This window comes from Synechococcus sp. W4D4 (assembly GCF_047716805.1).
Lineage (GTDB): Bacteria > Cyanobacteriota > Cyanobacteriia > PCC-6307 > Cyanobiaceae > Vulcanococcus.
Window position 1 is genome coordinate 1,522,073 of record NZ_CP180404.1, and the last position, 218,609, is coordinate 1,740,681.

Genomic DNA, 218,609 nt, shown 5'->3' on the forward strand with positions numbered 1-218,609 from the left:
ATCAGGTCATGCAGAGCAGCGGCGCCCTGCTGGATGCAACTGCCCTGGCCATGCCTGGGGCCCATAACCGCCAGAACATGCTGATGGCTGTGGCCGTGGGCCTGGAGCTGGGCCTGAGCGGCCCATCGATGGAAGCGGCCCTCCGGGCGTTCCCCGGTGTCCCCCACCGCCTGGAGCTGATCCGCCGCCTGAATGGGGTCCAGTGGATCAACGACAGCAAAGCGACCAATTACGACGCCGCCGAAGTCGCCCTGCGGGCGGTCGAGGGTCCCCTGGTCGCTCTGGCCGGCGGGGAGGCCAAACAAGGGGATGCGAGCGCCTGGATTGCTGCACTCCAACGCAAGGCCACAGCCGTGGTGCTCTTTGGCGCCGCCCAGTCCCACTTCCAAGACCTCCTGCTCTCCGGCGAATACACAGGAGTTGTCCAATGCTGCGACGATCTAGCAGCAGCGGTCGCAGCCGCCCAGCAGCTCAGCCAAGGGGAAGACTGCCGCGCCGTGCTGCTCTCACCGGCCTGCGCCAGCTTTGATCAGTACCGCGACTTTGAAGCGCGCGGCGAGCATTTCCGCTCCCTGACCAACAGCCTCTAGGGGCCTGAACAACAGCCCTACACTCGCGGCCAACGGGACGAGCAGCCTTGGCCTACTGGCTGATGAAGAGCGAACCGGATGTCTACGGCATCCAGCATCTCCAGGCAGAGGGCACAACGCTCTGGGATGGCATTCGCAACTATCAAGCGCGCAATTTCATGCGCTCGATGTCCATCGGTGATCGTGCTTTCTTCTATCACTCCAATGCCAAACCGCCGGGCATTGTCGGAATGATGGAAGTGATTGAGACCGGGATCACTGACCCCTCTCAATTCGATCCAGAGAACAAATACTTCGACCCCAAATCCAAACCGGAAGCACCCCGCTGGGACTGTGTTCGCCTGAAGTACGTCGGCACATTTGGCTCCCTGTTGAGCCTGGATGACCTGCGGGAGCAGTTCAGTGTTGAGGAGCTGCCGGTGGTGCGGCAAGGCAATCGCCTCTCGATCCTGCCGGTTCCCGAGCCCAGCGCAGAGCGACTCTTGGCCCTCCTCGGTCCCCTTTGAAGCAACCCCAGATCCAACCGGGGCGAGCCTTGCTCGACAGCCTCAGCCAGCTGAGGGCTCACCCGCGGGTTGTTCTGGGATTTACGGCCAGCCTGTTTGGCCTGCACCTGCTCGGCTGGACCGTGTTTGGTCTGGGGGATGGCGTCGGCAACGCCGTCTTCGCGGTGTTGCTGTACTTGATCGGGATCGTCCTCTATGCCATCAGCCTGATCTGGCTGATCGATGGCCTCACCAGAGCGGGGCTGGACCTCAGTCGCGGCCTGGCACCCCAGGCCAGCTCCCTCTTCCGCTGGCACGGAGCCTGCAGCTGGCACATCACCCGAGGGGTCCTGCGCCTCACCGCAGCCCTCAGCCTGATCGTGCTGATCAGCTTTTTGGGTTGGTCCTTCCTGCTGCTGGTGGCGCAGCCCCTGGCTCCGCTCCCCCTCGTGATTGGTGTTGTCCTGGGGGGTGGACTGGCCCTCAGCCAACTGTTCAATGCCTGTCTGGTGGTGGCTGAAGGGCTTGGGGCCACCAAGGCCTTTCGAGCCGGCTTCGTGCTGCTCGAGCACCAAGGGCCTGGATTGATCGCCCTAGCGGGGGTTCTACTCGCCATCACCGGGCTTCCCTTCGCCTTGGGCCTCTTGAGCGAACTGATCTGGGATGGCTCAGGCCTGCTGATCACCTGCGTGGTGGTCGTGCCCTCCCTCTGTCTGATGGCCACGACCGTGACCAACAGCTACGTCCAGTGGCGCCGGATCAGGCGAGGGGCTCGCTGAAGCGCGATTGCTGCGGGAAGAGGTTGGCCAGATAGCAACGGGTGATCTCGCGGGTCTGCACCCCGTTCTGCACCAGGAAACCCGCCAGAGCGGCCTGGAAGAGGCGGTACTGGTCCCAATTGGGGTGGGCCTCAATGAAGCCCTGCATGGACTGAAGCAGGGGCTCGGGAACCTCAGCGCACATGCTCACCGTGCCAGTTGCTTCCATGCCGTTCCTGCGGTCGATGAGCACTAGTTCCCCACAACACGAGGGAACGGTCAACAGCGCCCTGACGGGGGTATTCCCAGGCGTTCTCAGGCCTAGATCCCTGCCGCCAGAGGGGGTTCAGCCCCGTCCATGGATGCCTGGGGGACGTCGCTGCGGGGCCCCCAGGGCTTGTCAACAGGCCTTGCCGATTCCACTCCCGTTCTCCCCAGGCCACCGCGGTCACTGCCCGCTCTCGGGCTTGGGCTGTGGAAAAACCGTGCAAAACCCTGGGGAAGACGCGCGCGCGCCTGGGAGAAAAACGCTGATCAGCAGTCCTGATCAGAGCGATGATCTCATTGGCAATCTCACCCCAAAAGCCATGGCCATCGCCCTGTTTGGAACCGGCCTCCTGGGGGGAGCCATCGCCAGTCGCCTGCTGGAGGGTGATCAGGAGCTCTGGGTCTGGAACCGCACACCAGAGCGCTGCCAACCCTTGATTCAGGCCGGGGCCCGGAGTGCCTCCACACCCCAGGAGGTCGCCGGGCAGGCGGACTGGTTGATCACAGTGCTCAGCGATGGACCCAGCACCAAGGCACTGCTCCTGGAAGAGCTGGATCAGCAGCTGGCCGGGCGTTGCGTGATTCAGATGGCCACGATCGCTCCCGAACAGAGCCAGGCCTTGGCCGCCGAAGTGGAAGCACGGGGCGGTCGCTACCTGGAAGCCCCAGTCCTGGGGAGCAAACCGGAGGCCCTTGTCGGTCGCCTGCAGCTGATGGCGGGTGGCCAGCCAGAGGTCTTTGCCGCGGCCGCACCGATCCTGAACCAGCTCAGCGAAGCCCCTCGGCGACTCGGGGCGGTCGGCAGTGCCATGGCCTGCAAGTTGGCTCTCAACCAGCTGATCGCCAGCCTCACCCATGCGTTCAGCCTCTCGCTGCATCTGGTGCAGAACAGCGGAGTTGAGGTGGAGAGCTTCATGGAGATCCTCAGGGGGAGCGCCCTCTATGCCCCGACCTTCGACAAGAAATTGGAGCGGGAACTCCAGGGCGACTACGGCAACCCCAATTTCCCCACGGCCCACCTGCGTAAGGATCTGGCGCTTTTCCGGGAGGCCTCCCAAGCCACGGGGCTCAATAGCGAAGGGCTTGAGGGACTACTGCGCCTGCTGCAACGGGCCACTGGAGCCGGACTGGATGGACTGGATTACTGCGCCCTGCACGCCCTCACGGCTGGCCATGGAGCTGCGCCAGAGCCGCAGTAAAGCCGGCGGCGGCCTCACGGCTCCAGCTGCCCTCGATCGCCCGCTGCCCGGACTCCGGGCTGAGCATCACCCGCAGGGTCCAGCCCTGGCGATCGCCATCGAGGCAGATCCACCAGCCCTCCCGCTCGAGTTCCAGTTCGATCGCCTCTTCGGCCATCAACTGATCGATCAACTGACGGTGCTGGGCGATCAGATCGCTGAGGCCATCCCGGAGGCTGAAGGCTTCAGCTTCATTGAGCTCGGCCGCCCAGCCTTCACCACCAATCAGCACTGAAAAAGGGTGACGGCCGGCATCCCAAGCCAACCGCCACCCTTCTCCTTCACGCTGAATCAAGGTCACCCTCCAACAGGGGTGGGAACCAAGGCTGGGGCCTAGCCGGGCAGCAGGTCAGGCTGATCCTGCTCGTCGCTCAGCTCGATGATGGCCCGCTGCACGGGCTTGACCATCGAATCCTCCAGCAGTCCGTCGAAATCATCGAATCGGCGCTGCTTGGCGCGGAAAGCGATGCGAACGGTGGTCAGGTAGCGGTTGCTGGAATGCCGGACGAGATTCTCAGCGCGCTGCGCGAGCTCTTTGGGGCTGACGTTGACGCCGAGATACATGCACTATTCGCCGATGTACTCATCGTAGGTCAGCAGACTGCTGGACAAGGGAACGCTGACGGGAAAGACCATTGGCTCCTCACCTGCTACCACCAAACGAATCTCCCGAGCCAACTGCAGCGCCTCAAGCGGCGGCCTGAGCAGATCGATGACACCGCACACCATGGCGCGGTGGGCAAGATCCCTGCACTCGATCCGCAAGGAACCCCAACCACGGGACAGCCGCGCGGCCAGCAGGGGATCCAAGCGACGCGCCTGCTCGGGGTCCTCCCGATAGAACGACCACAGGGCAACAGCAACCCGCTCCATGATCCAAGACAAGTCCCGCTTGTCTCACCATGAAGTCTGGTTTTGCGTCACCCTCATAGACGGCAGTTTCCCTTCAGCTTTGGCCAATGGCCGGCACCCTTGCCATTGACCTCGGCAGCACCACCACGGTGGTGGCCCATCAAGGCGCCAGCGATCAGGCCGCCCGCCTTCTGCCCCTGCCGCCCTTCAGCAGCGCGGATCCCGTGGCCATCCCCAGCCTGATCTGGCTGACCGAGCGGGACGCCAGTCAGCCCCTGATTGGTCGGCAAGTCGTTGAAGGGGGCTTCCTGGAACGCGAAGGGCCCCAACTGCAGCGGGATTTCAAACGCCTCATTGCCCAACCCAGCAGCGAGGCCAATCACAGCTGGCTCACGCCGGAACAAAGCGGACGCTTGCTGCTCGAGCAGATCTGGTCCCATCTGCCGGAGGATCTAGCACCGGATCGCCTGGTGCTGACCGCCCCGATTGATGGCTATCGGGGCTACCGCCAATGGCTGCTGGAGGCCGTCGAGGCCATGGACGTCCCGGATGTGGCCTTGGTCGATGAACCCACCGCTGCGGCCATCGGCGCGGGCCTTGCCCCAGGGAGCCGCGTCCTGGTGGTCGATGTCGGAGGGGGGACCACCGATCTATCGCTGGTGGCGCTTCCCGGGGGCGAAGGCCGGGCCGCCCCCATCGCCCAATTGCTGCGCTTTGGCGGGCGCAACCTCAACAGCAGCCAGCAAACGCTGCGGTGCGCAGAGGTCCTGGGAAAAGCCGGGCTGGCGATCGGTGGACGCGATCTGGACCGCTGGATCGCCGCTCACCTCTGCCCTGACCTGCCCCATCCGCCACGGGGACTGCTGCAGGTCTGCGAACGGCTCAAATGCGAGCTCAGCGCTCAGGAGGAAGCCCTCGCCCTTTGGACCCCCGTGGGAGCGTCCAACGCGATCCCCCTGCGCCTGCAGCGAGCGGACCTCGAACAACTGCTGGAGGACCAAGGGCTCTTGAGCCTGCTGGATGAACTGCTGGAGACCGTCCTGGCCGCCGCCCGGGCCTCGGGCGTCCAAAGCGAGGACATCGACGCGATCCTGCCGGTTGGTGGCAGTGCCCAGATCCCTCTGATTCGCCAGTGGCTCCAGCAGCGACTCCCGGGCACGCCCCTTCGGGGGAGTCGTCCCGTTGAAGCCGTCGCCCTGGGGGCCTTGAGCCTGACCCCCGGAGTTCGCATCAAAGACGTCCTCAGCCAAGGGGTCTCCCTGCGCTGCTGGGATCAGCGCAGCGCTGAACACCGCTGGCACCCCCTCTTTATGGCTGGTCAGAGCTGGCCGATCGAGCAACCTCTCGTGATACGCCTCTCCTGCAGCGAAGCGGAACAGAACGCCTTGGAGCTGGTGCTCGGAGAGCCCCAGGCGGAAGAGCGCAGCGAGGTGGTCTTTGTCGATGGCCTCCCGGTTCTGCGCCGCAAAAGCGCAGGAGCCGCCAGGGTCAAAGCCTGGGCGCAAACACCGATCCAGATCCCCCTGACCCCCTGCGGCACCCCGGGGGAGGACCGAATAGAGCTGCGGTTCTGGATTGATTCGGCCTGTCACTTGCAGGTCGAAAGCCTGGATCTGCAAACCCAGACCCGCCAGAGCGCCATGGATTTGGGGGCCATCCGCTAGGCCGGCTCGAGCTCTGCCCCTGGCCGCGTGATCACTGGGAGGCAGCTCCATAGAACGGAGTTGGATTCCTGACGCGCCTCTTGGCCATCCGCCGACACCGGCTTCCGCGTTTTTGGCTGGTGCTCACCTTGGGCTTGGTGGCATCGGGGGTCGGCGCGGCCTACTGGTGGGAGAAACAACTCCCAGCCCGCCTCGAGCAAGCCTCCAAGGCGGGGCGTTTGGATGACTGCCTGCTCTATGGCGAGCAGCTCTTGGCCCTGCGCTGGCTCGGAGGCCAGGCACCGTTGGAACTCAGCCACTGCCGGCGGCTCAAAGCCGAGCAGCTCTGGCAATCACAACGCCAAGCCCAGGCGCTTCAACTGCAGCGCCTACTGGTCAATTCCGGCAACAGCACCCCAGAGGACCAACAGCGCCTACTGGCTTGGCAGAAGCAACTCGAAAACGAAGCCCTTGGCCTCTATCGCCGCGGTCAACTGGATCAGGCCTTAGAGGTCCTCAAGAGCCTGAATGCCGACCAGAACCCCCAAGGCACAGCAGTTGGCGATCAACTGCGGGAGGACTGGAGCCGCAACCGTTTCCAAAAGGACCGAGCCGCCCGGCTCATCCCTCAAGAGCGCTGGTGGGAAGCGCTTGACGCCCTCAATCGCATCGAGCACCCCTGGTGGCGCGAACGCACCCAAGGGCTGCGGAAACAGGTCGAAGCAGGGATCGAGGGGCTCCGCAAGCGTGACCATGGTGACCACGACTCCCATCGCGGCCTGGGCTCCAACGTTCCCGAGGCGCAGCTCAACCGCCTGGTGAGTCAAAAGCTGAAGCAGGGACTGGATGACTGGCAAGCCTTCAGCCAGGCCTGCTCGGAATTAGGGGGAGAGGTCGTTGAAGACGGTCCCGAAACGGCCTGCAGGCGTTAATCACGCGTGACAGGATGGCCCAACTTCAGCGGCCCTCTTCATGCAGGCAGGAGATCAAGTCACGGTCAGCCAGAGCGTTGTGGTCTTCCACCACCCTCAGCACCGCGGCCAGGCCTTCGATCTCAAGGGCCAGCAGGGCGAAGTCTTCCAGGTGCTGAACGACTACAAGGGCCGCACCATCAGCCCGACCATGCCCGTGATCGTGGCCTTCGGGAAGTTCCGCGCCCACTTCCGCGCCGACGAACTCGAGGCGGTGGCCTGAGGGTCAGTCCTCGGGCTCCCCTTTCAACAGGAACACCCCTTCTTCCCCATCGATGCCCTTGAGGCAAAGGGCAATGAGCTCCTGCCGATTCGTGGGAACCACCCGACCGCAGAAATCGGGCTGAATCGGTAACTCCCTGTGACCGCGATCCACCATCGCCAGCAGTGAGACGCGGCGGGGACGCCCCCAGGCCTGCAGCGCCTCCAGGGCAGCCCGCACGGTGCGCCCCGTGAAGACCACGTCGTCGACCAGCAGCACCTCTTTGCCATCGAGGCTGGAGGGCAAAGAGGTGGGCGCCACCAGACGGGTGCCCACCCGATCCAGGTCATCCCGGTGAAAGGTGGGATCGACACTGCCGCAGTCCACGGGATGGCCCGAGAGCTGCTCGAGCAATTGGGCCAGGACCTCAGCCAAGGCCACCCCCCGGGTGGGAATCCCCAACAGCACCAGATCGCGGCTGTCATCGACGCTCTCCAATACCTGGGAGGCCAGACGATTCAGGGTCCTTCCCAACTCAACCGCGGACAAGATTTCAACGCGATCGACTGCCATGGGATTGAGAGGGGCGAGCGACGGTATGGACAACCCCTGGTGTAGCCAAAAGCTGACGCAACCATGCTGGGGACTGGCTCAGCGCAAGGCAAGAGGTAGGTTGGATCTATCTGGTCGTGCAGGGAAAGGCGGGGTTTTATCGGGTGACAGTCATACCGTCCACCGAATCGGGCTCGCACAAAGCGGCGTCACCAGGCGCCGGTCCTTCAGGTTCCTCCCAGAAGGGTGCGATTGCCCCGGTTGTGCTGTGCATCCTGGACGGATGGGGCTACCGCCACGACGACATCCATAACGCTATCCGGGCTGCGCAAACGCCGGTCATGGATGCCCTCTGGCATGCCTATCCCCACACCCTGATCGAAGCCAGCGGCTCCGAAGTCGGCCTGCCGGACGAGCAGATGGGGAATTCGGAAGTCGGACACCTGACCATTGGGGCCGGACGGATTATTCGCCAGGAGCTCGTCCGCATTAGCCAGGCCGTTCGCGACGGCAGCATTGCTGAGAATGCTGAACTCAATGCCCTGGCCGATCAGCTACGCAGCAGCGGCAAGACCCTGCACCTGATCGGACTGTGTTCCGACGGCGGGGTCCACAGCCACATCGATCACCTGGGCGGCCTGTTGCAATGGGCCAAAGCCCGCGGCCTCAAGGAGGTCTGCATTCACGCCATCACCGATGGCCGCGACACGCCTCCCCAGAGCGCTGAGCAGTTCCTCAATACGATCGAAGCCCAGATCGAAAAAGCGGGTATTGGCCGGATCAGCACCCTCTGCGGGCGTTATTGGGCTATGGACCGTGACAGCCGTTGGGAGCGAACTGAAAAGGCCTACCGCCTGCTCACCGAAGACACTGAGATCACCGAGCAATCGCCCCAGGAGGTGCTCCGCGCGTCCTACGGCGATGAGATCTACGACGAATTCCTCGAACCCACCCGCCTAGCGCCGGGAGCGATCCAATCCGGGGACGGCCTGGTGGTGTTCAATTTCCGCCCCGACCGGGTCCGCCAGTTGGTCAAAGCCCTGGTGCTCGATGACTTCGATGGGTTTGAGCGGACCTTCATTCCCGACCTCAACGTCGTCACCTTCACCCAATACGAAGCGGGACTACCGGTGAGCGTGGCCTTCCCACCAGAGTCCCTTGATGGACTGCTGGGTCAGGTGGTCTCGGAGGCCGGCCTGCGTCAGTTCCGGACCGCCGAAACCGAGAAATATCCCCACGTCACCTATTTCATGAACGGTGGCATCGAGCAGCCCTACCCCGGAGAAGACCGCCACCTGGTCCCCTCGCCGCGGGTCGCCACCTACGACCAGGCCCCGGCGATGTCAGCGGAACAGCTGACCGACAACTGCATCTCCGCCATCAACAAGGGGATCTATTCCCTGGTGGTGATCAACTATGCCAACCCCGACATGGTCGGCCACACCGGCGCGATGGAGGCCACCGTGGAAGCCATCGGTGCCGTCGACCAGAGCGTCGGCCGCCTGCTGGAGGCCACCAACCGCATGGGCGGCACCCTGATCGTCACCGCGGACCACGGCAATGCCGAGCTGATGGAAGGCCCCGATGGCCTGCCCTGGACCGCCCACACCACCAACCCCGTGCCGGTGATCTTGGTGGAGGGTGAAAAGCGCAAGATCCCTGGCCATGGCACCGCCGTGGAACTGCGCAGTGGCGGTGGACTGGCCGATGTGGCCCCGACCCTCTTGGAGATCCTGGGGTTGGAGCAGCCAAGCCGGATGACTGGCACCTCCTTGATCACACCCCTGGGTAGCCCATCTCAGCCCAGCCGCATCCCTCAGACCCTCGGCATCTAGTCACTGCCTAGGCTGCATCGATGATTCAAACCTCCCTCACCTGGATCTGGCTTAGCAGTGGTGCACTGCTGGTCATCACCGTGCTCCTTCACAGCCCCAAGGGTGATGGCATGGGGGGACTGGCCTCGAGCGGCAGTTCCATGTTCAGCAGCGCGCGCAGCGCTGAGGCAACCCTGAATCGCATCACCTGGACCCTGCTGGCGATCTTCATGGGACTGGCCACGGCCCTCAGTGCCGGCTGGTTCAAAGGCCTCTAAATCCATGACACGACGGGGACTGCTCGCCTCCTTGGCCCTTCTGGTGGGCGGCAAACCAGCGGAAGCGGCCGCCAAAGCCGGTGATCCGCAGTGGCAACTCAGCGACGCCCAGTGGAAACAACGCCTGTCTCCAGCGGCCTATCAGGTCTTGCGACAAGAGGGCACCGAGCGCCCCTTCTCCAGCCCCCTGAACGACGAAAAACGCGCCGGCGTGTTCCACTGCGCCGGCTGCGATCTTCCGCTGTTCAGCTCCAAGGCGAAATACGACAGCGGCACCGGCTGGCCCAGCTTCTGGGAGCCGCTGGCCAATGCCATCGGCACCAGCGTCGATTTCAAGTTGATCGTGCCCCGCACGGAATACCACTGCCAGCGCTGCGGCGGCCATCAAGGCCACGTCTTCAATGACGGCCCTCGCCCCACCGGCAAGCGCTACTGCAACAACGGCGTGGCACTGAGCTTTAAGGCCAACGCCTAAACCCAGACAGCAAGAAGCCCGGGCTGCACTGCACCCCGGGCTTGCTTGTTGGTTCTTCGTTCAGAACAGCTGAGGGGAACCAACCCGCTCGGCGTAGGCCTCTTCGCCGTGTTCAGCGACGTCAACGCCGAGGTTCTCGGCGGTTTCGCTCACCCGGAATTGAACACCGAGGCCACGCAGAACTCCAGCAATGAGCAGGGTGCCGATGGCCGCCAGGCCATAGGCCACCAGCACCGCCTGGAGCTGGCCAAGCACCAGGGCTCCACGGCCCTGTTCGGCCAAGACCTGCCCGGCAGGATGGGAAGAGATCAGCTCCGCGTTGGCGAAGACACCCGTGAGCAGAGCACCGGCGGTGCCGCCCACGCCGTGGACCGCGTAGGTGTCGAGAGAATCGTCAAAGCGCAGCTTCACCTTGAGCTGCACCGAGGCCGCGCAGAGGACCGCGGTGATCGCACCGATCGCCATGGCCGAGCCAATGGTCACAAAACCAGCGGCGGGGGTCACACCCACCAGACCAGCCACAGCACCGGTGGCCAGTCCCACGGCGGTGGGCTTGCCATCGCGCCAGGTTTCCACCAGGGACCAGGCCACCAAACCAGCAGCGGCGGCCACATGGGTCGTGGTGAATGGAATCTCCGCACCGCCGACAGCCAACTGGCTGCCGCCGTTGAAGCCGAACCAACCAAACCAGAGAAGTCCGGTGCCCAGCAGGATCTGGGTCACGTCATGGGGAGGGCGAATCGCTTTGGGCCACTGACGGCGAGCACCGATCAACCCCGCCAGCACCAAAGCCGAGACACCGGAGCTGATGTGCACGACTGTGCCACCCGCGAAGTCCAGGTCTTTGCCCAGGAAGCCGCCGCCCCAGACCATGTGGGCCAGAGGGGAATACACCAACAGCAGCCAGATCGGCGTGAAGAGACACCAGAAGCGGAAGCTGATGCGCTCCACCAAGGCGCCGGAGATCAGGGCCGGCGTGATGATCGCGAACATCCCCTAGAACAGGGCAAAGGTCAGACCGGGAACAGCCAAACCGTCCCAGACCTCAGGAAGACGCTCCAGAAGAGCAAAGGTGAAGGGGTTACCCACCACTGCCTGGGCCGCCCCACCATCGGCGAAAGCCAGGCTGAAGCCAAAGCTGGCCCAGACCAAGGTGGCGATGCCCATCATCACGAAGCTCATCGCCATCGTGTTGAGGACATTGCGCCCCTTGACAAAGCCGCCATAAAAGAAAGCCAGGCCAGGGGTCATCAACAGGACCATCGCCGCTGAGATCAGCAGTAGGGTGTTGTCGGAACTAGAGAGAGCCGCCTCCGCAGCCTGAGCCGGAAGAAAGGCACCCGCCAGCAACTGAAGCGCAGGGACAGTGAGGGCAGCGATCAGCAATCTGCGCTGTCGCGAAAGAAACGGCACGCGAACTCATTCGGTGATGACCGATACCGTTTTAGACAGGCCGGGACACAAACTGTTCACGATGAACATTGTCAGAGGATCCCAAAGCGGCCGCCGCCGCCCTCTGCTCAGACCTCCTTCCCATCGCCTTGCTGAGCGCGCAGGCGATCCACTCCTGCCGTAGCGACGCGCTGGGAGCGGTTGATCGCTTTGACAATCAAGAACAGGACCCATCCCACAATCAGGGAATTGAGCAGAACATTCAGCGCCTGACCAATCAGGAGCTGTCCCCCCGCATAGGGGATGACCCATTTCTCCCAGCCGCCATTGCGAATCAATGGATTCACCAAGGGCATCAAGAGATCTTTCGTGAGCGCATCGACGATCTGCTGAAACTGCGTGCCCACAACCACCGCGATGGCCAGATTCAGGGCATTGCCCTTCTGAAAGAAGAACTCCGTGAATTCACGCAACCAGCGACGAAAAGCGAGCATGAAGGACCAGAGAACTCAGACTTTCATTCGAACACGAGGCACAACGAGTCCTTAACCGTTCAGCCCTTGGAACCAGGTTCTTGAAGACCGGAGCGCAGAAACGCAACGCTCTTTTGAACACGCTCAATCTCATAGTCGGTTTTCACCTTCTGCTTCTCCAGGACCTCCACACGCTTCAAGAGATCTTCCAGAAGCTTGTTCTGGAGTGATTCCACTTGGACCAGCCGCTTCTTCTTGTCGGGATCCGCCAGCCCAGCAGAGGCCGCTCCATCCAGCACGGCACCTTCGGTCTCCAGATACACCTGAGCAAGACGCTCGAGAACCTTCGTGTACTGCTTGCCCTGACGCCGGCAGAGATCCCTAAAGCGATCCAAGACGTCAGGCCTGAAGTTCGCAGCGAAGGCACCAGGACGCGACACAACCAAGATTCATATAGCAAGAACAATACGCCTCTCCTCTTGGATCTATTTCCCGGTTCAGCGGCGGAGTTGTTCCACCTTCGACGCGTCGCCCTCCCGCAAACAGAAAACAGCCCTCCTGCATAGATCTGCATTGCAGTATCTATACAGAAGAGCTGGGTTGCCTCGGATCAGCACCGCTCGACAGGCACAAAAAAGGGGCACGGATGTGCCCCACATGCGTTGCGATAACTGAAGAGTTGGAGGGGAGAAGGTCAGTCTCTCCCCGACAGGCGATCAGTAGTCGAAGTCGCCGCCGCCCATGCCGCCGCCGGCAGGAGCTGCTTCCTTCTTCTCGGGCATGTCAGCCACGATGCACTCGGTGGTCAGAACCATGCCTGCGATCGAGGCAGCGTTCTGAAGACCGGAGCGGGTCACCTTGGCGGGATCGACAATGCCGGCAGCCAGCATGTCCACGTACTCGCCGGTGGCGGCGTTGTAGCCCTCATTGAAGGGCTTGTTCTTGACGTGCTCGGCCACCACGGAGCCGTTCACACCAGCGTTCTCAGCGATGCGCTTGAGGGGAGCCGTGAGAGCGGAAGCCACGATGGTGGCGCCGATCAGCTCTTCGCCGGAGAGGTTGGAGGCAGCCCACTGATCCAGGGCAGGAGCCAGGTGGGCCAGGGTGGTGCCACCGCCAGGAACGATGCCCTCTTCAACGGCCGCCTTGGTGGCGTTGATGGCGTCTTCCAGGCGCAGCTTCTTGTCCTTCATCTCGGTCTCGGTGGCGGCACCCACCTTGACCACGGCCACACCGCCGCTGAGCTTGGCCAGACGCTCCTGCAGCTTCTCCTTGTCGTAGGTGGAGTCCGTTTCGTCCATCTGCTTGCGGATCTGCTCGCAGCGGGCCTTCACGGCCACCTCGTTGCCTTCGGCGACGATGGTGGTGGTGTCCTTGTTGATGGTGATGCGGCGGGCGGTGCCCAGCATCTCCAGCTTGGTGTTCTCCAGCTTGAGGCCGGCGTCCTCGGTGATCAGCTGACCGTTGGTCAGGACAGCGATGTCCTCGAGCATGGCCTTACGGCGATCGCCGAAGCCAGGGGCCTTCACAGCGGCCACGTTCAGGACGCCACGCAGACGGTTCACCACGAGGGTGGCCAGGGCTTCCTTCTCGATGTCCTCAGCAATGATCAGCAGAGGCTTGCCGGTGCGGGCGATCTGCTCGAGCACGGGCACCAGATCCTGGACCAGACCGATCTTCTTGTCGGTCAGCAGGATGTAGGGCTCTTCCAGAACCGCTTCCATCCGCTCGGTGTCGGTGGCGAAGTAAGGGGAGATGTAGCCCTTGTCAAAGCGCATGCCCTCGGTGACCTCCAGCTCGGTGGTCATCGACTTGCCTTCCTCGAGGGAGATCACACCCTCTTTGCCAACCTTGTCCATGGCATCGGCGATCATCCGGCCGACTTCCTCGTCGTTGCCAGCGGAGATGGTGCCGACCTGGGCGATGGCGTTGGAGTCGCTGATGGGCTTGGCGTTCTCCTTGATCTTCTCGACCAGGAATTCAGCGGCCTTGTCGATGCCCTTCTTCAGGGTGATGGCGTTGGCGCCAGCAGCGACGTTGCGCAGACCGGACTTGACCATGGCGTGGGCCAGGACGGTCGCGGTGGTGGTGCCGTCACCGGCGGCATCGTTGGTCTTGGAGGCGGCCTGACGAATCAGGGCAACACCGGTGTTCTCGATGTGGTCCTCGAGCTCGATCTCTTTGGCGATGGTGACACCGTCATTGATGATCTGAGGAGCGCCGAACTTCTTCTCGAGGACGACGTTGCGGCCCTTGGGGCCCAGGGTCACGGCAACGGACTCAGCCAGGATGTCGATGCCTTTTTCCAGAGCGCGGCGAGCCTGCTCGTTGTAAATAATGCGCTTAGCCATGGGAGGCGGTTCTCGCGGAAAGTGGGGTTAGGGAAAAGTGTTCGGACTCAGCTGACGACAGCCAGGATGTCCTTCTCAGACAGGAGCACGTACTCGTCGCTGCCGAGCTTGATGTCGGTGCCGGCGTACTTGCTGTAGAGGACCTTGTCGCCAATGCTCACTTCAGGAGCCTGACGGGAACCATCGTCGTTGCGCTTGCCGGGGCCCACCTGCACCACTTCGCCCACCTGGGGCTTTTCTTTGGCGGAGTCAGGCAGAAGGATGCCGCCGGCGGTCTTCTCTTCGGACTCGGAGACCTTGATAAAGATGCGGTCGCCGAGGGGCTTGACGGTGGAAACGCTGAGGGAAACAGCAGCCATGGATGGAATTCGAGTTGGGTGGCGAAACCATTGGCATGGCGCCAGAGACGCTGCCAGGGTCGCGGCGTGTTCACGCCTGGGAACGCGAGTTAGCACTCACATCCCTTGAGTGCCAAGTTATGGGCTCGCTTCACGAGTTCACAACCATCTCGTGGGGCGGGTGACCGAACAGCGCGACGGGGGGGTGACGGGGCCCGGGGTCGCGGTGGTATGTTTGCGCCGCTTCAAGCGGGAATGATCCCGCTGCGCGTCCTGCGACTTCTCCTTTAAATGGCTGCTGCTACTGCCACCGGCACCAAAGGCATCGTCCGGCAGGTGATCGGACCGGTGATCGACGTTGAATTTCCGGCCGGCAAGCTGCCAAAGATCTACAACGCTCTCCGCATTGAGGGCAAAAACTCTGCTGGTCAAGACGTTGCTCTGACCGCAGAGGTTCAACAGCTGCTCGGCGACCACCGCGTGCGTGCCGTGGCCATGAGCGGCACCGACGGTCTGGTGCGTGGCATGGACGCCATCGACACCGGCGCCTCCATCTCCGTGCCTGTGGGTGAAGCCACCCTGGGCCGCATCTTCAACGTGCTCGGCGAGCCCGTTGACGAACAGGGTCCGGTGAACACCACCGCCACCGCCCCCATCCACCGCGAAGCTCCCAAGCTGACCGACCTCGAAACCAAGCCCCAGGTGTTCGAGACCGGCATCAAGGTGATCGACCTGCTGGCTCCCTATCGCCAGGGCGGCAAGATCGGCCTGTTCGGTGGTGCCGGCGTGGGCAAAACCGTGCTGATCCAGGAGCTGATCAACAACATCGCCAAAGAGCACGGCGGTGTCTCGGTGTTCGCTGGCGTGGGCGAGCGCACCCGTGAAGGCAACGACCTCTACGAGGAATTCAAGGAATCGGGCGTGATCAACCCCGATGACCTGTCCAAGTCGAAGGTGGCCCTTTGCTACGGCCAGATGAACGAGCCCCCCGGCGCCCGCATGCGCGTGGGTCTCTCGGCTCTGACCATGGCTGAGCACTTCCGCGATGTGAACAAGCAGGACGTGCTGCTGTTCGTCGACAACATTTTCCGCTTCGTGCAGGCCGGTTCTGAGGTCTCAGCTCTGCTGGGCCGCATGCCTTCGGCTGTGGGCTACCAGCCCACCCTCGGTACCGACGTGGGTGCTCTCCAGGAGCGCATCACCTCGACCCTGGAAGGCTCGATCACCTCGATTCAGGCTGTGTACGTCCCTGCGGACGACCTGACCGACCCCGCACCGGCAACCACCTTCGCCCACCTGGACGCCACCACCGTGCTCAGCCGCGGTCTGGCCTCCAAGGGCATTTACCCCGCTGTGGATCCCCTTGATTCCACCAGCACCATGCTCCAGCCCGCCGTTGTGGGCGATGAGCACTACCGCACCGCCCGCGCTGTGCAGTCCACCCTGCAGCGCTACAAGGAGCTCCAGGACATCATCGCGATTCTCGGTCTGGACGAACTGTCCGAAGACGACCGTCGCACCGTGGACCGCGCCCGCAAGATCGAGAAGTTCCTCTCCCAGCCCTTCTTCGTGGCTGAGATCTTCACCGGCATGCCCGGCAAGTACGTGAAGCTTGAGGACACCATCAAGGGCTTCAACATGGTGCTCTCTGGTGAACTGGACCACCTCCCCGAGGCTGCCTTCTATCTGGTGGGCAACATCGACGAAGTGAAGGCCAAGGCTGCCAAGATCCAAGCCGACGCCAAAGGTTGATCCGGAGCGTTAGCTGATGTCTCTCACCCTCCGCGTTCTGGCCCCAGACCAGAGCGTCTTCGACGGCCCCGCCGACGAAGTCATCCTTCCTTCCACCACAGGCCAACTGGGCATTCTTCCCGGTCACGTCTCCCTGCTCACCGCCCTCGACTACGGGGTGCTTCGGGTTCGCGAGAACAACGACTGGAAAGCCATTGCTCTCCAAGGTGGTTTTGCTGAGATCGAAGCGGATGAAGTCACCGTTCTGGTGAACACCGCTGAACTCGGCAGCTCCATCAATGCTGATGAAGCCAACAAAGAACTGGAAGCGGCCACCGCCGCCGCGACCAAGTTCGAAGGTCAAGCCGCCAGCACTGAAAAGCTGAAGGCCCAACAGGCCCTCTCCCGCGCCCGCGCTCGGGTTCAAGCTGCAACGATCAACAACTGAGCTCAGACGCGTGTTCAGTGCTTAAGCGCCCCCTCGGGGGCGCTTTTTTATGCTCAGCCCACAGATCCCAAGCCATGGGCCTCGGCACAACTCTCGGCAGGCAGCTGCGCCAATGGCTGATCCAGAACCCTGAGGCGTTGAAGAGCGGGCGGGCAATCGCCAACCGCCTCATCGATGCCCTGGGTGCTGAGGACGGCCTCAAGGGGCCGATCCGGGACCTCGCCAACCAACCCCTGCTGCTGCACCTGCTCCATGGGGAAGGCGCCAGCCAAGCCAGTGCCCGAGCAAGCTTGGTGGCACACATTCGGCAGACCTACTCACCGGAAGTCCAGGCCGAGCTGGAGGATCTGCTCAACGCGGCCTGTGGCCAAGCTCCGCCGCCAAGCGCACCCTCCTCACCACCGTCAGCGCCGAAACCTCAAGCGGTTGAGGGCCAGCTCAGGCCCACCCTGCGCCGGCTCGAACCCCTCGCTCCAGGGCTGGTCCTCTCAGCCTGCGGCGCGCTGGTGCTGAGCTGGTTTGGGCAAGAACTGGACCGGCTGATCTTCGATGGCTGGGGCTGGAGCGGTGGCATGGTCCTGGTACTCGGCCTTGCCAGCCTGAGCATCGGGCCCTGGCGCCAACCCTTGAGACATCGCTGGAGTCTCAGCAGCGAGCAAGCCACGAGGCCAAGGGAGGTCTGGCGCTGGATCAGTGCTCCTTGGGTGCATGGCAACGGCGTGGAGGCCGCGGTGAATCTGACCGTGCTGCTGATCGTTCTGGGGAACTCGCCCCTGCCCTTAGGTCAGGTGATCCTGCGCTACAGCCTCACGGCCCTGGCCTGCCTGACCCTGGCCGCGATCTGCGCCGAACGCTGGACCATCCAACGCACCTGGAGCGGATCTTCAGGTGCGGTCTGTGCCCTGATTGGTCTGGCGGCCGGCTCCAGCCTGCTGCACTGGAAGCTGTTGGTCTTTCGCCCCCTGGGCTTGAGTATTCCGGCCTGGGTGCTGCTGCTGCTCGTGGGTGCCCTGCAACTGGGATGGCAACTGCCCCGCCAACAATCCGGTGAAGACAGCACGGCCCTTCAACGGTTATTGGCCTCCAGCTGCAGCTGGGGACTGATCCTGGGCCTGCTCTGGGCCCTGATCAGCCGGCTGCAGGAATGGCTCTAGCGGCACCTTGCATGTAGCGACCCCAGAGGTCCGCCACCAAACCACCGCTCGCTCCGGAGGCGGGACGGTTGTCGTCGTTCCCCATCCAGATCGCCGTCAGCAACTTCAGCGAGGGGGAGTAGCCAATGAACAGGGCATCCACGCCGTTGTTGGTGGTGCCGGTCTTGCCACGGGCGTCCGGGATCACAGCGGCCGCACGGCCGGTGCCCCCCTGGACGACCCCAGCCAGCAGTTGGTCCATCGCCGCGGCCACCTCCGGCCGGAGCAGCTGGCGGGATCGCTCCCCAATCGGGGTCGTCACACCCCGGGCCGGGCAACGATCCAGGCTCTTGATCGAACGGCAAATCCCGAGGTCGTAGATGCGGCTGACCCCGTGCACCGGCACCGAGCGGCCGCCGTTGGCCACCACGGCGTAGGCCCGGGCCATCTCATAGAGGTAGGTCTCGCGGCCGCCCAGCATGGTGTTGTAGTCGGCGTCCAGCGGCGTCGTAATACCGAGCCGGCGCGCAAGTTTGAGCACCTGGGAGAACCCTGCCCGCTCCGCCAGGCGCAAGGCCACCACGTTCTCCGAGCCGGCCAGCCCCGCCGCCACGCTCATGGCCCCCGTCCGTTGGCGGCAGCCCCCGACATAGTCCAGGGGGGCACAGGAGATGGACGCCGAGGGGGAGACGCCCGCCGCGAGGGCGGCCAGGAAGGGAAAGAGCTTGAAGGTCGAACCGGGCTGGCGCAGGGCCTGCACCCGATCAAAACTCGAGCGGCTGTAGTCCCCGCCGCCGACGTAGGCCAGGATGTCCCCCGTCTCGGTGTTCAGGCTGATCAGGGCACCCTGGGTCAAGCCCGCCGAAGCTGCCGGTCCTTCCAGGAAACGCCTGAGCTGCTCCTGCCCCAACTGCTGCAGTTTGGGGTTGATCGTGCTCTCCACGGCGTAATTCCCTGCCGCATCGGAACCCCTGAGATTCAGCCCGAAGCGGGTGCCCTCGAGCTCCCCGATCACGTAGTCACTGAAGAAGGGATAGCTGCTAAAGCTCGACTCCCGGCAAGCCGAAGGGTCGATGTTCAGGGGCCGCCGCTGGGCATCGACCAGGCCCTGATCGCTCAGCCACCCCTGCTCATGCATCAGCTTCAGCACCAGGTTGCGGCGCTCGAGGCCCGCCCCGGGATCCTTGAGATTGCAGGGGCTGTAGCCGTTGGGGCTGGGGAGCAGTCCGACCAAAAAGGCCGACTGTCCGACGTCCAGATCGCTGGCGGACTTGCGGAAATAGAGCTGAGCGGCCTGCTCAAACCCCTCGGTCCCCAGGCCCAGATAGGCGCGATCGAGATAGAGCTTGAGGATCTGGTTTTTGCTGAAGCCCACCTCCAGCTGCAAGGCCACCGACAACTCCCGAAGCTTGCGGGTGAGGCTCAGATCCCGCCCCACCTCTGGGTAGACCATGCGGGCCACCTGTTGGGTCAGGCCGCTTCCGCCTCCGCTCCCCAGGACCGCCGAGCGCAGGGTGCCGAACAAATCAATGCCGCTGTTCCAGCCAAACCGCGCCTCCTCTGAAGCCAGCAGGGCCTGGCGCAGATGCAAGGGGTAGGACTGCAAGGACGGCAGCGCCGTGGAGGAGCCTTCCTTCGCGTCCACCTGCTGGCCATTGGCCGCAAAGATCTTGACCGGGCCTTCAATGCTCCGGATCCTCGAGCCACCGCCGATGCTGGCCGCCAGGAGCATGCCGCTCACCAAGAGGGCAGAACCCGCCAGGGCACTGATGCCCAGCAGGCGAACCGCCTGCTCCAGAGGGCTGCGGGGGTGGACGTAGCGCAGCTCAGGCGCCTGGCCCTTCAGCGGTGAGCCCAGTTGCACCACATCCCCGTCGCGCAGCTGAATCCAGCGGATGCGCCGGTCCCGGTGGAAGAGCCCATTCGAGGAACCAAAGTCCTCCAAGGCAAAGTCCCGATCGCTGGGACGCTCCCGCTCGAGGATCGCGTGAACCCGGCTCAGGGCCGGGTCGGACAGGGGCAGCTCGCAGGAGGGGTCACGGCCGAGGCGATAGCGCTGAGTCTCGAGGTCGAGCTCCTGGAGCTTCTGCTCCTTCACCCAGAGCTCAAGACGGGCCTGGTGCTGCAGAAGCGCCGGCAGGGTGCGGCGCACCGCATCGGGACGCTCGCGCCAGGGTCCGCGGAAGGCTGCCCGGGCGAATGCTGCCCACGCCTCACGAACGGCCGGCGAGGCAAGGCGATCCAAGCGAGGGGAGGTGCTCAGGCGGGTGATGCAGTCCGGCCATAGGCTAAGACCAGCCAACGTCAGCCCCCTTCGGTGCAGCGTCAACGGGACCCCTGGGAGCCCTTTCGCCTCTGGTTGGCGATCACGATCGGCCTCTATGCGCTGCGGGCCTTCTTTGCCTTCACCTGGGTTGGCGCGATCCCCGGCTGGATCCTGCTGTTGATGGTGCTCGTGGCCCTGGCCCTGGCCAGCAAAGCGGTCCTCTTCCCCGGGCGCGTCCTTCCCTATCGCGAGGGGGATGGCGGCCTCTGGAACGACCTCCGCGATGACTGGAGAATCTGGTGGGCCCGCCGGCGAGGGGAGCGATGAGCGCCCCCAAAGCCCGGCTGGTGCTCGCGAGCGATCCCAGCAAAGCGGCGCCCCTCGATCCCAAACAACCCCTGACCATCGGCAAGGCCGCAAGCAACCGGCTCTGCCTCACCAGCCAGAGCGGGGTCTCCGATCACCACGCCGTGGTCCGGTTCTCGCAAACCCAGGGCTGGTTGGTCTGCGAGTGGCAGAGCAACGACGGGACCTTCCACGAAGGGCAACGGATTCAACAGTGCCGCCAGCTCGAGGACGGTGATGAGATCCGGCTCGGACTCCAGGGCCCCGTGCTGCAGTTCGAGCTGATCGCGGCCACTCCGACCAAGCCAGCGGCCGCCCCAGCCCAACCCAAACCTGCAGCGCCCCGCCGGATCGATGTGGATGGGGAGCCGGTAGAGCTTGCCGAGATCCTCTCAGCGGGGGTGCAGAGCCTGCCCCGCCATCCCCACGTCTTCAGCTGGTGGCTGCTGCTCTGCCTTGGGGGCCTGTTGCTTCTGCCCTTCCCGCTGGTCTTCTGGCCCCTGGAGATCGGTGCCCTGGCCGGCTGGATCCTGCTGGGGTCCCGCAAGGACCACAGCCTGGTGGTGGTGCTCCGCGATGGACGCGCCCTGCGCCATGGCTTTGCCAACCGCCGCACCGCCTTGGCCCACCGCAACGGCATCCGCAAGGCCCTCGGAGCCCAGGCCCGATGAACACCCTGCTGCCGCTGGGGACCCACCTGACCTTCGATGGCCTGGAGCAGCCCCTGGAGATCGAGCGCTGCCTGGGGGGCGGCACCCAAGGGCAGGTCTACGCCGTGCGCTGCGGCGCTGAGGCGCTCGCCCTGAAGTGGTATTTCCCCAGTTGCATCGCACGCGACCCGCTGTTGCGGCAGCGGCTGCAGCAAAGCATTCGCCTGGGGGCCCCCAACGGGGACTTCCTCTGGCCCATGGCCCTGCTGGAGCCCACTACCGAGAGCCTCCCCCTGATCCGGAGCCAAGAGCCCGGCTTCGGCTACTTGATGCCCCTACGGCCCAGCGGCTTTCAAGGGGCCCATCTGCATGCCGGCGGGCGAATGGAGATCAGCCTGCAGAACATCCTGCGGGCCTGCTTCTTCCTGGCCACGGCCTTCCACGAACTCCACCTCAAGGGGCTCTGTTACAAGGACATCTCCCTGGGGAACCTCTTCCTCAGGCCCAGTGATGGGGCGATCTTGATCTGCGACAACGACAACGTCGCGGTCGACTGCCAGGGCACCGGCAGCGTGCTCGGGACCCCGGGCTTCATGGCCCCAGAGGTGCTGCTGGGTGCCGCCAAGCCGAGTGCCAGCACCGATCAATTCAGCCTGGCCGTGCTGCTCTTTCGGCTGCTCACCCGCCACGACCCCTTCCGCGGTCAACAGGAACTGGCGATCCGCTGCCTCGATGAACCCGCCCGGCGCCGGCTCTACGGCGAGGAGGCCCTGTTCATCTTTGATCCAGAGAATCCCGCGAACCGCCCGGACCCTGAGGAACACGCCGCGGCCCTGATCACCTGGCCGATTTATCCGCGAAGCCTCCAGCAACTCTTCGAGACGAGCTTCGGTGCGGGGCTACGGCAACCCAGCCAACGCCCGCTGACGGGGCAGTGGAAACAGCAGCTCGCGCGCTGCCTGGATCAACGGCAGCTCTGCCACCACTGCGGCGAAGAACGCTTCCAAGACGGCCCCTGCTGGAGCTGCGGTCAGAGCAACCCAGGGGGCTTGCAGCTGCAACTGCCCCAGGGGCGGGTGGCAGCCTGCCCGGGCAATGCCCTGCATCCCCATCACTTCGATGGACGCCGCGGCGAACGCCTCGATCAGCCCCTGGCCCTGCTTGTCGCCCACCCCACGGACGCTGCCGTGGTGGGCCTACGCAACCTCAGCGAAGCCCCCTGGCAGGGCCAGTTGCCCAATGGCCAACGGCTCGAAGTGGAGCCGGGCAAAACCTGTAATGTCGCGGCCCTGCAGCAGCTCAGCACCCCGGCCGGGCCGATCACCCCGATCCGCAGATAAGCCATGCCCTTCCCCAACGTTCGCCTCAGCAACCGCCCGCTGCACTTCATCTACCTCTGCGACTGCTCTGGCTCCATGGCCGCCCAGGGCAAGATGCAGGCCCTGAACCAGGCGATCCGCCAGTCCCTCCCTGGCATGGCGGAGGTGGCCGAGCAAAACCCGGAGGCGCGGGTGCTGGTGCGGGCCCTGCGCTTTGCCGACGGCGCCGCCTGGCACTTAGCCGAACCCACCCCGGTGCAGGAGCTGCAGTGGCGTGACCTGGAGGCCGGGGGCATCACGGCCATGGGGGAAGCCCTGGAGTTGGTGGCCAGCGTCCTGCAGTCCCCGCCCATGGAGGAGCGGGCCCTGCCGCCGGTCCTGGTTCTGATCTCCGATGGCCAACCCACGGACGACTTCGATGCAGGCCTGGCCAGGCTGATGCGCGAACCCTGGGCGCAGAAGGCCGTGCGCCTGGCGATCGCCATGGGCCATGACGCCGACCTGGAGGTGCTCCAGCACTTCATCGGGCCAGAGCCCAGCGGTGGCGGGAAATCCCCGCGGCGCCCGCTGCAGGCCAGCAATGCCACCACCCTGGCGCAGTACATCCAGTGGGCCTCCACCGCTGTTGTCGGAGCCGCCTCCATGCCCGCCAGCCGGCTGGATGACGCGCCGAACGCGGGAGGCAACATCCCCCTGCCGGACCTGCCCCCGACCTTGCTGGATCCCCTCGATGATGTCGGGCCCCTGGTGTGGTGATGCGCGCCTGGTCTGCCGCCCGCCATTGCAGCGTCATCGGCGCCGCCCACCGGCGTCAGAGCAAGCCCTGCCAAGACGCCTCCCAGGTCTGCCAAATCAGCCCTGACCTCCAACTGCTGCTGGTCTCCGATGGCCATGGCGGCAGCCGCTATCGCCTCAGTGACGTGGGCAGCCGACTGGCCTGTCTGGCAGCAGAGCAGGCAGTGGTGGCGGTCGCCTCAGCACTCTCTCTCAAGGACGAGCAGGGTTGGCGCCAGCAGTTGGAGCGGGAGCTGCCGGCCGCCATCGAGCAGCGCTGGCTCCGCGCGATCGAGGAGCACTGGAGTAGTCAGGCCGAGGCAGCGGAGGCGTCGTTCTCCAGCTCCCTCTACGGCTGCACCTTGGGGATGGTCCTGCTGACGCCCCAGTGGTGGGGCTGCACCGGCATCGGCGACTGGGATCTGGTGGCCATCCAAGCCGGTGGGGAGGCCAGCCTGGTGAACCAAGAGCAGCTGGCCCAAGCCTCCGGCGAAGCCACCCTCAGCCTCTGCCAGAGCCACGCCCTCAGCGCCTGGACTGCGCGGGCTCAACTCCACCCCCACCCCAGCGAAACGGCTCTGGTGCTCTGCACCGATGGGATCCGCAAGTCCTGCGCCACCGATGCGGACTTCCTGCAGCTCTGCCTCCAGATGCTGGAGATCGAAGGGGAGGCCCTGGCCCAGGGACTGAAGGAGATCACGGCCCAAGGCAGCGGGGATGACGTCTCGGTCGCCATCGCCCAGCGGAGCGTCCCAGCCAACATCCAGCGGAGCGCATCCCTGGCCAGCCTGGGCGTTGCCGCGGCCGTGCTGGGCGCCGGCCTCTGGTGGTGGTGGCTGAAGCCCAGTGATCCCCTAACCCTCGAGATCCAGCAGCTCTGCGGGCATCCCGAGCGCATTGAGGCCAGCCTCAAGCAACGGCGCCAGCAATTCCAGGCGCTGCTGAGCTCACCGGCCAAGGCACGGGAGCTGTTGGATCATCCCCAGCGGGATCCCCTGGGCGCACTCATTGCCCGTAGTGCCCCAGCGACCCAATCCGCCCTGGAGGTCTGCCCAGCCCTGGAGCAAGCCCTGCGGGCGCAATGGAAGGCGGCAGGCGAGACTCAAGAGCCATCCCGCGCCCCGGCGCGACCATGAACGACTACCAGCTCGGCGTGAAGCTGCGGCGCCAAATCCTGGCGGACTTTGAGCGGGGGATCAGCAGTGATGCGCGCCGCTACCAGGCCCTGCTCAGCGACTTTTGCGGGGACAGCGAACTCCTGCTGCTGCCGGCCCTGAAGCACCTGGTGCAAACCGCCGCCTTCCAGGAGGCCGCGGCCGAGCGGCCGCCCCTTCCCGGGGAAACCCAGCTCAACCTGCGGCTGCAGCAGGAACTCGACGCCCTCTTCGCCCCGGCCCTCTGCCTGCGGATGGCCGAGGTCCTGCGGGGCCTGCTGGGCCTGGCCCCCGATGGACAGGCGATCCCCAGCATTGAGGTCCAAGACGACGTCATTGATCAGCCCATCACGGCCGTTCCGCGCTCCAACAGCGGTCTGGTGGCGGTGCTGAGCTTCATCGCTGGGGTGCTGGTGGTGGGCGTCGTCGGCGCCCTGACTTGGCTGGTACTGCTCAACCGATCCCTGACGCCATCCACCGCAACGGCGCCGGCGCTGGTGAGCGCGCCCGAGCCCACCACAACGGAACCGGAGCCGGCCACCACTGAACCCAAGCCGGATCCGGCCCAACTCCAGCTGAACCAGGCCATCGAGACCGTGCGTCAGCTCTATGACGACATCTCCCTGGGAAACAGCGCTGCGGCCAAGCAACTGTTCAGCCCCCAGGCCGCCGATCAGTTCGACCCCGCCTTCTTCAGCCAATTCCAACGGGTGGCCGTGGACAGCCTCCAAGAAGTGAGCCGCGATGGATCCAAGATCACCCTCCAGGGTGTCGTGACCTTCGTCTATCCCGATGGCACCAGCCAGGCGGAATCACGATCCTTCACCGTGGACACCGCCACCCAACCGGGGCTCATCACGGCCAGCAGCTTTGATCAGGTGGTCAGTCCGCGCCGTTGAAGGCACAAAAAAACCCCCGCAGTGCGGGGGCTGAAACGAAAGGGGTAGCCGCGAATCAGGCGGTACCGCAGAAGGTGACGTCGGGGAACTTGAGCTTGGCCTCTTCGAGGCTCTTGCCCTTGCCTTCCTCTTGCCAGTAGTTGATCACTTCGGTGGCCTTGTTCAGGACCTCGACGCGCTCATTATCGGTAATCCAGCTCTTGCCTTCCAGTTCGGACTTCAGGGTTTCCCACGCATCCTCACGGGGCCAGAAGAAGTAGGAGGTCAGGGGGCTGGGACCGCCACCGACAATCTGGTCAACGGCCAGGGCCACGTTGTCCGGCAACCAGAGGATCTTCAGAAGGAAGCGGCCCTCATCGGCCTTCGGGGTACGGCCGGAGGGAACGCCGTTCTCGTCGATGGTGGCGGAAGCCAGGGCAGCGCTGGCACCGCTCAGCACCGGACGGCCCTCGGTGGTCTCCGTCGAGGAACCCTCCGTCGCGGCAGTCGCCACGGCGCTTTCAGCGCTCTCGGTGCTCATGGTGTCCGCGCTCAAGGCTTAATGACAAACAACTAACCTACCAGCCGCTGTTCTCTAGACCCCTGAGTCCGCGCGCTGTTCTCCTGTTCGACATCGATGGTGTGATCCGCGATGTGGGGGGCAGTTACCGCAAGGCCATCGTGGAGACGGTGCACCACTACAGCGGCACACGCCCCCACGCCGAGAGCATCGATGCCCTCAAGGCCGAAGGCTGCTGGAACAACGACTGGGAGGCATCCCTGGAGTTGCTGCGCCGCCAAGGCGAACAGGAGCTCCCAGCGTTTGAAGCGCTGGTGGAGGTGTTCAACGACTTCTATTTCGGCGGGGATCCAGGCGGCGACCCTGCGGCCTGGACAGGTTTCATCCGCAACGAACCCCTGCTGGTGGAGTCCGCGTTTTTTGCCGAGCTCTCGGCGGCGAATGTGCGCTGGGGTTTTGTCAGTGGGGCCGAGCCGCCCTCGGCCCGCTTCGTACTAGAGACCCGCCTGGGCCTACAGCAGCCGCCCCTGATCGCCATGGGGGATGCCCCTGACAAACCCGATCCCAGCGGCTTCCTGCGACTCGCCAGCGCACTGGCGCCGGCATCGGTACCCGTGGCCTACCTGGGGGACACCGTGGCCGACGTCACCACCGTGGTGCGGGCTCGCCAAGCAAGGTCGGGGCAGCACTTCATCAGCCTGGGAGTAGCCCCGCCGCACCTACAGGACAGCCACCGCCGTGGTGCCTATGAGGAGCAGCTGCGCGCGGCTGGCGCTGATGCGGTCATCGCCAGAACCTCTGATGTACTGGCGGCCTTAGAGCAGGCGATCGCCTAGCGCTCCAGGGCGGCCGGAGCTTTGAGGGCTGCGGCCGTCAGGTTCTCGTGACCGTGCTCGGTCACCGCCACATCGTCTTCAATCCGGATGCCGATTCCCTTCCAGCGGGCCTCGATCTCCGGCTGCCCCTCGGGGACAGGCAGGCGGTCGCTGACGTAGAGACCGGGCTCCACGGTCAGGACCATGCCGGGCTCCAGGGCCACATGGTGCTCACCCAAGCGATAGGCACCGACGTCATGGACATCGAGGCCCAGCCAATGGCCGGTGCGATGCATGTAGAGGTGGCGGTAGGCCCCCTGCTCGATGATCCCGTCCACCTCACCGCGGAGCAGGCCCAGGTCAACCAACCCCTCAACCAGGACGCGAACGGCGGTGTCGTGGACCGCTTCAGCGGTCTGCCCCGGAGCCACGGCGGCCACGGCGGACTCTTGGGCGGCCAACACCAGTTCGTAGAGGGCGCGCTGCTCAGGGCTGAAGCGACCGTTGATCGGGAAGGTGCGAGTGATGTCTCCGTTGTAGTAGTCGTTCAAGGAGCAACCGGCGTCGATCAAGAGCAGATCGCCATCACGCAGAACGGCGTTGTTCGCCGTGTAGTGCAGAACGCAGGCGTTATCCCCGCCCGCGACGATCGAGCCATAGGCCGGGCCCCGGGCACCTTGCTCGAAGAAGTGCTGCTCGATCACCCCCTGCACCTGCCGCTCGTTGAGCCCCGGGCGAGCCACCTGGCGAGCCAGTTCATGGGCCTCGGCGGAAATACGGGCCGCTTCGCGCATGCGCGCGATCTCCTCGGGGCTCTTGCGCAGCCGAAGGGCATGTAGGAGCGGGCAAGGAGCGACCAAACCCAGGGCCGCAGCTCCGCTGCGAGGTGCCCGGTCCAGCTGGCCAGCCCAGGCCTGAAGAACGTGGGGCTCCACCTCGGGGTGTTTGCCGACCCGGAAGGCAATGCCTTCTGCGCCGCGCAGGTAATCCGCGAGCCGTTCAGCCAGCTCCTCGCGGGGGTGGGCCAGGTCGGCACCGAAGCGATCCACGGCCCCTTCGCAGCCCCAACGGAACCCCATCCAGACCTCAGCGCTGGGTTCCTTGGGCTGCACGAACAGGACGAACCGTTCCCCCTCGGGCCGATGGGGCAAAAACAGCGCGACCGCATCGGGCTCATCGAAGCCCGTCAGGTACCAGAAGTCACTGTTCTGGCGAAAGGGCCATTCACAGTCGGCGTGGTGGGTCACCAGCGGAGCAGCGGGAATCACCGCGGCGGCGCCACCAAGGGCCTCAAAGAAACGAGCACGGCGCTGGGCAAAGACGTCCGGAGCGAGCGACATGGAAGCGAGCGGTGCTGAGCGCGACGATGGCATAACCGCTTCAATGCATGGCGACCAGGCCCCTGCCCTTGCCTCAGCCCTCCACCGCTGAACGCTGCGCCCTCTTGCTCTCGCAGTGGCGGGGAGACCTGCGCCTGAGCGACCGAGAGCGCTCGCTCCTGGGGCCGGAACTGCGGACCCTGGATCAACAGTTGTTGGCCCTGAAGGAGCGCCGGCTGCGGGTAGCGGTCTTCGGCCGGGTGGGCGTTGGCAAGTCCAGCCTGCTCAACGCCCTGCTGGAGAAAAGCGTTTTTGCAACGGATGTGGCCCATGGCTGCACGCGCCGCCAACAGCGAGAAGCCTGGGGGATCAAGGTTCCCGATCTGAGCCAGGTCGAGCTGGTGGACACCCCAGGCATAGATGAGATTGCCGCCCGGGCCCGGCACCGCCTGGCGGCCCGGGTCGCCCTTGGGGCCGATCTGGTGCTGCTGGTGCTCGACAGCGATCTGACGACGCCGGAGTCCGAAGCGATCGAGCAGCTGCTCAGCGCCGGTAAACCGCTGCTGCTGGTGCTGAATCGAATCGACAATTGGCCCAGCGGCGAGCGGGCGGCACTGATCGAGAGCATCCGCTCCCGCCTCCCCCGCCAGGCGCAGCACCTCGAGATCCTGCCGGTGGCCGCCGCCCCGCGGCGGGCGGTCCTGCTGGAGGGGGGCCGGGTGCGCAGCGAACCAGAACCGGCTCGGATCGGCCCCTTGCGCACGGCCCTGCTGGAGCTCCTCCAGGACCAGGGCTCGCTGCTGCTGGGCCTCAATGGGCTCAGGGCAGCGGACCGCTTTAGCCAGAGCCTGCACGCCTGGCGCCTGAAGCGCGGCAAGGCCGCAGCCCAGGGACTGATTGGTCGCTATGCGGCGATGAAAGCCACGGGAGTGGCCGCCAACCCCCTGCTACTGCTGGATCTCGCCGGCGGCTTTGCCATCGACACTGCCCTGGTGCTGCAGCTCTGCAAGCTCTATGACCTGGAGATGAGCAGCAGCGGGGCCCGGGCCCTGTTGACGCGGCTCTCCGCCCAGAACGCCCTGCTAGGGGGGACGCAATTGGGCATCCAACTGCTACTGGGGGGACTGCGGCAGGTGCTACTCCTGGCGGCCCCCCTGAGCGGTGGACTGAGCCTGGCCCCTGCCGCGCCGGTGGCCATGGCCCAAGCCGCCCTGGCCGTCTACAGCACCCGCCTCACCGGACGCTTGGCGGCCGCTGAGCTGTTGCGCAGCGCCCAACGGGGCCGCTTCCGGCCCGCTTCGCTGTTGCGGCGCCTGGCCGGTCAGGACCCCCAGGTGCGCGACTGGCTGCAGCAGTGGCAGCGCCTGGGTGGGGGCGCGATCACCTCCGGCAACCTGCTGCCGTGAGCAGGCGCGAACTGGCCCTCTTTGGCACCAGTGCCGACCCACCGACCGAGGGGCATCGGGCGCTGCTGCTCGGCCTCGCCCAGCGCTACGGCCAAGTGGCGGCCTGGGCCAGCGACAACCCCTTCAAGCAGCACGGGGCCCCCCTGGAGCTCCGGGCCCAGTTGCTGGGCACCCTGATCGACAGCCTGGGCACCCCCCAGATCGAACTAGCCCAAGAGCTGAGCAGCCCCAAGGCGATTGAAACCCTGGAGCGAGCAACCAAGCGCTGGCCGGATCTGGAGCCCGTGTTTGTCGTGGGCGGGGATCTGGCCGGACAAATCCCCAGCTGGTATCGGGCCAAGGACCTGCTGCAGCGCTGCCGCCTGACGGTGGTACCGCGGCAGGGGCAGCCCATGGCGGCCAACGCCCTCGAGCGGCTAGGGGAGCTGGGGGCCCAGGTCGAGCTGCTCGAGCTGCCTGTGCCGGCCACGGCCAGCTCCGCCATTCGAGACGGCCAGGAGAGCAGCTCGATCCCCGAGGCGCTCTGGCCCGTCCTGCTCAAGCACAATCTCTATGGCCTGACCTCAAAGATCGCTCCCTAATGCGCATCGCCCTGGCCCAGATCAATCCCTTGGTGGGGGACCTGAGCGGCAATGGCGCCCAACTGCTGGCGGCCTGCCACCGCGCCGCCGCAGACGGAGCCGATCTGGTGGTCGCGCCGGAGCTGGCGCTTTGGGGCTATCCCCCGCGGGACCTGCTGCTGCGGCCATCCCTGCGGCAACGGCAGGACGACGTGCTCGATGACCTCGCCCGCGATCTCCCGGCTAAGCAGGCACTGCTGCTGGGGGTCAGTGAAACGGTCCGCGATGGCCAGCAGCCCGATCTGTTCAACAGCGTGGCCCTGGTGGAAGGGGGCTCCTGGCGGATCGTGGCCCGCAAACGGCTGCTGCCCAGCTACGACGTCTTCGATGAACGGCGCTACTTCCGCCCTGCCGAGGAAGCCTGCCTACTGGAGCTGGAACGGGGCGACCGCCGCTGGCGCCTGGGCCTGACCATCTGCGAGGACCTCTGGGTCGAAGAACAGCTGCACAACCAACGGCTCCTGGGGGGTGATCCCGTCGGCGACTTGGCGGCACTGCGCCCGGACCTGCTGATCAACCTCTCGGCCTCCCCCTTCGGCCAAGGCAAACCCCAACTGCGCCGGGCGCTGGCCAAGAGCGCCGCCCAGCGCTTGAGCGCTCCGGTGATCTACGTCAACCAGGTGGGAGGCAATGACGAGCTGATCTTCGATGGCGGAAGCTTCGTCACCACCACAAACGGAGTGGTGGGCTGCCAGCTGGCCTTCGGCGCAGCGGATCTGGCCTGCTGGACAGTCGGCGCCGCCGCTGGCGAGACGGCGATCCCCCCTAACGAAGAACTGCTGCTGCGGGTCCTGGTGCTGGGGGTGCGGGATTACGCGCGCAAATGCGGCTTTGGCAAAGCCCTCTTGGGCCTGAGCGGCGGCATCGATTCCGCCCTGGTGGCTGTGCTGGCGGCGGCGGCCCTCGGCGGAGAACAAGTGCAGGCGCTACTGATGCCCTCCCCCTGGAGTTCCGAGGGATCGATCAACGACTCCCTGGACCTCGCCAAGCGGCTGGGCATCAACACCCAAACCGTGCCAATCGAGGGATTGATGGGGGGGTTTGATGCTGCCTTGAGCGATCCCTTGGGGGGAACGCCGGCGGGCGTGACAGCGGAAAACCTGCAATCGCGCATCCGGGGCACGCTGCTGATGGCGGTAGCGAATCAACAGGGGCAACTGCTGCTGACCACGGGCAACAAGAGCGAGCTGGCCGTGGGCTACTGCACCCTCTACGGCGACATGAATGGGGGGCTCGCCGTGATCGGCGACCTCTACAAATCAACCGTGTTTCATCTCTGCAACTGGATCGATTCCGAGGCCGCCCAGGCGGTGCGCCAGGAGCTGGGACTGCCGGCACAAGGGGAACTGATTGGAGCGGCGATTCGCGAGAAACCGCCCAGCGCCGAGTTGCGCCCCGATCAAAAGGACAGCGATTCGCTACCGGATTACGCCGTGCTCGACCCGCTACTCAAGGCTCTGCTGGAGGAGCATCAAAGCCCCGAAGAATTGAGCCAACAGGGCACGGATCCTGCTCTCGCCGAGCGGGTGATGGGTCTGCTGCGCCGAGCCGAGTTCAAGCGACGCCAAGCACCACCGGTGATCAAGCTCAGTCAGCGGGCCTTCGGCAGCGGTTGGAGAATGCCGATAGCAGCGAAGAGCTGAATCGTGAGCCTGGGCGCATTTACGTCTATGTGAGCTATGGCATTCACCACTGTGTGAAAAGGGTGGACGCTGAGAGGCATGGCCAAGTGCTGCGCTTCTCGCCAAGCTGAGGTCACCGCAAGCCTGCGACCGCTCCATGGCCTGCTCCATCGCACCCATCTCCAGCATCGGGGTGCCACGGGAAGTCAAACCCGATGAGCAGCGGGTTGCCCTCACCCCCGATGCCGTTCGCGAGCTGGTGAGCCATGGCCTCTCGGTCCGGGTCGAGCACGACGCCGGAGCTGGGGCCGGCATTGAGGACGCGGCCTATATCGCCGCCGGTGCGGAACTGGTCAGCCGCGAGGACGCCTGGGGCGCCCACCTCGTGGTCAAGGTCAAGGAACCCCAGGAAGAGGAATTTCCCTTCCTCCGCGCCGATCAGGTGCTCCTCACCTACCTGCACCTCGCCGCCTACCCCGCTGTCGGGCAAGCCCTGATCGAGGCCGGCACCACGGCCATCGCCTACGAGACCGTTCAGCTCTCCGACGGCAGCCTGCCCCTGCTGGCGCCGATGAGTGAAATCGCCGGTCGGCTCGCGGCCCAGGTCGGCGCCCACCTGCTGGAGAAACCCCATGGCGGCCGTGGGGTCTTAATGGGCGGCTGCACCGGTGTTCGTCCAGCCCGAGTAGTGGTCCTTGGCGCAGGAAGTGTCGGCTGGAATGCGGCCCGAGTCGCAGCAGCCATGGATGCGGAGGTCCTGCTGCTGGATCTCTCCCCCGAGCGGCTACGGCAACTGGAGCCGGCGCGCCAAGGGCGGATGGTGAGCCTGGTCAGCAGCGTCGGTCGCCTGGAGCGTCTCATCCCCAGCGCCGACCTGGTGATCGGTGCGGTGCTGCGACCAGGTGATCGTGCACCCACCTTGGTGAGCGAAGAGCTCGTCCAGCGCATGCAGCCTGGTTCCGTCATCGTTGATGTCGCCATCGACCAGGGGGGCTGCATCGCCACCAGCCGGGAGACGACCCACACCGATCCGGTGGTCACCATCCATGGCGTACAGCACTACGCCGTCGGCAACATGCCCGGCGCCGTGCCCTACACCTCCACCGAAGCCCTGGTCAGCGTCACCCTGCCCTACATCCTGGCCATCGCTGGGCGGGGCCTGATCGAAGCCGTCACCGACCGGCCCGAGCTGGTCTCAGGCCTGAACACCGTCGGCGGCTCCGTCTGCCATCCCGGTGTGGCCAAAGCTCTGGGGGTGGGCAATCGTCATCCGATGGCCTGCCTGAACTAAGACCCAGCATCCCTCCCTTTCCCGAAGAGGAGAGTTGTCCCTATTTGGGGCTATCTGGATGGCCTTGAGCAAGGCGAAAGTGACACCAACCCCGAAAGGGGGGTGCCTGAAAGACGACCCCCCGCACTTCTTTTGGATCGGGGGGTTTTTCGTATGACAGCACCAGAGAGAGAGACGCGGTTCAACGGTGGCTGGCACCTTGTTCCCTTGGACCAAAGTCCTGAGGACAGCGCCCAGCGGAAGCGCTTTATTCGTCAGTCTCATCAAAGCGAGAAGGCTCAGCCTGAAACCCAGGAGCAGGCCTGACCTCAGTTGCCCCCGCTCAGATGGCGCTGGTCAAATGCGCCTCTCTTTCAGTGATGGCGGACGGCTTCCACTGAAATCCAACGATTACCCCCATATGGGGGTTCTGAGCTGAACGGAATCGGACGACGATGACTGCGAAACGTCAGTCCACCCCCCCGGATACCTGCCCGGGGGGATTTTTTATGGGCTGCAGCAACGGCTCGGCGACCCACTGCTCGGTGGCGAGGAGATTGGGTCGGGGGCATCCCGACTCACCAAGCCAACAAAAAGCCCCCACCTTGCGGTGGGGGCTTCTGATTCAACCGTCCTCGAGGTTCGAGTAGAAGCTGAATCGTTGGTGGGGTTCAGCCTCAGCCGATGGCGGGAGCTTGCAGAGCCACAGGAGTGGACTCAGCAGCAGCCAGGTCGAGGGGGAAGTTGTGAGCGTTGCGCTCGTGCATCACTTCCATACCGAGGTTGGCGCGGTTCAGCACGTCAGCCCAGGTGTTCAGCACACGACCCTGGGAATCCAGGATCGACTGGTTGAAGTTGAAGCCGTTCAGGTTGAACGCCATGGTGCTCACGCCCAGGGCGGTGAACCAGATGCCAACCACAGGCCAGGCAGCCAGGAAGAAGTGCAGGCTGCGGCTGTTGTTGAAGGAGGCGTATTGGAAGATCAGGCGACCGAAGTAACCGTGGGCAGCCACGATGTTGTAGGTCTCTTCCTCTTGGCCGAACTTGTAGCCGTAGTTCTGGGACTCGCTCTCGGTGGTTTCACGCACCAGGGAGGAGGTCACCAGGGAGCCGTGCATGGCGGAGAACAGGGAACCACCGAAGACACCAGCCACACCAAGCATGTGGAAGGGGTGCATCAGGATGTTGTGCTCAGCCTGGAACACCAGCATGTAGTTGAAGGTGCCGGAGATGCCGAGGGGCATGGCGTCCGAGAAGGAGCCCTGACCGAAGGGATACACCAGGAACACAGCGGAAGCAGCAGCCACGGGTGCGCTGTAAGCAACGCAGATCCAGGGGCGCATGCCGAGGCGGTAGGAGAGTTCCCACTCACGACCCATGTAGGCGTAGATGCCGATGAGGAAGTGGAAAACAACCAGCTGGAAAGGACCGCCGTTGTACAGCCACTCGTCGAGGCTGGCAGCTTCCCAGATGGGATAGAAGTGCAGACCAATGGCGTTGCTGCTGGGGATAACAGCGCCAGAGATGATGTTGTTGCCGTAGATCAGGGAGCCGGCAACAGGCTCACGGATGCCGTCGATGTCGACGGGGGGTGCTGCCACGAAGGCAACGATGAAGCAGATGGTGGCGGCCAGCAGGCAGGGAATCATCAGAACGCCGAACCAACCCACATAGAGGCGGTTGTCGGTGCTGGTGACCCACTCGCAGAACTGGTTCCACGCAGAAGCGCCTTGGCGCTGCTGGATGGTGGTCGTCATGAGTACGGGAAAGAAAGGCCTCAACGGACTAGCCGTTGGAGCGGGGATGCAGAACGGCCCATGCGGGCTGTTGCACCTGAAGTTATGAGTGGTGCCCATCAGAAGGGAACCCTTTTGGTGATCGCCTCTAGCGATCACATCAATAACCAGAGCTGATCAGCCTCAGTGCCACTGGAGTCTTGAGGTTGCCTGGGACTGAATTGCCCCCAAATGGGGCTATGGCGATCGTCAAGTAGGGCCGGAGAGTATCTGCAGCCCCCGGGAGGGGCACCGAAGAGCAGACGGCCCCCGTTCAACGACGGGGGCTTTTCTTTTGCTTCTGCCGATCAAGGCCTGCGATACAGAGTGTTTTGACCGTTGCGTCAATCAAGCCTCAGCGTCCAGGTAGAGCCAACGGCCCTCGAGCACCTCGCCCTGGCGGCCAAAACGGGAGCACTCCCTCAGCACATTGGTGTGCCCAGCCTGGCGGTAGTGGGCCTCAAAGGTCACCGTGCCAGTGAGGTCGCCCGCCTCTCCAGCCTCGGTGGCCGTGATGCGGAGCCGAGTCCAACGCACCCCGCGGTTGCTTGCCTTCAGCGCCTGACGCCGCTGGGCCTGGGGCAGCTCCGAGGGATGGGTCTCAATCAGGTAGTCGATCAGGTCCCGGCTATAGGCGCTGTAGCGCGAACGCATCAACTGTTCCGCGCTCACCGGACGTACCTTGCCCAGGTGGAACGGCTCACAACAGTTGGCGTAGCGCTCCCCGCCGCAGGGACAGGGCTCAGCCGGCTGGCCAAAGCCGGCCATCAGCCCAGCCGCCCCAGCGGACGCTGCAGGGCCTGGGGGTTGATCCCCTCCCGCAGGGCCAGCAGCAAACCAGCCGCCTCGCCATAGCTGGAGGCCCGGAGCACCTCGATCCCCAGGGCCTCGGCTGTCACCGAGAGGACACAAGGGTTCTCCACCGCGATCACCGGAACACCCTGCTCGGCGCAGGCCAAGACCGCCGCACCCCCCAGGGCACCGGCCGGGGCCACCACGGCGCCAATCTGATCGGGGCGAATCGATCCCGCGGGGGCCTGGGCCGCAGGCCAGAGCGCCGGGGCCCGACTCAGGCCCACCAGGACGCAGGGCAGGAAGGTGTAGCCGAGCTCTTCTCCCGCTGCCCGAGGGTCCAACTGGGGGTCAATCTCCAGGGGGCTCAGGGCTGGGGCATGGGCGCAGGGCAGGTTCAGTTGACGGCTGAGCCAGTGGCTGATCACCGCCTCCGCGCCAGCCAAGGCATCCACCCCGCCCCCCTGGCGGTAGGCCGTCAGGGCGTCGCTATCAGGGTCATCGGGGAAGCGAGCAATCACGGCGATGGCCGTGGCGCCAGCATCCCGCAGGCGTTCCCCGGCCTCCAGCAAGACATCGGGGCGCTCCAGTTGTCCCCAGCTCGCCCCGCTCTCCCCTTGGCTCAGGCTCACCCCGATCGAGGCGGAGGTGGTTTCGACAGGTCCGACGCTCAGCCCCAGACTGGCGCGGCAACCGTCGGCGACCTGCAGGTGGCGGAGGCGCAGCTCCTCCTCAATCCCGGCATCCAGCAGCAGGCCGATGCGCTGGCTGCGAACCGGTTCAAGCGCCAGCTCACCCGAGGCAAAGCGATCCAGGCTGGATCCCTCGACGTAGTGAATACGCGGGTCGCTCCAATAGAGCGAGGCCCCATTCATCACGTTGGGGTGGGTGATCAGACAGCCACTGGCGGCCGCCAACAGCCGGGCCGCGGGCACCGCATCACCGGCGTAGCCACCCACCTCACAGCCAATGCCCGTGGGCACCACCATCAAGGTGGGCAAGGGCTCCCCAGGACGGGTCATACGAGAAGGGCCGGCTGGTAAACCATCGCTTCGAGGGTCAGCTGGCGCCCGCCATCGGGCCGGCAGGCCGCCTCGGTAATCGCCCAGCGCAGAGGCACGCCGTGGGTCCGCAACGCAGCCTCGATCTGCGGCAACAGCGGACCAGGTTCACAGACGAGCGTGAGCGCCAGGGAGCGAAAACCAGAGAGCCCTGGACTCACTTTTGGTACTGACCGAACTGCGCTTCGTAGAGGGCATCTTCCTGGCCGGCGACCACCTTGAGGTCGCTGCGGGGGAAGGCCACACAGAGCAGCGCGAAGCCCTGTTCCTGCAGATCTGCCTTGACGCCCATGGCGTCGGGCTGATGCACAGAACCCTCTTTCACAACGGCCGCACAGGTCGTGCAGACACCGGAGCAGCAGGAGCTGGGGACAGGCACGCCGGCAGCTTCAGCAGCAGCGAGAACGGTCTGATCGGCGGCGCAGCTGAAGCTATGGCTAGCGCCGTTGAGTTCACAGACAACGGTGTAGGTCTCGCCCATGGATGGAGCTGCTCAGTCCAGAAGGTCCCCATTGTCCAGGATCACGGCTCGCTCAGCGGACTCCACTGCTGCGGATGGGGGGCCAGGTATTCAGGGGGGGCCGCCCCTGGCTGATCGCAGAGGGGAGCGCTGAGGGCCAGATCAAAGGCCAAGGACACCCTGAAGTCATCGTCGTCCTCATTGGCCGTCACGGCGTGGTCGACCTGGGCAGGGAAGAGCACCAGCAATCCAGCCCTGGGTGCCAAATCGAAATGGGGTGCGTTCCAGGTGATCGCACCGTCGAGGGGGCCGCCATGGCCCACCGCCAAGCCCGGCACCAGCTCATTGCACTGACCGGCGGGGTAAAGACGCAAGCAACCGCTCCGTCCCGATCCATCACCGTTGAGATAGACGATGGCGCTCAGGTGGGCATTGGGGTGGTGGTGCCGGCCAACCACCTGCCCGGGTTCACTGACCACCGGCCAGGCCCGCTGAATATGCAGGGCCACCTGGTCGCACTGAAAACCAAGCTGCGCCAGGTACTCCCAGGCATGCCGCCGCACCAGCTCAGTGATGGCCGCAAAGGCCGGGAGCTGGTGCACCTGCCAGACACCGTTGATGTCACCGGTCCAGGCACAGCCTGGATTGGGGTTACCGCTCTCCTCCCCGCGCAAGGCCAAGGCGTCCTGCAACAACAGGACGGAATCCATGGGATCCAAGGGCAGCTGCGCTGTGGCTAGGGCCAACGGGAACAGCGGTTGCAAGGAAAGCGTCATGACAGGCAGGCGCTGTAGTCATCCTGCGATGCCGCACTCCAGCCACAAAAAAAGCCCTCCCCGAAGGGAGGGCTTGGGAGACAACAGAGCAAAAAAGCTCAGGACATGGCTGCGGCGCCACCAACCACTTCCAGGATCTCCTGGGTAATGGCGGCCTGACGCGCCTTGTTGTAGTCCAGGGTCAGGGACTTCGCGAGGGCCTTGGCGTTGTCGCTGGCGTTGTTCATGGCGGTCATCCGGCTGGCGAGCTCGGAGGCGGCCGCTTCCTGCAGGGAACGCAGCAGCTGGTTCTGCAGATACAGAGGCAGCAGGGCGTTCAGCAGCTGATCGGGGCTCTGTTCGAACACCAGATCAGAGGGGAGCGAGGGCTGGTCATTGTTGACCTTGCCGGTTTCAACACCCAGCTGACCATCACGGGTGGTGAGACGGAAGATCTCGTCATCCGCGCTGGCGATGCCCTGGGGGTCCAGGGGCAACAACGTCTGGGAAACAGGCTTGGAGCTCACCAAGTTGATGAACTTGGTGAAGATGATCTCGACGCGATCGGTGGTGCCAGAGAGGAACTCAGCGAGCACCTCGTCGGCGATCTTGCCGGCTTCAGACGCGTTGGGCACCTGTTCGAGCCCCATGAAGGTGGCGCGAATGGTGTACTGGCTGGCGCGGTTCTGGAAGTAGGTGGCGACCTTACGGCCGATCAACACCAGATCCACGTCATAGCCCTGAGACTTCAGCTCAGCGTGACGCTGTTCCGTGCGCTTGATGATGTTGGCGTTGTAGCCACCGCACAGGCCCCGGTCGCCGGTGACGGCGAGCAGGGTGATGGTGCGGACGTCACGGTTCTCGAGCAGCGGCGCATCGGCAGTCTCGAACTGCATACGGGTCTGGAGGTTCTCCAGAACGCGTGCAAGTCGGTCAGCGAACGGACGGCTGCGCAGAACCTGTTCCTGGGCCCGGCGGACCTTGGCAGCTGCCACGAGACGCATGGCCTCGGTGATCTTCCGGGTGTTTTTAACGGAACTGATCCTGTCGCGGATCTCCTTCAGGTTGGCCATGGATTTGGACTCTCCGGATTAACCGTCAGGGATCAGGCCGCAGCCAGCATCGAAGACTTCACTTCGTTGATGGCGTCCTTGAGCATGGCCTCGGCGTCTTCGCTGAGCTGCTTCTCGGTCTGGATCTTGGTGATGAACTCGGGCTTGTTGCTCTTCAGGTACTCGCGGAGTTCGCGGCAGAACTGAACAACGGACTCGACGGGAACTTCGTCGATCAGACCCTTAACGCCGGCGTAAACGACAGCGACCTGCTCGGCCAGGATCAGGGGGCTGAACTGGGGCTGCTTCAGGATCTCGCGGAGACGCTTACCACGGGCCAGCTGCTGCTGGGTAGCGGCGTCCAGGTCAGAAGCGAACTGGGAGAAGGCCGCCAGTTCGTCGAACTGAGCCAGCTCGAGCTTGAGGGTACCGGCGATCTTCTTGATGGCCTTGGTCTGGGCAGCACCTCCCACCCGGCTCACGGAGATACCCACGTTGATGGCGGGGCGGAGACCGGAGTTGAACAGGTCGGAGCTCAGGAACACCTGACCGTCCGTGATCGAGATCACGTTGGTCGGGATGTAGGCCGAGACGTCACCGGCCTGGGTTTCGATGATCGGCAGGGCGGTCATGGAGCCCTTGCCCATGGCATCGCTCAGCTTGGCGGCGCGCTCAAGCAGACGGCTGTGGCAGTAGAAGACGTCGCCGGGGTAGGCCTCACGACCGGGGGGACGACGGAGCAGCAGGGACATCTGGCGGTAAGCCTGGGCCTGCTTGGTCAGGTCGTCATAGATGACCAGGGTGGCCTTGCCCTTGTACATAAAGGACTCGGCAATGGCAGCGCCGGTGTAGGGAGCCAGGTACTGCAGAGCGGCGGACTCGGAGGCGTTCGCAGCCACGATCACGGTGTAGTCCAGGGCGCCCTTCTCACGGAGCACTTCCACGACGTTGGCCACAGAAGCAGCCTTCTGACCCACAGCGACGTAGACGCAAACAACGTCTTCGCCCTTCTGGTTGATGATCGTGTCGATCGCGATGGCGGTCTTGCCGGTCTGGCGGTCACCAATGATCAGCTCGCGCTGGCCACGACCGATGGGGATCATCGCGTCGATGGCGGTGATGCCGGTCTGCATGGGCTCATGCACCGACTTGCGCTGAATGATGCCAGGCGCCATCGATTCGATCAGGCGCGTCTCGCTGGTGGGGATGTCACCCTTGCCATCGATGGCCTGGCCCAGGGGGTTCACCACACGGCCGAGCAGGGCGTCGCCAACGGGCACCGAGGCGATCTTGCCGGTGGCCTTGACGGTGCTGCCCTCTTGAATGCCGCGACCCTCACCCATCAACACCGCGCCGACGTTGTCGTCTTCGAGGTTGAGAGCGATGCCTTCGGTGCCGTCTTCGAACTGGATCAGCTCACCGGCCATGACCTGCTCAAGGCCATAGACGCGGGCGATGCCGTCGCCGACCTGCAGCACGGTGCCGACGTTGCTGACGGAAACCGACTTGTCGTAATCAGCGATCTGTTGCTTGAGGATCGCGCTGATCTCGTCGGGGCGGATGGAAACCATGGGAGGCGTTGGGGTTGAGGACGAGGGGTGAGAAAGGGGTTCGGGTGCGGAGCTAGCTCACCTTGGCCAGCGCCAGTCCGAGGCGACGCACCTGACCCGCGAGGCTGGCGTCGATCACCTTGGAGCCGACTTTGACGACGAAACCGCCGATCAAATTGGGGTCGACACTCAGATTGATCTCCAGCTTGTCGGTACCGGCCACGGCCTGAACCTTCTTGCTGAGCTCAGCCTGTTGCTCCTCGTTGAGAGCAGAGGCAGAGGTGACAGAAGCGAGAGCGATGTTGCGCTGCTCGCGGTAGAGCTCGAGCGTGCGATCCAGCACAGCGTCGAGCATGCCGATGCGCTGGCGGTCGGCCAGCAGCTTCAGCAGATTGAGGAAAGAGGGCTTGAGTTGATCAGCAAAGAGCTTCTCAATGGCTGCCTTCTTGGCGGCCACCTCCAGAACAGGAGAACCCATGGCTTCCCGGAGGTCAGGCGAGTCGTTCCAAAGGGCAAGAACAGCCTTGGCTTGTTCGATGACCTCGTCGGCTTCATTCCGACTTTCGACCACCTGAAGGAAAGCCTCGGCGTAGGGGGTCGTGACGGTGTTGAGCAGCGGCATCAGGCGTTCCCCAACGTTTTGATGGACTGATTCACCAGCTTTGCCTGACCATCAGCGTTGAGCTTGCCCGGCAGGGTGGCGAGAGCCTTCTCGATGGCCAGTCGGGCTGCCTCACGGCGGAGCTGATTGCTGACACGGGAAGCCTCAGCATCGAGATCCGCAGCAGCGCCCTGCTTAAGACGCGCCATCTCATCGATGGTGCGCTTTTCAGAGTCAAGGCGGATGGCTTCGGCGCGAGCCTTGCCGTCAACACGAATCTGATCGGCCTTCTGCTGGGCAGCGGCCAGATCCTGTTGGGCTTGGGACAAAGCTGCAGTCGCAGAGCTGAGGCGCTCTTCAGCGTCCTTCAGATCAGCAAGGATGATCGCGCGACGGCGCTCAAGAATGCCGCCAAGGAAATTAGGCAGAAACTTGTAGAGCGCGAAAATGACAATCGCGAGGTTGATGATGTTGGTCTCGAACAGGTCGAAGTTGAGACCAAAGCTGCCGTGGGAGGCGAAAAGGCTTGGAAGAGTCATTTTGCAGCCAGCAGACGATCGACGATCAGATCGCCGAGCTTGTCGGCGTCAGACTTGAGCTGACTCAGAGCTGACTCGCGTTGAGCATCAATCTCACGGCGAGCCTGCTCACGGGAAGCATTCGCATCAGCAGTCGCAGCAGCGAGTGCATCCCGGTAGAGCTTGTCGGAATCTTGCTCCGCTTCTTGAATCAGCTTCTGGCTGGCCACTCGGGCCTCCTTCAGCTGATCACGAAGATCTGCTTCCAGTCGCTCGACCTGGGCAAGCTTCTGCTTGGCCTCGGCCCGGCTGGTGATGACGTAACCCTCGCGTTCTTCGACGACCCGACCGACGGGACGGAAGAACAGGGAGTTGAGGATGAAGGTGAGGAGAACCACCTGTACTGCCATCAAGGGCAGGGTGGCATCGAGGTCAAAGAGACCTCCCTCCGTTGCACCTAGCAAAAGCCAGCTGGTCATGAGGCGATGGCGCGGGCGGAAGAGAGCGGACGCAAGACAGGGGTCTGAGGCGAAGGTTGGATGGACCGGACGGCTGTCCGGTCCAATTCACCTCAGACGCGATCAGCCAGCGAAGGGGTTGGCGAACAGCAGCACCAGAGCGACCACAAGGCCGTAGATGGTGAGAGCTTCCATGAAGGCCAGGGACAGCAGCAGGGTGCCGCGGATCTTGCCGTCAGCCTCGGGCTGGCGAGCGATGCCTTCAACAGCGGAGCCGGCAGCGGTGCCCTGACCGATACCAGGGCCAATGGCGCCGAGGCCGACAGCCAGACCAGCGGCGATCACGGACGCTGCAGAGGTGATGGAATCCATGGTGGAACTAAGGATGTAGGGCGCTGGGAGAGCGCGGATTGGGACCGGGACGTTATCCCTGCGCCTGGGACATCTGGTGAGACCGAAGATGGGCCCGGATCGAGCCGGACCTGCGCGCAGAGAGTTTGGCAGATCGGGTGACCCCGAACTGACCTGAAGACTGATCAGAGATCAGTGATGTTCTTCGTGGACAGCCTCGCCGATGTAGTTGCCGGCGAGGGTCGCGAAGATCAAAGCCTGGATTGCACTGGTGAAAAGGCCAAGGAACATGGCCGGCAGGGGCACCAGGATGGGGACCAAGAACGCAAGAACTGCGACAACCAACTCGTCCGCAAGGATGTTTCCGAACAAACGGAAGGACAGGGACAGAGGTTTGGTGAAGTCCTCGATGATCTTGAAAGGAAGCATGATCGGAGTGGGCTCCACGTAGTACTCGAAGTACCGGAAACCCTTCCGACTCAGGCCTGCATAGAAGTAGGCCAGTGACACCAACAGAGCCAGAGCAACAGTGGTGTTGATGTCAGCGGTCGGAGCACCAAGCTCACCGTTCGGGAGGTGGACCAACTTCCAAGGGACCAGGGCTCCACCCCAGTTGCTCACGAAGATGAACAAAAAGAGGGTGCCAACGAAGGGCAACCAATCCCGATAAGCCTTTTCACCGATCTGCTCTCTGGCGAGGTTACGGATGTAATCCCAGAGGAATTCGATGAGGTTTTGGACACCGCGTGGATCGCGCTCCATCTTGCGGGTGCCCACAAAGATGAAGGCCAGCAGGGCTCCGATCACAACCCAGGAGCTCAGGAACACCTGTCCGTGAATCTTGAGATTCCCAAGCTGCCAGTAGAGGTGTTGGCCCACCTCCAATTCGGCTAAAGGAAGAACGAGTGGCAAGGAACCCATTGGGTCAGCGTTCGGTGTCGCTTTGGCGACGTTGAAAAAGGTAGGCGCTCAAAGATCTGAGAGAGCCTGAAAAATCACGACGGGCTTGTAGAGGAGAAAGCCAAGAAAAATTGGCAGGATCTCGAGCTCAGGCAGACGAATCGCTGCCATCACAAGCACCACGGGGACAAGCAGCTGAAGCTTTCCAACCTTCTTTGAACCTTGAGCAAGCTTTCCGACGCTGCGGGCAAGAAGCCGCATGTAGAGAGCTCCACCGAGGCCGCCAATCAGCACGCTGATGGCAGTGTGAAGGTCGAAGATCAGAGCCGTGATGGGCACTGCAGAAGCAGCAACCAAAACTGTGGCCAGGATCAAGCGACGCTGAAGTCGGTCGAAGTCGTCCAGGGAAGAATCCGCTCCGACGACCATTGGGTCATCAAGAGCGCCATCAGCCTGGTTCAACTCCGTTTCCAGAGAGGTGACCTCCATCGACTGGTCCACCGTGTGCCCCAGGTTCATCGAAACCTCTCGAGGAGAGTCCGAATCGGGTTGAGGCGGTGAAAGAGCCAACAAAGGCGCCTTTGCTCTGAAAAGGCGCGCGGAATCTATCACGCTGCTCCGCCCTGGACTGGACGAAGCAGCAGAACCCGTTGCCTCTGCAGTTCCCTTGCCACAGAAGCGATCTGAGCAGTCGACCAGTCCAATGGGAGCTGACCGATGGCTGTGTCCGGAGGGGACTGCTCGAGCACTTGTAACAGGGTGAACCCCTCGGCACTCACGTCCAGGGGTGCCATGTCGGAATCCAGTAGGGCGCGGCCAGGCCACCCCCAGAGGCAGCGATTCCGGCAGCCAATGGCGGAGAGAAGGCTGCTGTCCTCGTCCCAGCGCTGTTCCCGTACTGGCCCCTTGCTGAGAAAGAACTCAAAGTGACTGATGTCGGGATCCAGATCTTCAACCAAGCGCCATTGCGCCTCCGGGGGAAGGCTCTGAGCCCTCTCCAACAACTCTCCTTGCAGGAGGCGAGCGGGGTTCCAGACCCCTGGATTGGAGAAACCAGCAAATTGCAGATCAGCTGAGGCCACAAAGGCCATCAAGCGCTCCAGGTTGTAGCTGGTCTCCTGTGGGTGGAGATACATGTCCGCGAAGTTCGCGTCGGCAGCGCAGTCGATGGCCCAGCGCTGCTCATGATTGCGACGAAGCCTGTTGTGCTCAGGAAGCTCGCTGAACAACTGACGACCAAGACGCAACCCTTCTTCACCCGTCCCCACACCCATTGCGCTCAAGGCCCGCTGGGTGCGATGGATTTCCCAACGACCGCCATCTGCATAGAGGAACAGGTGCAGCAAAGCGCCGGGTTTGAGCAGCTGGGACAGGGCCCGTAAGCCCGCCTCCGGTTGCCGCAGGTGGTGCAACACCCCAACGGAGTTGATGTAGTCGAACGGACCCTCTCCAGCCAGGTCCAGCAAGCTCCGGTTTTCAATGCGGACCTGGGCTTGCTCAAAAGCCCCCGAGCGCCGGCAGCGCTCCCGGGCCACCTCCAAGGTGCCCGGCGAGATGTCAACGGCCAGGATCTGAGCCCCTGGATTGAGGTGGGCGAGGTAATCGGTGCTGACCCCCGTCCCACAACCGGCATCGAGGATCCGCAGAGGCTCGCCCTCAGGGCGCAGCGGCGGCAGGGCACCGGTACTTGCGGAGTAAGCAGCGTCCACACACCAGCGCCAGTTGTATCCAGGCGGTGGGCCGTCTTGCAGCGGATCGCCTGGATAGGGGAAACGGTCGTAAAAGTCACTCACCACCGGGGTGGCGGCATCGGCAGGGGCCTGGGTCATGGGCTGGCAGCGGGTCTGAAGGGGGGATCCGCAGAGGCCGAGCATTTCATGTCCTGCCGTCCCAGCCGGAGGAAACCCACAACGGGCTGCAAACATTTGTTCATGGCCTGCCAGGACGCCAGAGGGGCAGCCGTAACGTGCCCAGGCCAGGTTCGCTTTCGTCCATGACTGTGACCGCCAGCAGCGGCAGCAGCAGGGTTGCTCCTCAGCGCTACGACACCCTGCCGCTTTCCAGCGTCCGTCAGGCGGAGCAGCAGGACCGCTTCCCCGATGGAGGCGAGCTCAGCAACCTGACGAACTTTTTCCAGAGCGGTCAACTCCGCGTTGAGGCAGCCCGTCGGGTTTCGGCCAACGCCGAAGCGATCGTGGCCCGAGCCGCCAACCGGATCTTTGCCGGTGGCACCCCGCTCTCCTATCTCGATGCACCACTGACCCCCGTCGCAGCGGGTTCGGAAACTCCCCTGGCAGCCGACCAAGCGGCCTTCCAGCGCTCGGTTCAGACCTTCACGGGCACCAGCGATACCTCCAAGCGCGGCAATTTCCTCACTCGACTGCTGGACGGTGGCGGGAGTGATGCCGACGTTCGGGTGATCCTGCCGACCGGCTTCAATCCAATCTCGGTGGCCATCTACGGCACCGAGCGGATGCGGAAATCCATCCGCGACATGGCCTGGTTCCTCCGCTACGTGGGCTATGCCGTCGTCGCTGGCGACCCCAGCATCCTGAGGGTCAACACGCGTGGGCTTAGGGATGTCCTTGAAAAGGGCTGCTCCCTAGCGGCCACCAACGTCGCTCTTCAAGAGATGCGCGCCGGTGCAGCAGATCTGCTCAAGGATCTGCCGGAAGCCCGCCAGCTCCTGATCGGCTGCTTCAACGTGCTGCTCGAGGAGCTGGCCGTCCCAACTCCCTCGGCCCGCCAGCGCCTGGGCAGCCCCGAAAGTCAGGGCCTCCAGCTACCAGCCATCTACGCGCTGGCGGCTCAGGGCAATGTTCAGCGCTTCAACATGAAGCCGGCCATGAGTGGCGCTCAAAAAGCCGAGGTCATCCGGGCCGCCTACCGGCAAGTCTTCGAGCGCGACATCGCGAAGGCCTACAGCCAAGATCCCTGCTCCGTCGAAACCTCCCAGGTCGCCAAGGGCGACATCAGCATGCGCGAGTACATCCGCGCGCTTGGCAAAAGCAAGGAGTACCGCACCCAGTTCTTTGGCCCCTTCTCCAACAGCCGTGCTGTTGAGCTGGCCTTCCGTCATTTCCTCGGCCGAGGCCTTAGCTCACGCGAAGAGTTCAACCGCTACTTCAGCATCGTCAGCGAGCAAGGTCTCCATGGCCTCGTGGACTCCCTGGTCAACTCGATGGAGTACGCCCAGGTCTTTGGTGAAGAGACCGTTCCCTATCTGCGTGACCTCGGCGAAGAAGCCCAAGAGAGCGCTGGCTGGGGATCCAACAGAAAGCTCTTCCGCTTCAGTGCACCGTTTGAGGGTGCACCGCAATACATCACCCTCTACGCCAGCTACCGGCAGCCCTTCGCCGACCAGCATCCCTACGGCGGTGGAAACGATCCGTTGGGCCTCAGCTATGGGGCGATCTTCCCCTCAGGTACGGCCAAGGTTGCGACGCGTCCTGCTCCGCTGAGCTACGACACCCGTCGCCTTCTTGTCGGCAACGGCATGAAGCAACCAGGGCAGATGAATAGCCCGCAATTCAGAAGCGCCACTCCAAGGCGGGTGGGCCCGAAGACCCGTCGCCTGACTCAGATCGCAACGGGTGGAAATTCCACTCCGCGCCGTGGCATCCAAGGGCGTCCCAGCGTGAGGTTCACCGAATCCAGCACCCAGTCCGTCATCAAGGCTGTCTACGTCCAGATCCTGGGCAACGCCGGTTACGCCGGTGAACGGGTGGAGACAGCCGAAAACCGGCTTGAGAACGGTGATATCGGCCTCAAAGATTTTGTGCGGGAGGTCGCACGCAGCGATGCATTCCGCCGCCGCTATTGGAGTGGTCTTTACATCTGTAAGGCCGTCGAAGTGATGCACCGCCGAATCCTCGGCCGGCCAACCTTCGGACGCTGGGAAATCGACAGCTACTTCGACGTGGCAGCACGCCAGGGCTTCTATGGCGTAGTCGATGCCATGGTCAACAGCCCGGAGTATCAAGAAGCCTTCGGTCTGGACACTGTTCCCTATGAGCGCTTCATCACCCCTGGCGATCTGAACCAACGCCGCGTCCCGACCTTTAATACGGACTTCGATGCCATTGCTCAACCGGATCTGAGCCTTGGACAGCGACCCAATGCTCGGGTCAAGGACAGCTTGAGAACCACAGCGGACATCACCGCTCGCAATCTGGTTAACCGCCAGCAGACCGTGCGCGGCAGCTGGAGCGCCGAGGTCAGCACCAACGCCCCCGACACCCGTTGGGCGGGGCTGATGCGCACGCAAGGGACACGCACACCCTTCTCTGTTTCAACGCCTACGGGCGCGGGCACTCCCGGACAGGTCACCTGGAAGCCGCCGGCCTCGACTGGTAGCGAAGCTCCCATCTCAAGGATGGCCAACGCGCTTCGCACAAGTGATGCCAGCGGCTATCTCAAGCGCGGCGGTATCGCTGCCGCCACCAAACTCAGCAAAAACAGCACTGAGTCAGAGCTGACAGCAGCCATCAACGCCACCTACAAGCAGCTACTGAACAGGATCCCCCTGGAGTCTGAGCGGCTTGTCACCGCCGAGTCCCAACTGCGCAACCGGGACATCGACCTGAATGGATTCATCGAATCCGTGGCCATGGCCGAGGCGTTCCAAAACCGCCTGTCTCGAATGGCCCCTCTGCGGGCTGCATCCGCAGCGGGTCTCGCCCTTTTGGGCCGAGCAACAACTCCCGAGGAGACCACCGCTTTCCTTGAGACCCGGGCCACGTCCGGACAACCGGCGGCGATCAAGGCACTTCTTGCCGGTCGCGACTCCTCAATCCCAAGGGTCAGCGGATTGGAAACGGCGAATGGGACCACCCAGGCCACAATCCAACGGACAGCAGCTCTCTATCGAGGAAATGCTGGAATGAACCCACCCACGAGCGACAAGATTTAAAGCGATTGAAGAACTAATCCAGCCATATAAAATCCTTAAGCATCACTAAACCAGTGCCGCTCTCACAACAAATGAGGGCGGTTTTTTATGGAAATTCAATAGTCATAAAACAAGCAAGAACCGCTCTCTTGCAGGGGATCTCAGGAATACCCAGGCGGCGTGAAGAACTGTTACCCGCTGCCGGCCTCGGGTCGCTTTGCGGCTGAGAATCTTTGGCGTCTCCAGAGCGGGCGCGCCACTTACAACTGTCAGTGTTGACCGTTGTAAACCTGGACGCCCAACTGACTCCGAGAGTCACCCTCAGCTCCTACCCTGAGGCACGATCCAACTTGGATCACCCCCTTCACCCACCCACCGGATACCGGTCTCCGCAAGGCGGCCGCTTGTTTCGAGGCAGAACTGCATGAGCATCGTCTCCAACTCGATCATCAACGCGGACGCCGAAGCCCGCTATCTCAGCCCTGGCGAACTTGACCAGATCAAATCGTTCGTCAGCGGTGGCCAGCGTCGTCTTCGGGTCGCTCAGGTTCTGAGCGAGAGCCGCGAGCGCATCGTCAAGACCGCCGGTAGCGCTCTGTTCCAGAAGCGCCCCGACGTCATCTCCCCCGGCGGCAATGCCTACGGCGAAGACATGACCGCAACCTGCCTGCGGGACATGGATTACTACCTCCGCCTGGTGACCTACGGCTTGATCGCAGGTGACGTGACCCCGATCGAGGAGATCGGCATCATCGGCGCCAAAGAGATGTATCGCTCCCTCGGCACCCCCCTCGAGGCTCTTGCGGAGTCCGTTCGGGAAATGAAGATTGCCGCCATGGGTCTTCTGACTGGCGAAGACGCCGAAGAAGCCGGCTTCTACTTCGACTACGTCGTTGGCGCCCTCTCCTGAGGCTGCTCACTCCCTGACATAACCGCCCCTCAGCCAAGAACCCATGCAAGACGCAATCACCAACGTCATCAACCAAGCTGACGTTCAGGGCATGTACCTCGACAGCGCCTCCATGGGGCGCCTGGAGCAGTACTTCGCCAGCGGTGAGCTCCGTGTTCGCGCTGCTGCCACCATCAGCGCCAACGCCTCCGCCATCATCAAGGACGCTGTCGCCAAGGCGCTGCTCTATTCGGACATCACCCGTCCGGGCGGCAACATGTACACCACCCGTCGCTATGCAGCGTGCATCCGCGACCTGGACTACTACCTGCGCTACGCCACCTACGCCATGCTGGCCGGTGATACGTCGATCCTCGACGAGCGCGTTCTGAACGGCCTTAAGGAGACCTACAACTCCCTGGGCGTGCCCATCGGCGCAACCGTTCAGTCCATCCAAGCCATGAAGGAAGTCACCGCTTCCCTGGTGGGTCCTGACGCCGGCCGTGAGATGGGCGTCTACTTCGACTACATCAGCTCCGGCCTGGGTAACTGATCCCCGCCTCTGGCACACCTGAGGATCAAGCCATGCGCCTCTTCAAAATCACCGCCTGCATCCCTTCTCCCGAGAAGACCCGTACTCAGCGTGAGCTGCAGAACACCTTCTTCACCAAGTGGGTGCCCTATGAAAGCTGGTTCGCTGAACAGCAGCGGATCATGAAGCAAGGAGGCAAAATCCTGAAAGTCGAACTCGTTGCTGGTCGCCGTCAGGTGAATCTGGGCAACTGAGCTCTTCAGGTCCAAACCTTCTCCAAAAGCCCGGCTCCGCCGGGCTTTTTTGTTGGCAAGCGCACAAGAAATACGGGATAGTCAGTGTCTGATTTCCGCACCTCCTTGGCCGCAAAGCGACCGTTGCTCCCCGTGCCGTTTGAGCACTGGCCGGCAGAAGCGCGGTTGTTGCTGGGGATGATCGCGATCTGGTGCCTCCTCGGCCTGGCCGTTCTGGGATCCGCCAGTTGGTGGGTGGCCGCCCGGGAGATGGGTGATGCCAGCTACTACCTCAAGCGTCAGGCGCTGTGGATGCTGGTGAGTTGGGGCCTGCTCTATGCCGGCATCAGCATCAACCTCAGGCGCTGGCTACGCATGGCCGGTCCGGTCCTGCTGATCGGGACCGTTCTGGTGGCCCTCACCCTGGTCATCGGCAGCACGGTGAACGGTGCCAGCCGTTGGTTGGTCATCGGTCCGATTCAGATCCAGCCGACTGAACTGATCAAACCCTTTCTGGTCCTCCAAGGGGCCTCCCTTTTCTCCCACTGGAGGCGCATCTCCAGCGATCAAAAGCTGATCTGGCTGGGGGTCTTTGCGGTAACCCTGGGGCTGATCCTTAAGCAGCCAAACCTGAGTACCGCCTCCCTCTGCGGGATTTTGCTCTGGTTAATGGCCCTGGGATCGGGCCTTCCGCTCTGGGCCATGTTCAGCACCGCTGGCGCTGGTCTGGCGGTGGCGGTCGGAAGCATCTCCATCAACGAATACCAGCGCATTCGCGTCACCTCCTTCCTCAACCCCTGGAGCGATGCACAAGGGGATGGCTATCAGCTGGTTCAAAGCCTCCTGGCGATCGGATCCGGTGGTCTCTGGGGAGAGGGCTATGGCCTCTCCACTCAAAAGCTGCAGTACCTACCAATCCAAACGACGGACTTCATCTTTGCGGTCTTTGCCGAGGAGTTCGGCTACGTCGGCTCCCTCTTGCTCCTGGTCTTCCTATTGCTCTTTGGCTTCGTCGGTTTGCGAATCGCGCTGAGCTGCAGAAGCAACCAGCAGCGACTTGTCGCCATCGGTTGCACCACCTTGCTGGTGGGCCAATCGATCCTGAACATCGCCGTGGCCAGTGGGGCCATGCCCACCACCGGCCTGCCGCTGCCCATGATCAGCTACGGCGGCAACTCCCTGCTGTCCAGCTTGCTCACCGCTGGACTCTTGCTGCGCTGCTCCCTTGAGGGGGCAGGCCTGGAGCCCAGCAAGCCCCATCGCAAGCGCCGACTTCAAGCCAAGCGGCAGAGCGTGCCGATAGGCTGACCCCCCGCGCTGCGTACCCATTGATGCTGGCTCAGGCCCTAGCGGATTGGGCCCGCAGTGGTGAGCAGCTGCTGAGCAGTTCCCTGGCCCACCCAGGACCTCTCACCGTGGGGTTGGTCTTTGCCGGCGGCTTGATCACCAGCTTGGGGCCCTGCTCGCTCTCTCTGCTACCCGTCACGCTGGCCTACCTGGCTGGGTTTGATGGCGGTGCGCAGCGTCCCTGGGCCCGCAGCCTGAGTTTCTGCAGTGGCATTGTCGGCTCCCTGGTCCTGCTGGGGCTGGGCAGCGGTGCCCTGGGCCGCATCTATGGCCAGGTGCCGGGCTTTGTGCCAACCCTCGTGGCCCTACTGGCGGTTCTGATGGGGCTGAATCTGTTGGGTCTGGTGCCCCTGCAGCTCCCAACGGGACCGGATCCAGAGCAGTGGCGGCAACGGGTCCCACCGGCCCTGGCGCCGATCGCCGCGGGCCTGGCCTTCGGGTTCGCCGCCTCCCCCTGCACCACACCCGTCCTGGCTGTCCTGCTGGCCTGGATCGCGCAATCGGCGACCCCGCTGACCGGCGCACTCCTACTGACGGCTTTTGCCGCTGGACAGGTCATGCCTCTCCTCGTGGCGGGCACCGCGGCGGCCTGGGCACCACGCCTGCTGTCCCTGCGGTCCATCGGCCAGTGGGTGCCGCCCATCAGCGGGGTGGTTTTGCTGCTCAGCGGCTGCTTGACCCTCCTGGCCCGCTGGACCTAACGCCACCTCTCCATCCGACCGGCCCTCCTGACCCCACTGATGAAGCGACTGATCGCCTGGATCTCAGACCTGCGGGTGGCCATTGGCCTCTTGATCCTGATCGCTGCGGCCAGCGGACTGGGAACCTTTGTGCCCCAGAAGGAAGCCGCTGAGCTGTACCACCGGGTCTACGACCCTGAGCCCTGGCTGGGCCTGCTGAACGGCGACGCGATCCTCTCGCTCCAGCTCGATCACGTCTACTCGAGCAGCTGGTTCCTGGCCCTGCTGGCCTGGCTCGGACTCGCCCTGATCCTCTGCAGCTGGCGGCGCCAGTGGCCGGCACTGCAGGCCGCCCTGCGTTGGATCGATTACCAGACCCCAAGGCAGCTGAGCAAACTCACCCTGGCAGAGACCATTGCCGTCAGCGACCCCAAGGCCAGCCTGGCGCGGCTCGAGGTCCTGCTCCAGGACCGTGGCTGGGAACTGCAACCCCATGGCGACCGTCTGGCCGCCCGCAAAGGGGTCCTGGGTCGGGTCGGCCCACTGCTGGTCCATGCCGGTCTGGTCGTCCTCATGGTTGGGGCCGCCTGGGGCTCCCTTGGTGGCCAGCGCCTTGAACGGTTTCTCGCCCCGGGCAACGAACTGGAGTTGCTGAACAGCCGCGGTGAGACCCAGGTCAGCGTCAGCCTGGAGCGCTTTGGCGTGGAGCGGGACCCGGCTGGACGGCCGGAGCAGTTCCGCTCCCAGCTCAAGTTGACCCCGGGCCAAGGACAGGCCGAGGCCCCCTCCAACGAGGAAATCAGCGTCAACCATCCGCTGCGTTACCGGGGCATGACCCTGTATCAGGCGGACTGGGCGCTCTCCGCACTGCAGGTACAACTCGGTCGAAGTCCGATCCTGGAGCTGCCGCTCCAGAGCTTTCCCCAACTGGGGGAGCAGGTCTGGGGGATCGTGCTGCCCACGCGGCCCGATGGCAGCAACCCGGTGCTGCTGGCCCTCTCCAGTGAGCTGGGCCCAGTGACGGCCTACTCCGCCGACGCTGACGTCCTGGCCACCTTGATCCCCGGTGGGGAGGCCGTTGAGGTGGAAGGGATCCCACTGCGGGTGGCTGGAGTGATCCCGGCCAGCGGAATCCTGCTCAAGCGGGACCCCGGCGTACCCCTGGTCTACGGCGGATTTGCCATCGCCCTGGCCGGTGGCGCCCTGAGCCTGATCGCGACGCGTCAGATCTGGGCCATCGCCGAGGCCGGCAACCAGAAGCTGCATGTCGCCGGTCTTTGCAACCGGAACCTGACAGCCCTGGCCAATGAGTTACCGGTACTGATCGCGGAGGTTCAGCAGGGCTGACGGGTCCCGTGGCAGGCCCGGATCACCGTATGGACATTCCCACGGGGATTGAAATCCGCCTCCAGCTGCATCCAGACCGGAGCGCAGGCGGCAACGAAGTCATCCAGGATGCGATTGGTCACCTCCTCATGGGAGATCGACTGGTCGCGGTAGCTGTTGACATAGAGCTTGATCGCCTTGAGCTCCATCACCCGCGGACCGGGTTGATAGGTCAGACGCAGTGTTGCGAAATCGGGATACCCCGAGAACGGGCACTTGCAGGTGAATTCCGGCAGGGTGATCGAGACCTCGTAGGGACGCGCAGGCCTGGGGTTGTCGAAACAGATCAGCTCCGCCTCAGCAATGGCACGTTCTCCGTAGAGAGGGGTACGGGTTGTTGCGGTCGCAGTCATCCAAGCGCTCATCCTGGCTTTGGATGCTACGCATCGCAGCCCTTCGGCCACGGCGGTATCAACGGTCACATCGTCGACGCCAGGACTGGGCCGTAATGCCTTCAGAAGGTCCTCAAAAACCTTCCCTCGTCAGATTTTCCTGAGAGAATTCCCTTACTCCAGCCCTGAGCCATGAAAAAAATCGAGGCCATCATTCGCCCCTTCAAGCTCGAAGACGTGAAGCTGGCCCTGGTGAATGCCGGCATCGTCGGTATGACCGTGAGCGAAGTGCGCGGCTTTGGTCGCCAGAAGGGCCAAGTCGAGCGCTACCGCGGTTCTGAATTCACCGTTGAGTTTTTGCAGAAGCTCAAGCTGGAGATCGTGGTGGATGACGCCCGCGTCGACACCGTTGTCAGCGCCGTCCAAGAGGCCGCCCGCACCGGCGAGATCGGCGACGGCAAGATCTTCATCAGTTCCGTGGAGTCCGTCGTCCGAATCCGCACCGGCGACAAGGACAACAGCGCCATCTGAGTTAGCTGGCCAAGGTCTGCTCCACCAACCTCCGAATGCACACCCCATCGGGAGGTGCTTCGGAGGTTTTCTCTTGGTCACTCCATTCACCGGAACGCAGCCAGAGCAGATATTCGTGGTTGCCCGCAGGCCCGGTGATCGGTGAAGCCACCACACCGCAGCCGCGCCACCCCTCGGCTGCCGCCGCTGCGATCACCCCAGCAATGGCATCGGCATGGGCCAGGGGGTCACGGACCACACCGCCTTTGCCAACACGCTCCTTCCCCACCTCGAACTGGGGCTTGACCAACAGCACCGCCTCGCGCCTCGCGCTCTGCAACAAACGACCCAGGGCCGGAAGCACCAGGGCCAGGCGGATGAAGGAGACGTCCGCCACCGCCAAATCAGGCCAAAGATCACCCTCCCCATAGAGATCTTCAGGTTGGAGGTGGCGCAGATTGGTGCGCTCCTTCAGCACCAAGCGCTCATCGGTGCGCAGGCTCCAGGCCGTTTGGCCGTAGCCCACATCCACCCCATAGACCCGGGATGCACCGTGCTGCAGCAAACAATCGGTGAACCCGCCGGTGGAGATGCCCCCATCCAGACAAATCCTCTGTTCAAGGTGCAAGGGGAAGGCTTCAACCGCCGCCAAAAGCTTTTCGCCACCCCGGGAGACAAAGCGCTGGGGCTGCTCGACCTGGAGCTCCAGTTCCGGCACAACCTCCAGACCGGGCTTGTCGAGGATCCGATCACCACTGCGGACCTTGCCGGCACGAATCAGCTGCTGCGCCTGCTGACGTGAGGCCGCCAACCCCAGCTCCACCAGCTGCAAATCCAAGCGTCGCTTTCGACCCATCGGGCAGCGGCCCAGCACCTCTGCATCGTGCCGCACGCCCGTTTGATCACAAAGCTCAAAGCGAAACGGAATAAAAACCGGTAGTGAAAGGGTTTCCCCGGGAACACTCCTGAGGATGTCTCAAACGAGGTGGACCACCTTGGCCCGTACTCCGAACAACGTGGTCGAACTGCTGCAACCCGGCAGCTTCGTGAAACTGCGCAATCAACCCAGAGACCTACCTCCGTTCCAAGTGCTGCGCTGCCGTGGCGGCCGCTGCTGGGTCCAACAACAAGCTTGGGGCCCCCTGGTGCAGTGGGAGGTGGAGCACCACAAGCTCACCAGCGTCGCCTGAGGCCCCGAAAGGCCATTCCATACATTGGTCTTGATGTGAGCCAGGCGCGGCCTTGATCGAGCGTTACACCCTGCCCGAGATGGGCGCCATCTGGAGCGAGCAGGCGAAGTTCCAAAGCTGGCTCGATGTGGAGATCGCCGCCACCGAAGCCAACTGCGAACTGGGCCGCGTCCCGGCTGAAGCCGTCGCCACGATCAAAGAGAAAGCCAGCTTCAGCGTCGAGCGGATCCTCGAGATCGAAGCCGAGGTCCGCCATGACGTGATCGCGTTCCTCACCAACGTCAACGAGCATGTGGGTGACGCCGGGCGCCACATCCACGTGGGCATGACCAGCTCCGATGTCCTCGACACCGGGGTCGCCCTGCAGATGAAGGCGTCCGTGAAGCTGCTGCGCCAGGAACTCGACCTACTGGCTGAGGCCCTGCGGGTGCTGGCTCGGGAGCACAAGACCACGGTGATGATCGGCCGCTCCCACGCCATCCACGGTGAGCCAATCACCTTTGGATTCAAGGTGGCTGGCTGGTTGGCTGAGGTGGTCCGCAACCAGGAGCGTCTGGAGCACCTGGAGGCCGCCGTCAGCGTGGGCCAGATCTCCGGCGCCATGGGCACCTACGCCAACACCGACCCCCGGGTGGAGGAAATCGCCTGCGCCAAGCTCGGCCTGGTGCCCGACACCGCCAGCACCCAGGTGATCTCCCGCGATCGCCACGCGGAATACATCCAGACCCTGGCCCTTGTGGGTGCCGCTCTGGAGCGCTTCTCGACCGAGATCCGCAACCTGCAGCGCACCGACGTGCTCGAGGTCGAAGAGAACTTCGCCAAGGGGCAGAAGGGCAGCTCCGCCATGCCCCACAAGCGCAACCCGATTCGCAGCGAACGGATCAGCGGCCTGGCACGGGTGCTGCGCAGCTATGTCGTAGCAGCACTAGAGAACTGCGCCCTCTGGCACGAGCGGGACATCAGCCACAGCTCCGTGGAGCGAATGATGCTGCCCGACTGCTCAGTCACCCTGCACTTCATGCTCCGGGAGATGACCTCAGTCGTGAAAGGTCTCGGGGTCTACCCCGGCAACATGGCCCGCAACATGAACGTCTACGGCGGTGTGGTCTTCAGCCAGCGGGTGCTGCTGGCCCTGGTGGAAGCCGGCATCAGCCGCGAAGACGCTTACCGGATCGTGCAGCGCAACGCCCATACCGCTTGGAACACCGACGGCGGCAACTTCCGGGCCAATCTGGAGGCCGACGCCGATGTGACCTCGCGTCTCAATGCCGAGCAACTGGCGGAGTGCTTCTCCACTGATCTGCACCAGGCCAACCTGGATGTGATCTGGAAGCGCCTGGGGATCTAGTCCATCCCCCTAGGCCTTGTGATACGGCCCGCCCTGCTGAATCGTCATGGCCCGGTAGAGCTGCTCTAGCAGCAATAACCGGGCCAGCTCGTGGGGAAAGGTCAACGGGGAGAGGCTCAGGCGCCAACTGGCGCGGGCCTTCAACGCCGGGTCAAGGCCTTCGGCACCCCCGATGACAAACGCCAGGCGCTCCGAACCGGAGCCCTCCAGCCGCCTGGCCAGGGCCACCGAATCCAGGGTTTGACCCTCCTCCGTGAGGATCACCAAGCGCTCGTCCGGCTTCAGGGCCGCCAGGATGGCCTCTGCTTCCTTGGCCATCCCGGCATCCCGGAGCTCCAGGACCTGCAGCCCCGGTAGGCGTTTGAGGAAGGTGGAGGCCCCCTCCAGCACCCAGCTCTTGCGCAACTTGCCCACCGCCAGGATGCGGATGCGGGACGGATTCATCACGCGGCCACGCTACCGATGCCCATGACTGCAGCCTTCGCCCTGTTCTGGACCCCCTACGCCGATTGGCTCTACACGGTGGGCAGCACGGCCGGGCTCTTACTCATCGTCTGGCTGGTGCTCAGGCCACGGAATTGAGCACCGAGGGATCATCCTTGGGGTCGTTCTGGCGAGCGGTGGCGGGATTGGATCCCCCACCCTTCGCATGGCCCCCATCAATCGGTTCCTGCACTGGGAAACGGTTGATCGCCTTCAGGGCAGCGCGGGCATTGCTGCGCAGCTGCTCGCTGATGGCTTCGCAGTAGGGGATCTGGGCGAGCAGATCCACGGTGCGGCGCATGATCCGCACCACATCACCCTCATCGAGGGAGGTGTTGGCAATCAGGTCGCTCCAGCTGACGCCCTTGGCCCAGGCATGGACCAGGCCCATCAACTCGCCTTCAAACCAGACCGGCATCACCACCTTGGCTGCTTCCTGTTGCCGCTGCAGTTCGCGGCGAATCCCGCGCAGGTCGTGCATCGCCTCATCGGCAGCCGGCGGGGGTGGATAGCCGCTCCAGAGGTCCGGGCGGTTCACCTCCGTGGAGATGGCTTCAAGCACAGCCGCGAGGTCGGAGGGCTCCAGCTCATCGAGGTGGCCGCTCATCAGCGCCAGCCCCAGCCAGAGCTCGTTATCCCCCCGCAGGGCCGCCACGGTCCGGCCCACCTCGCTCGGATCCAAGCCCTCATCACCATCAAGGCAACCGAAGAAGCGCAGGATCTCGATCAGCGCCAAGAACGTTTCCCAATGGCGATTGGCGCGGAAATGCAGGATGCGCTGCCGCTCAGCGATCTCCCCCTCCAACTCCTCCATGCGGAAGCGCTGCTTGCGCAGCTTCTTGCGATCGCCAGCGCCATGGGCCGGATGCAGTTCCAGCGCCAGCTCCAGCTCGCGCACCAGATGGGCCTGGGCTTGGACTTCACCAGCCAGGTCGTACTGGGGAGTGACCATGTCGTGGCGACCGGCCATGTGTCCGACGGCCAAGGCCAAGCCGCCACTGGCCTGATCGCCATGGCGTAGCTCCCCAGGCCGATGCAGCTCAGGTATGGCCACATCCTTGACCTGCAGGCAGGTGAGCTCGGCGTGCAGGCTGACCACCGCACTGCAGGGCACCAGCACCCAGACGTTCTCATCGGTGAGGCAGCAGAGGAGCGGGAACTGGCCTGAGCCCTGCTGCTTCTCAACGATCACAGCGGGCGTGACACGGCCGCGTAGGACGGGGGCCTTCAGGCTGACCAGGGTTCCCTCACTGGCAAAGCGGAGGGCCAAGGTGAGTTCGTGGGCCAAGGTTTCCTCGGCCTGCTGCTGCAGGATTCGCAGCAAACGGCGCTCCTCCCGCAGGCGGCCACGCTGCTTCTCGTAGTCCTCGAAATCCTCCCAATCGACGTTCTCGACGGTCCCGCTTAAGTCACCCAGCTGCTCGCGCAGCTCAGTGATCCGGGCCTCGTCCTCGCTGAGATCCAAGGTCGCTAGATAGCGACCAAAGCTGCGCTCCACCAGCTCCTTGGCCTTGGAGAGCTCATAGCGCTGCAGCAGGTTGAGAACCATGCCGTAGCTGGGGGTGAACTGACTCACCAGCGGGTCCGCGGGACTGGTCGCGAGCTGCCCCGCCTCCCGGACGCCCTCAAAGCGGCTCTGCACGGTGACGACATAGCCCTGGGAGTCGAGACCGCGGCGGCCGGCCCGGCCCGCCATTTGGAGGAACTCGCTGCCCATCAACGCGCGGTGGCCCCGCTCCGTTCGCTTGGACAGCGCGGAAATCACGGTGCTGCGGGCGGGCATGTTGATGCCGGCCGCCAGGGTCTCGGTGGCGAAGACCACCTTCACCAGTCCCTGCTGGAAGAGCTCCTCGATTAATTCCTTCCACGCCGGAAGGACCCCGGCATGGTGCGCCGCAATCCCGCGCAGCAGGGCATCGTCATGGCCCCCATCGCGCACCGCTTCCGGGGTGGCCGCCATGAAGGCATCGAGGCGCTCCTGAATACGGGCCTGCTCGTCAGGACTCACCAGACAGATCTTGCCCAGGTCGCGAACAGCCTTATCGCAGCCGCGCCTGCTGAAGATGAAATAGATGGCCGGGAGCATGTCCCGATCGGCCATCTGAGCCACGACGAAGCCCAGGGGTGGAGCCTCAGGTTGCGGAGGCCTGGGGGTTTTGGGTCCACGGCGGTTGCGGCCTTTGGGGGCACGCCAGACCTTGCAATTGGGGTGAAGGCCGGTGCCCTCGTCGTTGAGCAGGGGATGAAGGCCCTTGGCGCTGCAGAAGCTGAACTGCAGCGGCACCGGCCGGAAGTCGCTCAGGACCAAGCGTGTCGGCCCATGGACCGCCTCGATCCAGTCAGTCAGCTGCCCGGCGTTCGCCACCGTCGCCGAGAGGGCCACCAGCTGCACCACCGGAGGGCAGTGAATGATCGACTCCTCCCAGACCGTGCCGCGCTGGGAGTCGTTCATGTAGTGGCACTCATCGAGCACCACGGCTTCCACGTCGGCCAAGGGGTCATCACCCGCCTCGGCCTCGGCGTAGAGCATGTTCCGGAAGATCTCCGTGGTCATCACCACGATTGAGGCCTCCCGATTCACGGTGAGGTCGCCGGTCATCAGGCCGACGCGTTCAGCCCCGAACTGCTCGCGGAAGTCCCGCAGTTTCTGGTTTGAAAGGGCCTTGAGCGGCGTTGTGTAGAAGACCTTCTGGCCGTGGGCCAAGGCGCGATGAATCGCGTACTCACCAATCAAGGTCTTGCCCGAGCCGGTGGGAGCACTCACCACCACGGAATGGCCCTGGTTCAGGGCTTCAATCGCCTCCAGCTGAAAGTCATCGAGGCTGAAGGGAAACAGCTGCTCGAGCGGCGGCACGTCCGTGGACTGGGCCGGGGTGCCGGGGGCCGATGCGCTGCTGCTGGGCATTAGCAGATCCTATGGGCTCCGGCCAAACCGGCAAACTGAGGACATTCACCCGAGGGCAGAGCTGGGGCGATGGACGCAGCCGATCCATTGGCACCCCTGGCCGCTGATCTGGAGGCCCTCCCCCCGGCGCGCCGCCGCAGTCTCCGCAGCCTGGAGCCGGCGGGCCAGGCCACCTTTGCCGGTGAGGCCCTGCCCCTACTGGATCTAGCCAGCAACGACTACCTCGGTCTCAGCCGCGATCCAGCCCTGCAGCAGGCCGCCACCGCGGCCATCGAGGCCGTGGGAGTTGGAGCCGGGGCCTCCCGCTTAATCAGCGGCACACGCCCAGTCCACGCCGAGCTCGAGCAAGCCCTAGGCCATTGGCTGGGACGCGAGCGAGTCCTGCTCTATCCCAGCGGGTTCCAAGCCAATATCGCCGCGGTTCAGGCCCTGGCGGACCGACACACCTGGGTGATCGCGGATCGCCTGATTCACCACTCCCTGCTGGTGGGGATCCAAGCCACGGGCGCCAAATTGCGGCGCTTCCAGCACAACAACCTCGCCGACCTGAAAGACCAGTTGGATCGGGCCAGGCGTGATGCCCCCCAGCGCCGGCTGCTGGTGCTCAGCGAGAGCCTGTTTTCGATGGAGGGCAGCTCGCCCGATGTCACCGCCTTGGCGCAGCTCTGCCGAACCCATGGGGCCGCCCTGCTGTTGGATGAAGCCCACAGCCTTGGGATACTCGGCCAAGGGGGCCGCGGCCTGGGCTACGGGATCCCGGAAATCAGCCTGATCAGCGGCACCTTCGGCAAAGCCTTCGGCTCTGGTGGAGCCTTCCTGGCGGGGAACGCCACGGTGGGGGACTGGCTGCTGCAGCATTCCGGGCCATTTCGCTACAGCACAGCCCTGGCACCGCCGCTGGTGGCGGCGGCAGCCGCAGGATTACGGGCCATCCAGGAGCGAGAGCCTGAACGCCTGGCGCTGCTGGCGCGGGCTGAGCGCTGGCGTGATGCCCTCGAGGCGGCCGGCTGGCCAAGGCCCTTGGGGAGCGGCCCCATCCTGCCTCTGGTGGTAGGGGAGGACCGCCGCGCCCTAGCGCTGCAAGAGCAGCTCGAGCAGGCAGGCCTCCTGAGCGTGGCCATCCGCCCCCCCACCGTCCCCGCTGGGACGGCGCGATTACGACTGGTGCTTCGCCACGATTGCCCCCCCGGCACCTTGTCTCGGCTGATCAAGGCCCTCGGGAGACCATGAGCGGCATCCAACTCATCGGCATGCACGGCTGGGCTGGGGATCACCGCAGCTGGGCCCCCTGGGCGGCAGGCGCTGCTGCGCGGGGCTGGTCCTTCTGCTGCGGGGAACGGGGCTACGGCAGGGAATCCCCCCTGCAGCCCAACTGGAGCTCTGGAACCCAGCAGCGGGTGGTGATTGCCCACTCCTTCGGTCCCCATCTGCTGAGCGAGGCCCTCTGGCGTGAGGCCACAGCGGCCGTCCTGCTGGCGAGCTTCACACGCTTTGTCCCCGAAGGCCGAGAGGGGCGAGCGATCAGCGCGGCCCTGCGGGCCATGGCGCGCCGCATCCAGGCCGGGGAGGAGCAGGAGCAACTGCGGGATTTCCTGCAACAGGCTGCGGCGCCGCAGTCCAGATCACTGCTGCCAGAGGGGCCCCTCGAGCAGGGCATCAGCAGCGAAGGGCGGGCCCGGCTGCTTGAGGATCTCGCTCGTCTGGGCTCCACCGGCGGCCTTCCGGCCGGGTTCCCCAGCGGCATCCCCGTGCTGATTGTGGAGGCCGCCCAGGACCAGATCGTGACCGCCGCCAGCCGACAAGAACTCAAGCAAGGACTGCCCCATGCCACGGTGTGGACACGCAGCGACCTGGGGCACTCCCTGATCGATCCCGCCTTGCCGGACGCCGTGCTGGATTGGATTGCCGATGTCCAGGCCTGACTCGCCGGAACCGTGCTTTAGCGAGGCGGTCCGCGGCTGCTTCAGCGAAGGAGCCAGCCGCTACCCGAATCGCGCGCGCCTCCAGGCGGCTGTCGCCCAACGCCTGGCGGGCCTGAGCGCCCGCCATGGGGTGAGCTTTCCCCCCGGTCCCCTGGCTGATCTGGGGGCAGGCAGTGGGCTTCTGAGCCGGGCCCTCGCCACCACCCTGGGGCAAGGTCCTTGGCTTCGTATCGATGCCTGCTCCGCCCTACTCGAGCAGGGCGCCAGCGACAACGCCCCGCAGGTCCAATGGGACCTCAACCAAGGTCTCCCGCCGATCCTGGAGCAGCCCGCGGGCTTGGTCTCGAGTTTTGCCCTGCAATGGCTCGAGCAACCTGAGGAGCAGCTGGAGCACTGGTGCGACCAACTCCAAACCGGGGGCTGGCTGATCCTGGGGCTTCCCACCTCCGGAAGCTTTTCCCTCTGGCACCAGGCCGCTGAGCGTGCCGGGGTCCCCTGCACCGCCCTAGAGCTGCCCAGCGCGCAAGGCTTAATCGCCTGCGCCCAACAACGGTTGGAGCTGAAGGAAGCCCAGGTGCTCCGCTTTAGCCGTCCCAACCGGGGCGGACTCTGGTTCCTGCAGCAGATCAAAGCAATCGGCGCCCAGGCCAGCCGCAGTCCCCAGCTGAATCCAGGACAACTCCGCCGCCTACTGCGGGCCTGGCCCGGCCCGGAGGAGGCCATTGTTTGGGAGGTGCTGCTGCTCCTGGGACAAAAGCCATGACGCATACCCCTCTCGGCGCGGACCAGCGGTTGGTGATCTGCGGCACAGACACCGATGTCGGCAAGACCGTGGTCAGCGCCCTCGTCGTGCAGGGCCTGAAGGCGACCTACTGGAAGCCGGTCCAGTGCGGTCTGGAGAACGGTGAAGGGGACCGCGAACGGGTTCAGCGCTGGCTAGGCCTTCCAGACGCACGGGTCCTGCCTGAGGCCTATCGCTTCCAGGCCCCGGTCTCCCCCCATTGGGCGGCCGAGCTGGAACCCGGGGACAATCCACCCATTCAGTGCGAGCGGCTGGCCCTACCCGCCGTGGAAGGCCCTTTGGTGGTGGAGACCGCCGGCGGCCTGCTCGTGCCGCTGCGGCTGGATTGGCTGCAGATCGAGCAGCTGCAACGCTGGACCTTGCCGGTGCTGTTGGTGGCGCGCTCGGGCCTGGGCACCTTGAACCACACCCTGCTCTCGATCGAAGCCCTACGCAGCAGGGATCTCTCGATCCTCGGGATCCTGCTCAATGGGGAGCCCCATCCCAACAATGCGGCCACCCTCGAGGCCATCTCGGGGATTCCGGTCCTGGGCTGCCTACCACCGCTACCAAGCCTCGATGCCGTGGCGCTGCAACAGCAGTGGCAGGACCTGGAGCTCGTTCATAAGCTCATGGGGGTCACGAGCCGCCCATGAAACCCTCCTCTGTCGCGGTCATCGCTGCGGTCACGGCCCTCTGCGCAGGGATCCTGGTGCTCTTCACCGACATCGAACTGTCCTTCGTGCGTTGGGTGAACTGCGGACCGTTCTCCACCCTCAGCGAGAAGGAAAGCGAGGTCTGCAAGCGCCGGCTCTAAGGGCCCGCGAAAATCGCAGCCTGCACGTCAGCTCGGGTTAAGCCATAGGGAAAGTGGCGCTCCACAGCCGCAGCACCCTCTCCCCAGCGCACCGTGAGTTCCTCTGCACCCAAAACCAACTCAGCGCGCCAGTCGAGGGTGGTCAGGTCCCATTCACAGGAGTGGTGACCGCGCTGAATCCCTCCGAGCTCAGCCAGCCAACGCTCCAGAACCGGCAGAGGGTGGTTGTACAGCGGGGTCTGAGGTGGCGGCAGATCCGACATCCACAAGCAGCGGACTTGATGCCTCAGTTTGCCCACCATCCGCAACCCAGCTGGGGGGCTTGAGGAATTCAACCCCGCGGGACCAGGCCAGGCCGACGCCCAGGACCAGGCTGAAGGCCACCGCCAAGACCAGCAGCAGCAGGGCGAACCACTCGCCCCCAGAGAGGGGGCGGCGGACCGGAACCGGCTTCGGCGCCGTCCGAACCGAGGGCTGGGGGAGGACCACCCGAAGTGTTCCCCGCAGGGTGGCGTCGTAACTGCGCCTGCGCTCGGGATCACTGAGGGTGAGATAGGCCTGCTGGAGGCGCCGAAAGGCCTCCCTGGCCTCGTCCTCGGGCAGTTCAGTGGTGTCAGGGTGGTAGCGCTTGCTCAGGCTGCGAAAGGCCCGCCGCAACTCCTGGGTGGACGCCTCGCTGGGCACCTCCAGCAGCTCGTAATGATTGGCAGCCGCCAACGCAGGACACCGGTTGGGGAGGATCCTAGAGAGTGTGACGAGATCAGCCCAGGGGATGCCAGCTCCAGCAGACGCACTATGGGAGGCCTTGCACTGGAGACCCAGCGACGAGCAGCTGCAGCGGTTTGTCCAACTCCAGGACGTCCTGCGCGACTGGAATAGCCGGGTCAACCTGACGCGGCTGGTGGAGGGGGACGACTTCTGGATCGCCCAGATCTTCGACAGCCTCTGGCCGCTGGTGCCGCAGTTGCGGCAGAACCCCGATGCCCCGCTGCGCTGCATCGATGTGGGTACGGGCGGGGGCTTTCCGGGCCTCGTTGTAGCGATTGCCTTCCCCCAGGCGCAACTGACCCTGGTGGATTCGGTGGGGCGCAAAACCCAGGCCGTCGAAGCGATGGCCCAGAGCCTCGGTCTGGGGGATCGCGTGGACCTGCGCTGCGAGCGCATCGAGCTCACGGGGCGGCAAAAACGCTGCCGCGGCCAATTCGATCTAGCCATGGCCCGCGCGGTCGCCGCCGCCCCGGTGGTGGCGGAATATCTCGTTCCCCTACTGGCCCCTGGGGGGCAGGCCCTGCTCTATCGCGGACAGTGGGGGCCTGAGGATCAGACCCAACTCGAGAAGGCCGCCAGGCAGCTCAAGGCCCAAATCCAGTCCTGCCGCCAAGAAGAACTGCCGGCAGAGCGCGGACAGCGGACGGCGATCCTGCTGAGCCCAACCGAAACCTGCCCGAAGACCTACCCCCGGGCGGTGGGGATCCCGAGCAAGTTCCCGCTGGGCGATTAGTCGTCCTGCATCAAGCGCTTGACAGGGGTTCCCCCCACCCTCTCCCGCAGACGACGCAGGATCCCTGGAATCTGCTCAACCCAAGGACTGGCCTGAAGCACCGCCTTGAGCTGTGCCTCAGAGACGCTTTGGTCGAGGGCATCCGCATTGGCACCTGGGAACCAGTGACTGGCCGCACCAAGCAAGCCATAACGGGCCTTGGCGTAGCTCTGCAGATCCCAGGCCTCGAGAAGGTTGTGCAGCCAGAGCAGGGTTGGGAGATTGATCTGACCGGGCGTGTCCTGCCAGCTCGGTAATCCCTGCTGCCAACTGCTCATCCAGGACTGGCCGAGGGCCGCAAGACGTGCCTCCTGCAGACGACTCACAATCGGAGGCAACAGCTCAGCGGCCTGGGGCAGCAACGCCACCGCCTCGAGATGCAAGGCCAGATCCTCCGGCCGCGCCGCACCAACACTGATGGTGTGAACCCCGGGATGGGTCAGGCAAAACAGGTCGTTAAAGACGATCGGGTGCAGCGGTGCACACAGCTCCAGCAGTCGCGCTGAGGGGCTGTGAAGATGCCCCCCCTTATCGGTGGGACTGATCACAAAGACCCCCATGTCATGGGAGCGGGCCGCCTGAATCGCGGGGCCGTTCTCTTGGCGAATGAAATACCAATGGAGATTGACGTAGTCGAAGGCATCGCTGTCAATCGCCGCCTCAATCAGCTCGAGGGGGCCATGGGTGGAGAAGCCCACGGAACCGACCCGGCCGTCCTGCTGCCAACGCCGGGCCACCTCCATGCAGCCACCCGGCCTGAGGGTGGCCTGCAGATGCTCAGGGAGATTGATGCCATGGATGGCCAGGCAATCCACCCGATCAACAGCCAAGCGCTCGAAGCTCAGCTGGAGCTCGGCTTCGAAGGCCTCAGGATCGTCCTGGGGTGGGACCTTGGTTTGCAGAATCCGCTCTGGATCGGGGACCTGGGGTAACAACCAACCCAGCTGGCGTTCCGAGCTGCCGTAATGCCGCGCCGTCTCGACATGGTGGAACCCATGGTCCACGGCCGCTGAGAGGGTGGCCCGCAGATTCTCCTGACTCTTGGCGGTGATTTGATCCGGCGGCAGATCAGACCAGCTCTGCTGGAAGCGCATCCCACCGAGGGACAACACCGGCATGGCCAGTTCGGTGCGGCCAAACCGCCGTGTCGGAAGCATCAATGGGGCTCCCGCCTCGGAAAGGTACGCCGGGAACGGACCGGCGTTGGTAAACCCAGGGGTTGGAGTTCTTGATGACGGGTTTGTTCCTGAAGCTCCGGCAGCTCCTCGTAACTCACCCAATGAATGCAATCGACAGGACAGGTATCGATGGCCTCTTGAATCGTCTCGGTGCTGTCGCCGTCCTGACGGATGGCACGGGAGCGGCCCCAATCGGCTTCCACCACAAAGGTGTTACCCGCCACATGGGCGCAGTAGCGGCAACCAATGCACACCGCCTCATCAACCCAGACCGCTTTCTGGCGAAGGGCTCCACCGAGGACAGGTTCCACGCCACTGCGCTCAATGGCCGGGGCCGCTGCAGCGGAAAACGCAATGGAGGGATCGATCCCCACGGCCGAGTCCTACCGAGGCGTCAGCCGTCCCAGCGGGTGACGACGAGCTCAATCGTGCCGTCCTGCTCTTGGCGCTCCTCGGCCACTTGGAATCCTTCTTGCGCCGAGGCGGCCAGGATGCTGCGCAGGGCGTAGCGCTGGGTGAGCTTGGAGAGGAAGCGCTCGACGGGAACCGGCTGACTCCAGAGGTCGAGATCAGTCACGAGCTCGTAGCTGCCCGTGGCGGCATTCCAACGAAAACCCAGGTCGCCGGCACCCTCAGTCGGGATCGAGAGATCGGCAGTCACGGTTTGACCGCGGTAGCCACGAACTTGGCACTCCCCCTCCATGGGGGTATGGCCCAGATCTTTCAGGGCATCAATCAGAGCGGAGCGATCGCGCAGTTCTGTTTTGACGGTGCTGAAATGCGACATCAGGAGACCTGGGACGAAAGAGTCTGCTCGGGCCGGACTGTTGTGGCTTGGCCCTGGAAGGCTTCGGAGGTGGGCTGGCGTTGTTGAACAACACCCAACTTGTCCTCAATCCGCTCGGTGAGCTGCTCGCAGCCGTGGCCGGCGATGCCCTCCACGACCTCTTCCACGCGGCCATCGGGCCGAATGCGAAAGCGGATCGTCTGCTGGGCCATCCCGAGACACGGGCGGTGCTTGGTGATGCTAGCCGCGAGAGCCGGTTGCTGAGTGGAACAAGGCGCTATGCCAGCAGTCCCTCATCCACCAGGGTCTGCAGACGCTCCAGAACCAGGGGGTTCTCCAGCTGCTCCAGGGCCATCCGGGCCTCATCGCGAACGGCCAAGTCAGCGTCATGGAGCATGGCGTTCAGCAGGGACTCCACCACCTCTTTTTGGCGGGGTTCCACCAGATCGGCATAGAGGCGACCCAGGGACCAGGCGCTGTTGCTGCGCACCACCGGCTCGCTATCAATTTTGAGAGCCAAGAGCAGCTGCCCCGCGGCCTGATCCGCTTTGGCCAGGCCTGTGGAGCCAGCATCGGCCAAGGAACTGGCGGCCCAGAGGCGAACCGCAGAAATATCTGTCTCCAGTGCCCTGATCAACGGGTTCATGATCGGAGCGTCTGGGTAGCTGCTCAGACTCCAGGCCACTGCTTTACGCACATATCCGTTGCTGTCGTTCTGAAGCAACTGGAGAAGGGGCGTCAGCGCTTGCACCGAAGGATTTCGTCCGAGTGCGTAAACAACACTCATCCGAAGAATCGGACAGCTGGCGTCAAGAAGCGGCAGAAGCTTGGCCGGCGCCCGTGGATCGCGGTGCTCACAAAAAATGCGCAACCCCTGCATCTGCTCATCGTGACCACCCTCGAGCAGGCGTAGTCCAAGGTCGCATTCCGCAGCTGCATCAGCGGGGGAGGCCTCTCCTGAATCCAGCTCGTCGAGAGGATCGCCAAGATCCTCTTCTGCGAGCTCTCGCTCTAGTAATTCAGAGTCGAAATCCAGGTCTGACGAGCCCTTCGAAGACTCGAGCGGAGAGGCTGCCATAGGCCAATCGTAGTGGCCCTGGTTCCCCGCTCAGCAGCTCAGCCAACCGGCGCGGGGGCTGCCATATCGCCGGGTAGCCAGATGCGGGCACTGACTGCAAACAGGGCCAGGCCAAACAACAAAACGATGGCGGCTGGAAGCAGGGTGGAGCGAAGAAACTGCACGGATCAGGCTGAGCGGTAGGGCCATCATCCCTCCGCCGGCACACGACCGCTGCCGCGGCGCAGCAACAACGCACCGACCACCGCCAGAACCAAACCACCCCAACCCCAGAACTGCAGCTTCAACAGGAAGCCACCGATTCCAAGCAGGGCACCAAAGAGCAAGGCACAACCGGCGATCAACAACAGCAGCAGGCCTGACAGGGTTTCATCGGCAGTGACTCCCGTGCGGCGGCGCCACTGGGTCCAACCAGGCCCCGGAGGACGGACCAGCCGAACGAAGCTCTCCAGAACCTCCGGTGATTCCGGCGGGGTCGCCAACATTGCCAGCAGCCACAGCACCGCCGTCAGCAGCGTGGTGACCAGGAGACGAATCCCGTAATCGTCAATGCGCAGAACGGGCACGACGGAGGTGGAGAAGCCAATCAAGAAACCCCCGAGCAACGCCGCCAGTTCAGCCGCAGCATTCACCCTCCACCAGAACCAGCGCAGGACAAGGACCACTCCCGGTCCGGTTCCCATGGCAATCACCAAACGGAAGACCGTGCCAATGCTGTTGCTCATCAGGGCGGTCAGCACACCGCAGACCACCAGCAACACCGAAGCCAGCTGACCAACCAGGAGCAGTTCCTTCTCGCTGGCCTGAGGCCGAACAAAGCGCTGATAGAGGTCATGGGTGAGGTAGCTCGCCCCCCAATTCACCGAGGTGCTGACGGTGCTCATGAAGGCAGCCACCAGCGAGACCACAACCAACCCCAGGGCCACGGGGGGCAGCAGCTGCACCGCCAGCAGGGGATAGCTCTGCTCCCAGTCGGTCTGGTTGGGCAGCAAGACCACGGCGGCCAACGCCACCACAATCCAGGGCCAGCTACGCAGGACGTAGTTCACCGCGAGGAAGACCCAACCGGCGGTGCGGGCCTCATGCTCATCGCGGGTCGCGAGCAGCCGCTGAATGAATTCGCCACCGCCATCGCTGCGGCGAAAGCTCCACCACTGCAGAGCCAAATAAGAGCTGAAGGTGGCGATCGAAATCCCAGCGCCATCGAGCCACTGCAGTCGTCCCCCCTCGACCTGCCAGGGCACCAGAGAAAGCAACTCCGGCCGAGCCAAACCGCGAATGCTCTCCAGCAGGGCATCCATGCCACCGGCCGCATGGACCGCCGCCACCGACACCGCGATGGCCCCCATCAAGGCCAGGACGAGCTGGAGCAGGTCCGTGACCACGACCGCCCAGAGTCCCCCCGCAGCGGTGTAGATCAAGACCAGTAGAGCCACGATGGCCAGCAGGGTGACCTTGGCCTGAGGAGTGGGCGCCAAGCCCAGGGCCTCGCTGACCTTGGCCATGGCCAAAAAGGCATAGCCCAGGCCGATGCAGTTAATCGGCAGGGCAAACAAAAACGCCTTGATGCCGCGTAACCAGGCGGCCGTTGCCCCGCCGTAACGCAGTTCCGTTAGGGCCGCGTCCGTCAGGACGCCGCTACGTCTCCACAGCGGAGCGAACACCACAGCCATGGCGACATGGGCCACGCCGAAGCTCCACCACTCCCAGTTACCGGCGAGACCGCGCACCCCCACCAGACCGGCCACATAGAGGGGCGTATCGATCGAGAAGGTCGTGGCCGCCATCGAGGCACCAGCCAACCAACCCTTGAGCTGACGACCCGCGACGAAGTAATCGGCCTCACTCCGATTCCGGCGGGCCAGCCAGAGGCCAACGAAGAGGCTCGCCACCAGGTAGCCGATGACGATGGCCCAGTCGATGCGGGTCATGGACGCCCTTCACTGCGGGCAGTCTCCCTCAGTTGACCGGGTACGGCTACGCGGGCTCGAGGCTTCCTTCGAGGCGGCGCCGCAGCTGACCACAGGCGGCATCGGCATCCAATCCGCGGCTAGCACGAACGCTGACGGCCACATGTCGATCCATCAAGGAGCGACGGAAGGCCTCCACGGCCTGGGGGGTGGGGCGCTGGAACTCTTCTTCCTGAATCGGGTTGTATGGGATCAAGTTGACATGGCTTTGGAAGCCGCGCAGCAGCTGGGCCAGGGCCGCCGCGTGGCGGGGTTGATCGTTCAAGCCCCCCAAGAGGATGTACTCAAAACTGACCCGGCGGCCGGTGATCTCCACGTAGCGGCGGCAGTCCTCCAGCAATGCCTCGATCGGGTAGGCATGGGCGGTGGGAATCAGCTCTTCTCGCAGCCGCTGATCCGGTGCGTGCAAGCTCACCGCCAGGGTGAACTGAGCGCGCCCCAGGCGCTCGAGGGCCAACTCAGCCAAGCGGGGCAGGGTGCGCGGAACGCCAACGGTGCTGACGGTGATCTGACGCTGGGCCATGCCCAGGTCAGTGCAGAGACAATCAATGGCAGCGAGGACCGACTCCACATTGAGAAGGGGTTCACCCATGCCCATGAACACCACATGGCTTGGACGCTGGTCCATCACCTCACGGACGCTCAGGACCTGATCCACGATTTCGTGGACCGCCAAGGAGCGCTGCAGGCCTCCTTTACCGGTGGCGCAAAAGCGGCAGGCCATGGGGCATCCCACCTGGCTGCTGACGCAAACGGTGAGGCGCCCCTCAGCGGGGATGCCGACGGTCTCAATGCTCAGGTGATCGTGGGTGCCCAGCAACAACTTGGTCGTGCCATCGCTGGCGACACTGCGATGGAGCTCCCGCGAACGGCCCATCCAATCGAAGGCACCAGAAGGGGGTTGCGCGGTTAGCTCCTCGCGAAACGCCTTAGGCAACACCGAGACCTGCTCAACGGAACGGGCTCCTTTGGCATAGAGCCAGTCGTGGAGTTGCCGGCCGCGAAAGGCCGCCTGGCCGTGCTGCTTGGCCCAGTGCTCCAAAGCAGAGAGGCCCATCCCCAGCAGGGGACGGGCCTCCTCAGGTGGCGTTCCTGACTGGGGCATCAACCCCAAATCAGGAGAGCGTGCCCAAGCTTGTACTCCACGACGAGCAGGGCAATAAAGCCGAGCATCGCGACACGACCGTTGAGTCGTTCGGTGTGGGTGTGGAAGCCGTAGCGCGGTAGACGGCGCTGGGGAACGAGCTTGGGTTGGATCATGACTCGTCGGCGAGCAGGCCCTCATTTTGGAGGCCTTGAACGGCCTCAGGGTCAGCGATCAGCTCCTCCTCAAGGCCCTCCTCTACCGTGGGGCGGGTGAAGGCTGCGGTGGTGCTAGCACTGGCCTCGATGCCATGGCGGCTGCGGGTGGCCTCGAGGTCCGCATCGGAGGGATCATCGAGCAGAGCACCGGCGTTAGCAGCAGAGGGAGCTGCCGGCATGTCAACGGTGTAATCGGGGCGCAGATTCTGCAGACGGCGGTAGTTCATCGCGTCCTCGTCGAGGATGTCCGGATGGGGACCGGCCTCGGCGCGCAGCTCCTCTTCGAAGCCGCTGAAACCGGTACCTGCAGGAATCAGGCGACCGATGATCACGTTCTCCTTGAGGCCGCGGAGCCAATCGCTCTTGCCCTCGATGGCAGCTTCAGTCAGCACGCGGGTGGTCTCCTGGAAGGAGGCCGCGGAGATGAAGCTGTCGGTGTTCAGGGAGGCCTTGGTGATACCCAGCAGCACCGGAGTGAACTCCGAAGGCGCACCACCGGTGATCGCCATGGCGCTGTTCACCTGCTCCACCTGACGGAGCTCGATCAACTCACCAGGTAGCAGGGTCGTGTCTCCAGCATCCTCAATGCGGACCTTGCTGGTCATCTGACGAACAATCACCTCGATGTGTTTGTCGTCAATGGTCACGCCCTGGGACTTGTAGACGTTCTGGACTTCCTGCACCAGGCGGAACTGCAGCTTGGAGATCGCCTCCATCGCCGCTTCCAAGGTTGGCTTGCGGCTGCGCAGGTCTTCGAAGAAGCACTCCAGCAGCTCGTGGGGGTTGATCGGACCGTCGGTCAGGAGCTCACCAGCGGTGACTTGCTGGCTGTCGCTGACCATCACATTCCTGCCGAGAAGGATGGGGTACTCGCTGATGGAGTCGTCGCCTTCGATCACCGTGACGGTGACAGAGTCGTCGTCGTCGCCCTGCTTGATCTCGACGGTGCCGGCCTTGCGGCAGAGCACAGCCGATTCACGGGGACGGCGGGCTTCCAGCAGCTCCTCAATACGAGGCAGACCCTGGACGATGTCACCGGTCTTCTGGCGCTCAAACACCAGCAGAGCCAAGGAGTCACCGCGCTGAACCAGTTCTCCATCGCGAACGTGCAGAACGGAATCGGGCGAGACCATGTAGGGGCGGCCCAGGCGGATGGTGACCTGGCTGCCGTCCACGCTCTCCACCTGACCGCAGCAGGGAGCAGGAACACCCTTAGCCAGTTGGTCGCCATCGACGAAGCGCTGACCCGGCTTGACCTCGGCCTTGGCAGAACCCAGGTCGATGATGCGGGTGTCGCTCGAGCGCTCGACAATCAAACGACGGACCGGCTCGCCTTCGATCACGGCGGGGACCTGAACCACACCGTCTTCCTTGCAGAGGATTTGGGTGGTGGCAACCACCTCACCAGCCTTCACGCTGTCGCCGTCATTGACGGAGAGCTCGGTGTGGGTGGAACCGTGGCTGGCATCAGAGAGGGTGTCGCGACGGACCAGCAGGCTCTCGAGAATGACCAGCTGGAGGCGCTCGATGGTCTTGGCGCGCTTATCCGGGACGGCCTCAACATCCACCGTCATTTGAGGGGTGGTGTCAAAGGTTTCGAGGATCAGCTGCGTGCGCAGCAGTTCAACGCCCTCGACGCTCTTGATGAGCTCGCCGTCCTTGAAGGCCAGACGCTGGGTGGCCTTGAGGCCCAGGCTGGGACCATTCTTCTGGGTGACGCTACCGAGATCGGGCAGGTGTGCTGCATCGGGAATGCGGTATTCCTCGACCGGACGCAGCAACAGGGCTCCACCCTCGGGGGTATCCACAGCCTCCACAAAGACCATGGCCTCGGCCTTCAGACCCTTGGCGATCTCCTCACCAGGGTTCACCATCTTGCCGTCGCTGTAGCGCGCAACGACCTTGGCGTCGGAGACGTTGTGCAGCTGACCCGAGCGAACGATGATCTCGCGAAGAATGTCGTTCTTCTGGGTGACGGAGACGATGCCCGCGGTCTGGCTGAAGATGTCCTTCACCACCTCGGTGCCGGCTTCAATCCACTGACCGTCTTCGATCATCAACAGGGAGATGTCCTTGTTGATTTCATGGGTCTCCTGCGGGATCCAGAGCAAGGTGCCGCCCTTGTTGACCTCGTAGCCGTTCTTGGCACTACGCGCCTTCTTGATGGCCAGGCCAGGGGCGAACTTCACGATGCCGCCGGTCTGGGTACGGAAGCGATCGTCCGCGAGTTCAGCGATCACCTCACCGTTGCCAATCTTGGTGCCGGGGTGGGTGTTCAGGCGATAGCGAATGTTGTCCTTGCCCTCGAGGTGCCAGAGCTCACCGGCGTGGGTGGATTCACCCAGCAGCTTGCAGTCCTTCAGGGTGAGGCTGGCGGTGACGATCTGAACCTCACGGGAGTCGCCAGCGCTCTCGCGCAGACGAACCGCACCGCCGTACTCACTGACCAGACGGCTTTCTGCCAGCACTTCGCCAGTGGTGACATTGGTGTTGCCCTCGATCACCGGCTGAGCATTGGGCGGCAGGTTGTAAACGTCGCCGCTGTACACCCACATCCGGCCGAGACGCTGAGCCTTGAAGGTGCTGTTGCCCTGGCGGTCGGTGACCTCCCTCGGCTGGATGGCGTCCTCGTAGCGAACCTGGCCAGCCAGGTCGCAGATCACGTCCTTGGTGGCCTTCTCCACGCTCTTCTTCACGGCAGCGCCGGAAGAGATCTGAGCCAGCATCGTGTCAGCAGCCACCTCGGCTGCATCGGCGACGAAGAGCAGGGAACCCGCGGTGATGGAGAGCTTCTGGGTCTTGCCGCTGCCGCTGGGCTTCAGGGTCAAGGTGAAGTCGGTCTCAGCGATCTGAGCCTCCACGCCGTGCGGGGTCCGGAACGGACGCACGCGGGCCTTGGCACCGAACTCAATGGTGCCGGCGATTTGAGAGCGGACCACACCCGTCTCAGCGGTGGACACACCACCGGTGTGGAAGGTCCGCATGGTGAGCTGGGTTCCAGGCTCACCGATGGACTGGGCAGCGACGATGCCAACAGCTTCACCGAGGTCCACCAGCTGGTTGTGGGCCAGGGCCCAGCCGTAGCACTTGCGGCAAACCGAACGGGCGGCTTCGCAGGTCAGCGGTGAACGAACCACCACGGTCTGCACAGCGGCTGCTTCGATCTGGGCGGTGATCACGGCGTCGATCTCGCCGTCGCGATCGACGATCACATTGCCTTCGCCATCGAGAACGGGCTCAGCGGCCAGGCGACCAACAAGCTTGGCGGCGTAACGGCCCTTTTCGTCAGCGTTAATGGGGATGCCACGGGTGGTACCGCAGTCGTCTTCGCGGACGATCACGTCCTGGGCAACGTCCACCAGGCGGCGGGTGAGGTAGCCGGAGTCAGCGGTCCGCAGTGCCGTATCCACCAGACCCTTACGGGCGCCATAGGAGGAGATGACGTACTCGGTAACCGTCAGGCCTTCGCGGAAGTTGGTTCGAATCGGAAGGTCGATGATTTCCCCTTGCGGGTTCGCCATCAGACCGCGCATGCCCACCAGCTGACGGACCTGGGACATGTTTCCCCGGGCCCCAGAGTTGGCCATCATCCAGACCGAATTCAGCGGGTCGTTCTCGTTGAAGTTCTTCTTGACTTCTTCAACCAGACGCTCGTTGGTTTCCGTCCAGGTATCGATCACCTTGGTGTGACGTTCCACCTCGGTGATCTCACCCAAGCGGTAGCGCTCTTCGGTGTCGGTGATCTGCTGTTCAGCTTCTTCCAGCAGACGGGCCTTTTCGCCTGGAATACGCAGGTCGTCCACGGAGATGGAGACGGCGGCCTGGGTCGCGTAGTGGAAACCGAGATCCTTGAGTTCGTCAGCCAAGGAGGCGGTGGCCGCGGTGCCGTGGTTCTTGTAGGCCCACGCCATCAAGTTCCGCAGTTGCTTCTTGTCGATCGTGCGGTTACGGAAGACCGGAGCCGCCTTGCTCAACGGAGCGTTTGCGGGAGCCGGAGCCGCGGCTTTTAACGACTTCTTGCTGGACTTCTTGCTGGTTTTTTTGGAGGGGGTGGCGGTCATGGCTGCGCGCGATGAAGGGGAGTTAGGGGTTGAAAACGTCCGGGATCTCAGGCGGCTGCCACCGCATCGATGATCGTGCTGTTCATCACCACACGTCCGACGGTGGTCAACAGATAACGGCTGATCACAGCACCGTCCTCGTCGAGACGATCACGACGGAAGCTCCACTGCTCAATCCGAGTCCCATCGCTAAGGGTCTCCTGCTGGAGGGGCTCCTTGGCTTCTCCTTCGGTATCGACTTCACCGTTGAAGCGGACCCAGACCCAGTCATGCATGGTCAGGTGCTTGTCTTCAAAAGCATTCAGCACATCACGCAGGCCAGCGAAGGTGCGGCTGCGGTCACCGAATTCAGGCTTGGTGAGCGAAGGCTGTTCAGCGGTGAGGTAATAAGAACCCAACACCATGTCCTGGGACGGCGTGATGATCGGGTCACCCGTTGCAGGGGAAAGAATGTTGTTGCTGGCCAGCATCAACATGCGGGCCTCGGTCTGCGCCTCGATCGCCAGGGGCACGTGAACGGCCATCTGGTCCCCGTCAAAGTCAGCGTTGAAGGCGGGACAGACCAGAGGGTGCAACTGGATGGCACGGCCATCCACCAGCTTCGGCTCGAAGGCCTGAATACCGAGACGGTGCAGGGTTGGTGCACGGTTCAGCATGATCGGGTGACCATCGATCACCTCCTGGAGCACCTGCATCACCTCATCGTCGGCACGCTGAATCAGCTTCTTCGCGGCCTTGATGTTGTTGACGATGTTCTGACGGATCAGACGGTGGATCACGAAGGGCTGGAACAGCTCGATCGCCATCTCTTTGGGCAGACCGCACTGATGCATCTTCAGCTTCGGACCCACCACGATCACGGAACGACCGGAGTAGTCAACGCGCTTACCCAGGAGGTTCTGACGGAAGCGGCCCTGCTTGCCCTCAATGATGTCGCTCAGTGATTTGAGCGGACGGTTGTTCGCACCCACCACGGTGCGTCCGCGGCGACCGTTATCGATCAGGGCATCCACAGCCTCCTGCAGCATCCGCTTCTCATTGCGGACGATGATTTCAGGGGCGAGGATCTCCTGCAGGCGAGCCAACCGGTTGTTCCGGTTGATCACACGGCGATAGAGGTCGTTGAGGTCGGATGTCGCAAAACGACCGCCATCGAGCTGCACCATTGGGCGCAGGTCCGGGGGGATAACCGGGATCACGTCCAGGACCATCCACTCAGGACGGGCACCGGTGGCGATGAAGTTGTCGATCACGCGCAGGCGCTTGATCAACTTGGCCCGCTTCTGGCCCTTGGAACCAGCGATCTCCTCGCGGAGCTGTTCGGCAACAACAGGGAGATCGAGATCCTCCAGGAGTTGCTTGAGCGCCTCAGCACCGATGCCAACGGTGGGCTCGTTCTCAATCTCCGAGTCTTCGGCGTAGATCTCGTCTTCAATCTCCAGCCACTCGTCTTCGGTGAGCAGCTGCTTGTAGGTCAGGTCCTTGTGGTCGCCCTGATCGAGCACCACGTAGCAGTTGAAATAAACAATCTGCTCAACATCCCGCAGGGGCATGTCCAGCAGGATGGCCACATAGCTGGGGATGCCCTTCAGGTACCAAACGTGTGAGACCGGAGCCGCGAGCTTGATGAAGCCCATCCGGTGACGACGCACCCGGCTTTCCGTGACCTCCACACCGCAGCGCTCGCAGACGATGCCGCGGTGGCGCACCCGCTTGTACTTACCGCAATGGCACTCCCAGTCTTTGGAGGGGCCAAAGATCTTCTCGCAAAAGAGCCCGTCCATTTCGGGCTTCAGGGTGCGGTAGTTGATGGTTTCGGGCTTGGTGACCTCGCCCACCACCTGACCGTTAGGCAGCGTGCGCTGCCCCCACTGCATGACCCGCTCGGGTGAGGCGAGCGTGATCTTGACGTAGTCGAAGTGGTTTTCGGTGCGGAGATTGCTGTTGGTCATGACCTAAGAGCGCGCGGAGATCTGAAGAAACGAAGGGATCTGACGGTCACCCAAACGGGTGGGCCGGATTGATCAGCAATCAGTCGTCGTCGTAATCCGCGACGCCGAGGGATTCGTAGGTGGGTCGGTTGGGGGTGCTGCGGCGAGGGTTCACGTCCTGCATCAGGTCGACTTCCTCGCCCGCATCGGTGTACACCGCGATGTCGAGACCCAGGGACTGGAGCTCGCGCATGAGCACCTTGAACGACTCCGGGGTGCCAGGACGGGGGATGGGCTTGCCCTTGACGATGGCATTGAGCGCCTCGTTACGGCCCTGCATGTCGTCGGACTTGACGGTGAGCAGTTCCTGCAGCGTGTAGGCGGCGCCATAGGCCTCGAGGGCCCAGACCTCCATCTCACCAAGACGCTGACCGCCCTGTTGAGCCTTACCGCCCAGGGGCTGCTGGGTGACCAGGGAGTAGGGACCGGTGGAGCGGGCGTGGATCTTGTCGTCCACCAGGTGAACCAGCTTGAGGATGTGGGCATAACCCACGGTCACGGGCTGGTCGAAGGCCTCGCCGGTCCGCCCGTCGATCAACTGGATCTTGCCGGGGTTGTCGGGGTTATAGACCCAGTCCTTTCCGGGCTGTGACTTGGCCGCCTCGAGATAAGCCTGGACGGTGTTCTTGGAGGTCTCAGGGCCATGCATTTCGTCGAAGGGCACCACCTTGACGCGGCAATCCAGGTGGGACGCAGCCCAACCCATCAAGCACTCGAACACCTGTCCAACGTTCATCCGGCTCGGCACACCCAGGGGGTTGAGCACGATGTCAATGGGGGTGCCATCGGGCAGGTAGGGCATGTCCTCCAGGGGAAGGATTCGGCTGATGATGCCCTTGTTGCCATGGCGGCCGGCCATCTTGTCGCCGACCTGGATCTTGCGGCGCTGGGCCACATAGACCCGGACCACCATGTTCGCGCCGGGCGGTAGCTCGTCGCCCTGCTCACGGGTATAGATCCGGACATCGACCACACGGCCCCGCTCAGTGCTGGGAACGCGGAGTGAGTTGTCGCGGACATCGCGGGCCTTCTCACCGAAGATCGCGCGCAGCAGCTTCTCTTCAGGGGGCTGATCGGACTCACCCTTGGGGGTCACCTTGCCCACCAGGATGTCGCCGCTTTCGACGTAGGCACCGATGCGGATGATGCCCATCTCGTCGAGGTTGCCCAGGCTCTCCTCGGCGACGTTGGGGATCTCACGGGTGATCTCCTCAGGTCCAAGCTTGGTCTGACGGGCTTCGATCTCGTACTTCTCGATGTGAACCGAGGTGTAGAGGTCGTCGCGCACCAGGCGCTCGGAGACGAGGATCGCGTCCTCGTAGTTGTAGCCCTCCCAGGGCATGTAAGCGATCAGAACGTTCTGACCCAGGGCGATTTCGCCACCCTCACAGGCAGAACCATTGGCCAGGACCTGACCAGCGATGACCTGATCGCCGAGCTTGACGATCGGGCGGTGGTTCAGGCAGGTGTCCTGGTTGGAGCGCTGGTACTTCTGCAGGTAGTGGGTGTGGTCGTTCCCCTCTTCGTCACGGATGACGATCGCGGTGGCATCCACAAAGGTCACCGTGCCATTGACGGTGGTGATGGGCACCATCCCCGAGTCGCGGGCGACCTGGGTCTCCAAACCGGTACCGACCAGAGGACGCTCAGGGCGCAGCAGAGGCACGGCCTGGCGCTGCATGTTCGAGCCCATCAGGGCCCGGTTGGCGTCGTCGTGCTCGAGGAAGGGGATCAGCGAGGTTGCAACGGAGATCACCTGAACCGGTGAGAGCTGCACGTAGTCGACCTGCTCGGGGGGCACGGTCTCGAAATCCTGGCGATAGCGCACGGGAACCAGATCGGCCTTGATCCGGCCGTCCGCATCGGTGGCGACGTCGCCAGGGGCAACGCGGCACTCGTCTTCGAGGTCAGCCGAGAGGTAGAGGGGGTCGCCCTGCTTCAGAACGATCCCGTCTTCGACCTTCCAGAAGGGGGTCTCGATGAAGCCGTACTCATTCACCCGGGCGTGGGTGGCCAGGGAGCCGATCAGACCTGCATTCGGACCTTCAGGGGTCTCAATCGGGCAGATCCGGCCGTAGTGGGAAGGGTGGATGTCACGCACAGCAAAGCCGGCGCGCTCACGGGTCAGACCGCCTGGGCCGAGGGCGCTGATGCGGCGCTTGTGGGTCAGCTCAGCAAGAGGGTTCGTCTGGTCCATGAACTGGCTCAGCTGGCTGGAGCCAAAGAACTCCTTGATCGCCGCCACCAGGGGCTTGGGGTTCACCAGTTGCGCAGGGGTCAGACTCTCGGTCTCACCAACGGTCATGCGCTCTTTGATGATCCGCTCGAGGCGGTTCAGACCGACGCGAACCTGGTTCTGCAGCAATTCGCCCACGGAGCGAACGCGGCGATTACCGAGGTGGTCAATGTCATCAAGGGTGGCGCCACCCACATCGAGCTCAAGGTTGATCAGATAGTCGATCGTGCTGAGCACGTCCTCAGGGGTGAGGGTGCGCGTCGCATCAGGGATGGTCAGGCGCAGCTTCTTATTGATCTTGTAGCGACCAACCCGGCCCAGGTCGTAGCGCTTGGGATCGAAGAAACGGCTGTGCAGCAGGGTTTGACCACCGCTCACCGAGGGGGGTTCACCCGGACGCAGCTTCTTGTAGAGCTCCAGCAGGGCCTGGTCTTCCGAGGCAATGCCTTCGTCGTTCGCCGCCTCGATGGACTTTTGGTAGTACTCGGGGTGCCGCAGCTTGTCGAGAACGTCGTTGTCGGACAGGCCGATGGCCCGCATCAACACGTGGGCGTTGATCTTGCGGGTTTTGTCGACACGAACGTGCAGCAGGTCGTTCTTGTCGGTTTCAAACTTCAGCCAGGCACCACGGTTGGGGATCAGGCTGGCGTTAAAGGTCTTGCGGCCGTTCTTGTCCTGCTCGTCCTTGAAATAGACGCCGGGGGAACGCACGATCTGGTTCACGATCACGCGCTCTGCACCGTTGATGATGAAGGTGCCGCGCTCGGTCATCAGGGGCAGTTCCCCGATGAAGACTTCCTGCTCCTTGATCTCGCCGGTCTCCTTGTTGACCAGGCGGCAGGTCACATACATCTGGGACGCGAAGGTCGCGTCACGGCGCTTGGCCTCTTCAACGTCGTGACGAGGGCGCTTCAGGCGGTACTCGCTACCGATGAAGTGCAGCTCAAGCTTGCCGGTGTAGTCGGTGATCGGGGAGAAGCTCTCCAGCTCCTCGATCAGGCCCTTCTCCAGAAACCATTTGAAGCTCGCGCGCTGCACCTCCACCAGATCGGGGAGGTAAGTGGCGGTCTTGGCGACCTGAATCGCGCTGCTCATGCGGTGAACCTGCAGGAACGGGTGAAACGGAACGGAGGGCCTGGACAGAAGTTTCAGAACCAGGCGGTGATCAAGACAGATCAGGGGATGTCAGCGCGACACCACCACACAGACGACAGAGCCAGCCGCTCCCGAAGGGGACGGCTGGCCAGCTGAGGCGCCTATTCAGATCGCTTGAACACCGCAGGAAACGACAACTCGCACCGGAAAGACAACGCACCACTGGTCATGGGCTAACTCACCAGATCCCTGGTAAGCGCTCTCGGGCTGCAACGAGCACGGATAAATCACGACTCGCTGCCAGGCCAATGAAACATCATACATTGTGAAGAGCAGGGCCAAACAGCGCACATGCGTTGGAGGTGCTCTGTAAGGCGACGGCCTGCAGAGAGTCCTGGCGCAGCTCTGCAACCCGCTGAGCCACGGCCATGACATAGGACGGTTCGTTGCGCTTTCCACGTCGCGGCACCGGGGCCAAGAACGGGCAGTCGGTCTCCACCAGGAAGCGCTCAGCCGGAACCGCCTGGGCACAAGCGTGGGTGTCGGTGGCCTTCGGGAAGGTCACGTTTCCGCTGAAGCTGATGTAGAGGCCAAGCTCAAGAAAGCCCTGCATCTCCTCAGGGGTCCCGCTCCAGCAGTGCATCACGCCTTTGGGACAGGCGCCTCGATCCGCACGATCGCGCAACTCGCGCAGCATCGGCTCGGCGGCATCACGGCAGTGAATGATCACCGGAAGATCCAGCTCCACGGCAAGATCGAGCTGGGGCCGCAGCATCGCCAGCTGCTGCTCGAGATTTTTGTCGCGGAAGAGATCCAGGCCGAGCTCTCCGATCGCCACAACCCTGGGGTCGGCCTGCGCCGCCTCGCGCAGCACCTGTTGCGTATCCGGGGCCCAATGTTCCGGGTCCAGGGGATGGACCCCGACGGAGTAGCGGAGCTCAGGGAATCGATCCGCTAGCGCTCGAATCGCCGGAATTTCAGAGGGCTCCACACACGCGTGAAGGAGGCGACCCACACCGGCATCCCGCCAGCGTTGGGCAACCTCCTCCAAGTCCTCGTCAAAATTTCGAAAGACGATGTGGCAGTGGCTATCAATCAAAGGAGCCGAAAGGCTCTCGAGAGCAACGGCAGCTGCCATGGATCCAAGGGTCACCTTGGATCCAACCTAAAAAATCAGGCCTTCGCTGCGGGCTCGATCGCGCTCTTGACAGCAGCGCTCAAACGAGATTTCTGATGGGCACCGTTATTGCGGTGCAGCACGCCGACCTTGACGGCCTTATCAATTTTGCTGAAAGCAGCGCTGAGGCTCGACTGGACGGCCTGCTTGGCGGCGTCGCCAGGCTCCTGGGTGTAAGCCGTGCAAGCAGTGAAGCAACGCTTCATCAGGGTGCGGACCGCAGACTTGTAGGTGCGGTTGTGCAGACGATTGCGCTCAGCAATCTCAATGCGTTTCTTCGACGACTTGTTATTGGCCACAGACGGTAAGGCGCTGATTCGGCAGTAGGCAAGCTTACCCCCTGGCTGGCAACCACTCTCCAGGAGCTGAGCAACTAGCTTGAAGAGTCACCGCAGCACAACGGTTTCGTGACCGCCAGCTCCCCTCCAAGCCGTGCCGAGTCCATCGCGCAGCTGCAGATTGAGCTGCTCCGGGATGCCGAGCAAGCCGGTCAACGGCTTGAGGCCATTGCCGAGCGCACCGGAAGTGGTCAAAGCCGCGACGTTGCTCAACGGGTCGAGTCGATCCTCGAGCAGGTCCAGCACCAGGGCGATGCCGCCCTCTTTGAGCTGACGGAGCGATTCGACGGGGTGCGCCCTGACCCCCTGCGCGTGCCCCAAGAGGAGATCAAGGCGGCATGGGCCGCCACACCCTCGGAGTTGCAGGAGGCCCTGGGCCTGGCCCACCGCCGGATCCTGGATTTTCACCAACGCCAACTCCCCAACGATCTGGCCATCACCGGTCAGCACGGTGAACGCCTGGGCCGCCGCTGGCGGCCGGTGGAGCGGGCCGGTCTGTATGTCCCCGGTGGCCGCGCCAGCTACCCGAGCACTGTTCTGATGAACGCCGTGCCCGCCAAGGTCGCTGGGGTCCAGCGGGTGGTCATGGTCACCCCTCCCGGTCCAGACGGCCGGATCAACACCACCGTCTTGGCCGCAGCCCATCTGGCTGGCATCGATGAGATCTACCGGGTCGGAGGTGCCCAAGCCGTCGGAGCCCTGGCCTATGGCACCGAATCCATCCCCAGGGTCGACGTCATCAGCGGTCCGGGCAATCTCTACGTGACCTTGGCCAAGAAAGCGGTCTATGGCCGGGTGGCCATCGATTCACTCGCCGGCCCCAGCGAAGTGCTGGTCATTGCTGACGGGAGCGCCAACCCCGACCATGTCGCGGCCGATCTGCTGGCCCAGGCGGAGCATGACCCCCTGGCGGCAGCCATCTTGCTGACCACCAGCGAGGACCTGGCGCAAGCCATCCCCGGAGCCATCGAGAAGCAACTAGAGGGGCACCCCCGCGCCACCATCACCCGCCAGGCCCTGAACGACTGGGGCTTGATCGTGGTCTGCTCGAACCTGGACGAGGCAGCCCAACTCAGCGATCGCTTCGCTCCAGAACACCTGGAACTGCAGGTGGAGCACCCTGAGCCCCTGGCCGACCAAATCCAACAGGCCGGGGCCATCTTCATGGGGGCCTGGACTCCGGAAGCCGTTGGCGATTACCTGGCCGGCCCAAACCACACCCTGCCCACCGCGGGGACGGCCCGGTTTGCTGGAGCCCTGTGTGTGGAGACCTTCATGCGCCACACCAGCTTGATTCAGTTCAACCGGCAAGCCTTGGAAGCCACTGGCACTGCCGTTGGCATCCTGGCCGACAGTGAAGGACTCCACAGCCACGCGGAGTCCGTCCGCCGCCGGCTGACCTAACGCCTAAACCAGCGAGCGCGTGTCAGCGCTTGACCAGGTCCCGAACGCCAGCGACGCCATCGGTGATTTCACCGACCAGCACCTGGTCAGTGATGTTCACGAACAGGCCGTTCTCCAGGACACCGGGGAGGTTGTTGATCTCCTTCTCCAAGCTGACGGGATCGCCGATGCCGCCGCTGAACTTGACATCCAGCACCAGGTTGCCCTGATCGGTCACCACCGGGCCGGCCTTCTTGAGCGCCATGCGGAGCTGGGCATCACCACCCATCTCTTTAAGTTGCCCCTGAACCTGACGCCAGGCACCGGGCATCACTTCGACAGGAAGCAGGAAGCCCAGGTTGAGCGTGTCCACGAGCTTTGTGGAATCCACCACCACCACGAAGCGCTTGGCGCGGACCGCCACCAGCTTTTCCTGAACATGGCAGGCGCCACCGCCCTTGATCAGCTGGAAGGAGGGATCCACCTCATCGGCACCATCGATGGCCAGATCGATTCGATCCACCGCATTCAGGCTCTGCAGCGGAATACCCAGCTCGGCCGCCAGTACCTCTCCTTGAAAGGAGGTCGTGACCCCAACAATGTCCTGCAGTTCGCCGCTTTTGAGCTTGGCGCCGAGGGCCTGAATCATCAGGGCCGCGGTTGAACCTGACCCCAGGCCCACCACCATGCCGCTCTGGATCTGCTCGGTGGCAGCCGCAGCGACCGCCTGTTTCATTTGATCCTGCAGATCCGCCATCACGCCGTTTTCACTGACCGGCGACCGTAGCTCAGGCCTCACGAATGCGGCATCGCCTCAGGACGGATCGAGAGATCCATCTGTTCCTCACCGCGCAACACCTGGATCGCCAGGACATCTCCAATCTTGGAGGCCTCCACCAAGCGAAGCAGCCCCCCGGGGTCCCGGACCTGTTGATCCGCCGCCTGCACCACCAGGTCTCCGCGGCGTAGGCCCGCACGCTCGGCAGGACTACCTGGAATCACCCGTTGCACCAGCGCCCCATCCCGCTCGGGAAGCTGCAGTAGAGCATTGGGGTCAGCGTTGTTGTCGCGGGCCAACCGTGGATTCAGGGGAACCAGCTGCAGGCCCAGATAGGGATGCAGCACGGAATCCCCTTGGCTCAATTGGGCCGCAACCCCTTTGGCCAAGTTGATCGGGATCGCAAAGCCCAGTCCGGCCCCAGGGCCCGAACGCACCAGGGTGTTGATGCCGATGACCTCGCCGCTGGCATTGATCAGTGGGCCACCGGAATTGCCCGGGTTGATCGCCGCATCGGTCTGAATCAACTCCAGACGCTTATCCGAAAAACCCAGGCTGGTGATGTTGCGGTGCAGGCTGCTGACAATGCCCAGGGTGACGGTGCGCTCAAGGCCGTAAGGCGTGCCCAGAGCGATCGCCCAATCCCCCACCTCCAGTGCACCGGAGTCCCCTAGAGGGGCGGACTTCAAGCCCGGGGTCTTGGCGATCCGGACCACTGCCAGATCGGTCACGGGGTCAATGCCCAAGACCGAGCCCTCCAGTTCTTCACCACTGGCCAGGGTCACCTCAACCCGTTCGGCACCATCGACAACGTGGGCATTGGTCAGGACCATGCCCTGGCCATCGATCACGATCCCAGAGCCCTGACCGCGTTCGCGGCTGTTGGGGATCTGATCGCCAAACATCTCCCGCAGCAACGGATCACTGAAAGAGGGATCCAGGCCGATTCGAGGAACGGTTCTCTCGGTATCGATCCGCACGACCGCAGGACCCACACGCTTCACAGCAGCCGAGACAAAGCTGCGATTGGAGGCGCCCCCGAAATCCGCCCAGGCCGGATCCGCCGGGAGCCACGCCGAACACACGAGCGCCAGGGCCAGCAGAAAGCGCACCACGATCCGCGACACCCCCAAAGTCCGCCAAGGCTAGGCAGATTCCAAAGGAGACCAGCGCAGCAGGGTCGAGACCACCTCTGCGGAATCCTGCAGGGTGAGCCACCGGCCCCCTGGCCAATCCGAATGCCCTAAGGGGCAGGGCTGCACAGCCGCAAACGGCGCCAGCGACGAAGGACACGCCCAAAGGGGAATCGGAGGGCCGCCACCGGCGCGAGGCAGTTCCCCCTGCCAATGCTGATGGACATGGCCAAACAGAACGGCCTTGAGCACCGGGGCCTGCTGGAGGCACTGCAAAAGGGGCCCCGAATCCTGCAGCGCGATCGGGTCCAGTCCAGGGTCCCCGATTGGCACCGGGGGATGGTGAAGGGCCAGAACCACGGGCTGACGAGCAGCCGCCAGCTGGCGCTCCAGCCAGGCCAGCTGCCGAGGATCGAGGGAACCCGCAACACAACCACTGCGGTGGGTCGAGAGCAAGAGCAGGGTCCAGCCACCGCAGTTCAGGGCCGCCGGGGCGATCACCGCCCGCCGTCCCAAGGCCGCGCGAAGCAAGGCCAGATGGTCATGGTTACCCGGGGTCAAGGCCAAGGGCACCTGCTGAAGCGCCTCAAACTGATCCAAAGCGTCCAGCAGACGCCGATAGCCACCCCAACTCTCGTCCTGGCAGAGGTCTCCGGTGATCAAGAGCAGATCCGGTCGCCGATCGATCTGAACCAGGGCCTGCCTGAGGCCATGGACCAAGGAAGTCATGGAGGGGCGACCGCGGCAATAACCACCTGGGTCTGCCAACAGATGGGGATCGCTGAACTGCAGGAGGCCTGGCACACCAATCGACCGGGACTTGCGCCCTAAGTTGCCCCTTCTTTCACGAGCTGGCATGGCCGCTATTCCCTCGGGCACCCGTCAACGCTGCGCGCTTTGCCAAGTGGAGATCCAGGGCCTCGTGGGTGGAGTCGAGCAGGTGCACTTCAGCCAAGGCCAGCCCTCCACCCGCTCCAAGCTCTACGCACGGGTTTGCCAGTTCCTGCGCACCGATGAACAGAAAGCGCAGTGCCTGAATCAGGACCCCAGCTTGAGGGGAGAGACCCAGCCTGGCGATTCCTACATGGAACCCCCGGCCGCAGATCTCAGCGGCATGGGGGCCTGACGCTCCGACGGCGATCGCGTAGGGTTTGCTTGTGCCCGGCGGGCACCTCTGACTGAGCAGTGACGTCTCCTTGGGAGCCACTGACCAGCCAGACAGCAGATCACTGCAGGTGCCGGACGGGTTGCCCGTTCCCCTGTTCACTGTCCAGGCTTTGCCGCATCCCCTGCTCCTCGACCTCCAAAACCTGGCTAGCCAGGTGGCGGAAGCTGCTGGATTCCAGGTCTGCGGCCTTGAACTGCTGACCCACCGGATCCCAATGACGCTGCTGGTTCAGCTGCGTCTAGCCGATGGCGGAGACGTCAGCCTGGACAACTGCGCCAGCTTCAGCGGAGTGCTGGGCGACGCCATTGAGAACAGTGGTCTGCTCGAGGACGCTTATGTCCTGGAAATCAGCAGTCCGGGTGTCAGCGAGGAGCTGAACGACGATCGCGACTTCCGCAGCTTCCGCGGCTTCCCGGTCTCGATCCGCTACCGCGACGCCAAATCGGGGGGCGAAAGCGAGCGTGAGGGCCTCCTGCTCGAACGCGATGGGGAGAACGTTCTCCTCAATGTCCGCGGACGCACCGTTCGAATCCCGCGCCCTGACGTGATCAGCGTGAAGCTGGTCACACCCAAAGAGGCCTAACCCCCTCCTTCCCCCTCTCCATTCCGCACCCAACCACCTGCCATGGCACTGGTCCTGCTCCCCGGTCTCTCCAACCTGATCGAGGACATCAGCGAAGAGAAGAAGCTGCCCCCTGCGGTGGTGGAAGCAGCCCTGCGTGAAGCCCTACTCAAGGGCTATGAGCGTTACCGGCGCACCCTTTATCTAGGGATCAGTGAAGACCCCTTCGAAGAGGACTACTTCTCTAACTTTGATGTCGCCCTGGACCTCGATGAAGAGGGTTATCGGGTGCTGGCCTCGAAGATCATCGTGGAAGAGGTCGAGAGCGAAGACCACCAAATCGCCCTGGCAGAGGTGATGCAGGTGGCCGAAGACGCCCAGGCCGGTGACACGGTGGTGCTGGATGTCACCCCCGAGAAAGAAGACTTCGGTCGGATGGCCGCTGCCACCACCAAACAAGTTCTGGCCCAGAAGCTGCGCGATCAGCAGCGCCGGATGATCCAGGAGGAATTCGCCGACCTCGAAGATCCCGTTCTGACTGCTCGCGTGATCCGCTTCGAGCGACAGAGCGTGATCATGGCCGTGAGCAGCGGCCTGGGTCGCCCCGAAGTGGAGGCCGAACTGCCCCGCCGCGATCAACTGCCGAACGACAACTACCGAGCCAACGCCACCTTCAAGGTCTTCCTCAAGGAAGTCAGCGAAATCCCCCGCCGGGGTCCCCAGCTCTTTGTCAGCCGAGCCAACGCCGGCCTTGTGGTTTATCTCTTCGAGAACGAGGTTCCCGAGATCCAGGAAGGCTCCGTCCGCATCGTCGCAGTCGCCCGAGAGGCCAACCCCCCGTCCCGCTCGGTGGGTCCCCGGACGAAAGTGGCCGTCGACAGCGTTGAGCGTGAGGTCGATCCCGTGGGCGCTTGCATCGGTGCCCGTGGTTCCCGCATCCAGCAGGTCGTCAACGAACTGCGCGGCGAAAAAATCGACGTGATCCGCTGGTCCCATGACCCCGGCCAGTACATCGCCAACTCCCTCAGCCCCGCCCGCGTTGAAGCGGTGCGCCTGGTGGATCCGGAAGGACAGCACGCCCACGTCCTGGTCCCCCCCGATCAGCTCAGCCTGGCCATCGGCCGTGAGGGTCAGAACGTGCGCCTCGCTGCTCGCCTGACCGGCTGGAAAATCGATATCAAGAACAGCACCGAGTACGACCAGACATCTGAGGACGAAAAGGTCTCAGAGCTGATCGCCATGCGCCAAGAAGAGGAGGCACTTCAGGCCGAAGCCGAAGCCCGGATGGAGGCTGAACACGCCCTCCGTGCCGAGGAGGATGCCCGTCTCCGGGAGCTCTATCCGCTGCCCGAAGACGAAGAGGAGTACGGCGACCAGGCCAACTATGACGAAGCTGCATACGAGCAGGAGCCCGTGGCAGAGGCCGTTGCAGAGGTCGCCGAAGAGGTTGTCGAAGAGGCAGCCGAAGAGGTCACCGAGGACGTCAGCGACGAGGAAGGAGCCCGGTGAAACAACAGTCCGTCCTCAGGCGTTGTGTGACCTGCCGAGCACTGCTGGATCGCCAGCAACTGCTGCGGGTCATCCGCCTTGCCGAGGGCGGCATGGCTCTTGACCAGGGAATGGGCCGATCGGCCTACCTCTGCCCGACTGAGAGCTGTTTTGAGGAAGCCAAGCGCCGCAAACGTCTGCAGAAGGCACTCCGGTGCCAAGTGTCAGATTCCATCTACTCGGCCTTGGAGCAGCGCCTGAATGCCACCTCTTAATCAGGCGCTGAGGCAAGATAAATAGTGGCCTCACTGTGGGTGATGGCCCGGTGGCACGTGTTGCCCCCGACCACTTGGAGCACTGAATGACCAGCAGCGGCAAAGTCAGGATTTACGAGCTGTCCAAGGACTTGGGCCTTGAGAACAAGGATGTGCTCGATGCCGCCGAGAAACTGTCGATCGCAGCGAAGAGCCACAGCAGCTCCATCAGCGATGACGACGCAGCGCAGATTCGCAGCCTGATCAAAGGTGGCGGAAACGGCAGCAAGGCTTCTCCGGCAGCGGCCGAACCCAAAAAAGCCATCCTTTCGGTGAAGAAAGCTGCCCCTGCCGCACCGGCAGCGCCCGCGAAACCCGCGGCGACCAAACCGGCTGCGACAAGCCCTGCTCCGGCTAAGCCTCCGGCTGCGTCCCCTGCTCCTCGGCCCCAGCCTCAGGCCGCCAAGCCTGCTGCTCCAGCTCGCCCAGCTTCACCCACAGCTCCCCCCAGCCGGCCCACTGCAGCACCTGCTCCTGCTGCGAAGCCTGCGGCTGCCAAGCCTGTGGCTCAGCCAGCCGCGAAACCCGCGGCCAGTGCGCCTCCCAGCCGTCCAGCCGCCCCTTCAGCGCCTCCAGCCCGGCCCACCGCGGCAAAGCCTGTGGTCAAGCCGGCTGCTGGTGCCCCCCCCAGCCGTCCCGGCGCTCCCGCCCCGAGCCGTCCTGCTCCGGCCATCGTCTCCAAAACCCCCGCAGGCGCTCCGCCGGCTCGGAAGCCAGCCCCTCCTGTATCCCGGCCTGCTGCCGGCAGCCCACAGCGCCCTGGCGCTCCCGCCCGCCCTGCAGGCGGAGGGGCTGGTCGCCCCCAACTGGTCAGCCGTCCTCAAGGCGGTCAAGGCGGTGCGCGTCCTTCCACACCGTCCGGTCGTCCGGCCCTGAGCCAGCGTCCAGGGATGCCCACTCGCCCTGGTGCGCCTGCGCCAACGCGGGTGGGCCAAGGCAGCAAGCCCGTGAAACCAGCCCGCCCTCAGGTGGAACTGGTGGGCAAGCCCATCCGTCGCGATGTGGGCAGTCCTGGCGGCGGAAATCGCCCCGCACCCCCGACCCGTCCTGGCATGCCCGGGATGCGGAAGCCAGTGGCCCCAGGCGAGCTCATGCAGCTCCAGAAGCCCGGAGCACGGCCCAGTGCACCGCCACCACGGCGCCCTGGTGCTCCCGGCGCTCCTGCGGGTGCCCCGGGTGGCACGACCGGTGATGCAGCTCGGCCCTCAGCGACTCCTCCTTCGGCACCCCGGCGCCCCAACTTCCGCGCTCCCCAACCCCCGGGAGGTGCCCGTCCCCGCCGCCCCGATTGGGACGACAGCGCCCGTCTGGATGCACTGCGCAGCCGCTCGCCCCAGAAGCAGCGCCAGCGGGTTCACATCATTGGCGAGAACGACGACTCCCTGGCCGCACAAACCGGCGGATACGCCGGTGACACGGACGCAGTGGTGCTGCAGGCCTCCCTCGCACGCCCTGCGAAACCCCGCAGCGCCAGCGCGGGGCAACCCAAGCCGACCGTCGTGGCCCGCAAACGCCGCAAGGAAACGGCACGTCAGCGTCAGCGCCGCCGTGCGATGGAGCTGCGGGCAGCACGGGAAGCCAAGCAACAGCGGCCCGAAATGCTGGTGGTGCCGGAGGGCAACCTCACGGTGCAGGAGCTGGCCGACAAGCTCGGCGTCGAGAGCTCCGAGATCATCAAGAGCCTCTTCTTCAAGGGCATCATCGCCACGGTGACCCAGACCCTCGATCTTTCAGCGATCGAGACGGTGTCCAAGGAATTCGGTGTCCCCGTTCTCGAGGACGACGTCGAAGAAGCGGCCGCCAAGACGGTCGAGATGATCGAAGAGAGCGACCTGGCTCACCTGATCCGTCGCCCACCTGTGGTCACGGTCATGGGCCACGTGGACCACGGCAAAACCAGCCTGCTGGACTCGATTCGCAAAACCCGTGTCACCGCCGGTGAAGCCGGTGGCATCACCCAGCACATCGGTGCCTACCAAGTCGAAGTTCCCCACGCTGGGGAGCAGCGGAAGATCACCTTCCTCGACACCCCGGGCCACGAGGCCTTCACGGCCATGCGTGCACGCGGCACGAAGGTCACCGACGTCGCCGTGCTGGTGGTCGCCGCCGATGACGGCGTGCGTCCCCAAACCCTGGAAGCCATCAGCCACGCCCGCGCCGCCAAGGTGCCGATCGTGGTGGCGATCAACAAGATCGACAAAGAAGGCTCCTCCCCGGATCGCGTCAAACAGGAACTCTCCTCCCACGAACTGGTGGCTGAGGATTGGGGCGGCAACACCGTGATGGTGCCGGTGAGCGCCATCAAGGGCGAGAACATCGACAAGCTGCTGGAGATGATCCTGCTGGTCACCGAGGTGGAGGACCTTCAGGCCAACCCTGATCGCATGGCTCGGGGCACCGTCATCGAGGCACACCTCGACAAGGCGAAGGGCCCTGTGGCCACCCTGCTGATCCAGAACGGCACCCTGCGCACCGGCGACGTGCTGGCCGCGGGCCCGATCCTGGGCAAAGTCCGCGCCATGGTTGACGACAACGGCAAGCGTGTCAAAGAAGCCGGCCCCTCCTATGCCGTTGAAGCCCTGGGCTTCAGCGAAGTGCCGACGGCTGGTGACGAATTTGAGGTCTACACCGACGAAAAGACAGCCCGTGCTGTGGTCGGCGATCGCGCCACCGAAGCCCGCGCCACCCGCCTGGCCCAACAAATGGCCTCCCGCCGGGTGTCCCTGGCCTCCATGTCTGGCCAGGCCAGCGAAGGGGAACTCAAGGAACTCAACCTCATCCTCAAGGCCGACGTCCAAGGTTCCGTCGAGGCGATCCTCGGTTCCTTGGAGCAACTGCCCCAAGAAGAGGTCCAGGTCCGCGTTCTGCTCTCCGCACCGGGTGAAGTCACCGAAACCGACGTCGACCTGGCAGCGGCCTCCGGCGCCGTGATCGTCGGCTTCAACACCTCGATGGCCCCCGGCGCAAAGCGTGCCGCTGACGCCACCGGCGTAGACGTGCGTGATTACGAGGTCATCTACAAGCTGCTCGAGGACATTCAGATGGCCATGGAAGGCCTTCTGGAGCCCGAGCTGGTGGAAGAGTCCCTGGGCGAAGCCGAGGTTCGCGCGATCTTCACCATCGGCAAGAGCGCCGTGGCGGGCTGCTACGTCACCAACGGCAAACTGCAGCGCAACTGCAAGGTGCGGGTCTGGCGCGGCAAGGAAAAGATGTTCGAGGGAGACCTCGACTCGCTGCGCCGTGCCAAGGACGATGTCAAGGAAGTCGCCACCGGCTTCGAATGCGGCATCGGCTGTGATCGTTTTGCCAACTGGCAGGAAGGCGATCGGGTGGAAGCCTTCAAACTGGTCACACAGCGACGCACCCTCAGCAACTAATCGTGAATCCGGCAAGACGCGAACCCCTCCTGTGGCTCCAGCTACTCGGGCTCGCGGCCTTGCCGCTCGAGATTCTGTTGCTGTTCCTGCTGTTTGCAGGAGCTGACCCCGGGCCTTTCCCAGGATTTGAACGCCTACTGACCTGGGCGATCGGTGCTCTGGGCAGTGCCGTTTTGTTCTGGCGACTGCCGCCTGACCTCTGGTCCTTGCTGATCCTGAAGGTGCCCCTTCGCGGTCGACGTCCGGAGCAGTTTCGTCTCAGTGCACTGCAGACCGCACTGCCTCTGAAGGTTGTCATTGCCCTGGGTGCTGCACTGCTACTGCCCTTGACCTGGTGGGCCGACAGCCATGCCGGGATGGCCTGGGCCTGGTCTCCCCTCTCGAGCAGTCCGAGGTTGGTGGTGCTCTTGCTCTGCATCCCCGTTTTGGCATTGATCCAGTGGCAATGGGCCCAGGTGATCCAAGCGATCTGGATGTTGAGCAGGCCCGCCGGCCTGGTGGATCAAACCCTGCCCCTGACCCAAGTCCAGGCTGCCGAGCAACGCCTCAACGCTGGGCTTCCGCTCTTGCTTCTCCCCCCGCTGGCCTTTGCGGAACCCGCGGCTCCTGTGGCTCAAGCACCGAAGGCCGAACCGCAAGACCAACAAGAGCAACCCGAAGCTGTTGCCCCTGAAGCCGATCAGACCGACTCCCCTGCCGAGACGGTGGCCGTCCCCGCAGAATCCCCAGAACCGGCTGCAGAGCTTTTGCAGACTGACCCAGAGGCCGTTGAGAAAGAGGGCGCCCACGAGTCAAGCGCCGAAGCCGTCGTCTCAGCCGACGTCGAGGTTCCCCAAGAGGAAGCCGAAGACTCAGACACAGAACTAGAAGCCGACGCAAAGCCCGAGGCGGAAGAGGTCGGTCCCGAAGCACCCCAGGACGACCAGGATGCTGAGGAAGCCCCGGCCAAAGACGACAGCGAAGAGGCGTCAGTCGTCGATGCTGGGGGAGCGGTCGCGCCAGAGGAGAAGCCCGAAGAGGGCTAGGGCCGAAACCTGAATCAACAGATCAGAGGTAGAAACCACATCTCCGCCAGCAGAGCGCATCGCCATCGTGGCCAGGCCCACCGCCGCCGAGGCCGTGAAAGCCAACCAGAGCCCACGCCGTAAGCCACGCCACGGGGTCCGTGCCTCCTGAAGCAGGCGAGCCTTCAGGGCCGGATCCAAGGGGGGACGGGATTCAGGGGGCATCCGCGCAGCTCAGGCATCGAAGCCTGAATGCTAATTTCACTGGGCTGCCGGTGTAGCTCAGTGGTAGAGCAACTGATTCGTAATCAGTAGGTCGTCGGTTCAAGTCCGATCTCCGGCTTTTCAAGCCTTGGCGCTCTCAAACGAGATAGGACCAAGCAGTCACAGCAAGACATCTGCGCTGATGGCTCTTCTCGCTGCATCACCGCAGCCCTGGGGGCTAGCGATACTCAGCTAGTGCAGCTGCTGGATGTTCAGAGGGCGAAAGTTCACTGAGCATTTGAAAGTCATCAAAGTCAAAACCAGGGGCAACTGCACACACCATCAAGCTCCAACGTCCCAAGCCCCGTGCCGCCTGCCAAACGCCGGCGGGCACCACGACGGTTTGCGCTGACCCCGGCAGAAGACGCCATTCCTGCAGGCCTTCCGGGGCAGGTCCCACCATCAGCAGCGCCAAGGGATCGCCAGCCAGGCAGCACCAACTCTCATCGGCGTGGTTCACCCGATGCCAGCGACTGATCTCCCCTGGCCCCAGCAGAAACAGGATCTGGGTGAAGGCATCACGCTGAGCGCCATCAGCGCGGCGCACCTTCAGGCCGCTGCGGAAGGTCTCGCGATACCAACCACCCTCCGGGTGGGGTTGCAGATCGAGGGCTGCAACGATCTCAGCAACGCTGTGGCGTTCAAGATCCCACTGAGCGAGGTTGTCCTGCGTCATGCCAAAAGCCAAAGCGCGATCCCCTCGCCATGCTTGAGCCAACGGCACGGAGGTGTGATCGATCGCAGCACGATGCAACGTCTCGTCGATGCGGCCCGAGCCGAGGCGGAGCGGGGCTGGAGTGAAGGGGGCATTCCGATCGGTGCTGTCCTGGCCCAAGAGGATGGAACGATCGTGGCCCGCGGGCACAACCAACGGGTCCAAAACGGTGATCCCACCAGCCACGGCGAAACCCAGTGCATCCGCAACGCCGGCCGTCGCCGGGATTGGCGTGAGCTGACCTTGGTCACGACCCTCTCACCCTGTCCGATGTGCGCTGGGACCGCCGTTCTGCTGGGCTTTCGGCGGGTCGTCATCGGCGAACGCACCACCTTTCAAGGGGCTGAGTCCTGGCTCGAGCAGGCCGGCATCGAGGTGAGCTGCCTCGATGATCCAGGCTGCGAGCAGTTGATGCGAACCATGCAGGAGCAGAAGCCTGAGCTCTGGGCCGAAGACATCGGCTGCTGACCGGCCATGAACATCGTCCTGCTGAGACCTGAGGACTGGATTGACGAGCATCGGGTGCGGCTGAAGGACCAGCGGGCCACCCACATCCGCAAGGTGCTTCGCGCCAGTGCAGGGGACACCCTTCGAGTGGGCCGCCTTGGAGGTTCCTGCGGCCAGGGACTGATCGAATCCCTCGATGCCCATGGCGTGGTGCTCAGCACGGTCCTCTCCGAACCACCTCCCCAGCGCCACGCTTTCGATCTGGTGCTGGCCCTGCCCAGGCCGAAGATGCTGCGCCGCATCCTGCGCCAATGCGCGGAGTTCGGGATCAGCCACCTGCACCTGATCCACAGCGCGCGGGTCGAGAAGAGCTACTGGCAGAGCCCCCTGCTCCAGGCCAGCAAGGTGGAGGACGCGCTGCTCGCCGGCATGGAGCGCTCCCGTGACACCATCGCCCCACAGGTTCACCTGCACCCACGCTTCAGGCCCTTCATCGAAGACGAGCTGCCTGGACTGACTGGAGAACGGCCCTGCCTGATCACCGACATGGGCGCCCAGGAGCCCCTCGGGCAGTACGCCGGCACACCAGCACTGGTCATGATCGGGCCGGAAGGAGGCTTTGTTCCCTTCGAGCTGGAGCTCGCCCAAGCCAACGGTGCCCGCCCCGTCCATCTGGGGGAGCGGACCTTGAGTGTGGACACGGCCCTCACCGCGACCCTGGCCCAGGGTTCAGCTGTGCTTGCTCTCCGCCCTGGCTAGGGCCTCAGCGGGATCCCCCTTGAGATCAGCCTCCAGGAAAGCCGGCGTCTCCGGCAGAGCCAGATGCACGTGGTTGTCCATGTGCAGTTGCACCATTAGGTCCTTGGCCTCTAGATCGAGGATGTGACCGCCGTGTTGGTGGTCATCGCTCAGGAGATGGAGGTGATAGCCGGGCACATTGATCGTGCGGGCATAGCTGGGGGTCCAGAACCCCACCAGACTTCCGCGAATGCCGCGCTGGGTGAACTCCGCCTGATGGCTGGTGGCGGTTACCAGATCCGTGCCATGGGCGCTCTTGCAGGCCACGCGGTAGTGGATCCGCTCGAACGTGCCCTCGACCCGAATCGCGCAGAAGAGATTGTCACTGCGGCGCAGCGCATCCAATTGCGCCGTGAGGTCCTCCCAACTGACCACCGACGGCAACGTCGCGGTGCGGTCCGCCGCGAAAAACGTCGTGGCCCAAAAGGGAGCCAAGGCCTCCTCAGGAGCGACCCGCACCGATCCGTCACTGCGGGCCTGCCAGCAGGTGCCGTCGAGCATGATCCCCTCGCCATCAAGACCATCGAAGGTGCCAAGCCCGAAATCCCCGTGGCGCTTGATGTCAGCGACCCGGACACACCCCTGATAGACCCCCTGGACCAGGGCTCCAGACGTGGAGACCTGATAGATCGTGTGGTGATCCACGTCCAGGGTGTCCGCGAGGGAGCGGCGGACGATGTGGCTGACGCTCTCACCGGTTCGGTCCGCCAAGGCGTGCAGCGCATCCCAGAGGCCATCCCCGAGCGTGACGTTCAGGTGGTGACCGCTTGCATGCTGCGTGCTCATCGGAATCTGAACGCAATGAAAGGCCTACGGAAGGGCCATTGCCCTGACCTTGAGCGTCAGCTAAGGATCTCCACGCAAAATTCAGGGTTCCAACAACAAAAAGCCCCCACCTTGCGGTGGGGGCTTCTGATTCAACCGTCCTCGAGGTTCGAGTAGAAGCTGAATCGTTGGTGGGGTTCAGCCTCAGCCGATGGCGGGAGCTTGCAGAGCCACAGGAGTGGACTCAGCAGCAGCCAGGTCGAGGGGGAAGTTGTGAGCGTTGCGCTCGTGCATCACTTCCATACCGAGGTTGGCGCGGTTCAGCACGTCAGCCCAGGTGTTCAGCACACGACCCTGGGAATCCAGGATCGACTGGTTGAAGTTGAAGCCGTTCAGGTTGAACGCCATGGTGCTCACGCCCAGGGCGGTGAACCAGATGCCAACCACAGGCCAGGCAGCCAGGAAGAAGTGCAGGCTGCGGCTGTTGTTGAAGGAGGCGTATTGGAAGATCAGGCGACCGAAGTAACCGTGGGCAGCCACGATGTTGTAGGTCTCTTCCTCTTGGCCGAACTTGTAGCCGTAGTTCTGGGACTCGCTCTCGGTGGTTTCACGCACCAGGGAGGAGGTCACCAGGGAGCCGTGCATGGCGGAGAACAGGGAACCACCGAAGACACCAGCCACACCAAGCATGTGGAAGGGGTGCATCAGGATGTTGTGCTCAGCCTGGAACACCAGCATGTAGTTGAAGGTGCCGGAGATGCCGAGGGGCATGGCGTCCGAGAAGGAGCCCTGACCGAAGGGATACACCAGGAACACAGCGGAAGCAGCAGCCACGGGTGCGCTGTAAGCAACGCAGATCCAGGGGCGCATGCCGAGGCGGTAGGAGAGTTCCCACTCACGACCCATGTAGGCGTAGATGCCGATGAGGAAGTGGAAAACAACCAGCTGGAAAGGACCGCCGTTGTACAGCCACTCGTCGAGGCTGGCAGCTTCCCAGATGGGATAGAAGTGCAGACCAATGGCGTTGCTGCTGGGGATAACAGCGCCAGAGATGATGTTGTTGCCGTAGATCAGGGAGCCGGCAACAGGCTCACGGATGCCGTCGATGTCGACGGGGGGTGCTGCCACGAAGGCAACGATGAAGCAGATGGTGGCGGCCAGCAGGCAGGGAATCATCAGAACGCCGAACCAACCCACATAGAGGCGGTTGTCGGTGCTGGTGACCCACTCGCAGAACTGGTTCCACGCAGAAGCGCCTTGGCGCTGCTGGATGGTGGTCGTCATGAGTACGGGAAAGAAAGGCCTCAACGGACTAGCCGTTGGAGCGGTAGTTAGGGCGACCCATACGGGCTGCCCGAGCGAATGTAAAGGAAGTTTGCGCGCTTTGTAAAGGGATCTTGCGCAGCGCCCTCATCCAGGCGGGTAGCCAAGCCCCAAAACCGCTGCTAGGAGTCGCCTGTCACACCCTCAGCGTCATGCGCCTACCCCTGCTGCTGCTTGCTGCCGCTCTCGTGCTGCCGGGCTGCCAATGGGGAGAACGGCCCACCAACTCAGCCGAGAACGAACGCCTGAATCGACTGGAACTGCGCCTGCAGCAATTGGAGCAAAGGCAAGCCAATCCCGGCGGGGCGGACACCAGCGACCCCACCGGCAAAGCCCCGGCCGGTCCGGTCAAGTCGCTGACTTTCCGAACCGACAGCGCCGATGACCGTCTGCGGATCTATTGGGCTGACGGAAGCACCAGCGACCTGCCCTGCACCAAGGAACAGGGCACCTGGGCCTGCGGTTAGGCCGCCGTCAGCGCCTGCAAGGCTTGAAGCCAGGCAGCATCACTGGACCAGCGCTCCCGGCGACAAAGGCTGAAGGCAATGCCTTTCTCGCCGTAAGCCGCTTCATTGATAAAGACAGGCCAATGGGCCTCTGCAGGGAAGCCCAGGGCATCGGGATCGAAGCGCCAGTCAGCCGGACAACCCTTCAAAGCAGGGTTCCAGAAGAGGGGCTGCCCGAGCCGCAGCGGCTTCCAGTCCTGCCGCTCCAAGGCCGGATGCACACAAGCGATGGCCTCCCCAGTCCCGTCCCGGGGTAGATCAACGCTGCCGCAATGGCGGTAGACCTGAAGCCCAGCGGGCAGGCGAAGCACTCCGGAAGCCGCCTCGGCCAAGACCGCCAAGGCCGCCTCAAGGGCCAGCTGGGTTTGGCGAAGGATGGAGGCACTGAGCAGTCCTTGGGCCACGGGGCCCACTTCAATCACCAGACCGCAGGGCCAACGCTCCACCAGGAAGCCGGTCTGAGCCGCATCCGCCTCATGCAGATAAATCGGTAAACCCAGGCGCCCCTGGATCCCCGCCGCCAGAGCTAAGTCGGCAGGACGGCGTCCGTAGACCACCAGCGAATTCCCCATGCCACTGGTGGTGCTGTGCAGATCAATCGCCACTGCACAGGGATTGGGGCCCGTCGGCGCGAACTCCGCCAGCAGCTCCCGCGCTCGCTGCATCTCCAACTGCTGGAGGGCGGGATTGGCGAGCAGATCTGGGGCAAAGCAGCGGTTGAGATCGCGATCGATGTAGCGGCGATTCGCCCCAAGGGCCACTGGGTTACCCAGGACCAACTGCACAGGCAGTCCAGCGCGATTCAGGGCCTGGGGCTCGCTCCGCCATCGCTCGAGCAAGGCCGGAGCATTGCGCTCATTGCCATGGGTGCCCGCCACCACCAACACCTGAGCCCGACCCATCCCCTGTTCTCCAGCCCGCAGCTGCGCCAGCCTGGCAGAAGTGTTCCGAACCTCCATGGCCATCCCCCCTGCCGTTGTGGCAGCGGCCCGAACCGGCTGGCATTGGCAGTGGCAGCAGCTGATGGGCGGCCTGGGTCCCGCCGATCCCGAGGGGAACTACAGGCGTCCGGCTGGGGCGTTTGTAGCCAAACCCGAGCTTCCTCAATCGGCCGGAGAGCCGGGCGCCCACGTGCTGATCGTGGGCCGAAGCTGCCCCTGGGCCCATCGGGCTTGGCTCGTCAGGCAGCTCAGGCAGCTGCAGCAGAGCATTGATCTGCTGGTGGTGGAGCCTGACCCCAAGGCAGGGCGCTGGCGCTTCAGTACGCCCTTTCGCGGTTGCCAGACCCTCCAGGAGCTCTACCGAGCCGCAGGGGCAGACCCCAACCAACGGGCGACTGTGCCTGTCCTGGTCGAGCGCCACTCCGGAGCTGTGGTGGTGGGAGAAAGCGCTCGCCTGATGGAGCTGCTGAACAGTTGGCCTGCCCCCAAAGGAGTGCTGGACCTGGAGCCAACCAGCCACGCTCGAGCCATCAAGGATTGGCGCGAGCGACTGCAGTACAGCGTCAATGACGGGGTCTACCGCTGCGGATTTGCCAGGAACCAAGGGGCCTACGACCGTGCTGAATCGGCGCTGTTTCAGACCCTGGCCGAGGCGGAAGCCACCCTCTCTGGCCCCAACGCCTCGCCCTGGCTCTGCGCCGAGACCCCGACCCTGGCGGATGTCCAGCTCTTCCCCACCTTGATCCGCCTGGAATTGGTCTACGCCCCACTCTTTGGGGTCAGCCGCCAGCCGCTCTGGCAATTCCCAGGGCTCTGGCGCTGGCGGCAACGCTTCTTCGCTCTCTCTGGTGTGGCCGAGACCTGCTGCGATCAGGCTTGGCGCGAGGACTACTTCGGCGCCTTGTTTCCCCTCAATCCTTCGGGGATCGTGCCTGCAGGCCCGGCCCTGGCCACACTGGTGGAAGGAACCGTTTCAGCATGAGCGCCCCAGCCGATCCGGTCTTTGAAGGTGTCTATGGCACCTACAGCATTACGGAGACGGACCGCCGCGAGGTCCTGGGGTACCGGCTGGCCCTCTTCGCCGCCGCGGTGGCCCAAGCCGCGCTCTTGATCCAATGGCAGCAGCTGGGAGGGGCCTGGATCTGGCCCTGGCTCCTCCCCCTGGCCGCGGGGGTTGGCCTGGCCCTGCGCTGGATTCACATCTACCTGCGTCCGCTGCACCGTGCCCTGCAGTGGTTGTGGCTGGTGGGATGCGTGGGCTTTCTGGCCTTGCTCCTTAGCGCCGGTCCTCAGGGCATGGCGGAAACACTGACCATGGACAGCCGTTGGATCTGGGCGGTGGGGCCGTTCTTTGCCGCCCTCGCGGGAATCGGCTTCAAGGAATTCTTCTGCTTCCGCCGCCCTGAGGCCATCGGCGTGACGTTGCTCCTGCCGATGGCGCTACTGGGGCGCCTCAGCGGCCTCCTGAGCCCCGAAGTCACGGCGACGTTGCTGGCGATCGAAGCCGCTCTACTGCTGGTGCTGACCCTGCGGAAATTCCCGATGGATGCCGCGGCCGATGTGGGCGACAAAAGCGTGTTTGCTTATCTGGAAGCGCAGCGGCATTCCCCCAACCTGTGAGCCTGATCAGCCTGGTGGATGTCCGTAAGGACTTCGGCATCCGCACCCTCTTCGACGGGCTGACCCTGCACATCGGCGAGCGGGAGCGCCTGGGACTGATCGGCCCCAATGGCGCTGGTAAGTCCACCTTGATGCGTGTCCTGGCCGGGCTTGAGCCCACCGGCGGAGGCAGCCGCCGGGTTCTGCCACAAGCCCGGATCGTCCTGGTGAGCCAGGAGCCGGAGATGGATCCGCAGCGGAGTGTCCTCGAGCAGGTCTTCGCCAACAGCGGCGAGAAGATGCAACTGCTGCGCCGCTACACCGAAGTCAGCGAGGCTCTGGCCGCCGCCCACGAGCTAGGCGAGGACGATGCCGCCTTGCTGGCGGAGCTGGGCCAACTCAATGGACGGATGGACCAAAGCCAAGCCTGGGGCTTGGAGCAGCAAATCCGCGAAGTCCTGCAACAGCTCGGAATCGGCGACACCCAACGGCGGGTCGGGGATCTTTCCGGTGGTTACCGCAAACGCCTAGCGCTGGCCGCTGCCCTGGTGGCCGACCCCGATGTCCTGCTGCTGGACGAGCCCACCAACCATCTCGACGCCGACTGCATCCAATGGCTCCAGGGCTATCTGCAGCGCTTCAGCGGATCCCTGGTCCTGATCACCCACGACCGCTATGTCCTTGATCAGGTGACCAACCGGATCGTGGAGGTGGACCGCGGCGAGGCCCGCAACTACAGCGGCAACTACGCCTTTTACCTCGCCCGTAAAAGCGAGGAAGAAGCGGCAGCTGCCGCCAGCGAAGCGAAATTCAAAGGCGTTCTGCGGCGCGAGCTGGAGTGGCTCAAGCGGGGGCCCAAAGCGCGAAGCACCAAACAAAAAGCGCGGATCCAACGGATCGAGGCGATGCAGGAGGCCCCCAAGCGCCAAACCAAGGGGGACCTGAGCCTGACCAGCAACCAACGGCGACTGGGGAAGCGTGCGATCGAAGCCGAGGACGTGCTGGTCTGGGCCAGTGAGGAGGCCCAGACCAGCGGCCAGACACCACTGCTTCGGGACTTCAGCTACGACTTCAGCCCTGAGGATCGGATCGGAATCATCGGGCCGAATGGCTCCGGCAAATCAACCCTCCTGGATCTCATTGCCGGTCGACGCACCCCCCAAGGCGGACGGGTGGAGCTGGGCACCACGGTGAAGCTCGCCTACTTCGACCAGCACAGCCACGCCGTGCTCGATCAGATCGATGCCGCCGGCCGGGAGCGAAAGGTCATTGACGTCGTCAAAGAGGCCGCCAGCAGCGTCGAGCTTGATGGATCCACCCTGAGCGCCTCCCAGTTGCTGGAGCGGTTTCTCTTCCCTCCCGCACAACAACACCAACCCGTCAGCAAGCTCTCAGGTGGCGAGCGCCGCCGACTGCACCTCTGTCGCCTGCTGATCGAGGCTCCCAACGTTCTGCTGCTCGATGAGCCCACCAACGACCTGGACGTCCAGACCCTGACGGTGCTTGAGGATTTCTTGGAGGACTTCCGCGGCTGTGTCGTCGTGGTGTCCCACGACCGCTACTTCCTTGATCGCACCGTCGATCGGCTCTTCAGCTTCGAGGACGGCCAGCTGCAGCGCTTTGAGGGCAACTACAGCAGTTATCTCGAGCGGCAATCCGCCAGTCGACCAGCAACAGCCACTCCAGCACCAACGCCCCCCAAGGAGGAACCTGCGCCCAAGGCCAAGCCAGCGAAGGTCAGGCGCCGCAGCTTTAAGGAGAACCGTGAACTCGAGCAGCTCGACACGAACCTCCCCCTCTGGGAGGTCCGCAAGGAGGAGCTCGAAACACTCCTCGCTGCGGGCGGCAGTGATTACGCCGCCCTCGAGGCCCTGAGCGAAGAGCTCTCCGGCCTCTTGGAGAACATCGCCACAGGCGAAGAACGCTGGCTCGAACTCAGCGAGATGCCCGGATAGAGGCGCTACTGCGCCGGCGGCGATGGGCGTGGGGGAGGAGCTCCGCTGCTCCGCGGGATGGCCTTGCACTGAGATCGCATCGCATCAGTGGAGCGCCCTGACCCAACCAGGGCTGCTGGCGGCAGCGGCCAGAGCGGGCCTCGGCCTCCTTCATCGCCGTTGGCTTGTAATCACTCAGGCTGCGCTGCAGGGCCATCTCATCACCCATGTGCCGCAGGTAAAGATCCAAGGTCCACTGGATCTGGTTGTGCTCAAAGGCCTCGCAGGCAGCCTGCAACGAATGAAAGCGCTGACTGACCAACCCGGTCGGGGAGCATTGCTTCCACTCCAGGGTGTCTTCAAAGGTCAGACCATCGCGCCACTGCCTCTGCTCGGAGAGGTAACAGTGATGGTCAGGGCCGTTGATCCAGAACAAACGACCGGACTCGTCCATGAAGTGACGATCATGTCGCTGCGTGATCCGCGCCATCTCGAAGTCCTTCACTAGCCCTCTGCTAGCCAGAGCTCTCCCATCCGGCCGCGAAGAAAAGCCAAAGACGAAATCAGCAGCCGATCACAAATGGCTCCGTATCCGCCAGACACCCCGTAAGGTGTGCCCGACGTCGAGCAGCCTGATCTCTCCGGCCTCATTCAATGAACACGATCGACGAGCACATCGCTAAGGACAAAAGCGAGATCGAAGCAGCCAAAGCTGCTGGTGATCAAAGCAAGGTGCGTCACCTCGAGGACGAAGTGAAGGGCCTCGAGGAATACAAGAACCACCATCCAGACGAAAAGAAAGACCCCAGCCCCATGGAGGTCTATTGCGACCTGAACCCCGACGCGCCTGAGTGCCTCGTCTACGACGACTGAGCCTCAAAGCTTCGGACGTGAGCCAGGGCACCTTGGTGTTCCTGGCTCACACCCCCAGCTCTTTCCAAACACGCGACAAGAGCTGATCCAAGTTTTTCGATGTCGCAGCTGAGACATCCAGCACCGGTTGGCCGCAGTGGTCGCTAACCAGCTGAATGCGCTCCTTCAGTTCGTCATCCAGCAGCAACTCTGTTTTGTTGAGAGCCACCAAGCAGGGTCGCTCATCCAACCCATTGCCATAGGCGGCCAGCTCCTGCTGCACCACCTGGAAGTCTCTCAATACATCCTCTGAGCTGGCATCAACAAGATGGATCAGCAGGCGGGTGCGCTGGATGTGGCGCAGGAAATCATGACCGAGACCGGCGCCCTGGGCGGCCCCCGCGATCAAGCCGGGGATATCAGCAAAAACAGTGCCATCGCCGCTGGGGCGCCGCACCACCCCCAGGTTGGGAACCAGGGTGGTGAACGGGTAATCGGCAATCTTCGGCCGAGCCGAGGAGAGGACTGAGATCAGCGTGCTCTTGCCGGCGTTGGGCAAGCCAATGATTCCCACCTCTGCCAACAACTTCAGCTCCAGCTGAAGCAGCCACTCCTCTCCATCGCGACCCTCGGTGAATTTCTCCGGAGCACGATTGCGGTTACTCAGGTAATGGGCATTGCCGAGGCCGCCGCGGCCACCGACGGCCACAAGCAGGCGCTCACCCTTCTCTGTGAGGTCTCCCAACAGGATGTGGGTGCGGGAATCGCGCACCTCCGTTCCACAGGGCACCTTGATCACCAGGGGTGAACCACTGGCCCCCGTGGCCTTGTTGGGTCCTCCGCGACGACCATCGTCAGCGGCGAACAGGCGCTTGTATTTGAAATCCAGAAGGGTTTGCAGGTTGGGGTCGGCCTCCAGCCACACATCCCCACCCCGACCGCCATCGCCACCGGAGGGACCACCGGCGGGGACGTACTTCTCACGGCGAAAAGCGGCAATCCCATCGCCGCCGCGTCCTGCCTGCAGTGAGATCCGAGCCTGATCAATGAATTGCATTTGACCAACCCTAAGATCGGGCCGCCGTGAGGCCGGTTCTTGGCAGAGGTTCGCTTCCAGCAGGTCAGCAAGACCTACCCACCGCGACGAGGCGGTGCGGCGGTCGAGGTGCTGCGACAGCTGGATCTCTCCATCCGTGATGGTGAGTTTTTGGTCCTCGTGGGCCCTTCCGGCTGCGGCAAAAGCACCTTGCTACGCCTCCTCGCTGGACTGGAGAGCCCCACCGGCGGCGAGATCGTCGTGGGGGGGCGCCAGGTCACCCATCTGCGGCCCTCCCAGCGGGATGTGGCGATGGTGTTTCAGAGCTACGCCCTCTATCCCCACCTGAGCGTGGCGGACAACATCGGCTTTGGCCTGCGGCGCCAGCGCCAACGGACGACCGTTCAGCAGATCCAAGACAGCCTGCATCGAGCGGGGCGAACCCTGCCCCAGGCCCTGCGGGTTCCCTCGAGCAGGGAGCAACGGATTGAGGGGCGCATCCAGGAGGTCGCGAGCACCCTCGAGCTGGAGCATCTGCTGGATCGGATGCCCAAGGAACTCTCCGGCGGTCAAAAACAACGGGTGGCCCTCGGCCGCGCCATCGCCCGCCAGCCCTCCGTCTTTCTGATGGATGAGCCGCTGAGCAATCTGGATGCCAAGTTGCGCACGGGAACCCGTGCGCAGATCGTCGAACTACAGCGCCGACTGGGAACCACAACGGTCTATGTGACCCACGACCAGGTGGAGGCGATGACCATGGGCCACCGGATTGCTGTCTTGAACCGCGGTTCTCTGCAGCAACTCGGGACGCCAACGGAGCTCTATCAATGGCCCAGCAACCTGTTTGTGGCGCAATTCATCGGCAGCCCGGCGATGAATCTGCTGCCCATCACCGTTGCGGGCAAAGGCCAGCTCCAACTCGGGAACCGGCGCTTCCTCCCCGAAGGCCCCAGTGGGGAGGCCCTGTTGCACTGGCAGGACGCTGGGGGCAGCGAGACCCTCACCGGCGGCCTGCGGGCTGAACACCTGCGCTTGGCCCCAGCCACGAACCGCAACCTGCCGGCCGAGGTGTGCCACGTGGAGGGGCTGGGGAACGAACAATTGCTCACCTGCCGTCTGGAGGAGGGAAGCCACCTGGTCCAGCTGCGGGCTGAACCCAGCGAGCGCCTGACCCCAGGGGAGACCGTTCACTTGGAGATCGATCCGAAGGGCTGGCGGTTCTTTGACGCCAACGGGGAGGCCATCCCGATGGCGCCCGAGCCGATCGCCGAACCCGCCGCGGGCCCCGAGCCCGTGCTGCCGTCCCTGGGTTAGGGCGTTACTTCACCCAGATCACACTGCAGCCCTGGCCGCCATCGCCCTGGGCGGCATCGGTGACCCGCTCCACATAGGGAACGCTGGAGAGCCATTCCCTCAGACCTCTCTTGAGCTTGCCGGTCCCGATTCCGTGGATCACCCAAACCGGGCCATTGGCTCCGCGCAGGTGTTCCTCCACGGCGGCCTCGGCTTCATGCACCCGCATCCCCCGCACATCAATGGTGTTGCGCTCGGTGCGCACCTCCGGCCCCCGGCTGGCGGGATTGCGGCGACTGCGGATCGCCACCTGGGCCTCGGGCGGAGCCGGCTTCTCACCCTGCAGCCCCTCAATGGCGGAGAGCTCAAGGTTGAGGCGCATCACCCCACAGCGGACGCTGAGCTCGCGGCCGCCTTCACTGAGGGAGAGGACCTCGCCCGCCTTGCCCAGGGAGAGGACCCGAACGCGATCGCCAACCTTGGGGAGCCAACCCTTGTGGTCCCGGCGCTCGGGTAGCGGGCGATGCTGCTGCTCGAGCTGCTTGAGCTTTTGCCCAGCCCGACGCGCTGATTCTCCAAGTTCGCTGCTGTCATGGCCGCGGCCATGACGCAGGCGCCGAATGATGCGGCGCACCTCCTTTTGGCCATCGCGGATCGAGCGCTCCAGTTGCTGTCGACGCTGCTCCTGGAGCTCTGCGCTCTGCTCCTTCTGCTGCTGCCAGCGCTGCAGGAGCTCTTCGTGCAGCAGCTCGGTGCGGGCCAGCAGCGAAGCCGCCTCTTCCGCCGCGTCCTGCTGCCGTTGCCGTTGGCTTTCCAGCCCGGCAATGACCTGATTGAGCTCTCCCTCTCCCCGGGGGGCGAGCAGGGCCTGCGCGGCCTCCAAGACGCTGCCGTCCAAGCCCAGTCGCGTGGCAATGGCCAGGGCGTTGCTGCGCCCCGGGATCCCCCATTGCAGGTGATAGGTCGGCGAGAGGCTCTCGACATCGAAGGCGACGGAGGCGTTCTCAAAGCGCGGGTCGTCGTACTTCAGCGCTTTGAGCTCCCCGAAGTGGGTCGTGGCGATCGTTAACCGGGCACGGTCCGCCAATTGCTTGAGCAGGGCGATGGCCAGCGCGGTTCCCTCGGTGGGATCAGTACCGGCCCCCACCTCATCGAGGAGCACCAGCTGGGCTCCGGGCTGGGTCGCTAGATCACTGCCGGCGGCAGGCAGGGCCTCGAGAATCCGAGCGATTCGGCGCACATGGCCACTGAAGGTGGAGAGGTTCTGCTGCAGCGACTGCTCGTCGCCAATGTCAGCGAGGACCTGCTGACACCAGGGCAACCGCGGAGACCCCTTGCAGGGCAAGAACAGGCCGGCCCGCGCCATGAGCACCGCCAGGCCCACACTTTTCAGGGTCACCGTCTTGCCACCGGTGTTGGGACCGGTGATCGCCACCACCCGAAGGCTGGTGTCCACGCGAACGCTGACGGGAACGACCGTTTGGCCGCCTTGGCGGCGTTCTTGCCAGAGCAAGAGGGGATGACGCAGGCCTTCCAGCTGAAGCGGAGCCAGGGGATCCGCTTCCAGCTCGGGTCGCACCGCCCCCAGCCAGGCGCTGTAGCGGGCCCGGGCCAAGGCCAGATCCAACTGAATCAGAACCTGCTGAAGGTGTTCGAGCGCCGGCTGCTCTTCCCCTACCAAGGCGCTGAGTTCTCGGAGAACCGCCCGTTCTGCCTCGCGCTCCTCCCCTTCGAGTTGACGGATCCGATTGCCCAGGGGAATCACCGCCTGAGGCTCAATGAAGACAGTGTTCCCCGAGGCGGAACTGTCATGCACAAGGCCTGGCAACTGACTGCCGACACCAGCCTTGACCGCCAGGACCGGCCGACCATTGCGCTCAGCCACCACGTTGTCTTGCAGCAGCGCGGCGTAGCGGCGAATCAGCTCATTGAGACGATCACGGCGTTCCATCCGCACCGACGCCAGCTGGCGGCGCAGTCCGGAGAGGGGAGGGCTGGCGCGATCTGCCACCCGCCCTCCGTCTTCAATGCAGAAGCGCAGGCGCTGCTCCAGCTCCGGGAGGGTGCGCAGGGGCTCCACCAGGGCTGTCGTCACCGGCCGGAGCTCAGGATCATCGATCTGACGACGCAGGCGCCGGGCCGCCGCCAAGGTTGTGGCCACGGCCAAGAGGTCATCACCGCTCGCCACGCCCCCCTTGGCACAGAGCTGCAGGGTGTGGTCCAGATCAGCGGCCCCCTGAAAGCTCAGCCCCCCTTCGATCAGACCATCGAGCGCTAGCAGCTCGGTCGTCTCAGCCAACCAGCCCACACTCTGCTGGCGGGTCTTGGCCAGGGGCAGCCGGGCCGCCACCAAGCGACCGGCACTGGTGCTGGCAAAGCTGGAGACGTGCTGGGCGAGGCGCGGCCACTCCAGCAGATCCAGAGCCTCCTGTTGGATTGGGGCGTGCAGCTCAGCCGTCACGAGTAGGTCAGAGGAATCGGCTCAGCTCCGATATTGGAGGGCAGCCCTCCGGCGGGCTCATAGAGCATCTCCAACCAGTTCCCCTCTGGATCCTGCATGTAGAAGGAGGCCGTGCCGTCGCGGTGGTCATGGACCGGGCCGCAGGCGTGCCCCTTCGCCAGCAGCTGCTCACGCACCTGGTCCACTTCGGAGCGGTTCTGGACGTGAAAAGCGAAGTGGGGGCCCGCTGCCTTGTAGTCCGGGCTGAGCAGAGCGATGCCCTCTCCGGTGGGCCACTGGACGTAGCACCAGTCGTCGGCTTCCCAGGTCAGCCGCAGACCTAAGTCGAGATAAAAGCGCTTGGCCCGCTCCATGTCCTGCACCCGCAGGGCGACATGGCCAAGGCGATGGGAGACGGCCATGGCATCCGTTGGCATTAGCTCCATTCTCTGTCGTGCAGGCCCCGGATGGCGTGGCAACACTGGGCGAGCACCGATCGACCCCCTTGACCAGCAGCCTCTGGGCCACCAATCGCGGGGTGGTGGCGATCTGCTTTCTGGCGCTGGAGCTGGTGTTTTTCTCCACCGACTCCATCGGTGTGCCCGCCCACATGTATGTCAGCGGCGATGTGGGAGGCACGCCTTATCTCGCGGTTTGGTTTCAAGTGGCCTTTCTGGTGCCAGCCGCCTTGATCATGCCCCTTTTGGGCAGCCTGAAAGAGCGGGTCGGGGCCAAGGCCATCGCCACGGTTGGGCCTGGGGTCTTCGGCATCGCCTGCCTGCTCAGCTCCGTCGCGACCGATCCGCAGCTGTTCATCGCGATGCGCGTACTGCAGGGACTCGGAGCCGGGGTGATCCCGGCGGCAGCAGGGGGCTACCTGGGCGGGCAACTGGGGGAGAAATACACGCCCATGGGCAAGGGATTGGTGGCTCTGGCCTTGGTGACGGGCTCCACCATCGGCATTCCACTCTCAGCCTTCGTCACCTGGTATCTCAGTTGGCGGACGCTCTACGCCGGTCTGGGCCTGGCGGCCCTGGCCGCAGTCGCCGTGATCCTGCGGTTGATGCCCGCGACCCCGGGCGACCCGAAAGCGGAGATCGACTGGCTGGGCTATGGGCTGATGGCCGGTGGCTTTGGGCTCCTGAGCCTCTCGCTGGTGGTGGGGAACCAACGGGAGTGGTTCAGCAGCGGGATCTATGTGGTGATGCTCTGGAGCTCATTGCTGTTGCTCGGGCTCTTTGGCTGGCGCGTGGCCACGGTCCCCAAACTGATCAACCTCAAGATCTTTCAGGACATCAATTACTGCGTGAGCGCCGTGAACCTGAGCTCCGTGATGTTCTTTCTGTTCATGGTCTTTGCGATCGTCCCGCGCTTCTTGATGGTTGTCGTCAACAACACCATTGAGAACTACGCCTGGTCCTTTCTGCCCTTTGTCGTTGCGGCGGTCCTCACGGGCCTGATGGTCACTCCGGGGGCCAGCCCCCATCTCATTGCCGCCACCATCCCCGCCAAAAAGAAACTCTGCTCGGCAGCGATCTTCACCTTTGCGTTGACGGCGCTCTGGATGGCTTACACCTCAGCCCAGCAGAGCAACAACAACGTCACCCTGCAATTGATCCTGGTGGGGATCTGCTTTGCCCTGATCAATTGCCTCGAGATTCAGATGTCGTTCTCGACGATGCCGTCGGAACTGATGACCAGCGCCAGCTCCGTGCTGTTCTTCTGCACGAACATCTCCAAGGCCCTCTCTGGCGGTGTGAGTTCCGCCATCCGCACCGTCAGCACCCAAGGCAGTTGGGAACGGTTTCGAGAACAGATCTACGGATCCAACTGGGGGCTGGAGACCTTCCAAGAACCCTTGAACGGGCATCCCATGGGGATCAGCGGCAACCTCTGGTCCCAAGGCTCCCTCGAGGTGCTCAACAAAGCCATCGCCCAACAGGCCGAAGTGGTGAACTTCATCAACATCGCCACCATGGTGGGGCTCGTCCTGCTGGTGCTCTGCGTGCTGCCCCAGCTCCACCGAAGCCCCCAGGCCACAGCACCAGCCAAAACGAAGGAACAGCCCTAGCCTCCGCAAATAGTGAGGCGAGCCGGGCGTGAGCGCATCAGCGGCACAACCCGCAGGGGAGAGCAAGGTCGTCAGCGCTGAAGAGGCTGCCCGCAAAAAACAGCGCACCCGCCTGATCGCCGGTGGGGCCATCGGGCTGGTGGCGACCAGCCTCGCCTCGTACTTCATCCACGGCTACTTCTTCCCCTACACCGACGACGCCTATGTCCACGCCTACACAGTGACCGTCTCTCCCTACGTGGAGGGCTACATCAAAACGGTCAATACTGAGCCCAATGCCTTCGTGAAAGAGGGGCAGCTGCTCTATGAGATCGTCCCGCTTCCCTTTCAACTGAGTGTCGATCAACAACAGCATCAACTCGATGCCGCCATCGCCCAGAAAGAAGCCCTTGAGCAACAGCGCCTTCAGGCCAAGCAAGCCCTAAAGGACCAACAGGCCAGCCAATGGCTGATTGACCTGAACCAGCAGCGTTACGCCTACCTCCAACAGCAACAGGTGGTCTCCTTAGAGAAGGAGCAGGAATTTCAAGCCGCGAAACTCGAAGCACGGGCCAAGGTCAAGGGCGCCAACCTCGACATCAGCCGATTGGAGAAACAGATCGGTGAGCAGGAAGCCAACATCCGCGCCCTCAGAGCCGCGCTGGGCAACGCCAAGGTCAACTTGAACTACACCCGCTACTACGCGCCGATGGACGGATATGTCAGCAACAACTTCTCGATTCGCACTGGTCAATATGTCAAACCAGGTCAGGCCATGTTCACCCTCGTGGACAACAACCACTGGTGGGTGGACGCCAACTATCTCGAGACCCAAATCCACCGGATCCGCGATGGGATGCCCGCCAAGGTGCAGCTCGACATGTATCCGGGGGTGACCTTCAAGGGCCGGGTCATCAACATCAGCTCGGGCAGTGGCGCCTACTACTCCCTGCTGCCGCCACAGAACGCGACGGGCAACTGGGTGAAGGTGCCGCAGCGCTTCCCGGTGCGAATCCTGATGGAGCAGAACAGCCGCCACCCCCTGCGTGCGGGAGCGACCTCCCATGCGACGGTGAACACGCTGATCAATCCTGCGCGGCCGACAAAGTGATCGGCAAGCTCACCGGCGCATCAAGCGTGGTGGGAACAGGCAACAACTCCCGCAGCAACTGGGCATAGCTGACATTGGCCAAGGTCATCGCTTCGGCCTGCTGCTCCATGGCCGTCGTCAGTGACCGAATCGTGTCCGCCAGGTCGGTGTAATCCGCCAGGCCGAACTCAAAGCGGGCGCGACTATCGCGGTAGGCCTCACGAGCGGCCCTAAAGGAGGCATTCGCCGCAATGATCTGGCTGAGGGCGGCGCGATGGTCGTAATAAGCCGATTCGAGGCGTTGGCGAATCGCATTGCGCTCGGCCGCCTCCATTTGCAGGGTGCGCCCCGCCGCCGCGCGGCTCGCAGCCACCGCACCAGAGGTGATGCCTGCATCGAAGAGGCGCCAATTGAGCCTCACCCCAGCGGCCCATTCCCCACTCTGCGCATTCAGACCTGGGATGTAGGCCGGACCCTTGCAGCAGCCCTGCAGATCCACCAAGGGCGAGGTGGACTGGGCCGCCAGGTAGCCACCCGTAGCAAACAACCCGAGCCGCGGCAGCAACTCTGCAGCCCGGCGATCCGCCTGACGCAGCAACGCTGTGCGGGCTGATTGCAGGGCCTCGAGCTGGGGGTTGTCCTGGAAGCCTCGGACGATGGTCTGTTGCAGGTCCAACGGCCAGGGCGGCTGGAGGCGGACGGCCTCACTCGCCTCCAGGGTGATCTGGAAGGGGGTATTGACCAGATTGCTCAGGCGCCGCTGCTGACCCAGCCGCAGGGCGTCGGCCTGCTGCAGGCGAAAGCGACTCTGCTGAAGCATCGCCTCAGCCCGCAAGAGATCCACCCGGGGCACCAGGCCAGCGATCTTCATCGCCATGACCTGGTCGTAGATGACGGTGTCGTTGTCGACGACGACCTGACGAATGCGGCGCAACTGGTCAGCCAGTTGCAGCTGGTAGTAGGCCTCACTCACATTGAGCTGCAGCTGCCGCAGGCGGTTGCCGTAGCGCTGCTGGGAGGCCTGGAGCTCCGCCTTGACTTCAGCGAGGGCAGCGTTGCGCTCGAAGCTCAGCAGCTCGTAGTCGAGCTGAAGCAGGGCAAATCCATCCCCGACATTGGTCTGGGTGCGCGCCCACCCGCCTGTGGGGACATAGAAGGCGGAATCAACTCCGTAAATGCTCTCGTTGCCCTGCCAGGCGAGGCTGCCCACCTTCTGCTGGCTGTAGCCGCCGCCAAGGTTCAGTCCCAGGATCGGGTAGAGCCGACCACGGACCGACTTCAACCAGCCCTGCTGCTCCTGCACGCGGGCGATCTGCTCCTGCAACACCGGATCGTTCTGCACCGCCACAGCGATGACCTGCTGGAGATCCAGCCGCAGCCGCTGCTCAACGGCAACGGCTTCCACTTGGGCCGGCAAGGCTCCGGGCGGGGGGGGGCGCAGCTGTTGCAGCAGCTCTGGGGTGACCTGGGCGGCGGGAACATCCGCTGGGGCGAGCTTCAGGACCCCATCCAGGCGATCGAGGTCCCGGGCATAGGCCTCAAAACTCTTGACCAGCGGCAGCAGCGCCGGCGGGATGTTTTGTTCCCGCGCACCAGCACAGACCGGCAGGAGAACGGCAATGGCGAGCAGAAGGTGGCGTAACGCGCGCAGCCCCATCGCGGCAGCCCGCGGTCAACGCGATAACCCTAGGGAGGTTGCCCCGACGTGCTTGCGATCAGAGCCGGCTTCAGCCCTGGCGCATCCACTCAGCTGCATCACAGGCGTGATACGTGAGGATCAGGTCAGCACCAGCGCGCTTGAAGCAAAGAAGGGTTTCGAGCACCACGGCACGCTCATCAATCCAGCCCTTCTCGGCGGCCGCCTTGACCATGGCGTACTCGCCACTGACGTTGTAAGCCGCAATCGGCAATTCACTCTCCTCCCGGAGGCGGTGAATGATGTCGAGGTAGGCCAGACCGGGCTTGACCATCATGATGTCGGCGCCCTCTTGCTCATCGAGCTGGGCCTCGGTGATGGCTTCGCGGGCGTTGGCCGGATCCATCTGATAGGTGGACTTGTCCTTGGGGATGGGCTTGCTGGCCACAGCGCGTGGTGCTGAATCCAGGGCTTCGCGGAAGGGGCCGTAGTACGCCGAGGCGTATTTCGCCGTATAGCTAATGATGCCGACGTGCTCGAAGCCTTCCTCATCGAGGGCTTCGCGGATGGCGCCGACACGGCCATCCATCATGTCGCTGGGACCAATCAGATCAGCACCAGCGCGGGCTTGAGCGACGGCCTGTTTACAGAGGATCGCCACGGTTTCGTCGTTCAGCACCACCCCTTCACCGCTGACGATCCCGTCATGGCCGTCGCAGGAATAGGGGTCCAGGGCGACGTCGGTCATGATCGCCATCCCGGGATGGACCTCCTTCAGGCGGCGGATCGCCCGGGGAATCAGTCCTCCTTCGTTAAAGCACTCGGCCCCGTCTTCAGTCTTCAGGCCATCGGCCACCTTGGGGAAGAGGACCACGCAACGGATCCCCAGCTCCCAGGCACGACCGACTTCCTGAACCAGCCCATCAAGGCTCCAACGCTGACAGCCGGGCATGGCGCCGATCGGCTCATTGCTGGCCCCCTCGTGAACAAACAGTGGATAGATGAAATCGGCGGGGCTGAGGGAGGTCTCCCGCACCATGGCCCGCAGGGCAGGGGAACGGCGCAGGCGGCGGGGGCGGTAGGTGAGCTCCATCAGGGGCTGGCTCAGCGAACTCAAGATGCGGCGGATCCTACGGAGCCTCCTCGAGTTTCACCACATCGAGGGGACCGCGGCCTTCTGCATTGAGTTCCTGGGCAGCCCCCACGGCCACCTCATGCACATGAAACTGATGGGCCTCAGCGGCAGAGCTCACCACGACCAAGGATTGACCATCCGTCCCGATCGCCAAAAAGCCCTGGCCGTCGACCAAGCGCAGCACATAGCGCTCAGGGTGCAGGCCATTGCGGCCGTGCTCTGGATCGAGATTCGGCGACCAAAAGTGCAGCACGACCCGTTCGCCACAGAATCACCCCAAATCTAGAGAGCTCGGCGGGGGCTCACTGGTCTGAGCGTTGTCTCAGCTGGGGCTCATCAGGTTTCGTTCCCGCCAAACATGTCGTCATAGCCCTGGTAGGGGTCAAATTCAGCCCAGCCGGGACTGGCTTCATTGAAGAGGCCGTAGCGGGCCGCCTCGTCATCCAAAAGGGTGTTTCCCGTCGGCCGGGTATCGCAGGTCACCCCTCCATCGGGCGTGGGCTGGCAGTCATCGAAGACCACCCCAGAGCGGGCCAAAGCAGGGAAGAAACAACAGGTCAGAACGAGCAGAGCGCCTGAGAGGATGGGCGCCGCTTGCGCCTTCGCCGCGATGTACACCGACTGGACCTCCGTTGCTCTGCTCTTGCTGACTGCCACACCCTTGTTGGTGGTTGTCGCGACTGCAGCGTTCTTCATCTGGCGGCAGAAGTCGAAGCGCTGATCAACAGAAGAGTGCCCTGGCCCACGCACTGCAAGCAGGTGCGATAGCCGGCAGCTTGGGTGCGCTGAATCCCGCTGCCACCACAACTGGGACAGGGCTGAGAACCCTGTTTCTCAGTCCTGTCCCCCCGCTCCTCGGACCTGGCCATGGGCCGCTCCTAGTGATGGGTTCACTTTGGTCGCGGCAAGGGGGTTCGATCCCGAAGGGATCATTAAGACTCGACCCCAAAAGACACGACCTGGGGCTGGCGCAAGAGCCGCCGCAGGCGCTCCAACTGACTCTGCTGCAGAAGCTCTTCAGCGCTGAGCTTGGCTCCCGCGGGCACCAGCTCCAATGAGGCAGCCAGGCGGCCGATCGCAACATCTGGGCTCAGGCCTTGGTCCTGCCAAAGCGCGAGCCCCAGCCCCCCGTCTCTTTTGGACAAGCGCTGGCCCTGGGCATCCATCCAGAGGGGGAGGTGCCAGTAACGCGGCGGATCGACGCCCAGTTGTTCAAGAACAGCGACCTGAGGACCCGTGGCCGGCCAAAGATCAAGACCACGGACGACATCAGTGATACCCAGGGCCCACTCATCCACCGCGGTCGCCAGGTGATACGCCAAGAAGCCGTCAGCCCGGCGCAGGACCACATCACCCACCTCCCTAAGAGCGTCTAAGCAGCCCTCAGGGCCCAGCTGCTCCTGCCACTGGAGCGAGCCCGGCTCCAAACGCAGACGCCAGCTCGGCAGCCGTCGATCCTTCAGGCCCCAATGCGGAGTGAGGGATCTGCAGAAACCGGGATAGACCCCCGATCGGCCGTGGGGAGCTGAGACATCAGCCAACATCCGGCGGCTGCAACGGCAGGGATACAACTGACCGCTACGACGCAGCGCCGACAGGACAGAGGCGTAGAGACCGCGACGCTCGCTTTGGCGCAGCACCGGGCCATCCCAGAACAAACCCAGCCAGCGCAGGTCGTCTTGAATGCTGGCCTCAGCGCCCGGACGATTGCGCGGAGTATCGAGATCGTCGATCCGCAGCAACCACTCCCCGCCCTGCAGCCGGGTGATCAACCACGAGAGCAAGGCCGTGCGGAGGTTGCCCAGGTGCAGTCGCCCCGTGGGGGAGGGCGCGTAGCGACCCCGGCGAGCCGTTGCCCGCAGATCAGCAACCTCGGCCTGCAGGGTCCTGAGGTGGGTGGGTAGCAAGGCGGACATGGACAAGCGCTAGGACCCCAACACGCGAAAGGGCGACCCGAAGGTCGCCCTCTGCTCTACGCCGCGTGAGACGGGCGTAGACGTAGCTGCTGGATCAGCCTTGAACGCGATCCTTGAACAGCTTGCCGGCGGTGAAGGCAGGGACGCGCTTGGCAGGAATTTTGATCTTCTGGCCGGTCTTGGGGTTCAGGCCTTGACGGGCAGAACGCTCGCGGGGCTCAAAGGAGCCGAAGCCCAGGATCGACACTTTTTTGCCTTCGACAACCGAATCGATGATGGTGTCGATAGCCGCGTCGACCACCTGGGCCACGTCGGTCTTGGTCAACTCGGTGCGAGCAGCCACGAGATTGACGAGGTCAGCTTTGTTCATCGGGATGGAAGCCTCTGGGCTCAGTAGCAGCAGGGCGGAGTGATAAAGCCCCGCCACCACTGGTTTCAGCGCGCCAATGGTATGGGGGTTGGCAAGGGGCGGCAACCTCAAAACCCCTTTTCCCATACCGTTTTTGCCACATTTGCTGCCGAAATCAGCGCTTTCGGGCGGTTTTGTGCCCCCGCGAGCAGCCCGCTAGATGGGTTCTTGGCACCGCAGGGCAGCCCAGTCCAGGGCCTCCAACTGCTTCTGAACATCGGCAATCAACGCCTCTCCGCGCAGCGCTCCCAAGCCAGCCCCACTGGCCAAGCCAACGGGAGTGGAACGCGGCAACCAGAGCTGCAAGGCCTCAAGGCTGCGCAACCAGCGGCTCCAATGAAACGATCGGCGGGTGCGCAACGGACGGGCCTCACCCGCAGCAACGGGACTGAGCAGCCGCCCGCTGAACAACAACGGCCCGCCATGGAACGCCGTATCGGCAAGCAGCACGGCACTACCGGGGGTAGGACCAGGGGTCCAGCGCAGGCTGTAACCGCGGCCCAGGCAGTGCTCTGACGCGAAGGGCTCGAGTCCGGTCACGGTAGGTAACAGGTAGGCCTCCTGCTCCTGCAGAGAGACCGGCCACTGCAGCTCTTCTTGAAAACGTCGGGTGCGGCCATGGCCGTCACGGCTGGTCAACACCATGCGGCCTGGGCCGCGCTGCTGGAGGAAAGCGAGGTTGGCCTGGTTCAGACCCGGGCAGTCGATCAGAAGGCCGGAGCATTCCGGCAATTCCGGGGTCTCAAGCCACCAGGCTGAGCCCCCGAGGGTGTCGCGGTTGGGGGCAAACAACCAGAGGTTTTCCAACACCTGGCGAGGCGGACGCCCTTCTGGCAAGGGCTCGGCAAAGACCGAACCGGATGCAGCCAGCTTGGGGTTCTCCTCACTCATGGCAGGCCACATCCGCTCGACCACCTTTAGCTTGTGGCAGCAGCCCGCAGGATCCGTTGGCTTCGATCCACCTCGGACAGCCCTGGCCCCTTGGGGCGCAAGCCACACCCAGGGGGGTGAACTTTTCACTGGCCGCCCCCAGTGCAAGCCGGATTGAACTGCTGCTGTTTCGCGATGGGAGCGCCAGCGAACCGGAGCAGACGATTGAGCTCCACAGCGCGCACCGCTCCGGCGACATCTGGCATGTCGAGGTGGAGGGCGTCGGCATCGGCTGCTGCTACGCCTACCGGGTCTTTGGCCCCCTTCAACCGGGCCAACACGGGTACAACCCCTCGAAGTTGCTCTTGGATCCCTGCGCCCGTGCCATCGCGGGGTGGGACGTCTACAAGCGTGTCGATGCCCTCGGAGGAATGCCGAACACGGCGAAGTGCCTCAAGGGGGTCGTCACCGAACGAGATCGCTTTGATTTCCGCGCTGCTCCGAGACCGCGCCACAGCTGGCAGCGAACCCTCATCTATGAATTGCACGTGGGGGGCTTCAGCCGCGGCCAGGGCAGCCCCGTCAGTCAGGAGGCGCAGGGGACCTATCTGGGATTAATCGAACTGATTCCCTACCTCAAGGGACTAGGGATCACGACGATCGAACTGCTGCCGGTGATGGCCTTCGATCCCCATGACGCTCCCGAGGGGCGGATGAACTACTGGGGCTACAGCCCCCTGAGTTGGCTGGCACCCCATCACGGCTACCAGCAGGGAGACGATCCACTGCAGATCCGCCATCAGGTGCGTCAACTGGTGACCGCGTGCCATCAGGCCGGTCTCGAGGTGCTGGTGGATGTGGTTTACAACCACACCTGCGAGGGCAACCAGGCGGGCCCCACCCTGAGCTGGCGCGGGATCGATGATCGGCTCTACTACCACCAGAACGCCAAAGGCGACTACATGGATGTCAGCGGCTGCGGCAACTCCATCGCCGCGAACCGCCCTCTGGTGCGGCGCTTGATTCTGGAATCCATGCGCTGTTGGGCCCTAGAGCTCGGGGTCGATGGCTTCCGCTTCGACCTCGGCATCGCCCTGAGCCGCGGTGAAGAGCTCGCTCCGCTGGACAAACCTCCGCTGTTTGAAGAGATCGAAGCCGATCCAGAGCTCTCGGATCTGAAGCTGGTCAGCGAACCATGGGACTGTGGCGGGCTCTATCGCCTGGCTGATTTTCCAGCGAGGCGCATCGGCAGCTGGAACGGTCGCTTCCGCGATGACGTCCGACGCTTCTGGAAAGGGGATGAGAAAAGTTGCTGGGCGATGGGACAACGGCTGAGCGGAAGTCCCGATCTCTTCGGCGGTCAGCCGGCGGTCCTGGGGCGCAGCATCACCTTCCTGACCGCCCATGACGGCTACACCCTGAATGATCTAGTGAGCTACGGCGGTAAGCACAACCTTGCCAACGGCGAGGACAACCGCGACGGGGATAACCACAACAACAATTGGAATCACGGCGCCGAGGGGCCCTGCAGTGATCCCGAGATCCAGGCCCTGAGAAATCGGCAAGTGCGCAACCTGCTGGCCACGCTGCTGCTCTCCCCTGGGGTGCCGATGCTGCTCATGGGCGATGAAGTGCGCCGCAGCCAAGGCGGGAACAACAACACCTGGTGCCAGAACAACATCCTCGGTTGGATGCATTGGATGCCGGACGCTGAGGATCTCGCTCTAAAAGAGTTCCTTCAGCGCCTGATTCAGATCCGCCACAGGTGGGCTGATTTATTCAATCCGGAGGTGCCCCACGCCGAAGCCAAGTCCACTCGCTTCGATCAGCCAGGACATCTCATTCGGCAGTGGCACGGTCCCAAGCTCGGACAACCGGATTGGGCTAGCTGGTCCCACACCCTGGCCTGGAGCCTGAATGATGGCCAGCGCGGCCCCCTGGTCTGGTGCGGCATGAACGCCTACTCCGAGGACCTGAGCTTCGAAGTCCCCAAGGGCAGTAGCGGTTGGCTCCAACTCATCAACACCGCTGAAGCCGATGCCGCGCCAGCGGACCCCCAACCCTGGAGCGGTTCAGCCCAGACCTTGAGAAGCCGCAGCTTGGTGCTCTTGGTGGAGCAAAGCTGCTCCTAGAGAAAAGCGGGCTGCGGGAATCGAACCCGCATCATCAGCTTGGAAGGCTGAGGTTTTACCACTAAACTAAGCCCGCAGCAGTACAAACGCACTAGAAGCGTCTGATGCTGAATGCCAGCGGAACGGGTTTCGCGCTGACTGGAGCATTATGACCTGCGTTCGGGACAGCGTCCTTGGCCGCCACGCCTCAAGCCCCTAGCGATGCCGTCGATCTGCGGGGCCGCCCCAGGCAGCGCCTGCTCTGGGCCTACGGCCTGGGGGACGTGGGAACCGGTATGGGCGCTTCCCTCATCGGCTTCTATTTGCTGCGCTTCTATGTCGCAGCAGGCCTCCCCCCCTGGCTCGCCGGCCTGGCCTATGGACTCGGTCGCCTCTGGGATGCCGTCAACGACCCGATCGTCGGCTGGTTAAGCGATAAGACCGTCAACACCCAACTCGGCCCTCGGCTCCCCTGGATCCTCTGGAGCGCCGTGCCACTGGGTGCGTCCATGGCCCTGATGTGGTGGCTGCCGCCCTGGGAGAGCATCTGGACCAAGTTCTGGGTGTTCCTGGTGGTCTCCGTGGTCGCCAATAGCCTCTACACCTGCGTCAACCTCCCCTACACAGCCCTTGCCGCCGAACTGACGACCGACGTCGGCCTGCGCACTCGGCTGAACACCTCCCGTTTCACCGGCTCGATCCTGGCCACGATCACCGCCGCGCTTCTGGCGGGGGTCCTGGTGGGCAACCTGGGTGATCCCTCCTCCTACCTACCCGTCGGACTGGTCTCCGGCGTGATCATCAGCGCCTCTGGCCTGCTCTGCGGCTGGGGCCTGTTACCGGCGGCCCGCAACTGCCAACGCCCCGAACCCACCCCCGGCACCACCCGCAAGTTGCTCAGGCGGGTTGCCCAGAACGGCCGCTTCCTCATGGTGTTGGGCCTCTACCTCCTGCTCTGGTGCTCCCTGCAGCTGATGCAAGCGGTCTCGCTCTTCTTCCTGCCTGTGGTGCTTCAGGTGCCCGAGGGGCTGAGCAAGCTCATCCTCTTGCCGTTCCTGCTCAGTTCCCTCGGGGGACTCTGGCTCTGGAACACCGTTTCCCATCGGGCTGGACGCCTGCAAGCCCTGCGCCAAGGGGGGCTGCTTTGGGTTGCCGGTTGCCTGCTGGTGATGGTGCTGCAACCCCTCAATCCGGCCCTGCCGGTCATGGCCGCCAGCAATTTGCTCAAGCTGGTTCTGCTGGTCCTCTCCATCGTCCTGGCTGGGGTCGGGGCCTCCACCGCCTATCTCATTCCCTGGTCCCTGTTGCCCGATGCGATTGATGCCGATCCGGAGAAGCCGGCCGGCCAATACACCGCCTGGATGGTTCTGGCCCAGAAGGTCTGCATAAGTGCGGTGATCGCCCTACTGGGCATGGTGCTCAGCGCCAGCGGTTACGACGAAGCCCTGGCCAATACCGCCCAACCGACCAGCGCCCTGGTGGCGATCCGGCTGTGCATGGGCATCATTCCCGCAGTGTTGGTGGTTCTTGGGTTAGTGGTGACGCGCCGCTGGCCCGAGAGGGGCCTGCATCTTGAAGCCAGCTAGTCACTCCGTCGCATGCCTGCCCGTCGCCTTCCCGCCTGGCTTCTCCCCCGCTGGTTAACCCGCTTAGGCGAGAGCCTGCTGATTGGTGGTCAAGCCGTCTCCGCCCTGGCCAAGGGCCAGATCAACCCCAATGACCTGATCGCCGAATTGATGGAGGCTGGCCCCGGCAGCTTCCTGATCATCTTGATCACGGGTCTAGCGGCCGGCACGGTCTTCAACATCCAAGCCGCCTCCGAGCTGGTTAAACAGGGGGCCGGATCCACCGTGGGCGGGATACTCGCCCTGGGTCTCGCCCGGGAAATTGCTCCGATCCTCACAGCCACACTGGTGACGGGCAAGGTGGCGACGGCCTATGCCGCCCAGCTGGGGACGATGAAGGTCACCGAGCAGATCGATGCGATCACGATGCTGCGCACCGACCCGGTCCAGTACCTCGTGGTCCCGCGCCTGCTGGCGATGATCGTCATGACCCCGGTCCAATGCCTCGCCTTCTTTGCGGTGGCGATCTGGTCGGGCCAGGTCAGTAGCGCCATCCTCTACAACATCCCGCCCGATGTCTTCTGGAACTCCGTTCGGGGCTGGATGCAGCCCTCCGACCTGCCGGCGATGCTGCTGAAGGCCGTGGTCTTCGGCCTTCAGATTGCTGTGATCGCGTGCGGCTGGGGTCTCACCACCCGGGGTGGCCCCAAGGAAGTGGGCACCAGCACCACCGGTGCTGTGGTGATGATCTTGGTAACTGTCTCGCTGGTGGACGTGGTCTTAACCCAATTGCTCTTCGGCTCATGAGCCCTTCGACCGTGACTGGATCCGGCCCCAACCCAGAGCAGGGAGCCATCCTGGCCCCGCGCATCTGGGTGCCCTTGGGCGTCCTGATCCTGGGCGTGGCCTGCCTTCTGATCAACATCTGGGCCGCAGCGCTAGTGAGTGTCTTTGGTCTCTTCCTGCTGATCCAGAGCCAGATCCTGCGCTTGCAGTTCTGCGCCGAGGCCCTCATCGTCTGGCGCGGGAACACCGTCCTGCGCCGATTTCCATACAGCGAGTGGCTGAATTGGACGCTGTTCTGGGAGCCCTTCCCTGTGCTGTTCTATTTCCGTGAACAGCAAAGCATTCACTTCCTGCCGGTGTTATTTGATGCCAACAGCCTGCGCGAGCAGCTCAACCGTCACGTGATCGCCCAGCCATGAGCGACGAGGCCACCAACCCAACGTCCCCACAGCCTGAGGACTGGAAGGAGCTCGCCACCAACGAACTGCGTCAGCAGCGCGAGGCCCTGCAGCAGGAGATCAGCGAGCTCACGGGCCGCAGGGATCAGCTTCAGCAGGAAATCAACAGCAGCTTCGCGGGGCAATCCGACTCCATCGCCCGGCGGGTGAAGGGTTTCCAGGACTATCTCGTGGGAGCCCTCCAAGAACTAGCGGTGTCCGCCGAACAAATGGAGCTGGTGGTGCAACCCCTGGTGGTGCAACCCTCCCCTTTGGATCAGGCTGCCGCCGCCGAGGCACAGGCAGCAGCGGCAGCTGAGACCCCAGCTCCTGCACCAGCGGGGCTGTTCAGCCATGACGAAGCGCTGATCCGCGATCGACTGGCAGCCTTTCAAGGCCAGGCGGATTTCTATGCGGATCCCTGGAAGCTGCGCCGGAGCCTCGAACCCGGTGGAGCGTCCTTGCTGGAGGACTGGTTCTTGGCCCAAGGCGGCCGAGGCGCCCAGCCCAGTTGCGGCAGCCGCAACCGCAATGCCCTAGCGACCGCCGCAGCGATCTCAATCCTGGGTGAGCTCTACGGCGAACGCTTTCAAACCTTGGTGCTGGCTGGGATGCCCGAGCGGCTGGGCGAATGGCGCCGGGGCCTGCAGGATTGCCTCGGGCTGAACCGCGAAGACTTTGGGCCCAACAGCGGCATCGTTCTCTTCGAGCGCGCCGATGCCCTGATCGAACGGGCCGACCGCCTGGAAGAGCGAGGTGAACTCCCCTTCATCGTGGTCGATGCGGCAGAGCCCGCCGTCGAAATCCCGATCCTGCAATTCCCGGTCTGGTTGGCCTTTGCCGGCAGCCCCACCGAACTCGCCCTGGAGGACAGCCTGCTGTGACCGACTTCTTCATCGCGCCTCTGCTCACCCTGGTTCTTGCCTACCTCCTGGGCTCCTTCCCCAGTGGCTACCTGGCGGGGCGTTGGCTCAAAGGCGTCGACATTCGCAGCCTGGGCTCCGGCTCCACCGGAGCCACAAACGTTCTACGCCAAGTCGGCAAGGGCCCCGCACTGGTGGTGTTCCTGATCGATGTGCTCAAGGGAACCGCCGCCGTACTGCTGGCCAAGGCCCTGCTCCAGCCTGATGGCTACAACGCCCTGAGTGATTGGTGGGTCGTCGCCTCCGGTTTAGCGGCGTTGGCTGGTCACATCTGGCCGATCTGGCTCGGCTGGCGCGGCGGTAAGGCCGTGGCTACTGGGTTGGGAATGCTGCTGGGCCTGGCCTGGCCCGTCGGCCTGGCCTGCTTCGGGGTCTTCCTGGGGGTGATCAGCCTCAGCCGGATTGTCTCGCTCTCGAGCGTGCTGGCCGCCCTCAGCTTGCCCCTGCTGATGCTGGCGCGCTTCGCCTCCCTCGGCGAGGCGATTCGTCCGGCCTACCTCAGCCTCTCGGTCGTGGCGGCGGTGTTGGTGATCTGGAGGCACCGGAGCAACCTCAGCCGCATCGCCGCCGGCACCGAGCCCCGACTCGGGGACAAAAAGAAAGAGGCCTAGCCCAGGGCTCGGCTGCGCTCGGCTGCCGCAACCACGGCTTCGATCAAAGCGGAGCGCAGACCCGCACGCTCAAGGGCGCGGACTCCCGCAATGGTCGTCCCGCCTGGGCTCGTGACCATGTCCTTGAGCTGACCAGGGTGCAACTGCTGCTCCTGCAACAATGCGGCAGTACCGGCCAAGGTCCGGTGGGCCAGATGCAAGGCCTGAACCCGGGGCAATCCCGAGGCCACCGCCCCATCGGCCATGGCTTCAGCCACCAGAGCCACAAAGGCCGGTCCTGAGGAGGTCAGAGCGAGGAATGCATCCAGCTGGGTTTCGGGCAGCTCCAGCACCTCCCCGACCTGGGCGAACAACTCCAGCAACCAGCGCTTCTGCTCGGCCTCAACACCCTCCCCCCAGGCCAGTGCCGTGAGACCAGCGCGCACCAAACAGGGGGTATTGGGCACCGAGCGCACCACCCGCCAGCCAGGGAAGAGCCGCTGCAGGCGCTCGAGCTTCACCCCCGCCAACACAGAAATCAATAGGGGCGATGTGCCCGGAGCGGGAGCCGGTGCTGCGGCTGCCACGGCTTCGAGCTGCTGGGGCTTGACCGCCAGCAGAACCACCGGAGCCGCCCAGGCCTCTTGGCCATCGACACTCACGCGCAGGTTCTCGTTCTGCAGACGCTGAGCCGAGGCCTGGGAAGCAACGACTGCTCGCACCGCTGTGCGCGGCACCAGTCCGCTCTCCAGCCATGGAAACAGCAAAGCCTGGGCCATACGGCCCAGGCCAATCACCCCGAAGGATGTGGGGGAGGTGCTGCTCAACCGACGTTCGCGCCGTACTCGCGGCCCCAAGCGGGGGTGGGGGCGATGTCCTGCTGAGGCTCGTCCACGCTGTCGCGGGAGACAACCGTGGGAGCCGAGGCTTCTTCGCTGCCGGCGCTGGTGACGGTGACACAGCTGGGAGCGAACAAGAAGATGCTCTCGCCAACGCGCTCTTGATGGCCATCGATGGCGAAGGTGCCGCCGGCAACGAAGTCCACAGCGCGCTGAGCCTGGTCAGGCTCCATCATCGTGAGGTTCAGGATCACGGTCTTGCGCTCACGCAGGGCCTGAATCGCGCGAGGCATCTCATCGAAGCTGCGGGGCTCCATCAGGGTGACCTCCGCCGCCGAGGTAGAGATACCGGGCATGCCAATCACATTGCTCCCAGCGAAGGGATCAACGGCATCGAAATCGCTGGTCAGCGCGAGTGCACCAGAGGGGGTCGAGCCACTGGTTTCCGGCATCTCGCCCTGGTCGTAATCCAGATCGTCGTCGTCGTAACCGTCGAGGTAATCGTCTCCGGAGACAACTGCACGCAGGCGGGAGAACAACGACACCGTGAAACCTCGGATTTGGCTTTTAACCTAGATAGCGTCCCACGCGGGTGCTGACAAGGGATTCAGCGGATCATTGTTGGCTTTTATGCCGGTTTCAACGCTTCGGACCAAAGAGGGCTGAACCCACCCGGACCCAGGTGCTTCCGGCGGCGGCCGCCTCGGGCCAATCGCCGCTCATTCCCATCGACAATTCCGCCAGTCCGATGCGCTGGGCGAGAGCCGAACAGTCCGCAAAAAGCTCCTGCCGCTGCTCCGCCTCCAGACCGAGGGGAGCCATGGTCATCAGCCCCACAATCCGCAGGTTGGGCAGCTGCTGAAGCCGTGGCCATTCCCGCTCCAATTCATCAGCCGTGAGCCCCCCTTTGTTGGGGTCTGGCCGAAGTTTGACCTGCAGAAAAACAGATGGATTGAGGCCTTCCTCTCCTGCAATCCGCGAGATCCGCTCGGCCAAAGCCGGGGAGTCCACGGAGTGAATCGAGCTGAATTGCTTCAGCACTGGCCGCACCTTGTTGGCCTGAAGACGCCCGATGAAGTGCCAATCGAGCCCCTCAAGATCGGCCAGCTCCTGCTGTTTTGCTGTGGCTTCTTGCAGGCGGCTTTCTCCAAAACTCCGCTGCCCGGCTTCCGCCAATTCGCGAATACTGCTGGAGGGGTGCCCCTTGCTCACCGCCAGCAGGCGGGTGTGGGAGGGCAACTGCTCGTTCAGAGCCTGAAGACGGGCTGCAGCAGAGGAAAGGCCCAACAGCTAGATGAAGGTCTTGTCGAACAATTCTCTCCAGCCGGCATGCACTTCGGGACCTTCCCTTCGCGCGCGGTTGAGATTTTGCTCGGCCAGATGGCGGGCATCCATCAACGGGATGACCTCAAATTCCACGCTGCGGCCCTGCACCGTGACCAGGAAAAACATCCTCTGGGCATAGAGGGTGGCGTAGAGCTCGCGGCCTTCACCGGTCTCAGCGACCCGATACAGCAGGCCAAAAGTGGGGTGATTGAGATAGCGCTCGTTACTCACACGCCTAGGTCGGCCAACCGCCTATCAAAGCGCACCAAAGCGCCAGCGCAGAACGAGAACAGCCAGCAAACCAAGCCAACCCAGGGCTTGAAGAAGCGGAGCCCGCAGCCGGGAGCGCAGGAGTTGCGAGGGCGCGATCCACTGACCGCCCCGGGCCAAGAGGGCTTCAGCCCCCTGTTCAGCCCTCAATAAAACGTTAGCCAGCAGGCGCTCACCCAAGGCCAAGACCAGAGCGACCGAGGCCTGGAAGCCGAGCCGCCGCAGGTTGACCGAACGGGTGGCCAGGGAGCGCAAAAGGTTCTGGAATTCCTCTTGGACCAGCGGCAGAAATCGAAGGGACAACAGCAAGGTGAAGCCCAGGCGCTCCACCGGGACCCCCAGGCGAGCCAGGGGAGCCATGCACCAGCTCAAGCCCCAGACCAACTCCTCGGGCGGAGTCGTCAGGAGCAGCAGGTTGGCGCTGTGAATCACCGTGAAGAGCAGCGTGGCGCTGTTAATCCCGAGCTCCGCCGAGCGGCGGGTCACCACGAAGGGACCCAGTGGCAGCGGCCCCAATTGCACCGGGCCGAGCCGCAAGAGCTCCCAACGCATCCCTTGCTGATCAGCTCCCAGTGCCAACTCCTGGGGAGGCCGGTTTAAGGACGCGGGTGCCAGCGATCCCGTCGGCAGGGTGGTGGCCAGCGCCCCCACCAAAACCGAGAGAGCGAGCAACAGGGGCAGAGTGCGGCGCCAGAGGCGCCAGGGCAAACCACTCAAGGCCGTAAAGACGAGCAAGAGACCCACCAGGGACAAGCGCCACCAGGGCCCAGCCAGGATCGGGGTGAGCAAAAACACCACCGTCCAGCCCAGCTTCAAGCGGGCATCCAGGAGCCGCAGCCAGCTACCGGTCCCATCGACGTATTGGCCGATGGGAATTTGCCGCAACCAATCCATCAGGGTTGAAGCTGAATCAGAAGCTCAGCGTCCCTTGGCCTGCTGCCGGGCCAGATCACGCTCCGCATCGCGCTGCTGCTTGCCGCGCCAGAACAATTTGAGCGGCGACCCCTCAAAGCCCAGACCCTCACGGATTTGCCGTTCGACGTAGCGACGGTAAGTGTCCCCAAACAACTTCGGGTCGTTCACAAACAGCGTGAAGCTTGGGGGACGAACAGCCACCTGGGTGCCGTAGTAGATGCGGCCCTGGCGACCACCGCGGCTGGTGGGCGGAGAACGCCAGCTGACCGCTTCCCGCAGCACCTCATTCACCACCGATGTGCTGACCCGGCGGCGGTGCTGCTCCACCGCAACGGCCGCAATCGCGAAGATGCTTTCCACCCGTTGACCGGTCAATGCGGAGGTAAAGAGCATCGGGGCCCAATCCAGGAAATAGAGCTTGGCCCGCAGCTCTTTTTCCATGGCCGGCATGGTGTGGCTGTCTTTTTCGATGGCGTCCCATTTGTTGACCACCACCACGCAAGCCCGGCCCTCTTCTTCGATGCGGCCAGCGAGGCGCTGATCCTGTTCAGTCACGCCATCGAGGGCATCGATCACTAACACGCAGACGTCGGAGCGCTCAATCGCCTTGAAGCTGCGGTTAATGCCGAAGTACTCCGGCCCGTAGCTGACCGAACGGCGGCGACGAATGCCCGCGGTGTCAAGCAGTTTCCAAGCTTTCCCTTCCCGCTCGATCGAGGTGTCAATGGTGTCGCGGGTGGTACCGCGAATCGGACTCACGATCGCCCGCTTCTCACCACAGACCGCGTTAAGGAGGCTGGACTTCCCGACGTTGGGACGGCCAACGATGGCCATCTGAATGGGCTCTTCCCCCTCCAGCTCCTCGGCGGCAGGCAGGTGGTCCACCATCTGATCCAGCAGGTCCCCCGTGCCGGCCCCGTGGATGGCCGAAATCGGGTAGGGCTCACCCAGACCCAGGCTCCAGAACTCAGCCGCCATGGCCAGACCCGCCTCGGGCGACTCGCATTTATTGACCGCAAGCAGCACCGGAACGTTGTGCCCACGAAGCCACTCAGCGATGGACTCGTCCGCCGCCGTCAACCCCTGCTGACCATCAGCGATGACCACCGCCACCGAGGCTTCCGAGAGGGCCAAGTTGGCCTGCTCCCGAATTTCCGGCAGAAATTCGCTGTCGTCGTCGAAGACCAAACCACCGGTGTCGACCACCTTGAAGTGGCGATCCCGCCAATACCCCTGTTGATAGGTGCGGTCTCGGGTCACACCCGGTTCGTCGTGAACGATGGCCTCGCGACTGCGGCAGAGGCGGTTCACAAGGGTGGATTTGCCCACGTTGGGGCGGCCAATAATGGCAACGACTGGCAACGCCAAAGAGTTATCGCAACAACTGCCTTACCTCGACCCTACAGGCCGGCAGAAGCGAAAATCTTTCCGCCAGTCTCAAAACAAGACTGCACGAGTCTCGCTAGAGGAAGGGTGTTCTGTCCCCCGCCCGACGGCGGTCTCCCGCGATGGTGGAACTGATTGCCTCGATCGTGGTCGATCTCTCCGACCAGAAGCTCTACGTCTACAACCAACAACAGGAGCTCGTTCGCACGGTGCTGGTGAGCACTGGCAAGGGCGCCACGCCCACGCCGATGGGGCTCGGCCAGGTCTACGACAAGTACCGCAGCGTCACCATGCGCGGCCGGGACTACGTGGCCCCGAACGTCCCCTGGGCCATGTGCATCACCCAGAACGGGATGATCTGCATGCACGGGGCCCCCTGGCAAGAGAAGGCCAACGAAGCGTTTGGCGTCCCCCGCAGCCATGGCTGCATCCGGATCCCCAGCCCCCATGCCCGCTGGCTGTTTGAGAACACCCCGAAGGGAACTCCCGTCAGCATCCAGGCCTGACCATGCGGGGAGGGTCGACCAGTCGGATCCTGCAGCTCCTGAGCTTGGAGCTGTTAATCGTGGGCCTGTGGGTCCTGGCCCTCCCTGCCCATCAGGCTCCCGCGAGCCCTGGGATCAGGCAATCGGCAGATCGCCTGGATGCCCCTGGACCGGATCAGCCGGCTGATCCAACAGCGGAGGCATTGGCCCGCTAGCTGGCAGGGGCTCCCCCCGCTCCGCCAGATCAGCCAGCAGCCAGTTCACGGCGGTGGCCCTGCGGGTCCGGCGGGGGTAGAGGCCGCCAATCTTGTAACCGCCAAAACCCAACTGCTCCTTGAGCAATTGCTTGTAGGGCTTGGGGACCGATCGGGTCAGCGCCACGCTGGCGGGGCGCTCGGCGATGAACTGGGGCTCGATCGGGAAGGACTCCCGCCAGTTGGCCTCCGTCCCTGGGCCGGCGCTCCAGATCCCCTCGCCGTTTTGCTCGTATCCCAAGCGCGGCCAGATCAACTCACAAACAAAACGGTCGCTGGTGCGGTCCTCCAGGACCGCCTCCAAGAGCTCCCGGCTGAGGGGGTAGGGGACGGGCATCGACCTGGAGTCCGAGAATCGGATCACCATGATCACGCCCGCCCGCTCCTGCGAACCGCTCCAGCTCCCCGGCCGGGGGACAGAACGCCTGCTGCGCTGCCGCGTCCTGCAGTCACCCCTTGCCGGGGTGAGCGATCGCATCTTCCGCGGTCTGGTGCGGCGCTGGGCCCCCGACGCCCTGCTGTTCACCGAGATGGTCAACGCGACCAGCCTGGAGCTGGGCCATGGCCTGCAAAAGGTGGAGGAACTCGCCCTCGAGCAGGGCCCCATCGGCGTGCAGCTCTTTGATCACCGGCCCCAGTCCATGGCCGATGCGGCCCGCAGGGCGGAAGCCGCAGGAGCGTTCCTAATCGACATCAACATGGGCTGCCCGGTCAAGAAGATCGCCAAGAAGGGCGGCGGAAGCGGTCTCATTCGCGAACCCGATCTGGCCAGCCGCATCGTGGAGACCGTCTCAGCGGCGGTCTCGATTCCTGTCACCGTGAAAACCCGACTGGGCTGGTGCGGAAGCGACCTGAACCCCGTGGCCTGGTGCCAGCAACTCGAGAGCGCCGGCGCCCAGCTGCTGACCCTCCATGGCCGCACCCGCGAACAGGCCTTCAAAGGCAGCGCCGATTGGGACGCCATCGCCGCGGTCAAAGGGGCCCTCGCCATCCCAGTGATTGCCAATGGCGACGTCAACTCCTCCGCCGATGCCCTGCGCTGCTTGGAGCAGACCGGGGCCGATGGAGTCATGGTGGGCCGGGGCAGCATGGGGGCCCCCTGGCTGGTGGGCCAGATCGATGCGGCCCTCAGCGGCCGACCGATTCCAGAGGAACCCACGCCCCTCGAGCGGGTCCTGTTGGCCAAAGAACAGCTGCAGGCCCTGGTGGCATCCAAGGGCGACCACGGGCTGCTGATCGCCCGCAAGCACATGAGCTGGACCTGCAACGGCTTCACCGGAGCGCCCCAGTTGCGGCACGCCCTGATGCGGGCGCCCACACCCGCCGAAGCGGTGGCCCTGTTGGATCAAACCGCCGCGGCCCTCTCGGCCTAGTGGCCGCCGATCTGCAGGAGGTCGCGGGTGCCGCTGACCCCTTGGACTGCAAACAACAGCAGGATCAGCACATTGGCGCTGATGTGCAGCCGCCTCAGCCGAGGATTTCGCTTGATCTCAGGCCGGGCCGAGAGCGTGAAGAGCATCAGACCGCTCAGCAGAACGCCCGCCCAGTAGTGGGAACTCCAGAACCCAGCGCTGAATGGATTGTCGGAGAGACGCCAGATCTCAGCCTGACTGCCCAGGCCCAGGACCCCGGCCCAGCAGAGCAGCGCAAAACTCGCCCGCCAGATCGCCCGGTGCACCCGCAGCAGAGCCGCTAGGGCCACCAGGGTCCCGGCCGACACCAGCAGCAGGAGTCCGTAGCGACCGGCGCCGCCGCTGAAGTCTGCACCGGCCTCCAGATAGGCCTTGCTGAACGAATAGACGATGGCAATCAACACCGCCACGACCACCCCAACCGTCAGCCAAAGGCCATGGTCCGCGTGTTCTTGGGGCACAGGTTCCGGCTGCTTGGTAATACCCAAGCGCTTCTCGCGCACCAGCAATCCCAGCCGCACCGTCGCCCCCATCAAGGGGTAGACGAACAGGATCACCAGCACCGGGTGCAGCAGGGCGAACCAGTCGATGGTGCTCATGGCAGCAGCTCCTTCAGGGCAGAACCTTGGGCCAACCCTGACGGATCAGCAGAAGTGAAAAGTAGGGCTGCTCATCGGCTGGGATCGAATCAGCAGGGGCCAAGAGCTGATCAGGCCAGCCCACCCGTTGGGCAAAGAGGCTGCGGCTGAGCAGGCCGCGACGTTCCAAGAGCGGCTGCACCCAGCGCCAGCGGCGGCCCAACTTGAGCAGCGCCAGCACCACCTGTTGGCCCTGGGCCCAATCCAGCAACGCCTCCAGGTCCTCGGGGGTCTCTGGGGTGGGGCGAATCATCAGCCCCTCCTGCTGCAGGGCCAAGGGCCAGGGCATGCCCTGGGCTGAAGCCGCCGCCGCGGCCGCAGCGGCCGCTGTGATCCCAGGAATCACGGCGACAGGTATCGAGGGATGGCGATCGGCCAGCGCCAGCAGGGCATAGGAGCAGCTGGCGAAGAGGGAGGCATCCCCCTCGCAGAGCAAGACCACCGCCAGCCCCTGCTCCACCTCCGCCGCCAAGGCATCAGCGGCCTCGCGCCAGGCCTGCTGCCGCGGCTCGGCCTCGGCCACCATCGGAAACAACAACGGCAGGCGCCGCTGCTCGGCCGCCATCCAAGGCGCGGCAATCTGTGCCGCCATGCCCTCGGCATCCGGGCGAGCCACCGGGTAGGCCACAACGGCCGCAGAGGCAACGGCCTGGACTGCCGCCACGGTCAAGAGATTGGGATCACCTGGACCGACTCCCACCAGGGTGACCCCAGGCTTGGCTGCCACGACAGGGCTGGAGCGCATGGGCGGGGGGCTCAGTCGGCCCCTTTCTAGGCTGAGGCAACTAAGCGGGCAGAGCGATGAGCGACCTGCAGGTGTTCGAGGCCACGGGCGAGGCCGCTCAGCTGCCCAATCTGACCACGAACGATCCGGCGGTGATTGCCGCTGAACTTGCCGCGCGCGGCATCGGCTTTGAGCGCTGGCCAGCCCGCGCGGAGCTTCCAGCGGGTGCTGGCCCCGAGGCCGTGCTGGCCGCCTATGCCCAGGAGATCCAGGCGGTGCAGACGCGGGGCCGCTATCCGACCGTCGATGCCATTCGGATGACACCGGATCACCCCGATCGCGAGGCGCTGCGACAGAAGTTCCTCTCGGAGCACACCCACGCCGAAGACGAGGTGCGTTTTTTTGTCGAAGGCCGCGGGCTGTTCTGCCTGCACATCGGCCAGGAGGTGCTGCAGGTGCTCTGCGAAACCGACGACTGGATCAGCGTTCCCGCCGGCACCAAGCACTGGTTCGACATGGGGGCAGAGCCGTCCTTCTGCGCCATTCGCTTCTTCGACAACCCAGAGGGTTGGGTGGCGCAATTCAGCGGCGACCCGATCGCCGATCGCTTCCCCCGCCTGAGTTAGTCCCGAATGCCAACCGAATGCATTCGGACCAACTCCGGTCGCTCCAAGCTGCCGCTGAGGGCCTGGGCTTCCAGTTGAGCCAGCTCCTGGAGCCGCTCCACCGTGACCTCCCGGCCAAAGCGCTGCTCGCAGAGCACCCAATACAGGCCAAAGTGGCGTGCTTCACTCGCCAAAAGCTCGCCGTAAAGCTCCTTCAATTCAGGGTCGGGGCTATGGGCCGCCAGCAGCGCCATGCGCTCGTGGCTGCGGGCCTCGATCAAGCCAGCCACCAAAAAAGTGTCCAGCATCCGCTGGGGTTCAGCCTTGCGGACCTGGGCCGTCAGGCTGGAGCCGTAGGCCGGAGCCGGGAGCTGCTTTAAAGGAATCCCACGGTGCTGCAGCAGGGCCAGGACCTGCTCAAAGTGCTCCAACTCTTCGCGAGCCAGGCCACTGAGCTGCTCACCCAGTTGCTCATCGGAGGGGTAGCGGAACATCAACTGCAGGGCCACCCCCGCCGCCTTCCGCTCGCAGTGGGCATGGTCGATCAGCACCAGATCCGAGCGATTGATGGCCTGTTCCAGCCAGGCCTCTGAGCTGGGGGCCGTCAACCACTTGACCCGCGCCACCTGGCTCTCCAAGACCACCGTCATGCCTGGCCCCGCAGCTTGGCCACCAAACCCTGAAGCGCCAAGGAATAGCTGGCCGGACCAAAACCGCTGATCACCCCCAGCGCCTGATCCGCCAGATAGGAGTGGTGGCGGAAGTCCTCGCGGGCATGGACATTGCTCAGGTGAAGCTCCACATAAGGAATCGCCACCCCGAGCAGCGCATCCCTTAGGGCAATCGAGGTGTGGGTGAAGGCCCCGGCATTGATCAAGATCCCGTCCACCTGACCGCGGGACTGATGGATCCGATCCACCAGAGCCCCTTCATGGTTGCTCTGAAAACAGCTGAGCTCGGAGCCGAGTGCAGCGGCTTCAGCGCTCAGGCGCTGCTCGATGGCCTCCAGGGTGTCGGCGCCGTAGAGCCCCGGCTCACGCTGCCCCAACAGATTGAGGTTGGGGCCGTTCAGCAACAACAGGTGCATCGGAGCCGGCCAAGGTCAAGGTCCACTGCGGCGATCGTAGGGAGCGTGCCAAGAGAGGCCCCACCGGCTGGTAAGTTCTTGGGGTGTGGTTCGGGTCGGTGCCCGAGTGGTTAATGGGGGCGGACTGTAAATCCGCTGGCTCTGCCTACGTTGGTTCAAATCCAACCCGGCCCACCTTCCACATGCCCTTGTAGCTCAGCGGTAGAGCACTCCCTTGGTAAGGGAGAGGTCACGAGTTCAAGTCTCGTCAAGGGCTTCCAAAACACCGACAAGTCAAGTGGCACCAGACTTGTCAACCCGCCGGCGCTCGAGCCGGTTTTTTTTGCGCCTGTCAACGCGGGCTCAGGATTGCGCGTAGCTGATGTACACAATCAGGCCTCAAGCCGTGATGAAGCACTGTCAGCTTCATGGCAGTCTTGAGGCCAAGGCCTGGTCATTTGCCCAGACCAATCCGACGTCTTTCTTGAGCGGAACCCCTCCACAATCTCTGCGCTGCTTGATCGTGGAAGACAAGCAGCCGCGTCGCCAACAAGGCGATTCTGATCGGCAGCTTGAGAGCAAGCCAGAGAGCGTGAAATGCTGAACGTCGAAGTGACCCTCAACGGATGCTGAAGTCGATCGCTCTGCGCCGGGTCTTGATCTACTTCGCTCTGAGCAGCGCTGGCGTCGCTGTTGTCAGCCAGTTGGATTTGGACCAACGCAGCGCCGGTGTGATCTATGTGCCGATGTTCATCGGCATCTATGTCCTCTCCCGTTGGATCGAAGCCAAACTCTCAGGCCCCCCAGTCATCACAGCCACCACCGCAGAAGAGCCCCCCAGCAAGGGCTTCATGGCGAAGTCATCCAAGCCCTAACCACGGGGTTTCGGCTGCTTTCCATAGGGTGATCCGGCGACCCGCCCGCTGATCTGTGCTCCAGCTGACTGCCCCCATCGCCGCGATGCGTCAGCTGGTCAGCGATGGGACCACCCGCCCACTGCCCTGGCGCCTCGAGCAGCTCGATCGCCTCGATGCCGCCCTCAGCGCCAATAGCGATGCCGTGCTGGCCGCCCTGGCTAGTGACTTGGGCAAACCCGATGTGGAGGCCTACTTCGAGGTCGTCGCGGTTCGCCAGGAGATCAACCTCTGCCGCCGCCAACTGCGGCGCTGGATTGCCCCCAAAAAGGTCAGCGTTCCGGTGAGCCAACGGCCAGGACAAGCCGAGGTCATCGCCGAGCCCTTGGGTTGTGTCCTGATCATTGGACCCTGGAATTACCCGTTCCACCTGGCACTTCAGCCCCTTGTCAGTGCCCTGGCAGCCGGCAACACCGCCATCCTCAAGCCCTCTGAGCACGCCCCTGCCACCGCGCAACTTATCAGCGCGTTAATCGAGCAGGCCTTCCCGCCTGAGATCGTCCAGGTGGTCCAAGGGGACGGGAGCACCGCCCAGGCCCTACTGGCTGAACGGTTTGATCACATCTTTTTCACCGGCGGCGAGCGCATCGGGAAGATCGTGATGGGCGCCGCAGCTCAACACCTGACCCCGGTCACCCTGGAGCTCGGCGGCAAGAGCCCGGCGGTGGTCCTCAGCGATGCGGACCTGGAGGTCACCAGTCGCCGGCTGGTCTGGGGCAAGTGCCTGAATGCGGGTCAGACCTGCATCGCCCCTGACTACCTCCTGGTCGAGAGCGGTATCCGAGAAGCATTGATCCAGGCCCTAGGCGAACGCATCACGGCTTGCTTTGGCGAAGAGCCGCTGCACTCCAGCGACCTGGCCTCGATCGTCAATGCCGCCCAGTACCAGCGACTGAGTGGGCTGCTGGAGCGCGCCCGAGAGCGGGGCCAGATCCTGCTGGGGGGCACCTGCGACCCAGAACGGAAGCGCGTCGCCCCCACCGTGGTTGCGGTGCGTGATCGCGAGGATCCACTGATGCAGGAAGAGCTCTTCGGACCTCTGCTGCCGGTGCTGGAGGTCGATGGATTGGGACAAGCGATCCAGTGGATTAACCAACGCCCCAAGCCCCTCGCTCTTTATCTCTTCAGCCGCTCGAAGCAGCACCAGGAGACCGTGCTTCGGCGCACCAGCTCCGGCGGGGTCTGTTTCAACGATGTGGTGATGCAGGTCGGGGTTCCCGAACTCCCCTTTGGCGGCGTGGGCGCCAGCGGGATGGGGGCCTATCACGGCAAAGCTGGTTTCGACGCGTTTTCCCACCGCCGCAGCGTTCTGCGCCGGCCCTTTGCCCTCGATCTCCCCTTCCGCTACCCCCCCTACGCCGGACGTCTCCCCTTGATTCGACGACTCCTGGGGTGAAGCCATTTCCATGCCTTATGGAAGGGGGACTAGCGCCCGCCTCCAGGCCCCGTATGGTGCGCCCAGTCGACCGTTGTTAGACCCAATGCGCCGCCGCTCTGCCGCCGCTTTAGCCCTGGCCCTTCTGCTTCCCCTCCCGGGGTTGGCCGGCGAGGTGGTGGTCAAGCGCGGTGAGACCCTCTCTGAAATTGCCGACCGCTACGGGACCTCGGTCAATCGGCTGATGGAGATGAACGGCCTGCGGGATGCCAACGACCTCTGGGCCGGCAGCCGCATCAAGGTTCCCGGCAACGTCTACAGCGGTGGTGGCTCGGGCAACTACACCGTCAAGGCAGGCGAGACCCTCTCAGAGATCGCCGATCGCTACGGCACCAGCGTCGATCGCCTGGTCCGACTCAATGGCCTGCGGGATGCGAATGACCTCTGGGCCGGCAGCCGCATCCAGGTGCCTGGCGCCAGCGCCCGTCCTCGGGTGGCTGTGAATAAAAACGCCAAAACCCACCAGGTTCAGCCTGGGGAAAGCCTCTCATCGATCGCCGATCGCTATGGCGTCTCGATGCAGCGACTGATCGCCATCAACGGCATCAGCAACCCCAACCAGGTGATGGCGGGCAGCACCCTGACCCTGCGCAGCGCCAGCAAGCCCAAGCCGAAGCCTCGTCCGGCGGCTGCCCCAGTGGCAGCGAAACCCAAGCCCAAGCCAGCGGTGGCGGCAGCATCCAAGCCGGTCAAAAAAGCTGAGCCCGCGAAGGTCGAGGCGGCCAAGCCCGCAGTCGCCAAAGCCGAACCCATGAAGGTCAAGCCCTCGGTGGCCACCACCGTCGCGGCAACGACCACCACCACAGCCGTTGTGGCTCAGCCCGAGAAGAAGGCAGAACCGGCGAAAGCGGAGACCCCCAAACCTGCAATCGCCAAGGCAACGGTGACCAAGCCAACCGCAACCACGGCCAAGGCTGAGCCCTCGAGTAAAACCGCTGCAGGGAGCTCGCCCGATTGGCGGAGCTACGGCCCCCTTCAGGTGGATTGGGCCAACTGGCAGGCCATGGGCGGCAGCTACGTGGCGCCAAGCCTCAACAGCGACGGGCAGCCCCTTTACCTGGCGATTAACTGCAACGCCAAGCGCCTGAATGCCACCGGCCAATCGGGAGCCTGGAAAACCTGGGATGCCCCCCAGAGCGACTTTGAGCAGAAGCTGATCACGGATCTCTGCAGGGCCAAGCCCGGCTGATCAGGCCGCCAGTTTCAGCGTCCAGGGCTGCCGCAGGAAGCGTCGACCCGCAGGCCTAAGCCAGAGGCGCTGACTGCCGTCATTGCTTTCGCTGATCAGGTCCTCTTGAACCAGGCGCCGTGCCAACCAGCGCCATTGGTCCACCTCGTCCCCCTCGGCCTTGGCCAGGTCGTCACCGAGGCTGCGCAGGTCCACACCGCTGCGCTGATCCAGTTGTTCGAGTACCTGGGATGCCTGATCGGACCAGTCCTTCCAACGGGGTGTCTGGCTGCAACGATCGCAGCGACCGCAGGGGGAGACCAACTCACCAACCGAGAGCAGCAGGGCCTGCTCCCGGCATCCTGAGCCCTCGGCGACCGCCTCCATCCGCCGAAGCTGCTGCTGGGAAAGCTCCGCCCGTGTCCGGTCCTGGGGATCGCCTGATTCCTCAGCGGAGGAGCGAATGGCCCAGGCCAGGCTGGAGCGGTCATCGGGATCAAAGAGAACGATGCAGCGAGCCGGGAGACCATCACGACCAGCGCGGCCCGACTCCTGGAGATAGCCCTCGGTGCTAGCGGGGAGATCCAGATGCAAGACCAGGCCGACATCCGGCCGATCCACCCCCATCCCAAACGCCACTGTGGCCACCAGGACTGGCATGTCGTGGTCCTGGAAATGGGTCAAAGCCAGGGCGCGGCTCTCCGGATCCATGCCGGCGTGATAAGCGATGGCCTCGACTCCGTTCTCGCTGAGGCGCTTGGCCCAGCTCTCCACGGAGCGCCGGGTGCGGGCGTAGATCAAGACCGCACCACGGGCCTCCTCCACCGCCTTGAGAACCTCTGGCAGGGGATCAGCCGGACGACGGCGCATGACATAGGAGAGGTTCTCCCGCCGGGCAGAGCGCACCTGAATCAGCGGACGCCGAAGCTCCAGCAGACGGATCAGGTCCGCGCGGACTCTGGGAGCGGCCGTGGCGCTCAGGGCCACCACCGGAACACCGGGACAGAGCCGGCGCAACTGCCCCAAGCGCCGATAGTCCGGGCGGAAGTCATGGCCCCAGGCGCTGATGCAGTGGGCCTCATCGATGGCCAGCCCCACCAATTTCCCCTCCTCGTGGATCTCCTCGAGCAACCGCCGGGTGGCCTCCACCTGAAGACGTTCAGGGGCCAGATACAGGAGGCGCAGCCGGTTGCTGCGCACCCGCTGCAACAGATCCCGCCGGCGCATCGGGTCCAGGCCTCGGTGCAGACAAGCGGCAGGAATCCCGCGTCGCTGCATGTGCTGAACCTGGTCCTCCATCAAGGCCACCAGCGGGGAGATGACTAAAACCAGGCCTTCTCGGACTAGGGCCGGCAGCTGATAACAGAGGGACTTGCCCGCCCCGGTGGGGAGCACCGCCAGGCAATCCTGCCCAGCGAGCATCGCTTCAATCACAGGACGCTGGCCGGGACGAAAGGCCGACCAGCCGAAGTGTTCCTGAAGGGCCGACTCAAGGGGATCGCTCATCAACCGGATCTCAGCCGGCCTGGGCCATCACCGCAATGGTCGGAGCCTCGAGCTGATCAGGCGATTCCTCCACCAGCTGCAGCCGCACCCTCTTACCCCCTGCAAGTTCCCCAAGGGAGACACGCATGGTGTTGCCACTAAGCGTTTGCAGGGCCGTCAGGAGCTCACGCAGGTGGGGGGTGCTGCTGCCGCTCTCCACCCAGAGGCGCTCCTGCAATCCATTGAGTCGACGCCAGCTGGTGTGGAGTTTGAGGACGGCCGACTCCAACGCTTGGGCTTGGCCCACCGCATCGGAGAGCAATCCCAAGGCATCGAGGCGAAGGGCTTCCTGCATGGCCTTATCCAGATCGAGCTCCCCCTGCTGAAAGGCGCGAACAGCCAGTCCAGCTTCCGAGGCTTTGCTCAGCCACCGGGCTGTGCTGGTGACATCTTTCACCCGCTCGAGTTCGGGCTCATCCCGCAGGACCTTGCGGAGATCCTCCTGCTGCTCGTCGGGGAGCTTGGCCAGCTCCTTGACCAAGGGCGCAACGGCCTTGGGCGGGAGCAAGTTCTGAGCCGTGCGCTGACGAATTTCCTCCGGCAGCAGGGGGCTGGTGGCTGCCGTGAACTCGTCGGTCAGCTGGCGAACCTGTTTGCGGGTGATCTGCTGGCCGTCATTGGCGGCCTCTCCGATCATCAGTTGGACTTCGGGATCCGACTGGGCCGTCTCCATGAAGGCACGCTTCGAGAAGTTGTTGACGCTGGTCTCCTCGAGCACCCCCTCACCCAGCATCTGATCGGCGGATTCCGCCAACTGAATCAGGGCATAGGCCCTGGTTTTGCTGATCTCCTGCTCACGGAGCCACTGCAGGAAGCCACCTCCGCGGGCATCACCGCCGCGGCGCTCCCGGTCCCGAACACTGCGAAGGATCCGGCCCCGCCAGATCTCAGTCTGCAGATCAAAGCGGTCACAAATCGCCCAGGCCTCCTCAATCCGAGCCATGAACTCCATCGAGCTAATGCTTTCGCTCTCGGGATCAGGCAATTCGAGGCTGAAGGAGGGGGCCTCGGCCATGGGGAAACGCTCGTGAGAGATCGATGGTGCCACGTTTCGTGACGGGCCAGCTTTCAGGACTCCCGCTACGGGTAAATTCCCAATGACAGCCACCCCTTTACAGCGCAGCGATGGCCATCTCCCGCGGTGACAAGGTGCGCATCAAGCGTCCTGAGTCCTACTGGTTCAACGATGTGGGCACCGTTGCCTCCATTGACACCTCCGGCATCCGTTACCCCGTCGTGGTGCGCTTCGAGAAGGTGAATTACAACGGCGTCAGCGGCTCCGAAGGCGGCATCAACACCAACAACTTCGCCGAGAGCGAACTCGAGAAGGCCTGATCCTCAGAATTAAAGCCACGTATCAATCCCCGGCCTGTGTTCAGGTCGGGGATTTTTGCTGTTGGAGCCTCCGTGGCAGTCTGTGGCCCTGATCTCTCCTGTGCAGACGGGTGCCAGAGCTCCCTGAAGTGGAAACGGTGCGGCGCGGACTGGAGCGCCAGACCCACGGCTTCACGATTGAACGGGTCGAGGTCTTGCGGGCCCGAGCCATCGCATCACCACCCGTTCCAGAGCAGTTCTGCTCGGCCCTGGAGGGCTGCAGCGTGGATCAGTGGATGCGGCGCGGCAAATATTTGATGGCAAGCCTCAGACGATCCGGCGCGGATGCTGGGCATTGGGGTGTGCACCTGCGGATGACTGGACAGTTCCTCTGGATGGAGACGGACAAGGAACCCTGCACCCACACGCGAGTGCGGTTCTGGAATCCCCAAGGCCAGGAGCTGCGGTTTGTGGATCTGCGCAGTTTTGGAGAGATGTGGTGGGTGCCTCCCGGTGAGCCACTGGAGTCGGTGATGACCGGACTCAAACGCCTGGGACCGGAGCCCTTTAGCCCTGACTTCACGCCCAGCTACATGCGCGAGAAGCTCCAGGGATCAAACCGCGCCATCAAGACCGCCCTACTGGATCAGTCACTGGTGGCCGGGGTCGGGAACATCTACGCCGATGAGTCCCTCTTCATGAGCCGCATTGCCCCGGAGCAGCGGGCAGGCGCACTGAAGCCCAAGCAGCTCGAGCGCCTGCATGCTGCCCTCGTGGAGGTCCTGACCACCAGCATTGGGGCCGGCGGCACCACCTTCAGTGACTTCCGGGATCTGACCGGAACGAATGGGAACTACGGCAATGCAGCTTGGGTCTACCGGCGCACCGGTGAACCCTGCCGGGTCTGCGGGACCCCAATCCGGCGTGACAAGTTGGGCGGGCGCAGTAGCCACTGGTGCCCCTCCTGCCAGGGTGGAGAGACCGCCTGAGTTGGACGTGCCGATGCCCGATGCCAACACCACCGCCTTGGCCAAGGCCCTATGCGGAGCGATGGGCGAGATCCATCGGCGCGGTTGGTGTGACGGGACCGGAGGCAATTTCAGCTGCGTGCTCGAGGCCGACCCCATACGCCTACTGATGGCCCCAAGCGGAGTCCACAAAGGATCAGTCGCTCCGATTGATCTGATTCAGGTGAACCGGGAAGGCCATGTGGTCTTGGGCAACGGCAAAGCCAGTGCCGAGACAGCCCTGCATCTCGAAATCGTGAAAACCTGCGCAGCTGGGGCTGTGTTGCATACCCATTCGCAGGCCGGGACACTCCTCTCCCAGTGGGCCCTACGGCTTGGGAACCGCATGCAAGCGAGTCTTGAGCTCAGTGGCCTGGAGATGCTGAAAGGCCTCGATGGCATCAAGACCCACGACTGCACTGTGGATCTTCCAGTCCTGGCGAACAATCAGAACCTATCAGAACTATCGGCCCTCGCCAGATCGGTCTTAGGTGATGCACCCCATGGGCTCCTCATTGGCGGCCATGGGCTCTACGCCTGGGGGCGGAATCTGGGAAGCGCGATGAGGCACTTAGAGATTCTCGAGTTCCTCTTGGAGCAGCGCTGGCGGCAACTTCTACTGGACTCGATTCTGGCGAAGTAAGCAATGAGTATCAGCCACATTCTCTTAGACATCGAAGGAACGACTTGCCCAGTGAGCTTTGTCTCCGAGGTGCTCTTCCCCTATGCGAGCGCATCAATGGAGCGCTATCTCCAAGAGCACCGGGAAGACGCCGAAATCGATGGACTAAAACGCGAAGTAGAGGCCGCCTGGGAAGAAGACACCCACCTTGAGGCCAAAGCCCTGCTGGAGCAACAGGAGAGCGCATCGCCCCTCTCGAACGAAGCCATTAGCGCGTACTTGAGGCAACTGATTGAACGCGATATCAAGTTGACTCCACTCAAAGATCTCCAAGGACAAATCTGGCGATCCGGATACGCTTCAGGCGACCTGGTAGCGCCTCTCTTTAACGATGTCCCAGAAGCCCTGAAACGCTGGCACCGCGATGGATTCACCCTGGCTGTGTATTCATCCGGGTCGGTTCCGGCCCAACAGCTGCTCTATGGCCATTGCCAAGCCGGAGATCTGAGGGAGCTCTTTAGCTACTGGTTTGACACCAAGACTGGAGCCAAACAAGCGAAGGAGAGCTACATCGCTATCGCAAGAGCAATGCAAACAGATCCATCCAATGTGCTCTTCATGAGTGACTCCACTCAGGAACTTGAGGCAGCGGATGCATCGGGAATGAAGACGCTCTTTAGCGATCGAGAAGGAAACCCAGCCCGCCAGGCCGGACGCTTTGCGAGGATTAGTGATTACAGCAGCCTGAATCCTGGAGATGGCTTTTAGCGAGCTCGATCAAGAGATCCTGAAACTGAATCAATCCATGCTCAATAGCGTGGCTTCCGGGGATTGGCAGGCTTACTCGAACTTCTGCGCAGACGACGTCAGCTGCTTCGAAGCCGAGAGTGAAGGGCACCTGGTTGAAGGCCTTCCCTTCCATCGCTATTACTTTGAACTTCCCGGGGATTCCTCCCAACCCGCCCCTGCGGTCAACGTGACCATGGCCCGCCCGCATCTGCGCTGGCTGAGCGATGAGTCAGTGGTGTTGAGCTACACCCGGCTGACGCAGAAGTTGGTGAATGGAGATCCGCTGACGGCGCGTTGCTGCGAGACGCGGATCTGGCAGAAGCTTGGCGGAAGCTGGAAGCAGGTGCACGTGCACCGCTCCTGAGTTGGGTTGGCGACTGCTTTGACTGCAAAAGCCGCCAGGGCACTAGCTCCGGCGGCTTTCTTTTTTTGATGCTTTAGAGCTTCAGAGGAGGCTCAGCCCGAACGACCCCAGCTGCTGCTGTCGTGTAGACACAAAAAAGCCACCCTTGTGGGGGTGGTTTTCTCGTCTCAACCCATGGCTTACCCATTCAAGGACAAACAGCATGGATTGAGTGATTGGAGCGAATGTTTTACCTGGCATCGACCTATTTTCTCAGGGGGCTACCCCCCAAATATCGTCGGCGCTACAGCGTTTCACAGCCGAGTTCGAGATGGATCGGAGTGGTTCCACTGCGCCATGGACACCAGGATAGTTCTTCGCTCTCAGGTGAACCCTGAGAACTGCATAGGTTACGAGTCTGCCTTTTACCTGCTTTCGCAGGCTTCAGGCAGTCGCTCTGGAAGTCAAAGCTCTCCACAGTGACCTGACGGCCTTTGTGTTTTGAGAGATGAGATTTGGTCAAGCCCTCGGTCTATTAGTACTCCTCTGCTTCACGCATTACTGCGCTTCCACATAGAGCCTATCAACGGGTGTTCTTCCCGTGACCTTACTGGCTTAAGCCATGGGAATACTCATCTTGAGGTGGGCTTCCCACTTAGATGCTTTCAGCGGTTATCCACTCCGCACATGGCTACCCAGCGTTTACCGTTGGCACGATAACTGGTACACCAGAGGTGCGTTCCTCCCGGTCCTCTCGTACTAGGGAGAAATCCTCTCAATATTCCTGCGCATGCACCGGATATGGACCGAACTGTCTCACGACGTTCTGAACCCAGCTCGCGTACCGCTTTAATGGGCGAACAGCCCAACCCTTGGGACCGACTTCAGCCCCAGGTTGCGATGAGCCGACATCGAGGTGCCAAACCTCCCCGTCGATGTGAACTCTTGGGGGAGATCAGCCTGTTATCCCTAGAGTAACTTTTATCCGTTGAGCGACGGCCCTTCCACTCAGAACCGTCGGATCACTAAAGCCTACTTTCGTACCTGTTCGACTTGTAGGTCTCACAGTCAAGCTCCCTTCTGCTTTTGCACTCGTCGGCTGATTTCCAACCAGCCTGAGGGAACCTTTGCGCGCCTCCGTTACCTTTTAGGAGGCGACCGCCCCAGTCAAACTGCCCACCAGATACTGTCCGGTTCCCGGATAACGGGTAACCGTTAGAACCCTAGCTCGCAAAGAGTGGTATCTCACCAGTGGCTCACCATCACCCACAAGCAATGGATCAAAGCCTCCCACCTATCCTGCGCATTGCGAGCCCGAGCACAATACCAAGCTACAGTAAAGCTTCATAGGGTCTTTCTGTCCGGGTGCACGTAGTCCGCATCTTCACAGACAATTCTATTTCGCCGAGCCTCTCTCCGAGACAGCGCCCAGATCGTTACGCCTTTCGTGCGGGTCGGAACTTACCCGACAAGGAATTTCGCTACCTTAGGACCGTTATAGTTACGGCCGCCGTTCACCGGGGCTTCAGTCGTTAGCTTCGCTTGCGCTGACCAACTTCTTTAACCTTCCGGCACTGGGCAGGCGTCAGCCCCCATACATCGTCTTGCGACTTAGCGGAGACCTGTGTTTTTGGTAAACAGTCGCCTGGGCCTATTCACTGCGACCAGCTCTCGCTGGCACCCCTTCTCCCGAAGTTACGGGGTCATTTTGCCGAGTTCCTTAGAGAGAGTTACCTCGCGCCCCTCGGTATTCTCTACCACCCCACCTGTGTCGGTTTCGGGTACAGGTAATCATGCCTTAACGGGTATAGGGCTTTTCTTGGAAGCTTGACGTCACCAACTTCGCTGCCGTAGCAGCTCGCACTCACGCCTCAGCTCAAGCTGTTTTCGCCAGCTCTCAACGCCTCGAACGCTTGGACCGGTAACCAACATCCGGATTGGCTAGCCTTCTCCGTCCTCCTTCCCAAAACATGATCAGTACAGGAATGTTGACCTGTTATCCATCGACTACGCCTTTCGGCCTCGCCTTAGGTCCTGACTAACCCTCCGCGGACGAGCCTGCCGGAGGAACCCTTAGGGTTTCGGGGAATGGGATTCTCACCCATTTTTTCGCTACTCAAGCCGACATTCTCACTTCTATGCAGTCCACGCCCGCTTACGCTAACGCTTCACCCCACATAGAACGCTCCCCTACCATTAAACAAGTTTAATCCGCAGCTTCGGTACAACACTTAGCCCCGTTCATTTTCGGCGCAGGATCGCTCGACCAGTGAGCTATTACGCACTCCTTTGAGGATGGCTGCTTCTAGGCAAACCTCCTGGTTGTCTCGGCAATCCCACCTCCTTTATCACTTAGTGTTGATTTGGGGACCTTAGCTGGCGGTCTGGGCTGTTTCCCTTTCGACCATGGAGCTTATCCCCCACAGTCTGACTGCCTAGTTACACACAGGGTATTCAGAGTTCGTCTCGATTTGGTACCGCTCTCGCAGCCCGCACCGAAACGGTGGCTTTACCCCCCTGCTGGAGCACTAGACGCTACGCCTCAACGTATTTCGGGGAGAACCAGCTAGCTCCGGGTTCGATTGGCATTTCACCCCTAACCACAGCTCATCCGCTGATTTTTCAACATCAGTCGGTTCGGACCTCCACTTGGTATCACCCAAGCTTCATCCTGGCCATGGTTAGATCACCCGGGTTCGGGTCTATAAACACCGACAATCGCCCTATTCAGACTCGCTTTCGCTATGGCTCCACCATTTCCGGTTTAACCTGCCAGTGCCTATAAGTCGCCGGCTCATTCTTCAACAGGCACACGGTCACCCTATGAGTAGGGCTCCCATTGCTTGTAAGCTCACGGTTTCATGTTCTATTTCACTCCCCTCCCGGGGTTCTTTTCACCTTTCCCTCGCGGTACTGTTGCGCTATCGGTCACACAGGAGTACTTAGCCTTACGAGGTGGTCCTCGCTGATTCACACGGAATTCCACGTGCTCCGTGCTACTCGGGATACAGCTAGCTCAGTTCAGTTTTCGAATACGGGGCTTTCACCCTCTGTGGCGCGCCATTCAAACGCTTCCTCTAACATCCCTGATACACGTTGCTGTCCCACAACCCCGATAGTCGAAACTATCGGTTTAGGCTCTTCCCCGTTCGCTCGCCGCTACTTAGGGAGTCGTTTTTACTTTCCTTTCCTCCAGCTACTAAGATGTTTCAGTTCGCTGGGTTGGCTCGCGCCAGCCTATAGATTCAGCTGGCCGTTCTAGGGGTTGCCCCATTCGGAAATTCCCGGATCAAAGCGTTTTTCCAGCTCCCCGAGACTTATCGCAGGTAAACACGTCCTTCATCGCCTCTGTGTGCCAAGGTATCCACCGTGAGCCCTTTGTAGCTTGACCAATTTATCCTCCTAACGCTTCAGGCTGTTGAGGCCCATTCTCTCGACTTTCTCTTAATCAATCAACAGATTGCTCTGCTCACTCATCAGTTAGAAAGAAGGATCAAACTCCCCGCTCCTCGGCGGATTGGGAAGAACGCTAGAAGGTCTCGGCTCTCAAAAAATAGAATCACTAGCTCTTTCGAACTAGCCTCTATGAGATGCTTTGTCTTTCCAGACTCACCTATGCAGTTGTCAAGGTTCTGCTAAATCCCCTCCCTTTCAGGAGTGAACTCAGCATCAGCTCAACCAAATCAACACAACCGTGTCAATCGAATGAGCTGAGGCTGAATACGACTGGCTATCCAGTGGAATCATTCAGCGAACAACGTCTAGTCACCAACCAAGAAGCTCTTCCTGGCTTTGGAGTTCAGATATGTTAGTGGAGGTTAGCGGACTCGAACCGCTGACATCCTGCTTGCAAAGCAGGCGCTCTACCAACTGAGCTAAACCCCCAAAGGATCCAAAATGGAGTTTGGAATGGGCCATCCTGGACTTGAACCAGGGACCTCACCCTTATCAGGGGTGCGCTCTAACCACCTGAGCTAATGGCCCAGGAAGTGAACCCTCTATGGGGTGACCTAGACAACGTTTAGGAACTAAAAATCAATCGTTATGCAGTCTTTCGACTCACAGGATTGAAGTTGAGGTACCGATCGACCTAAGGTGACAGGATTTCGGCCTAAGAATAAAAGTACTCAGGCATCAAAATCGTTGTTTGTCTCCCTGTTAGGAGGTGATCCAGCCGCACCTTCCGGTACGGCTACCTTGTTACGACTTCACCCCAGTCATCAGCCCCACCTTCGACGTCCTCCTCCACAAGGGTTGGAGTAACGGCTTCGGGCGTGGCCAACTTCCATGGTGTGACGGGCGGTGTGTACAAGGCCCGGGAACGTATTCACCGCAGTATGCTGACCTGCGATTACTAGCGATTCCTCCTTCACGTAGGCGAGTTGCAGCCTACGATCTGAACTGAGCCACGGTTTATGGGATTTGCTAGCTCTCGCGAGTTTGCTGCCCTTTGTCCGTAGCATTGTAGTACGTGTGTAGCCCAGGATGTAAGGGGCATGATGACTTGACGTCATCCACACCTTCCTCCGGTTTATCACCGGCGGTCTCGCTAGAGTGCCCAACTAAATGCTGGCAACTAACGACGTGGGTTGCGCTCGTTGCGGGACTTAACCCAACATCTCACGACACGAGCTGACGACAGCCATGCACCACCTGTCACTGCGTTCCCGAAGGCACTCTCTCGTTTCCAAGAGATTCGCAGGATGTCAAACCCTGGTAAGGTTCTTCGCGTTGCATCGAATTAAACCACATACTCCACCGCTTGTGCGGGCCCCCGTCAATTCCTTTGAGTTTCACACTTGCGTGCGTACTCCCCAGGCGGAACACTTAACGCGTTGGCTACGACACCGAGGGGGTCGATTCCCCCGACACCTAGTGTTCATCGTTTACGGCCAGGACTACAGGGGTATCTAATCCCTTTCGCTCCCCTGGCTTTCGTCCATGAGCGTCAGTTATGGCCCAGCAGAGCGCCTTCGCCACTGGTGTTCTTCCCGATATCTACGCATTTCACCGCTACACCGGGAATTCCCTCTGCCCCTACCACACTCTAGTCTGTCAGTTTCCACTGCCGAAATGGAGTTAAGCTCCACGCTTTAACAGCAGACTTGACAGACCGCCTGCGGACGCTTTACGCCCAATAATTCCGGATAACGCTTGCCACTCCCGTATTACCGCGGCTGCTGGCACGGAATTAGCCGTGGCTTATTCATCAAGTACCGTCAGATCTTCTTCCTTGATAAAAGAGGTTTACAGCCCAGAGGCCTTCATCCCTCACGCGGCGTTGCTCCGTCAGGCTTTCGCCCATTGCGGAAAATTCCCCACTGCTGCCTCCCGTAGGAGTCTGGGCCGTGTCTCAGTCCCAGTGTGGCTGATCATCCTCTCAGACCAGCTACTGATCGATGTCTTGGTAGGCCTTTACCCCACCAACTAACTAATCAGACGCGAGCTCATCCTCAGGCGAAATTCATTTCACCTCGCGGCATATGGGGTATTAGCGGTCGTTTCCAACCGTTATCCCCCTCCTGAGGGCAGATTCTCACGCGTTACTCACCCGTCCGCCACTAACCCGAAGGTTCGTTCGACTTGCATGTGTTAAGCACGCCGCCAGCGTTCATCCTGAGCCAGGATCAAACTCTCCGTTGTAGATCAAATCCTATTGACTGCTTTCACAGTCTCAATTTGATTTGCTTCACCCACAGTCAGCACTGGCGCACTGCTGCAGTTGATGCCACTTCCTCTGACAGAAGCGTTCAAAGAGTGCAAAACAAAATCTCTTTCGTTCAGACTTTCCAGGATCTCAGATCCGGTCGTTGCTCCACTCACTGCACACCGACACAACCGTCAACCGTGAGAGTCGACAATCATGCAAGCAGCAAGCTTCCACAACTAAATAATTTTTGACGGGACCTCACACCCTCACTGCATCTTCGTTAACCACTCACCTCAGCCTCTCAGCCTCAGCTCGCGACTAACGCAGTGAAAGCGTCAGTTCCTAAACGTTCAGTTGTCCAGGTGCTCCAACAACCACACGCTTCTCAGCTCGACCCTCTCAGGTCTCTCGGGTTATCGGTCCGCGGCCTCTCGACCGCTTGTTGAACTTACATCACCGGGTCTCCCCAGCTTTCAGCTCAGAGCGGCATCACTGCCGCCGATCGAACCTACATCACCAAGTCTCCTCGGCTTCCAGTTCGCTGCTCGCTCACCTCGCGGTTTGCTCGCAGCACACAAACATAACACCACTCACCCCCCTGGGGTCAAGCGAGGCACACCGGGATGACGAAAGCCCAGACCATTTCTAGGGTTTGAGCAGAGAGCCGCGACAAGCGGGAGGTCAATCTTGGCTAAGCAATTCAGCCAAGAGCGACTTCGCGTCAGGCCTAGCTCCCGCGAAGAAGCAGTCGTCGCGGCAGCAGAAGAGCATTTCGAGCGGACCTTGGTTCGTATCCGAGGCGAACTCGTTGGATCGGTGGCAGCCCTCTCCCATCCAGGAGGTGGAGGTGACGCCCTCAACTACGACGAGGTCTTCCTGCGGGACAACGTCCCAGTCATGCTCTACCTGCTGCTGAAAGGCCGCTACCAAATCGTTCGCAACTTCCTCGATATCTCCCTGGAGCTGCAAAGCAGCACCTACCAGACCCGCGGCGTCTTCCCCACCAGCTTTGTTGAGCAAGGCGAAGAACTCCTGGCCGACTACGGGCAACGCTCCATCGGCCGAATTACCAGTGTTGATGCCAGCCTCTGGTGGCCTGTCCTCTGCTGGCTCTACGTCAAACGCAGCAAGGACTACGAGTTCGGCTCCAGCCAGAAAGTCCAGAGGGGCATCCAGCTGCTGCTCGATCTGGTCCTTCACCCCACCTTTGAGGGCACTCCGGTGCTCTTCGTGCCGGACTGCTCCTTCATGATTGATCGCCCCATGGACGTCTGGGGCGCTCCACTCGAGGTCGAGGTCCTGCTGTTTGGCTGCCTTGGTTGCTGTTGCCAACTCATGGAGCTGGCCCAGAAAAGCCACAACAGCCGATTACTGGAACAGCGCCTGGTGCTGACCAAACAGTGGAAATACGACCTGCGCCGATACCTCCTGAAGCACTACTGGGTGACCAGCAAGACCATGCAGGTCCTGCGTCGCCGGCCCACAGAGCAATACGGCGAACAGCAGTCCCTCAACGAATTCAACGTCCAGCCACGGGTCATTCCCCCCTGGTTACAGGACTGGCTGGAGGACCGCGGGGGGTATCTCATCGGCAACATGCGAACTGGCCGGCCGGACTTCCGCTTCTACAGCCTGGGCAATTCTCTGGGCTGTTTGTTTGGCCTGATCACCGCACCCCAGCAACGGGCCCTCTTCCGACTGGTCCTGCACAACCGCGAGGCCCTCATGGCGCAAATGCCGATGCGCATCTGTCATCCCCCGCTCGAGGGTGACAAGTGGAGTGAGAAAACCGGATCCGACCCCAAAAACTGGCCCTGGAGTTATCACAACGGTGGCCACTGGCCCAGCTTGCTCTGGTACCTCGGCGGAGCCGTGCTCCTGCATCAAAAACTCCATCCAACAGCCGATGTCCTGCTGATGGGGCAAATGCAGGCCATGCTCGAAGAGTGCTACTGGATGCAGCTCAACCAACTGCCCAGGCAGCAGTGGGCCGAGTACTTCGATGGCCCCACTGGCACCTGGGTCGGTCAACAGGCTCGGACCTACCAGACCTGGACCATCGTCGGATTCCTACTGCTCCACCACCTCCTGCGGGTCAAAACCGAAGACGTGGGCATGCTCGACATCAACACACCCTGAGATCGGGCACAAAAAAAGCCCCGGCTTAACGCCGGGGCTTGAAGGCTGAAGAGAGACCCACTCGATCAGAACAGGCCCAGGGTCAGGGACTTGTCGATGGGCAGAGCAGCGCCGATGCCCAGATAGATCGTGAACACGGTGCCGAACAGGAAGGCACCCATGGCCACGGGGCGACGGAAGGGGTTCTGGAACTTGTTGAAGCTCTCGATGAAGGGCACCAACATCAGACCCAGAGGAATCATGGTCTGCAGAGCAATACCCAGGAGCTTGTTGGGCACCACACGCAGGATCTGGAAGACGGGATACAGGTACCACTCAGGAAGAATTTCCAGAGGAGTGGCAAAAGGATCGGCCTTATCTCCCAGCATCGCGGGGTCGAGGACAGCCAGGCCGACCAGGCAGGCCAGGGTTCCCAGGATCACCACCGGGAAGATGTAGAGCAGGTCGTTCGGCCAGGCCGGCTCGCCGTAATAGTTGTGTCCCATGCCCTTGGCGAGCTTGGCCCGCAGCTTGGGATCGCTGAGATCTGGCTTCTTAAGGATGTGCATGAGAGTGACCGTCGTGAAGGTCGTGTATTGCCCAGTGAAGGAAGGCTAGAAACCGCCCTGGGTTTGGCGGAGCCGTCAATGGAGAGCCGTCAGGGATCGCAACAATGCGATCACTAGGCAGAGATCACAAGGGACCGGAGATGCCCTGCTTCCGAATCATCAGGAAGTGCATGAGCATGAACACCGCCAGCAGCCAAGGCATCACGAAGGTGTGAAGGCTGTAGAAGCGGGTGAGGGTGGCCTGGCCAACGCTCTCGCCGCCGCGGAGCAGCTCAACCATGAAGTCGCCCACCACGGGGACAGCTGCGGGAACACCCGAAACGATCTTCACGGCCCAGTAACCGACCTGATCCCAAGGGAGGGAGTAACCGGTCACGCCGAAGGAGACGGTGATCACGGCCATGGTCACACCGGTGATCCAGGTGAGCTCACGGGGACGCTTGAAGCCGCCGGTCAGGTACACGCGGAACACGTGCAGGATCAGCATCAGCACCATCATCGAGGCGCTCCAGCGGTGAACGGAGCGGATCAGCCAGCCGAAGCTGACGTCAGTCATCAGGTACTGAACCGAGGCGTAGGCCTCAGCCACGGTCGGCTTGTAATAGAAGGTCATCGCGAAGCCGGTCGCGAACTGAACCAGGAAGCAGACCAGGGTGATGCCGCCCAGGCAATAAAAAATATTGACGTGGGGCGGTACGTACTTCGACGCGACATCGTCAACGATCTCCTGGATGTCCAGGCGCTCGTTGAACCAGTCGTAGACGGGCGATGACTTTCCGCCAGCGGCGGGTGAGGAATTCGCCATGCAGCGATTGGGTTTGGTTGGCAGAGTCTACCGATCTCCTCCTGCCGCACGTGAGCGCGCCGCCGCTTGTGACATCACCGCCACAAAAACCGATTCAGCGGCGCTCAAGTGAGCTGAAATCGATTGCCGCCACTGCGCTTTCGTGGATTCTCAGCCTCTGGCTGACCGCCACCCCTGCCCTGGCGCTCAACGATGGCCAACAACTTGTGGTCGAGAGCTGGCGCTTGGTCAACCAGAGCTACGTCGATCCAGACCGCTTCGAAACCATTCATTGGAAGCGGCTGCGGCAAAAGGCCCTGGAGCGGTCAATCCAAAGCAGCACCGATGCCTACGAGGCCATCGAAGCGATGCTCGCCCCTATTGGGGATCCCTACACCCGCCTGCTCAGACCCGCTGACTTCCTCACCCTCAAAGCCAATACAGAAGGAAGCGTCAGTGGCGTCGGACTGCAGCTGGGCATTCGACAGGACGACACGGCCATCGTCGTCATAGCCCCCCTCGAGGGCTCCCCCGCCGCCGAGGCGGGGATCAGCAGTGCCAGCGTGCTGAGCCAAGTTGACGGGTTGAGCACCGCGGATTTGGGACTGGAAGCCACCGCCGCTCGTCTGCGGGGGAAGGAAGGCACCTCCGTTCTTCTGGAGCTGATCACCCCAAAAGGCAAAACCCAAGAAGTGGAGCTCAAGCGCCGGCAGGTGGACCTGCAGCCCGTCCGCAGTCGCCTGATCCAATCTTCAGGACATCGGTTGGGTTACATCCGCATCGCCCAATTCGCCGAGCCGGTCCCCCAGGAGCTAGCCAAAGCACTGGAAAGCCTTCAGTCCCAGGGCATCGACGGCCTGATCCTTGATCTCAGAAACAACTCGGGGGGATTGGTCAGCGCGGGCTTGGCCGTCGCCAACGTCTTTTTGGATGGGGGCCCGATTGTGGAAACCCAAAACCGTGATGGGTTCAGCGATGCCCAGCAGGCCAGCCGCGGCCAGCTCTATGGCGGGCCGATGCTCACCCTGGTGAATGGCGGAACCGCCAGTGCCAGTGAAATCCTGGCTGGAGCGTTGCAGGACGATGAGAGATCTCCCTTGCTGGGCACCCGGACCTTTGGCAAAGGCTTGATCCAAAGCCTGATCGGCCTGGGCGGTGACGGCAGTGGGCTCGCCATCACCGTGGCCCGCTACCTCACCCCCAGCGGCCGGGACATCCAGAACCTCGGAATCGAGCCCAACCAGCGCTTGGCAGATCCTGAACCCTTAAACCCCGGCGGGGATGGAGACACCTGGCTGGAGGTGGCCGTCAATCAACTGGCTGATCAGATCGAGGCCGGATGAGCGCCCGCACTTATCACGATCCACTGCACGGGGCGATCCGCCTGTCTCGGCGGGAGCCGGCGGAAGCCCTGGCGATCGATCTGGTCGACACGCCGGTCTTTCAGCGCCTCAGACGCATCCGACAACTGGGACCGGCCTACCTGACCTTCCACGGAGCCGAGTCCAGCCGCTTCACCCACTCCCTGGGGGTTCTGCATCTGGCCCGCCAAGCCCTGGGGAACCTGGGGCGCAACCATCCGGAACTGGACGAGCACCGTGGAGTGCTCTACGCCGCGGCCCTGCTGCACGACGTGGGGCATGGCCCGCTGAGCCACTCCGGGGAGGAGATGTATGGACTGCACCATGAGAGCTGGTCCAGTCGCCTCATCCGCGAGCACCCCTCACTGCGGGATCCCCTCGAGGCCTTTGCGCCGGGGACCGCTGATCAAGTGGCGGACCTGCTCGAGCATGGCCGCTACCGCAATCCAGCGATCAAGGCCCTGGTCAGCAGTCAGCTCGATTGCGATCGCCTCGATTACCTGCTGCGGGACAGCTACAACACCGGGGCCAGCTACGGGGTACTCGACCTCGAGCGCATCCTCGCCAGCCTGACCCTGGCCCCCGATGGCCAGCTGGCGCTGCAGCCCAAAGGACTCATGGCGGTGGAGCACTACTTAGTCGTGCGAAACCTGATGTACCGGAGCGTCTACAACCACCGCCTGAATGTGGTATGCAACTGGCTGCTGAACCGAACCATCGCGGTCGCACGCGAACTGGGTCCGGCTCAGATCTGGGCCGATGCCGTGATGCAGCACTGGCTCTGGGACCCCCAGGCTCTGGATCTCGAGTCGTTTCTGGGTAATGACGATGTCAGAACGGGCTACCACCTGCAGCGTTGGCTGGAGGAGGGACCGGCCCCGCTCCAACAGCTCTGCCGGCGCGTGCTCAACCGAGAACTGCTGCGGGCCTCGGATCTGAGCCAACTCCCGCAGGAGAGACGCCTGGCCTTGCTGGCACGAGCACAGACCCTGAGTGAGGCAGCCGGACTCCGCCCAGACCTCTGCTGCGGACTGCACCAGCAGAGCAACCACGGGTATCACCCATATAAAGGTGGACTGCGGCTCTGGGATGGCCATCAGCTGGGAGCCATCGAGCAGCGCTCACCCCTGATTCGCAGCTTGATCCAACCGACCCAAACCGCCTGGTTGATTCACCCACCGGAGATCACCCCCGCGATCCGCGAGGCCCTGGCCCTGGAAGTTGCGGCTGGAGATCCCTAAGTTGCACGCCATGCAGGCTGACTCCCGTCGCTTCCTCCTCAGGCCCCTTCGCAAGGCTGAGGCTTCGCCTCTCGAGGAAATCCGCTCACAGCTGGGGGCTGCAGACGGCATGGGCACCGCGGCGCTGTTCTGTGAGGACCGCCTCCTGACCCTGCCAGAACTCCAAGCGATTGCCGAGCAGCTCAAAGAAGCCCATTGGTCCTTGGTGCGCGTCGAATCCCGGGAGGCCCTCAGCCTGGTGCCTGCCGCAGCGCTTGGACTGGAGACCGCCCTGATCCGCGACGCCCAACGGGAGCCGACTCGAGCTGGGCAGGACCCCAAGGACCTGACCATCCACCGGGGCACCCTCCGCTCGGGCGACCACCTGCAGGTCGACGGCTCAGTGCTGGTGCTGGGGGATGTGAACCCGGGGGCCAGGGTCAGCGCTGGCGGGGATGTGCGGGTCTGGGGAAGGCTGCGCGGCATTGCCCATGCCGGCCAAGCGGGCAACACGACCGCCCGGATCGTGGCGCTGCAGCTGCGGCCGCTGCAATTGCGGATTGCCAATGCCGTAGCGCGGGGCCCTGAGGACCTTCCTCCTCCAGGATTCAGTGAGGAAGCCCTGCTGATCGAGGGGGTAATTGCCATCCGACCGGCCGAACCGCTCTGGCCCCAGGACGGCTAACGGTTCACCAAGCCGAACGCCCCCAGGCCAGCAGCCACGGCCATGAACCAGAGGGGGGAGATCTTGGTGCGCAGCATCAAGAAGCAGACCACCGCCGAGACGGCATAGGCCGGCGTGTCGTGATCGGAGATGCGCAGGATCTTCAGGCCGACGGCAAAGAGCACGCCCAAGGTGATCGGCCCCATCGCCCGCTCGAAGGCCAGCCGAAAGGGTGAGGTCTTGAAGCGATTCCAGCTCAAGGCCGCGATCACCATCAACAAAGTGGAGGGCAGCAGGATCGCCAACTCCGCCATCACCCCACTAAACAGCGCCCAGAGCGGCCCCTCCTCAAAGGCCGCTCCCATGCCAAGCAAGCCCACGATCATGGAGCTCGGGCCCGGGGCCCCTTCGGCAATGGCGTAGATCTCGGCGAACTGCTGGGAGCTGAGCCAGCAGTACTTATCGACCGCCATGTAGTGGTACTCCGCCAACAGCGTGTTCCCACCGCCCAGGGAAAAGAGCGAGAGGCTGAGGAAATCCCAGATCACGGCGATCAGGTTGCGCCAATCGCCCAGATGGGCTGGTTGGCAGGCCGCAGCAAGAAGCAGGGTCATGGCTTTCTCGGCCAGTACCAGGCCATCGCCAAGGGACCCGCTACCAGCACCAGGGGCACCAGGCGAACGTGGAAGACGGTCATCGCCACAAAGCTGATGGCCGCCAACAAGAGCGCGACGCGGTCATGGAGATAGGCAGCGGCAATCTTGAAGCCCATCGAAAGGGCCATCCCTGCGGACGCCGTGATCACTCCCGCCAGGAGACGATCCATCGCCATTGACGTGTGCAGGTAGTAATAGGCGAGCCCCAGGCCCATCAAGACGCTGAAGGGCAGCAACAGGATTCCCGCCAAGGCCGCCAAGGCACCGCCTAAGCCGCGGAAATGGCTGCCGATGTAGATCGCCATGTTGATCTGGTTCGGCCCGGGGAAGAGGCGCGCCACCGTCAGACCGGTGATGAACTCCTGCTTGGTCATCCAGGCCTTGTCCTCAACCACGATCCGCTCGCTCCAGGCCGAGAGCCCGCCGCCAAAGGAGGAGAGAGCGACCTGCTGCATGCCCCAGAACAACTGCCAATGGGTGGGAGGCATCAGTCGTGCACGAAGTGGGGGTCGGGCGGCAGCTCTCCCGCCTCGTGATATGCCGGATCCAGGGGATCGGGGGCGCTGTACTTCTTGGCTGCCTCCCAGTCGGCGTTGAACGTCTCCGACAACCGAGCAATCACATCGGGCGCATCCACCTCGATGCCCAGTTCCCGGCGGAGATCAAAGGCACTGCGGTCGATGTTCATCGAGCCGGTCAGGGCGGCCTGCTCATCCACCAGGATCAACTTGGCGTGCAGCTTCGGCAGCTTCTGACGCCGGATCTTGACCCCGGCATGCTCCAGCAGCCGTAGGGAGCTGAAGGTGTCATAGACATCCCAATCGCTCAGGCCGTGCTTGCCGCCGCAGAGCACCCGCACCTTCACCCCCCGCTGCTGGGCAGCCACCAGCCGCTCCAGGATCACGGCATCCACAAACTTGGGGTGCTGAATCCGCAGTGACTCCTGGGCGCTATCGATCACCCGGGCCATCTGCCCGCGGCTGTGGACATTGCTCCAAACCAAGCCCACATCCAGGCGCGGATCAAACGCCACGCGTTCCCAGTCCGCTTCAAACCCAGCCACCACCTGCTCGATGACCATCGGGTCATGGCTCACCACGCCGTAATCACGGGTTTCGGTGAAGTACTTGTCCGAGAGGTTGAAGGTGGCAATCAGGGCCGCCTGGCCATCGATCACCATGGATTTCTCATGGGTGACCGGGAAGCGCTCGCTGGTCCAGGCCACCTCCACACCCCAACCCTCAAGCAAGGCATAGGCCTCGTCGTTCCACCGGTCACCGCCGGAGGTATGGGGATTGAGCATCACGCGAATCTGCACACCGCGCTGCTGGGCGCGAAGCAGGGCCTGCTCGACGGCCTCGCTCTGCAGCTTGAACTGCTTGATCAGTAATTGGGACTGGGCCTGGTCGATCAATGCAACGACTGCCTCGACCCCGTCATCGGGCATCACGAGAAGACGCTGACTGGCTGCCATGGCGGCCCAGAGATGACCTCTGATGTCTAGAGAGAAACGGCTGAATTGGCCTTAACCTTCATCCACGTTTCGGTGCGCTGTGGCCTCCAGTAGTCGCTTCATCCTGATCTGCTCAGGCAAAGGGGGTGTGGGCAAAACCACCCTCACCGCCAACTTGGGCATTGCTCTAGCCAGGCAGGGCATGCGCACGGCCGTGCTGGATGCCGACTTTGGTCTGCGCAACCTTGATCTCCTGCTGGGCCTCGAGAACCGGATCGTCTACACCGCCCAGGACGTTCTCGCTGAGACCTGCCGCCTGGAGCAGGCGCTGGTGAAGCACAAGCAGGAGCCCAACCTGGCTCTGCTGCCGGCGGGAAATCCGCGGATGCTCGAGTGGCTGAAGCCCGAGGACATGCAAACGATCGCCGAGATGCTCGGCGAGATCCATGACGTCGTGCTGATCGACTGCCCGGCAGGCATCGAGGACGGCTTCAAGAATGCGGCCGCTGCTGCCAAGGAAGCCATCGTCATCACCACCCCTGAAGTGTCCGCCGTGCGGGACGCCGACCGGGTCATCGGCCTGCTCAATACCCGGGGCATCAAGCCCATCCAGATGGTGCTCAACCGGGTTCGCCCGAAGATGATGGCCAACCAGGAAATGCTGGCGGTGGATGACGTCACCGACATCCTGGCCCTGCCGCTGCTTGGCCTAGTGCTGGAAGACGAGCAGGTGATCGTGAGCACCAACCGCGGTGAACCCCTCACCCTGAACGGCTCCAACTCCCCCGCCGCGACGGCCTACAGCAACATCGCCCGGAGGATCTGCGGTGAGGACGTGCCGCTCATCGATCCCTCCAAGGTGAAGCAAGGCTTGCGCGCCAAGCTCAGCCGCCTGATGCAAACCAAGATTTTCTGAACTGATGAGCCTGCGCGAATTCATCGACAAGTTGCTTGGGCGTCAGCCCGCCAGCGCCACGACGGCCAAGGAGCGCCTGCAGCTGGTGCTGGCCCATGACCGCAGCGACCTGAACCCAGAACTGCTGGAGCAGATGCGCCGCGAGATCCTCGAGGTGGTCAGCCGCTACGTCGAGATCGACCTCAGCGAAGGCGATGTCAGCCTCGAGACCGAGGACCGCGTGACCGCCCTGGTGGCCAACCTGCCGATCCGGCGGGCCATCTTCAAACCCACCCCGGCCGAAACCGAGGACGAAGCAGAGGCAGAGGAAACCAACGAAGCCCCTACAGCCGAAGCAGAAGAGAGCGAAGCCGAAGAGGCCGTCGTCAGCCAGGGCTGATTGTTGGGAAAGCTGAGGGGAGCTACCTCTCCCCATGGTTGCCCCCGCAGGACTTCAACCCACCCCAGCAGAGCGGCGCGTGCTCTCTGAATTGCGACGCGGCAAAAGCAACGGATCGATCGCGACCGCCCTGGCCATCAGCCGGCGCACGGTCGAATGCCACCTCTCACGACTCCTCAGCAAAACCGGTTGCCGCAACCGCACCCAGCTGCTGCTCTGGTCCATGACCGAGCGATAAGCTCTGGCGAGGGAGCAGTCCCTGTTGCCGGCTTAGCTCAGTGGTAGAGCAGCGCTTTTGTAAAGCGAAGGCCATCGGTTCAAATCCGTTAGCCGGCTTATCCCACACCATTCCTTGGCCAACTCCGATTCAGGAGGAGCCAACTGGATTAAGCCGGAGCATTCACGGCCACGGAACCACGCAGGCTTTGAACAGCGGGCGAAAGAATCTCGATCCCGGCCTCGGCGAAGCGATCTTGCAGGCGTCCGTGCAATTCGGACAGGGACTCGCGATAGCGGGACGGATCACTCACGAAGGCCGTGACCTCGTAGCTGACATGAAAGTCGTTGAGAGCGGTTTGCAGGACGTAGGGCTCCTGAAGATCACTGACCCCGGTGGTCTCCCGGGCTGACTGCAACATCAGGGCATGGATGGTTCGCCATGGGACCTCGTAGCCGAGGGTGACCGAGGTGGCGATGGCAATGGGCTGTTTGATCTCCCGCTGGGAAAAACTGAAGTTCACCACGGAGGCCCCAATCACGGTGGCATTGGGGATGCTCACCAATTCATTCCGCGGGGTCTGAATCCGCGTGACTAAGAGGGCTCGCTCCTGCACAACACCAGTCACCCCGTTGATCTCAACGCGGTCCCCCTCCCGAAACGCTCGGGTGTAGATGAGCATCAGGCCACTGATCACGTTGTTGGCGATGGCGCTGGAACCCAAGGCGGCCAGAACACCCAGAAACAGACCGGCCCCTTGAAAGACCCGGGTTCCAGATCCGGGGATGTAGGGGAAGGCCGCCGCACATCCGGCGAGCACCAGCAGGATCGACACGATCCGAGCCGTCGGTTTCGCCCACTCCTGATAGAAGCCTGGGATGGCGATTCGCCCTTGATCCAGAGCCCGAAACCAAGCCCCGCTCAACCGGACCAGGACAAACGTGATCCCCAAAATCAAACCGACGGAAACCAGACCAGGGATCGCCTCAACCACGCCATCAAGAACCCCACCGATGAACTGGAGGATCTGACCGCGCAGCCCCTTCGACATTGCCATCGTTGGCGGGAAGAAGGCGAGCAAAAGCGGCACCAGTAGGTAGGTGACCAGAGCCAGCAGGGACCAGTGCACCACCTGCCTGATCTGCTGCAACAGCGCCTTCAGTCGCTCCGCCCCGATCGGTAGAGGGAACCGCTTCAAGCGCCTGAACGGCACCCCGAACATTGCTCCGCGATCCACCTGGGCACGGAGTTGTCGATTGGCCGCGCTTTGGAGGCGGATCCAGCCCAGGTACAAACCGAGGAAGAGCGCCGCCAGGGCCGTGGCTTTCAACCACGAGGTCAATGAGTGATTGACCCGGTATTGGCGAATCGCCAGTTGCAGGGTCGTGAGATAACGACTGGCCAGCTCCTCGCGACTCAGCTCAAAACAACGGGCCTGTTTGTCATCGACGGCGATCACCGCCCGCGGTTCAAGCCCAGGCGACTTGAAGCCAATGATCGAGAACGGCTCATCCTCCCAACGCTGGAGCCGGGACGGCTGCAGCGCGTAGTCCTTGGCGATCTCCAGCAGGGCTTCCTCCTGACGCTCGCCATAGGCGCGCAAGGACTCCCCAGCGGGAGGCCGGCGGACTTCAAGCACCGGCTCACCAGCCAACGCAATGACCTGAGGATCTGGACTGCAACCGGGAATCGCGGGTTTCTCCAGGACTTCAGCAGCCTGAACCTGGACCAAGCCAACAAGCCATAACGCCCCAACCAAAAGAACCAGAAGCCCCCGGAGAAGGCCTCGCCGGAACGCCATCAGCTGCGGCATGAACGGGCTGCGTAGCAGCACGAAAAAGAGCCGCTCATCCTCTCACCACTACCGACTCAGTTGACACAAAAAAGCCCCGCAAATGCGGGGCTTCAAGCATCGAAATCAAGCGGGAATCACTTGACGTACTTGAGGCCTCGGTAGTTCAGCTGAGGATGCTTGGAAGAGACAGCCTCTTTGTTCTGCTGGTACTTCTGGCCGCGATAGGTGAGGGTCATGGGTAGTTCCTCGGAGTCAGCCCAGGTCCCCGTTCCATGGCCTGGATCGAACTGCGCCTCAGGCAACCAAAAGGTGCCGAGGTGAACGTTTTGTAGCGGTTGCTACAGCACTGTTTTAGCCGCGCCGAAACCAGGCGTGTCGTTCAGGCGATTACACAACGCAGATTTCGATGCTTAATCGCTTGGGCAGTTCTGCCGTGGGGTCAGAAAGAACAGCAAATCGCACTGAAAACGCGTGAAATCACTCAGGGCGTTCTCCACATCCCCCGGATAACCCTGATCGGTCTGATCGGAAGAAGGAAGTGGACCGATCGGCGGCGGCAGGGGCTCAGCCATCGCTGCACCAGGCAGAGCCGAGAGGGTCGCCGCAAGAACCAAAGCAGGCCAACGCGTCATCACAGCACCACAGCTCTACTGACTCGATAGCCATGGCCCCAACGAACGGCAAGGCATCAAAAAGCCCGCCGGACCCCAAAGGATCTGGCGGGCAAAGAGTGAATGGACGTGGATCGGGCTGGGCTCAGCCGACGCTCCAGACGCCACCGGCAATCTTCACCAGGGGAGCCACGATGGTGGTTCCAGCCAGGAACCAAGCGAAGGCAGCACCGCCGCAACCGCCGAGCCAGAAACCGCTAGCGAATTCAGCCCAGCCAGCCTTGGTGAACAGGTCAGCAGGTGGGTTGTCGATGGTGGCGTCAGCCGGCTGCACGTTGGGGCCGCGGCCAGCGGTGCCGTAAATCGAGAGGCAGACCGTCAGGATCGAGACCAGACCAACGGCAGCCAGCAGACCAGCGGTGCTGGCGTACTCGGTAGCGCGCAGGGGGCCGCAGATGGTGAAGGGGCCGTAAAGGAAAAAGCCATGGGCCATACCCACTTCCAGACCGCGACGGTTGGGAGAGAGGGCGGGGCGATAAGCAGGCAGCGCGCCCAGGAAAGCGCGGCTGAAGTAGCTGCTGTTGACGGGAGTGGCCAGATTGCCGACGCAGGGGTCGGCCACGGGGGTCACGGTCATCGGGGGAAGAACGTCAGGTGGCTCGGGAATAAAGCGGCGACAACTCAGTCGCGGGCTTCGATCACGTTGAACAGCAGGGCCATGGCCACAGCAGGAGCCAGGATCCCGACAAGGGGCACGAACACCGAGGGCATCCAGGCGGCGACGAAGTCTCCGGTCATCAGCGTGGGCCAATACAGCTACCGTTCGGCACTGTAAGGAGCCCTGCCGGAGCTGCTCTTCGGGGCCTCCAGGGGCGACATAAAAGTTCAGACCAACCAGCCGCGCCGAGCCATGACCCAGGCCTTCACCGGAATCGTCCTCGCAGGTGTCGTGGCGGCCTGCTGGGTCCTGGGCCGGCCCAAGCGCAATATCCTGCGCTCCACCGATGCTTCCGCCATTGCGGCCCTGAACCGCGGCCAAATGGAATTGGTCATCCCTGGTGGAGGGAACGACTCCACAACTCAGGCGAGCAGCGCCATGGTTGTGCTTCCGGCAGCCAGCGATCGCCGCGGCCGCGGGGAGCTGCTGAAGCAACTCGAGCAGCAGTTCCGCGCAGGTGGTGAGCAGCGCCGCACCGCCATGGCGATCTGCCAGCTCTGGCGCCACCGCGAGGCCCTGCCGCTAATTCGCCGCGGCCTGCGCGATGCCGATCAGGTTGTTGCCCAGCTCGCCGCTGAAGCCATGACCAACTTCCGCGGCCGCAGCAGCGCTCCGGTCGCCGTGGCTCAACCGCTCAAACTGCCGCGCAACGTCTCCCGGATGCGATAGATCGGGCGGCCCTGGCTCTCGTGATAAGTGCGCATCTGCACCTCTGAAAGCAAGCCAAAGCAGAAGAGCTGCACCCCGGTAATGAGGGCCAAGACGGCCACCAAGAGCAAAGGCCTGTTGCCGATCTCTGCGCCCCCCAACTTCACCATGAGCAGATAGGCGCTCAGGAGCGCGCCGATGGCCATCGCGCTGAGGCCCCCGAAGCCGAAGACGTACATCGGCCTGGTCAAGAAGCGCTTCATGAACCAGACGGTGAACAGATCCATCAGCACCCGGAAGGTGCGATCGATCCCGTACTTGCTCTGGCCGAACTGCCGGGCGTTGTGGTTCACCTTCACCTCCGCGATCCGCGCGCCCTCAATGAAGGCCAAGGCGGGCAGGAAGCGATGCAGCTCCCCGTAGAGGTTCATGTCCTCCACCAATTCGCGGCGGTAGGCCTTGAGTGAGCAGCCGTAGTCGTGCAGCCGCACCCCGGTCACCCGCGCGATCAGGGCATTGGCGATCTTGCTGGGCAGCAGCCGGCTAACGGCGTGGTCTTGGCGCTGGTGACGCCAACCGCTGACCAGGTCATACCCCTGCTCCAGGCGCTCCAGCAGCATCGGGATGTCGGCCGGATCGTTCTGCAGGTCCCCATCGAGGGTGACGATCAAGCGCCCGCGGCTGGCATCAAAACCAGCAGCCATGGCCGCGGTCTGGCCGTAATTACGTCGCAACAACACCGCCACCACTTCAGCGGCCCCAGCCGCCTGTTGACGCAAGACCTCGGCGGTGCGATCGGACGAACCGTCATCCACCAACACCAGCTCAAAGGAACGCCCCAAGGGACGCAGGGCCAGCAGCAGCTTCTCCACCAGAAGCGCCAGGCTCTCCTCCTCGTTGAACAGAGGCACCACGATCGAGAGTTCTGGAACGCTGGCGCTGCTCAAGGGGACGGCTCAAGTTCGCTGGAACCTAGAGGAAAGCCCTTGAAAAAAGCTCAGCCGGGGAGCGACCAAGCCACCCCGAGCCCCAGGTAGGTCCCCAGCAAGTAGCCCAGCAGACCAATCGCCACCGAAGGCACCGCCAGTTCGGCCCGTCCAATCGCCGTCGCCAGGGCCAAGGCCGTACTGGGACCACCGATGGAGGCCTGGGAGGCCACAAGGGTTTCAGCCAAGGGCCACCGCAGCCAGCGGCGGAAAACCAGCAGCAGCAAGAGGGCCTGCACCAGCACCACCAAGGCGGCGTAGAGCAGCACCGGCAGGCCCTCCCCCAGGAGTCCCGCCACCGGGGAGCTCAGGCCCATCACCGTGAAGAAGGGCTGGATCAAGAGCAGACCGAGTCCATAGCAACCGCGCCGGCCGGCGGGCGCCGGCAGCTGGGCCACCAGCAGAGCCACCGTGGTCAACACCAGGATCGAGGGGACGCCCGGCAACACGGCACTGAGCGCCTGGGCCAACACCAACACAGCCAAGCCCCAGAGGGCGGCGAGCCACCAGGAGCGCTCCGGCTGATCGCTTGGGGCAGCATCGGTCGAGGCCGCCTCCATGGGGGTGTCGGCCCGCAGCCCCAGCCAGGTGCTGACGGCAAACCAAACCGCAAACACGACATAGTCAGCGGCGGTGGCCAGGGTCAACAGGGTCTCCGGCGGATTCAAGGTGCGGGCCACCGAGACGAAATTCAGGCTGCCTCCGGTGAAGGTGGCGGTGTACATCCCCGCCAAGACGCCCCGCTCGTCCCCCAGCAGGGGATGCAGCAACCAGGCCCCCAAGAGAACACCAATCACCGTGCTCAGGGCCGCCATCAGAAACGGTCCGAGCAATTGCCTGGCCTGGGGCCACAGACGCCGCAGATCGACCGCAAGCAGGAGCAGGCCAATCGCCAGTGACGTCAGCGGACCGTTCACCCAGCTCGCCGCCTCGGCCTGCAACTGCACGCCGCCGAGGTTGCTCACCAGCAGCCCCAACAGCAGCACCACCATCGTCATCCCCAGCTGACGCCCCCAAGGGGTGCGCCGCGACAGCACCCATCCCAGGGCCGTCAGGGAGAGGACCAGAAGCAGAGACCAAAGCATGGGCATCAAGGGAGGGTGGAGCCGTCGTGGCAGCGCACCACCCGACCGGCGCCGCGCAATTCCTGGCGGTAGTGAACACTGACCGGATCGATCAAGTGAAGGTCAAGGCCGTCCAGACCCAAGCCATCACGGCCGTGCTCCCGGCCGGAGCTGTGCAGGTAACGGCCCTGCCCGAGGTAGAGCCCGACATGGGTGCAGCGCTGGGGACGTCCAAAAAAGATCAAGTCCCCAGGCCGCAGCTGGCTGTAGCAACCCGGGGCCACCGCCACGGGCTGGCAGAACCGCTCCTGTTGGTAGGCGTCCCTGGGGATCCAAACACCCGCGGCGGCATAGGCGGCCTGGGTGAACCCCGAGCAGTCGAAATCAGGGCCGAGGCTCCCGCCCCAGAGGTAGTGATTGGCCTGCTGCCGCGCGGCCTCAGCGAAGGCCAAGACGGCCGGCAAGCGTTCCGCGATGGCCGCCTGGCAGAGGAGCTGCGGTTGAAAACCCTGGATGCAGCGGGCATGGCCCAGGAGGTCCCGCGGATCGATCCAGCCCGGGTAGCCGTCCTCGAGCAGACGAACCCGGATGCGCTGGCCCGTCGGCGCGGCTTGATCCAGCACCTCTAGGGACCGTCCGGCCCAGGCCTGGGTGGCCAGCCCCGCACCAAACCAATGGCTGTAGAGGTTGAGCGGCGCATCGATCCGCCAACAGCTCCCCGGATCCAGCAACTCCAAGGCCACGGGTGTTCCCACGGACAACCTGCTTAACCTCGCCATGACCCCGAGTGGCTGCGATGGCGTTCTACTGCCCTGATGGGGAGATGGAGCAAGCACTGGCTGCGGCGATCAGGAGCCTGGAACAGGACGGCCGGCCGGGACTCAGCGAGCAGCTCTCGGTCACCTGGATTTGCTACGGGCAATCCCTGCGCAACGGCTCCGCTGAAGAGGGCAAGGGCACCCACTGGCGCGGGGAGGAAGCCCGCTATCCAGCCAGTGTGGTGAAACTCCTCTATCTCCTGGCCGCCGAGGCCTGGCTGCAACGGGAGCTCATCGAGGACAGCCCCGAGCTGCGCCGGGCCCTGGCCGACATGATCCGGGACTCCAGCAACGACGCCACCGGGTTTGTGGTGGACCTGCTGACGGGTACCTGCAGCGGCCCGGAACTGCCGGCTGGGCCCCTCGAGCAGTGGAGCCAGCAGCGCCAACTGATCAACCGCTGGTTTGATGAGCTGGGTTGGCCCGAATGGCCGGGCAACAACGCCTGCCAGAAGACCTGGGGGGATGGCCCCTATGGACGGGAGCGCCAGTCCTATGGGCCCCAGCTGGAGAACCGCAACCGCCTAAGCAGCAACCTGACGGCACGGGTTCTGCAGGCGGTCATGGCCCAAGAACTGCTGTCACCGGCGGCATGCGGCCGCATGCAAGAGCTGCTGGCCCGGAGCCTGGATCAGGGGGAGCGAGCTGCGGACCCCGAGAACCAGGTGGATGGATTTCTGGGCGGTGGCCTGCCCGAAGGCGCCCGGCTCTGGAGCAAGGCCGGCTGGATGAGCCAGGCCCGCCACGACGCCGCCTACATCGAGGTCGAGGGGAAGGCTTCGGCGCTGGTGGTGGTGCTCAGCGAAGGTCCCGAGCGGGCCCAGGACGAGAGGTTGCTGCCGGAACTCTGCCGGCGCCTGCTCGAGCTCTAGAAACTCAAAACCCAGCCCGGGGTCGGACTGGGGCTTGGAACGGAGAGGGAGGGATTCGAACCCTCGACAGAAGTTGCCTCCTGTAACTCCTTAGCAGGGAGCCGCTTTCAACCACTCAGCCACCTCTCCAGCGGCCCGCAAAGACTATCAGGCGCTGGCACCGCAGACAGCCCGTTGGGGCAGCCGCGGCAGGCGATGTTTGAAACCGCAGAGGATCTCCCAGGGGATGGTTCCCATCGGCTCACTCCAGGCCTGGGGATCGATCCGCTCCCCCGCCTCTTCTCCCAACAACGTGACCACGCTGCCGGCCTCGAGCTCAGGGACATCGGTGGCATCCAGCACCATTTGATCCATGGTGATCGCCCCCACCTGGGGGAGCCGATGCCCGGCGAAGAGCACCTCCAGGCGATTGGAGAGCAACCGCGGGACGCCATCGGCATAGCCAATCCCCACCACCGCCAAGCGGCTGGGCCGTTGGGTGATGAAGCGATGGCCGTAGCTAACCCCAACCCCGGCCGGCACCTCACGAATCAAGCTGACCCGGGCGCGGACATGCATCGCCGGCTGCAGGGTCAATTCGCCGCCCAGGTGATCAGATGGCCGCTGGCCATAGAGGGCCAGCCCCACCCGCACGAGGTCGTAGTGCAACTGGGAGCTCCGCAGGGTGCCAGCGGAATTGGCCAGATGGCGGCAGCCAGGGGCCAACTGCTGTTGCTGCAGGCCCAGCAGCACCGAATCAAAGCGCTGCTGCTGGGTAGCCGTCAGGGCATCCAGGCCGTCGCCGGGGGCATCGGCTCCGGCCAGATGGGAGTAAACCCCGGCCATCTCCAGCGAATCGAGGCCCTGAATGGCTTCCACCAAGCGCGGCCCTTCCTCCCAGGGCGCCCCCAGACGGGTCATGCCGGTGTCCAATTTCAGATGAACCGCCAGCTGGCGGCCGCTGCCGCTGGCCAGGTTCTGGCAAAGCAGAGCTTCACGCATGCCGCTGAGGGTGGGCATCAACTGCCAATGCAGGCAGGCCCGCAATTCATCCGGATGGCTGAGGTTGCCGAGCACCAACACGGGCTGATCCAGCCCCGCCTGACGCAACTCCACCCCCTCCTGCAGGGTGGCGACACCAAAACAGCTAGCCCCGCCAGCTGCTGCCGAACGGGCGACCGGTACGGCGCCATGGCCATAGCCATCGGCCTTGACCACGGCCATCAGGGCACAGCCGGGATGGAGAGAGCGCCTCAGGGCATCGGCATTGGCCTGGATCGCCGCCTCATCGATTTCCACCCAGGCGCGCTGTCTCGGGTGGGGCTGCGGCGCCAAGGCAGCGGCCGCAGGGTCCTCAAAGGCAGCAGCAGGCGATGCGTCAACCATCCGCCCTTGGCAGTGCACCTAGCATGCATAGAAATTACGGGGTTGCCCAGCGCAACACCCCCAGGCAGCGCTCCCATGGGCTCGGTTCTGGTTCTAAATGCCTCCTACGAGCCCCTGAACGTCACCAGCTGGCGGCGAGCCACGGTCATGGTCCTCAAGGGAAAGGCCGAAGGGCTGGAGCACTCACCGGGGCGGCAACTCAGGCCGGGCCTGGGCCTACCGACGGTGATTCGCTTGCGGCAGTTCGTGCGGGTCCCCTTCCGGCCGCTCCCCCTGACCCGCCGCAACGTCTTCCACCGCGATGGCCATCGCTGCCAGTACTGCGGCAGCAGTAGCGAGCGGCTCTCGATCGATCACGTCATGCCCCGCAGCCGCGGCGGCAGTCACAGCTGGGACAACGTCACCACGGCCTGCCTGCGCTGCAACGTCCACAAGGGCAACCGCACGCCCAAGGAAGCGAGCATGCCCCTACATTCTCCGCCCAGGCGGCCGATCAGCGGTGCGGTCTTTGAAGCCCAGAGGCAAATGGCCATTGGGGGACACCGGGAATGGGCCAAGTACGTCGAAGGCTGGAAGGCCCCGCTCGCTAGTTGACCCCGCTGGCCTGATCGGCCAATTCCTCCAGCTGACGCCGTTGATCAGCTGAGACACAGGCACCGATCAGCTCAGCAAGCTGACCTTGCAGCACCGGCTCGAGCGAGAAGTTGCGGCCGAGACGGTGGTCCGTCGTGCGGTTGTCCTTGTAGTTGTACGTGCGGATCTTCTCGCTGCGATCGCCGCTGCCCACCTGGGCAAGACGGGCGGAACGCTCCTTGGAATTGGCCTCGGCCAGTTCCCGCTCATAGAGCTTGGCCCGCAGGATCTCCAGGGCCCGTTCCCGGTTCTGCAGCTGGGAGCGCTCCTGGGTGCAGAACACCCTGATCCCGGTGGGTTTGTGCAACAGGTCGACCGCCGTCTCCACCTTGTTCACGTTCTGGCCGCCGGCACCACCCGAGCGGGCCGTGCTGATCTCCAGGTCTGTCGGGTCGATCTGCACCTCAACCGGATCGGCCTCGGGCATGACCGCCACCGTCGCGGTGGACGTATGAACACGTCCCTGGGATTCAGTGGCTGGAACCCGCTGCACCCGGTGTACGCCGGCCTCGAACTTCAGCTGACTGAAGACGCTGTCGCCCTGGATCGCCAGGATCAATTCCTTGTATCCGCCGAGTTCCGCCTCTGAGGCACTGACCGGCTGCACCTTCCAGCCGATGCTCTGGGCATAGCGCTCATACATCCGTGCCAAATCACCGGCCCAGATGGCCGCCTCATCACCGCCTGCCCCGGCCCGAATCTCCAGCATCACGCTGCGTTCGTCCCGGGGATCGCGGGGAAGCAGCGCCAAGGTCAGCTGCTCTTCCATGGCTGCAATCTGAACAGCCAGACCACTGAGCTCCTCCGGGGCCAGGGCCTCCATTTCTTGGTCCCCGCGGGACTCCTTCAGAAGCTCTTTGGCGTCTTGTTCCTGTTTGCGCCATTGGCAGAGCTGGTCGTAGCCCAAGACCAGGGGCTCCAGCCGGGCCCGCTCGCGCGCGATGGGCTCCAGCTGAGCCGGGTTGGCAGCCACATCCGGGTCTGCCAACTGACGCTCCAGGGTGTCAAAGGTGGTGCGTGCCGTCTCCAGACGTTCACGCAGGAAGGAAGCATCCATGAGGGCGGCTCAAGCCAGCAAAAAGACGGACGCCCTGGAGCATCCGGCTTGAGGAATCAAAAATCACGTCGCGCGTGAGTGACAGATCAGGCCTTAGCGGCAGCTTCGGTCTTCTGATCGGCATTGGCATCGGCGCCAGCGGCGCTGCCCATGCCGTACTTGCGCATGAAGCGATCCACACGACCCTCGGTGTCCAGGATTTTCTGGGTACCGGTGTAGAAGGGATGGTTGCCGCTCCAGACGTCGACGTGGATCTCGGGAGAGGTGGAGCCAGTGGTCATCACCACTTCTCCGTTGCAGATCACCTTGGCATCGGGGTACCAGGTGGGATGAATGTCGGCCTTCGGCATGACGGGTAAGGGGCTGAGGGGCGAAAGCGCAATCAGCGCTTGGAGAACTGAGGAGCCTTACGGGCTTTCTTCAGGCCGTACTTACGACGCTCCTTGGCGCGGGGGTCACGGCTGAGGTGGCCCTCGGTCTTGAGGGGCTTGCGGTTGTCCGGAGACAGTTCGCAGAGGGCACGAGCAGCGCCCTGCTTGATCGCATCGGCTTGGCCGGTCAGACCACCGCCACGAACGTTGACCAGCAGGTCGTACTCAGAACCCAGACCCAGGGTCTGGAGAGGAGCCTTGACGGCCGCCAAATAGGAGGGGTTGTAGTTCAGGTAGTTGTCACCGGGACGACCGTTGATGGTCACGGTGCCATTACCTGGAACGACGCGAACGCGTGCCACGGCGGTCTTACGACGGCCGGTTCCCCAGTAGACGACTTTGGAGGTGCTCATTTGGTGGAAGCGGCAGAAGCGGCGGGATCGAGGGCCAGAGCCTTGGGCTGCTGGGCGGCATGGGGGTGCTCAGCACCCTTGTAGACCTTCAGCTTGCGGAACAGCTGACGTCCGAGAGCGTTGTGAGGGAGCATGCCCTTCACAGCCTTCTCGATGATCCGCTCGGGGATCCGTGCCTGCAGTGCAGCAAAGGTCTCGGTCTTCATGCCACCGGGGCGACCGGAGTGGCGGCGATAGAGCTTGTCGGAAGCCTTGTTGCCGCTCACCTTCACCTTCTCAGCATTGATCACCACGACGAAATCGCCGGCGTCGATGTGAGGAGCGAAGTTGGGGTTGTTCTTACCCCGCAGAACCGAAGCGACCTCGGTGGCAAGCCGGCCGAGGGTCTGGTTCTCAGCGTCCACCAGATACCACTGGCGGGCTGAGGAATCCTGGGGAGGGACGAGAGTCTTGTTCATCGCGCCGGCGGGCCGGTTCGGATAGGACCCCATCACCACGCTTAGGCGGGTGGGGTTGGACAGGGTGTCTGGACTGTGGGTCTCGACTAATGACGGCAGCCACCCGATCACTCGGGTGTCAATCGCTCGTTGAGTGAACCTACCGCTTCGCCGATCCCCACTACTGGGGACAGGGTTTACAGGCAGGGGCTGGCCGCCGATGGACATCGGCAGGTCAACTCTGAGACCGGCAGACCCAGTCAGTGCAAGGACTGACCCGGTGCTGCTGGCGGTGCATCAGAGCCCTCCAGCAAATACCGCGGTTGACAATCGTACCAGGCAGCCCTGTGGAAGATCTCACTCGGGTAGCCCACACGCAGCAGGCACAATCCCTGCGGCGGAGCGGCTTCTTTGACTTCATCACGGGCCTGACTGCGCCAGCGGCGACTGAAGGCCTCCAGGCTGAGCCGGCCCTCACCCACGGCCACGAGCTGTCCCATGACCAGGCGAACCATCCCGTAAAGGAAACCGCTGGCCTGGAGCTCGACCTCGAGTAGATCGCCACGACGCACAACCGCGACCTCTTGCAGGGTGGTGCGGGAGTGGGTGCGGGCGCTACCGGCGCGCTCGAAGGCCGCGAAGTCGTGCGCCCCGAGCATGTCCTCAAGGGCCGCTCGCATCCGTCCCTCATCAAGCCTGAACTGGTAGCGGTGCCAGCTCCAGGGGGCCAAGAACAGGTTCGGGATACGGGCGTTGTAGATCGTGTAGCGGTAGCGCCGATAGGTCGCCGAGAAGCAGGCGTGCCAGTCCGAAGCCACCTCAACGGCAGAACGCACACGGATGCTGGCCGGAAGCCTCCCGTTCAGGGCCGCCGGCCAACGGTGTGCGGGAATCGGCCCAGCGCAGTCGAAATGAACAACCTGAGCTGATGCGTGGACACCGCTATCGGTCCGTCCCGCCGCGACCACGGTCGCGGGACCGGATGGGTCCAACTGCGCCAGGGCCCTTTCCAGGGTTTCTTGAACACTGGGATCCCGCGGCTGGCGCTGCCAGCCGCAGTAGGCCGAGCCGTCGTATTGAAGACAGAGGGCGATCCGCCTGAAGTGCTCTGTTGGCGTGATTTCGGTCAAGGCTGAAGCCTCTAGAGCAACAAAAAACCGCGCAGAGGACAAACCTCCGCGCGGTCGTGCTGATCAAGCGAAGGATCTCTTGAGATCAGACGAGCTCGATGATCGCCATCTCAGCGTTGTCACCACGGCGGGGGACCGTGCGGATGATGCGGGTGTAACCGCCATTGCGGTCGCCGTAACGCTCCTGGGCCTTGTCGAACAGGGCGTGCACCAGTTGCTTGTCGTAGATGTAGCCGATGGCGCGGCGACGGGCGGCCAGGCTGCCGTCCTTGGCCAGGGTGATCATGCGCTCGGCTTCATCACGGAGAGCCTTGGCGCGGGCCTTGGTGGTGGTCAGACGACCCTCACGGATCAGCTGGGTGGTCAGAGCGCGAAGCATGGCTTTGCGCTGGTCGGCGGGGCGCCCCAACTTGGGGACTCGGCACTGGTGACGCATGACTAAATCGAATGAAACGAGGGAGAGACAGGTGCTACGCGATCAGGCGCTAGTACGGCTCTGGGGCAGGGAGATACCGATGCGCTCAAGGGCCTCGATCACCTCGTCAGCCGACTTGGAACCGAAGTTCTTGATTTCGAGCAAGTCTTCGTAGCTGAAGCCCATCAGGTCAGACACGGAGTTGACTTGAGCGCGCTTCAGGCAGTTGTAGGCGCGAACTGAGAGATTCAGCTCTTCCAGGGGGATCTGAGCTTCGGCAGAGGGCTCGGGCTCCTGGCTTTGCTCCTCCTCCATGGTCAGGGTCGCCATGGGCTGAATCAAAGTGATCAGCTGGTTGGCGGCCTGGGCCATCGCGTCATCAGGCGTCAGGGAGCCGTCGGTCTGAATCTCCAGACGCAGGCGCTCACGGGCTGAACCGCCTTCGCCGACGGCGGTCTCGTCGATGGTGTAGTTCGCACGTTGGACGGGCATGAACACCGCGTCGATCTGCAGAAGATCAACGGCGCTGGTGTCCTCGACACGGCGGTCGACCGGGCGATAACCGACGCCACGCTCGACGTGGACTTCCAGCTCGAGGCTGTGGCCCTCGGCAACGGTCGCAATCGGACGCTCGGGGTCGATCACGGAGACCTGAGAGGAGAACTGGAGGTCACCAGCGGTGACAGTGGCAGGGCCATTGACCACCAGGCGGCCAATCTCCAATTCGCGGCTACGGCTGTTGACGGCGACGTCCTTGCAGTTGAGAAGGATGTCGAGGACGTCTTCACGGACACCGGGAACCGTGGCGTATTCGTGGTTCACACCAGCGATACGCACGGCGGTGATGGCACTGCCCTCAAGGGCGCCCATCAGCATGCGGCGCAAGGAATTGCCCAGGGTGGTCGCCTGGCCACGCTCAAGCGGGCCAATGACGAAGACGCCGGTTTGGGAACGATCGTCAGCGATCTGGTGTTCAACCCGATCGATCTGGTACTGCAACACGGTCTGAAGCTCAGATAGGTGGATGGACCCCCTCTGGGGCTAGTCGATGCGTCGAATCAGACCCGGCGACGCTTGGAACGGCGGCAGCCGTTGTGGGGCAGCGGGGTGACGTCACGAATCAGGGTGATCTCGAGACCAGCGACCTGCAGAGCACGGATGGCGGTTTCACGACCGGAACCAGGACCGCGAACCAGCACCTCGATTTGGCGCATCCCCTGCTCAAGGGCGCGACGGGCAGCTGCTTCGGCGGCGGTTTGGGCAGCGAAGGGAGTGCCTTTACGGGCACCCTTAAAACCGCTTGCACCAGCGGAGCTCCAAGAGATCACTTCACCTGCGGTGTCAGTGATGGAGACGATGGTGTTGTTGAACGTGCTCTGAATGTGAGCAACGCCATTGGGGACGTTGCGCTTCGTCTTCTTGGAACCAGACTTTTTGGCGGGCTTGGCCATGAGTAAAGCCCTGCAGAGGCAGGGAGGTGATCGGGGGTCTAAAGGAGCGACCTGGTGACGACGGCACCATGGGGGCCGAGCGGCAGGCGCTATGGAGCCAAAGGCCTAGAGCAAGCTGAGGCTTACTTCTTCTTACCGGCCACGGTCTTGCGAGTGCCGCGGCGAGTACGGGCGTTGGTGCGGGTGCGTTGACCGCGAACGGGCAGACCGACGCGGTGACGGCGACCACGGACGCAGCCGATGTCCTGCAGGCGCTTCATGGCCATGCCCTCTTGACGACGCAGGTCGCCTTCGAGGGTGAAGCTCTCGGTTGCACCGCGCAGCTTTTGGACGTCGGAATCATCCAGGTCCTTGACGCGGGTGTCGGGGTTGACACCGGTCTTGGCCAGGATCTTCTTGGCCGTGGTCAGGCCGATTCCATAGACGTAGGTCAGGGCGATTTCGATCCTCTTGTCGCGAGGAATATCAACGCCGGCGATACGAGCCACTGAGAAAACGTTGGGGGTGAGCAGGGGAAAGGCTTGCGCAGCTCTTCAGCAAAGGCTGAGGAGGACGATCAAGCTGATTGTTTGGTCCAAAGGACCGGGACAAGGTCAGCGCAGGATCAACCCTGGCGCTGCTTGTGCTTCGGGTTGGCGCAGATGACCATTACCCGACCGTGCCGGCGAATCACGCGGCACTTGTCGCACATTTTCTTGACCGAGGCACGCACCTTCATGGGAGCGGTCTCTCCAAAATTCCAAACAGCGACCTTACCACAGGGGTCAACCCAAGAGGGCTGCGATCCGATCGGCAATAGTCTCGACCGTGCCGGCCGCTTCGACCGGTGCGATCAGGCCGCGCTCGCGGTAGTAAGCGATCAGAGGCTCGGTTTGCTCGCGGTAAACCTCAAGACGGTGACGGATGACCTCCTCGTTGTCGTCGGCCCGGCCGCGGGAGAGCAGGCGCTGAACCAGTACCCCGTCATCGAGCTCCATCAGGACCACCAGCTCGATTTGCTGGCCCAGTTCCTCAAGCAAGCTGGCCAGCGCATCGGCCTGGGCCACATTGCGGGGGAAGCCGTCAAGAAGCCAGCCGCCGCTGTGGTTCTGCAGTCGGCTACGGACGATCGCCAGAACCAGCGCATCGCTCACGAGCTCACCACGGGCCATGACGGCCTCGGCCTCCTTGCCCAGGTCGCTGCCGGCGGCGACCTCAGCGCGAAGCAGATCTCCGGTGGAGAGATGGAGCAGGCCTTGGCTCTCGGCCAGCTTCTGGGCCTGGGTGCCCTTACCCGCGCCAGGGGGGCCGAGGAACAGCAGACGTTGCTTCATGGCAGGAAGAAAAGAAAAACGAGGGGAGAGAGGAACTACTGGCGCACCATGCCTTCGTAGCGCTGCGAGATCACAGCGGTTTGCAGTTGCTTGGCGGTCTGGATGGCCACGCCAACCAGGATCAGCAGGCTGGTGGCTCCGAGGCCTTGGAAGGTCTGAACGCGGGTGGCGGACTCAACCGCGGAGGGCACGATGGCGACCGCGCCCAGGAAAAGAGCACCCAGCAGGGTCAAACGGTTTTGGATCCCGGTCAGGTAGGCCGTGGTGGCCGAACCAGGGCGGACCCCAGGGATGGCGACACCACCCCGCTTCAGGTTCGAGGCCACATCAACTGGGCGGACCGTGAGGGTGGCGTAGAAGAACGAAAAACCAATGATCAAGCCAAAGAACAACAACGCATAGACCCACGGGGTGCTGCTGTTGGGGCTCAGGAAACTGGCGATCTGAATCAGCGTTGGGTTCTTGCTGAAGTTGGCGATCTGAAGTGGGAGGAAGACCACAGCCGAGGCAAAGATGATCGGCATCACACCGCCAGCGTTGAGCTTCAGCGGGAGATAGCTCTGGCGAGCGGAGATCCCCGCACCGCCGACCTGTCGCTTGGCGCTGACAATCGGGATGCGGCGACTTCCCTCCTCAACACAGACGATCCCAACGATGGTGATCAGGAAGACCGCCACCAAAACCACGATCCCTCCAACAGCCTCACGACCACCGGTTTGGGCCAGCTCAATGGTCGAGCCCAGGGCCCTCGGGAGGGTCGCGACAATGTTGAGGTAGATCACCAGGGACGCGCCCTGGCCAATGCCGCGCTCGGTGATCACCTCACTGAGCCACATCACCACCATCGAACCGGTGACAAGGGCAATCGCCGTTTGAACGACGAAAACCAAATCCGGTGTCCCCGGCAGGGCATAGGGCCTGAGGATCAGGGCAAAGACAATGCTCTGAAAGAGGCCCCAGCCGAGGGCGACATAGCGGGTGTACTGGGCAATCTTGCGGCGGCCCGCCTCACCTTCGTTCTTCTGCAGATCCTCCAGCTGGGGTAGAGCCGAAGTCAGCAGCTGAATGATGATCGAGGCGTTGATGAAGGGAAGGATCCCCAGGGCAAAGACACCGAGGGCGGAGATGCCACCTCCCGTAAAGATGTCGAGGAAGCCCAGCAGAGACCCGCCCTGAGCCGCGAACGCCTGGAAGGCTGCGCGGTCGATCCCGGGCACGGGGATATAGATGCCCAGACGCACCAGGAGCAGAAGCCCCAAGGTGATGAGAACCCTGTTGCGCAGGTCCTTGGCTTGAACCAGCTGCGTAAGGATTTCACCGGCACTGGGGTTACGCCCCCGGCTGACGACCATGGCAGGTGCAGACGAACAAGAAAAAACCGCCTAGTGATCGATCCGATCACCAGACGGCATTGACCTTAATGGGCCGTGGACAAGCGGAGATCAGATCTCTTCGCAGGTACCACCAGCCGCTTCGATCTTCTGGCGGGCAGACGCCGTGAAAGCGGCCGCCTGAACGGTCAGCTTCACGCTGAGATCACCATTACCCAGGACCTTCAGGGGGTGCTTGGGGTTGGTCACCAGGCCATCCTTGACCAGGGTGTCGATGTTAACGGTGCTACCGGCTTTGAGCTCGGCCAGCTTCGCCACGTTGATCACCGTGTAGTTCTTCGGATTGATGACGGTGAAGTGCTTGAGCTTCGGCACCCGGCGGTACAGAGGCATCTGACCACCTTCGAAGCCAGGACGGGTCGGGCGACCCGAACGGGACTTCTGGCCACGCATACCGAAACCACAGCTGGCACCTTGGCCAGCGGCGATACCGCGACCCTTACGCAGCTTGCGGCGACGGGAGCCGGCTTGCGGCTTGAGGGTTTGGAGGTTGAGCGATGTCATAGCGGGCCTCAGGAGTAGATCTGCTCAAGGGAGATGCCACGCTCCTTGGCGGTCTCCTTGTGGGTGCGCAGGCCGGCCAGGGCATCCATGGCGGCACGGGCGTTGTTGAGGGGGGTTTTGGAGCCTAGGCGCTTGGCCAGCACGTTCTTAATGCCGGCAAGCTCCAGCACCGTGCGGATGGAACCACCCGCGATCACACCAGTACCAGGGGCAGCGGGGCGAATCAGCACGCTGGCGGCACCGTCGCGACCGTTGCTCAAGGTGGGAATCGAGGAGTGACGGGTCAAGGGCACCTTCACAAGGTGCTTCTTGCCATCGGCGACGCCCTTGCGGACAGCACCGATCACGTCGCCGGCCTTGCCGACGCCGACGCCCACCTGGCCCTTCTCGTTGCCGACGACAACGATGGCCCGGAAGCTCATCTTCTTACCGCCCTTCACGGTCTTGGAGACACGGCGGATTTGAACCACGCGCTCTTGCCATTCGGAGTCACGCTCCTGGCCACGGCGACCACGGCGGTCACCACCGCGACGGTCGCCACGGCCATCGCCGCGACCACCACGACGCTGATCCTGCTGCTGGCCTTCGGCCGCTGCAGGTACGTCAGCTGCCGCTGGGACGGCGTTGGATTGGGTGTTGTTGGTTTCGGTCATGGTGAGAGCAGGGATCAGAACTGAAGGCCCGCTTCCCGGGCGGCGTCAGCCAAGGCCTTGACACGGCCGTGGTAGAGGTTGCCGCCACGATCGAAGACCACCGATTGAATGCCCTTGGCGAGGGCACGCTTGGCGACCAGCTGACCGACTGCGACAGAAGCATCGCAGGTGGCACCGATGGTGACGTTGCTGCGGAGCTCTTTATCGACGGTTGACGCAGAGCAGAGGGTGCTCTGCGCGACGTCGTCGATGACCTGAGCGTAGATGTGGTTGTTGGAGCGGAACACGGCCAGGCGCGGACGCATGGCGGTGCCGGAGAGATTGCGGCGCAGACGGCGGTGACGCTTTTGTGTCTGCTGCTTGCGGGAAAGGGTGGACATGAAAGTACTGGGTAAAAACGCTTAAGCAGACCTCACTTCTTACCGGTCTTGCCGGCCTTGCGGAGGATGCGTTCGCCCTCGTACTTGATGCCCTTGCCCTTGTAGGGCTCAGGGGGACGGATGGCGCGAACCTTGGCCGCTTCGTTGCCAACCAGCTCCTTATCGGGGCCGGAGACGATCACGGTGGTGTTGCCGTCGACGGCGAAGGTCACGCCCTCGGGGGCGATCATTTCGACCTGGTGGCTGTAACCAGCACTGACGACGAGCTTCTTGCCCTGAACGGCGGCGCGGTAACCCACACCGACGATTTCGAGCTTGCGAGTGAAGCCCTGGCTGACACCCTCGACCATGTTGGCGACGAGGGTCCGGCACAAACCGTGACGCTCGCGGGAGCGACGGCTGGTGCTGGAGGGGGAGACCACAAGAGTGCTGCCGTCCTGAGCAATCGCGACGCCATCAGGCAGCGTGCGGCTCAGTTCGCCCTTGGGGCCTTTGACTTTGACGTCAAGGCCGTTGAGGCTGACGGTGACGCCGCCCGGAACGGGAATCGGCGATTTACCAATACGAGACATGAATCAATCCCCCTAATCAGTAGACGTAAGCGAGCACTTCGCCACCGACGCCCTGCTTGCGGGCGTCGCGGTCGCTCATCACACCTTTGGAGGTGGAGATGATGGCGATGCCGAGACCGCCCAGCACTTTGGGGAGCTGACGAGTGTTCTTGTAGATGCGCAGGCCAGGCTTGCTGACGCGCTGCACGGTGCGGATGATCGGTTGGCGGTGCTTACCGCTGTACTTCAGTTCCAGCACCAGGTGCCTCATCACACCTTCACCTTCTTCGGTGATTTCGGCGATGAAGCCTTCCTGTTGCAGCACCTTGGCGATGCTGTGGGCCATGCGCGAGGCAGGCACCTTGGTGGATTGATGACGCTTCTCACTCGCATTGCGAATGCGGGTGAGCATGTCGGAAATCGGGTCGTGATTAGCCATAGGTCGGGTCCGAAGAGGGCTCAGTTGCTGCGGAACGGCATTCCCATCTCGCGGAGGAGGGCCCGGCCCTCTTCGTCGTTACGGGCAGTGGTCACGATGGTGATGTCCATGCCCCGGATGGCATCGATCTTGTCGAAAGAGATCTCGGGAAAAATGATCTGCTCCTTCACCCCAAGGGTGTAGTTGCCACGACCGTCAAAGCTCTTCTCGCTCACACCGCGGAAATCGCGGATGCGGGGGAGAGCCAGGTTGATGAGACGCTCGAGGAACGCATACATGCGGTCACCGCGAAGGGTGACGGCCACGCCAATCGGCATGCCCTGACGGATCTTGAAGCCAGCAATAGCCTTCTTGGCGCGGGTCACGACCACCTTTTGACCGGTGATGGTGGCCAGCTCCTCGATCGAGGCCTCGAGGGCCTTGGCGTTGGCGGCGGCTTCGCCGAGACCCCGGTTGACGGTGACTTTCACCACCTTGGGGACTTCGTGGATGTTCGAGAGACTGAGATCCTTAAGCAACTTGGGCTGGATCTTCTCCCGATAGTTCTGTTTAAGGGACATGACGGGGAAAGGAGATGCGCTTCTGGTCTTGGTCAGAAGGCGGACAAGGTCGATGTAAATGAGATCAGTCGAGGATCTCGCCGGTTTTCTTGAGGCGGCGCTTCTTGGTGCCGTCCTTCTCCACCACGATTTCCACGCGGCTGGCCACCTTTTTATCGGTGGAATACAGCATCACGTTGGAGGCGTGCAGGGAGGCTTCTTCGGTGACGATGCGACCGGTTTCACCTTCCTGGGTGGGCTTCATGTGGCGGGTGCGGAGGTTGATGCCCTGCACGACCACACGGTTCTCATAGGGAAGGGTGCGCAGGACCTCACCGGTCTTGCCCTTGTCCTTGCCGCTGATCACCTGAACGGTGTCGCCCTGTTTGATGCGCATCTTGGTGCGCACCTGAGCTTTGGCTTTTGGGGTGGCAGTGGCCATCTCAGATCACCTCCGGAGCGAGGGACACGATCTTGGTGAAGTTGCGGTCACGCAGTTCGCGAGCCACAGGACCGAAGACGCGAGTGCCCTTGGGGTTGTTATCAGTGCCGAGGATCACGGCAGCGTTGTCGTCGAAACGGATTGAGTTGCCGTTGACGCGACGCATGGTGGCTTTGGTGCGGACGACCACAGCCTTGACCACGTCCGACTTCTTCACGCCCATGTTGGGCATGGCGTCCTTGACAGCGGCCACGATCACATCGCCCACGTGGGCGTAGCGACGGTTGGTACCCAGCACACGGATGCACTGGATGCGCTTGGCGCCGCTGTTGTCAGCGACGTTGAGGAAGGTTTCCTGTTGAATCATCGGGGGATCTCCTCAGCTGGCGCTGTTGTTGTTCAGCACCTCGGCCACGGACCAACGCTTGGTGCGGCTGAGGGGACGGGTTTCGGTGATGCGGACGCGGTCACCCACCTTGCAGGTGTTGGCCTCATCGTGCGCCTTGTAGCGCTTGGTGCGGCTCACCGTCTTTTGATAGATGGGGTGGGGGAAGCGGTTTTCCACCGCCACCACCACGGTTTTGTCCATCTTGTCGCTGACGACGGTGCCGACCCTTTCCTTGGTTGCCATAACGGTTACTTAGGGGATCAGGAAGCGGCGGAGCTCTTGCGCTCCGTTTGCACCGTCAGCAGCTGGGCCAGCTTGATGCGGGCGGCCTTGAAGCGGTGCGGGTTCTCGAGGCGGCGCGTGGCCTGCTCGAAACGAAGGGTGAACAGTTCGCGACGGGTGTCGTCGATCTGTGTGGTGATGTCGCCGTCGGAAAGCTTGCGCACCTCGGCGATGTCGGGACGGGCCATGGTCAGGACTCCACGGTGGTGGCGGCCGCGGCGGCAGCCTGGGCAGCTTCCTGATCCTCCAGGGTCAGGAACTTGGTTTTCACGGGCAGCTTGTACTGCGCCAGGCGCATGGCCTCTTTCGCGATTTCGGGGGTGATGTCCTCACCGCCCATCTCGAAGAGGATGCGACCGGGCTTGATCACAGCCACCCAGAATTCCGGGTTGCCCTTACCGGAACCCATCCGGGTTTCGGCGGGGCGCATGGTCACCGGCTTGTCAGGGAAGATCCGGATCCAGATCTTTCCGCCCCGCTTGACGTAGCGGGTCATGGCACGGCGGCTGGCCTCGATCTGACGGGAGGTAATCCACCCGCACTCTTGGGCCTGCAGAGCGAACTGACCGAAGGCGATGGTGTTGCCACGGGTGGCGACACCGCGCATGCGGCCACGCTGCTGCTTACGGAATTTGACGCGTCTTGGACTCAGCATGGTTCAGGCCTCCTGATCACTCTTCGTTCGAACGGTCTTCGAACTGTTGGGGCCGACGGCTAGCGCGGCGCTTCGGACTTGCACCCACGGGCACTTTGTCCTGGCTACCAGGAAGCACTTCGCCTTTGAACACCCAAACCTTGATGCCCAGCACCCCATAGGTGGTGGTGGCCACTTTGGTTGCGTAGTCGATGTCGGCGCGGAGGGTGTGCAGGGGCACACGACCTTCACGGCTCCACTCGGTACGGGCAATTTCTGCACCGTTAAGGCGGCCGCTGACCTGAAGCTTCATGCCCAGGACACCGGCGCGCTGAGCGCGCTGGATGGCCATGCGCATGACGCGACGGAAGGCAACACGCTTCTCGAGCTGTTGTGCGACGTACTCAGCCAGCAGGAAGGCGTCAGCGTCAACGCGCTCCACTTCAACCACGTTGATCCGCACCTGACGGGCGGTATCACCAATGGTCTTCTGGATGCCGCTGCGCAGCTCTTCGATACCGCTGCCTTGGCGACCGACGAGAACGCCGGGGCGGGCAGTTTTCAGTTCAACTTCCAGCTGATCGGCCTTACGGGCGATCACAACGTCGCTGATGCCAGCGGCGCCGTACTTCTTGTGGATGAACTTACGAATCTGATCGTCTTCCTTCAGGAGAGACGGATAGGTCTTGCTGGGGGCGTACCAGCGGGACCGGTGTTCCTGGGTGATCCCCAGGCGCAAGCCGGTTGGATGGATCTTGTGTCCCATCGATCGGTGTCCTCGGGGGTCAGGCGGCAGGAGCCACAGCAATGCTGATGTGGCAGGTCTTTTTTTGGATCGCGTAGGCGCGACCCTGGGCACGGGGGCGATAACGCTTCATCACCGGACCCATATCCGCCGTAGCGGAGGAGATCACGAGGGAAGCGGGATCCAGACCCAGGTTGTGCTCGGCGTTAGCCACAGCACTACGCAGGACCTTGGTGATCGGACCCGTGGAGCGGTACGGCATGAACTCGAGCATGATCAGCGCGTCGCGATAGCTGCGACCGCGGATCTGGTCGAGGACCCGGCGAACCTTGGACACGGAACCGCGTACAAAGCGGCCGTGTGCCTGGGCGGTAGTGGATGAGGTGTTGGACATGTCCTCAGCGGCCTCCTTTCTTGTCCTTGATGTGGCCGCGGAAGTTGCGGGTTGGCGCAAATTCCCCCAGCTTGTGGCCCACCATCTGCTCAGTCACGTAGACGGGCACATGGGCCTTGCCGTTATGCACGGCAATGGTGTGGCCGATCATCATCGGCAGGATCGTGGAAGCACGTGACCAGGTCTTGATCACGGACTTGTCGTCGGCGGCGTTCTGCTTTTCAACCTTGCGCAGAAGGCTGTCGGCAATGAACGGACCTTTTTTGAGTGAACGTCCCATAGCGGTTTAAACGAACAGCAAAGCGGTGAGGTTGATCAGGAATCGCGTCCGCCACGGCTCCGCTTGGAGGTGCGGCGACGTTTCCGGAGCACAAACCGATTGCTGGGTTTGTTCCGCTTGCGGGTCTTGAGGCCCAGTGCAGGCTTGCCCCAAGGGGTGACAGGACCAGAACGGCCGATCGGAGCGCGGCCCTCGCCACCACCGTGGGGGTGATCGCAGGGGTTCATCACGCTGCCTCGGACCTGGGGGCGACGACCCAGCCAGCGGCGACGGCCGGCCTTGCCGAGGCTGGTGTTCCGAACCTCGGAGTTGCCCACTTCGCCGAGGGTGGCGTAGCACTCACGGCGGACCAGGCGCACCTCAGTGGAGGGCAGCTTGAGGGCGACGTAGTCACCTTCTTTCGCCATCACCTGGGCGCTGGCACCTGCGGTACGAACCATCTGGCCACCGCGACCGGCGTAGAGCTCAACGCAGTGAACGCTGGAGCCCAGGGGGATGGCCGAGAGGGGCAGAGCATTTCCGGTCTCGATCGGAGCATCGGGGCCGGAGACCACGGTGGAGCCCACGGACACGCCAGCCGGAGCCAGGATGTAGCGCTTCTCGCCATCGGCATAGAAGAGCAAAGCCAGGCGGGCGTTGCGGTGGGGGTCGTAGTGGATTGCTGCCACCTTCGCAACCACGCCGTGCTTGTTGCGGCGGAAGTCGACGAGGCGATAGAGGCGCTTGTGGCCACCGCCGCGATGGCGGCAGGTGATCACACCGCGGTTGTTGCGACCTTTGCGTTGGTGCTTGGCCACCACCAGGCCCCGTTCACGACCGCGACCGGTGACTTCAGCGAAATCGCTGGCGACACGGGTACGGGTGCCGGGGGTGATGGGGCGGTACTTACGGATTCCCATAGTTCTTCAGACCCCTCAGGCTTCAGGGAACAGCTGGATGGCATTGCCATCGGCAAGGCGAACCACAGCCTTCTTCACCTGGGCACGCTTGCCGGCGAATCGGCCCACGCGGCGGGAGCGGCGAGGGGGGTTCATGGTGCTCACACCAACGACTTTGACGTCGAACAGTTGCTCGACGGCAGCCTTGATGTCGGGCTTAGCGGCCCGATGGTCCACCTCGAAGGTGTACTGATTGAGCTCGATGGCACGGGTGGCCTTCTCAGTGATCAGGGGCCGACGGATCACATCCGCCAGGCGACCTTGAAAGCGTTCAGTCATCGCCGTAGACCTCCTGAATCTTCGCGAGTGCTTCCTCGCTCACCACCAAGGAATTGGCGTGGAGCAGGTCGAACACGTTGAGCTGATCAGCGGCGATCAGCTTCACCTTTTCGAGGTTGCGCACGGAGCGGCGCACCACCTCGCTGGGGGCATCCAGCACCACCAGCACCTTGGAGCCAGCGGCGATGCCGAAGCGGCTCAGGGCAGCGGTGATTTCTTTGGTCTTCGGGGTTTCGAGACCCGAAGCAAAGCCCTTCACCACAGTGATGTCAGCGGCGCGGCTCATCAGCGCAGTACGCAGAGCCAGACGACGCTCCTTGCGGTTCATCGCAATGGTGTAGCTGCGGGGCTTAGGCCCGAAGACCACACCACCACCGGGACGCAGGGGAGTCCGGATCGAACCCTGACGGGCGCGACCGGTGCCCTTCTGCTTGTAGGGCTTGCGGCCACCGCCGGCCACCTCAGCACGGGTGAGGGTGCTGGCCGTGCCCTGACGGACATTGGCGAGCTGACGCACCACAGCGCGGTGCACCAGATCGTTAGCGGAGCTTTCCTTAGCGACTTTCAGGTCAAGGCTGGCCTTGCCGGCCTCTTTGCCTTGCCAGTCGCGAACAACACAGTTAGCCATCTCTGTCCTCCTCAGTTCGCGGCTTTAGAGCCCACCCGCTTAGCGGGGAGGATGTTCAGCAGGGCACCGGGCTTACCGGGAACCGAGCCTTTCACCACAAGCAGGTTGCGCTCAGCATCCACCTTGAGGATGGTGAGCCCGCGGGTGGTGATTTGCTTACCGCCGTAGCGGCCAGCCATGCGCTTGCCGGGATACACACGGCCGGGAGTCGTACCGGCGCCGGTGGAACCAGGCTCGCGGTGGTTCTTCGAACCGTGGGTCATCGGACCGCGGCTGAAGCCGTGGCGCTTTTGGTAACCAGCGAAACCACGACCAATTGTGTCGCCGCTCACATCGACCTTCTGGCCCGCCTCAAAGGCGGCCACGGTGACGTCACCACCAAGTTCCAGGCCGTCGACGGTGTCAACGCGGTATTCCTTCAGATGGCGCAGCAGCTCGTCCCCGGACTTGGCCAGGTGACCCTTAGCGGGCTTGCTGACGAGCTTTTCGCGGATATCACCGAAGCCGAGCTGAACGGCGGTATAGCCGTCGGTGCTGTCGGTTTTGAGTTGGGTAATGCGGCAAGGGCCTGCCTCGATCACGGTGACCGGGATAGCCCTGCCTTCGTCGTCGAAGAACTGGGACATGCCCAGTTTCTTCCCAAGAATGCCGATGGACATAAGGAGGGAGATACGCCAGCTGGACCACCACTCGCGGGGAGCGGCGTTACTGAATCGAGTGACGCAAGAAACCGATGGAGCTGAAATTTCCGGTGGAGCCGGAACTGCAGAGAACCAATGCGGCGGAGCTAGCGACTCGAATCAGTGGGGGCTGGGACTTGCTCAGAAGAAGGAGCCAGAGGCAGCTTCAAGGTTGAGCAGTATCCCGGCGACTCAGAAGAGCCACACGGGCCCGGGAAGGCCGCCACCACTGGCGACCTTGTGCATTGCCCTGGAGGCCCGGCTAGCGGACGGGCACAGTTGCAATTGCACAAGCGAACACCATACCTGAGCGCCTATCCCCCCTCCCCTGCGATCAGCTGCCAGACTTCCTGCAGCGCTGATCCGCCCCATGCCCCTGCTGCTCACCGGCCGCGGTTTCCGCCAAGAGCTGGAGCGGGCGGGCGTCCTTGCGCTCTACGCCCCATTGGAAGGTGGTGCCGAAACCCGACTGCTCCGCCGGATGCGGGCCGCCGGCTATCGCGCTCAGATCACCTCGGCCCGTGGTCTGGGAGACCCGGAAGCCTTCCTCTTCCAGTCCCACGGCGTCCGTCCGCCCCACCTGGGACACCAAAGCGTTGGACGGGGCGCGGCCGTTGGCGAGGTGCAGATGGCCACCCCACAGTTGGGTCACCTGTTTGAGGGCAACGCCCCGGTGCTGCTCTGGCTCCTGGAGGGCCAGGTCCTCTCCACCGGTGAGCTCGAAGCGCTGATCAACCTGACCGAGCGCGAACCCAGGCTGAAGATCGTGGTGGAGATGGGCGGTGCCCGCGCCCTCCGCTGGCAGCCCTTGAGCTCCGTTCTGACCGCAGCCGCTTGACCCCAGACGCGGCCCTTCAGAGAGGCCGCTGGGTCAAATTGATCTGTGGTGCCGGCAACCAGGACCTTGCGGCCATCGAGGACCTCTGCGCGCTCTACACCGCAGCGGGAATCCACTGCATCGACATTGCCGCCGACACCGGTGTCGCTGATGCCGCAAAACGTGGGATCGACTGGGCCCTCGCCCGGGGAGCCCAGCGCCCCTGGCTGATGGTCAGCCTCAGTGATGGGGCAGACCCCCACTTCCGCAAAGCCAGCTTTCAACCCAGCCGCTGTCCAAGCGATTGCCCGAGGCCTTGCCAAAAAGTCTGTCCGGCATTGGCCATTGGGGATCACGGCGGGATCCTCACTGAACGCTGCTACGGCTGTGGCCGCTGCCTTCCGGCCTGCCCTCTCGGGCTCATCGAGGAAGACCAACAGTGGCTGAGCTCCGAACAGGTGCCCGCCCTGCTTCAGACCATTGCCCCCGATGCCGTTGAGCTGCACACCCAAGGGGGGCGGCAAACGGCCTTCGAAGCCCGCCTGAGCCAGCTCAAAACCAGCGGTATTCCCCTCCAACGGGTGGCCGTCAGCTGCGGGCTCGAGCGGGGCGCCGGCAGCCAGCAGGTCCCAGCACTTAGCCCACCGGAACTCGCCGCCGAACTCTGGCTTCGCTTTGGCGCCCTTCGCCGGGCGGGCTACCGACCGATCTGGCAGCTCGATGGCCGGCCCATGAGCGGCGATGTCGGAGCGGGAACGGCTCGCTCCGCCGTGAAATTGCTGGAGGCGATCACCCCCTGGGCACCGCCAGGCCCGCTGCAACTGGCCGGAGGCACCAACGCCAAAACCATTGAACTGGTGGGCTCCAACTCCAAGGTCGCCGGGGTGGCCTTTGGCGGGATGGCCCGCAGCCTGCTTCAACCCTGGCTGCAGGACGCGGAGAAGCGCAGTCAGCCCCTCAGGCAGATCCCTGAGCTCGAAGCGGTCGCCAGCAGCAGCGTGAAGGCTTTAATCCAACCCTGGCTCGAGCGCTAATCGCTAGAACGCCCCCATGGCTTCAGCACCGATCAGCCCGCAACGGATCACCGACGACCTCGATCGGCTGCTCGAGGTTCTCCCCGAGGCCGTACGAGAGGCTCTGGCCCCAACCGAGGCCCGCGACCAACTGCTCGAGGTCGTGCTGGATCTCGGCCGGGTCCCAGAGGCCCGATACCCAGGCCGCGCCGTGCCGCTCGGGGAGGCCCCGATGGAGCGCAGCGACCTGGCCGCCGTTGTCGCACAACTCGGATCCTTTGGAGGCGACAACCGGGCTGGAATCGAGCGAACCCTGCACCGCATCAGCGCCATTCGCAACCGCACAGGCGACGTCGTTGGGCTGACCTGCCGGGTCGGGCGAGCGGTCTTCGGAACCGTGGCCATGGTCCGCGACCTGATGGATTCCGGTCAGTCCCTGCTGCTCATGGGGCGCCCCGGCGTCGGCAAGACGACCGCACTGCGCGAGATCGCCCGTGTTCTGGCCGATGAGCTGGACAAACGGGTCGTGGTGATCGACACCAGCAACGAAATCGCCGGTGATGGGGACATTCCTCACCCCGCCATCGGCCGGGCTCGCCGAATGCAGGTCACCCGGCCGGAGCTGCAGCACCAAGTGATGATCGAGGCGGTGGAAAACCACATGCCCGAGGTCATCGTCATCGATGAGATCGGAACTGAGCTGGAAGCCCAGGCGGCTCGAACCATTGCTGAACGTGGCGTGATGTTGGTGGCGACCGCCCACGGCAACGAGCTGGCCAATCTGGTCAAGAACCCCACCCTCAGCGACCTGGTGGGAGGGATCGAATCGGTCACCCTTGGCGATGAGGAGGCTCGCCGGCGCCGAACCCAAAAGACGGTCCTGGAGAGAGCCGCAGAACCGACCTTCCCCCTGGCGGTGGAAATGCACAGCCGCGACCGCTGGCTGGTGCATCGCGATGTCGCCCGCACAGTGGATCTGCTGCTGCGCGGTCAGCTGCCGCGTCCCCAGGTCCGGCAGCTCGACGCCAAGGGGCAGTTGCTGCTCAGCGAACCACTGGCGCCCAGCGTTAGCCCCAGGCCGGCGCCGCTGCAGCGCGCGCAGGAATCTCCAGGGGCCACAGCCCAGCCGCCCCTGGCCCTGCGTCCCCTCCCTGACCCGGAAGCACCCGCCAAAACCGAACCAGCAGTCCAGGGACAAACCCAGCCCCAACCGCTGCCCCTGCATCTGTTCAACGCAGGACTGAGCGAACCCTTGATTGAGCAGGCCATCCGCAGCCGGCGCCTCCCCGTGCAGCTGGTGGAGGAGGTGGAGGAAGCCGACGTGGTTCTCGCGGCCCGGCAACAGCTGGGCCACCGCCCTGAACTGCGCAGGCGCGCACAGGATGCCGGCCTGCCGATCCTTGTGATCAAGGCCGACACGTTGTCCCAAATTCAGCGCGGGCTCGAGAGGCTGCTGCACCGCCGCGAGGATCGTCCTGAAGACACCGCAGCCACGGGAAGGTCCAAAGGGGCCAGCCCCAGGAACGATGCCCTCGAAGCCCTCGAGGAATGCCGCCTGGCCGTTGAACAGGTCGTCCTCCCCCAAGGCCAGCCGGTGGAATTGCTGCCCCGAACAGAGGCCATCCGGAGGATGCAAGCGGAACTGGCGGCCCGCTACCAACTGACTTCAGCGGAGTTCGGCAGCGGCAGCCAGCAGCGCCTCAGGCTCTTCCCGCGCTGAGCCAGAGGGCCGAGATGGCCCAGCGAGATTGACGAAGGTCGACCCGTTGTGGGTAACTATCTGAGTGCTGATGACACCGCCAGTTCCTGGGGGTTCACACGCAGCGCGTTGGGCCGTCGCCAAGTGGTAAGGCAGCGGGTTTTGGTCCCGCCATTCCTAGGTTCGAATCCTAGCGGCCCAGTTTTTAAAGAGCCAAGCCACTGCAAGGGTTTGGAGTGTCATGAGCCTCCAACCGCTGCTGGTTTTTGATTTCGATGGCGTCCTTGTGGACGGAATGAGGGAGTACTGGTGGAGCGCCCGCCGGGCCGCGCTTTTTCTCTCACCCCAGTGCCAGCTTCCCGAGCTTGCGCCAGAGGCCTTCAGCGCGCTGCGGCCGCTGATCCATAAGGGCTGGGAAATGGTTCTGGTGGCCCTCGAGCTCTCCAGGAGTGACCTCGATGTTGCCCACTACCTCAGCGACTACGACGACCACACGCAAAGCGCCCTCAACCGCTGGGGCTTCCCAGCGGAGCAGCTCCAAAGCGCCCTCGAGAACCTGCGCAGCGACGCCATCCAACAGGACACCCCTGCCTGGCGGGCCTTACACAGCCCCTATCCAGGCGTCCCTGAACGACTGCGCGCCCTCGAAGCCGAAGGCAGCCCCTGGCTGGTTCTCACCACCAAAGGCGGAGAGTTCGCGCGAGAACTGCTGACGGGCTACGGCCTCCAACCCCAGGCGGTCTATGGACATGAGCAAGGAACCAAGCCCGAGGTTCTGCTCCGCCTGAGGGAGCAAGGACGTCCCCTGTGGTTCGTCGAGGACCGGCGGGTCACCCTTGAAACGGTTCGCAGCACACCCGGACTGGAGGCGGTGCGCTGCTTTCTGGTCTCCTGGGGCTACCTGGGCCCCCTCGACCGGGAACGGCTTCCGGACGGGATCACACTGCTGGAACCCGAAGGCTTTGCCGAGCCCTTGGCGCACTGGCCCTGAGCCGCTAGGGTACGCCTGTACTACAAGTCAGGTTTCGCTCCGGTGAAACACCTGGCGCCTGGGGTGGCACTTCTTTCATTGAGGTCGCCCAGGATGGCTCCACCGAACTGGCCCACCAGCTGCGCGGCCGCTCCTACAACCCTTTCGCGATATGCCTGCCGACGACAAGAGCACCAGCGCCTCCAGCCCTGAGCGGGACAAGGCCCTTGGCCTGGTTCTGAACCAAATCGAGCGCAACTTTGGCAAGGGCTCGATCATGCGCCTGGGGGATGCCTCGCGCATGCGGATCGAGACCACCCCCACCGGCGCCCTGACCCTCGACCTCGCCCTGGGTGGTGGCTACCCGAAAGGACGGGTTGTGGAGGTCTACGGCCCTGAGAGCTCAGGCAAAACCACCCTCACCCTGCACGCCATTGCCGAAGTGCAGCGCCGCGGAGGCGTGGCCGCCTTCGTCGACGCCGAGCACGCCCTGGACCCGGTCTATGCCGCGGCCCTCGGAGTGGATATCGAGAACCTGCTGGTCTCCCAACCGGACACCGGTGAGATGGCCCTGGAGATCGTCGACCAACTGGTGCGCTCCGCCGCCGTTGACATCGTTGTGGTGGACTCGGTGGCCGCCCTCACCCCACGCTCTGAAATCGAGGGCGAGATGGGGGACCTCGCCGTTGGCAGCCAGGCCCGACTGATGAGCCAGGCGATGCGCAAGATCACCGGCAACATCGGCAAGTCCGGCTGCACCGTGATCTTCCTGAACCAGCTGCGCCAGAAAATTGGCGTGACCTACGGCAACCCCGAAACCACGACCGGTGGCAATGCCCTGAAGTTCTATGCCTCGGTGCGCCTTGACATCCGTCGCATCCAGACCCTGAAGCGCGGCACCGAAGAATTCGGCATCCGCGCCAAGGTGAAGGTGGCCAAAAACAAGGTGGCGCCCCCCTTCCGGATTGCGGAATTCGACATCCTCTTTGGCCGCGGGATCAGCACCGTGGGCTGCCTACTGGACCTCGCCGAAGAGCACGGCGTTGTTGTGCGCAAAGGTGCTTGGTACAGCTACGAGGGCGACAACATCGGCCAAGGGCGTGACAACACCATCACCTGGCTCGAGCAAAACAACACCGAGAAAGACGCCATCGAAGTGAAGGTGCGCCAAAAACTCAGTGAAACCACCGATTCGCTGAAGCCCGTTGCCACTGCGGCCGCCAAGCTGGCCGCCTCAGGAAGTGCCAGCAGCAGCAAAGAGCAGGCACTGCCAGCCGCCAGCTGAACACCAGCAGGCACAAAGAAAGCCCCCGGGTGGACCACCCGGGGGCTTCTTGCTGAGGACGGTTGAAAAACCGCCGAATCAGGAGACCTGAGCTTCAACCGCAGCTGGCTGAACAAGCGCGCGAAGGTTGGCGCTCAGGCGTTCGAGCTCTTGGATAGCTTCGGCACCCTCAAGCTTGACCAGCTCATGGCCGTTGCGGGACTCCACCCAGCTGATCCCGAAGTCCGACACCAGAAAACGCACCATGTGTTGATCGCCCAGGCTGGCGACAAAGGATGCACCCTGGCCATCAAGGCCATCACCGCAGACATAACAAGTGGCGGCGATGCCCTGGCGTTGAAGCCCTTCAGCAAGAGCACGAAGGCTCATCACCAAGTCTTCAACAACCGATCGGTACTGCTCTGCCAGACGAGCGAACATGACCGCCCAAAAGTGAAGATCCAATCGATCCTAATCTTTTCTTCAGATTTGAGGGAGTGAAAGCGTTCGCTCCCTCACAATTAGCCGTCCGCCAGCGTCCACCAGCCCAGGGCGGGGCCCAGAAAGCGCACGGTCAACCAAAACAACACCAACGCACCAATGCCAATCCAGGCACCGCGGGTGGTGACTGAGACGAACTGCTCACCTTGACGCTGGGTTAAGGGCAGCCAAGGGGCAATACGGGGCGAGGTGTCCTTGGCCTTCGGGGTCTTCTTCTCACGGGGGGGCAAACCCTGTTCCGAGCGACGCTTGGCCTCTCCCATTCCTGCTGTGCTGCGCGACGGAGCCAGGCTACGGGCAGTCCGCCACTAGGAGTTGGGGAGCAGACGATTCAGAGCGACCCAGGGCTCCAGCGCATCGAGCACCTGCCGCCCCCACCCCCGCCGCTTCAAACGCCCATCCAGAACAGCCAGACGCCCACCATTGCGGCGCAGACCAGCGATCGAGCGCTGCAAACGGCCGAGGGCGTCCGGCAGCAGCAGTTCCCTGAACCAATCGCGGCCCTGCAGCCGCAGCGCCGCGACCCGCGCCGCCGTCAGCGGGTCTTCCAGGCTGGAAATCGGCAGGGTGGCAGCCACCAACTGACAGGGCAAGGGCAACCGCTGTTGATGCTCCAGCCACCAGCTCCAACTGCAACAGATCACACCATTGGCCTCTGGGGCGGTGAGCTCATGGCCCACCCGACTGCCGAACTCAGCCGCTAAGGCACTGGTCAGACCGAGCCTCAGGCCCTCGTCATCGAGTAACACCACGGTCAGGCCGGCCTGCCCTAAGACCAACCGGCGGCACTGATCCAGCAGGTGACTGGGGTAGTGGGGGGCATTGGGCAGCGCCTGCCCCTGCGGAGCGAACAGGGGCAAAGGATCCAACAGTGGCGGATCGGCAAGGCTGACCTCCACCTGGGGCTCAAAGCCAAGCCCTGAAGGAGCAGGCTGCGGCCAGGGACCAACCACCACTAGACCGCGGCCGCTGAAGAGCCCCGGCATCACCGTGCAGGGATCCAGTGGTTGGCGATGCAGGGTCCACTGCAACAGCGTTGGATTGACTGAGGCCCAACTGGTCCAACTCTCACCGGCGGTCTCAAGCCATTGGGGCCAGGGGTCGGGAAGGGGGGCCAGGATCCCCAGCAACTGCCGCAAGGGCGCCTCATCCTCAGGAGTGATGGGTACCCGCTGATGGGGACCGCAAGGACGGGCCAGCACCCGGCGGCTCAGCCGTTCGTGCAGTTGCAAGAGGCTGGCCGCCGCTGCCGGGAGGCTGCGGCGCAACTGCTCCCAGTGCCCGGTTTCAATCACCACGTCCAAGGCTTGCCGCAGCAGCGGTTGCAGCAGCTCCCCCTCCGGCACCACCAGCTGACGATCCTCCAGTTGACCGCTGCGCCAAGCCGCCACCAGGGCGTCGTGCTGCAGCAACCAGAGGGGCGCCGAATCAGGCGCCGTGGACCCTTCCCAACAGGGCAGGTTCAAGCCGACAGCCTGCAGTCGGGGCAACTCGACCGTCAGCAGGCGCTGCCGCAGGCCGGGGCTTACCACCAGGACCACGGGGTTGTTATGCAGAGCCAAGGGGACCAGCAGGCCCAGTAACCAGCTGGGATCACTGCCCGGAGCCAGACGCACCAGGGTCTGATCCGAGCGGCGCAGGCTGCGGGCCACCAGCCGACTCAAGGTGAGGTGGTGGGGCCAGCGGGTTTCCCCCTCCTGACGAAGGAGCGCCTTGAGCTGTTGGTGGGCCTTGGCTTCCAACATCCGCGAATCGTAGGAAGCTGGGGCGAGACATCTGTTCAGCGATGGCAACCCACTGGCGAGAGCGACCCATCGGGATCGTGGGCCTGGGGTTGATCGGAGGATCACTAGGCCTGGATCTACAAGCCCAGGGGCTCGAGGTCCGGGCCTTGGTGCATCGCCAAAGCACCGCTGAGCGCGCCCGGGAACGCGGGCTGGCCCAGCAGATCGACACCAGCCCGGCCGTGCTCCAGGACTGCGCCCTGGTGATCCTGGCCTTACCGCTCGACCGCCTTTTGGATCCCGACCCCGCCCTGGTGGCGGCTCTGCCGGCGGACGCGGTCATTACGGATGTGGGATCGGTCAAACAGCCCATCCAGGAGTGCTGGGACAGACTTCACGGGCGTTTCGTGCCAAGCCATCCAATGGCGGGCACAGCCCACTCAGGCGTCGAAGCCGGTCTCACCGGGCTCTTCCAAGGGCGCCCCTGGGTCGCCACCCCAACAGCGCAGACCGATCCAGCCGCCCTGACGGCCATCCGAGAGCTCGCTGAAACCGCAGGAGCCCACTGGCTGGAATGCCCAGCCGCGGCCCATGACCAGGCCGTCGCCCTGATCTCTCACATGCCCGTCTTGGTCAGTGCCGCCCTGCTGCAGAGCGCCGATCAGGGGGGACGCGCGGCCCAGGCCGGCAACCTCGTGCGGGCCCTGGCCTCGAGTGGCTTTGCCGACACCAGCCGCATCGGCGGCGGCAATCCCGAATTGGGCACCTTGATGGCCCGTACCAACCGCGCCGCGGTCCTGGCGGCCCTGGAGCAGTACCAACGGCAACTGCAGCAGCTGCAGGCCCTGGTGGATGGGGAGGAGTGGGAGACCCTGAAGCAGCAGCTGACCCACTGCCAAACCCTGCGGCCTGAATTTCTCTAGGCCTTGAGATCCAAAGAGCGCCCCTGGCTCTGCAGCAGCTGCCGGCAAGCCATCAAGGCCGAGAGGCTCACCCCTGCAGTGCCCTCACCGGGATAGATCGCATCCCCACAAAGCCACAGTCCGCTCAGGGGACTGCGGCTGGCCAGACCGAAGGGGCCAAAACGACTGGGGTGCTGCCCCAAGCCACCGACAAAGCCAAAGGGGCGGCCAGTCCAGCCGGCAAAGCCCCGCGGTGTGGCCAGCTCAGCGTGGCGATAGTCCTCGGGCTTCAGGCCGAAGAAAGCCTCAAGCGCCGCCTGAATTCCCGCCATCGCCTGCTGCTTCTGGCGCTGATACTCCGGCTCAGGCAAGCCAAACCAGGGCTTGGCGGGAGTGAAGACGCTGGCGATCAAGGTCGCCTGGCCCGCCGGGGCCCGTCCATCGCCCTCGGCGCTGAAGGAGAGAAAGACACTGCCAGGGTCCTGCCAATCCAGCTGGGCATGCAGACCAAGATCTGGCGGCAGCCGATCGCGATCCACCGCGGCATAAAGCACCAAGGCCCCAGAGGGATCCGGGAAGCTGGCAATGCGCCGGCCGTAGGCCGCAGGCAGGGCCTCCCCCAACAACTGGGGGAGCACTTGGGGCGGCAGCGTGCACACCACATCGGCCGCCTCGAGTGCAAAGGGCTTCTGACCAGGCCCCTCGCCGCGAAGCTGCCAGCCGCTGGCACCAGGGCGCAGCTGGCTGACGTGGTGGCGTAAGCGCAGGCTCCCCCCGTTGGCCTCAAGCACCTGCTCAAGCGCCAAGCAGAGCTGCTGCATCGAACCGTGGAGATGCCAAAGCCCCAGCGGGTCCTGGGCCATCGCCAACACCGTTGCCCCGTAGAGGGCCGCCGTGCGATCAGCCGGCTCTTGGGAATAGAGGCGCAGCTGGAGATCGAGGAAGCGGCGCAGGCGCGCATCCCCCCCGCAACCGCTGAGGACCAACAGGTCCGCCACCGTGGCGGTCGTGAAAAGTCCGCTGGCCAAGGTGCCGGCCCCCACAGCCCCCAGCAGCTGGCGCAGATCCCAGAGGGTCCGAGGCGGCAGCACCGGATCTTTGGCCGCGAAGGCCCAATTGCTGCTGTGCAGCAAGGCGCAGAGGGACCAAAAGCGTTCGCTTCCAGGGAACTGGCGTTGGCGCTCCAGACGCCAACGCTCAGGATCCCGCCAGAGCCGAACCGGGTCTTCAGCGGCGCTGAGCTGGACGCTGCAGCCGGGATTCAGGGGTGTGGCCTTGGGGAGCGGAACCCCGAAATGGGCCATCAGGCGCTGATGGATGCCCCCCGGCTCAAAGCCCGCCACCTGGGTCGCGCCCACATCAAAGACATAGGGACCGCGGCGAAAGGTGCCTGCACAGCCGCCCGTCTGACTGTGGGCTTCCAGCAACTCCACCTGGAGGCCCTCGGCAGCCAGCAGAGCGGCGGCGGTCAGGCCCGCGATGCCCCCCCCGACCACTGCGACATCACAGGATTTGCCCATCGCGGCATGCTGGCAGCGCCCCTACCTCCACCGCGTCGTGCCCAGCCCGCAGGCCTTCTCCGACTGGATCGAGGCCACAACGGGAGTGGGACTACTGGAGCGCTCGCCGGTGGGTGGTGGCTGCATCCACAGCGCCTGGTGTCTGACCCTGGCCGATGGGCGAGAGCTCTTCGCCAAAACCAACCGGGCCGCGCTGCTGCCAGTACTGGACGCCGAGGCCCAGGGCCTGGAGGCCCTAAGCAGCGCCATCAAGCAGGGTGAGTCAGGGCTCTTGGCTCCGCAACCCTGCGGCCTGGGCCTGGCCGGAACGGAGGCCGTTCTGCTGCTGAATTGGCTGCAACTTGGTCATCCGGCCGATCAAACCGGTGCCTGGGGGGCCCTGGGTGCGGGCCTGGCCCGGATGCACCGCGGCAGCCTGCAGGGCCATGACGGACGCTTCGGCTGGGAGCGCGATAACTTCATCGGCTCTGGTCCCCAGACCAACCGCTGGGGGGAGAGCTGGGGACGCTTTTTTGCCGAAGAGCGGCTGGGAGCCCAGCTGCGCTGGGCGGCAGCCTCGGGCAAGACGCTCCATGGAGCAGAGGAGCTGCTGGAGCGGGTCCCGCTCTGGCTGGAGGAGCACCACGCTGAGCCGGCCCTGGTCCACGGCGACCTCTGGAGCGGCAATGCCGCCCTGCTCCAGGACGGTCGGGGCAGCATCTTTGACCCCGCCGTCTACCGCGGAGACCGGGAGGTGGATCTAGCTATGGCCCGGCTTTTCGGCGGATTCCCCCGCAGCTTCTTCGCGGGCTACGAACAAGAATGGCCCCTAGAGAAGGGCCACCAGCAGCGGGTCGAGCTCTACAACCTGTATCACCTGCTCAACCACGCCAATCTCTTTGGCGGTGGCTATTGGCAGCAAAGTGCCGCCAGCATCACCGCGCTGCTGCGCGAGTGGCACTGACGGCAGCGATTGGTCAGCTGCTGAATTCAGCCGAGGTATTCCTTGCGAAGACCCTGCACCTTGTTGATCACGGCAGTGCGCTTGTCACTGGTGGTCAGGTTCTTCCAGCTCCACTGACCGACCACCACCAGACCCAGCAGTTCCAGCAGACCAGGAACAACCGGCAGAAGGTTGATGGTGTCGAGAACGCCCTTGATCAGCACCTGGGCAACGATGACGATCACCAGAACGCCGACACCCTTACCGATGCGGCCCATCTGGTTCCAGTCCACCTTGTCGAGGGTCTCGTTGACCTTGCTCAGGACCTCGGTGTAGCGCTCGGTGAAGTTGGCGCCGGCCTCTTCTGCAGCGGGGGTGGCCGATTCCTTCAGATCGTTGCTGTCGTCGGTCATCAGGATGGGCTTGGATTAAAAACCTCGACACAAGGTATCCGGGTGACTGCCCAAGCGCCAGACCAGTTGCGCGTCGATGGTCATTGCCTGATCGTTTTGGAGCGCACCCTGCAAGCGGCCTGCCCCGAGGAGGGATGCGCTCTGTTGCTGGGCCAAACCAATGGCACAACCTTGGAGCTGCATCGGGTTTGGCCCTGTTGCAACAGCTGGGAGCCCGCCCAGGAACGGGATCACCGCTTCAAGCTCGACCCAAGGGAGCAGCTGCTGGCGCAACGCTGGGCGAGGGAGAAAGGACTGCAGGTGATCGGTGCCGCCCATAGCCACCCCACCAGTCCCGCCATCCCGTCGGCCACGGACCTGGAGCTTTGTTTCGGACCCACGTTGATGCTCATTCTCTCGGGCCTGGAGCAGAACCCTTGGCGGGCCTGGTGGATCTCAGGGGAGGAGGGTCCGAGCGAACCACGCGAATTGCCTTTATGGCAGGGGCTGGCCGCAGGGGACCAGCGTTTGGGAAAGTAGTGAGCTGGAAAGCGATCGGCACTCCATGCTTCCCCTTGACACCACCGGCATCGAGCTGAGCCCCGATGAGGTGGCCCGTTTTGCGCGCCACCTGATCCTGCCGGAAGTGGGCATGGAGGGCCAAAAGCGGCTCAAAGCCTCTTCTGTCCTCTGCGTTGGCACCGGCGGCCTGGGCTCACCACTCCTTCTGTATCTGGCCGCAGCCGGCGTTGGCCGCATCGGCATCGTCGACTTCGACGTCGTGGATCACTCCAACCTGCAGCGCCAGGTGATCCATGGCACCAGCTGGGTGGGCAAGCCCAAGATCGAATCGGCCAAAGCGCGGATTCTCGAGATCAACCCCCACTGCCAGGTGGATCTCTATGAGACGGCCCTCAGCAGCGAGAACGCCCTGGACATCGTTCGCCCCTACGACATCGTCTGCGACGGGACCGACAACTTCCCCACCCGCTACCTGGTGAACGACGCCTGTGTGCTGCTGGGCAAGCCCAATGTCTACGGCTCGATCTTCCGCTTTGAAGGCCAGGCCACGGTGTTCAACCTGGATAGCGAGAGCCCCAATTACCGCGACCTCTTCCCCGAGCCCCCGCCGCCGGGCATGGTCCCCTCCTGCGCTGAAGGGGGCGTGGTGGGCGTTCTGCCCGGAATCATCGGCGTGATTCAAGCCACCGAAGCGGTGAAGATCATCACTGGCATTGGCACCACCCTCAGCGGCCGGCTGCTGCTCTTTGATGCCCTCGGCATGAAGTTCCGGGAGCTCAAGCTGCGTCCCACCCCGGAGCGGCCGGTGATCGAAAAGCTGATCGACTACCAGGAGTTCTGTGGTGTGGGCGGCACCGCCCCTGGCCAAGAGGAAGCCGGCTCCGTCGAGAGCATCAGCGTCAGCGAGCTCAAGACCCTGCTCGATGGGGACACCTCCTCGATGGTGCTGATCGACGTTCGCAATCCCCCCGAAGCCGAGATTGCCGTCATTCCTGGCGCCCAGCTCATTCCCCTCGATCAAATCGAAAACGGAACCGCGATTGATCGCATTAAGGAGCTCGCCAGAGGCAAGCAGCTCTATGCCCACTGCAAGCTGGGCGGCCGCAGTGCCAAGGCCCTGATCGCACTGAAGCGCCATGGCGTCGAGGGCATCAACGTGGCCGGCGGCATCGATGCCTGGAGCCAAGAGGTGGACAGCTCGGTCCCCCGCTACTAACCACAGGACCTGAGCCCGGGTTACCCCGGGCTTTTTTCATGGCCCGCGATCAGTAATCGACGCCGCGCTTGAGGTCCACGCCCCGCTCGGCGTAGTGCTTGTGGCAGACCATCTCGGAGTGGACGCTCGCCAAATCGAAGTAGGCCGGTGGGTGCTTGCAGCGCCCGGTCAGGATCACCTCGGTTTCAGCCGGCTTGCGCAGCAGGGTCTGCACGATCGGCTCGACCGGAATCAACTCGAGATCAACGGTGGGATTGATCTCATCGAGGATCACCGTTTTGTAGAGGCCGCTGGAAATCGCCGCGCGGGCGATTTCCCAAGCCCGCTCCGCTTCGACGTAATCAATCGGCTGCTGCTGGCCGCGCCAGACGATGGCATCACGGCCGGAGCGCAGGTGATCCACCAGATGGGGGTAGCTCTCGCGCAGGGCCGCAATGGCCGCGTCCTCGGTGTAGCCGTTACCGCCCTTGAGCCACTGCAGGATTAAGACCCGATGGCTCTTGTCTTGGGAGATGCCGCGGCCAATGGCCTGCAGCGCCTTGCCCAGGGCACTGGTGGATTTGCCTTTGCCTTCGCCGGTGTAGACCTCGACCCCCTCCAGGCCGGCCAACACGGGCTCACCGGTTTGCTCCTCGAGCTCCGGGGTGTCGGGGCGGCGGTGGGCGCGCATCTCCGAATGGAGATCAGCGATCTGCACCAGGGGACGCGGGGCGCCGCGACCGGTGACGATCACCTCCATGCCCGCGGGCTTGGCTGAGAGGGTGCGGACCACCTCTTCGGTGTCCAGCAGACCGAGGTCCAGCACGGGGTTGAGCTCATCGAGCACCACCACCGAATAGAGCTCGCTGGCGATCGCCCCCTTGGCGATGGTCCAGCCCCGCTGAGCCTCCTGGAGATCGACGCGGGTGACCTCATCCACGCCAAAGAATTCCCCGCGGCCGGTGCGGACCTGATCGATCAGGTGAGGGAAACCCTGCTGCAGGGCTTCGATTGCCGCGTCTTCGTCATAGGAGCGGCCGGGCCCCTTCAAAAAGCGGAGCAACAAAACCCGTGTTTGCTTCTGCTCGCAGATGCCCAGGCCGATGGTGCGCAGGACCACGCCCAGGGCCGCCTGACTTTTGCCCTTCCCTTCGCCGTCGTAGACGTGCACTTGGCCGCGGCTGCGCTCGCTTCCATCGGCGGCGGTCCGGATCCCAATGCCGCGCCCGGTGCTGCGGGTGGAGCTGGCAGAGGTTGCCTGCGGAGCCATCGACGCGCCTCTTACCGTTGGATCCTAACGAGAGTGATTTGAAGCCAGGGCACCCCATCGTTGAACGACTGGAGCCTTCCTTAGCGGAGGCCCTGGAGGCTCTGCGGCAGCGAATCGGATCGCTCCCAGCGGCCATCGTGGCCTACTCCGGCGGAGTCGACAGCGCCTTGGTGGCCGCCATCGCAGCTGAACAACTGGGGGATCGCGCCCTGGCGGTCACCGGCATCTCACCGGCCCTCGCTCCCCATCTACGCGCAGAAGCGCAGCAGCAGGCGACCTGGATGGGCATCCAGCAGCAGGAGCTCCCCACCGCTGAACTCAGCGATCCCGCCTACAGCAGCAACCCCGACAACCGCTGCTACGCCTGCAAGCGCGAACTCCACAGCGTGATTGCTGATTTGGTGGGGCAACTCAGCGAACCCTGGCGCTCCTCCACCGTCCTCGATGGCGTCAACCGCGATGACCTCGGCGACCATCGCCCTGGCATCGAAGCGGCCCGCGAACGGGGGGTCTGCTCGCCGCTGGCCGAACTTCAGATCGACAAGGCGGGGGTGCGTGCCCTCTCGCGTGCGCTGGGCTTTCCCTGGTGGGACAAGCCAGCCCAGCCCTGCCTGGCCTCGCGCTTCCCCTACGGCGAAGGCATCAACGCCGAGCGGCTCCAGCGGGTGGGCGCCGCCGAAGCCTGGCTACGGGAGCGGGGATTTCAGGAGCTGCGGGTGCGCAGCCAAGGGGAAACCGCCCGCATCGAAGTGCCCCCTTCAGCCCTGCAACGCCTGGTGGCAGAACCCACCCGCAGCGCCGTCGTCGAGGCCCTACTGGCCCTGGGGTTTAGCGCCGTCAGCCTGGATCTCGAGGGCTTGGTCAGCGGAAAGCTCAATCGGGCCCTCAAGCGCTGAGCAACTGATCAATCAGATCCGCCTTGCGCAGGCGACTGACGCCGGAGAGCCCGCGGGCGCGGGCGAGCTGCTGCAGCTGCACCACCGTTTGCCCCTCCAACTCTCCACGGGGAGACGGGGGGCGATGGGCCCTTAACGGCTCTTCCGGAGCCGCGATGGCTTGATCCGCTGCAGCGGGGACCCGGGAGGCCAGAGCCAACAGCGCCAGGCTGCCGCCGGTCAGTAGGGCCGCCTCAACCGCAAAGGTGATCTCCTGCATGGGGGAGAGATCGAGATTGGCGGCATTACAACCAATCACCCCCGGGCGCGCCACCAATGCGTAGGCCCAAAAAAGCCCTCCACTACGGGAGGGCTCAGCGTCCAGTCGCGATCAGGCCGCCACGAGATCGGGTTCCCGTTCGGCATCAGCCACAGCTACGGGGGTTTCGCGGCGGAAGCTCTTGAGCTTGTAGTTACCAGCGTTGAGCTCTTCGCTCAGCACAATGCAGGCCCGCTCCGGCATGGTGTGATCACCACAGGTGAACACATCCACGGCGGCGTAGCCCGATTCAGGCCACGTATGGATCGAGATATGGGATTCGGCCAGAAGGGCCAGCCCCGTCACACCCTGAGGTTGGAAGTGGTGGGTGATCAGATTGAGCAGGGTCGCGCCAGCACGCTTCGCAGCGATGGTGAGGGCGTTCCTGATGAAAGCTTCGTCGTCGAGCTTGTCAGCGTCGCAGTTGTACAGCTCGAGAATGCAGTGTTTACCCACCATGTCGGTGGCACTGGGTGCTTGGGGGCTAGCGGAGAACGTCTCAGCTCCAGTCCATCCCGGGTTGGGGTGGAGACAGGCTGCTTGGCTCATCTACGTGAGGCAAAGAGTTCAAGACTTTACTGGCCAGGGAGCACCGCTCCTGCCTCAACCGTGACCACCTGAGAACCCTGGTGCCATCCGCCGTTGAAGGCACCCAGGTGGGTTGCGCTCACGAGGCACTGATGGCCCTCGCCGACCGCCTCCAGCAGCAGCTGTTGCCGTCCGGGATCCAGCTCCGCCAGGACGTCATCGAGCAGCAGCAACGGGGGCTCGCCCCAGAGTTGATGCACCAGCTCGAGCTCAGCCATCTTCAAGGCCAGCACCAAGGTGCGCTGCTGTCCCGCTGATCCATAGCGTCTGGCGGGCTGGCCCCCAAGTTCCATCGCCACCTCATCGCGATGGGGACCGACGCTGCACTGGCCCAGTCGCAGCTCCTGGGGACGCTGCTGAAGCAACTGCTCAGCCAAGGCGTCCCGCCAGGGCGCCTCCGCCTCCTCCCCCTCGAGCTGACTGCCGGGGCGATACCGCAACCCCAAGAGCTCACGGCCATCGCTGAGGCGGTGCTGCCAGCTCTGGGCCAGGGGCTCCAAACGCCGCAGGGCCCGCAGCCGCCGGCGGTGTAACCGCGTTCCGATCAAGGCCATCTGCTGATCAAACGCATCCAGCAGCCCATCGAGCTGCGACTGGGGGAACCCTCGACGCAGCAGCTGGGAGCGCTGACGCAGAAGCCGGCCATAGCGGCTGAGCAACTCGGCATAGACCGGCTCCAGCTGCAGCACCACCCGATCGAGCCACTGCCGTCGCAGGGCCGGTTCACCTCGAACCAGCTCCAGGTCCAAGGCGCTGAAGCCCACGCAGCGCAAGGGGCCGATCAACTCGTGCTGACGCTCCAGCACCTTTCCGTTTCGCCGGGCCTGTCGTCCCCCCTGGCGGCGCAGTTCCAACTCCAAGCGATCTCCGCCTGTGCAGTCGGCAGCAATCAAGCCCTGACGCTCCCCCTGGCGAATCAAATCCCGGTCGCTGCTGCAGCGGTGGGAGCGGAGACTCCCGAGCAGCTCCACCGCTTCCAGCAGGTTGGATTTGCCCTCGCCATTGCGACCAATCACCAGCAACCGCGGAGCCTCGAGGGTCAGGCTCAGCTCTCCGTAATTACGGAACTGACGCAGCTCCAGGCGATGCAGCCGAATGGGTTTCTGGGGCCGTCTGACCAGTAAGGTAAGGCGGTGACGGCGGTCTGCTGCCTGCACACGACCCATCTGAGCAACTGAACTTGCTCAGGGCGTATGGGCATGTAGCTCAGTTGGATAGAGCATCAGATTCCGGTTCTGAGGGTCGGGGGTTCGAGTCCCTCCATGCTCGTGAACAGGTCCAGACCAGTCACCGACACCACCCCGCCGCGGCGGGGTTTTTTGTTGCCTAGAGGCGCAGACCCATGGCCCGAATGCCACCGGGGTCCACGACAAATCCGTTTCGCTTCAGCGCGTCGAGGGCCACGCTGGGGGCCGCCACCGAAATGCTGCAACCGGGCAATTCGCGGCGCAGCCGGGCCATCGCAGCATGGACGATCACCAACAACACCTGGGCCTGCGCAGGGTCAACCGGATCGGCTGAGAGATCCCAAAGATTGGCGTTGAGGGCGAGGTCGCTCGTGGCTCGCACAAAACCCACCAACACACCACTGGGATTGCGCACGCTGAACTGCCAGTTGCTGCGGGCCAGGGCTTGCTCCAGCCGCTCGTCCAGCCGCTGGGGGTCCCCGCACTGAACCAGGAGACGGTTCAGCTCCCCCCCGCTTGGGGTCTGCTGCCCATCAAGGATGTAACCCTCGGGCAAAACCGGAGGCTGGGGCTGTGAGCGGAAGGGGATCAAAAGCGAGTCGAGCACCGCAGCCGTGCCTCAACCGGTATTGCGCATGCCTGCGGCAATGCCGTTGATGGTGAGCAAAGCGCCGCGGAGCAACTCACTGCGGCTGTAGGTCCGGCCGTCATCACTGGCCGCCTCTTCACTCATGGGGGGCTGGCGGTTCTGATCCCGCAGACGACGCAGCAGGGCCACCTGCAGGAAGCCGAGCGGAATGATCGTGCGGTTGCGCAGCTCAACCGAGAGCTGCAGGGCTGGGTCACCATCCAGAAGGCGCCCATGGCCGGTGATCCCCAGAACGAGGTCCCGGGTCAAGACGAACTCGCGGGCGATGACCGCAAAGATCTCTTCAAAGGCCTCACGGGATTCCGCGCGACCCAGGGACTGGACGTAGTGGTGGGCCAGATCCAGGTCGACCTTCGAGAGGGTCATCTCCACCTTGGAGATCAGCATCCGGAAGAAGGGCCAACGCTGATAGAGCTGCTGGAACAACTCCATCTGGCCGGGATCCTCGCTGAGCTCATCCTGCAGAGCCGTACCCACCCCGAACCAGCTGGGGAGCAGGAAGCGGCTTTGGGTCCAACCAAACACCCAGGGAATGGCGCGCAGGCTGGAGAGGTCCTTGGCGCCGCTCTTGCGACGGGCAGGACGACTGGAGATCTGCAGCTTGCTGATCTCTTCAATCGGAGTGCACTGCTGGAAGAAGCCCACCAAATCGGGGTTCTCATGGACCAGTGAGCGGTAGTGGCTGCGGGAGCGGGCCGCCAGACGCACCATCAATGCGTTCCAGTCCGGAGTGTCATCGACATGACTGGTCACCAAACTGTTTTGAATCACCGCGGTGGTGACCGTCTCCAGGTTGTAGAGGGCCAACTCCGGCAAGGAGTACTTGGAGGCCAAGACCTCCCCTTGCTCGGTGATCTTGATGCGGCCATTCAGGGTGCCGCTGGGTTGAGCCAAGATCGCCTGGTAGGCCGGACCACCCCCCCGTCCGACGGAACCACCGCGGCCGTGGAACAGGCGCAGGGAGACATCGTGGCGGCTGGCCAGCTGCTGGAGAGCGATCTGGGCCTGGTGGATCTCCCAGTTGCTGGAGAGGAAGCCGGAGTCTTTGTTGCTGTCGGAGTAACCCAACATCAATTCCTGGAGCGGCCGGCCGGTGGGGCTGGAGCTGGCCAGGAGCTGGCGGTAGAAGGGCTCCTTGAAGAGGCGCTCCATGACATCCGGAGCGGCCTTGAGATCCTCCACCGTTTCAAACAAGGGGATCACCAGCAGATCGGAACGCTGGGCCATCGGATCCACCAGGCCAGCCTCCTTGGCCAGCAGCAACACCTCCAGAAGATCGGAGACCGTGTGACTCATCGAGATCACGTAGGTGCGGCAGATCCGTGACCCGAACTCCTGCTGGAGGCGCTGTACGACACGCAGCACGTCGAAGGTTTCCGCCGTCGAGGCACTCCACTTCACAGCCGCAGGGATCAGAGGCCGGCGGGTCTGAAGCTCTGCCATCAGCCAGCTGATGCGCTGCTCCTCATCCATCTCCCCGTAGGACGTTGGCATCTGCAGATAACGGGTCAGCTCATCAAGGGCATCGCTATGGCGGGTGCTCTCCTGGCGGATGTCCAGGCTCGCCAGGCAGAACGCAAAGGTGTGCACCTGGGCAATCAGGTTGTCGAGCGGCTCACAACTCAGTCCGGTGCCTTGGAGGCTCTCGTTGATCAGTTCCAGATCGGTGCGGAACTCATCGACCGTCCCGTAGTGCAACTCCGGTGCCGGGGGAGCGGGCATGGCGCCCTGGTGGCCAAAGTCGGGCTGGGCCGGCCTCGGTTCATGGGGTGCATCCCAACCAGCAGCAGCCTGCTGCTGGTTGCGGGACAAGGTGAGCCGCAACCGCTCAATGACGTAGCTGAGCTTCAAGCGATAGGGCTCAAGCCGGTAGCGGGCGGCCCGCTCTTCGTAGACCTCCGGGAAGCGGAGTCGGTCCATCTCGAGGGATTCGAGCAGGGGCGCACTGACCTGGCTCCACTGCATCGAAATGCTCAGTTGATCGCGGAGGTCTTCCACCGCGGCCAGGTAGCGATCGAGCATCAACTGGCGCTGGTACGAAGCCGTCCTCCAGGTGATGTCAGGGGTGACCGAGGGGTTGCCATCGCGGTCCGATCCGACCCAGGAGCCGAAGGTGCAGAAGGCATCGCTCGGAGGTAGCACGTCGGGATAGTTAGAGCCCAAGGCCGTGCGAATCCGCTGGCGCAGCTGAGGCATCGCCTCAAACAGCACCTGCTGGAAGTAGTGCAGGGCGTAATCGACCTCATCGAGGACCGACGGCTTGAACTGGTGCAGTTCGTCGGTACGCCACCAGAGGCGGATTTCTTCCTCGAGTTGCTGGCGCAGGTTGTCGCGCTCCTCGGGATGCAACAGCTGACTCTTCTGAAGCTGCTGGATCAGGGAGGCCACCCGGCGTTGCTTGTGGCGGACGGTGTGGCGAACGATTTCCGTGGGGTGCGCGGTAAAGACCAGGCGGATATCGAGCTCCTGCAGCAGCTGCTCAATCTGAGCCGGCGGCACCCCAAGACCGCGCAGACGCGTAAACAGCTCACGGAAGGTCGCGGGCGAGGTCTGGCTCGCCAGGGGCGGAACAAACGGATCGCTCAGCTCCTCGGCGTGGTGGGGCCTCAGGCTGGCGAGATAACTGTCCTCCTCGATGTGCTGCTCGAGGATGTTGACCAGCTGAAAGTAAAGGGAGAAGGAGCGGGCAGCGGCAATCGCCTCCGAGAGATCCATATCCCGGATCAGCTGCACGATCCCCTCTGTCGCTGCTTCAGAAGCCTGATCGGGAGCTCCGCCATCGATGCGGTTGCTCAGCTCTTTCATCCGCAGCAAGCGTTCTGCCTGAGGGGCAGGGCATTCACTGCGCAGCACCGTCTGCCAGAGGTCTTCAACCAACTCCAACCGGTCCCCAAGCAGGCGGGTGACCCGAGGCTCAGCCGCAGGAGCAGAGGCTTCAGTTGCGGCGAGGGTGGGCCCCATAGAGGCGGTTTCGGCAGGGGTGCGATGCATGATCATCCCAAAGCGCCCGTTTCGGGGCTGGTGCTTAGGGCACCAAGACGGGTTTCCAGCTGCTCAAGATCCGCTGCGGCCGAGGCAATCAGCTCCGCCACGGACGCACCCTGGGCATGGGAGTTGAGCCATTGCATCGCCTGATTGCCCTGGGCCAAGACCTGTTGCAGCGGCGTGAGCAGCTCAGCAAGCTGCAGCTCACTGGCGAGGGCCTGCATCCCATCGAGCTCAGCAGCAATCCAATCGCGGGCCACGATCGGCGATCCATCACGCCAGTGGAGCAATTCAGCGTCCAGGCTGCTGCGGGCTGCGGCCTGATCATTGGAATCCGCTAAGGCCGCGAGGGCCTGGGGGTCCAAACCACTCGCCAAGAGCGGGTCGCAGCCTGAGGAGTCCCGCAGGAGCTGGTGAAGACGCAGCTCCACAAAGGCCGTCAGCGCCAGCAGTAACTGGGGATCAGCGACCAGGTCACAGATTCGGATCTCCAAGCGATTGAGGTCGTAGGGGCGTCGCTCGCCGTTGGGGCGCACAGACGTCCAGAGATGACGCACGTTTTGCATCGTGCCCAGCTGCAGCTGCTCCTCCACCCACGCGATGTAGTGGCCGTGGTTCAGGAACAGGGGAACCTGCTCCGGTGTGAGCGGAAATTGCAACCAACGCTGGGAATGGGCACCCGTGACCTGCCCATCGACAAACGGCGAGCAGGCGCTCAAGGCCAGCAGCAACGCCGCTTCACAACGCACCAAGCGACAGGCCGCAAACAGCTGATCGAGATCCGTCAGGCCGAGATTGATGTGCACGCTGGCCGTCACCACCCGAGTGCCATAGGACGACTCGATGTAGGCGTGATAAGGGTTCTCGGGGTCCGAGCGCTCGAAGCGTTGGCTATCCCCCGTGCTCAAGGTGCTGCCTGGCAGCAGGGTGAGCCCGCGCTGGGCCAGCCAAGGGCGCAACCGGCGACGGGGCTCCAGCAGCAACTCCAACTGCGTGGCGTAGCTGGCCTCGGGGGGCGTGATGTATTCGAGGTTTCGGCAGTCGGGCTCAGTGACAAAGCCCTCCAGGGCCGATGCCACTTCAGCGGAGCAACCCACCACCGTGCCGTCCGGGCGGCCGGTGTAGAGCTCGACCTCAAAGCCCTTGAGCAACAGGGGGGAGCTCATGCCAGGCAAGCCAGGGCCTTGAGCATGCCCCGGGCCTTATTCAGGGTCTCCTGGTATTCCGAGGCCGGGACCGAATCAGCCACCAGACCGGCGCCGGCCTGGACCTGCACGCGCCAGCGCCCTTCGCCATCCGGTAAGACCACCATGGTTCGAATCGTGATTGCTGTATTCAAGGCTCCGCTGAGATCCATGGCCCCGTAGACCCCCGAGTAGGGGCCCCGGGCATCGGGCTCTAGGGCATGGATCAGCTGCATCGCCCGGATCTTCGGAGCGCCACTGACGGTGCCCGCGGGGAAAGAGGCCATCAACAGATCCCAAACATCCCGGCCTGGATCCAGCAAACCTTCCACCTCGCTGACGATGTGCATCACGTGGGAGTAGCGCTCAATCACCATCAACTCACTGACGCTGACGCTGCCCGGCACACAGACGCGACCCAGGTCGTTCCGACCAAGATCGACAAGCATCACGTGCTCGGCTCGCTCCTTGGGATCGGCTAACAGATCCTTCTCAAGCGCCAAGTCCTCGGCTTCGTTGCTGCCCCGCGGCCGGGTGCCGGCGATTGGCCGTAGGGAGGCCTTGACCCGGCCGCTGCCATCGGCCATGGGCTCCGCCTTCACCATCACCTCCGGGCTTGAGCCAATCAGGTACCAGCCTCCAAAATTGAAGAAGGCCATATAGGGAGACGGATTCACCATCCGCAGGCTCCTGTAGAGCTCAAACGGGTCCCGCTCGACCGGTGTTTCCAAGCGCTGACTGATCACCAGCTGGAAGACATCCCCAGCGGCGACGTGGTCCTTGGCCGTCAGCACGGCCGCCTCAAATTCATCGCGGCTGCGATTGCTGGTGGTGGGGAGATCCACCGCCGCGTCATCGCGCCAATCCAGGGGTGTCACGCCTGAGGGCAGGGGCTGATGCATGCGCTGCTCCAGCGCATCCAGGCGAGCCACCGCAGCGTCGTAGGCCGCCGTGGCGTCGGGCTCGTCCTGGAGATTGACGTAGGCCACCGCCGTGAGCTGACGCTTGACCTGGTCGAAGGCCAGCAAGCTATCGGCGAGCATCCAACACCCATCGGGCGGCCCCTCTGGATCGGTGGGGTGAATCGGAACGCTGGGTTCGATCCAACGAATGAGTTCGTAGCCCCAAAAACCAAAGAGTTGCCCCAAGGGGGGCAGTCCAGGGACCGCTGGGGCGTCATAGGCCGCCAGGGTGTCCCGCAGAAGATCAAAAGGATTGCCGCTGAGGGCACTGCGGCGCCCATCGCGCCAGCACTGTTCAGCCGCCTCACCGCGCACGCTCAGAGTCCAGAGCGGATCACTGACGACAAAGCTCCAGCGGCCAATCTGCTCACCACCCTCAACCGACTCCAACAGAACGCCGTGCGCACTGCCGGCCCCCACCTTGAGCCAAGTGGTCAGGGGCGTTTCCAGATCCGCCGGCCAGGTGCGCCAAATCGGGATGTAATTGCTGCCCTCCTTGGCCTGGGCCAGAACAGTCGCGCGGTCAGGAGAGGGCATCACTACGACGACGGGCAGGCAAAAAAAACGGGGCGCTTAGCCCCGCCTTTATAGAGGTTGAAGCACCGACCGCTGCTTGCAGCAGTGCAGGTCCTAAATCAGGAATCGAAGGTGTTCTTGCCGGTGAATTTGATGCTGGCGGGGTTGCCGTTCTCACCGATGCGGCGAGCGTTGTGACCCACCATCTGACGACCCTCGTTCACCTTCTCGGGGAACACACCATCCTTGGGATGCAGGAACTCGGTGTCGCCGCCGGGGAAGATCCGGTAGATCTTGTAGTCCTCGATCCGGGGCTTGAACTTGGTGCGCAGCTGAGTACCGAGGGCCAGGCACTGCTCCTTGCGAGCGAAATACATGATGTTCTCGCCCTCATTCATATGAGCAGCACCACCGGTGGGCAGCTCGAAGGGTTGGACCTTGCTGCTGGTCCAAGTGATGGCGTACTTCTCTTCGGTCTCAGCGGCGTTGAGCAGACCGCCGGTGCTGCCGATGTACTTCGGGAGTTGACCGCTCAATGTCATGGCTGTTCCGGAGGGGGTGTCGGCAGACCGCAGACCGTTTCAATCGGAAGCTAGCACCGTGTTTTCAGGCGAACTAAAGCTGCCGCCCCTCTCTTCACACCCGTCAACAATGCCCCCTGAATCAGGCCACTGGGAAAAAGACCGTGAGGTCATTTCCAGAGCGCTCCGCCAACCGTCCTCCCAGGCTGTGAAACAGGCGCTGCGTGGCTTGACGGCTCAGTTGCAAACTGCCGGTCCCTGGGTTCCAACTCAACACAGGTCCCACACGCTGATGCAGGTCTTGTTCACCCTCGCTTGAAGTCAAGGCGGCGGCACTCAGCCGCAACTTCAGACGGGCCCCGGCGGGTTGAAGGCTCAGCTGCACCACCGCTCCAGCGGGCAGACCGCGGCTGAAGCGATCCATCAGCCCCCCCAAGACCGTTTCCAGGCGCGCTGGATCGGAGAGCACCGAAGGGAGCTCCGGGGTCAGACAGAGCTCCAAGTGCAGGCCGCGGCGCTGCAACTGCTGCCTCCACCCGGTTTCCAACTGACCCAGGAGCTGACTGAGATCGGTCCGGGCCAAGGCATGGGCGGGCGCAGCCCTGGTCGGCTCCCGTTGCAGCTCAGCCGCAAGAAAAATCAAGCCAAAGCGATCGATCTGCTCGCTGCATTCCCCATCGATTTGGTGCAACCGTTTGCGCACCAAATCTGTGAGGTCTCCGCGCCGCAGCAAGGAACGAATCAGGGTGCGAATCGTGGCTAAGGGTGTGCGGACCTCGTGGGTCAAGGCCTCCAGAAGGGCCAATTCACTGCTGGGGCTTGGGCTGCTCTCGGTGCCACTGCTGCGGTGCACCAAGGGCTGCAGGGTCAGGCTTGGAGCCATCGCCGCCAAGCGTTCCGCCAAGCGGGGCCAAAACAGCTGCGCCAGCTGCTCGTCGTTATGCAAGCCACCCAGGGCCTGAATCGCTTGGCGCAGGGCCTGCCCCTGCTGCGGATCGCTGTCTTGCAGGCGTTCATCCAAGAGCGATAGCGCTGCTGAGAGGGTTGGAGGGTCAAAGCGAACCACCAGCTGACGCTCCTGGGCTGGCCCCACCAGGGCCATGGCCATCTGCAGCTTCGGAGTGATCAGCACCAACAGGGGATCCGTGCCATCGCTGTCCTCCAGGGCCAAGCGCTGAAACCCCCCACTGACCGAAGGGGTGGCCGCCGCGGCCGGCAACAAGGGGGAGGTGTTCTGCAGCAGGTCCTTGAGTTCGGGTGGAGCCCAGACCCAGCCCTGAAACTGCTGCAGCAGCGTGGGTTCATAAAGGGCCGGGAGCGGAGAGGCCAACCAAACCCCGGGCTGCGCCCCTAGGGGCAGCAAAAAATCCTCTTGGAGCGTCGCCAAGGCGGCCCACCACTGCCGCCGCACGCTGTCTTCATCGCAGCGACCGGCTGGCATCCGATGGGCCAACTGGCGCCGCACCGCTTCAAAACTGCACTCCAGAGCAGCCATCAGCGGCGCTTGGCCGGCTGCTTAATCCCCCGGGCCACCGAGGCGCACAGGCCTAGGCCAATGAAGTTGACCAACATGGCTGATCGGCCATAACTCAACCAGGGCAGAGGGATCCCTGTGATCGGACCCAAGCCGATGGTCATATTGATGTTCACCACCACCTGGAACATCACCATCGCCCCCACGCCGATCACCACCAAGGACCCCACATCCGTGCGGGCCTGGCCGGCGATCTGCAACAAGCGCCAGATCCAGGCAACGAAGCCCAGAACCACCAGAGCAGAACCCAGAAAGCCCGTCTCCTCCCCCAGAGCACTAAAGATGAAATCGGTGTGCTGCTCAGGGATGAAGCGCAGCAGGGTCAGATGGCCTTGGAGCAGACCGGTGCCGAACCAGCCTCCTGAGCCAATGCCCACGGTGCTCTGAAGGAGGTGATAGCCCCCGCCCAGGGGATCTTTGTTGGGATCCAGGAACAGGGTCAGGCGGTCCCTTTGGTGCGGCTGCAGGAAGTTGTTCCATAGCCACGGGGTCCCCACGGCGAACAACCCCTGAATGGCCAGCACCGCCAGGGGGGCGAGGCGTTTCCAAGGGAGCGAGCGCGACGCGACCACCGCCATGGCGGGAATCCAGAGCATCAGCGACCAGGGGAAGACCCCGGCAAGGACCGAGGTGACCACCGGGGAGATCAAGAGCACCACCCAGGCCCCCGGCATTCCCGACCAAAACATCATCACTAGCAGGACCGCCCCAAACACCAAGGAGGTACCCAAGTCGGGCTGGATCAAGACCAGGAACCAGGGGATGCTGATCGTCGCGACCGGGCGAACCAGATCCACGGGCCGCTCAACGGGGTGGCGCGACAGGACCTGCGCCAACAGGAGGATCGTCGCGATCTTCGCGAATTCAGACGGCTGCACATTGAAGCCAGCGATGTTGATCCAGCTCTGGGCACCCAGAGCGCTAACCCCAATCAGGCGCACGGCGATCAAGCTGGCGACCATGGCCCCGTAAATGGGCCAGGTCCAGCGGCTGATCCGCTCCACCGGGACCTTGGCGAGCAGCAGGGCGATGACCAAACCAACGGCGGCCGTCACCCAGTGCTGGTACCAATCGGCGTAACCGGCTTGACGCTGGGTGCTGGCGATCAGGAATCCGGCGATGAAAATCATCGCCAGGGGAATCCACCAGAGAATTTTGTCGACGCCAGCAAACCAGCGACGCCTGCGTCCATCTCGTTTGAAAAGCAGGCCTCCGCGGCGGCGATCCCAGAAGCCCGAGAGCGTCATCAGCGGACGGTGACAGGAAGACGTGTCGCGAGCGCGGCAAAGGCGGCGGCCGTTGCCGACTCCGGCGCACTGACGGTCACGGGGCGACCACCATCTCCGCCCTGCACCACCGCCAACTCCATCGGCAACTGGGCCAGCAGCGGCACACCACTCTCATCCGCCAGGCACTGCCCCCCACCGGAGCCAAAGAGCTCGTAGCGCTTCTCCGGTGCATCCGGAGGGATGAAGGCCGTCATGTTCTCCACCACACCCAGCACCGGAACGCCGAGCTGCTGGAACATTGCCAAGCCACGGCGTGCATCCTGCAGGGAGACCATCTGAGGGGTCGTGACGATGATCACGCCAACCATGGGAACCGCCTGGGCCAGGCTGAGCTGGGCATCGCCGGTGCCCGGCGGGAGGTCAACCACGAGCACATCCCGCTCGCCCCACTCCACCTGGTAGAGGAACTGGCGAATGATGCCGTTGAGCATCGGGCCGCGCCAGATCACGGGCTGATGGGCATCGATCAGCAGCCCCATCGAAACCATGGCGATGCCGCAACTCTCAATGGGGGTCAAGACCTGCTCGTTGCCGCTGCCTCGCACCTGGGGGGTTTGATCGGCAACCCCCAACATCGTTGGTGCGTTCGGGCCGTAGATGTCGGCATCGAGCAGGCCGACCTTGAGACCGGTCTGAGCCAGGGCACAGGCCAGGTTGACCGCCACGGTGCTTTTGCCCACGCCCCCTTTGCCGCTGCTGACGGCGATGACCTGTTTGACGCCCGGGATGGCCTGGCGCTCGGGGCCACCGCCGCCATGGCCCGCAGCCCCGATGGGCGCACCGGCATGGGGTGAGGCCTGCTGCTGCGCCTGGGTCAACTCGATTTGCACGTCTTCAATGCCACCCAGCTGCAGCAGGGCACCGCGCGCATCGGCGGCAATCCGATCCCTCTGGGACGCGGCGTAGCCGGGCAGGGCGAGCTGAAAGACCACGCGATTGTTCTGGACCCGGACCTGTTGGATCCACTGCAGCTCGAGAAGGCTGCGGCCGGTCCCGGCGTCTTTCAGGGGCTCGAGGGCGGCGAGGGCCTCTGTCAGGGCCTGGTCTGCGCTGGCCATCGGGCGATTACACGGTGCTCCGGATCCTAAAAGCGCTGGCCAGCTCAGGCATCCCCAGAACACCAGAGGGTGGGATCACGAACCCTCTCGAAAACTTGTGCAGCGGCGGGTTGGACTGAAAAGGTGGTGCGAATCCCCATGCCTCACGGCGCGAGCATCGATGTTGAAGGGTCTGCTGTCCCGTGCCAAGGCCAAGCTGGCGAGTGAGACCTCGGCAACCTCCAGCCCCGTCGCTCTTGAGGCGCCCCCCGCGAACTCCCGGGAGCGGGCCCGGGGCCTAGTCATGGGCCTGCAGGATTCGATCTGCGCTGGCCTGGAGCAACTCGACGGCGGCGGACGCTTTGAAGAGGAAAGCTGGGTTCGCCCGGAAGGCGGTGGGGGCCGCTCCCGCGTGATCAAAGGCGGCCGGGTGTTCGAGCAGGGAGGGGTGAACTTCTCCGAGGTGGAGGGCACCGAGCTGCCCCCCTCGATCCTCAACCAACGCCCCGAAGCCAAAGGTCACCGCTGGTATGCCACCGGCACCTCGATGGTGCTGCACCCCCGCAATCCCTATATCCCCACCGTCCACCTCAACTACCGCTACTTCGAAGCGGGTCCGGTCTGGTGGTTTGGCGGCGGCGCGGACCTCACCCCCTATTACCCGTTCCTTGAGGACGCCCAGCACTTCCACCAAACCCTCAAGAACGCCTGCGACAGCGTCAATCCCGCCTACTACCAGGTGTTCAAGCCCTGGTGCGACGAGTACTTCTATCTGAAGCACCGCGATGAAACCCGCGGTGTTGGCGGAATCTTCTACGACTACCAAGATCCTCGGGGTGTCCTCTACAAGGGCCAAGCCCCCGAAGGCCCGGCCGCTGCCGCCGGTCAGGGCGTCGGTCAGATCCAGCAGAGCTGGGAGCAGCTGTTCAACCTGGCCAGTGCCTGCGGGAACGCCTTCCTGCCCAGCTACGTGCCGATCATCGAGAAACGGCAGAACACCCTCTACGGAGATCGGGAGCGTCAGTTCCAGCTCTATCGCCGCGGCCGCTACGTGGAGTTCAACCTGGTCTTCGACCGGGGCACGATCTTTGGCCTTCAAACCAATGGCCGTACCGAGTCGATCCTGATGTCCTTGCCACCCCTGGTGCGCTGGGAATACGGCTACAAGGCCGAGGCTGGCAGCCGCGAGGCTCTACTTACCGACCTGTTCACCAAGCCCCAGAACTGGCTCGGGGACGACTCACTGTTGGGTCGGTGCCAACCCCACGGCGCCGTGAGCTGAGACCGGCGGCGGTGCCGCCACCAAGCGGTGGCGGCCTAAACCAGCCTCCAAGGCAGCCACAACCCGTTCACTGATCACCGCCAGGGCTTGATCGCGACTGCGGGGATTGCGCAGGGCAGGCTCAAGCGGAGCCTCGAGCTTGCCGATCTCCAGCAGGGTGATGCCCCGTTTCGGACCGCCCAATCCACCACGGAAGCGCAGGGGATAGCCCCCAAAAGCGACCGCCAAGCTTTCATCCAATGAGCTCAAGGGGCGATGCAGGGCAGGGATCACTCCAGAGCCAATGCCATCAGGCCCGTAGGCATCGAAATGAATCTCGAGGGCATAGCCCCCTGCTTCGGCGTGGGCCTTGCCCACACTCCAATTCGTACGCGGATCGTCGCCATTGATGATCGTGCGCGCCGGAGGATCATAGAAGCGGATGTTTAGGCCGCGCTGGCGGCCGAGCTGAACGACGCGGCGAGCAACCTCCAAATTCCAATAGAGCTCGTCACGGATGCCGGGCTGCATCGGCCGGGCTCCGCGGATATCCACGGAATAGCCCGAGGTCCCAGAGCCGGGGATCTTCTGGGAATCGGCATGGCCAGCCATGACCAAGATCGGGACCGTACTGGCGACTTGCCGGGCCCCAATCCAATCACGCCCCAAACGACCGCGAGGCCCGGTCAGGGCATCCGCGGCACCAGGGGCTGGAGCCGGAGCCTGCGCGTCAGCGGCCAAAGCCAAGCTGGCGGCAGCCAGGCTGGCCAACAGCAGCGTGCGGCGCCGGGGAAACCTCATTAGGCCATCCTGGCTCAGATCGGCGAATGCATCAGATCACCGACGCCAAAGAGCCCGAGTTGAGGCCCCATTTCCTGCTCCAGGGCAATCAACTCATCGCGATGCGCCCGCATCTGCAAAGCACTCCCCGTGGCCTCATCGTGGCTGATTAATCGCAATTCCACGGTCTCAGCGCGAGCTGCGCGGCGGCGATAAACCACCCCCGCCAAGGGCCCCAGCAGGGTGAGCAGCAGGGGCCACCAGGCCAGGGAGGGCAGCAGCTGACACAGAACCAAGCCCAGACAGGCCGCGCCGACCCCTCCCAAGAGGGAGAGCAGCAGTGCCAAGGACCCACTGGCCTCGACCTGACCGGAGAACTTGAGCAGGCGGCGCTCCGGGTTGGCCTCTTCGGCAACCCAGCCCCGGCCCTGCAGCCACTCCGCCAGGGCTGGAAGCACCTCTAACGGGGGCTTCGAGGAGCGAATTTCAACGACGGTCGTGCGGTCCTTGCTGGCGGCCCGCAGAAAGAACACCAGGCCGATGACCAGCAGCAGCGTGAGGGGCAGGGTGGATCCCAGGGACTGGGGCATGGCTGCTGGCGTGAAGATTTCGCTCATTCTCGTCGAGCCAGTGATGCCATGGCGCCATCAACTGCTCTGCGTCGCTGCGTCGGGTCTCCAGAAGGTGCAACATCCGCCTCGGGCGCCCTCGACTGGGGCAGCGCTTGGCGTAACTGGCGATCGCGCCGTCTTGATCCAGAAAGCCCAAAGCCTGCTGCAACACGGTCTCTGAAAGCCGCAACTTGGGATGGGAGGACGAGAGGTCCTGCATCAGAGCCGTTGGATAGGTGTCGGCCTCGAGCAACCGCTCCAAAATCCAGCAGACCGCCAGCTCCAAACTCAGGTGCTGAACGGGGGGACGCTCGAAAAAAGCCCGAATGGACTCCAGACCAGACCTTGAGGGCAAGGGGCGAGAACGCATTGATGGAGAGGGCCACGCGCTAACCACCTGCTAGCGCGATCTCAGCTTGATACGCAAAAGCGACAGATGATCTTGAGATTTGCTCCTGGTCCGCGACGATGGTGAGCAGTTGAGCCCCACCCCTTGAGCAGCGCTTCCTCCGCCGTCTCCGCCCCTGCAGCGGGATCTAGCCCTGCTCGCTTCGGCGTCCTTGACCGCGATCTCACACCGGAATGGCATGCCCTGCTCGGAGCCTCCAGCGCCCTGGCGGTGGACACCGAAGCCATGGGCCTGATCCATGGCCGCGACCGCCTCTGCCTGGTGCAAATCAGCGATGAGCAGGACAACGTCTGCTGCATCCGCATCCACCGCGGCCAAAGCGAAGCACCGCTGCTCAAGGAGCTCATGGAAGCAGCCGCGATCGAGAAGGTCTTTCACTTCGCCCGTTTTGACGTTGCCGCCCTCGCCGAAGGCCTGGACATCCACGTCACTCCAATCTTCTGCACCAAGATCGGCAGCCGCCTTGCCCGCACTTACACCAATCGCCACGGCCTCAAGGACCTGGTCAACGAGCTCTGCCACGTTGAACTCGACAAAGGAGCCCAAAGCAGCGACTGGGGCCGGGTGGAGGAGCTCAGCGAAGCGCAGCTGGCCTATGCGGCCAATGACGTGCGCTATCTCCTGGCCGCCCGCGAAAGGCTGATCGAGATGCTGGTACGCGAGGACCGCCTGGCTCTGGCCCAGCGCTGCTTTGCCTGCATTCCCGTCATTTCTGATTTGGATCGCGGCCGCTTCGGCGCGATCTTCGAGCACCGCTCCTAAGCGAGGGGCTCAGTCATCCCCGAGGTAGTTCTCCTCCTCCTTGACCGCCTCAAGCAGCACATCCAGCAGCTGACGCGATTCGTGGCCCACCCCTTGGGCTTCAACGAGTAGGCGCTGGGCGATCAGCAGACGCCCAGCGTTGTCGCGAATCCCCTCCTTGGCCGCCACCAGATCGACCTTGCGGCGGGCCGAGGCGATGCTGATGCTCAAGGCACTGGCGAGCTGTCCGCAGGCTTTTGCGTAGTCCTTGTCCTGGGGAGCAGCCATGGGGCGAAGCAACGCGTCAGTTGTCAGGCCACCATCATCCCGTTGCGCCCTCCTCACCCCCCAGCAAGCGCTCTTCGAGGGCCCGCGCCAGGGCGGCGCTGCCGCCCGCTGGCCCCATCCGCTGGATGCCGATGGCGCCCAGCTGACGGGCGAGGTCAGGCTGGCTGAGCAACACCTCCGCCCGCTGGGCCAAGGCGGCTTGGGACCGGCAGACCCGAACCGAACCACCGAGCAGGCGACTCTGGCGCTCGGCAAAACCCCGCTTGAACTGGGGGCCTGGGCCAGGCAAAGACAGCGCCGGGATCCCCAGCCCGACCAGCTGCTCGGTGGCCGTCCCCGCGGAGGCCAGCCCCAGTTCCGCCCAACTGGCCCAGCGCGAGAAACAGCCGGGGCCGATCAACAGCAGGCGTGGTCCGCAGGCCCAAACCGCCGCCGCCCCGAGCTCCGCGAGGACCTCGGGAGGCTCGATGGGCTCGTAGCCCAGGCCCTGCAGCAGCAACTCCCACTCGTGGGGAGCCGGACGGGAGCCTGTCGGGGCCAGCACCAGCAGGGGCCCATCGCAGTGCACCTGAGCCAGGGCCTCCAGCAGGCGCTTGAGATTGCCGGTCGCCTCGGGCATTCGGCTACCGCCGAGCAGCAGCAGACGTCGCCAATCCCGAAGGGCCAGCGGCAGGCCCCCCTGATCCAGGCCGTCCATCATTGGATTCCCCGGCGCGATGCCGGCCACGCCATGGCGCCGCAAGCCACGGGCCGTCAGCCGATCCCGCATCGCCGCCATACGGCAGCGGGCCCCGCGCATCAAGGCCCACTCCCAGGGGTCCCACTCGCTGCCTTTGAGGCGGTGATAAATCGCCGCCAGACCCGCTGACCCCGGACCGCTGGCCCAGGTGTAATCGCTCTTTGGGGTTCCGATGAAGCCGTAGGGCCCACCGCCGGCCCAAGCCAGCAGCAAGGGCAGCAGATCCCCCACCGCTAGGACCGGATCGCCGCTCTTGCCCCAACGGCGCACAAAGCA

General features: G+C 63.6%; 241 protein-coding genes, 10 tRNA genes, 3 rRNA genes and 1 pseudogene (2 of these 255 running past the window's edge). 102 read left to right on the top strand and 153 right to left on the bottom strand.

Going from position 1 to position 218,609, the window contains the following annotated elements; genetic code table 11:
- The 3 genes in view from murD to ACLM42_RS08525 are tightly spaced (at most 47 nt apart) and all read left to right on the top strand, a layout consistent with a single transcriptional unit that may run on beyond the window.
- Positions 1-590: the 3' end of a UDP-N-acetylmuramoyl-L-alanine--D-glutamate ligase gene (gene murD, locus ACLM42_RS08515; RefSeq protein WP_415398801.1), read on the top strand. The gene continues 790 nt to the left of window position 1, outside the view; 590 of the gene's 1,380 nt are visible here — the last part of the coding sequence; its start codon lies beyond the left edge, outside the window; it ends in the stop codon at positions 588-590.
- Positions 591-637: 47 nt separating this feature from the next.
- Entirely contained in the window at positions 638-1,096 is a 459-nt protein-coding gene (locus ACLM42_RS08520; RefSeq protein WP_415398802.1) for an EVE domain-containing protein, read from the top strand.
- Positions 1,093-1,854: a hypothetical protein gene (locus tag ACLM42_RS08525; protein WP_415398803.1), complete on the top strand. Its 762-nt coding sequence runs from the start codon at positions 1,093-1,095 to the stop codon at positions 1,852-1,854. The genes ACLM42_RS08520 and ACLM42_RS08525 overlap by 4 nt, the downstream gene beginning before the upstream one ends.
- On the opposite strand, the gene ACLM42_RS08530 is transcribed toward ACLM42_RS08525, so the two are convergent.
- Positions 1,835-2,062 carry a DUF2811 domain-containing protein gene (locus tag ACLM42_RS08530; protein ID WP_010315385.1) on the bottom strand — a complete coding sequence of 76 codons (228 nt, stop codon included), beginning with the start codon at positions 2,060-2,062 and terminating at the stop codon, positions 1,835-1,837. The genes ACLM42_RS08525 and ACLM42_RS08530 overlap by 20 nt on opposite strands.
- 358 nt (positions 2,063-2,420) lie before the next feature.
- Here ACLM42_RS08530 and ACLM42_RS08535 point away from each other — a divergent pair, with 358 nt between their 5' ends.
- Entirely contained in the window at positions 2,421-3,299 is an 879-nt protein-coding gene (locus ACLM42_RS08535; RefSeq protein ID WP_415400157.1) for an NAD(P)-dependent oxidoreductase, read from the top strand.
- Here ACLM42_RS08535 and ACLM42_RS08540 read toward each other — a convergent pair.
- From ACLM42_RS08540 to ACLM42_RS08550, 3 genes are read right to left on the bottom strand one after another with little or no spacing between them, the layout of a single operon-like run.
- Positions 3,262-3,639, bottom strand: a complete 378-nt coding sequence (locus tag ACLM42_RS08540) for a DUF1818 family protein (protein WP_415398804.1) — start codon at positions 3,637-3,639, stop codon at positions 3,262-3,264. The genes ACLM42_RS08535 and ACLM42_RS08540 overlap by 38 nt on opposite strands.
- Positions 3,640-3,671: 32 nt before the next feature.
- Entirely contained in the window at positions 3,672-3,902 is a 231-nt protein-coding gene (locus ACLM42_RS08545) for a DNA-directed RNA polymerase subunit omega (protein WP_185187021.1), read from the bottom strand.
- 3 nt (positions 3,903-3,905) lie between these two features.
- Positions 3,906-4,211: a hypothetical protein gene (locus ACLM42_RS08550; protein ID WP_415398805.1), complete on the bottom strand. Its 306-nt coding sequence runs from the start codon at positions 4,209-4,211 to the stop codon at positions 3,906-3,908.
- A gap of 86 nt (positions 4,212-4,297) precedes the next feature.
- On the opposite strand from ACLM42_RS08550, the gene ACLM42_RS08555 reads away from it, so the two are divergent.
- From ACLM42_RS08555 to ACLM42_RS08565, 3 genes are all read left to right on the top strand, one after another.
- Positions 4,298-5,854, top strand: coding sequence for an Hsp70 family protein (locus ACLM42_RS08555; RefSeq protein ID WP_415398806.1), 1,557 nt, complete (start codon positions 4,298-4,300; stop codon positions 5,852-5,854).
- Between the two features lie 80 nt (positions 5,855-5,934).
- The gene (locus ACLM42_RS08560) at positions 5,935-6,765 is read left to right on the top strand and encodes a hypothetical protein (protein ID WP_247910291.1); all 831 of its coding nucleotides are present in this window, start codon (positions 5,935-5,937) and stop codon (positions 6,763-6,765) included.
- Between the two features lie 40 nt (positions 6,766-6,805).
- Positions 6,806-7,027, top strand: coding sequence for a ferredoxin-thioredoxin reductase variable chain (locus ACLM42_RS08565; protein WP_010315371.1), 222 nt, complete (start codon positions 6,806-6,808; stop codon positions 7,025-7,027).
- A gap of 3 nt (positions 7,028-7,030) precedes the next feature.
- Here ACLM42_RS08565 and pyrR read toward each other — a convergent pair whose 3' ends face one another.
- On the bottom strand, positions 7,031-7,579 hold the full coding sequence (gene pyrR, locus ACLM42_RS08570) for a bifunctional pyr operon transcriptional regulator/uracil phosphoribosyltransferase PyrR (RefSeq protein WP_415398807.1): 549 nt from the start codon (positions 7,577-7,579) through the stop codon (positions 7,031-7,033).
- A gap of 242 nt (positions 7,580-7,821) precedes the next feature.
- Here pyrR and gpmI point away from each other — a divergent pair, with 242 nt between their 5' ends.
- The 3 genes from gpmI to msrB are packed head-to-tail and all read left to right on the top strand — an operon-like array spanning position 7,822 to position 10,125.
- Complete coding sequence (gene gpmI / locus ACLM42_RS08575) at positions 7,822-9,393, top strand: 2,3-bisphosphoglycerate-independent phosphoglycerate mutase (protein ID WP_415398808.1); 1,572 nt, start codon at positions 7,822-7,824, stop codon at positions 9,391-9,393.
- A gap of 20 nt (positions 9,394-9,413) precedes the next feature.
- Entirely contained in the window at positions 9,414-9,650 is a 237-nt protein-coding gene (secG, locus tag ACLM42_RS08580) for a preprotein translocase subunit SecG (protein WP_247910288.1), read from the top strand.
- A 4-nt stretch (positions 9,651-9,654) separates the two neighbouring features.
- The gene (gene msrB, locus ACLM42_RS08585) at positions 9,655-10,125 is read left to right on the top strand and encodes a peptide-methionine (R)-S-oxide reductase MsrB (RefSeq protein ID WP_247910287.1); all 471 of its coding nucleotides are present in this window, start codon (positions 9,655-9,657) and stop codon (positions 10,123-10,125) included.
- Between the two features lie 60 nt (positions 10,126-10,185).
- On the opposite strand, the pseudogene ACLM42_RS08590 reads toward msrB, so the two are convergent.
- The 5 genes and pseudogenes from ACLM42_RS08590 to groES form a co-directional block, all read right to left on the bottom strand.
- Positions 10,186-11,388, bottom strand: a pseudogene (locus tag ACLM42_RS08590) (ammonium transporter).
- Between the two features lie 257 nt (positions 11,389-11,645).
- Positions 11,646-12,011 (bottom strand): MscL family protein, encoded by a 366-nt coding sequence (locus ACLM42_RS08595; RefSeq protein WP_415398809.1) that lies wholly within the window; start codon positions 12,009-12,011, stop codon positions 11,646-11,648.
- A 59-nt stretch (positions 12,012-12,070) separates the two neighbouring features.
- Complete coding sequence (locus ACLM42_RS08600; RefSeq protein ID WP_415398810.1) at positions 12,071-12,385, bottom strand: hypothetical protein; 315 nt, start codon at positions 12,383-12,385, stop codon at positions 12,071-12,073.
- Between the two features lie 321 nt (positions 12,386-12,706).
- On the bottom strand, positions 12,707-14,341 hold the full coding sequence (groL, locus tag ACLM42_RS08605; RefSeq protein WP_247910283.1) for a chaperonin GroEL: 1,635 nt from the start codon (positions 14,339-14,341) through the stop codon (positions 12,707-12,709).
- Between the two features lie 47 nt (positions 14,342-14,388).
- A complete protein-coding gene (gene groES / locus ACLM42_RS08610) occupies positions 14,389-14,700 on the bottom strand; it encodes a co-chaperone GroES (protein ID WP_247910282.1) in 312 nt (103 codons plus the stop codon).
- A gap of 270 nt (positions 14,701-14,970) precedes the next feature.
- Between groES and atpD the strand changes: the two genes are divergently transcribed.
- The 3 genes from atpD to ACLM42_RS08625 all read left to right on the top strand — a co-directional run bounded on the left by atpD (position 14,971) and on the right by ACLM42_RS08625 (position 18,012).
- Positions 14,971-16,431 (top strand): F0F1 ATP synthase subunit beta, encoded by a 1,461-nt coding sequence (gene atpD, locus ACLM42_RS08615; protein ID WP_247910281.1) that lies wholly within the window; start codon positions 14,971-14,973, stop codon positions 16,429-16,431.
- 16 nt (positions 16,432-16,447) lie between these two features.
- Positions 16,448-16,858, top strand: coding sequence for an ATP synthase F1 subunit epsilon (gene atpC, locus ACLM42_RS08620; RefSeq protein ID WP_247910280.1), 411 nt, complete (start codon positions 16,448-16,450; stop codon positions 16,856-16,858).
- Positions 16,859-16,932: 74 nt separating this feature from the next.
- A complete protein-coding gene (locus ACLM42_RS08625; RefSeq protein ID WP_415398811.1) occupies positions 16,933-18,012 on the top strand; it encodes a rhomboid family intramembrane serine protease in 1,080 nt (359 codons plus the stop codon).
- On the opposite strand, the gene ACLM42_RS08630 is transcribed toward ACLM42_RS08625, so the two are convergent.
- The gene (locus ACLM42_RS08630; RefSeq protein WP_415398813.1) at positions 17,987-20,293 is read right to left on the bottom strand and encodes a transglycosylase domain-containing protein; all 2,307 of its coding nucleotides are present in this window, start codon (positions 20,291-20,293) and stop codon (positions 17,987-17,989) included. The genes ACLM42_RS08625 and ACLM42_RS08630 overlap by 26 nt on opposite strands.
- Positions 20,294-20,308: 15 nt before the next feature.
- On the opposite strand from ACLM42_RS08630, the gene ACLM42_RS08635 reads away from it, so the two are divergent.
- The 6 genes from ACLM42_RS08635 to ACLM42_RS08660 are packed head-to-tail and all read left to right on the top strand — an operon-like array spanning position 20,309 to position 25,398.
- Positions 20,309-20,584, top strand: a complete 276-nt coding sequence (locus ACLM42_RS08635; protein ID WP_247910277.1) for a hypothetical protein — start codon at positions 20,309-20,311, stop codon at positions 20,582-20,584.
- A complete protein-coding gene (locus tag ACLM42_RS08640; RefSeq protein ID WP_415398815.1) occupies positions 20,581-21,273 on the top strand; it encodes an FHA domain-containing protein in 693 nt (230 codons plus the stop codon). The genes ACLM42_RS08635 and ACLM42_RS08640 overlap by 4 nt, the downstream gene beginning before the upstream one ends.
- Entirely contained in the window at positions 21,270-22,592 is a 1,323-nt protein-coding gene (locus ACLM42_RS08645) for a protein kinase domain-containing protein (RefSeq protein WP_415398817.1), read from the top strand. Before ACLM42_RS08640 ends, ACLM42_RS08645 begins: the two co-directional genes overlap by 4 nt.
- Before the next feature lie 3 nt (positions 22,593-22,595).
- A complete protein-coding gene (locus ACLM42_RS08650) occupies positions 22,596-23,327 on the top strand; it encodes a vWA domain-containing protein (protein WP_415398819.1) in 732 nt (243 codons plus the stop codon).
- On the top strand, positions 23,327-24,481 hold the full coding sequence (locus ACLM42_RS08655) for a protein phosphatase 2C domain-containing protein (protein ID WP_415398821.1): 1,155 nt from the start codon (positions 23,327-23,329) through the stop codon (positions 24,479-24,481). The genes ACLM42_RS08650 and ACLM42_RS08655 overlap by 1 nt, the downstream gene beginning before the upstream one ends.
- Entirely contained in the window at positions 24,478-25,398 is a 921-nt protein-coding gene (locus tag ACLM42_RS08660; protein ID WP_415398823.1) for a hypothetical protein, read from the top strand. Before ACLM42_RS08655 ends, ACLM42_RS08660 begins: the two co-directional genes overlap by 4 nt.
- Positions 25,399-25,453: 55 nt before the next feature.
- Here ACLM42_RS08660 and ACLM42_RS08665 read toward each other — a convergent pair whose 3' ends face one another.
- Positions 25,454-25,918 (bottom strand): 30S ribosomal protein PSRP-3, encoded by a 465-nt coding sequence (locus tag ACLM42_RS08665; RefSeq protein ID WP_371820600.1) that lies wholly within the window; start codon positions 25,916-25,918, stop codon positions 25,454-25,456.
- A gap of 101 nt (positions 25,919-26,019) precedes the next feature.
- Between ACLM42_RS08665 and ACLM42_RS08670 the strand changes: the two genes are divergently transcribed.
- The gene (locus ACLM42_RS08670; RefSeq protein WP_415398825.1) at positions 26,020-26,733 is read left to right on the top strand and encodes a TIGR01548 family HAD-type hydrolase; all 714 of its coding nucleotides are present in this window, start codon (positions 26,020-26,022) and stop codon (positions 26,731-26,733) included.
- On the opposite strand, the gene ACLM42_RS08675 is transcribed toward ACLM42_RS08670, so the two are convergent.
- Entirely contained in the window at positions 26,730-28,052 is a 1,323-nt protein-coding gene (locus tag ACLM42_RS08675; RefSeq protein WP_415398827.1) for an aminopeptidase P N-terminal domain-containing protein, read from the bottom strand. The genes ACLM42_RS08670 and ACLM42_RS08675 overlap by 4 nt on opposite strands.
- 47 nt (positions 28,053-28,099) lie before the next feature.
- Between ACLM42_RS08675 and ACLM42_RS08680 the strand changes: the two genes are divergently transcribed.
- From ACLM42_RS08680 to ald, 4 genes are all read left to right on the top strand, one after another.
- Positions 28,100-29,437, top strand: coding sequence for a GTP-binding protein (locus tag ACLM42_RS08680; protein ID WP_415398829.1), 1,338 nt, complete (start codon positions 28,100-28,102; stop codon positions 29,435-29,437).
- Complete coding sequence (locus tag ACLM42_RS08685; protein ID WP_415398831.1) at positions 29,434-30,018, top strand: nicotinate-nucleotide adenylyltransferase; 585 nt, start codon at positions 29,434-29,436, stop codon at positions 30,016-30,018. Before ACLM42_RS08680 ends, ACLM42_RS08685 begins: the two co-directional genes overlap by 4 nt.
- Positions 30,018-31,700: an NAD+ synthase gene (locus tag ACLM42_RS08690; RefSeq protein WP_415398833.1), complete on the top strand. Its 1,683-nt coding sequence runs from the start codon at positions 30,018-30,020 to the stop codon at positions 31,698-31,700. The genes ACLM42_RS08685 and ACLM42_RS08690 overlap by 1 nt, the downstream gene beginning before the upstream one ends.
- 136 nt (positions 31,701-31,836) lie before the next feature.
- Positions 31,837-32,970 (top strand): alanine dehydrogenase, encoded by a 1,134-nt coding sequence (ald, locus tag ACLM42_RS08695; RefSeq protein ID WP_415398835.1) that lies wholly within the window; start codon positions 31,837-31,839, stop codon positions 32,968-32,970.
- A 656-nt stretch (positions 32,971-33,626) separates the two neighbouring features.
- On the opposite strand, the gene psbA (ACLM42_RS08700) is transcribed toward ald, so the two are convergent.
- The 15 genes from psbA (ACLM42_RS08700) to ACLM42_RS08770 all read right to left on the bottom strand — a co-directional run bounded on the left by psbA (ACLM42_RS08700) (position 33,627) and on the right by ACLM42_RS08770 (position 45,051).
- Complete coding sequence (gene psbA, locus ACLM42_RS08700) at positions 33,627-34,706, bottom strand: photosystem II q(b) protein (protein WP_247909500.1); 1,080 nt, start codon at positions 34,704-34,706, stop codon at positions 33,627-33,629.
- 366 nt (positions 34,707-35,072) lie between these two features.
- On the bottom strand, positions 35,073-35,492 hold the full coding sequence (locus ACLM42_RS08705; RefSeq protein WP_415398837.1) for a YchJ family protein: 420 nt from the start codon (positions 35,490-35,492) through the stop codon (positions 35,073-35,075).
- On the bottom strand, positions 35,492-36,538 hold the full coding sequence (locus ACLM42_RS08710) for a DUF3326 domain-containing protein (protein WP_415398839.1): 1,047 nt from the start codon (positions 36,536-36,538) through the stop codon (positions 35,492-35,494). Before ACLM42_RS08710 ends, ACLM42_RS08705 begins: the two co-directional genes overlap by 1 nt.
- Positions 36,535-36,672, bottom strand: a complete 138-nt coding sequence (locus tag ACLM42_RS08715; protein WP_415398841.1) for a hypothetical protein — start codon at positions 36,670-36,672, stop codon at positions 36,535-36,537. Before ACLM42_RS08715 ends, ACLM42_RS08710 begins: the two co-directional genes overlap by 4 nt.
- A 62-nt stretch (positions 36,673-36,734) precedes the next feature.
- Positions 36,735-37,058 carry a 2Fe-2S iron-sulfur cluster-binding protein gene (locus ACLM42_RS08720; RefSeq protein WP_247910258.1) on the bottom strand — a complete coding sequence of 108 codons (324 nt, stop codon included), beginning with the start codon at positions 37,056-37,058 and terminating at the stop codon, positions 36,735-36,737.
- 41 nt (positions 37,059-37,099) lie between these two features.
- Entirely contained in the window at positions 37,100-37,813 is a 714-nt protein-coding gene (locus ACLM42_RS08725; protein WP_415398843.1) for a putative 2OG-Fe(II) oxygenase, read from the bottom strand.
- 98 nt (positions 37,814-37,911) lie between these two features.
- On the bottom strand, positions 37,912-38,865 hold the full coding sequence (locus ACLM42_RS08730; RefSeq protein WP_247910256.1) for a F0F1 ATP synthase subunit gamma: 954 nt from the start codon (positions 38,863-38,865) through the stop codon (positions 37,912-37,914).
- A 32-nt stretch (positions 38,866-38,897) separates the two neighbouring features.
- Positions 38,898-40,415, bottom strand: a complete 1,518-nt coding sequence (gene atpA / locus ACLM42_RS08735; protein ID WP_247910255.1) for a F0F1 ATP synthase subunit alpha — start codon at positions 40,413-40,415, stop codon at positions 38,898-38,900.
- Positions 40,416-40,467: 52 nt separating this feature from the next.
- Complete coding sequence (gene atpH / locus ACLM42_RS08740) at positions 40,468-41,016, bottom strand: ATP synthase F1 subunit delta (protein ID WP_247910254.1); 549 nt, start codon at positions 41,014-41,016, stop codon at positions 40,468-40,470.
- On the bottom strand, positions 41,016-41,534 hold the full coding sequence (locus ACLM42_RS08745) for a F0F1 ATP synthase subunit B (protein WP_247910253.1): 519 nt from the start codon (positions 41,532-41,534) through the stop codon (positions 41,016-41,018). Before ACLM42_RS08745 ends, atpH begins: the two co-directional genes overlap by 1 nt.
- Positions 41,531-41,992 (bottom strand): F0F1 ATP synthase subunit B', encoded by a 462-nt coding sequence (locus ACLM42_RS08750; protein WP_247910252.1) that lies wholly within the window; start codon positions 41,990-41,992, stop codon positions 41,531-41,533. The genes ACLM42_RS08745 and ACLM42_RS08750 overlap by 4 nt, the downstream gene beginning before the upstream one ends.
- A 102-nt stretch (positions 41,993-42,094) precedes the next feature.
- Positions 42,095-42,343 carry an ATP synthase F0 subunit C gene (gene atpE / locus ACLM42_RS08755; RefSeq protein ID WP_010310940.1) on the bottom strand — a complete coding sequence of 83 codons (249 nt, stop codon included), beginning with the start codon at positions 42,341-42,343 and terminating at the stop codon, positions 42,095-42,097.
- 171 nt (positions 42,344-42,514) lie between these two features.
- Positions 42,515-43,243 (bottom strand): F0F1 ATP synthase subunit A, encoded by a 729-nt coding sequence (gene atpB, locus ACLM42_RS08760; RefSeq protein WP_247910251.1) that lies wholly within the window; start codon positions 43,241-43,243, stop codon positions 42,515-42,517.
- A gap of 48 nt (positions 43,244-43,291) precedes the next feature.
- A complete protein-coding gene (locus ACLM42_RS08765) occupies positions 43,292-43,711 on the bottom strand; it encodes an ATP synthase (protein WP_247910250.1) in 420 nt (139 codons plus the stop codon).
- Positions 43,712-43,830: 119 nt separating this feature from the next.
- Positions 43,831-45,051 carry a class I SAM-dependent methyltransferase gene (locus ACLM42_RS08770; RefSeq protein ID WP_247910249.1) on the bottom strand — a complete coding sequence of 407 codons (1,221 nt, stop codon included), beginning with the start codon at positions 45,049-45,051 and terminating at the stop codon, positions 43,831-43,833.
- A 164-nt stretch (positions 45,052-45,215) separates the two neighbouring features.
- Between ACLM42_RS08770 and ACLM42_RS08775 the strand changes: the two genes are divergently transcribed.
- The 7 genes from ACLM42_RS08775 to ACLM42_RS08805 all read left to right on the top strand — a co-directional run bounded on the left by ACLM42_RS08775 (position 45,216) and on the right by ACLM42_RS08805 (position 53,141).
- Entirely contained in the window at positions 45,216-48,134 is a 2,919-nt protein-coding gene (locus ACLM42_RS08775) for a phycobilisome rod-core linker polypeptide (protein ID WP_247910248.1), read from the top strand.
- A 403-nt stretch (positions 48,135-48,537) separates the two neighbouring features.
- Entirely contained in the window at positions 48,538-49,023 is a 486-nt protein-coding gene (locus ACLM42_RS08780; protein ID WP_247910247.1) for an allophycocyanin, read from the top strand.
- 43 nt (positions 49,024-49,066) lie between these two features.
- Positions 49,067-49,555, top strand: coding sequence for an allophycocyanin subunit beta (gene apcB / locus ACLM42_RS08785; protein ID WP_247910246.1), 489 nt, complete (start codon positions 49,067-49,069; stop codon positions 49,553-49,555).
- Positions 49,556-49,587: 32 nt separating this feature from the next.
- Positions 49,588-49,788 (top strand): phycobilisome linker polypeptide, encoded by a 201-nt coding sequence (locus tag ACLM42_RS08790; protein WP_010315303.1) that lies wholly within the window; start codon positions 49,588-49,590, stop codon positions 49,786-49,788.
- A gap of 84 nt (positions 49,789-49,872) precedes the next feature.
- On the top strand, positions 49,873-51,075 hold the full coding sequence (locus tag ACLM42_RS08795) for an FtsW/RodA/SpoVE family cell cycle protein (protein WP_371820599.1): 1,203 nt from the start codon (positions 49,873-49,875) through the stop codon (positions 51,073-51,075).
- A gap of 23 nt (positions 51,076-51,098) precedes the next feature.
- Entirely contained in the window at positions 51,099-51,815 is a 717-nt protein-coding gene (locus ACLM42_RS08800) for a cytochrome c biogenesis CcdA family protein (protein WP_247910244.1), read from the top strand.
- 39 nt (positions 51,816-51,854) lie between these two features.
- Complete coding sequence (locus ACLM42_RS08805) at positions 51,855-53,141, top strand: cytochrome c biogenesis protein ResB (RefSeq protein ID WP_247910243.1); 1,287 nt, start codon at positions 51,855-51,857, stop codon at positions 53,139-53,141.
- Here ACLM42_RS08805 and queF read toward each other — a convergent pair.
- Entirely contained in the window at positions 53,129-53,533 is a 405-nt protein-coding gene (gene queF, locus ACLM42_RS08810) for a preQ(1) synthase (protein ID WP_415398851.1), read from the bottom strand. The genes ACLM42_RS08805 and queF overlap by 13 nt on opposite strands.
- 171 nt (positions 53,534-53,704) lie before the next feature.
- Here queF and ACLM42_RS08815 point away from each other — a divergent pair, with 171 nt between their 5' ends.
- Positions 53,705-54,043, top strand: coding sequence for a P-II family nitrogen regulator (locus ACLM42_RS08815; RefSeq protein WP_415398853.1), 339 nt, complete (start codon positions 53,705-53,707; stop codon positions 54,041-54,043).
- A 1-nt stretch (position 54,044) separates the two neighbouring features.
- On the opposite strand, the gene ACLM42_RS08820 is transcribed toward ACLM42_RS08815, so the two are convergent.
- Complete coding sequence (locus ACLM42_RS08820; RefSeq protein WP_415400158.1) at positions 54,045-54,878, bottom strand: TlyA family RNA methyltransferase; 834 nt, start codon at positions 54,876-54,878, stop codon at positions 54,045-54,047.
- 115 nt (positions 54,879-54,993) lie between these two features.
- Here ACLM42_RS08820 and ACLM42_RS08825 point away from each other — a divergent pair, with 115 nt between their 5' ends.
- Complete coding sequence (locus tag ACLM42_RS08825) at positions 54,994-55,212, top strand: hypothetical protein (protein ID WP_415398855.1); 219 nt, start codon at positions 54,994-54,996, stop codon at positions 55,210-55,212.
- A 52-nt stretch (positions 55,213-55,264) separates the two neighbouring features.
- Positions 55,265-56,560 carry an adenylosuccinate lyase gene (purB, locus tag ACLM42_RS08830; protein ID WP_415398857.1) on the top strand — a complete coding sequence of 432 codons (1,296 nt, stop codon included), beginning with the start codon at positions 55,265-55,267 and terminating at the stop codon, positions 56,558-56,560.
- A gap of 9 nt (positions 56,561-56,569) precedes the next feature.
- Here purB and ACLM42_RS08835 read toward each other — a convergent pair whose 3' ends face one another.
- Complete coding sequence (locus ACLM42_RS08835) at positions 56,570-57,004, bottom strand: 23S rRNA (pseudouridine(1915)-N(3))-methyltransferase RlmH (RefSeq protein ID WP_247910238.1); 435 nt, start codon at positions 57,002-57,004, stop codon at positions 56,570-56,572.
- 121 nt (positions 57,005-57,125) lie between these two features.
- Entirely contained in the window at positions 57,126-59,948 is a 2,823-nt protein-coding gene (locus tag ACLM42_RS08840; RefSeq protein ID WP_415398859.1) for a DEAD/DEAH box helicase, read from the bottom strand.
- A 69-nt stretch (positions 59,949-60,017) separates the two neighbouring features.
- Between ACLM42_RS08840 and ACLM42_RS08845 the strand changes: the two genes are divergently transcribed.
- Genes ACLM42_RS08845 through ACLM42_RS08865 form a run of 5 tightly spaced genes read left to right on the top strand, consistent with a single transcriptional unit; the run spans position 60,018 to position 63,468 of the window.
- A complete protein-coding gene (locus ACLM42_RS08845) occupies positions 60,018-61,178 on the top strand; it encodes an aminotransferase class I/II-fold pyridoxal phosphate-dependent enzyme (RefSeq protein ID WP_415398861.1) in 1,161 nt (386 codons plus the stop codon).
- Positions 61,175-61,870: an alpha/beta hydrolase gene (locus tag ACLM42_RS08850; protein ID WP_415398863.1), complete on the top strand. Its 696-nt coding sequence runs from the start codon at positions 61,175-61,177 to the stop codon at positions 61,868-61,870. The genes ACLM42_RS08845 and ACLM42_RS08850 overlap by 4 nt, the downstream gene beginning before the upstream one ends.
- On the top strand, positions 61,857-62,633 hold the full coding sequence (locus ACLM42_RS08855; protein ID WP_415398864.1) for an SAM-dependent methyltransferase: 777 nt from the start codon (positions 61,857-61,859) through the stop codon (positions 62,631-62,633). The genes ACLM42_RS08850 and ACLM42_RS08855 overlap by 14 nt, the downstream gene beginning before the upstream one ends.
- On the top strand, positions 62,630-63,307 hold the full coding sequence (gene bioD / locus ACLM42_RS08860) for a dethiobiotin synthase (RefSeq protein ID WP_415398865.1): 678 nt from the start codon (positions 62,630-62,632) through the stop codon (positions 63,305-63,307). Before ACLM42_RS08855 ends, bioD begins: the two co-directional genes overlap by 4 nt.
- Positions 63,304-63,468, top strand: coding sequence for a hypothetical protein (locus ACLM42_RS08865; protein ID WP_247910232.1), 165 nt, complete (start codon positions 63,304-63,306; stop codon positions 63,466-63,468). Before bioD ends, ACLM42_RS08865 begins: the two co-directional genes overlap by 4 nt.
- On the opposite strand, the gene ACLM42_RS08870 is transcribed toward ACLM42_RS08865, so the two are convergent.
- Complete coding sequence (locus ACLM42_RS08870) at positions 63,465-63,731, bottom strand: DUF3143 domain-containing protein (protein ID WP_247910231.1); 267 nt, start codon at positions 63,729-63,731, stop codon at positions 63,465-63,467. The genes ACLM42_RS08865 and ACLM42_RS08870 overlap by 4 nt on opposite strands.
- Complete coding sequence (locus tag ACLM42_RS08875; protein WP_415398866.1) at positions 63,658-64,185, bottom strand: J domain-containing protein; 528 nt, start codon at positions 64,183-64,185, stop codon at positions 63,658-63,660. The genes ACLM42_RS08870 and ACLM42_RS08875 overlap by 74 nt, the downstream gene beginning before the upstream one ends.
- A gap of 55 nt (positions 64,186-64,240) precedes the next feature.
- Between ACLM42_RS08875 and rsmG the strand changes: the two genes are divergently transcribed.
- On the top strand, positions 64,241-64,969 hold the full coding sequence (rsmG, locus tag ACLM42_RS08880; protein ID WP_415398867.1) for a 16S rRNA (guanine(527)-N(7))-methyltransferase RsmG: 729 nt from the start codon (positions 64,241-64,243) through the stop codon (positions 64,967-64,969).
- Here the strand turns inward: rsmG and ACLM42_RS08885 are convergent.
- The 14 genes from ACLM42_RS08885 to rpsT all read right to left on the bottom strand — a co-directional run bounded on the left by ACLM42_RS08885 (position 64,966) and on the right by rpsT (position 82,182).
- On the bottom strand, positions 64,966-66,165 hold the full coding sequence (locus ACLM42_RS08885; protein ID WP_415398868.1) for an aldo/keto reductase: 1,200 nt from the start codon (positions 66,163-66,165) through the stop codon (positions 64,966-64,968). The two genes, rsmG and ACLM42_RS08885, sit on opposite strands and share 4 nt — an antisense overlap.
- Entirely contained in the window at positions 66,165-66,560 is a 396-nt protein-coding gene (locus ACLM42_RS08890; RefSeq protein ID WP_247910227.1) for a ferredoxin, read from the bottom strand. The genes ACLM42_RS08885 and ACLM42_RS08890 overlap by 1 nt, the downstream gene beginning before the upstream one ends.
- A gap of 20 nt (positions 66,561-66,580) precedes the next feature.
- On the bottom strand, positions 66,581-66,973 hold the full coding sequence (locus ACLM42_RS08895) for a DUF1257 domain-containing protein (protein WP_247910226.1): 393 nt from the start codon (positions 66,971-66,973) through the stop codon (positions 66,581-66,583).
- Positions 66,973-67,185 carry a DUF2997 domain-containing protein gene (locus ACLM42_RS08900; protein ID WP_247910225.1) on the bottom strand — a complete coding sequence of 71 codons (213 nt, stop codon included), beginning with the start codon at positions 67,183-67,185 and terminating at the stop codon, positions 66,973-66,975. The genes ACLM42_RS08895 and ACLM42_RS08900 overlap by 1 nt, the downstream gene beginning before the upstream one ends.
- A gap of 65 nt (positions 67,186-67,250) precedes the next feature.
- On the bottom strand, positions 67,251-68,051 hold the full coding sequence (locus tag ACLM42_RS08905) for a HEAT repeat domain-containing protein (protein WP_247910224.1): 801 nt from the start codon (positions 68,049-68,051) through the stop codon (positions 67,251-67,253).
- 38 nt (positions 68,052-68,089) lie between these two features.
- Positions 68,090-68,215 (bottom strand): hypothetical protein, encoded by a 126-nt coding sequence (locus ACLM42_RS08910; RefSeq protein WP_010315253.1) that lies wholly within the window; start codon positions 68,213-68,215, stop codon positions 68,090-68,092.
- Positions 68,216-68,239: 24 nt separating this feature from the next.
- Positions 68,240-69,982, bottom strand: coding sequence for a sodium:solute symporter family protein (locus ACLM42_RS08915; protein WP_415398869.1), 1,743 nt, complete (start codon positions 69,980-69,982; stop codon positions 68,240-68,242).
- Positions 69,983-70,028: 46 nt separating this feature from the next.
- Positions 70,029-71,126, bottom strand: coding sequence for a 23S rRNA (adenine(2503)-C(2))-methyltransferase RlmN (gene rlmN, locus ACLM42_RS08920; RefSeq protein ID WP_415398870.1), 1,098 nt, complete (start codon positions 71,124-71,126; stop codon positions 70,029-70,031).
- Entirely contained in the window at positions 71,126-71,281 is a 156-nt protein-coding gene (locus ACLM42_RS08925; RefSeq protein WP_247910221.1) for a chlorophyll a/b-binding protein, read from the bottom strand. The genes rlmN and ACLM42_RS08925 overlap by 1 nt, the downstream gene beginning before the upstream one ends.
- A complete protein-coding gene (locus ACLM42_RS08930) occupies positions 71,278-75,384 on the bottom strand; it encodes a DNA-directed RNA polymerase subunit beta' (RefSeq protein ID WP_415398871.1) in 4,107 nt (1,368 codons plus the stop codon). Before ACLM42_RS08930 ends, ACLM42_RS08925 begins: the two co-directional genes overlap by 4 nt.
- 47 nt (positions 75,385-75,431) lie before the next feature.
- Positions 75,432-77,336: a DNA-directed RNA polymerase subunit gamma gene (locus ACLM42_RS08935; protein ID WP_247910219.1), complete on the bottom strand. Its 1,905-nt coding sequence runs from the start codon at positions 77,334-77,336 to the stop codon at positions 75,432-75,434.
- Between the two features lie 79 nt (positions 77,337-77,415).
- Positions 77,416-80,706 carry a DNA-directed RNA polymerase subunit beta gene (gene rpoB / locus ACLM42_RS08940; RefSeq protein WP_247910218.1) on the bottom strand — a complete coding sequence of 1,097 codons (3,291 nt, stop codon included), beginning with the start codon at positions 80,704-80,706 and terminating at the stop codon, positions 77,416-77,418.
- 316 nt (positions 80,707-81,022) lie between these two features.
- Complete coding sequence (locus ACLM42_RS08945) at positions 81,023-81,844, bottom strand: TatD family hydrolase (protein ID WP_415398872.1); 822 nt, start codon at positions 81,842-81,844, stop codon at positions 81,023-81,025.
- 35 nt (positions 81,845-81,879) lie between these two features.
- The gene (gene rpsT, locus ACLM42_RS08950; RefSeq protein ID WP_247910216.1) at positions 81,880-82,182 is read right to left on the bottom strand and encodes a 30S ribosomal protein S20; all 303 of its coding nucleotides are present in this window, start codon (positions 82,180-82,182) and stop codon (positions 81,880-81,882) included.
- Between the two features lie 108 nt (positions 82,183-82,290).
- On the opposite strand from rpsT, the gene hisD reads away from it, so the two are divergent.
- Complete coding sequence (hisD, locus tag ACLM42_RS08955; RefSeq protein WP_247910215.1) at positions 82,291-83,625, top strand: histidinol dehydrogenase; 1,335 nt, start codon at positions 82,291-82,293, stop codon at positions 83,623-83,625.
- 22 nt (positions 83,626-83,647) lie between these two features.
- On the opposite strand, the gene rpiA is transcribed toward hisD, so the two are convergent.
- From rpiA to ACLM42_RS08970, 3 genes are read right to left on the bottom strand one after another with little or no spacing between them, the layout of a single operon-like run.
- Positions 83,648-84,361 (bottom strand): ribose-5-phosphate isomerase RpiA, encoded by a 714-nt coding sequence (rpiA, locus tag ACLM42_RS08960; protein WP_247912029.1) that lies wholly within the window; start codon positions 84,359-84,361, stop codon positions 83,648-83,650.
- A gap of 38 nt (positions 84,362-84,399) precedes the next feature.
- Positions 84,400-85,509 (bottom strand): trypsin-like peptidase domain-containing protein, encoded by a 1,110-nt coding sequence (locus ACLM42_RS08965; protein ID WP_415398873.1) that lies wholly within the window; start codon positions 85,507-85,509, stop codon positions 84,400-84,402.
- 18 nt (positions 85,510-85,527) lie between these two features.
- Entirely contained in the window at positions 85,528-86,319 is a 792-nt protein-coding gene (locus tag ACLM42_RS08970; RefSeq protein ID WP_415398874.1) for a metallophosphoesterase, read from the bottom strand.
- A 52-nt stretch (positions 86,320-86,371) separates the two neighbouring features.
- On the opposite strand from ACLM42_RS08970, the gene ACLM42_RS08975 reads away from it, so the two are divergent.
- The 6 genes from ACLM42_RS08975 to ACLM42_RS09000 all read left to right on the top strand — a co-directional run bounded on the left by ACLM42_RS08975 (position 86,372) and on the right by ACLM42_RS09000 (position 93,449).
- Complete coding sequence (locus ACLM42_RS08975; protein WP_247910212.1) at positions 86,372-86,641, top strand: hypothetical protein; 270 nt, start codon at positions 86,372-86,374, stop codon at positions 86,639-86,641.
- 151 nt (positions 86,642-86,792) lie between these two features.
- Positions 86,793-87,266, top strand: a complete 474-nt coding sequence (rimP, locus tag ACLM42_RS08980; protein ID WP_415400159.1) for a ribosome maturation factor RimP — start codon at positions 86,793-86,795, stop codon at positions 87,264-87,266.
- A gap of 42 nt (positions 87,267-87,308) precedes the next feature.
- Positions 87,309-88,754 carry a transcription termination factor NusA gene (gene nusA / locus ACLM42_RS08985; RefSeq protein WP_415398875.1) on the top strand — a complete coding sequence of 482 codons (1,446 nt, stop codon included), beginning with the start codon at positions 87,309-87,311 and terminating at the stop codon, positions 88,752-88,754.
- Positions 88,751-89,008 carry a YlxR family protein gene (locus ACLM42_RS08990; RefSeq protein WP_247910210.1) on the top strand — a complete coding sequence of 86 codons (258 nt, stop codon included), beginning with the start codon at positions 88,751-88,753 and terminating at the stop codon, positions 89,006-89,008. The genes nusA and ACLM42_RS08990 overlap by 4 nt, the downstream gene beginning before the upstream one ends.
- An 86-nt stretch (positions 89,009-89,094) precedes the next feature.
- Positions 89,095-92,424 carry a translation initiation factor IF-2 gene (gene infB / locus ACLM42_RS08995; RefSeq protein WP_415398876.1) on the top strand — a complete coding sequence of 1,110 codons (3,330 nt, stop codon included), beginning with the start codon at positions 89,095-89,097 and terminating at the stop codon, positions 92,422-92,424.
- A gap of 2 nt (positions 92,425-92,426) precedes the next feature.
- A complete protein-coding gene (locus ACLM42_RS09000) occupies positions 92,427-93,449 on the top strand; it encodes a low-complexity tail membrane protein (RefSeq protein ID WP_415398877.1) in 1,023 nt (340 codons plus the stop codon).
- On the opposite strand, the gene ACLM42_RS09005 is transcribed toward ACLM42_RS09000, so the two are convergent.
- The gene (locus ACLM42_RS09005) at positions 93,393-93,653 is read right to left on the bottom strand and encodes a DUF3493 domain-containing protein (protein WP_415398878.1); all 261 of its coding nucleotides are present in this window, start codon (positions 93,651-93,653) and stop codon (positions 93,393-93,395) included. The genes ACLM42_RS09000 and ACLM42_RS09005 overlap by 57 nt on opposite strands.
- 46 nt (positions 93,654-93,699) lie before the next feature.
- On the opposite strand from ACLM42_RS09005, the gene ACLM42_RS09010 reads away from it, so the two are divergent.
- A tRNA-Thr gene (locus ACLM42_RS09010) sits at positions 93,700-93,771 on the top strand.
- A gap of 99 nt (positions 93,772-93,870) precedes the next feature.
- On the opposite strand, the gene ACLM42_RS09015 is transcribed toward ACLM42_RS09010, so the two are convergent.
- Positions 93,871-94,368: a cupin domain-containing protein gene (locus ACLM42_RS09015; RefSeq protein ID WP_415398879.1), complete on the bottom strand. Its 498-nt coding sequence runs from the start codon at positions 94,366-94,368 to the stop codon at positions 93,871-93,873.
- A 33-nt stretch (positions 94,369-94,401) separates the two neighbouring features.
- On the opposite strand from ACLM42_RS09015, the gene ACLM42_RS09020 reads away from it, so the two are divergent.
- The gene (locus tag ACLM42_RS09020) at positions 94,402-94,875 is read left to right on the top strand and encodes a nucleoside deaminase (RefSeq protein WP_415398880.1); all 474 of its coding nucleotides are present in this window, start codon (positions 94,402-94,404) and stop codon (positions 94,873-94,875) included.
- 6 nt (positions 94,876-94,881) lie between these two features.
- Complete coding sequence (locus ACLM42_RS09025; RefSeq protein ID WP_415398881.1) at positions 94,882-95,613, top strand: 16S rRNA (uracil(1498)-N(3))-methyltransferase; 732 nt, start codon at positions 94,882-94,884, stop codon at positions 95,611-95,613.
- On the opposite strand, the gene budA is transcribed toward ACLM42_RS09025, so the two are convergent.
- Positions 95,584-96,438, bottom strand: coding sequence for an acetolactate decarboxylase (gene budA / locus ACLM42_RS09030; RefSeq protein WP_415398882.1), 855 nt, complete (start codon positions 96,436-96,438; stop codon positions 95,584-95,586). The genes ACLM42_RS09025 and budA overlap by 30 nt on opposite strands.
- Before the next feature lie 183 nt (positions 96,439-96,621).
- The gene (gene psbA / locus ACLM42_RS09035; protein WP_247909500.1) at positions 96,622-97,701 is read right to left on the bottom strand and encodes a photosystem II q(b) protein; all 1,080 of its coding nucleotides are present in this window, start codon (positions 97,699-97,701) and stop codon (positions 96,622-96,624) included.
- Between the two features lie 191 nt (positions 97,702-97,892).
- On the opposite strand from psbA (ACLM42_RS09035), the gene ACLM42_RS09040 reads away from it, so the two are divergent.
- Positions 97,893-98,207, top strand: coding sequence for a hypothetical protein (locus ACLM42_RS09040; RefSeq protein WP_415400160.1), 315 nt, complete (start codon positions 97,893-97,895; stop codon positions 98,205-98,207).
- Here ACLM42_RS09040 and ACLM42_RS09045 read toward each other — a convergent pair.
- Positions 98,204-99,148 (bottom strand): aspartoacylase, encoded by a 945-nt coding sequence (locus tag ACLM42_RS09045; protein ID WP_415398883.1) that lies wholly within the window; start codon positions 99,146-99,148, stop codon positions 98,204-98,206. The two genes, ACLM42_RS09040 and ACLM42_RS09045, sit on opposite strands and share 4 nt — an antisense overlap.
- 55 nt (positions 99,149-99,203) lie before the next feature.
- Between ACLM42_RS09045 and ACLM42_RS09050 the strand changes: the two genes are divergently transcribed.
- The 3 genes from ACLM42_RS09050 to ACLM42_RS09060 are packed head-to-tail and all read left to right on the top strand — an operon-like array spanning position 99,204 to position 102,741.
- Positions 99,204-100,169, top strand: coding sequence for a glutathione S-transferase C-terminal domain-containing protein (locus tag ACLM42_RS09050; protein ID WP_415398884.1), 966 nt, complete (start codon positions 99,204-99,206; stop codon positions 100,167-100,169).
- Positions 100,166-100,807 carry a DUF2301 domain-containing membrane protein gene (locus tag ACLM42_RS09055; RefSeq protein WP_415398885.1) on the top strand — a complete coding sequence of 214 codons (642 nt, stop codon included), beginning with the start codon at positions 100,166-100,168 and terminating at the stop codon, positions 100,805-100,807. Before ACLM42_RS09050 ends, ACLM42_RS09055 begins: the two co-directional genes overlap by 4 nt.
- Positions 100,804-102,741, top strand: coding sequence for an ABC-F family ATP-binding cassette domain-containing protein (locus ACLM42_RS09060; protein ID WP_247910200.1), 1,938 nt, complete (start codon positions 100,804-100,806; stop codon positions 102,739-102,741). The genes ACLM42_RS09055 and ACLM42_RS09060 overlap by 4 nt, the downstream gene beginning before the upstream one ends.
- Here the strand turns inward: ACLM42_RS09060 and ACLM42_RS09065 are convergent.
- The gene (locus ACLM42_RS09065) at positions 102,722-103,174 is read right to left on the bottom strand and encodes a hypothetical protein (protein ID WP_247910199.1); all 453 of its coding nucleotides are present in this window, start codon (positions 103,172-103,174) and stop codon (positions 102,722-102,724) included. The two genes, ACLM42_RS09060 and ACLM42_RS09065, sit on opposite strands and share 20 nt — an antisense overlap.
- A 200-nt stretch (positions 103,175-103,374) precedes the next feature.
- Between ACLM42_RS09065 and ACLM42_RS09070 the strand changes: the two genes are divergently transcribed.
- Positions 103,375-103,593: a CP12 domain-containing protein gene (locus tag ACLM42_RS09070; protein WP_247910198.1), complete on the top strand. Its 219-nt coding sequence runs from the start codon at positions 103,375-103,377 to the stop codon at positions 103,591-103,593.
- Positions 103,594-103,639: 46 nt separating this feature from the next.
- Here ACLM42_RS09070 and cgtA read toward each other — a convergent pair whose 3' ends face one another.
- Positions 103,640-104,629, bottom strand: a complete 990-nt coding sequence (gene cgtA, locus ACLM42_RS09075; protein ID WP_247910197.1) for an Obg family GTPase CgtA — start codon at positions 104,627-104,629, stop codon at positions 103,640-103,642.
- Positions 104,630-104,668: 39 nt separating this feature from the next.
- On the opposite strand from cgtA, the gene ACLM42_RS09080 reads away from it, so the two are divergent.
- A complete protein-coding gene (locus ACLM42_RS09080) occupies positions 104,669-105,922 on the top strand; it encodes an ABC transporter ATP-binding protein (RefSeq protein ID WP_415398886.1) in 1,254 nt (417 codons plus the stop codon).
- Positions 105,923-105,926: 4 nt separating this feature from the next.
- On the opposite strand, the gene ACLM42_RS09085 is transcribed toward ACLM42_RS09080, so the two are convergent.
- Both ACLM42_RS09085 and ACLM42_RS09090 read right to left on the bottom strand, forming a co-directional pair.
- Positions 105,927-108,362, bottom strand: coding sequence for an endonuclease MutS2 (locus ACLM42_RS09085; protein ID WP_415398887.1), 2,436 nt, complete (start codon positions 108,360-108,362; stop codon positions 105,927-105,929).
- Complete coding sequence (locus tag ACLM42_RS09090; RefSeq protein ID WP_415398888.1) at positions 108,359-108,763, bottom strand: VOC family protein; 405 nt, start codon at positions 108,761-108,763, stop codon at positions 108,359-108,361. Before ACLM42_RS09090 ends, ACLM42_RS09085 begins: the two co-directional genes overlap by 4 nt.
- An 83-nt stretch (positions 108,764-108,846) precedes the next feature.
- On the opposite strand from ACLM42_RS09090, the gene ACLM42_RS09095 reads away from it, so the two are divergent.
- Complete coding sequence (locus ACLM42_RS09095; RefSeq protein WP_415398889.1) at positions 108,847-110,412, top strand: MFS transporter; 1,566 nt, start codon at positions 108,847-108,849, stop codon at positions 110,410-110,412.
- Positions 110,413-110,440: 28 nt separating this feature from the next.
- Entirely contained in the window at positions 110,441-111,502 is a 1,062-nt protein-coding gene (locus ACLM42_RS09100; RefSeq protein WP_415398890.1) for an HlyD family secretion protein, read from the top strand.
- Here ACLM42_RS09100 and ACLM42_RS09105 read toward each other — a convergent pair.
- From ACLM42_RS09105 to ACLM42_RS09135, 7 genes are all read right to left on the bottom strand, one after another.
- Positions 111,477-113,138, bottom strand: a complete 1,662-nt coding sequence (locus ACLM42_RS09105) for a TolC family protein (protein WP_415398891.1) — start codon at positions 113,136-113,138, stop codon at positions 111,477-111,479. The genes ACLM42_RS09100 and ACLM42_RS09105 overlap by 26 nt on opposite strands.
- A 70-nt stretch (positions 113,139-113,208) precedes the next feature.
- On the bottom strand, positions 113,209-114,210 hold the full coding sequence (gene hemB, locus ACLM42_RS09110) for a porphobilinogen synthase (protein ID WP_415400161.1): 1,002 nt from the start codon (positions 114,208-114,210) through the stop codon (positions 113,209-113,211).
- A 37-nt stretch (positions 114,211-114,247) separates the two neighbouring features.
- Positions 114,248-114,505 (bottom strand): hypothetical protein, encoded by a 258-nt coding sequence (locus ACLM42_RS09115; RefSeq protein ID WP_247910190.1) that lies wholly within the window; start codon positions 114,503-114,505, stop codon positions 114,248-114,250.
- Positions 114,506-114,588: 83 nt separating this feature from the next.
- Positions 114,589-114,909, bottom strand: coding sequence for a lactate dehydrogenase (locus tag ACLM42_RS09120; protein WP_415398892.1), 321 nt, complete (start codon positions 114,907-114,909; stop codon positions 114,589-114,591).
- A gap of 275 nt (positions 114,910-115,184) precedes the next feature.
- The gene (gene gluQRS, locus ACLM42_RS09125; RefSeq protein ID WP_415398893.1) at positions 115,185-116,168 is read right to left on the bottom strand and encodes a tRNA glutamyl-Q(34) synthetase GluQRS; all 984 of its coding nucleotides are present in this window, start codon (positions 116,166-116,168) and stop codon (positions 115,185-115,187) included.
- 94 nt (positions 116,169-116,262) lie between these two features.
- Positions 116,263-116,538, bottom strand: coding sequence for an HU family DNA-binding protein (locus tag ACLM42_RS09130; protein WP_010315164.1), 276 nt, complete (start codon positions 116,536-116,538; stop codon positions 116,263-116,265).
- Positions 116,539-116,733: 195 nt separating this feature from the next.
- Entirely contained in the window at positions 116,734-117,468 is a 735-nt protein-coding gene (locus ACLM42_RS09135; RefSeq protein ID WP_415398894.1) for an MBL fold metallo-hydrolase, read from the bottom strand.
- Positions 117,469-117,524: 56 nt separating this feature from the next.
- Here ACLM42_RS09135 and ACLM42_RS09140 point away from each other — a divergent pair, with 56 nt between their 5' ends.
- Positions 117,525-119,579, top strand: coding sequence for a glycogen debranching protein (locus ACLM42_RS09140; RefSeq protein ID WP_415398895.1), 2,055 nt, complete (start codon positions 117,525-117,527; stop codon positions 119,577-119,579).
- Between the two features lie 5 nt (positions 119,580-119,584).
- Here ACLM42_RS09140 and ACLM42_RS09145 read toward each other — a convergent pair.
- A tRNA-Gly gene (locus ACLM42_RS09145) sits at positions 119,585-119,655 on the bottom strand.
- A 97-nt stretch (positions 119,656-119,752) separates the two neighbouring features.
- On the opposite strand from ACLM42_RS09145, the gene ACLM42_RS09150 reads away from it, so the two are divergent.
- Genes ACLM42_RS09150 through plsY form a run of 5 tightly spaced genes read left to right on the top strand, consistent with a single transcriptional unit; the run spans position 119,753 to position 123,880 of the window.
- A complete protein-coding gene (locus ACLM42_RS09150) occupies positions 119,753-121,144 on the top strand; it encodes an MFS transporter (RefSeq protein WP_247910185.1) in 1,392 nt (463 codons plus the stop codon).
- A 12-nt stretch (positions 121,145-121,156) separates the two neighbouring features.
- Entirely contained in the window at positions 121,157-121,930 is a 774-nt protein-coding gene (locus ACLM42_RS09155; RefSeq protein WP_247910184.1) for an MlaE family ABC transporter permease, read from the top strand.
- The gene (locus ACLM42_RS09160; protein ID WP_247910183.1) at positions 121,927-122,328 is read left to right on the top strand and encodes a DUF3119 family protein; all 402 of its coding nucleotides are present in this window, start codon (positions 121,927-121,929) and stop codon (positions 122,326-122,328) included. The genes ACLM42_RS09155 and ACLM42_RS09160 overlap by 4 nt, the downstream gene beginning before the upstream one ends.
- A complete protein-coding gene (locus ACLM42_RS09165) occupies positions 122,325-123,230 on the top strand; it encodes a DUF3086 domain-containing protein (protein ID WP_415398896.1) in 906 nt (301 codons plus the stop codon). Before ACLM42_RS09160 ends, ACLM42_RS09165 begins: the two co-directional genes overlap by 4 nt.
- Positions 123,227-123,880, top strand: coding sequence for a glycerol-3-phosphate 1-O-acyltransferase PlsY (plsY, locus tag ACLM42_RS09170; RefSeq protein WP_247910181.1), 654 nt, complete (start codon positions 123,227-123,229; stop codon positions 123,878-123,880). Before ACLM42_RS09165 ends, plsY begins: the two co-directional genes overlap by 4 nt.
- Here plsY and proC read toward each other — a convergent pair.
- From proC to der, 6 genes are all read right to left on the bottom strand, one after another.
- Positions 123,877-124,686, bottom strand: a complete 810-nt coding sequence (proC, locus tag ACLM42_RS09175; protein ID WP_256463409.1) for a pyrroline-5-carboxylate reductase — start codon at positions 124,684-124,686, stop codon at positions 123,877-123,879. The genes plsY and proC overlap by 4 nt on opposite strands.
- Positions 124,683-125,243, bottom strand: coding sequence for a cell division protein SepF (locus tag ACLM42_RS09180; protein ID WP_247910180.1), 561 nt, complete (start codon positions 125,241-125,243; stop codon positions 124,683-124,685). Before ACLM42_RS09180 ends, proC begins: the two co-directional genes overlap by 4 nt.
- A 94-nt stretch (positions 125,244-125,337) precedes the next feature.
- Positions 125,338-125,985, bottom strand: a complete 648-nt coding sequence (locus ACLM42_RS09185; protein ID WP_415398897.1) for a YggS family pyridoxal phosphate-dependent enzyme — start codon at positions 125,983-125,985, stop codon at positions 125,338-125,340.
- Between the two features lie 3 nt (positions 125,986-125,988).
- Positions 125,989-126,255, bottom strand: a complete 267-nt coding sequence (locus ACLM42_RS09190) for a PipX family protein (RefSeq protein ID WP_247910178.1) — start codon at positions 126,253-126,255, stop codon at positions 125,989-125,991.
- A gap of 24 nt (positions 126,256-126,279) precedes the next feature.
- A complete protein-coding gene (locus tag ACLM42_RS09195) occupies positions 126,280-127,188 on the bottom strand; it encodes an energy-coupling factor transporter transmembrane component T family protein (protein ID WP_247910177.1) in 909 nt (302 codons plus the stop codon).
- A gap of 24 nt (positions 127,189-127,212) precedes the next feature.
- Positions 127,213-128,577, bottom strand: a complete 1,365-nt coding sequence (gene der, locus ACLM42_RS09200; RefSeq protein WP_415398898.1) for a ribosome biogenesis GTPase Der — start codon at positions 128,575-128,577, stop codon at positions 127,213-127,215.
- Between the two features lie 140 nt (positions 128,578-128,717).
- Here der and ACLM42_RS09205 point away from each other — a divergent pair, with 140 nt between their 5' ends.
- Positions 128,718-129,101 carry a L,D-transpeptidase gene (locus ACLM42_RS09205; protein WP_415398899.1) on the top strand — a complete coding sequence of 128 codons (384 nt, stop codon included), beginning with the start codon at positions 128,718-128,720 and terminating at the stop codon, positions 129,099-129,101.
- 114 nt (positions 129,102-129,215) lie between these two features.
- Here the strand turns inward: ACLM42_RS09205 and ACLM42_RS09210 are convergent, their stop codons facing one another.
- Positions 129,216-129,671, bottom strand: a complete 456-nt coding sequence (locus ACLM42_RS09210; protein WP_415398900.1) for a DUF1823 family protein — start codon at positions 129,669-129,671, stop codon at positions 129,216-129,218.
- Between the two features lie 28 nt (positions 129,672-129,699).
- On the opposite strand from ACLM42_RS09210, the gene dusB reads away from it, so the two are divergent.
- On the top strand, positions 129,700-130,707 hold the full coding sequence (gene dusB / locus ACLM42_RS09215; RefSeq protein ID WP_247910173.1) for a tRNA dihydrouridine synthase DusB: 1,008 nt from the start codon (positions 129,700-129,702) through the stop codon (positions 130,705-130,707).
- On the opposite strand, the gene ACLM42_RS09220 is transcribed toward dusB, so the two are convergent.
- Both ACLM42_RS09220 and ACLM42_RS09225 read right to left on the bottom strand, forming a co-directional pair.
- Positions 130,704-131,345, bottom strand: a complete 642-nt coding sequence (locus tag ACLM42_RS09220; protein ID WP_415398901.1) for a DUF4079 domain-containing protein — start codon at positions 131,343-131,345, stop codon at positions 130,704-130,706. The two genes, dusB and ACLM42_RS09220, sit on opposite strands and share 4 nt — an antisense overlap.
- Positions 131,346-131,358: 13 nt before the next feature.
- Positions 131,359-132,129, bottom strand: a complete 771-nt coding sequence (locus tag ACLM42_RS09225; protein WP_415398902.1) for a precorrin-2 C(20)-methyltransferase — start codon at positions 132,127-132,129, stop codon at positions 131,359-131,361.
- A gap of 56 nt (positions 132,130-132,185) precedes the next feature.
- Between ACLM42_RS09225 and ACLM42_RS09230 the strand changes: the two genes are divergently transcribed.
- Complete coding sequence (locus ACLM42_RS09230) at positions 132,186-132,734, top strand: 1,2-dihydroxy-3-keto-5-methylthiopentene dioxygenase (RefSeq protein WP_247910170.1); 549 nt, start codon at positions 132,186-132,188, stop codon at positions 132,732-132,734.
- On the opposite strand, the gene ACLM42_RS09235 is transcribed toward ACLM42_RS09230, so the two are convergent.
- Positions 132,731-133,363, bottom strand: coding sequence for a tRNA-(ms[2]io[6]A)-hydroxylase (locus ACLM42_RS09235; RefSeq protein ID WP_415398903.1), 633 nt, complete (start codon positions 133,361-133,363; stop codon positions 132,731-132,733). The two genes, ACLM42_RS09230 and ACLM42_RS09235, sit on opposite strands and share 4 nt — an antisense overlap.
- Entirely contained in the window at positions 133,360-133,800 is a 441-nt protein-coding gene (aroQ, locus tag ACLM42_RS09240) for a type II 3-dehydroquinate dehydratase (protein WP_415398904.1), read from the bottom strand. Before aroQ ends, ACLM42_RS09235 begins: the two co-directional genes overlap by 4 nt.
- 92 nt (positions 133,801-133,892) lie before the next feature.
- Here aroQ and ACLM42_RS09245 point away from each other — a divergent pair.
- The 5 genes from ACLM42_RS09245 (at position 133,893) to ACLM42_RS09265 (ending at position 137,317) form a co-directional block, all read left to right on the top strand.
- Positions 133,893-133,974 (top strand) — tRNA-Tyr (locus ACLM42_RS09245).
- A gap of 10 nt (positions 133,975-133,984) precedes the next feature.
- Positions 133,985-134,056 (top strand) — tRNA-Thr (locus tag ACLM42_RS09250).
- 349 nt (positions 134,057-134,405) lie between these two features.
- Positions 134,406-134,654: a hypothetical protein gene (locus tag ACLM42_RS09255; protein ID WP_415398905.1), complete on the top strand. Its 249-nt coding sequence runs from the start codon at positions 134,406-134,408 to the stop codon at positions 134,652-134,654.
- A gap of 85 nt (positions 134,655-134,739) precedes the next feature.
- Positions 134,740-136,089: an aldehyde dehydrogenase family protein gene (locus tag ACLM42_RS09260; RefSeq protein WP_415400162.1), complete on the top strand. Its 1,350-nt coding sequence runs from the start codon at positions 134,740-134,742 to the stop codon at positions 136,087-136,089.
- Between the two features lie 85 nt (positions 136,090-136,174).
- Positions 136,175-137,317, top strand: a complete 1,143-nt coding sequence (locus tag ACLM42_RS09265) for a LysM peptidoglycan-binding domain-containing protein (protein WP_415398906.1) — start codon at positions 136,175-136,177, stop codon at positions 137,315-137,317.
- On the opposite strand, the gene ACLM42_RS09270 is transcribed toward ACLM42_RS09265, so the two are convergent.
- The gene (locus ACLM42_RS09270) at positions 137,318-138,802 is read right to left on the bottom strand and encodes a RecQ family ATP-dependent DNA helicase (protein WP_247910165.1); all 1,485 of its coding nucleotides are present in this window, start codon (positions 138,800-138,802) and stop codon (positions 137,318-137,320) included.
- Positions 138,803-138,812: 10 nt separating this feature from the next.
- A complete protein-coding gene (locus ACLM42_RS09275) occupies positions 138,813-139,856 on the bottom strand; it encodes a hypothetical protein (protein ID WP_415398907.1) in 1,044 nt (347 codons plus the stop codon).
- A gap of 110 nt (positions 139,857-139,966) precedes the next feature.
- Here ACLM42_RS09275 and ACLM42_RS09280 point away from each other — a divergent pair, with 110 nt between their 5' ends.
- The 5 genes from ACLM42_RS09280 to ACLM42_RS09300 all read left to right on the top strand — a co-directional run bounded on the left by ACLM42_RS09280 (position 139,967) and on the right by ACLM42_RS09300 (position 142,937).
- On the top strand, positions 139,967-140,176 hold the full coding sequence (locus ACLM42_RS09280; RefSeq protein ID WP_010315087.1) for a photosystem I reaction center subunit IV: 210 nt from the start codon (positions 139,967-139,969) through the stop codon (positions 140,174-140,176).
- A gap of 110 nt (positions 140,177-140,286) precedes the next feature.
- Entirely contained in the window at positions 140,287-141,144 is an 858-nt protein-coding gene (locus tag ACLM42_RS09285) for a DNA-formamidopyrimidine glycosylase (RefSeq protein ID WP_415398908.1), read from the top strand.
- A gap of 13 nt (positions 141,145-141,157) precedes the next feature.
- Positions 141,158-141,805 (top strand): methylthioribulose 1-phosphate dehydratase, encoded by a 648-nt coding sequence (gene mtnB / locus ACLM42_RS09290; protein ID WP_247912022.1) that lies wholly within the window; start codon positions 141,158-141,160, stop codon positions 141,803-141,805.
- Between the two features lie 3 nt (positions 141,806-141,808).
- On the top strand, positions 141,809-142,552 hold the full coding sequence (gene mtnC / locus ACLM42_RS09295; RefSeq protein WP_415398909.1) for an acireductone synthase: 744 nt from the start codon (positions 141,809-141,811) through the stop codon (positions 142,550-142,552).
- Positions 142,542-142,937: a nuclear transport factor 2 family protein gene (locus ACLM42_RS09300; RefSeq protein ID WP_415398910.1), complete on the top strand. Its 396-nt coding sequence runs from the start codon at positions 142,542-142,544 to the stop codon at positions 142,935-142,937. Before mtnC ends, ACLM42_RS09300 begins: the two co-directional genes overlap by 11 nt.
- A gap of 231 nt (positions 142,938-143,168) precedes the next feature.
- On the opposite strand, the gene rrf is transcribed toward ACLM42_RS09300, so the two are convergent.
- From rrf to ACLM42_RS09325, 5 genes are all read right to left on the bottom strand, one after another.
- Positions 143,169-143,285, bottom strand: a 5S ribosomal RNA gene (gene rrf / locus ACLM42_RS09305).
- Positions 143,286-143,431: 146 nt separating this feature from the next.
- Positions 143,432-146,307, bottom strand: a 23S ribosomal RNA gene (locus ACLM42_RS09310).
- A 421-nt stretch (positions 146,308-146,728) separates the two neighbouring features.
- A tRNA-Ala gene (locus tag ACLM42_RS09315) sits at positions 146,729-146,801 on the bottom strand.
- Positions 146,802-146,826: 25 nt separating this feature from the next.
- Positions 146,827-146,900, bottom strand: a tRNA-Ile gene (locus tag ACLM42_RS09320).
- 174 nt (positions 146,901-147,074) lie between these two features.
- Positions 147,075-148,559 (bottom strand): 16S ribosomal RNA (locus ACLM42_RS09325).
- Together the 16S, 23S and 5S rRNA genes with 2 tRNA genes alongside form the textbook arrangement of a ribosomal RNA operon.
- Before the next feature lie 694 nt (positions 148,560-149,253).
- On the opposite strand from ACLM42_RS09325, the gene ACLM42_RS09330 reads away from it, so the two are divergent.
- On the top strand, positions 149,254-150,705 hold the full coding sequence (locus tag ACLM42_RS09330) for a glycoside hydrolase 100 family protein (protein ID WP_415398911.1): 1,452 nt from the start codon (positions 149,254-149,256) through the stop codon (positions 150,703-150,705).
- Positions 150,706-150,770: 65 nt separating this feature from the next.
- Here ACLM42_RS09330 and petD read toward each other — a convergent pair whose 3' ends face one another.
- A complete protein-coding gene (petD, locus tag ACLM42_RS09335; RefSeq protein ID WP_010315067.1) occupies positions 150,771-151,253 on the bottom strand; it encodes a cytochrome b6-f complex subunit IV in 483 nt (160 codons plus the stop codon).
- 124 nt (positions 151,254-151,377) lie between these two features.
- Positions 151,378-152,058, bottom strand: coding sequence for a cytochrome b6 (gene petB, locus ACLM42_RS09340; RefSeq protein ID WP_247911790.1), 681 nt, complete (start codon positions 152,056-152,058; stop codon positions 151,378-151,380).
- A 17-nt stretch (positions 152,059-152,075) separates the two neighbouring features.
- Between petB and ctpZ the strand changes: the two genes are divergently transcribed.
- The 3 genes from ctpZ to minC are packed head-to-tail and all read left to right on the top strand — an operon-like array spanning position 152,076 to position 155,303.
- Entirely contained in the window at positions 152,076-153,380 is a 1,305-nt protein-coding gene (ctpZ, locus tag ACLM42_RS09345) for a carboxyl-terminal processing protease CtpZ (protein ID WP_415398912.1), read from the top strand.
- Positions 153,377-154,639 carry an HD domain-containing protein gene (locus ACLM42_RS09350; RefSeq protein WP_247911792.1) on the top strand — a complete coding sequence of 421 codons (1,263 nt, stop codon included), beginning with the start codon at positions 153,377-153,379 and terminating at the stop codon, positions 154,637-154,639. Before ctpZ ends, ACLM42_RS09350 begins: the two co-directional genes overlap by 4 nt.
- Before the next feature lie 10 nt (positions 154,640-154,649).
- Positions 154,650-155,303, top strand: coding sequence for a septum site-determining protein MinC (gene minC / locus ACLM42_RS09355; protein ID WP_415398913.1), 654 nt, complete (start codon positions 154,650-154,652; stop codon positions 155,301-155,303).
- On the opposite strand, the gene ACLM42_RS09360 is transcribed toward minC, so the two are convergent.
- Genes ACLM42_RS09360 through ACLM42_RS09370 form a run of 3 tightly spaced genes read right to left on the bottom strand, consistent with a single transcriptional unit; the run spans position 155,300 to position 157,412 of the window.
- Positions 155,300-155,896 carry a chromate transporter gene (locus ACLM42_RS09360; protein WP_415398914.1) on the bottom strand — a complete coding sequence of 199 codons (597 nt, stop codon included), beginning with the start codon at positions 155,894-155,896 and terminating at the stop codon, positions 155,300-155,302. The two genes, minC and ACLM42_RS09360, sit on opposite strands and share 4 nt — an antisense overlap.
- Positions 155,893-156,426, bottom strand: a complete 534-nt coding sequence (locus ACLM42_RS09365) for a chromate transporter (RefSeq protein WP_415398915.1) — start codon at positions 156,424-156,426, stop codon at positions 155,893-155,895. Before ACLM42_RS09365 ends, ACLM42_RS09360 begins: the two co-directional genes overlap by 4 nt.
- Entirely contained in the window at positions 156,426-157,412 is a 987-nt protein-coding gene (locus ACLM42_RS09370; protein ID WP_415398916.1) for a phospholipase D-like domain-containing protein, read from the bottom strand. Before ACLM42_RS09370 ends, ACLM42_RS09365 begins: the two co-directional genes overlap by 1 nt.
- A 79-nt stretch (positions 157,413-157,491) precedes the next feature.
- On the opposite strand from ACLM42_RS09370, the gene minD reads away from it, so the two are divergent.
- The 4 genes from minD (at position 157,492) to ACLM42_RS09390 (ending at position 159,022) form a co-directional block, all read left to right on the top strand.
- On the top strand, positions 157,492-158,307 hold the full coding sequence (gene minD, locus ACLM42_RS09375; RefSeq protein ID WP_247911797.1) for a septum site-determining protein MinD: 816 nt from the start codon (positions 157,492-157,494) through the stop codon (positions 158,305-158,307).
- A 4-nt stretch (positions 158,308-158,311) separates the two neighbouring features.
- Positions 158,312-158,686 (top strand): cell division topological specificity factor MinE, encoded by a 375-nt coding sequence (minE, locus tag ACLM42_RS09380; RefSeq protein ID WP_415398917.1) that lies wholly within the window; start codon positions 158,312-158,314, stop codon positions 158,684-158,686.
- Positions 158,687-158,720: 34 nt separating this feature from the next.
- A complete protein-coding gene (locus ACLM42_RS09385) occupies positions 158,721-158,924 on the top strand; it encodes a response regulator transcription factor (RefSeq protein ID WP_415398918.1) in 204 nt (67 codons plus the stop codon).
- Positions 158,925-158,950: 26 nt separating this feature from the next.
- Positions 158,951-159,022, top strand: a tRNA-Thr gene (locus ACLM42_RS09390).
- 50 nt (positions 159,023-159,072) lie between these two features.
- On the opposite strand, the gene ACLM42_RS09395 is transcribed toward ACLM42_RS09390, so the two are convergent.
- The 5 genes from ACLM42_RS09395 to ACLM42_RS09415 all read right to left on the bottom strand — a co-directional run bounded on the left by ACLM42_RS09395 (position 159,073) and on the right by ACLM42_RS09415 (position 162,107).
- Entirely contained in the window at positions 159,073-160,635 is a 1,563-nt protein-coding gene (locus ACLM42_RS09395; RefSeq protein ID WP_415398919.1) for a mechanosensitive ion channel family protein, read from the bottom strand.
- 197 nt (positions 160,636-160,832) lie between these two features.
- Entirely contained in the window at positions 160,833-161,000 is a 168-nt protein-coding gene (locus ACLM42_RS09400; RefSeq protein WP_247911801.1) for a DUF4278 domain-containing protein, read from the bottom strand.
- 108 nt (positions 161,001-161,108) lie between these two features.
- Positions 161,109-161,330 carry a hypothetical protein gene (locus ACLM42_RS09405; RefSeq protein WP_415398920.1) on the bottom strand — a complete coding sequence of 74 codons (222 nt, stop codon included), beginning with the start codon at positions 161,328-161,330 and terminating at the stop codon, positions 161,109-161,111.
- 124 nt (positions 161,331-161,454) lie between these two features.
- Complete coding sequence (locus ACLM42_RS09410) at positions 161,455-161,946, bottom strand: photosystem I reaction center subunit XI (RefSeq protein WP_247911803.1); 492 nt, start codon at positions 161,944-161,946, stop codon at positions 161,455-161,457.
- Between the two features lie 44 nt (positions 161,947-161,990).
- Positions 161,991-162,107 (bottom strand): photosystem I reaction center subunit VIII, encoded by a 117-nt coding sequence (locus ACLM42_RS09415; RefSeq protein WP_010315023.1) that lies wholly within the window; start codon positions 162,105-162,107, stop codon positions 161,991-161,993.
- Between the two features lie 112 nt (positions 162,108-162,219).
- On the opposite strand from ACLM42_RS09415, the gene ACLM42_RS09420 reads away from it, so the two are divergent.
- On the top strand, positions 162,220-162,696 hold the full coding sequence (locus tag ACLM42_RS09420; RefSeq protein ID WP_415398921.1) for a HEAT repeat domain-containing protein: 477 nt from the start codon (positions 162,220-162,222) through the stop codon (positions 162,694-162,696).
- On the opposite strand, the gene ACLM42_RS09425 is transcribed toward ACLM42_RS09420, so the two are convergent.
- Genes ACLM42_RS09425 through ACLM42_RS09435 form a run of 3 tightly spaced genes read right to left on the bottom strand, consistent with a single transcriptional unit; the run spans position 162,654 to position 165,504 of the window.
- Positions 162,654-163,622 (bottom strand): glycosyltransferase family 2 protein, encoded by a 969-nt coding sequence (locus ACLM42_RS09425; RefSeq protein WP_247911805.1) that lies wholly within the window; start codon positions 163,620-163,622, stop codon positions 162,654-162,656. The two genes, ACLM42_RS09420 and ACLM42_RS09425, sit on opposite strands and share 43 nt — an antisense overlap.
- Before the next feature lie 50 nt (positions 163,623-163,672).
- Complete coding sequence (locus tag ACLM42_RS09430) at positions 163,673-164,746, bottom strand: DUF819 family protein (protein WP_247911806.1); 1,074 nt, start codon at positions 164,744-164,746, stop codon at positions 163,673-163,675.
- Positions 164,747-164,751: 5 nt separating this feature from the next.
- Positions 164,752-165,504, bottom strand: a complete 753-nt coding sequence (locus ACLM42_RS09435) for a C40 family peptidase (protein WP_247911807.1) — start codon at positions 165,502-165,504, stop codon at positions 164,752-164,754.
- A 17-nt stretch (positions 165,505-165,521) separates the two neighbouring features.
- On the opposite strand from ACLM42_RS09435, the gene ACLM42_RS09440 reads away from it, so the two are divergent.
- Complete coding sequence (locus ACLM42_RS09440; protein WP_415398922.1) at positions 165,522-166,415, top strand: serine hydrolase; 894 nt, start codon at positions 165,522-165,524, stop codon at positions 166,413-166,415.
- A 40-nt stretch (positions 166,416-166,455) separates the two neighbouring features.
- On the opposite strand, the gene ACLM42_RS09445 is transcribed toward ACLM42_RS09440, so the two are convergent.
- Both ACLM42_RS09445 and alr read right to left on the bottom strand, forming a co-directional pair.
- Positions 166,456-166,544: transfer RNA gene (locus tag ACLM42_RS09445), tRNA-Ser, on the bottom strand.
- A gap of 18 nt (positions 166,545-166,562) precedes the next feature.
- Complete coding sequence (gene alr / locus ACLM42_RS09450; protein ID WP_247911809.1) at positions 166,563-167,780, bottom strand: alanine racemase; 1,218 nt, start codon at positions 167,778-167,780, stop codon at positions 166,563-166,565.
- Between the two features lie 75 nt (positions 167,781-167,855).
- Between alr and ACLM42_RS09455 the strand changes: the two genes are divergently transcribed.
- Positions 167,856-168,374, top strand: coding sequence for an HNH endonuclease (locus ACLM42_RS09455; RefSeq protein ID WP_415398923.1), 519 nt, complete (start codon positions 167,856-167,858; stop codon positions 168,372-168,374).
- Here ACLM42_RS09455 and prfA read toward each other — a convergent pair.
- From prfA to rplC, 30 genes are all read right to left on the bottom strand, one after another.
- Complete coding sequence (prfA, locus tag ACLM42_RS09460; RefSeq protein ID WP_415398924.1) at positions 168,367-169,470, bottom strand: peptide chain release factor 1; 1,104 nt, start codon at positions 169,468-169,470, stop codon at positions 168,367-168,369. The genes ACLM42_RS09455 and prfA overlap by 8 nt on opposite strands.
- An 86-nt stretch (positions 169,471-169,556) precedes the next feature.
- Entirely contained in the window at positions 169,557-169,820 is a 264-nt protein-coding gene (gene rpmE, locus ACLM42_RS09465) for a 50S ribosomal protein L31 (RefSeq protein WP_415398925.1), read from the bottom strand.
- Between the two features lie 32 nt (positions 169,821-169,852).
- Positions 169,853-170,254 (bottom strand): 30S ribosomal protein S9, encoded by a 402-nt coding sequence (rpsI, locus tag ACLM42_RS09470; protein WP_247911813.1) that lies wholly within the window; start codon positions 170,252-170,254, stop codon positions 169,853-169,855.
- Positions 170,251-170,712, bottom strand: a complete 462-nt coding sequence (rplM, locus tag ACLM42_RS09475; protein ID WP_247911814.1) for a 50S ribosomal protein L13 — start codon at positions 170,710-170,712, stop codon at positions 170,251-170,253. Before rplM ends, rpsI begins: the two co-directional genes overlap by 4 nt.
- A gap of 239 nt (positions 170,713-170,951) precedes the next feature.
- Positions 170,952-171,821, bottom strand: coding sequence for a tRNA pseudouridine(38-40) synthase TruA (truA, locus tag ACLM42_RS09480; protein WP_415398926.1), 870 nt, complete (start codon positions 171,819-171,821; stop codon positions 170,952-170,954).
- A gap of 85 nt (positions 171,822-171,906) precedes the next feature.
- Positions 171,907-172,257, bottom strand: coding sequence for a 50S ribosomal protein L17 (gene rplQ, locus ACLM42_RS09485; protein WP_010314995.1), 351 nt, complete (start codon positions 172,255-172,257; stop codon positions 171,907-171,909).
- A gap of 42 nt (positions 172,258-172,299) precedes the next feature.
- Complete coding sequence (locus ACLM42_RS09490) at positions 172,300-173,238, bottom strand: DNA-directed RNA polymerase subunit alpha (protein ID WP_247911816.1); 939 nt, start codon at positions 173,236-173,238, stop codon at positions 172,300-172,302.
- A gap of 56 nt (positions 173,239-173,294) precedes the next feature.
- A complete protein-coding gene (rpsK, locus tag ACLM42_RS09495; protein ID WP_010314991.1) occupies positions 173,295-173,687 on the bottom strand; it encodes a 30S ribosomal protein S11 in 393 nt (130 codons plus the stop codon).
- A 122-nt stretch (positions 173,688-173,809) separates the two neighbouring features.
- The gene (gene rpsM, locus ACLM42_RS09500) at positions 173,810-174,175 is read right to left on the bottom strand and encodes a 30S ribosomal protein S13 (RefSeq protein WP_247911817.1); all 366 of its coding nucleotides are present in this window, start codon (positions 174,173-174,175) and stop codon (positions 173,810-173,812) included.
- 116 nt (positions 174,176-174,291) lie between these two features.
- Complete coding sequence (gene rpmJ, locus ACLM42_RS09505) at positions 174,292-174,405, bottom strand: 50S ribosomal protein L36 (protein ID WP_010311631.1); 114 nt, start codon at positions 174,403-174,405, stop codon at positions 174,292-174,294.
- A gap of 46 nt (positions 174,406-174,451) precedes the next feature.
- The gene (locus ACLM42_RS09510; RefSeq protein ID WP_247911818.1) at positions 174,452-175,000 is read right to left on the bottom strand and encodes an adenylate kinase; all 549 of its coding nucleotides are present in this window, start codon (positions 174,998-175,000) and stop codon (positions 174,452-174,454) included.
- A 35-nt stretch (positions 175,001-175,035) separates the two neighbouring features.
- Entirely contained in the window at positions 175,036-176,352 is a 1,317-nt protein-coding gene (secY, locus tag ACLM42_RS09515) for a preprotein translocase subunit SecY (protein WP_247911819.1), read from the bottom strand.
- A gap of 90 nt (positions 176,353-176,442) precedes the next feature.
- Entirely contained in the window at positions 176,443-176,895 is a 453-nt protein-coding gene (rplO, locus tag ACLM42_RS09520; protein ID WP_185186177.1) for a 50S ribosomal protein L15, read from the bottom strand.
- Positions 176,896-176,903: 8 nt separating this feature from the next.
- Positions 176,904-177,548: a 30S ribosomal protein S5 gene (gene rpsE / locus ACLM42_RS09525; protein WP_247911820.1), complete on the bottom strand. Its 645-nt coding sequence runs from the start codon at positions 177,546-177,548 to the stop codon at positions 176,904-176,906.
- A gap of 14 nt (positions 177,549-177,562) precedes the next feature.
- Complete coding sequence (gene rplR / locus ACLM42_RS09530; protein ID WP_247911821.1) at positions 177,563-177,928, bottom strand: 50S ribosomal protein L18; 366 nt, start codon at positions 177,926-177,928, stop codon at positions 177,563-177,565.
- A gap of 32 nt (positions 177,929-177,960) precedes the next feature.
- Positions 177,961-178,500, bottom strand: coding sequence for a 50S ribosomal protein L6 (gene rplF, locus ACLM42_RS09535; protein WP_247911822.1), 540 nt, complete (start codon positions 178,498-178,500; stop codon positions 177,961-177,963).
- Positions 178,501-178,516: 16 nt separating this feature from the next.
- Positions 178,517-178,918, bottom strand: a complete 402-nt coding sequence (rpsH, locus tag ACLM42_RS09540) for a 30S ribosomal protein S8 (RefSeq protein ID WP_247911823.1) — start codon at positions 178,916-178,918, stop codon at positions 178,517-178,519.
- A 20-nt stretch (positions 178,919-178,938) separates the two neighbouring features.
- The gene (rplE, locus tag ACLM42_RS09545; protein ID WP_010314952.1) at positions 178,939-179,478 is read right to left on the bottom strand and encodes a 50S ribosomal protein L5; all 540 of its coding nucleotides are present in this window, start codon (positions 179,476-179,478) and stop codon (positions 178,939-178,941) included.
- Between the two features lie 64 nt (positions 179,479-179,542).
- The gene (gene rplX, locus ACLM42_RS09550; RefSeq protein ID WP_247911824.1) at positions 179,543-179,899 is read right to left on the bottom strand and encodes a 50S ribosomal protein L24; all 357 of its coding nucleotides are present in this window, start codon (positions 179,897-179,899) and stop codon (positions 179,543-179,545) included.
- Between the two features lies 1 nt (position 179,900).
- Positions 179,901-180,266: a 50S ribosomal protein L14 gene (gene rplN, locus ACLM42_RS09555; RefSeq protein WP_010314948.1), complete on the bottom strand. Its 366-nt coding sequence runs from the start codon at positions 180,264-180,266 to the stop codon at positions 179,901-179,903.
- Between the two features lie 12 nt (positions 180,267-180,278).
- Complete coding sequence (gene rpsQ / locus ACLM42_RS09560) at positions 180,279-180,530, bottom strand: 30S ribosomal protein S17 (RefSeq protein WP_247911825.1); 252 nt, start codon at positions 180,528-180,530, stop codon at positions 180,279-180,281.
- 17 nt (positions 180,531-180,547) lie between these two features.
- Positions 180,548-180,757 carry a 50S ribosomal protein L29 gene (rpmC, locus tag ACLM42_RS09565; protein ID WP_010314946.1) on the bottom strand — a complete coding sequence of 70 codons (210 nt, stop codon included), beginning with the start codon at positions 180,755-180,757 and terminating at the stop codon, positions 180,548-180,550.
- A gap of 2 nt (positions 180,758-180,759) precedes the next feature.
- The gene (rplP, locus tag ACLM42_RS09570; RefSeq protein WP_247911826.1) at positions 180,760-181,224 is read right to left on the bottom strand and encodes a 50S ribosomal protein L16; all 465 of its coding nucleotides are present in this window, start codon (positions 181,222-181,224) and stop codon (positions 180,760-180,762) included.
- Positions 181,225-181,240: 16 nt separating this feature from the next.
- Positions 181,241-181,969: a 30S ribosomal protein S3 gene (gene rpsC / locus ACLM42_RS09575; protein WP_247911827.1), complete on the bottom strand. Its 729-nt coding sequence runs from the start codon at positions 181,967-181,969 to the stop codon at positions 181,241-181,243.
- A 19-nt stretch (positions 181,970-181,988) separates the two neighbouring features.
- Positions 181,989-182,342 (bottom strand): 50S ribosomal protein L22, encoded by a 354-nt coding sequence (gene rplV, locus ACLM42_RS09580; RefSeq protein WP_247911828.1) that lies wholly within the window; start codon positions 182,340-182,342, stop codon positions 181,989-181,991.
- A 4-nt stretch (positions 182,343-182,346) separates the two neighbouring features.
- Entirely contained in the window at positions 182,347-182,622 is a 276-nt protein-coding gene (rpsS, locus tag ACLM42_RS09585; RefSeq protein ID WP_010311665.1) for a 30S ribosomal protein S19, read from the bottom strand.
- Positions 182,623-182,657: 35 nt separating this feature from the next.
- Entirely contained in the window at positions 182,658-183,521 is an 864-nt protein-coding gene (gene rplB / locus ACLM42_RS09590; protein ID WP_247911829.1) for a 50S ribosomal protein L2, read from the bottom strand.
- 15 nt (positions 183,522-183,536) lie between these two features.
- Positions 183,537-183,839 (bottom strand): 50S ribosomal protein L23, encoded by a 303-nt coding sequence (locus ACLM42_RS09595; protein ID WP_010314935.1) that lies wholly within the window; start codon positions 183,837-183,839, stop codon positions 183,537-183,539.
- A complete protein-coding gene (gene rplD / locus ACLM42_RS09600; protein ID WP_247911830.1) occupies positions 183,832-184,467 on the bottom strand; it encodes a 50S ribosomal protein L4 in 636 nt (211 codons plus the stop codon). The genes ACLM42_RS09595 and rplD overlap by 8 nt, the downstream gene beginning before the upstream one ends.
- 11 nt (positions 184,468-184,478) lie before the next feature.
- Positions 184,479-185,126: a 50S ribosomal protein L3 gene (gene rplC, locus ACLM42_RS09605; protein ID WP_415398927.1), complete on the bottom strand. Its 648-nt coding sequence runs from the start codon at positions 185,124-185,126 to the stop codon at positions 184,479-184,481.
- A gap of 391 nt (positions 185,127-185,517) precedes the next feature.
- On the opposite strand from rplC, the gene ACLM42_RS09610 reads away from it, so the two are divergent.
- The 6 genes from ACLM42_RS09610 (at position 185,518) to recA (ending at position 190,931) form a co-directional block, all read left to right on the top strand.
- On the top strand, positions 185,518-185,985 hold the full coding sequence (locus ACLM42_RS09610) for an NAD(P)H-quinone oxidoreductase subunit N (protein ID WP_247911832.1): 468 nt from the start codon (positions 185,518-185,520) through the stop codon (positions 185,983-185,985).
- The gene (locus ACLM42_RS09615; protein WP_415398928.1) at positions 185,982-186,998 is read left to right on the top strand and encodes an LdpA C-terminal domain-containing domain; all 1,017 of its coding nucleotides are present in this window, start codon (positions 185,982-185,984) and stop codon (positions 186,996-186,998) included. Before ACLM42_RS09610 ends, ACLM42_RS09615 begins: the two co-directional genes overlap by 4 nt.
- 16 nt (positions 186,999-187,014) lie before the next feature.
- Positions 187,015-188,697 carry an AAA family ATPase gene (locus ACLM42_RS09620; RefSeq protein ID WP_415398929.1) on the top strand — a complete coding sequence of 561 codons (1,683 nt, stop codon included), beginning with the start codon at positions 187,015-187,017 and terminating at the stop codon, positions 188,695-188,697.
- Positions 188,698-188,806: 109 nt separating this feature from the next.
- A tRNA-Gln gene (locus ACLM42_RS09625) sits at positions 188,807-188,878 on the top strand.
- 39 nt (positions 188,879-188,917) lie between these two features.
- Positions 188,918-189,667, top strand: a complete 750-nt coding sequence (locus ACLM42_RS09630) for an HAD family hydrolase (RefSeq protein WP_247911835.1) — start codon at positions 188,918-188,920, stop codon at positions 189,665-189,667.
- A gap of 151 nt (positions 189,668-189,818) precedes the next feature.
- The gene (gene recA / locus ACLM42_RS09635; protein ID WP_247911836.1) at positions 189,819-190,931 is read left to right on the top strand and encodes a recombinase RecA; all 1,113 of its coding nucleotides are present in this window, start codon (positions 189,819-189,821) and stop codon (positions 190,929-190,931) included.
- 78 nt (positions 190,932-191,009) lie between these two features.
- Here recA and ACLM42_RS09640 read toward each other — a convergent pair whose 3' ends face one another.
- The 3 genes from ACLM42_RS09640 to ACLM42_RS09650 all read right to left on the bottom strand — a co-directional run bounded on the left by ACLM42_RS09640 (position 191,010) and on the right by ACLM42_RS09650 (position 193,156).
- Positions 191,010-191,351 (bottom strand): DUF1815 family protein, encoded by a 342-nt coding sequence (locus tag ACLM42_RS09640; RefSeq protein WP_415398930.1) that lies wholly within the window; start codon positions 191,349-191,351, stop codon positions 191,010-191,012.
- 80 nt (positions 191,352-191,431) lie between these two features.
- Positions 191,432-191,674, bottom strand: coding sequence for a DUF2839 domain-containing protein (locus ACLM42_RS09645; RefSeq protein WP_247911838.1), 243 nt, complete (start codon positions 191,672-191,674; stop codon positions 191,432-191,434).
- A 45-nt stretch (positions 191,675-191,719) separates the two neighbouring features.
- Positions 191,720-193,156 (bottom strand): helicase, encoded by a 1,437-nt coding sequence (locus ACLM42_RS09650; RefSeq protein WP_415398931.1) that lies wholly within the window; start codon positions 193,154-193,156, stop codon positions 191,720-191,722.
- 41 nt (positions 193,157-193,197) lie between these two features.
- Here ACLM42_RS09650 and ACLM42_RS09655 point away from each other — a divergent pair, with 41 nt between their 5' ends.
- Positions 193,198-194,058, top strand: a complete 861-nt coding sequence (locus ACLM42_RS09655) for a prephenate/arogenate dehydrogenase (protein ID WP_415398932.1) — start codon at positions 193,198-193,200, stop codon at positions 194,056-194,058.
- On the opposite strand, the gene crtD is transcribed toward ACLM42_RS09655, so the two are convergent.
- Positions 194,055-195,557: a C-3',4' desaturase CrtD gene (gene crtD / locus ACLM42_RS09660; protein WP_415398933.1), complete on the bottom strand. Its 1,503-nt coding sequence runs from the start codon at positions 195,555-195,557 to the stop codon at positions 194,055-194,057. The genes ACLM42_RS09655 and crtD overlap by 4 nt on opposite strands.
- On the opposite strand from crtD, the gene ACLM42_RS09665 reads away from it, so the two are divergent.
- Positions 195,550-196,500 carry a fructosamine kinase family protein gene (locus ACLM42_RS09665; RefSeq protein ID WP_415398934.1) on the top strand — a complete coding sequence of 317 codons (951 nt, stop codon included), beginning with the start codon at positions 195,550-195,552 and terminating at the stop codon, positions 196,498-196,500. The two genes, crtD and ACLM42_RS09665, sit on opposite strands and share 8 nt — an antisense overlap.
- A gap of 26 nt (positions 196,501-196,526) precedes the next feature.
- On the opposite strand, the gene ACLM42_RS09670 is transcribed toward ACLM42_RS09665, so the two are convergent.
- The gene (locus ACLM42_RS09670; RefSeq protein WP_010314878.1) at positions 196,527-196,892 is read right to left on the bottom strand and encodes a CAAD domain-containing protein; all 366 of its coding nucleotides are present in this window, start codon (positions 196,890-196,892) and stop codon (positions 196,527-196,529) included.
- A gap of 42 nt (positions 196,893-196,934) precedes the next feature.
- On the opposite strand from ACLM42_RS09670, the gene ACLM42_RS09675 reads away from it, so the two are divergent.
- Together ACLM42_RS09675 and moeB are read left to right on the top strand one after the other, a co-directional pair.
- Positions 196,935-197,411: a M67 family metallopeptidase gene (locus ACLM42_RS09675; RefSeq protein ID WP_415398935.1), complete on the top strand. Its 477-nt coding sequence runs from the start codon at positions 196,935-196,937 to the stop codon at positions 197,409-197,411.
- Between the two features lie 25 nt (positions 197,412-197,436).
- Positions 197,437-198,609 (top strand): molybdopterin-synthase adenylyltransferase MoeB, encoded by a 1,173-nt coding sequence (moeB, locus tag ACLM42_RS09680; protein WP_415398936.1) that lies wholly within the window; start codon positions 197,437-197,439, stop codon positions 198,607-198,609.
- A gap of 49 nt (positions 198,610-198,658) precedes the next feature.
- Here the strand turns inward: moeB and ACLM42_RS09685 are convergent, their stop codons facing one another.
- Positions 198,659-199,858 (bottom strand): cob(I)yrinic acid a,c-diamide adenosyltransferase, encoded by a 1,200-nt coding sequence (locus ACLM42_RS09685; protein WP_247911845.1) that lies wholly within the window; start codon positions 199,856-199,858, stop codon positions 198,659-198,661.
- A 17-nt stretch (positions 199,859-199,875) separates the two neighbouring features.
- Between ACLM42_RS09685 and larE the strand changes: the two genes are divergently transcribed.
- On the top strand, positions 199,876-200,754 hold the full coding sequence (gene larE, locus ACLM42_RS09690; RefSeq protein ID WP_415398937.1) for an ATP-dependent sacrificial sulfur transferase LarE: 879 nt from the start codon (positions 199,876-199,878) through the stop codon (positions 200,752-200,754).
- Here the strand turns inward: larE and ACLM42_RS09695 are convergent.
- The 3 genes from ACLM42_RS09695 to recF are packed head-to-tail and all read right to left on the bottom strand — an operon-like array spanning position 200,744 to position 202,716.
- A complete protein-coding gene (locus ACLM42_RS09695; protein WP_247911846.1) occupies positions 200,744-201,067 on the bottom strand; it encodes a Rho termination factor N-terminal domain-containing protein in 324 nt (107 codons plus the stop codon). The genes larE and ACLM42_RS09695 overlap by 11 nt on opposite strands.
- Positions 201,068-201,124: 57 nt before the next feature.
- Complete coding sequence (gene speD / locus ACLM42_RS09700; protein WP_415398938.1) at positions 201,125-201,601, bottom strand: adenosylmethionine decarboxylase; 477 nt, start codon at positions 201,599-201,601, stop codon at positions 201,125-201,127.
- A 26-nt stretch (positions 201,602-201,627) separates the two neighbouring features.
- Positions 201,628-202,716, bottom strand: coding sequence for a DNA replication/repair protein RecF (gene recF / locus ACLM42_RS09705; RefSeq protein WP_415400163.1), 1,089 nt, complete (start codon positions 202,714-202,716; stop codon positions 201,628-201,630).
- Positions 202,717-202,835: 119 nt separating this feature from the next.
- Between recF and ACLM42_RS09710 the strand changes: the two genes are divergently transcribed.
- A tRNA-Arg gene (locus tag ACLM42_RS09710) sits at positions 202,836-202,909 on the top strand.
- A 57-nt stretch (positions 202,910-202,966) separates the two neighbouring features.
- Here ACLM42_RS09710 and ACLM42_RS09715 read toward each other — a convergent pair.
- The 8 genes from ACLM42_RS09715 to ACLM42_RS09750 all read right to left on the bottom strand — a co-directional run bounded on the left by ACLM42_RS09715 (position 202,967) and on the right by ACLM42_RS09750 (position 213,525).
- Entirely contained in the window at positions 202,967-203,434 is a 468-nt protein-coding gene (locus tag ACLM42_RS09715; protein ID WP_247911848.1) for an N-acetyltransferase, read from the bottom strand.
- A 12-nt stretch (positions 203,435-203,446) separates the two neighbouring features.
- Positions 203,447-206,473, bottom strand: a complete 3,027-nt coding sequence (gene ppc / locus ACLM42_RS09720) for a phosphoenolpyruvate carboxylase (protein WP_415398939.1) — start codon at positions 206,471-206,473, stop codon at positions 203,447-203,449.
- Complete coding sequence (gshA, locus tag ACLM42_RS09725) at positions 206,470-207,627, bottom strand: glutamate--cysteine ligase (protein ID WP_415398940.1); 1,158 nt, start codon at positions 207,625-207,627, stop codon at positions 206,470-206,472. Before gshA ends, ppc begins: the two co-directional genes overlap by 4 nt.
- Entirely contained in the window at positions 207,624-209,144 is a 1,521-nt protein-coding gene (locus ACLM42_RS09730; protein ID WP_415398941.1) for an anthranilate synthase component I family protein, read from the bottom strand. Before ACLM42_RS09730 ends, gshA begins: the two co-directional genes overlap by 4 nt.
- Positions 209,145-209,242: 98 nt before the next feature.
- The gene (locus tag ACLM42_RS09735; protein WP_247911851.1) at positions 209,243-209,665 is read right to left on the bottom strand and encodes a photosystem I reaction center subunit II PsaD; all 423 of its coding nucleotides are present in this window, start codon (positions 209,663-209,665) and stop codon (positions 209,243-209,245) included.
- Between the two features lie 121 nt (positions 209,666-209,786).
- Positions 209,787-211,139, bottom strand: a complete 1,353-nt coding sequence (locus ACLM42_RS09740; protein ID WP_415398942.1) for a sensor histidine kinase — start codon at positions 211,137-211,139, stop codon at positions 209,787-209,789.
- Positions 211,139-212,425, bottom strand: coding sequence for a rod shape-determining protein RodA (gene rodA, locus ACLM42_RS09745; RefSeq protein WP_247911853.1), 1,287 nt, complete (start codon positions 212,423-212,425; stop codon positions 211,139-211,141). The genes ACLM42_RS09740 and rodA overlap by 1 nt, the downstream gene beginning before the upstream one ends.
- Positions 212,425-213,525, bottom strand: a complete 1,101-nt coding sequence (locus ACLM42_RS09750) for a P-loop NTPase (protein ID WP_415398943.1) — start codon at positions 213,523-213,525, stop codon at positions 212,425-212,427. The genes rodA and ACLM42_RS09750 overlap by 1 nt, the downstream gene beginning before the upstream one ends.
- 283 nt (positions 213,526-213,808) lie before the next feature.
- On the opposite strand from ACLM42_RS09750, the gene hemF reads away from it, so the two are divergent.
- Positions 213,809-214,786: an oxygen-dependent coproporphyrinogen oxidase gene (gene hemF / locus ACLM42_RS09755; protein WP_415400164.1), complete on the top strand. Its 978-nt coding sequence runs from the start codon at positions 213,809-213,811 to the stop codon at positions 214,784-214,786.
- Here hemF and ACLM42_RS09760 read toward each other — a convergent pair.
- The 3 genes from ACLM42_RS09760 to ACLM42_RS09770 are packed head-to-tail and all read right to left on the bottom strand — an operon-like array spanning position 214,745 to position 216,526.
- A complete protein-coding gene (locus ACLM42_RS09760) occupies positions 214,745-215,566 on the bottom strand; it encodes a dehydrogenase (RefSeq protein ID WP_415398944.1) in 822 nt (273 codons plus the stop codon). The two genes, hemF and ACLM42_RS09760, sit on opposite strands and share 42 nt — an antisense overlap.
- Before the next feature lie 14 nt (positions 215,567-215,580).
- Positions 215,581-216,135 carry a cofactor assembly of complex C subunit B gene (locus ACLM42_RS09765; RefSeq protein ID WP_415398945.1) on the bottom strand — a complete coding sequence of 185 codons (555 nt, stop codon included), beginning with the start codon at positions 216,133-216,135 and terminating at the stop codon, positions 215,581-215,583.
- On the bottom strand, positions 216,032-216,526 hold the full coding sequence (locus ACLM42_RS09770) for a Pex protein (protein WP_415398946.1): 495 nt from the start codon (positions 216,524-216,526) through the stop codon (positions 216,032-216,034). Before ACLM42_RS09770 ends, ACLM42_RS09765 begins: the two co-directional genes overlap by 104 nt.
- Positions 216,527-216,649: 123 nt before the next feature.
- Between ACLM42_RS09770 and ACLM42_RS09775 the strand changes: the two genes are divergently transcribed.
- Positions 216,650-217,327, top strand: a complete 678-nt coding sequence (locus ACLM42_RS09775) for a ribonuclease D (RefSeq protein ID WP_415398947.1) — start codon at positions 216,650-216,652, stop codon at positions 217,325-217,327.
- 9 nt (positions 217,328-217,336) lie between these two features.
- Here the strand turns inward: ACLM42_RS09775 and ACLM42_RS09780 are convergent, their stop codons facing one another.
- Positions 217,337-217,594 (bottom strand): hypothetical protein, encoded by a 258-nt coding sequence (locus tag ACLM42_RS09780; RefSeq protein ID WP_247911860.1) that lies wholly within the window; start codon positions 217,592-217,594, stop codon positions 217,337-217,339.
- Between the two features lie 34 nt (positions 217,595-217,628).
- Positions 217,629-218,609: the 3' portion of a lipid-A-disaccharide synthase-related protein gene (locus ACLM42_RS09785; RefSeq protein WP_415398948.1), read on the bottom strand. 279 nt of this gene lie beyond the right edge of the window; only the last 981 of its 1,260 coding nucleotides appear in the window; its start codon lies off the right edge, out of view — the gene reads right to left on this strand; the stop codon is at positions 217,629-217,631.

Bases quoted from the DNA above. Each gene is read 5' to 3' on its own strand.
- ACLM42_RS08530 (WP_010315385.1), bottom strand. From the start codon at position 2,062: ATGGAAGCAACTGGCACGGTGAGCATGTGCGCTGAGGTTCCCGAGCCC.
- ACLM42_RS08535 (WP_415400157.1), top strand. From the start codon at position 2,421: ATGGCCATCGCCCTGTTTGGAACCGGCCTCCTGGGGGGAGCCATCGCC.
- ACLM42_RS08545 (WP_185187021.1), bottom strand. From the start codon at position 3,902: ATGTATCTCGGCGTCAACGTCAGCCCCAAAGAGCTCGCGCAGCGCGCT.
- ACLM42_RS08550 (WP_415398805.1), bottom strand. From the start codon at position 4,211: ATGGAGCGGGTTGCTGTTGCCCTGTGGTCGTTCTATCGGGAGGACCCC.
- ACLM42_RS08555 (WP_415398806.1), top strand. From the start codon at position 4,298: ATGGCCGGCACCCTTGCCATTGACCTCGGCAGCACCACCACGGTGGTG.
- ACLM42_RS08565 (WP_010315371.1), top strand. From the start codon at position 6,806: ATGCAGGCAGGAGATCAAGTCACGGTCAGCCAGAGCGTTGTGGTCTTC.
- pyrR (WP_415398807.1), bottom strand. From the start codon at position 7,579: ATGGCAGTCGATCGCGTTGAAATCTTGTCCGCGGTTGAGTTGGGAAGG.
- secG (WP_247910288.1), top strand. From the start codon at position 9,414: ATGATTCAAACCTCCCTCACCTGGATCTGGCTTAGCAGTGGTGCACTG.
- msrB (WP_247910287.1), top strand. From the start codon at position 9,655: ATGACACGACGGGGACTGCTCGCCTCCTTGGCCCTTCTGGTGGGCGGC.
- ACLM42_RS08595 (WP_415398809.1), bottom strand. From the start codon at position 12,011: ATGCTCGCTTTTCGTCGCTGGTTGCGTGAATTCACGGAGTTCTTCTTT.
- groL (WP_247910283.1), bottom strand. From the start codon at position 14,341: ATGGCTAAGCGCATTATTTACAACGAGCAGGCTCGCCGCGCTCTGGAA.
- groES (WP_247910282.1), bottom strand. From the start codon at position 14,700: ATGGCTGCTGTTTCCCTCAGCGTTTCCACCGTCAAGCCCCTCGGCGAC.
- atpD (WP_247910281.1), top strand. From the start codon at position 14,971: ATGGCTGCTGCTACTGCCACCGGCACCAAAGGCATCGTCCGGCAGGTG.
- atpC (WP_247910280.1), top strand. From the start codon at position 16,448: ATGTCTCTCACCCTCCGCGTTCTGGCCCCAGACCAGAGCGTCTTCGAC.
- ACLM42_RS08625 (WP_415398811.1), top strand. From the start codon at position 16,933: ATGGGCCTCGGCACAACTCTCGGCAGGCAGCTGCGCCAATGGCTGATC.
- ACLM42_RS08640 (WP_415398815.1), top strand. From the start codon at position 20,581: ATGAGCGCCCCCAAAGCCCGGCTGGTGCTCGCGAGCGATCCCAGCAAA.
- ACLM42_RS08645 (WP_415398817.1), top strand. From the start codon at position 21,270: ATGAACACCCTGCTGCCGCTGGGGACCCACCTGACCTTCGATGGCCTG.
- ACLM42_RS08650 (WP_415398819.1), top strand. From the start codon at position 22,596: ATGCCCTTCCCCAACGTTCGCCTCAGCAACCGCCCGCTGCACTTCATC.
- ACLM42_RS08655 (WP_415398821.1), top strand. From the start codon at position 23,327: ATGCGCGCCTGGTCTGCCGCCCGCCATTGCAGCGTCATCGGCGCCGCC.
- ACLM42_RS08660 (WP_415398823.1), top strand. From the start codon at position 24,478: ATGAACGACTACCAGCTCGGCGTGAAGCTGCGGCGCCAAATCCTGGCG.
- ACLM42_RS08665 (WP_371820600.1), bottom strand. From the start codon at position 25,918: ATGAGCACCGAGAGCGCTGAAAGCGCCGTGGCGACTGCCGCGACGGAG.
- ACLM42_RS08675 (WP_415398827.1), bottom strand. From the start codon at position 28,052: ATGTCGCTCGCTCCGGACGTCTTTGCCCAGCGCCGTGCTCGTTTCTTT.
- ACLM42_RS08680 (WP_415398829.1), top strand. From the start codon at position 28,100: ATGGCGACCAGGCCCCTGCCCTTGCCTCAGCCCTCCACCGCTGAACGC.
- ACLM42_RS08690 (WP_415398833.1), top strand. From the start codon at position 30,018: ATGCGCATCGCCCTGGCCCAGATCAATCCCTTGGTGGGGGACCTGAGC.
- ald (WP_415398835.1), top strand. From the start codon at position 31,837: ATGGCCTGCTCCATCGCACCCATCTCCAGCATCGGGGTGCCACGGGAA.
- psbA (WP_247909500.1), bottom strand. From the start codon at position 34,706: ATGACGACCACCATCCAGCAGCGCCAAGGCGCTTCTGCGTGGAACCAG.
- ACLM42_RS08705 (WP_415398837.1), bottom strand. From the start codon at position 35,492: ATGGCCGGCTTTGGCCAGCCGGCTGAGCCCTGTCCCTGCGGCGGGGAG.
- ACLM42_RS08710 (WP_415398839.1), bottom strand. From the start codon at position 36,538: ATGACCCGTCCTGGGGAGCCCTTGCCCACCTTGATGGTGGTGCCCACG.
- ACLM42_RS08720 (WP_247910258.1), bottom strand. From the start codon at position 37,058: ATGGGCGAGACCTACACCGTTGTCTGTGAACTCAACGGCGCTAGCCAT.
- ACLM42_RS08725 (WP_415398843.1), bottom strand. From the start codon at position 37,813: ATGACGCTTTCCTTGCAACCGCTGTTCCCGTTGGCCCTAGCCACAGCG.
- ACLM42_RS08730 (WP_247910256.1), bottom strand. From the start codon at position 38,865: ATGGCCAACCTGAAGGAGATCCGCGACAGGATCAGTTCCGTTAAAAAC.
- atpA (WP_247910255.1), bottom strand. From the start codon at position 40,415: ATGGTTTCCATCCGCCCCGACGAGATCAGCGCGATCCTCAAGCAACAG.
- atpH (WP_247910254.1), bottom strand. From the start codon at position 41,016: ATGCCGCTGCTCAACACCGTCACGACCCCCTACGCCGAGGCTTTCCTT.
- ACLM42_RS08745 (WP_247910253.1), bottom strand. From the start codon at position 41,534: ATGACTCTTCCAAGCCTTTTCGCCTCCCACGGCAGCTTTGGTCTCAAC.
- ACLM42_RS08750 (WP_247910252.1), bottom strand. From the start codon at position 41,992: ATGACCAGCTGGCTTTTGCTAGGTGCAACGGAGGGAGGTCTCTTTGAC.
- atpE (WP_010310940.1), bottom strand. From the start codon at position 42,343: ATGGATTCCATCACCTCTGCAGCGTCCGTGATCGCCGCTGGTCTGGCT.
- atpB (WP_247910251.1), bottom strand. From the start codon at position 43,243: ATGGGTTCCTTGCCACTCGTTCTTCCTTTAGCCGAATTGGAGGTGGGC.
- ACLM42_RS08765 (WP_247910250.1), bottom strand. From the start codon at position 43,711: ATGGAGGTCACCTCTCTGGAAACGGAGTTGAACCAGGCTGATGGCGCT.
- ACLM42_RS08770 (WP_247910249.1), bottom strand. From the start codon at position 45,051: ATGACCCAGGCCCCTGCCGATGCCGCCACCCCGGTGGTGAGTGACTTT.
- ACLM42_RS08775 (WP_247910248.1), top strand. From the start codon at position 45,216: ATGACTGTGACCGCCAGCAGCGGCAGCAGCAGGGTTGCTCCTCAGCGC.
- ACLM42_RS08780 (WP_247910247.1), top strand. From the start codon at position 48,538: ATGAGCATCGTCTCCAACTCGATCATCAACGCGGACGCCGAAGCCCGC.
- apcB (WP_247910246.1), top strand. From the start codon at position 49,067: ATGCAAGACGCAATCACCAACGTCATCAACCAAGCTGACGTTCAGGGC.
- ACLM42_RS08790 (WP_010315303.1), top strand. From the start codon at position 49,588: ATGCGCCTCTTCAAAATCACCGCCTGCATCCCTTCTCCCGAGAAGACC.
- ACLM42_RS08800 (WP_247910244.1), top strand. From the start codon at position 51,099: ATGCTGGCTCAGGCCCTAGCGGATTGGGCCCGCAGTGGTGAGCAGCTG.
- ACLM42_RS08805 (WP_247910243.1), top strand. From the start codon at position 51,855: ATGAAGCGACTGATCGCCTGGATCTCAGACCTGCGGGTGGCCATTGGC.
- queF (WP_415398851.1), bottom strand. From the start codon at position 53,533: ATGACTGCGACCGCAACAACCCGTACCCCTCTCTACGGAGAACGTGCC.
- ACLM42_RS08815 (WP_415398853.1), top strand. From the start codon at position 53,705: ATGAAAAAAATCGAGGCCATCATTCGCCCCTTCAAGCTCGAAGACGTG.
- ACLM42_RS08820 (WP_415400158.1), bottom strand. From the start codon at position 54,878: ATGGGTCGAAAGCGACGCTTGGATTTGCAGCTGGTGGAGCTGGGGTTG.
- ACLM42_RS08825 (WP_415398855.1), top strand. From the start codon at position 54,994: ATGTCTCAAACGAGGTGGACCACCTTGGCCCGTACTCCGAACAACGTG.
- ACLM42_RS08835 (WP_247910238.1), bottom strand. From the start codon at position 57,004: ATGAATCCGTCCCGCATCCGCATCCTGGCGGTGGGCAAGTTGCGCAAG.
- ACLM42_RS08840 (WP_415398859.1), bottom strand. From the start codon at position 59,948: ATGCCCAGCAGCAGCGCATCGGCCCCCGGCACCCCGGCCCAGTCCACG.
- ACLM42_RS08845 (WP_415398861.1), top strand. From the start codon at position 60,018: ATGGACGCAGCCGATCCATTGGCACCCCTGGCCGCTGATCTGGAGGCC.
- ACLM42_RS08850 (WP_415398863.1), top strand. From the start codon at position 61,175: ATGAGCGGCATCCAACTCATCGGCATGCACGGCTGGGCTGGGGATCAC.
- ACLM42_RS08855 (WP_415398864.1), top strand. From the start codon at position 61,857: ATGTCCAGGCCTGACTCGCCGGAACCGTGCTTTAGCGAGGCGGTCCGC.
- bioD (WP_415398865.1), top strand. From the start codon at position 62,630: ATGACGCATACCCCTCTCGGCGCGGACCAGCGGTTGGTGATCTGCGGC.
- ACLM42_RS08865 (WP_247910232.1), top strand. From the start codon at position 63,304: ATGAAACCCTCCTCTGTCGCGGTCATCGCTGCGGTCACGGCCCTCTGC.
- ACLM42_RS08870 (WP_247910231.1), bottom strand. From the start codon at position 63,731: ATGTCGGATCTGCCGCCACCTCAGACCCCGCTGTACAACCACCCTCTG.
- rsmG (WP_415398867.1), top strand. From the start codon at position 64,241: ATGCCAGCTCCAGCAGACGCACTATGGGAGGCCTTGCACTGGAGACCC.
- ACLM42_RS08885 (WP_415398868.1), bottom strand. From the start codon at position 66,165: ATGCTTCCGACACGGCGGTTTGGCCGCACCGAACTGGCCATGCCGGTG.
- ACLM42_RS08895 (WP_247910226.1), bottom strand. From the start codon at position 66,973: ATGTCGCATTTCAGCACCGTCAAAACAGAACTGCGCGATCGCTCCGCT.
- ACLM42_RS08900 (WP_247910225.1), bottom strand. From the start codon at position 67,185: ATGGCCCAGCAGACGATCCGCTTTCGCATTCGGCCCGATGGCCGCGTG.
- ACLM42_RS08905 (WP_247910224.1), bottom strand. From the start codon at position 68,051: ATGGCAGCCTCTCCGCTCGAGTCTTCGAAGGGCTCGTCAGACCTGGAT.
- ACLM42_RS08915 (WP_415398869.1), bottom strand. From the start codon at position 69,982: ATGACCCGCATCGACTGGGCCATCGTCATCGGCTACCTGGTGGCGAGC.
- rlmN (WP_415398870.1), bottom strand. From the start codon at position 71,126: ATGCCCCAGTCAGGAACGCCACCTGAGGAGGCCCGTCCCCTGCTGGGG.
- ACLM42_RS08925 (WP_247910221.1), bottom strand. From the start codon at position 71,281: ATGATCCAACCCAAGCTCGTTCCCCAGCGCCGTCTACCGCGCTACGGC.
- ACLM42_RS08930 (WP_415398871.1), bottom strand. From the start codon at position 75,384: ATGACCGCCACCCCCTCCAAAAAAACCAGCAAGAAGTCCAGCAAGAAG.
- ACLM42_RS08935 (WP_247910219.1), bottom strand. From the start codon at position 77,336: ATGACCAACAGCAATCTCCGCACCGAAAACCACTTCGACTACGTCAAG.
- rpoB (WP_247910218.1), bottom strand. From the start codon at position 80,706: ATGAGCAGCGCGATTCAGGTCGCCAAGACCGCCACTTACCTCCCCGAT.
- ACLM42_RS08945 (WP_415398872.1), bottom strand. From the start codon at position 81,844: ATGGCAGCTGCCGTTGCTCTCGAGAGCCTTTCGGCTCCTTTGATTGAT.
- rpiA (WP_247912029.1), bottom strand. From the start codon at position 84,361: ATGGCGGATCTGCAGGATCAAATGAAACAGGCGGTCGCTGCGGCTGCC.
- ACLM42_RS08975 (WP_247910212.1), top strand. From the start codon at position 86,372: ATGGCCGCTATTCCCTCGGGCACCCGTCAACGCTGCGCGCTTTGCCAA.
- nusA (WP_415398875.1), top strand. From the start codon at position 87,309: ATGGCACTGGTCCTGCTCCCCGGTCTCTCCAACCTGATCGAGGACATC.
- infB (WP_415398876.1), top strand. From the start codon at position 89,095: ATGACCAGCAGCGGCAAAGTCAGGATTTACGAGCTGTCCAAGGACTTG.
- ACLM42_RS09005 (WP_415398878.1), bottom strand. From the start codon at position 93,653: ATGCCCCCTGAATCCCGTCCCCCCTTGGATCCGGCCCTGAAGGCTCGC.
- ACLM42_RS09015 (WP_415398879.1), bottom strand. From the start codon at position 94,368: ATGACGCAGGACAACCTCGCTCAGTGGGATCTTGAACGCCACAGCGTT.
- ACLM42_RS09025 (WP_415398881.1), top strand. From the start codon at position 94,882: ATGAACATCGTCCTGCTGAGACCTGAGGACTGGATTGACGAGCATCGG.
- budA (WP_415398882.1), bottom strand. From the start codon at position 96,438: ATGAGCACGCAGCATGCAAGCGGTCACCACCTGAACGTCACGCTCGGG.
- psbA (WP_247909500.1), bottom strand. From the start codon at position 97,701: ATGACGACCACCATCCAGCAGCGCCAAGGCGCTTCTGCGTGGAACCAG.
- ACLM42_RS09040 (WP_415400160.1), top strand. From the start codon at position 97,893: ATGCGCCTACCCCTGCTGCTGCTTGCTGCCGCTCTCGTGCTGCCGGGC.
- ACLM42_RS09045 (WP_415398883.1), bottom strand. From the start codon at position 99,148: ATGGGTCGGGCTCAGGTGTTGGTGGTGGCGGGCACCCATGGCAATGAG.
- ACLM42_RS09050 (WP_415398884.1), top strand. From the start codon at position 99,204: ATGGCCATCCCCCCTGCCGTTGTGGCAGCGGCCCGAACCGGCTGGCAT.
- ACLM42_RS09055 (WP_415398885.1), top strand. From the start codon at position 100,166: ATGAGCGCCCCAGCCGATCCGGTCTTTGAAGGTGTCTATGGCACCTAC.
- ACLM42_RS09065 (WP_247910199.1), bottom strand. From the start codon at position 103,174: ATGGACGAGTCCGGTCGTTTGTTCTGGATCAACGGCCCTGACCATCAC.
- ACLM42_RS09070 (WP_247910198.1), top strand. From the start codon at position 103,375: ATGAACACGATCGACGAGCACATCGCTAAGGACAAAAGCGAGATCGAA.
- cgtA (WP_247910197.1), bottom strand. From the start codon at position 104,629: ATGCAATTCATTGATCAGGCTCGGATCTCACTGCAGGCAGGACGCGGC.
- ACLM42_RS09090 (WP_415398888.1), bottom strand. From the start codon at position 108,763: ATGGCCGTCTCCCATCGCCTTGGCCATGTCGCCCTGCGGGTGCAGGAC.
- ACLM42_RS09105 (WP_415398891.1), bottom strand. From the start codon at position 113,138: ATGGGGCTGCGCGCGTTACGCCACCTTCTGCTCGCCATTGCCGTTCTC.
- hemB (WP_415400161.1), bottom strand. From the start codon at position 114,210: ATGGAGCTCACCTACCGCCCCCGCCGCCTGCGCCGTTCCCCTGCCCTG.
- gluQRS (WP_415398893.1), bottom strand. From the start codon at position 116,168: ATGTCCGCCTTGCTACCCACCCACCTCAGGACCCTGCAGGCCGAGGTT.
- ACLM42_RS09130 (WP_010315164.1), bottom strand. From the start codon at position 116,538: ATGAACAAAGCTGACCTCGTCAATCTCGTGGCTGCTCGCACCGAGTTG.
- ACLM42_RS09135 (WP_415398894.1), bottom strand. From the start codon at position 117,468: ATGAGTGAGGAGAACCCCAAGCTGGCTGCATCCGGTTCGGTCTTTGCC.
- ACLM42_RS09155 (WP_247910184.1), top strand. From the start codon at position 121,157: ATGCCTGCCCGTCGCCTTCCCGCCTGGCTTCTCCCCCGCTGGTTAACC.
- ACLM42_RS09160 (WP_247910183.1), top strand. From the start codon at position 121,927: ATGAGCCCTTCGACCGTGACTGGATCCGGCCCCAACCCAGAGCAGGGA.
- ACLM42_RS09165 (WP_415398896.1), top strand. From the start codon at position 122,325: ATGAGCGACGAGGCCACCAACCCAACGTCCCCACAGCCTGAGGACTGG.
- ACLM42_RS09195 (WP_247910177.1), bottom strand. From the start codon at position 127,188: ATGGATTGGTTGCGGCAAATTCCCATCGGCCAATACGTCGATGGGACC.
- ACLM42_RS09205 (WP_415398899.1), top strand. From the start codon at position 128,718: ATGGTGGAACTGATTGCCTCGATCGTGGTCGATCTCTCCGACCAGAAG.
- ACLM42_RS09210 (WP_415398900.1), bottom strand. From the start codon at position 129,671: ATGCCCGTCCCCTACCCCCTCAGCCGGGAGCTCTTGGAGGCGGTCCTG.
- dusB (WP_247910173.1), top strand. From the start codon at position 129,700: ATGATCACGCCCGCCCGCTCCTGCGAACCGCTCCAGCTCCCCGGCCGG.
- ACLM42_RS09220 (WP_415398901.1), bottom strand. From the start codon at position 131,345: ATGAGCACCATCGACTGGTTCGCCCTGCTGCACCCGGTGCTGGTGATC.
- ACLM42_RS09225 (WP_415398902.1), bottom strand. From the start codon at position 132,129: ATGCGCTCCAGCCCTGTCGTGGCAGCCAAGCCTGGGGTCACCCTGGTG.
- ACLM42_RS09230 (WP_247910170.1), top strand. From the start codon at position 132,186: ATGAGCGACCTGCAGGTGTTCGAGGCCACGGGCGAGGCCGCTCAGCTG.
- ACLM42_RS09235 (WP_415398903.1), bottom strand. From the start codon at position 133,363: ATGACGGTGGTCTTGGAGAGCCAGGTGGCGCGGGTCAAGTGGTTGACG.
- aroQ (WP_415398904.1), bottom strand. From the start codon at position 133,800: ATGCACCTGTTGTTGCTGAACGGCCCCAACCTCAATCTGTTGGGGCAG.
- ACLM42_RS09255 (WP_415398905.1), top strand. From the start codon at position 134,406: ATGCTGAAGTCGATCGCTCTGCGCCGGGTCTTGATCTACTTCGCTCTG.
- ACLM42_RS09260 (WP_415400162.1), top strand. From the start codon at position 134,740: ATGCGTCAGCTGGTCAGCGATGGGACCACCCGCCCACTGCCCTGGCGC.
- ACLM42_RS09265 (WP_415398906.1), top strand. From the start codon at position 136,175: ATGCGCCGCCGCTCTGCCGCCGCTTTAGCCCTGGCCCTTCTGCTTCCC.
- ACLM42_RS09270 (WP_247910165.1), bottom strand. From the start codon at position 138,802: ATGAGCGATCCCCTTGAGTCGGCCCTTCAGGAACACTTCGGCTGGTCG.
- ACLM42_RS09275 (WP_415398907.1), bottom strand. From the start codon at position 139,856: ATGGCCGAGGCCCCCTCCTTCAGCCTCGAATTGCCTGATCCCGAGAGC.
- ACLM42_RS09280 (WP_010315087.1), top strand. From the start codon at position 139,967: ATGGCCATCTCCCGCGGTGACAAGGTGCGCATCAAGCGTCCTGAGTCC.
- mtnB (WP_247912022.1), top strand. From the start codon at position 141,158: ATGCCCGATGCCAACACCACCGCCTTGGCCAAGGCCCTATGCGGAGCG.
- mtnC (WP_415398909.1), top strand. From the start codon at position 141,809: ATGAGTATCAGCCACATTCTCTTAGACATCGAAGGAACGACTTGCCCA.
- ACLM42_RS09300 (WP_415398910.1), top strand. From the start codon at position 142,542: ATGGCTTTTAGCGAGCTCGATCAAGAGATCCTGAAACTGAATCAATCC.
- petD (WP_010315067.1), bottom strand. From the start codon at position 151,253: ATGCACATCCTTAAGAAGCCAGATCTCAGCGATCCCAAGCTGCGGGCC.
- petB (WP_247911790.1), bottom strand. From the start codon at position 152,058: ATGGCGAATTCCTCACCCGCCGCTGGCGGAAAGTCATCGCCCGTCTAC.
- ACLM42_RS09350 (WP_247911792.1), top strand. From the start codon at position 153,377: ATGAGCGCCCGCACTTATCACGATCCACTGCACGGGGCGATCCGCCTG.
- minC (WP_415398913.1), top strand. From the start codon at position 154,650: ATGCAGGCTGACTCCCGTCGCTTCCTCCTCAGGCCCCTTCGCAAGGCT.
- ACLM42_RS09360 (WP_415398914.1), bottom strand. From the start codon at position 155,896: ATGACCCTGCTTCTTGCTGCGGCCTGCCAACCAGCCCATCTGGGCGAT.
- ACLM42_RS09365 (WP_415398915.1), bottom strand. From the start codon at position 156,426: ATGCCTCCCACCCATTGGCAGTTGTTCTGGGGCATGCAGCAGGTCGCT.
- ACLM42_RS09370 (WP_415398916.1), bottom strand. From the start codon at position 157,412: ATGGCAGCCAGTCAGCGTCTTCTCGTGATGCCCGATGACGGGGTCGAG.
- minE (WP_415398917.1), top strand. From the start codon at position 158,312: ATGAGCCTGCGCGAATTCATCGACAAGTTGCTTGGGCGTCAGCCCGCC.
- ACLM42_RS09385 (WP_415398918.1), top strand. From the start codon at position 158,721: ATGGTTGCCCCCGCAGGACTTCAACCCACCCCAGCAGAGCGGCGCGTG.
- ACLM42_RS09405 (WP_415398920.1), bottom strand. From the start codon at position 161,330: ATGACGCGTTGGCCTGCTTTGGTTCTTGCGGCGACCCTCTCGGCTCTG.
- ACLM42_RS09410 (WP_247911803.1), bottom strand. From the start codon at position 161,946: ATGACCGTGACCCCCGTGGCCGACCCCTGCGTCGGCAATCTGGCCACT.
- ACLM42_RS09415 (WP_010315023.1), bottom strand. From the start codon at position 162,107: ATGACCGGAGACTTCGTCGCCGCCTGGATGCCCTCGGTGTTCGTGCCC.
- ACLM42_RS09420 (WP_415398921.1), top strand. From the start codon at position 162,220: ATGACCCAGGCCTTCACCGGAATCGTCCTCGCAGGTGTCGTGGCGGCC.
- ACLM42_RS09430 (WP_247911806.1), bottom strand. From the start codon at position 164,746: ATGCTTTGGTCTCTGCTTCTGGTCCTCTCCCTGACGGCCCTGGGATGG.
- ACLM42_RS09435 (WP_247911807.1), bottom strand. From the start codon at position 165,504: ATGGCGAGGTTAAGCAGGTTGTCCGTGGGAACACCCGTGGCCTTGGAG.
- ACLM42_RS09440 (WP_415398922.1), top strand. From the start codon at position 165,522: ATGGCGTTCTACTGCCCTGATGGGGAGATGGAGCAAGCACTGGCTGCG.
- alr (WP_247911809.1), bottom strand. From the start codon at position 167,780: ATGGTTGACGCATCGCCTGCTGCTGCCTTTGAGGACCCTGCGGCCGCT.
- ACLM42_RS09455 (WP_415398923.1), top strand. From the start codon at position 167,856: ATGGGCTCGGTTCTGGTTCTAAATGCCTCCTACGAGCCCCTGAACGTC.
- prfA (WP_415398924.1), bottom strand. From the start codon at position 169,470: ATGGATGCTTCCTTCCTGCGTGAACGTCTGGAGACGGCACGCACCACC.
- rpmE (WP_415398925.1), bottom strand. From the start codon at position 169,820: ATGCCGAAGGCCGACATTCATCCCACCTGGTACCCCGATGCCAAGGTG.
- rpsI (WP_247911813.1), bottom strand. From the start codon at position 170,254: ATGAGCACCTCCAAAGTCGTCTACTGGGGAACCGGCCGTCGTAAGACC.
- rplM (WP_247911814.1), bottom strand. From the start codon at position 170,712: ATGAACAAGACTCTCGTCCCTCCCCAGGATTCCTCAGCCCGCCAGTGG.
- rplQ (WP_010314995.1), bottom strand. From the start codon at position 172,257: ATGCGTCACCAGTGCCGAGTCCCCAAGTTGGGGCGCCCCGCCGACCAG.
- rpsK (WP_010314991.1), bottom strand. From the start codon at position 173,687: ATGGCCAAGCCCGCCAAAAAGTCTGGTTCCAAGAAGACGAAGCGCAAC.
- rpmJ (WP_010311631.1), bottom strand. From the start codon at position 174,405: ATGAAGGTGCGTGCCTCGGTCAAGAAAATGTGCGACAAGTGCCGCGTG.
- ACLM42_RS09510 (WP_247911818.1), bottom strand. From the start codon at position 175,000: ATGAAGCAACGTCTGCTGTTCCTCGGCCCCCCTGGCGCGGGTAAGGGC.
- secY (WP_247911819.1), bottom strand. From the start codon at position 176,352: ATGGTCGTCAGCCGGGGGCGTAACCCCAGTGCCGGTGAAATCCTTACG.
- rplO (WP_185186177.1), bottom strand. From the start codon at position 176,895: ATGACATCGCTCAACCTCCAAACCCTCAAGCCGCAAGCCGGCTCCCGT.
- rpsE (WP_247911820.1), bottom strand. From the start codon at position 177,548: ATGACCGAAACCAACAACACCCAATCCAACGCCGTCCCAGCGGCAGCT.
- rplR (WP_247911821.1), bottom strand. From the start codon at position 177,928: ATGTCCACCCTTTCCCGCAAGCAGCAGACACAAAAGCGTCACCGCCGT.
- rplF (WP_247911822.1), bottom strand. From the start codon at position 178,500: ATGTCTCGTATTGGTAAATCGCCGATTCCCGTTCCGGGCGGCGTCACC.
- rpsH (WP_247911823.1), bottom strand. From the start codon at position 178,918: ATGGCTAATCACGACCCGATTTCCGACATGCTCACCCGCATTCGCAAT.
- rplE (WP_010314952.1), bottom strand. From the start codon at position 179,478: ATGTCCCTTAAACAGAACTATCGGGAGAAGATCCAGCCCAAGTTGCTT.
- rplX (WP_247911824.1), bottom strand. From the start codon at position 179,899: ATGGCCACTGCCACCCCAAAAGCCAAAGCTCAGGTGCGCACCAAGATG.
- rplN (WP_010314948.1), bottom strand. From the start codon at position 180,266: ATGATTCAACAGGAAACCTTCCTCAACGTCGCTGACAACAGCGGCGCC.
- rpsQ (WP_247911825.1), bottom strand. From the start codon at position 180,530: ATGGCAACCAAGGAAAGGGTCGGCACCGTCGTCAGCGACAAGATGGAC.
- rpmC (WP_010314946.1), bottom strand. From the start codon at position 180,757: ATGGCCCGTCCCGACATCGCCGAGGTGCGCAAGCTTTCCGACGGCGAC.
- rplP (WP_247911826.1), bottom strand. From the start codon at position 181,224: ATGCTGAGTCCAAGACGCGTCAAATTCCGTAAGCAGCAGCGTGGCCGC.
- rpsC (WP_247911827.1), bottom strand. From the start codon at position 181,969: ATGGGACACAAGATCCATCCAACCGGCTTGCGCCTGGGGATCACCCAG.
- rplV (WP_247911828.1), bottom strand. From the start codon at position 182,342: ATGTCCAACACCTCATCCACTACCGCCCAGGCACACGGCCGCTTTGTA.
- rpsS (WP_010311665.1), bottom strand. From the start codon at position 182,622: ATGGGACGTTCACTCAAAAAAGGTCCGTTCATTGCCGACAGCCTTCTG.
- rplB (WP_247911829.1), bottom strand. From the start codon at position 183,521: ATGGGAATCCGTAAGTACCGCCCCATCACCCCCGGCACCCGTACCCGT.
- ACLM42_RS09595 (WP_010314935.1), bottom strand. From the start codon at position 183,839: ATGACTGAACGCTTTCAAGGTCGCCTGGCGGATGTGATCCGTCGGCCC.
- rplD (WP_247911830.1), bottom strand. From the start codon at position 184,467: ATGGCTAACTGTGTTGTTCGCGACTGGCAAGGCAAAGAGGCCGGCAAG.
- rplC (WP_415398927.1), bottom strand. From the start codon at position 185,126: ATGTCCATCGGCATTCTTGGGAAGAAACTGGGCATGTCCCAGTTCTTC.
- ACLM42_RS09610 (WP_247911832.1), top strand. From the start codon at position 185,518: ATGCCCCTGCTGCTCACCGGCCGCGGTTTCCGCCAAGAGCTGGAGCGG.
- ACLM42_RS09620 (WP_415398929.1), top strand. From the start codon at position 187,015: ATGGCTTCAGCACCGATCAGCCCGCAACGGATCACCGACGACCTCGAT.
- ACLM42_RS09630 (WP_247911835.1), top strand. From the start codon at position 188,918: ATGAGCCTCCAACCGCTGCTGGTTTTTGATTTCGATGGCGTCCTTGTG.
- recA (WP_247911836.1), top strand. From the start codon at position 189,819: ATGCCTGCCGACGACAAGAGCACCAGCGCCTCCAGCCCTGAGCGGGAC.
- ACLM42_RS09640 (WP_415398930.1), bottom strand. From the start codon at position 191,351: ATGTTCGCTCGTCTGGCAGAGCAGTACCGATCGGTTGTTGAAGACTTG.
- ACLM42_RS09645 (WP_247911838.1), bottom strand. From the start codon at position 191,674: ATGGGAGAGGCCAAGCGTCGCTCGGAACAGGGTTTGCCCCCCCGTGAG.
- ACLM42_RS09650 (WP_415398931.1), bottom strand. From the start codon at position 193,156: ATGTTGGAAGCCAAGGCCCACCAACAGCTCAAGGCGCTCCTTCGTCAG.
- ACLM42_RS09655 (WP_415398932.1), top strand. From the start codon at position 193,198: ATGGCAACCCACTGGCGAGAGCGACCCATCGGGATCGTGGGCCTGGGG.
- crtD (WP_415398933.1), bottom strand. From the start codon at position 195,557: ATGGGCAAATCCTGTGATGTCGCAGTGGTCGGGGGGGGCATCGCGGGC.
- ACLM42_RS09670 (WP_010314878.1), bottom strand. From the start codon at position 196,892: ATGACCGACGACAGCAACGATCTGAAGGAATCGGCCACCCCCGCTGCA.
- moeB (WP_415398936.1), top strand. From the start codon at position 197,437: ATGCTTCCCCTTGACACCACCGGCATCGAGCTGAGCCCCGATGAGGTG.
- ACLM42_RS09685 (WP_247911845.1), bottom strand. From the start codon at position 199,858: ATGGCTCCGCAGGCAACCTCTGCCAGCTCCACCCGCAGCACCGGGCGC.
- speD (WP_415398938.1), bottom strand. From the start codon at position 201,601: ATGAGCCAAGCAGCCTGTCTCCACCCCAACCCGGGATGGACTGGAGCT.
- ppc (WP_415398939.1), bottom strand. From the start codon at position 206,473: ATGATCATGCATCGCACCCCTGCCGAAACCGCCTCTATGGGGCCCACC.
- gshA (WP_415398940.1), bottom strand. From the start codon at position 207,627: ATGAGCTCCCCCCTGTTGCTCAAGGGCTTTGAGGTCGAGCTCTACACC.
- ACLM42_RS09730 (WP_415398941.1), bottom strand. From the start codon at position 209,144: ATGCCCTCTCCTGACCGCGCGACTGTTCTGGCCCAGGCCAAGGAGGGC.
- ACLM42_RS09735 (WP_247911851.1), bottom strand. From the start codon at position 209,665: ATGACATTGAGCGGTCAACTCCCGAAGTACATCGGCAGCACCGGCGGT.
- ACLM42_RS09740 (WP_415398942.1), bottom strand. From the start codon at position 211,139: ATGGCTGCTCTGGAGTGCAGTTTTGAAGCGGTGCGGCGCCAGTTGGCC.
- rodA (WP_247911853.1), bottom strand. From the start codon at position 212,425: ATGACGCTCTCGGGCTTCTGGGATCGCCGCCGCGGAGGCCTGCTTTTC.
- ACLM42_RS09750 (WP_415398943.1), bottom strand. From the start codon at position 213,525: ATGGCCAGCGCAGACCAGGCCCTGACAGAGGCCCTCGCCGCCCTCGAG.
- hemF (WP_415400164.1), top strand. From the start codon at position 213,809: ATGGGCCTGCAGGATTCGATCTGCGCTGGCCTGGAGCAACTCGACGGC.
- ACLM42_RS09760 (WP_415398944.1), bottom strand. From the start codon at position 215,566: ATGAGGTTTCCCCGGCGCCGCACGCTGCTGTTGGCCAGCCTGGCTGCC.
- ACLM42_RS09765 (WP_415398945.1), bottom strand. From the start codon at position 216,135: ATGCCCCAGTCCCTGGGATCCACCCTGCCCCTCACGCTGCTGCTGGTC.
- ACLM42_RS09770 (WP_415398946.1), bottom strand. From the start codon at position 216,526: ATGCGTTCTCGCCCCTTGCCCTCAAGGTCTGGTCTGGAGTCCATTCGG.
- ACLM42_RS09780 (WP_247911860.1), bottom strand. From the start codon at position 217,594: ATGGCTGCTCCCCAGGACAAGGACTACGCAAAAGCCTGCGGACAGCTC.